Consider the following 225,626-nt stretch of genomic DNA (forward strand, 5'->3'; position numbering starts at 1 on the left):
GCACTTCCGGCAACCGATGCAGATGCTCAGGTTGAGCGCGTACGCGAACGACACGCCCTCCTGCGGCGGCAACGCCTGGATGTCCACGTCGCGGCCGTACTTCCGCTTCGTCTCCTCCTTCAGGTGGACGAGCACCCGCGTCAGCTCGTCACGCGTCAGCTCCTTGTAGTGCTTCTGCAGGAACTGATCGACGCTCAGGTCCTGCGTCCACTCGGTGAGCGGTGCCATCGCGTGCGCGAAGGCCGCGGCCCCCAGCGTGGCCCCGACACCCTTCATCACGGTGCGGCGGGAGACGGTGTCACTCATGGCCTGTCGCCTCTTTCGTGTCCGGCTCGCCGTGGGCGGGCGGGTTGCGCGGAGGCATCACCGGATGCGCGCCCGCGTACTTCGGCGTGTGCGGGTCGTGGCAGCTCACGCAGTTGTTCCTCGTGCGGTCTCCCCGTGACAGGTCCCAGTACCCCGTCATCCCCCCGTGCGCCCCCGCCTTGAAGTCCCGGTACTGCGGGCCGTGGCACTGCGCGCACAGCGTCACCACCTCCGTCATCGGCAGCGGCTCGCCCGTGGCCAGGTGCAGCGTGCGCGGCTGCTGGGCCTGGTGGCACGAGGTGCAGGCGAGCTCCCCATGGCGGAACCGCAGGCCCTGGTGGAACTCCTTCAGCTCCTCGGGCCGCGAGGGCATGGGCTTCGTCTCACGCAGCGAGTGGCAGCTCTCGCACGACACGCGAAGCGGCCGGCCCAGCGCGTCCTTCTGGTCGCTCTCGACGGAGGTGAGCTTCGCCGGTTGGTGGAGGGTTTCCCTGCCCGTCGGTGCTCCCGGTGGCGGCTGGAAGCTCACGGGCTGAGCCCTCCCGCAGCCGCCCAGGGCGAGCAGCGAGGCGACGAGCGCCGGGCGCATCATTCTGTAGAGGTGGTTCTCCACGGAGGCCAGCGCAAAGCAGCGTCCGTGCCATCACGCTCCGCCCCTGTGTTCCGCTGGGAACTCGGGATGGGCATCCCGCTCGCCCGCGAAAAACCTGCATCGTTCGAACAACTTTAAGCGCAGGCTTTGCGCGCGCACCCGTGGGATGAGGGGCACGCCGGGGTGGTCCGCCTCTTGCTCCTGGGGGCCGTGTCCCCATGGACGGAGCCTGTATGCCCATCAGTAGCCTGGTGCTCACCCTCGATGCGTCGCCCGAGTCGAGGGCGCTCGCGCTTTCAGAGCTCGCTCGCGACCCGCGCATCACCCTGGGCCCGCCCGTGGAGGGGCGATGGCTGCCGGTGGTGACCGAGACCGCCAGCCCCTACGAAGGTGAGGAGCTCGCCGAGTCCCTGAGGGAGTTGGTGGGCGTGAGCTTCGTGGACGTGGTGATGGTGGATTTCTCCGAGGAGGAGCGCTGAGCCATGGATCGCCGGGACTTCCTGAAGGGTTCGGCCATGACGGCGGCGACGCTGGCCGCGAGCCGTCTGGCATATGGCCAGGACAGGGCGGCCGTGGAGCCGCCGAGCACCGCCCGTCAAGGCGGTGACGTGCAGTGGAACAAGGCGCCCTGCCGCTTCTGCGGCACCGGCTGCCACGTCCAGGTGGGCGTGCAGAACGGCAAGGTGGTGGCCATCGCGGGCGACCAGAAGGCTCCGGTGAACAAGGGCCTGCTGTGCGTGAAGGGCTACCACGTGGGGCTCGCTCTCTACGGGCAGGACAGGCTCACGACGCCGCTGCTGCGCAAGGGCGACAAGCAGGTGCCCATCAGCTGGGAAGAGGCGATCGACATCATCGCCCGCCGCGTGCTGAAGGACCCCAAGGGCTTCGCCCTCTACGGCAGCGGCCAGTGGACCATCCCCGAGGGCTATGCCGCCTCGAAGTTCGTCAAGGCCGGCCTGGGCACGCACAATATCGACGCCAACGCGCGTCTGTGCATGGCCTCGGCGGTGACGGGCTTCCTCGCCACCTACGGCGTGGACGAGCCCGCCGGTTGCTATGACGACCTCGACGCCTGCGACGTGCTCATCACCTGGGGCAACAACCCCGCGGAGATGCACCCGGTCCTCTTCTCGCGCGTCATCGACCGGCGCTCGCGCGGCGAGAAGGTCACCCTCATCGACATCGGCACGCGCAAGACGCGCACCAGCGGGTTCGCCGACCACTCCCTGCGCTTCAAGCCGAACTCGGACCTGGCGATCGCCTGTGGCATCGCCCACCTGCTGGTGGAGAACGGCACCTACGACAAGGCCTTCGTCGAGGCCAACTGCGCCTTCCGCGCCTCCAGCACCCCGCCCACCCTCGAGGGCAAGGCCATCTCCTTCGAGGAGTACCGCGAGCTGCTGAAGCCCTATACCCCCGAGAAGGTGGAGCAGCTCTCGGGCGTGTCCCAGAAGGACCTGCGGATGCTGGCCGGGCTGTTCGGCCGCAGGGACGTCCGCATCACCAGCCTGTGGTGCATGGGGCCGAACCAGCACACCCAGGGCACGGCCATGAACAGCCTGCTCCACGGGCTCCACCTGCTCAGCGGGCACTTCGGCAAGCCCGGGGATGCACCCACCAGTCTCACCGGTCAGCCCTCCGCCTGCGGCACCGTGCGCGAGGTGGGCACGCTCTCCCACGCGCTCCCCGGCGGCCGCGTGGTGGCCAAGGCCGAGCACCGCGCCCAGATGGAGGAGATCTGGAACGTCCCCGCCGGCCGCGTCTCCGAGAAGATCGGCTACCACACCGTGGAGATGTGGAAGCGCTTCTCCACGCCCACCGAGCAGGGCGGCGATGTCCACACCGTCTGGGTCCAGGTCACCAACCCCGCCCAGAGCCTCCCCAATACGCACAAGCTGGTGGACCCCAGCCGCAAGCTCGCGGACAAGTTCCTCATCGTCTCGGACGTCTACCCGACCGCCACCACGCGCATCGCCGACCTCGTGCTGCCCTCCGCCATGTGGGTGGAGAAGAATGGCATGGTCGGCAACTCGGAGCGCCGCACCCAGCAGTGGTTCAAGCTCGTCCAGCCCCCCGGTCAGGCCCGCGATGACGGCTGGCAGCTCATCTCCGTGGCCCACCGGCTGCTCGAGCTCGGCTTCGCCGGCATGAAGGACAAGGACGGCCGCTTCCTCTTCGACGTGAAGGGCAAGGACGGCAGGTCCGTGCCCATCTGGGAGTGGTCGCACTACTACGACGTCAACGTCGACGAGCACCTCTTCGAGGAGTACCGGAAGACGACCCGCATCAAGCACAAGGACCTGGCGCCCTATCAGGAGTACGTGAAGGCACGCGGCCTGCGCTGGCCCGTGGTGCAGCAGCCGGACGGCAGCTGGCGCGAGACGCGCTTCCGCTTCTCCGGCTTCGACGACCCGTACGTGAAGAAGGGCCGCGACATCCAGTTCTACCACTCGACCTCGCACGACGACCGCGCGCAGATCTGGTTCCAGCCCTACGAGCCTCCTCCCGAGTCCCCCGACTCCGAGTACCCCTTCTGGCTGTGCACCGGCCGCGTCATCGAGCACTGGCACACCGGCTCGGTGACCATGCGCATTCCGCAGCTCCGGCGCGCCATGCCCCAGGCGTACGTGGAGATGAACCGCGCCGATGCCCGGAAGCTCGGCGTGGACAACGGGGACCTGGTGACGGTGGAGACCCGCCGCGGAAAGCTCGACCTGCCCGTGTGGCTCGGCGGCCGTGGAGAGCCCGTCGAGGGCTCGCTCTTCGTCCCCTTCTTCGACGAGCGGCTGCTCATCAACGAGCTCACGCTCGACGCGCACGACCCGTTCTCCAAACAGCCCGACTACAAGAAGTGCGCGGCCCGTGTGCGCCGGCGTGAGCGGGTCGCGGAGAAGCAGAAATGAGCGCCGCGGGCGAACAGTCGGGTGGGCTCGGGGCCCGCTGGCTCCAGGTGGGAGCCGCCGTGGCGGTGGCGCTCGCGGCCACCGGGTACTTCGCGGGCCTGCGCGCCCCGGAGATGCCCGAGCGTCCGGCGGCCTCCGATCCGCACGCGCAACGCGCCGAGCGCGCTCCGAGCTACAGCGAGCTTCGCGAGCAGCGGCGCGGTGACAACGCGCGCATGTATGAGGGCGCCATCGCCTCGCTGGCGGAGGCGGACTTTCCGGTGAAGCCCCTGCCCGTGGCCACCCCCGAGATGCGCGCCGAGGCCGTGGCCCAGCGGAAGACCCACCGCGCCTATGACGGCGCGCCTCCCACGATTCCTCATGAGATCGACCAGCGCGAAGTCCCCGGCTGTCTGGCCTGCCATGGCGAGGGGATGAAGCTGGGCACCCGCGTGGCTCCGAAGATCAGCCACCCGCCGTACCAGAGCTGCACGCAGTGCCACGTGGTGGGGGAGTCGCCCCGCCCCCTGGCGCAGTACAAGGACGTCCCGGGGAATGGTTTCGTCGGACTGGTCTCGGGAGAGAAGGGCGCTCGAGCCTGGCAGGGGGCTCCACCGACCCTGCCTCACCCCACGCTCATGCGGACCGACTGCACGAGCTGCCACGGCCCCAGGGGTCTCCCCGGGCTGCGGACCTCGCACCCGGAACGGCAGAACTGTCAGCAGTGCCATGGGTCCTCCGCACTGCTCGACCAGCGCCTCCCGGAGGACTCGGGCGCGGGGGCTCCCGGACAGCCACCCGGTGGCGTGGCGATGGAGGCCAGGCCTTGAGCGCTCGAACTGAAATCAGCCGCCGTGCGCTCCTCGGGTTCCTTCGGAAGAAGGAGGCGCCTGCGTCTTCTCCAGAGCCTGTTCGTGCTCCCTCGCCCGCCGTGTCCGAGCCCGCGCCGGGAGCGGGCTTTTCGCTCGAGGCGTTCTATTCCTCCCGTGCGCTGTCGGGTGAGGCGACCGGGACGAGTCTCCCCGTCTTCTCCCTCCGCGAGGGGCTCGCCGTTCCCCAAGAGGGTGTCAGCCGCATCGAGATGGCTCCGCTCGCGCCGGCCGCGGGGGCTCCCGTTCCCGGGATGACCGTCCGGGTTCGGCCTCGGTTCTGCCTCGCCTGGCAGGGCTCGTTCTGCAGCACCTGCTCCGAGCGCTGTCCCGTCGAGGGCGCCCTCGCCGTCGAGCTGGGCCGCCCTCGCGTCGTGGAAGAGCGATGCAACGGGTGCGGCCTCTGCGTCCAGGTGTGCCCGGCTCCGCTCAACGCCTTCGAGTTCCTTCCCTCCGCACCGCGGGTCCCCACTTCATGACAGCTGGTCTCCGCCTCGCGAACGCCGCCCCCGAGGACCCGTCTCTCCCCCAGTTGCAGGATGCGATCCTCGATGCGGAGACACTGGAGCAGCTCTTCCGTGACATCCAGCGCTGCACCGTGGTGAGCGAGGTGCTCCTCAAGGGCGGGGCCCTCGCCATGGCCTCCGAGAAGTCCGTTCCGCTCGACGAGGCCCTGGCCGCTCTCCGCGAGGCGCGGGTGCTCGGTGTGCAGATCCGCTACTGGTACGACGGGGCGAACTGGTGGGACACCCTCATGCGCACGCCCAAGGGCGTCCGGCTCATCCGCATCCAGCACCGGCTGACGGGGTAGGGCGGTTTCAGGCCCCGGAGGCCTCGTCTGTCGCGGGTGCCGCGTAGAGCTCCGGATGCAGGAAGGGCATCAGCGCGCACGCCAGCGGGCCCTGCCACATCTCGGCCCGCGTGAAGAGCCCGTTGGTCAGGATGCCCACCGCCCCCAGTTTCTTCTTGCTCTCGTTGCGGCCAGACACCTGGTCCATCACCGGCCCCAGTTCCTCACCGCGCAGCACCCGGGCCACCGCGACCGGAGGAAGGGGAAAGCGCACGCCCCAGGTGAGGTTCTCCCGGCCTCCGGCCTCCACCACGGCCACGCAGTTGATGAGGCTCCCGTCCGGGTCCACGCCCCCCTCCAACCCCATTCCCATCCGTGCTCCCTCGACCGCCCCGAGCGCTGCTCGTGCCCGGTTGCGCGCCCCCGTTGATGTCTGGTCCGGTCCGATGGGTTGTTCCGGCACTCCGCTGGGCACCTCGATCGGCACCAACGTGCACCCAGGGAAGGCCCTCTCACAGATGGTTTGCGCGGCCGTCGTCTTGGCCGGGTTCGTCGAGCCAATGGCGATGATGAAGGACATGGGGCTCAGTGTTCTCCTGAGGGTGGAACAGGGGGACGGATACCCTCACCCTAGCCCTCTCCCAGGGGGAGAGGGGACATACACGGGCTCAACCCAGCACTCCTCGGGGCGTCAGGGGTTGGTCTCTTGGGAGCATTCCTTCTTCCTGGAACCAGCGCAGTGCTTCCCGGATACCGAGCCTCACAGGTCGCGGTCGGTAGCCGAGTTCCCTCATCGCCTTCCCCGAGGACTGGTACGCAGGTAATGGCAGCGCCTGCAGGAAGGCCGTGTTCATGTGCTGGAAGAGGTCCGGGGACAGGCGTCCCACCACGTCTCCGAACCGTCCCACCGCCTTCACCACCCCGTCCGGTAGTGGCACCGCCGGTGCTGGCACCCCCGCCTCTTCCGCGCAGACAGTCAGGAATTCGCGGAAGGTCAGGTTCTCCCCACCCAGGATGTAGCGCTCCCCCGGGCGGCCCTTTTCCATGATGAGTTGGAGCCCCCGTGCCACGTCCTGCGCGTTCACCACGTTGATGCCGCCGCTCGGGTACACCCGGACGATTCCCTTCGCCACCACCCGCAGCAGCTCCCCCGTGGACGGCCTCACATCGTACGGGCCGAGGACGAAGCCCGGATTGCCCGCCAGCACCTCCAGCGTCGGCCCCGAGGCCTCCAATGCCAGGCGCTCCGCCTCCCGCTTGGACTCGTGATACGGGTTGTCCCCCTCGTAGTTGTAGAGCGTCTCCTCGGTCGCCGGCTCGGCCAGCGTCCCATGGCCCACCGCCGCCACGCTCGACACCAGTACGACCCGCCGTACACCCGCCGCCCGCGCCGCATCCAGAACGTTTCGCGTCCCCTGGGTGTTAAGGCGGGAGACGTCCTCCCGAGTAAAGGGATCGAACCGGACGATGCCCGCCACGTGGTAGACCCGCCCCACCCCCTTCATCGCCCCCCGCAACGACTCCGTGTCCAGCACGTCGCCGAGCACCTCGTCGTAGCTCAGCCCGCGCAGACCCCTCCGGTCGCTGCGCTCCCGGACGAGCAGACGGGGGCGCTCCCCCTGCCCACACAGCAGGTGGGCCAGGTTGGCCCCCACCAACCCTGTTCCTCCCGTCAACAATGTCTTCATGTGCTACTCCCTCCCGGGAGGATGCGCTATAGGTCGTACCCCTTAGATTCGCCCCCCCACGGGGCGTCAACCGCGAGATGACGCGAGACTCCACTGACACACCGCCTGTCGGCGGACCCACGCTCCAGCCTGCGCCCGATGACGCGCGCGAGGTTGCTGTCTCCGAGGCCGAGTCCCTGGACTCCCTCGAGATGTTGCCGGTCCCCGAGCCCGCGGAGGAGACCCAATCCCCCATGTCCGCCCTGCTGGAGACACTTCCCCAGGACACCCTCTCCGAGTCCAACTCCGAGCTCTTCTCCCACCCCTCCCCCTCCGGCCCTCCCCCCGAGATCGACCCCGACAAGCTCGATCCGGATGCCCTCAAGGTCATCCACCGCCTCCACTCCCATGGCCACCAGGCCTACCTCGTGGGGGGCTGCGTGAGAGATCTGCTCCTGGGCCGCACGCCCAAGGACTTCGACATCGCCACCAGCGCCCACCCCGGCGAGGTGCGCGCCATCTTCCGCAACTGCCGCCTCATCGGCCGGCGCTTCCGGCTCGCTCACATCTACTTCAAGGGCGGGAAGATCATCGAGGTCTCCACCTTCCGCGCCAACCCCACCGAGCTCGACGCCTCCAATCCCGAGAACGGCTCCGAGAACGGCGAGGAGGAGGGCTCCGAGACCGAGGAGTCCCAGGATCTCCTCATCACCCACGACAACGTCTTCGGCACCGCGGAGCAGGACGCCCGGCGCCGTGACTTCACCATGAACGGCCTCTTCTACGACGTCGCCGAGGGCCGGGTGATTGACTACGTGCGTGGTCGGCGTGACCTCGACGAGCGCTACATCCGCACCATCGGCGACCCGGAGATCCGCATGCGCGAGGATCCGGTCCGCATCCTCCGTGCCGTGCGCTTCTCCGCCAAGCTGGGCCTGGACATCGAGTCGCGCACCTACGCCGCCATGGAAGGTGCCGTCGAGGACCTGCCTCGCTGCGCCCCCGCCCGCCTCCTGGAGGAGACCTTCCGCCTCATCCGCGGCGGCGTGGCCGCCCCCTGCCTGAAGCTGCTCGCCGCGCTGGACGCGCTCAAGGTCCTGCTCCCGCCCGTGGCCGCCTACTTCAAGCAGCATGGCCGCCGCGGCCGGGACACCTTCTACGCCTACGTCGAGGCGCTCGACCGGCGCGTGTCCTCCGGCGAGCCGCTGGATGACGCCATCCTGCTCGCCGCCCTGCTGGTGCCCATCGCTCAGGCCTCGCCCATCGTCGAGAGCCAGGACCCCGCCGGCCGCCCCTCCGTGGCCCAGGCCATCGAGGATCTGCTCGCCGAGTTCGTCCAGACCGCGCGTCTGCCTCGCCGCATCGCCGAGCGCTGCCGGTTGCTCCTCATCGCCCAGCGGACACTCTCCGGCGAGCGTCGCCGCCGCACCGGTGCCTTCCGCCGCCATCCGCTGTTCAACGACGCGCTCATCGTCTTCGAGATCTCCGTCCAGGCCACCGGCCAGCACCGCGACGTGCTCGAGGCGTGGAAGCGTGGCGAGCTACCTCCCCTCAAGCCCTCCGAGGGCTCCACCGAGGGCGGCGAGGCCCCCCGCAAGCGCCGCCGCCGCCGCCGCCGCAGTGGTCGCAAGGCCGGGGCAGGGGAGAGCGGTTCTTCCTCTTCGCCGGGTGGGGCCGAGGCCTCCTCCTCCTCCGGAACGGTTGTTGAGCAGGACTCGGGTGACTCAGGAGACGCTGGCGAGGTCGACGAGGAGTCCGAGCTGGGTGCTGAGTCGGGTGATGATTCTGGCGACGATTTCGGCGCCGGGTCCGAGACGGATTCCGAGTCCGACGAGGGCTGACCCTCACCCCAGCCCTCTCCCAGGGGGAGAGGGGGCATACACGGGTTCAACCTGGGGCCCGCGTACCCTCACCCCCGTCCCCTCTCCCGGTGGGAGAGGGTTTAGTTGGGACGCTTCGGTTTGCGGGGACGTTCTGGGTCCGGTTCCGCTTCGTCGTTCCCCGCGATGTCCGCCGTCATCACCGCTTTAGCCCCGAAGCGCTCCGCGATCTTGTCCAGCGCCGCGTTCAGCTTGTCGCTCCGCTTCGGTTTCTCCGGCTCCGTGAAGAGCCCGAGTTGTCTCGGCTGTTCCTCCGTCCCCAACTCCTGCATGGACACCCCGGTCAGTCTCACCGGCTTGTCCTCGTGCGCCTTCTCCAGCAGCTCCCTCGCCACCCGGTAGAGCGTCTGCCCGTCATCCGTCGGTGAGGGCAGGGTGATTCGTCGGGTGATGAGCGTGAAGTCCGCGAACTTCAGCTTGAGCTGCACCACCCGTCCCTTCACGCCCGCCCGTCGCAGCCGGCGGCCCACCCGCAGCGCTTGCGAGTGGATGTGCGGGCTCAGCTCCTCCATCCCCGTCAGATCCTCGTCGAACGTGTCCTCCGCTCCCACGCTCTTCGCCTCGCGGTCCGGTATCACCTCCCGCGGATCGATCCCGTGTGCCAGGTCCCACAGGTGACGCCCGCTCGCGCCCCACCTCGCCTCCATCCACGCCGCGTCCCGCTTCGCCACGTCGCCGATCGTCTCCAGCCCCTCGCGCTTGAGCGCCTCCTCCGTCTTTGGCCCCACCCCCCACAGCCTCCCCACCGGCAGCCCCGCCAGGAACGCCACCGTCTCCTCCGCCCGCACCTCCCGCTGGCCGTTCGGCTTCGCCACGTCCGAGGCGATCTTCGCCACGAACTTCACCGCGGCGATCCCCGCCGATGCCGGCAGGCCCGTCTCCGCCGCGATCTCCTTGCGGATCCGCCTCGCCATGTCCGCCGGCGCTCCGAACAGCCCCACCGAGGCCGTCACGTCCAGGAAGGCCTCGTCCAGCGACAGCGGCTCCACCAGCGGCGTGTATCGCTCGAAGATGGAGAACACCTGCTCGCTCGCCTCGCTGTACGCGCTGAATCGCGGCTTCACCACCAGCGCGCCCGGTGCCATCTTCATCGCCCGCGCCATCGGCATCGCGCTGCGCACCCCGTACTTGCGCACCTCGTACGATGCCGCCACCACCACCCCGCGCCGTGCGTCCCCGCCGACAATCAACGGCTTGCCCCGCAGCTCCGGGTTGTCCCGCTGCTCCACCGACGCATAGAAGGCGTCCATGTCCACGTGGATGATGGCTCGCATCGCTGCACTCACTGTAGTGGACCCCTCTGACGCTCACTCCTCATGAAGACCCTCACCGAATACCTCTCCGTCCACACCCGCGAACGCCGTGAGCTCGTCCGCATCACCGACACCGTCGCCGAGCTCGTTCGCAAGAGTGGCATCCAGGAAGGCATGGTGCTCGTCTCCGCCATGCACATCACCGCCGGTGTCTTCGTCAATGATGACGAGTCCGGTCTCCACGAGGACATCTGGGAGTGGTTGCAGCACCTCGCTCCCCAGGGGCCCGACTACCGCCACCACCGCACCGGCGAGGACAACGGGGACGCCCACCTCAAGTCCCTCCTCATCCACCACCAGGTCATCCTCCCTGTCACCGCCGGGAAGTTGGATCTCGGGCCCTGGCAGCAGGTGTTCTACGCCGAGTTCGATGGTCAGCGCCGCAAGCGCCTTGTCATCAAGGTCATGGGCGAGTAGGGCCCTCGGGGTTCATCCCGGGGCTCGGGTACCCTCACCCCGACCCTCTCCCGAAGGGAGAGGGAGGGAGTGGTGCTCGAGCACCTCGAGGAGCTCCCGGGGCAGGGGGCTTTCCACTCGCACCCGCTGCTTCGTCACCGGGTGCGTCAGCCCCAGTGCCTTCGCGTGCAGGAAGAAGCGGCCCAGCCTGGCTTCCTCTCGCCCTCCGTACAGCGTGTCTCCCACGATGGGCGCTCCCACCGCCGCCAGATGCGCTCGCACCTGGTGCAGCACCCCCGTGGAGATTCGGACCTCCACCAGGCTGTACTCCCCCGCGCGCTCCAGCACCCGGAACTCCGAGTGCGCATCCCGCGCCCCCTCGCCTCCGTCCAGCGCTGGCTCCACCCGGTCCGGATGTCTCGGGTGGTGGCGCAGCGGCAGGTCGATCTCCCCTTCGTCCGCCAGCGGCCCCGTCACCAACGCCCAGTAGCGCTTGTCCACCTCGCGCCCGCCGAACGCCTCGCGCACCGCCTCCCACGCCTCGCGCGTGCGTGCCGCCACCATCACCCCGGACGTCTCGATGTCCAGCCGGTGACACAGCCCGCCCTCGCGCTCGTCCTCCGAGGCCTCCGCGCACTCCGGGTAGCGCGCGATCAGCGCATTGGCCACCGTGCCCGTCTCTCCCGGCTGCAGCGGGTGCGACGGCTTGCCCGCGGGCTTGTCCACGAACACCAGGGACTCGTCCGTGTGCAGCACTCCCAGCGGCGCCTCCGGCTCCGGCACCACCTCGCGCCGCTCCTCCGGCACCACCACGGTGATCCGCTGCCCCACCGCCACCAGCAGGCCCTTCTTCGCCGCCCGGCCGTCCACCTTCACCGCGCCCGACTCGAAGAGCTTCTTCAGCTTCGCCCTCGACAGCCCCAGCGCCTCTCCGATGAAGAGGTCCACTCGCTGCCCCGCCTTGCCTGCCTCCACCACCAGCGTGTGCGTCGTCCCTGTCGTGCTCACTCGGAGAGTGCCTCGTACACTTCCTCCGCCGTCTGGAACCGGTCGTCCGGTTCCTTCCGGATGAGGCGATGGGCCACCCGGGCCAGCTGCGCATCTCCCCTCTGGTTGAGGGCCAACAGTGGCGGGGGCTCGGTTTCCAGCACCTTGTGCCACAAGTCCACCGGGGACTTCGCGTCAAAAGGCGGCCGCCCGCTCATCAGCTCGTAGATGATGACACCCAGGCTGTAGAGATCCGCTCTCCCATCCAGGGGCTCGCCCAATATCTGCTCCGGCGACATGTAGCGGAACGTCCCCACCATGCGCCCGTCCAGCGTCATCCCCGCGTCGTCCGCCAGGAACTTCGCCAGCCCGAAGTCCATCAGCCGCACCTGCCGGTCCTCGTCCACCATGACGTTGGACGGCTTCAGGTCCCGGTGCACCAACCCGTGCGCGTGGATGTAGGCCAGCGCCTCGCACACCTGCAGCATCGCGTCCTTCAGTCGGCCTACCCGCTCTGGCCGGTTCAGCTCCTCCAGCCGCGCCGCCGGCTCGCGCTTCACCGGCTCCGTTCCTGGCTCCGTCACGTCGTACGGCAGCTCGAAATCCAACGGATCCACCTCGTCCGAGTCCGAGCCCAGCCACGGATCCATCGGCACCGGCAACACCGCCGCCGAGCCGGACGTCCCGAAGCGCATGGAGGGGGCCAGCTCGTCGCTCGGCGCCTCCTCGGCGAAGGCCGACAGGTCGAAGGGCAGGGGCCGCGCCTCGCCCGACTCCAGCTCCCGGCCCGAGACCGCCTCCATCGAGGTCGACCCTCCCGACGAAGCCGGCCCTTCGGACCGCCGGAACAGTCCCGAGCCCGAGGACCCGCTCGCGGGCGACAGCAGCTCCTCTCCCCTCAGCGACAGGTAGTCCCGCAGCGTCAGCCCCTCGATGAGCTCCATGACCAGGAACGGCGAGCTCTGGAAGACACCGGTGTCGTACACCTTCACCACATTGGGGTGGGACAGGTCCGCCAGTGTCTCGAACTCCCGCACCAGGCGCCTGGCCGCTCGGGAGTCCATGGCCGGGCCGCCCGTGAGCAGCTTCAGGGCCACCGGATCGTTCGTACGGCTGTCAAGGGCCCGGTAGACGGTCCCGATGCCACCACTTCCAAGCGTCTCGAGGACGCGATAGGGACCGATGACCTTGGGACGCATCAAGTCAGAGATCCTAGATACCCTGTCGCGTCGGGGTCAAACTCCCTCCAGGCGGAGAGGAGTGTGGGATGCTCGGCTCCGGCTATGATGCGCGCCCGGATCCGTGCCCAGTCAGAGGAATCTGCCCTTGAGTCACGTCGGTAAGTACCAGCTCGTCAGCAAGCTCGCCACCGGAGGCATGGCCGAGGTGTTCCTCGCCAAGGCCGCCGGTCCCATGGGGTTCGAGAAGACGCTCGTACTCAAGCAGATCCTCCCCCACCTGGCCGAGGATCCGCAGTTCGTGGAGATGTTCCTGGGCGAGGCGAAGCTGGCCGCGCAGCTCAACCACCCCAACATCGTCCAGATCTTCGACTTCGGTGAGTCCGAGGGCGCCTATTACCTGGCGATGGAGTACATCGACGGGCCGAACCTGCGCATCCTGTCCAAGCGCGCACGCGCCGCCGGGGTGCCGTTGCCGCCGGCCTACTGCGCGAAGATCATCGCCTCGGCGTGCGAGGGCCTGGCTTTCGCCCATGACTTCGTGGACCCGGACACCGGTGAGTCCCTGGGCCTCATCCACCGCGACATCAGCCCCGACAACATCCTGCTGTCGCGCCAGGGCGCGGTGAAGGTGGTGGACTTCGGCATCGCCAAGGCCGCCAACCAGAGCCACAAGACGCAGACGGGCCTCATCAAGGGGAAGATCGCCTACATGCCGCCGGAGCAGCTCCAGGCCCGGCATCTGGACCAGCGCGTGGACGTGTACGCGCTCGGCGTCGTGCTCTACGAGCTGCTCACCGGGCAGAAGCCGTTCGATGCCACCACCGACGTGAGCATGATGCAGGCCATCCTCTTCGAGCCACTCGTGCCCGCGGTGTCTCGCCGGGCGGATCTGCCGCGTGCCATGGTGCAGATCCTGGATCGCGCGCTCGCCAAGGTGCGCGAGCACCGCTACCCGGACTGCCGCGCCTTCCAGGCGGACCTGGAGCACTTCATCCTCTCCACCGGAGAGCCGGTGGGCGCCTACCAGCTGTCGCAACTGGTGGCCAGACTGTCCGGCGACAACGCGGGGCCCGGATCCACGTCCTCTGCCGGCAGCGGTCCCAAGAGTCGTCCCGGCAGTGGCACGCGCCTTCCCGCTTCCGAGTCCGTCGCCCAGGCCTCTTCGAGCCGCTCGAGTGGCGGGACCCGGGCCGCTTCCGCGAACCCGAGCAGCGTCGACAGCGCGACGCGCGTCGCCCAGAACGAGGACGAGCCGGACACGATCCGTTCGGAGCCGGTGCCTCCCGCCACGCTCATCTCTTCCAGCAGGCCCGCCGCGACCGCGGTCGGCCCCGAGGCGGAGGATGTCGCCCTCGCCCTTCCCAAGCGCCGCACGGGTCTGGTGCTCGGGCTCGGGGGCATCGTGCTGCTCGCCGCGGGAGGGGCAATTGTGTTCCTCCGCGGTGGCTCCGAGCCGCAGCCGTCCCCCTCTCCCATCGAAATCCGTTCGAACTCCCCCTCGACGAAGGGGACCTCGCAGGGGACGGGGAGCGCTTCCACCGGGACGCCGCCAGTGGATGTTCCGCCTGCCGGCACCGAGTCCCAGCCGAAGGTGGCCGCCGTGGACCCGGCGACGAACCCGCTGCCCCCCCAGCCTCCGGAAGGGGACAAGCCCGCTCCGAAGCCCTCCGATGAGAAGACTGCCCCCGTCGCCGGGCTGTCGACGCCACCGGACAAGGACAAGGAGCCGTCCGGGAAGAAGCCGAAGAATGGGGGCGGCGTACGGCCGCCGCCTCCATCGACCCTCCGGCGCGCGACCGTGGAGAAGGCCTCCCTGGAGTTCCGCATCCGGCCCTACGCCATCGTGGTGCTCGATGGGAGGCAGCTCGGCCAGACGCCCCTGGCTGCCGCCGAGGTCGAGGTGGGCTCGCACACCGTGAAGCTCATCAACAAGGATCTCGGCAAGGAGATCACCCGCACCTTCGAGGTGAAGGCGGGTCAGCCCAATATCTTCAAGCACAACCTGCTCGAGGATTGATGCCCGTCCGTATTCCAACTCCTGATGGAGTCGCGTAGCCGCGATGAGGTAGGTTTGAAACTCACTGCCTTGCGGACGAGTAGGTGAGTGACAAGGGCAGGTGGGGTGAACGGCCATGTCCGGGGCCGTTCCACCCCGTGCGGCGACCGCTCGGGTTGTTGGGACGACCGCTCCTGCACGCGCCCGTGGACGTAGCCCGGTGGGGCCTCTATCTTGCGCAGCCTCATGGAACGCCCTGCGTCACCTCCTTCCCTCACTGCCCTCGAGCGACTCGTCCAGGAACGGCCCCTGCCGCGCCACGTGGGTATCATCATGGACGGCAATGGTCGTTGGGCGGAGATGCGCGGCCTTCCGCGGGTGGAGGGTCACCGAGAGGGCTCCACCAGTGTGCGTGAGGTGACGCGCTGCGCCCGCCGTGTAGGCGTGGAGGCTCTCACCCTCTATGCCTTCTCCTCGCAGAACTGGGCCCGCCCCGCCGAGGAGGTGGCCGCGCTCATGGACCTGCTGCGCGAGTACCTCGAGAGCGAGCGCGCGGAGATTCTCGAGAACGGCATCCGGCTCAACGCCATCGGCGAGGTGGACAAGCTGCCGCGCTTCGTGAAGGAGCCGCTGGACAGGCTGCGGGCGGACTCGGCGCACAACAAGGGCATGGTGCTGACGCTGGCACTGTCCTATGGCGGACGTGAGGAGCTGGTACAGGCCGCGCGCCGCGTGGCCGAGGCCGCCAGCAAGGGCGAGTTGTCGCCCGAGCAACTGGATACCAAGGGCTTCGAGTCCTTCCTCTGGACGCACGACCTGCCGCCGGTGGACCTCGTGGTGCGTACCAGCGGCGAGCAGCGCATTTCCAACTTCCTCCTCTGGCAACTGGCGTACGCGGAGCTGTGCTTCAGCGACGTCCTCTGGCCGGACTTCCGGACCGAAGCCTTCCTTCGCTGCCTGGCTCAGTACCAGCAACGCGAGCGGCGTTTCGGCCTCACCTCCGCGCAACTCAAGCGGGAGGACTCCCAGCGGGCCAAGGCGTGAACGAGAAGAACAAGAACCTCGTCATCCGACTCGTCTCGGCGGTGATTCTGCTGCCGGTCGTCGTCTTCCTGCTGTTCATGGGAGGCGCGTACAGCGCGGGCCTGCTGGCCGTGGCCGCGGCCATCTGCGCCAGCGAGTACTACACCATCACCCAGAAGACGCTGTCGCCGGCGGCCTGGGTGGGCATCGTGCTCGCGGGCGTGCTGCCCTTCCTGCCGTTGAGGAACCCGGAGCGCACGGGCGAGGGGGCCTTCTGGGTGACGGCCTTCTTCCTCTTCTTCGCCTTCACCTACCACCTCATCCGGGGCCCGCTGCAGGAGGCCCCCACGCGAGTGTCCCACCTGGTGACGGGCTTCCTGTATGGCTCGGTGGGAATGACGGCCCTGTCCGCGGTGCGGCTGATGCCGGACGGGCTGGCCTGGGTCATCGCCGCGCTCGTCATCACCTGGGCCAACGACACCGCCGCCTACTTCGCCGGCCGCTTCCTGGGCCGGCACAAGCTGTACCCGGCGGTGAGCCCCAACAAGACCTGGGAGGGCTTCGCGGGCGGCCTGGTGGGCTCGGTGGGCGGCATGTTCATCGCCCGGGCCTTCTTCTTCCCCGTCTTCACGGTGGCTGACTGCCTGCTGCTCGGCCTCTTCGGCGGCATCCTCGGACCCATCGGGGACCTGTGCGAGTCCATGCTCAAGCGGGCATACGGGGTGAAGGATTCCGGTCGTGTCATCCCCGGGCACGGCGGCATCCTGGACCGCATCGACGCGCTGCTCTTCAACGCGCCCCTGGTGTTCGTCTACATCACCTTCGTGCGCGGTCTGCTCTCGTAACAGCCGACGATTGTCCGGTTGGCTGGACTGCCGGCCTCGAAGCGCATTGTCCGGCATGGTTCCCACGGTTACTGTTGGCACCATGCTTCAAGGTCCCGGTCTATTCATCCTGCTTCTCGGTGTGCTCATCACCGTCCACGAGCTGGGCCACTTCCTCGTGGCCAAGGCCTGCGGGGTGAAGGTGCTCCGCTTCTCCATCGGGTTCGGGCCGAAGCTGTTCGGTTTCACGAAGGGGGAAACGGAATACCAGGTGGCCATCCTGCCCCTGGGCGGCTACGTGAAGATGGCCGGGGACTCGCCCCACGAGGAGCTGGCTCCCGAGGACGCCGGGCGTGGCTTTCTGAACGCCGCGCCCTGGAAGCGCGCCCTCATCGTGGCGGCCGGGCCGTTCTTCAACCTGGTCTTCCCCGTCCTCATCTACTTCTTCGTCTTCGTCGGCTCCCACGAGGCCATCTCCACCAAGGTGGGATTCGTGGACCCGGCCATGCCCGCGGCGACCGCCGGCATCCGTCCGGGAGACCGGATCATCGCCGTGGATGGCGAGAAGGTGCGCACCTTCGAGGAACTGCGCGACACCTTCGTCGGCCGCTTCGAGCGCCCCATCCCCATCACCGTCGAGCGCGATGGCAAGCAGTCCATCGTCGAGGTGACGCCGCGGAAGGTCACCGACTCCAACGGCATCGATCCGGTGGAGCGGGGGCAGATTGGCATCCAGTACGCCCGCAAGCCCGCGGTGCTGGGTGTGTCGCCGGGTTCTCCCGCCGCTCAGGCGGGGCTGAAGACCTTCGATCGGGTCCTGTCCATCAACGGGGTGAGCATCCCGGACGAGGCCGCCCTCCATGAGCAGTTGGCGAAGCTGGAGGGGCCGCTGGAGGTCGCCGTCCAGCGCATGCGGCCGGTGATGGCCGGCGCGGTGACCGGTGGCGTGCCGTCCGTCGTCAAGGTGACGGTGCCGAAGCAGCCGGGCAACGACGGGTTCACGGCGCTGGGCGCGGAGTCCTCGGATCTCTACGTCGTCTCCGTCAACCCCGGCAGCGTGGCGGACAAGGCCGGCATCCGGGCGGGGGATCGGCTCATTTCCTTCAACGGCGAGCCGCTGCGCTCCTTCACCGTGCTGCTGGCGGAGCTCAGCAACCTGAAGGATCAGCCCTTCCAGCTCACCTGGCGCTCGGCGGACGGGCAGGAGCACACGCAGAAGCTCGCCCAGGCGCCCTACAACACCCGGAGTGAGTTCTCACAGGAGGCCCGGCTCGAGCTGGGTGTGGACCCCTGGTATCCCTCCTCGGCGGAGCTGCTGCCCGTGGACATGGTGACGGTGGATATCAGCCCCGGAGACGCGCTGCGTCAGGCCGCCACCGTCGTGCCCCGGATCGTCGGGCAGATGGTGACAGTGCTCGGCCGCATCGCCACCAACCAGATGTCCACGAAGACGCTGGGCGGGCCGGTGATGATGTACCAGCTGGCGTCCAAGAGCGCGGAGCAGGGCTGGGAGAGCTTCTTCCACCTGATGGCCGTCATCTCCATCAACCTGGGGGTGATGAACCTGCTGCCCATCCCCATCCTCGACGGCTTCCACCTGCTGTCCGCCTTCTGGGAGGGCATCCGCCGCCGCCCCATTCCGGTGCGCGTGCGCGAGGTGGCGAACGTCGTCGGCCTCATCCTCCTGGCCGCGTTGATGGTGATGGCCTTCTACAACGACATCAATCGACTCATCTTCGGGTAGGGGTGCGATGCGGCGGCTGCTCATGGGCGTGACGGTGGGGGTGGGGGTTCTGGTGGGGTGCGCGCCGCGTGCTACCCGGCCAACCTCTTCCGAGGAGCGGGAAGTGGTGCGGCCGGAGAAGCAACCCCCATCACGGGCGTACCTCGAAGAGGGGGTCGCCTCGTACTACGGCCCGGGCCTGGTCGGCCGGCCCACCGCCAGCGGCGAGAAGCTGGACCTCAAGGCCTTCACCGCCGCGCACCGCAAGCTGCCCTTCGGCACGTGCCTGCGCGTGGTGAACATGGAGAACGGGCGCTCGGTGCAGGTGCGCGTCAACGACCGGGGCCCCTTCGTCCGGGGGCGCGTGGTGGACGTGTCGCTCGCCGCGGCGAAGCAGCTCGACATGCTGGACAAGGGGTTGGCCCGGGTGCGCCTCTACCGCTGCGCGGACCGCACCTCCTTCCTCTTCATCCCCTTCGGCCCGCTGGCGGGGTAGAAGCCTCGCATGTTCCTCGCGCTCGATACCTCCACCCTCACGCTGTCCCTGGCCCTCGTGGAGCGGGAAGGGGAGGGCGTCCGCGTCCTCGAGCACGTGGTGGTGGGGCCTCCGAAGAAGCAGAGCGAGGTGTTGCCTGGCATCGTCGGCGAGGTGCTCGCGCGGCACGGGGTGGTGCTGAAGTCCCTGGAGGGGCTGGCCATCGGCCTGGGTCCGGGCTCCTTCACCGGCCTGCGCATCGGTCTGTCCTGCGTGAAGGGGCTCGCGTACGCGGCGGGCCTCAACGTGGCCGGGGCGTCGTCGCTCGCGGCCGTGGCCCTGGAAGGTCCCGAGGGTCCGCCCCTCTTCGCCCTCGCGGTGGCGCGCAAGGATGACCTGTACCTGGGGCGCTACCGGCGCGTGGGCCAGCGCGTGGAGGCGCTGGGGCCCGAGGAGGCCATGAGTCCGGAAGAGGTGGCCGCGCGCATGGCCTCCGAGCCGGAGGCGCTCGCGCTGGGACCCGCCCTGACCGATTATCGCTCGGCCCTGGAGGCCCACGGCGTGGCTCCCTCGCGGCTGCTGCACGCGCCCGATTTCCCCTCGGCGGTGGCGCTGGCGCACCTGGTGCGCTTCCCCGAGCAGCGCTCGCTGGAGGCGATCTTCGCGCTGGAGCCGCACTACGTCCGGGCCTCCGAGCCCGAGCGCAACCCCAAGTTCCCCCCTCTGCCCGGGCCTCCTCCCACCGCTCGCCTCAAGGAAGACTGAGGCCCGTTTCCGGTAGGGGGCTCTACACCCGCCAGGTGCGCGCCACCGTCTCCATGCGCTCGGCGGCCTCGCGCAGCGTGCCCGTGGCCCTCGTGGTGGCCTGCAGACTCCGCATCGTCTCGTCCATCAGCGTGGACAGGTCCGTCACCGCGGTGAAGATCTGCGAGATGCCCGCGTTCTGCTGGTTCACCGCGACGGCGATCTGCCGCGCCGCCCCCGCGTTGTCCCGCACGATGGACGTCAGCTCCCGGAGGCTCTCGCCGCTCTCCCGCATCTGCTCGAGCCCCGCCTGCATCTGCGCCTGACCCTTCTCGGTCATCGTCACCGTGGTCTGGATGGACTGACGGATGTCGTCGAGGATCTCCCGCACCCGGCCGGTGGAGTCGATGGACTGGTCCGCCAGGCTGCGGATCTCCCGCGCCACCACGCCGAAGCCCTTGCCGTGCTCGCCCGAGCGCACGGCCTCGATGGCCGCGTTGAGCGCCAGCATGTTCGACTGGTCCGCCAGGTCCTTCACCGTCTGGGCGATGTCGCCAATCTGCAGGGTGCGCTCGCCGAGCGAGACGATGCTGCTGGCCAGGCGCCCCACCTTCGCGTGCAACTCCTTGAGGCCCTCGAGGCTCGCGTTCACCTTCGCCTCGCCCGCGCTGCCCACCTCGTCGGCCCGGGCGGCCACCTCCAACACGGCCTGCGAGCGCTCCGCCGCCATCTGCGAGGTCTGCTGAATCTCCTGCGCGGTGACCTGGGTCTCCTGGATGGCCGATGCCTGGCGCGCGAGGTTGCCCTCCTGCACCTCGGACGCCCGGCTCAGCTCGGCCACGGCCTCGGTGAGCACGCGCGTGCCCTGCTGCAGGCCGAGCGTGGACTCGCGCACGTGTTCCATCATTCGCGCGAAGGCACGGGCCAGATCGCCCACCTCGTCCTGGCTGTGCACCTCCACGCGCTGGGAGAGATCTCCCTCCTGGACGACGCGCGTCACCGTCTCGCTCAGCGCGGCGATGGGACGGGTGATGCCACGCGCCAGCCACCAGGCGCCTACGATGGCCAGCCCCACGAAGAACGCCAGCATTCCGAATGCCACCGTGGCCGCCTGGTTCACGGGGGCGTAAGCCTCCACCGCGTCCACCTTCGCCACGAAATGCCAGCCATCTCCCACGTCCTGCTCGGTCGTGTCGTTGATGGCCACCTCGGACACGGGCCGGTCGAACGGAGCGGCATCGGGGGGGCGCGAATCGAAGAGGAGCGTGCCATCCGCGCGTCGCACCTCCAGGGCGAACGTGCTCTGCGCGCGCTCGTGGGCCCGCCGTACCGCGGCCCTCACCACGCTGCCGACCTGGCTCCAGTCATACGCGGCCAGCAGTATGCCGATGCGACCGCCGCCGAGCGGGCTGAGCACCGGCGCGGCCAACGGCAGGACCCGCCGGCCAAAGATGGGATCCTTCTCGGTCGAGAGTGAGTCGGCGGTGAAGCGCCCCTCCAGCGCCGCCCGGTACCACGCCGTCTCGCGCACCTCGCGCTCCTTGCCCTGATAGGACTTGAGCAGCTCCTCCGTGCTGGCGGAGACGGCGCGCCCCTTCTCGTCGAAGAGGACGAAGCCCCTGACGGAGGGGTGCCGCTTCGCCAGCCCCGCGAGCACCGCGTCGCTCTTCTCGTAGGTGTCGAAGAGCAGTGCCCCTCGCAGGATGGCGTCCTCGGACCAGCTGCGTACGCTCGCCTCGCGCTCGGCGAACGTCCGCTCCACCAGGTCCTTGAGGCCCTCGGCCTCCACCTTGAGCGTGGAGTGGATCTGCTTCGACAGCGTGCGCCGGGTGAAGGACAGGCCCAGGCTCGTGAGCGACAGGAGGGACAGGGCCGACAGCAGGGCCACGGCCAGGGTGAGGCGGCTCCTCAGCTTGAGGTTGCCCAGGAAGGGGTTGTTCATGATGTCAGAGCTCGAGCAGGGAGACGGACACGGTGAGGGCGCCGATGACACGGGCGCCGTCCTTCACCGGCAGGGAGACCTGGACGACGTAGGCCTGGGAGGACTCATCGAAGAAGGGCTTCTCGCGCAGTTCCCCGCCCCGGCCACCGTTGAAGGCCGCGCGCCACTTGGCCTCGTCGCCCTGCCAGTAGTCGGAGGTGCGGCGCGTCGCGCCCACCAGCGCGCCCTGGTTGTCCATGATGAAGGCCTCGGCCACCACCCGGCCCAGTTGCTCGCGGTAGCGGTGGAGCGAGCGCGTGCATGCGCTGCTCAGGATCTTCCGCTTGAAGGGAGTGAGGGCGGGTGTCGCGGTCCACTCCGTGTCCAACTTCTGGAGGGTCTCCACCGGGACGCGCTGGGCGTTCTGCCGCTTTACTTCTCGCACCACCACCGGATCCCTGGCGAGTCGCCGGAACTCGGGCATCAGCGCGTCTACCTTCTGCAACTGCGCCGCACCATCCGGAGGCAGTTGTGTGAGCAGCAGTAACGAGACGATCGTCCACATCGATAGGGATCACCGTCCGGCCATGCGGAGATGCGTGCGGGTGACCCACTCTGGCCACCCGTGGCCGGCGCTTCTGGCGCGCAGTCTATCCGATGGATGGAGGGGTCCTTGCGGGCACGAGAGGAGGCCTCCGAGCAGGCGCATGCCCTCAGACCCGAAGCCAGGGGAGCGAGGGGAGCGCCGGTCAGGTCTGGTTGACCAGACCTGAAAAACACCGGCCGTGCGTGCAGGTCAGGTCTGGTTGACCAGACCTGAAAAACACCGGCCGTGCGTTCACGTGCAGGTGAGGTCTGGTTGACCAGACCTGATGTCGCATGCTGGCCTACAGCATATCCACCCACCCGGGCTTCCGGGCAACCAGAAGGGCAGCCCACTCGGACCGGGGCTGGGGTAAAGGACGCGCCATGAACGAGAACCTGCGAATCGCCGTGGTGGGCGCCACGGGCGTGGTGGGCAGCGAGGTACTCTCCGCCCTGTTCGACCGGGACTTCCCCGCCGAGCGGCTCACCGTGCTGGCCTCGGAGCGCTCCGAGGGCGAGGAGCTGGAGTACGGGGAGGAATCCCTGGGGGTGGAGAAGGCTACCCCCGAGTCCTTCCGGGGCATTGGCCTGGCGCTCTTCGCCACGCCAGCGGACGTGTCGCGCACGCTCGCGCAGGCCGCCCAGGCCGCGGGAGCCTGGGTGGTGGACGTGAGCTCCGCCTTCCGTGCCGATGGCAACGTCCCGCTGGTGCTTCCCGGCTTCAACTCCGAGGTGCTGGGCGCCTCCTTCAAGGGCCGCATCGTGTCCGTGCCCTCGGCGGTGACGAGTGCCCTGGCGACCCTGCTCGAGCCGCTGCGCCAGTCCTTCGGAGTGGCCCAGGTACAGGTGACGGCCCTCATGGGGGCGTCCTCCGCGGGCCAGCGGGGCCTGCGCGAGCTGGAGCAGCAGACGGCGGCCCTCCTCTCCGGCCGCGAGCCCGAGTCCCACGCCTTCCCCCAGCGCGTGGGCTTCAACCTGGTGCCTCAGGTGGGTCCCTTCCTGGCCAACTCTCCCTGGACGGAGGAGGAGGCCGGTTGGACGTTGGAGGCCGCTCGCCTCTTCGCCCCCAAGGGGGAGATCCCCGTGGTGGCCGGTACCGCCGTGCAGGTGCCCTCCTTCTATGGTCACGGGCTGAGCCTCCATGTGCGGCTGCGGAAGCCCGCCTCGGTGGACCAGGCGCGCGCCGCCCTCAAGGGCTCGCCCGCGGTCAAGGTGCTGGATTCACCCGGAGAGAAGATCTACCCCATGACCAGCCTGGTCACCGCGGACCCCACCGTCCACGTGGGCCGGCTGCGCTCCTTCCCCCAGGCCCCCGAGTGGCTCACCCTCTTCGCCGCCGTGGACAACGCCGGCCGGGGTGCCGCCCTCAACCTCGTGGAGGCCGGACTGCGGCTCACCGAGCGCCCCGCCTGACAATTTGGCAAGGCCTCCGGGACGCCCCTGCCCATTTGACCGGGGAGGGGCTCCTTCCCCCTCGGAAATGAAGGGAGGGGGGCCGGGTTCTTCCTGGCCTCTGGCTTGCTACCCTCCTGCCCGCCCATGCGTAACCTCCTCCTTCTCACCGCCGTGCTCCTGTCGTCCGCGGCCTCCGCCCAGGCAGTGCAGTTGCGCCTGTCCACCGGGCAGGAGACGCGGAGCTTCGGACCCAAGACCTGCACCGGGGTCGTCGCCGTCACCTGGACGAGGACCGGTACCGTCTGTGACCAGCTCTCCTTGTGGCTCACCCAACCCGGCAAGGACTGCGGTGACAGCCCCGCCACCGGCGACGTCAGCCTGGATGCCATCTCGAGGGACACGCTCCTGGCTCAGGGGACGGGCAACTTCCAGGTCGACCTCAGCCAGTTGCCCTTCCCCATCACGGACGGCGGCGGTGGATGCGGTTCCCTGGCGCAAGACGCGACGTTCCGGTTGTGTGGTGCCACCAAGAGCCCCTCGGGCCTCTACGGGGAGACGTGCAACACCGTGTTGAGGGCGTCGGGGATGAAGTTCGTCTATGACGGGACGCCGCCGGCCGCGCCCGTCATCGAGGACGCGCAGGGCCTGGACGAGGCCCTGCTCGCGGACGTCAGCGAGCCCACGGGCGCCACCGTCATCGAGCTCCATGTGTCGCGCGACGGCACCGAGGTGACGACGGTGAGGCAGGACGTGGGCCGGGGCGCCATCCGGGTGGAGGGGCTGGAGAACGAGGCGACGTACCAGCTGGTGGCCTACGCCTTCGATCAGGCGGAGAACCAGAGCGCGGCGTCCGAGGCCAAGGAGGCCACTCCCACCAAGACCAATGGCTTCATGGAGGAGTACGTCAACGCCGGGGGCAAGGAGACGGGCGGGTGTGGCGCGGCGGGCGGAGGAGTTGTGGGCAGTGCCGTGCTGGCCGCCCTGGGTTTCTGGTTGTCCTCAAGGAGAAATCGTTCATGACTCGAGCAGTGGCCCTCGGCGTCGCGGTGTTCCTCATCGCGCTTCCCGGTGAGGCGCAGGATATGTCCGGGGTGGCTCAGTCACCTCGCAGCGGCTCCGTGGAGTTCCGGCTCGGTGGCTGGCGGCCGCAGATGGGCAGCGAGGAGGGCCTCTCCGAGGACCCGTTCTCGAAGGTGTTCGGGGGCAGCAACCTGCTGCTCTTCGAGGCCGAGCTGCAGCGCTTCTTCTACCAGGGCATCGGCTCGGCGGGTGTGAGCGTGTCGCTCGGCTACGCGGAGAAGTACGCCGCCGCCCTGCTGCCCGGTGGGGGCAAGAGCGCGGAGCGCACGGGCTTCCACGTGCTGCCCATCCATCTGCGCGGCGTCTACCGGTTCGACTACCCCGCGTTCCACTGGGGCATTCCGCTGGTGCCCTACATCAAGCCGGGCCTCATCTACATGCCGTGGTGGGTGACCAAGGGCGGAGAGATCGAGACGCTCGAGGGCGTCAAGGGACGTGGCGGCAAGCTGGGCTGGGAGGTGGCCGGTGGCGTGTCCTTCCTGCTGGACGTGCTGGAGCCGCGGCTGGCGCGCGACTTCGACTCGGACCTCGGGGTGAACCACAGCTATCTCTTCGCCGAGTACACCTACGCGAAAGTGAACAACTTTGGCGGAGAGGGATTCAATCTCTCCGACTCGTACTGGATGTTCGGTCTGGCGCTGGATTACTAGACCGTACATGACACACCATGTGCGTCCCAACCTTCGCGCCCTGACAGTCTTCTGCCTGGTGGCCACGGCCCTGGTGGGGTCGGGCTGCCACCGGGCGGCGAGACCGGAGGCGGGGGGAGAGCGCACGGTGGAGGCTGGCGTACCGGTGGGCTTCGGCTCCGAGGCCCCGGACGCGCCGGTGGTGACGTGGGACTTCGGTGACGGCTCACCGCCGCGGCAGGGCGCGCGGGTGTCCCACGCCTTTGCTCGCGCGGGCGCGTTCACGGTGCGCGCGCTGGAGAAGGACAAGAAGGACGAGGTGCTGGCCAGCGCGCAGGTGACGGTGGTGCCGCGGCCGGTGCTGCGCGCCATTCCCGCCGAGGCCGAGGTGGCCGTCTACTTTCCCCAGCTCCGGGGCAACGTGGATCCGCTGATGGATTTCTATTCGCGGCTGGTGGGTGAGTCGCAGGCGCTCGAGTCGCTGGAGGACACCCCGCTGCTGTCGCTGGTGCTGCGCGACCTGCGGGGGGAGCCCCGGGTGGTGGATCCGGAGGAGGGCGTCGGCTTCTTCTCCCTGCCCGACTTCCAGGGCACCGTGGCGTTGCTGGGCGTGACGGATGTCGAGGCCGCGATGGACTCGGTGGTGAGGGATCTGGAGTCCGCGGGAGTCACCGTTTCCCAGCGCGAGCCCGGCGGCGCCGTCCGCTTCCAGCGCCAGAATGGGGAGCCCCTGCTGCTCTTCCCGGATCGCGGCTACCTCTACCTGGCGGTGCCGGACACGGAGGACGAGGAGTCGGAAGGGGCGGTGCCCGCATCGCAGGCGGGCGATTCCGCCCTGGAGGCGGCCCGCGCGAGCATCACGGGCATGAGCGGCCCGGGGCTGTCCGAGCTGCCGCTCCTCGGAGAGCTGCGGCAGAAGGTGGGCTCGGGCAACGTGCACTTCTTCGTGCGCCCGGTGGGCGAGGATGCCTCCTCCGGCATCCGGGGCGTCTTCGCGGCGCTGAAGGTGGAGGAGGCTCGCGCGGAGTTGGAGGGCTGGGTGGCCTCGGAGAAGGCGCTCTTCGAGGGCAAGAGCGCGCCCGGCTCGGAGCTGCTGGGGAAGGCGCCCGCGGGCCCCTTCGCCGCGCTGATGGTCTCCATTCCGCCGGAGGAGCTGGCGAAGCTCGTCTTCGGCGCGCCGGGCTCGGAGCGCCGCGAGCGGACGCTGCTGCGCCTGCGGGAGGAGGGCTTCGACGCGGCCAACGCGGACAGCCTGCTGGACGCGCTGAGGGGAGACCTGACGCTGCTGGCCTACTTCGACGCGCCGGCTTTCTACCGCAACCTGCTCAAGGGCACCCAGCGGCCGGAGCCGCGCGGCACCCTGCTGTTCGAGGCGGGACTCGTACGCTCCGAGCCGATCGTGGAATGGCTCACCGGGCGGTTGAAGGCGCGCGGGCAACCCTTCGAGGTGGTGAAGGACGCGGGCGCCACGCGTCTGCGCACGCGGGCGATGGAGCAGCCAGTGGAGTTCACCGTGACGGCCAACCGGCTGTCGATGACGGCGGGCGAGTCCATCCAGGGCCGGACCGTTGGCGACATGGGAAGCGCGCTGAGGGAGCGCTTCGGCAACAATGCCTTCGAGCCCGGCCACCTCTCCGCCATGGTGGACGTGGGCCGGTTGCGTGCCGAGCTGGATGCGCCCCAGGAGGTGCCCGGCGTGCCGGCGCAACAGCTCCCCGCGGTGCGTTCGCTGGTGGGGACGCTGCTCGATCAGTTGCCGCCCGTGGAGCTCGTCTTCGTCGACTTCAAGCCCGAGGAGGGCGGGGGGCGTTTCCGGGCGCGCACCGTGCTCCGTTCGCGCTAAGAGGGGGCCGTGCCCGATACCATCACCGTCCTGTACTTCGCCGCGGCGCGCGAGCGCGCGGGGCTGCCTCGTGAATCCCTGGAACTGCCTCCGGGCGCGCGCGTGTCGGACGTGCTGCGCCTGCTGGCCGGGCGTCACCCGGGGCTCGCGCCGCTGCTGCCGCACCTGCGGGTGGCGGTGAACCAGGAGTTCTCCAGTGCGGACGCCGAGGTGCCCGCGGGCGCGGAGCTGGCCCTCATTCCTCCCGTGGCTGGAGGCAGTGGTGGGCTCTTCCGGGTGGTGGATCGGCCGCTGCGGCTGGAAGAGGTGGTGGAGGCGGTGGCCGGCGAGGCCTATGGCGGGCTCGTCACCTTCTCGGGCTCGGTGCGCAACCAGACGCGCGGCAGGCGGGTGACGAAGTTGGAGTACGAGGCCTATCCGCCCATGGCGGAGAAGAAGCTGGCGGAGATCGGCACCGAGGTGGCCGAGCGCTTCAACGGGACGCGGTTGGCCATCGTGCACCGGGTGGGGACGCTCGTGCCGGGCGAGCTGGCCGTGGTCATCGCCGCCGCCGCGCCGCACCGCAAGGAGGCGTTCCTCGGGTGCGAGCACGCCATCGAGCGGCTCAAGCAGGACGTCCCCATCTGGAAGAAGGAGTTCTACGAGGACGGCGAGGTCTGGGTGGGTCTGGGGCCCTGAGCCTCGCCCGAGCCCCAGCTGGTGCTCAGTGGATGCCGAGGTTCGCGGGCAGCGTCTTCACGCCCGCGTCGGGCCTCGAGTCCTGGGGGATGGGGTGCGCGGGCGAGTCCACTCCGAGCCGCTTGCGCTCGGCCTGCTCCAGCTCGCGGGCCGCCTGGATGGCGCGGGCGTTGGACTCGGCCATCTTCTCGGGCGTGGGCCATGCGAGGAGGAAGCCCACCGGCAGGCTGAGGAAGAGCACCGACACCATCGCCAGCCAGCCCAGGTCGCGCAGCCGCAGGCTCGCCGCGCGCTTGCCCGCGACGGAGGGGGCGACGAGCAGGGCGAGCTCGCCCTCGGAGATGCGCAGCCGGTCCTCCTGGGTGAGCTCCACCCAGGCGCGGCCCCCGGTCCGCTGCAGCTCCGAGTCGGGCACCGCGCGGAAGGCATCGCCGCGCTTGCTCCGCTCGACGCGCGCCGCCGGAGGGATGAAGACGCGGTAGCCGTGCTCGGTGCGCTCGGCGAACAGGAAGCGCTCCTCCGGCAGGGTGAAGCCATAGAGGGGCAGGGGCACCGTCTCGTCCGGCGCGGCGATCACCTGCGGGTGCTCGGGACCGAAGCTCCACGCCTCGTTGAGGGTGGTGCCCCAGTAGAGCTCGCAGAACAGCCCCTCGTTTTTCACCTCGGTCCTCATGGCCCGGTGGAGCATAGGAGGTTCTCGTCTCCTTGGCGCTTCCTTCCGGCGGGGGGCGTTGTCCGATGCACTCCTGGTTGCCCGGGAGGCCAGCGTCGGGCCGGGCCCGGCGCTCACCCTCCGAGGTCATCCGCCAGCAGGGACATGCCGCCATCCGAGGGCTCCAGGGACTCGGTGGTGGCACCCGGGCCCGGGTGCGCGGTGCCCGCGTCGGGGGTGGTGGAGACGGGAACGACACGGGGGCCGCCATCGGGCACGGTCGGGGAGGGGGCAGCCCTAACCGGAGCGAGGGGGGTGGAGCGGGCCATGACCTGGCGCAGGTCCGCGAGCGCCACCGTGAGCAGCACCCCGAGCAGCGCGAGGAAGCCCACCGTGTGCACCAGCGTCTCCACGCGCGGGGGCACCTTCCGGTGGCTCACCACCTCGAAGAGGAGGAAGAGCATCCGCCCTCCGTCCAGCGAGGGCAGGGGCAGCAGGTGGAAGAAGGCGAGCGCCACCGAGACACTCACCAGCACGCGCAGGAAGGCTCCCATGCCGCTGGCCGCCGCGCCCGAGGACTGCTTCACCAGCCCCACCGGGTTGGCCACGACGAGGCCCTGCTTTCCCTGCATCAGGCGGTGGAGCATCCGGGTGCCCTCCGCCACCAGGTTCGCCGTGTGCGCCACGGCCTGCAGCATCGCTTGTCCCGGGTCATGGGTCCGGTACACGTACTGCTGGCTCACGCCGATGCGGCCCTCACCCCGCTCGTCCGGACGCGGGCGCACCATCACCTCGCGCGGCTCCTCCTGGCGCTCGACTCCCAGCTTCAGCTCGCGGCCGGGGTTCTGCGCGATGAGCTCCACGAACTCGGCCCAGCTTTCCAGTGGCACTCCGTCCACGCTGACGATGCGGTCCCCCGGCAACAACTGGGCGCGCGCCGCTTCCGAGCCGGGAACGATGGTGCCCACCGTGAGCGGCACCACCACATGCGTGCCCGAGGTGTAGAGCGCCACGAGGATGCCCAGGGCCACCAGGGCGTTGGTCAGTGGCCCCGCCAGCAGCACCAGCATGCGCTTCCAGGGTCCCTTCGACGAGAAGCTCGTGGGGTCCGAGGGATCCAACCCCGGCTCATGAGGGTTCATCCCATGGATGCGGACGGAGCCGCCCAGCGGCACGGCGCCGAGCACGTACTCCGTGCCCCTGAGCCGCCAGGTGAGGACCGCGGGCCCGAAGCCGAGCATGTAGCGGTGGACTCGCACGCCCACCAGCCGGGCGGCCAAGAGGTGTCCCAGCTCGTGCAGTGCCACGAGCAGGCCGAGGGCGAGGATGAGCGGGAGGTAGTGCATCCGGGGGTGCTTGCCTCAGAGCTTCCGCCGCTGCCCGGTCCGCTTGTAGGTCAGGTAGTCGGCGAGGATGGTGCCGTGGTCGAAACACAGCTCCCCGGGCAGGGTATCCACCGGGAATGTCTTGGCCTCGGCCGCGTCATCGGAGCCTACCGGCTCGCCCTGGGCCCGGCCGATGAAGACGGTGGAGATGGTGTGCTTGCGCGGGTCGCGGCTCGGGTCCGAGTAGGTGAAGAACTGCTCCACCAACTGCACGTCCAGGCCGGTCTCCTCCTTGACTTCGCGCACCGCAGCCAGGTCGAGGCGCTCGCCCTGGTCCACGAAGCCGCCGGGCAGCGCCCAACCCAGGGGCGGGTTCTTGCGGCGGATGAGCACGATACGGTCCCCCGGCAGCTCGATGATGCAGTCCACGGTGGGCAGGGGATTCTTGAACTGGGACATAGGGGGGCCAGTCTAGCTGCTGGCCTCGCGGTTGCACTCCGCACGTATGCCCGGGTTGCGCTACCCTGGGATGCGTGGCTGCTACCCGACTGTTCCGCCCTCTCCTCCTGTCCTCCCTTGCCCTCATCCTGAGCGTGGGATGTACCCGCGCCTACATCCAGAACGAGGGCGACTACGAGTTCATGGCCACGGAAGTGCTGCGCGACGACTGCGCCATGCTCTCCTCACCCGAGGCGCTCTGGGGCGGCACGCTCAAGATCTCCGGCGAGGTGGTCCGCATGGACTACGAGCTGCTCGACATCCAGCTCATGGGGTTCTTCCTCGATGGGGGCGCGGATGACGAAGACGCCTTCTCGATGGATGGCAGCGTGACCAACGCCTCGCTCACCGCCAATGGCCAGCAGTGCTTCGTGGACCAGGTGACGGTGCATCTGGAGGGCACGACTCAGTGCGCCACGCGGTTCGATGGGGTGTTGCGCGTGCGCTACGAGCCGCGGGTCCATCAGTCCGGGTGCTCCTGCGAGCTCTGGGTCCGGTATCAAGCCGTCCAGAACTCGTACTCCTGCGCCCCGGCTTCCTGAGGTGGGCCGCGGAAGGTCCCGTGCACGACAGAGCGGTCTGGCGAACGTACCATTCCTGGCGCGGAGCCCATCGCCTACGTTGCGAGCCTTCCGGTGGATGGAGGTGCACGCATGAGCTTCTCGCGGAAGTGCTCGGGACACACGCGCTTGGTGTTGGGACTGCTGGCGTCATCCTTCGTCATGACGGGGTGCCCGCCGAGAGTCACGAAGCCCTCCTCCGATTCGACGCCTCCGGTCGTGAAGTGGAATGTCTTCAACCACGGCACGAATGAGAGCCAGGACTTCACCGGCAACGCGAAGGTCACGGCCAAGAGAGGAGACCTCTTCCGGGTCACCCTGAAGGTCGAGGACCCGGAAGGTGTCAGCATGCTCTCGCTGGGCAGCAGCTCCCAGTGGACCTGTGTCTCAGGCGGCGTGGCCCAGAGCAGTGGCCCCTCTCTGGACAAGACAGACGTCCAGACCTTCCAGCCGGACAGCAGTGGCAAGGTGCTGACGAGCAGCTTCCTGATGAGGGATGCCAATCTCGACTTCAAATGCCAGCAGTCCGGATTCACCTTCTCGGGAGGTTCCGTGTCGTTCTTCGGCACCGGGGAGAACTACTTCAAGGGCAAGACCCAGGCGACGCTGGTCCTCGAGGCCAAACCCTGACGGGACAGGAGTCCCCGGGGCTCTCAGCGCTCCAGGTGGGTGATGCCCGCCTCGAGCAGCGCGGCCACGCCCCGCCGGGCCACGTGCACCACCTTGTGGCGGTGGGGCGTACCCGGCGTCGTGTAATGGGTGCTCACCTTGTGGTGCAGCTCCGTGGCGCCCCAGACGAGCACCAGGTCTCCCCACTCCAGGTCACTCTGGGCCTTGCCGGCCGTGCGCCGCTCGGTGCCGTCCACCATGCGCAGCTCGATCCGGGTTCCGAGCTTGTTCTCCAACTCCTCGCGCACCGATGGCGAGCCGCCCACCACCACCACCCGGCGCACCCCGTGGCGCTCGCACGCTTCCAGGAAGGCCACCTCGGCGCGCCGGTTGTTCGAGCCTCCGCAGTGCTCGCAATGGCTGCGGGGCTCCACCGGCAGCGGCTCCCGCCCGCTCGACCAGGCCACCTGCTGGCAGGCCGGAGCCGTGCACACCCGGTAGAAGCGCTCGGCCAGGAGCTGCTCGGCCCGCGGCAGCTTGGTTTCACTGATGCGCACCTTGCGAGGGCTGGTGAGGTTCGCCTCCTCCAGCACGGCCCGGGCGCGGGCTCGCGAGTCCGGTGAGGTGATGCCCCGCTCGCCCAACCACCCGTCGATGTCCTTGTCCGCGCTCACCTGGGCCCGTTCTCCGTGAAGAGCTCGCCCTGGGTAGGCCCGGTCTGGACCGGCGTGCCTCCGAGTGCTTCTCGTACCGGCGCGAAGCTGCGGCGATGGATGGGCAGTACCCCCCTGTCCCGGATGGCCTGCACATGCGAGGCCGTGGGGTAGCCCTTGTGCTCGGCGAGGCCGTAGCCCGGGTATCTCGCGTCCAACTCCCGCATCAACCTGTCCCTCGTCGTCTTCGCCAGCACCGATGCCGCGGCGATGCTCAGCGAGAGCGCGTCTCCCTTGATGATGCCGCGCTGGGGCAGGGTGCACTCGGGAATCGTGAAGGCGTCCAGCAGCACGTAATCCGGCCGGATGCCCAGCGCCTCCACCGCGCGGTGCATGGCCAGCAGGCTCGCCCGGCGGATGTTGAGCCGGTCGATCTCCTCCGCATCCGCCTGGCCCACCGCCCAGGCCACCGCGCCGCGCTTGATGGCCTCGGCCAGCTCCTCGCGGCGCGTCTCGTCGGCGATCTTCTTCGAGTCGTCCAGCCCCTCCAGCCGCCAGCCCTTGGGAAGGATGGCGGCCGCGGCCACCACCGGTCCGGCGAGCGGCCCCCTGCCTGCCTCGTCCACCCCGGCGATGTGCGTGTGGCCCTGCTCCCACAGCTCGCTCTCGAAGCGCAGCAGGTGGCGCAGGCGCTGGCCCTCGGCGCGGTTCTTCCCCTGGCGGGAGCGGATACGACGGGCGAGGGCCTTCGCTCCCTGGCGCGCATCCGCCTCCAGCGCCTCCAAGAGGCCCGATGGGACGGAGTGCTCCTGGGTGACGAAGCGCTCGGTCAACTCCGCGAGGGAGTGCTGGAGGAGGTCTTCCACACTCGGCATGGCGCCCTCAACCTAGCGAGTCGGGGCGCGAGGGACAAACACCGATTGAGGAAGCAGCCGACCGAAGGGGCTCAAGGGTGGAGCTGGAGCCGCACCGTGGAGGGCTCGGGGTGGCAGTGGCAGTCGTCGCACGTCCAGGCCACTTCGGCCGGGGCGCTCACCTTGGAGCCGGCGGTGGCCACCAGCCGCACGGAGCCCGAGCCGATGTCCTCGTTCACCGCCGTGGTGACGCCCCGCTCCCCGGTGGTGCTGGTGATGGTGCGACCGGTGTCTACGTTGGTGGCCGTGACGGTGGCGTCCCGTATGGTGGTGCCCTGTGCGTCCACCACCTCCACGCGCAGCGTGACGAGGTTCTCGGTGCAGGGGTCTCCCTGGCGGTTGACCCGCACGCCTCCATCACAGGAGACGAGGGGCGCGAGGCCCAGGAGGAGCAGCAGATTTCGTGCCTGGAGCATGCGGAGGGATTGCGCACGCTTCTTCGTGGAGGCAATGCCGGGTGTCAGGTGGTGGGCGGAAGGCGGGCCTGGGCGAAGCGGGAGGCGTCCGTATCCGGGTACCGGTCGACGATGTACTGGTAGACGTCCCGGGCGCGCGTCGGCTCCCGCATGCGCTCGCCGAGGACGCGGGCCAGCAGGACGAGGGCGCGCGGGGCGATGGGGTCATCCGGGGCCACGTCCGCCGCGGACTCCAGCGCGCGCACGGCCAGGGGGTAGTCCTCGTAGGTCGCCGCCGCCTGTCCGACGAAGAGGTGCAGCTCCGGGGCGATGGCCGTCTTGGGGAGGCTCAGCGCGGCGTAGAGCGAGAGCGCCTCGAGGACGTCGCGGGCCTGGACCGCCCTGGAGAGCTCCTGGAGCCGGGCCTCGGGTACGACCTGTTCCACCGGGGGCGGGGCGCCCTGGACGCGCAGCGAGGTGCTCGGCGCCGCGTCCAGCAAGGGAGTGAGGTAGTCGCGCGGGTCGCCATACCCGAGGGAATCCCCGCGCGTGTAGAGGAGCAGCCCGAGCACGCGCGCCATGACGAAGGCCACGAGACACTCGAGGCTCGCGGAGAGCCAGCTCGACAGGACGAGGATGTTCGCCGCGCGCAGGCCGGAGGTGAAGAGGCGGACGACGAGGAACACGAGGCCCAGGGTGAGCAGGGCGCCGAGGGCCACCGCGTAGTCCCGCCCGAGGCGCCGCATGGCGCGCACGGCCTTCACCGGGTTGAACAGCTCCACCAGGTCGATGCCCGCCGCCGCCAGCATGAGGGCCATCGGGAGGTAGGCGAGGCCGGCGAGTCCCAGCAGCCAGGCGAGGGGATCCTTCAGGAGCGTCTCCCCGGGCACGGAGTGGAGCCGGCCGGTCGTGTAGAACATGGGATCGTTCAGCAGGCGCTCCATGTACTGGAGCACGTCCCATCCTCCAGCGAAGACGAGGTAGAGGAGGAGGGTGAGCCACACCGGGCTGGTGGCCAGCACGCCCCGCAGGACCGGGATGAACCAGTCCTGGAAGAAGTCGCTGAAGTCGGGGAGGGGCACGTCGGTCTCTCCGCGCGCGCTGGAGCGGACGATGGCGAAGAGGGTGCTCCAGAAGGCACCGGCGGCGAGCATGGCGGGGAACAACCGCGCCAGGACGAACGAGACGTTCGTCATGAAGCCAAAGAAGGTGAGCACCGCTCCGAGCCCCGCCACCAGCGCCAGGCCTTGGGGAGTGAAGGGGTAGCGCCACACCTGGCCCAGCCGATGGGCGAATGAGGCCTGCTCGGAGCGGTGGACCACCAGGGGCTGGGCCTGGCCGCCACACGCGCGGCAGACGAGCAGATCCACCGTTTGCATCCGCCGCGCCTCCACGCACTCGGGACACAGCGCGGTCTCACAGTCCAGACACCGCCAGCCCGCGGTGGCGGCGGGGTGGCGTTCGCAGCGCGAGAGGCGGTTCGGCGGCTTGGGCATGGCTGGGGCGTGAGCTTACCCCGGCTCCTCCCAGGGCGCGCCCAGCCACGCCTGGTAAGCCGCCTTCTGCGCGTCGGTGGGCTTGTCCACGCGCGCGAGCCACGCCGCGTCCGCGGGCTTCTGGCCGAGCACCACCGGCACCTCCAGCAGCCTGTCCCTGCGGAACACCGTGATGAGCACCGTCTCTCCGGGGTTCTTCTCGTCACAGCGGGACAGCAGCCCCGCCGCGTCCACCCGCCAGCCGTCGAGCGCCACGAGCTCGTCATCCACGTACAGCCCCGCCTCCTGCGCGGGCGAGCCGTCCAGCACCGTGGCGACGGTGGAGCTGCCCTTGGTGGTGACGCCCAGCCAGCCCTTCTGCCTGCTCTCTCCCTTGGGCCGCACCGGGACGCCTCCCTTGTCACTGGGGGACTCGCGCGGGCGGAAGTGCACCTCCAGTCCCACGTGCGAGAAGATGGAGTAGTCCAGCTCCTCCGTGGAGCGCACCGCCCGGTCGAAGAAGGCACTCAGGTCCTTCCCCGCCAGCTCCGAGGCCGCCGCCTCCACCCCATCCTCGGGTACGCCGGACTCGTCCCCGTAGCGCTCCCAGAGCAGTCGCATCAGGTCGTCCAGGCCCCGCGCGTCGCTCGTGGCGCGGCGCAGCTCCAGGTCCAGCAGCGCGGCCACCACCTCGCCCTTGAGGTAGTAGGAGATGGCGCTGTTGGGCGAGTGCTCGTCCGGGCGGTAGTGCTTCACCCAGCTCACCAGCGACGCCTCGGCGAGCGTCTGCACCTTGCGGCCCGGCGTGGCGTGCAGCGCGGAGAGTGTCTCTCCCAGGCGCGTGAGGTAGCGGTTCGCGCCCATCAGCCCCGCGCGCAGCACGAAGAGGTTGTCGTAGTAGGACGTGGCCCCCTCGAAGGCCCAGAGCAGCGAGGTGTAGTTCTCCTGCGAGTAGTCGAAGGGGACGAGCGCCTTCGGCTTCACCCGCTTGATGTTCCACAGGTGGAAGTATTCGTGCGCGGCAAGGGTGAGGAAGTCCTCCCAGCCCCGCGCGTTCTGCAGTCCCGCGCGCGGGAAGAGGAGCGCCGTGGATGCCTTGTGCTCCAGCCCTCCGCGGCCCTTGTCCGTCAGGTAGACGAGGAAGAGGTAGCGCCGCATGGGCAGGCCGCCGAACAGCCTCGCCTGCGCCTCGCAGATGCGCTGCAGGTCGAAGCACAGCCGGCCCGCGTCGGGCATCGTGTCGCCCCAGACCACCACCTCGTGCGGCACGCCCGCGGCGGTGAAGGAGAGCGGCGTGTGCGGCCCCACCTCGAAGGGGCTGTCCACCAGCTCGTCGTAGTCCGGGGCGACGAAGGCCTCGCCCCGGCGCTCCAGCGCGGCGAAGGGTTTCCACCCCTCGGGGGCCTCCACGGTGACGAGGTGCTCCAGGCCGCGCGTGGCCTCGGTGTAGAGGAAGAGGGTGGCGCCGTTGAAGTAGCCGTGGCTGCCATCCAGGTGGCTGGTGCGCACGGTGAGCTCGTTGGCGTAGACGCGGTAGCGCAGCGTCACCGCGCGGCCCCCGGCCTGGACGCGCCAGGTGCGCTTGTCCACGCGCAGCACCGGGAGGGGCTCACCGCCCGGGCCCGTGGCGCTCATGTCCTGCACCTGTCGCGCGAACTCGCGCACCAGGTAGCTGCCGGGCGTCCACACCGGCAGCAGGGCCTCGAGCGTGTCCGGGCCGGCGGGGAAGGTGGCCTCCACCTCGAAGAGGTGCGAGTGCGGGCGGAGCATCGAGACGCGATAGTGGACCGCTTCCGGCATTCCTTGCCCTCCAATGGACGGGGAGACATCCTCCCACGGGGCGGACCGGGCCGCCCCGGGTGGAGACGCTACTTCGCGCGCACGAGGATGGCCCCGAAGAAACCATCCGTGCCGTGCAGGTGGGGGGCGAGCCGCAGGAAGGGGCCCGGGCCCACCTTCGCGCCCAGCTCCGGCCCGAGCTCCTCCGCCACTGGACGCACCGAGTAGTCCGGGTGCCTGGCGAGGAAGTCCTCCACCACGGCCTCGTTCTCCTCGCGCAGCACGCTGCACGTGCCGTAGATGAGCCGGCCGCCCGGCTTCACCAGCTGGGAGAAGCGCTCCAGCAGCCGCTTCTGCCGCGCCACGTGGTCCTGAATCATCTCGGGCGTGAGGCGGTAGCGCGCGTCCGGCTTGCGGCGGAAGGTTCCGGTGCCACTGCACGGGGCATCCACCAGCACCCGGTCCGCCTTGCCCTTGAGGGCGGCGAGGGCCTCGTCCACCTCGGGGCCCTCGGCGGGGATGACCTGGGTGCGCACGTTGTGCACACCGGCCCGGCGCGCGCGCTTGCGCAGCTCGTCGATGCGGCCCTCGTCCACGTCCAGCGCGTGCAGGTCGCCCCGGTTCTTCATCTGCACGGCGAGTTGCAGCGTCTTGCCCCCCGCGCCCGCGCACGCGTCCACCACCCGCGTGGGCGGCGCGTCCACCAGCATGCCGAGCAGCTGGCTGCCCTCGTCCTGCAGCTCGAACCAGCCCTCGCGGAAGGCCTCGAGTGTGAAGGCATTGGCGCGCGTGTCGAGGATGAGCCCGAGCGGCGACAGCGGGGTGGGGGTGGCGTGCACGCCCTCCTGCTCCAGCTGCGCGCGGAGCTTCTCGCGGTCTCCCTTGAAGCCATTGGCGCGGGCGGTGAGGGGGGCGCGCTCGTTCATCGCCTCGGCGGCGCGCTCGGCGTCGGCGCCGAAGACCTCGCGGAAGCGCTCGGCGAGGAAGTCCGGCAGCGAGGCGGCGATGGGGAAGCGCTTCTCCCTGGGGAGGGACTCCAGCTTCCGGGCGGCCTCGGGGAGGGCGGCCAGCGCGCCAGCGTCGGTGCCCGGCAGCGAGGAGGTGCGCGCCACCACGTCCACGGCCTCGCCATGGAGGATGCGCGAGGCGGCCAGGCGCAACACGTCCTGGCGCGTCTTGTCCAGGCGGGAGAAGTCGCGGTGGGCGTGCTCGAGGAGGAAGTCCACCGTGCGCTGACGGCGGAGCAGGGCGTACACCCGCTCGGCCACGGCGCGGCGCTCGTTGGAGTAGAGGTTGCGCTTGTGACGGAGGGTGAAGTCCAGGGCCCGGTCGGCCAGACGGCCCTCGTGGCGGACGAAGCCGTAGGCCTCGAGGCTCGCCTGGAGGACGAGGTCCTCCCTCACGGGGCGGTTGGGGCGTGGCGCCGCCTCGGAGGAGGGCGGCTCATGGCGGGGCTGGGAGGCCCGGGCGGGCGGGCGGGGGTTCTTCTTCATTCGAGACTCCGGGGGCCCGGGAGACGGGCCTGCTCGTTCGGCAGTCAGGCGAATCGCATCCCGGGCGCTCAATGACAAGGGTGGAGGCGCCCCGGAGCGTTTCCAGGGCGCCCGTGCCTTCTCCCCCGGTCTCCCGGCTAGCGGCGGCGGCGACGGCGCAGGGCCCCGGCGAGCAGCACCGCGCCCGCGGGGAGCAGCGCCATCACCGGGCCCGCCGAGCACCCGGCGACCTCGGGCTGTGGCTCTCCCAGGTCGCCGTCCTCGGACGAAGTGTCCGGAGTGCCAGGAGTGCTCGGCAGTCCGGTGCCGGTGCCATCGGTGGAGGAGCCCGGCTGGGGGGCAGGAGTCGGGTCGGCGGGCTGCTCGGCATCGGGAGTGCCGTCGGGCCGCTGCTCGAGGGGAGGGAGGTCCTTGGAGAGGGAGAAGCTGTCGATCACCTTGCCCGAGGGGGTGAGCATCTGGGCGGTGAGGGTGCCTTCCTCCACCTTCACGTCGAGGTAGCCGTGGTCCGCGTCATTGCGCAGCACGGTCCAGGAGGGCTTGCCGTTGTCGAAGCGGCGGAGGGACGCGCCGCCGCTGCCCACCACGAGGTAGGTGGGGCTCTGGGTGCTCGACGCGGCCACGTCATTGCCCTGCATGGGGTACATGCGCTCGTAGTGGTGGTCGTGCCCGTTGAGGACCAGGTCCACGCCGTACTTCTCGAAGAGGGGGGAGAACTCCCGGCGCATCAGGAGCTGCGAGCCGTGTTCACCGCTGCTCCAGGGCGGGTGGTGGAAGAAGACGATCTTCCAGGGCGCGGTGCTGGCGGCCAGGTCCTGCTCCACCCACTTCTTCTGCGCGGCGAGCGAGCAGCGGTCCGAGGAGGCCAGGCCGATGGCGCAGTTGGAGTCCAGGGAGACGAAGTGGATGTGGCCCCAGTCGAAGGAGTAGTAGCGCTCGCCACCGGAGGGGCTGGTGGGCAGGTAGAGGTTGTCGAAGTAGGGCTGGGCCTGGTTGGTGACGTACTCGTGGTTGCCCGGGGTGGCGAAGAAGGGCACCTGGGAGAGCAGCGGCGCCATGGGGGCGAAGAGGTTGTTCTGGATTTCCGTCTCGGTGCCCGAGCTGTAGGCGTTGTCGCCGAGCATCACGAAGAGGTCCGGCTTGCGGCCGAGCATGGCGGTGGCCACGCTGCGCTGGTCGGCGTTGTTCATGCCGAAGTCGCCCACGGCGGTGAAGTGGACGTTGCGGGTGCCGGGGACGGGGGCGGTGGAGAAGCGCACGGGGTTGGTGCGCGCGCCGCAGGCATCCACGAGGTAGGTGTACTCGGTGCCGGGCTGCAGGCCGGCGAGGACGACGGCGTGGTTGCGGCCGGTGTCCGCCGACTGGGCGGTCTGGTCGGTGGAGCCGTTGGTGCCGTAGAGGACCGTGGGGACGCACGGGGCATCCAGGCGGAAGGCCACGGTGGCGGTCTCGGGGCCCACCCGTTGGAGGTAGGGCTGCCGGGCGAGGCCGTCGGCGCAGGCGCTGCTCGCGGTCAATGTGAGCGCCGCGGTCACTGCTCCGAGCGCGAGGGAATACAGTCGGTGCATGTTGCCTCCTGCCCGAACCATTCGGACCGGAGTGCAACCGTCCACCGTGTGACATCCATCCGATTTCTTTCGCTTGCCTGTCTACCCCACGGCGAGCGAACGAGGGGCTGGCTGGGCGTCGGTCCAGGCAGCCCCATCCCAGTGCGTGACCGTCTCAGGGCTTCTTCACATCATGAGAGACGAGCTCCTCGAGCCGCTCGCCCGTCTCCTTCACCTTGCCGATTCCTGGCACCAGCCAGTACGTGCGCTCGTCGCCCTGCTTGTCGCCGCGCTTGCGCTTCACCTGGATGGCGTTGGTGAAGGTTCCTGCCGGCGTGGTGACGGTCTCGTTCACCGCCTCCACGCTCCAGATGTACGTCTTGTCCTGGTCCTTCACCTCGCCATCGTCGAAGTGCTTCTCCACCTCGCGGATGTCCGACGTGTAGCTCCACCCCACGGGCTGCTCCCGGGCGATCGACTTCACCGTCGCGGGGTTCCAGGTCGTCACCTTCTGGAGCGTGTTCTCCTCGCGGTCCTCCTCGCGCAGGCGCACCACCAGCCCGTTCACGTCGATGATCTGCCAGGACAGTTCCTCCTGGTGCGGTTGGATGCTGCGCACCGCGGTGGCCTTCATGGACGTCTCTGGCACCGCCTGCTCTCCCAGCACCTCCACCCGTTTCTCGAAGACGCCCTTCTTCGGGTCCGTGATGCGGTAGGTCCACGTGGAGCCCCGCGTGAGCGGCCAGAGGCTCGTGAATGGCTCCTGTGCATCGGGGTCCACCGGCTCTCCCGGCAGGTTCACCGTCCCATCCGGATTCGTCGTGGCCGGCTGCTCCTGTGATTGCCTGGGCAGGCTCCCGCCTTCTCCGCATCCCGTCCAACACGTCACCGCCACCAGTGCAGCCCACCCCCACCGCTTCATCCTCGCTCCTCCCAGCCGCCCTTCCGGGACGGCATCTCCGACCACCTCAGTCCCCGGATCGGTCCGCCCGCGGACCGGCCCAGCGCCGATGCGAGCACTCCCGGTTCCTTCTCTTCCACCTCGAGCTCCACGCGCCGCCCGTCGAAGTCCAGCGCGCAGCTGCGCACCAGCACGTTGCGCTCGCCGAGCTTCTGTCTCAGCCACGCCTCCGCGCCCGCCAGGTCATCCGCCTGCGCCGACACCAGCATCCGCTGCCTGGTGGCGGTGGACTCCTTCTTCTCGAAGAAGTCCAACACGAACAGCAGCACGCCGACGAAGACGGTGCCCACCCCGGCCAGTCCCAGGCTGCCGTGTCCGCAGGCCATGCCCAGGCCGATCACCAGGAAGAGGATGGCGGCGTCGCGCGGGTCCTTGAGTCCGGAGCGGAAGCGCACGAAGCCGCCGAGCCCCACCAGTCCGAAGGCCTTGGCCATGCTGTTGCCGATGACGGCGGTGATGACGGCCGCGGCGGTGCACAGCAGCACCTGGGCCTGCACCATGTCCGCCCGGGGCAGGGGCTTGCCGGTGAGCAGCCGCCACGGCCGCAGTGCGAGCACCAGGCCGATGGCCACCGCCGCCAGCAGGCGGGGCACCATCAGTCTCGCGTCGTGGAGGGAAACCCCGGACGACACATCGTTGGCGAGCGCGGAGAAGAACGAGTCCATGGGCTGGGTGCCTTCCGCTCAAAGCGTGGGCCGCGGGGCGTCGTCCCCGGGCGTGAGGAGGGCCGCGCGCTCCGAGGGGAGCACGACCGCGTGCTCGGCGGCGACGATGCGGTAGGCGTTGCGCAGCACGGGCAGGCGGCCGGAGGTGAGCTCCAGGGCGCGCAGGATGAGGGCCTCGGCGCGCTCCGTCAGGGGCAACCCCTCGAGCGAGGACACCACCGTGGCGGGCCAGCGGCTCACGAAGTCCTCGCGCAGCCGCCACGCGCGGGGGTCATCCAGCCCGTCCAGCGAGTCGAGGGCCTCCTTCGTCAGCGGGGCGCCGCGCTCGCGCAGGGCGAAGGCCTCGTCGGTGGTGAGCCCGGTCAGCGAGCGCAGCACCAGCTTCAGGGCCCTGTCCTCCAGCGACAGGCGCAGGTCGCGCGCGAAGGGCGTGTCCAGGCCCTGGATGCTGCGCAGCACCGCCAGCCTGTCCTGGGCGAGCAGGCTCTCGCGCAGGGCGTCCGCCCGGGGTGAGCCGAGGCCGATGAGGCTGCGCGCCACGTCCGCGTACAGTCCGTGCCGCACGCCCAGCTCGCGCGCCGCCCAGGCCGGCTCGTCGTCCACTCCGGCCAGGCCGCAGAGCACCTCTCCAATGCGCCCCTCACGCAGGGCGTGCTCGCGCAGCGCCCAGGCCTCGGGCGAGTCGTTGCGCTTGAGGCCGGAGAGCACCTCCGCGGGCGCGTGCACGTAGAGGCGCTCGCGCAGGGACATGGCCCGGGGCGACGGGTTGGCACCGAGGCTCACGGCCACGTCCTGGGGCACCACCTCCGCCAGCAGCTCGCGCAAGGCCCGGGCCGGCTCGTCGTCCAGCCCCGTGAGGCTGCGCACCGTGAGTCCCGGGAAGCGCTCCACGAAGCCCAGCCGCCGCTGGTGCGCGGCGAAGCCGGGGATGCCGCCCAGCAGCCACACCGCCAGCTGGGGCTCGCGCACCTCCAGCCCGTCCAGCGCGCGGAAGAAGTGCTCCTCCACGTCGTCCACCGTCGTCGGCACCCGGACCGGCGTGGGGCTCGGGGGCGTCACCCGCTGCGCTGGCAGCTCCCGCCCCTCCAGTCTCGCCACCACCGCCTCCACCAGGCGCTGCTCCAGCACGTGCAGCGGCTGATCATTGTTCTCGATGATGAGCCAGCGGGCGGGGTCCCTCCGCGCCAGATCGAGGAAGGCCTCGCGCTGGCGCACCGTCAGGCCCGCCCCCGCCAGTCCCTTGCGGCTGTCCGAGTCCGGGGTCCGCTCGCCCTTGTTCTTCCCCAGCCGCTTGCGCAGCCGGGCCAGCTCCGGCTCCACGTCCACCAGGATGACCAGGTCCGGCCACAGTCCCTGCGAGGCCAGCTCGCACGCCGGCGCGAGCGACTCCCAGGGCAGCCCGCGCCCGCCGCCGCTGAGCGCCAGCTGCGAGTAGAGGTAGCGATCGCTGATGCACACCTCGCCACGAGCCAGGGCGGGGGCGATGACCTCCTCCAGCTGCTGCGAGTCCCGGGCGAGGTTCAGGAAGAACTCGGTGCGCGGCGACATCTCCAGCAGCTTGGAGTCGCGGGTGAGATCGCGGATGCGCCGGGCGATGGGCGAGCGCAACTCCCCACCCTCGCGAGCGTGCGCCACCCGGTAGCCGAGCCGCCGGAGCCGCGCCGCCAGGAGGTTGGACAGGGTCGTCTTGCCGCTGCCGTCAATGCCTTCGAAGTCGATGAACACGGTTGCTCAGCCCCCCAGAATCCCGTCCGCGACGAAGTCGTGGACCCTCGCCATTCCCTCTGCGAACTTGCTGTACGACGGCTTGCGCCCGGGGTGGAGGGCCGCGAGCCACTCGGGCAGCTCCTCCCCCAGGTGCTTCACTTCCACCACCACGCGCCCGTCCAGGGCGAGTGGCTCGCCCAGCCGCTCCGCGCTCAGCGTCCTCTCGCCGAACGCCAACTGCGGCGTCACCCGGTGGAAGCCGATGTCCCGGTCCACCGTCACCCGCCACGCCTGCGAGCACTGGTACACGTGCCTCCGGTACGTCACCGCCAGCGCCGGGACGAGGTTGCCCCCCGCGATGAGCGGCAGCAGCCGCACGCCTCCCTGGAGCACGCTGCCCAGCTGCGCGCGAGGCACCCAGACGCGGCGCTTCTGGGTGACGCCGTTGCGCTCGCGCTTCACCTCCAGCACCACGCGCTCCACGCCGCAGGCCCCCACGTCCGGCGAGTACTCCTTGGTGCGCACCTTGAGGCAGTCATTCGGGGTGCTCAGGGCGCGCGCGGCCAGCGGGTAGCCCGGCTTGTCGAAGTAGACGGAGGTGATGCGCGTGGGGGGAGGCAGGTAGTCGCCCAGCGAGGCGGAGAGCCTCGCGCACAGGGCCACCGCCGTCTCCCTCTCGAGCACCAGCTTGAACTCCCGGCGCAACCGGGTGACTTCTCCTTCCGCGAACTGGAGCATGGTCGTTCGTCTCCGTTCCTAGAAGCGGGTGGCGAGCTGCAGCGAGTACTCGAAGCCTGGCGCCTCGTCCCCGGGACGCAGCGCGCGCTCGGCCTGGAGCTGCGCCTTGAAGTGCTCCGAGTACAGGACGTTGAGGCCACCGACGAAGCCATGGCCGCGGGCCTTCAGCGGGCCCTGGAGCTGAAGCGACTCGGCGCCGACCACCGGCTGCACCGCCCATCCGTCCAGGCCCACCGGCAGCGTGTAGCTGGCCAGCCCGAGCTGCGCGCTGAAGGGCCCCACGGCGAGCCGCCCGTTGACGTACTCGCCCGACACCTCCAGCCCGCCCAGGTGCAGCGTCGCGTCCGCGGCCACCGCGTGGTTGCGGGTGCCCTGGAAGACCTGCGTGAGGTAGGTGCTGGCTCCCACGGAGAGGAACTTCACGGGACGCACGCTCACCCGGAGCGCGGCGTCCTCGCTGGCGCGCACGCCCGTGTCCTCGTCCTTGGCGCCCTGGAAGACGCCGCCGGACACCTTCAGCTTCCAGAGGTGCTTGAGGCTCACCTCTCCCATGAGCCCCAGCCGCCGGCCGCCGATGTCGTTCTCGTCCTCCAGGTAGTCCGCCACCAGTCCGCGCCGCATCAACGGGAGCTGCCAGGAGGACTCGAGCTCGCGCGCGAGGAAGGGGGCCTTGAACTGGCCGCCGTAGAGCCGCAGCCGCTTCTTCCCGTCGGAGACGCGCAGGAAGGCGTCCTTGAGCAGCGTCTTGGAAGACAGGTCCGCGGTCACCTCCGCGTCCACGTGGGACAGCGACGCGGCCAGCCCCACGCGCGCCGAGGGAATGGACAGCGAGCGCTCGTACGCGTCGCGCTCGTCCGCGCTCACCCGGGCGTAGACGCGCCCGAAGGGGCGGACCCGCAGGCCCTTCTTCTCCTCCGTGCCCGCTGCCTTCTGCTCGTCGCTCGGCAGCGTCTCCTCTCCCACGCTGGCCTCGGACTTCGACGCGTCCGCCGCCGCCGGCTTCTGCTCCGCGGCCCAGACCGGCATCCCCAAAAGGAGGACCGAGGCGAGGACTGCCCGCCTTCCCTTTCCAACCCCATGCCCCTCGCCCATGAACGCCTCCTCGCCGCGGCCCGCGCGAGGGGATTGCAACCAGGGTGCCTGGGAGCAGCGCGTTCGCGGGCCGACAGTCGTGTCGTCTCCGCGTCCGAAAGCCACCGACACCAGGGCGTTGCTCCGCCGTCACAGGGAAGCGAAGTTCCACTGCTGGGCGGTGGGGGGCCTGTCGAAGTTACGGGAGCGAGGGTGGCTTCTCTTCAGCCGTGGCCGGGGGATCGGCCGGAGTCTCCGAGCCGGTGGCGGGAGAAGCGCTCGTGATCGGCGGTTCGGTGGCGGTCGGAGCCTCGGCCCCGGAGACGGGGGGGATGGCCGCTATCGGAACCTCGGCGGTTGGCGGAGTCTCGGCGGCCGGCGGAGTGTCGGCGGCCGGCGTGGACGGGGCTGGCCCGGGCGGGGTGGGCTCCTCCGCCGAGGCGACGGGTGCTCGCTCCTCGGGCCGCTCTCCACCCAGGATGTTGTGTACCGTATACCCGAGCAGTACCAGGATGCCCAGGCCGAGCACTCCCCAGCCGAGCATCCGCGACACCGGTGGGCCGCCCACCTCGAAGGAGGCGTGGATCACCTTGTGCCGGGTCGTCCGGAAGCCGACATCGAGCAGGTGCGGGCCGGAGCTGTCGGGGGTGAAGGTGGCCTGCCAGTCGCGCTCGCCCCGCTTCACGGTGACGGTCTGCCCGTGGGTGGCACCCGCCTCACGCAGGGTGAGGACGAGGGGGCCCTCGAAGGCGTCGCCCTCGAAGCTGCCCACATGGAGGGAGACGTGGAGGGGCTGGCCCTCCCGAGGGTACGCGGGGCGGATGCTGCCCTGGAGGCGCTCCTCGGTGTCGGACCAGGTGAGCTCCATCAGCTCGTTGGCCGGACTGACGTCGATCCGATCGGTAGGGTCCCTCGGAATGGCCGGGTCCGCGGCGGCGGCGGTCGCCAGCAGCAGGCCGGCCATCAGAGGGAACCAGCGAATTTGCACCGGTCGCCTTTGCCTCACCCCGGCCCGTCGCCTAAGATGCACCTCTCTGACATCTTCCACTTCGCGCTTGCTCCCCCCGGCGAGCAACCCGGGATGAACCCTCAATCTTTCGGGAAATATCAGCTCATCAAGAAGCTCGCCACCGGCGGCATGGCCGAGGTGTGGCTCGCGCGCCAGACGGGCATCGAGGGTTTCGCCAAGAACGTGGTGGTGAAACGCATCCTCCCGCACCTGGCCGAGGACGCGGAGTTCGTGGAGATGTTCCGCAACGAGGCGCTCATCGCCGCGCGGTTCAACCACCCGAACATCGCCCAGGTGTACGAGTTCGGCGAGGCCAACGGCTCCTATTACATCGCCATGGAGTTCATCCACGGCGAGGATCTGGGCCGGGTGATGCGCAAGGCCTACAACGCCGGGCAGTGGATCGCCCGGCCCCTGGCCATCCGCATCGTGGCCGCTGCGTGCGAGGGCCTCTACTACGCCCACTCGCGCACGGATGACTCGGGCCGCCCCCTGCGGGTGGTGCACCGCGACATCTCGCCGCAGAACATCCTCATCAGCTTCGACGGCTCGGTGAAGCTGGTGGACTTCGGCATCGCCAAGGCGGCGGATCAGGCGTCGCTGACGAAGTCGGGCGCCATCAAGGGCAAGTTCGCCTACATGGCGCCGGAGCAGGCCGCGGGCAAGGCGTTGGATCACCGCGCGGACATCTTCGCCATCGGCCTGGTGCTCTACGAGTTGCTCACGGGCGTGCGCCCGCTCAAGCGCGAGACGGAGCTGGCCACGCTCCAGGCGGCGCTCGAGTGCAACATCTCCACGCCCTCCGAGGTCGCGGACGTGCCGGCGGAGCTGGACTCCGTGGTGATGCCGGCGCTGGCCAAGGCGGCGGATGACCGGTACCGGGACGCGCGCCAGTTCCAGATGGCGCTGGAGGAGCTGCTGGTCAGCCAGCGGTGGGTGGCCGGCTCGGTGCAGATCTCCGAGCTGATGGAGACGCTCTTCGCGGACCGGCTGGATGAGGAGCGGCGCAGCGGCAATCCGGAGCCTCGGAGCGAGGAGTCGATGTCGGCGATGCCCGTGCCGCCGGAGCCGCCGCCTCCCGAGCCGAGGGAGTCGCGCCCGCCGCCCCGGAGCAGCTCGCGCGTCGAGTCGCGCCCCAGCGCCAACCCCGCCAGTGACATGAACTGGGAGGCGCCCCCGGGAGAGATGCCGCAGAACCGGCGGACGGGGACGCGCGCGGCGGTGGTGAACAAGCGCACGGAGTCGGCGACGCTGCCCATGACGGACGTGCCGGAGGTGGGGGAGTGGGAAGCGCCTCCGGCCACCGAGGTTCCGCGCCGCCGGACGAGCAGCGAGGCCCCGCGCCGCACCCAGGCGGGCAACACGTCCATGGCGCGTGCCCCCAGCCGGGTGGAGATGAGCCGGGGCGGTACCCAGACCGAGGTTCCCGCCCCGAGGCGCACGGGCACCCGCATGGGGGCGGAGTCCGCGGAGGCGGAGGTTCCCGCTCCCAGGCCCTCGCGCGCGGGGTCCGCGGTCGCCAACCCGCGAGTCCGCACGCCGCCCGTCATCGAGGACGACGAGGATCCGGAGCGCACGATGTTGCCGCCGCCCCCGGAGCCGCCGGAGCCTCCGAGGCGGCGCACGGTGATGGCCCCGTCTCCACAGGCCGCCGAGCCCGCGCCCCGTCGGCGCACCCAGAGCCGCGCGGAGATGCCCGAGGCGCCCACGCCCCGCCGGCGGCCCTCCGTCGTGCAGGAGGTGGACGACGAGGACGAGGACTCGGTCGGCACGACGAAGCCCCGGCCCGCCGCGCGCGTCGGCCGGTCGCTGCCGTCGTTGTCGAACCTGCTCGGGGTCTTCGTGGTGGTGGCCGCGGTGGGCCTGGCCTTCGTCTTCCGCCAGTCCATCTGGGACACGCTCAACAGCACGGCCACGGACGGGCAGGGCATCTACCTCAACGTCGTCACCAACCAGCGCGTGCAGGTGGCCGTGCGGCACAACGCGCGCTGTCGCAGCTCCGAGCCCATCACCGTGCTTGGCTTCACCCCGCTGCAGCGCATGGGTGGCGCGCACGTGCAGGACACGCTCATCCTGGAGAACAAGGAGCAGGGCATCCACGAGGAGATCGAGGTGCCCTTCGGTGAGCCCCAGGAGACGAAGACGATCGAGCGCACCTTCCAGACGGGCTTCTTCCGTCCCAAGGTGGTGCCGCGCAGCGTCTCCGGCGTCGAAATCTTCCGCGACGGTCAGAAGCTGGCGCTCTACCAGCCCGGGCTGAAGCTGGAGTTGGTGGAGGGCACGCACCACCTGGTGTTCAAGAGCGCCTCGCTCAAGGAGCCGGTGCTGGTGGATGTGGAGGTGAAGGCCCGCAGCACCGTGGACCAGCAGGTGGATCTGGCGCCGTACATCCAGTAGGGCGCGTCAGTAGCGAGGCAGGCTCGGGTCCACCGCGCGGGAGTAGAGATCGATTCCCCCGCGCAGGGACACGGCGTCCAGGCCGCGCGAGCGCAGGTACGCGGCGCCGTCCAGGCTGCGCACGCCGTGGTGGCAGTAGACGACGACGGGCCTGCCGCGGAAGGACTCCAGCTCGTCGGCGCGCTCGTCCAGCTCCGGCAGGGGGATGAGCACCGAGCCCGGGAGCGCCACGTAGGCGTGCTCGTCGGGGAAGCGCACGTCGAGCAGCACGGGACGCGCCTCGGGCGGGCCGGAGAGCTGGTGGGCGAGCGTGGGGGGGTCTATCTCGGGGATGGGCACGGGGACTCCGTTCAGGCGGACGAGGCGCAGAAGCGCTCGTAGTCGATGAGCTCCACCTTCGCGCCAGGAGCGCACACGGGGCACTTCGGATCTCTCCGCAGCTTGAGCTCCTGGAAGCGGGTGCCGAGCGCGTCGAAGGTGAGCAGACGTCCCACGAGCGGCTCGCCCACGCCGAGCAGGAGCTTGAGGGCCTCGTTGGCCTGGAAGAGGCCGATGATGCCGGGGAGCACGCCGAGCACGCCGGCCTCGGCGCACGAGGGGGCGAGCTCGGGAGGAGGCGGGGAGGGGTAGAGGCAGCGGTAGCAGGGGCCCTGGCCGGGGACGAAGGTGGTGACCTGGCCCTCGAAGCGGAAGATGGAGCCGTGGAGGTTGGGCTTGCCCTGGATGACGCACGCGTCGTTGAGGAGGTAGCGGGTGGGGAAGTTGTCCCCCCCGTCGAGGACCAGGTCGAAGCCCTCGAGGATGCGCAGGACGTTGTCCGAGGTGAGCCGCTCGTGGAAGGGCACGACCTTCACGTCGGGGTTGAGGGCCTCAAGGGTGGCGCGGGCGCTCTCCACCTTGGGTTGGCCGGCGCGCTCGTGGGTGTGGAGCACCTGGCGCTGGAGGTTGCTGAGGTCCACCACGTCCGCGTCGACGATGCCCAGGGTGCCCACGCCCGCGGCGGCGAGGTAGAGGGCGGCCGGCGAGCCCAGTCCGCCCGCGCCGAGCAGGAGTACCCGGGACTTGAGGAGCCGGGCCTGCCCCTCCTCACCGACCTCGGGGAGGATGAGGTGGCGGCGGTAGCGCTCCTTCTGGGCGGGGGTGAGCACCACCGGCTTTTCCACGGGGTAGTGGGCGTCGCTCCAACGGTTGTAGCCGCCGGTGAGCGAGGCCACGCGCGTGTAGCCCATGTGTTGCAGGGTGCGAGCCGCGAGCGCCGAGCGGGTGCCGCCAGCGCAGTAGAGGACGAGCTCCTCGTCGCGGGTGGCCTTGTCCTCGATGCGCAGCTCCAGGAAGCCGCGAGGGATGTGGAGGGCGCCAGGCAGCCGGCCGCCCGCGTACTCGTCGGCTTCGCGCACGTCGACGAGCTTCAGGGGGGCCCGCGCATCCAGCAGACGCTTGACGTCCTCGATGGAGACCTCGCGGATCTCCTTCTTCGCGTCGGACAGCAACTCGCGGAAGGTGGCGGACATGGGGGCACACGTATAACCCGCGCCGGGAGGGATTTCCCTGATGGAGGTGGGTCCTTCGCCCGTAGCATGAGCACCGCTTTCCAGGCGTTCGGGTCGGCCCATGGACATCATGGCTGTAGCCTGGAGACGGGTCTGGCGACCTGGGCCCCCAGGGCTGGATGGCAATTTGGGCGCCCGGCGTTATAAGGCGCTTGTAAGGAGAGCAACCTACATGGACACCACCACCACCCCCGCAGCGAACACCTCCACGGCTCCCCAGAGCACGCCCGCGACGCCGGTGCGGCTCACGGAGGCCGCCGTGGCGCAGGTGAAGAAGGTCATCCAGGATCAGGGCTTCCAGGACTACTACTTCTCGATCCGCGTGGTTCCGGCCGGGTGCAGTGGGCTGGGCTACGACCTGAACATGGTGCGCGAGGCGAAGCCGGGCGATCTGACGTGGGATCAGGAAGGCGTGAAGATCGCGACGGATGCGCTGAGCAACAAGTACCTGATGGGGACGGAGATCGACTTCGTGTCGAGCGTGACGGGAGCGGGCTTCAAGTTCAACAACCCGAACGCGAAGTCGTCCTGCGGCTGCGGGACGTCGTTCTCGACCTGAGAAGCGGAGTAGACCCTCACCCCAGCCCTCTCCCAGTGGGAGAGGGGGCATTCACGGTGAGGAACCAGGTTGGTCCCTCTCCCTTTGGGAGAGGGTCGGGGTGAGGGAAGTCGCTCCCGTGAGCGCCCCTCGCCCTTTTCTTTGTCCTCGAGGCTCAGCCCGCGACGCCGGGCTTGATGACGCGCTGCCAGGCGAGGCTCGTCTGCTTGCGCGTGAGCCGATCCTGACGCCGCTGCTCGGCCTCGCGGAAGGCCTCGTGCTCCTGCTCCGTCTCCAGCTTCAGCGGGGGCACCGGCACCTTCTTTCCGTCCGCCGTGAGCGCCACGAAGGTGAGCAGGGCGCTCGTGGTGAGGTGCTTGTCCCCGGTCATCGGGTTCTCCGCCGTCACCGTCACGCCCACCTCCATCGACGTGCGGAACGTGGCGATCACTCGCGCGTGCAGCGTCACGTTCCAGCCCACCTTGATGGGCGCGTGGAAGTGCAGGTCATCCATGGACGCGGTGACCACCACCTGCCGGCAGTGGCGCTGGGCGGCGATGGCGCCGCACACGTCGATCCACTCCATCACCTTGCCGCCGAACGCCGCGTTCACCGGATTGGCGTCCGAGGGGAGGATCATCTGCGTCATCACCACTTCGGAGTCGCGGGGGCTCTTGGGGGCGAGCTCGGACACGTGCAACCTCAGGCGAGGAAGGTGGAGACCCGGTCCAGGAACTCCTCGCGTCCCCGGCCGATGCGGATGTCCTGGTTGGTCACATCCAACACCAGGCAGTCCACTCCGTACTTGTTCTGCAGCACCATGGGGAAGGTCGCGTAGTAGCCGTTGAGCCCGCGCAGGAAGCCCTTCTCGATTCCCTTCTCTTCCTCGCGCCCCCGCTCCCGGATGCGCCCCAGCAGCACGTCCAGGTTGGGCACGTCGAAGTAGATGACCTTGTCCGGCCTCCCCAGGTTGCGCGTCAGGCGTTGGAAGTACTCGAAGTACAGGTCCAACTCCTTGTTCGTCATGTGCCCCAGGCCGTGCAGGTACTTGGCGAAGATCTCCGGATCCTCGTACAGCGTCCGGTCCTGCACGCAGCTCTTCTTCACCGAGTGGATGAGCTCGTGGTGCTCGACGCGCCGGATGAGGAACTCGAGCTGGAGCGTGAAGGACCAGCGCCCCATGTTGGCGTAGTAGTCCTTGAGGAAGCGGTTGTCGATGACGGGCTCGTCGAAGAGCTCGAAGCCGAAGGTCTGGCTGATGATCTTCGCGGCCGTCGTCTTGCCCGCGCCGATGTTGCCCGCCAGCGCCACGAAGCGCTTGGAGCGCGGGGCGCGCGGGCGCCGCACCGTGTTGCGCGCGGGGGCCTCGGGGGCGGGCGGAGCGGGGGGCTCGGAGGCCAGGGCCGGCTCGGGCACGACGAGGTTCTGTGCGGCGGCGTCGGGAGTCGCCGGGGCCTTCGGAGCACGCTTGCGCGGAGGAGTGCGGGGCATACGGGCCTTGGGCTTAGCGCGGGTTTTGCCGCTCGTCCAAGACCTGGCGCAGCAGATCCGGCCTGTCGGTCATGATGCCCCCGACTCCCTCGGAGACGAGCTGACGCATCTCGTCGGGCGCGTCCACCGTCCACACATTGAGCCACTTGCCGTGTGCGTCCACCGCGCGCAGGAGGGCCTCGTCCACCAGTCGCATGTCGCCAAAGTACAGGGGCATGTCCAACACGGTGTAGCGCGGGTCCTCCGGCGGCGGCTCGCCCGCCCGCACCGCGAGCACGAAGGCGGCCAGCGCATCGCGCGGGTAGAAGTGGCACGCGTCCGGCATCACCCTCGCGAGTCGCTCGCCCACCTCGTCCAGCTCGCTGCCCACGCACGCGCGCTCCAGGGCTCCCTCCTCGCGCAGTACCTGGAAGAAGGCGTCCTCGATGCCCGGCACGTCCGGCTTCACCTCGATGTTGAAGTGCAGGCCCGGGAACGCCCGCAGCGCCTCGCGCAGGGAGGGGATGCGCACGCCCTGGCCCCGGAAGGGGTAGGTGCGGCCCCCGTCCCGGGTGAAGCAGTGGCCGGCGTCCAGGCGCTGGAGCTCGGCCAGGGTGTGGTCCGCGATGGCGCCCCGTCCGTTGGTGCACCGCTCCAGGGTGGCGTCATGGGCCACCACCAGCTCCCCGTCTCGGGTGAGGTGGACGTCCGTCTCCAGCATCCGGGTGTGGTAGCGCTCCACCGCCATGCGGAAGGCGGCCAGGGTGTTCTCCGGCGCGAGCAGCGAGCCTCCCCGGTGGGAGATGTGCAGGGTGGGGGAGAGGCCGCGGAAGAAGGGGTGCGTTGGCATGGGCATGGCGGTGGTGCTCCCAATGCTACGAGATGAGGGCGAGGTCACTACCCAACACGTGGGACATCACCCTCTCGAATGTGTCACGACGGTGTCTGCCCCCTTGCTTGCCGGGGTCCTCGGCCCGCCGGTATAAGACCCGACATCCGAGGTCGGAGGCGCGCGACTTCTCTAGGAGGACGGCGCCGGAAAATCCACAGGAGACGTCATCGTGATTCCTCTGCGCAAGCTCCCCGGCGCGGCGGCCCTGGTCGTTACCCCCCTGGCGATGCTCGCCGGATGTGGCGGCTGGTACATGCCGGGCGACGAGGACCCCTCCGACAACGAGCCGGGCTGTGCCGGTGTGTGCAGCGTGGATGGCGGCCCCAGGACGGATGCCGGCACCTCCCCGCAGGATGCCGGCATGCAGCCCGACGCTGGCGCCTCGCCCACCGTGGTGATGACCATCGCCGAGGCCCGCAGGACTCCCTTCGATGGACGGGTCCGGGTCAAGCTCGAGGGCGTGGTCATCCACACCGTGGAGTCCTCGGGTAACGGTCAGCGGAGCGACGCGGGCACTCCCGTGCGGTTCTGGGTGGTGGACCCCGCCCGGCCCACGCAGGGCCTCTGGGTGGAGAAGTCCCCCACGGACCTGCCCACGAACTTCGTGCCCCAGGTGGGGCAGTACGTGGACATCACCGGGTGGATGCAGGCCGGGGCCCGCGACGAGCAGCTCGTGGGCTACCGCGCGCGCATCTCCAACCCGCGCGTCTTCGACAACTCCCTGGGCCGGCTGGAGATCCGCCTCATCGACACCCTGCCGGTCCCCGCCGACAACCGCGCTCCCCCGGGCTTCGGCGCGGCCGATGGGGGCTGGCTCCGTCCCAACCCGGAGCTCCTGGGCACGCGCGTGTACGTCCCCGGGCCCCTGGTGATGACGGATCCCTCGCCCCAGGCCTTCCCCCGCGTCCCGGCCCTCTCGAACGGCGCCCTCTTCGACGGCTTCGAGGTCTCCGGCGGCATCCTCGTGAGCAGCCGGAACACCGCCGGTCCCAGCCCCACGGACGGTGGCCCGGGGCGCTGCGACTGGCAGGCCCTCGTGCGCGGCGACGGAGGCGTCGTCGTCTTCCCCCACGGCATCCGCGGCGTGTGGGATACCTACACCTATGTTCCCTGCCAGGACGGGGGGACCGGGGACCTCGCCACGTGTCCCAAGGATCCGGCCGGTGGCCGGGTGCCCGGCACGGAGCTGCCGGACGGCGGTCTCGGCAGTGCCTTCACCCACGTGCTCCTGCCCCAGGACTGTGAGAGGGACCTCGCCGGTGTGTGGGACGCGGGCCGGTAGCCAGCCCCTTCCCAGCGGGACTGTCCGGTTCCGGGCAAGCGTTCAGTCCCGCCTCCCACATTTTTCCACCCCATCATCCAGGTGGTAATTGCGGGTAAGCTCTGGAAGAAGCTCCAGGCTTTCTCTTCGCTCGATTCCCAGGGGGCTCCCATTTCCGAGAACTCTCCCCAGATAGCCACCCCCTTCGGCAAGTACGTCCTCATCAAGCGGCTCGCGATGGGGGGGATGGCGGAGCTCTTCCTCGCGCAGGCGCCACCCCGCTCCGAGCTGGTGGTCATCAAGCGCATCCTCCCGTACCTCACGGAGGAGCCCGAGTTCGTCCAGATGTTCCTGGACGAGGCCCGCATCGCGGCGCAGCTGCACCACCCGAACATCGTCCAGGTGTTCGAGCTGGGGAAGATCGGCGAAAGCATCTTCATCGCGATGGAGTACGTGGAGGGCGCGGACCTGCGGCGCATCCTCGCGGAGGAGACGAAGTTCACCGCCGCGGTGCCCTACGCGGTGGCCTCGCGCATCTGCGCGCAGGTGGCCGCGGGCCTCGACTACGCGCACAACTCCAAGGGCGTGGATGGCCGGCCCCTCGGCCTCATCCACCGCGACGTCAGCCCGCAGAACGTGATGGTGGCCTATGACGGCTCGGTGAAGCTGGTGGACTTCGGCATCGCCAAGGCCGAGGCCCTCGCCGAGCGCAGCAAGCCGGGCGTCATCAAGGGCAAGTTCCTCTACCTGTCGCCCGAGGCGGTGATGCAGGAGCGGTTGGACCACCGCGCGGACATCTTCGCGCTGGGGACGATGCTCTACGAAATCACCACCGGGCGCTCGCCCTTCAGCCGCCCGACGACGGAGGCCATCCTCTACGGCATCCGCTTCGAGACGCCCTCGCCGCCCCACCTCATCCGCGACGACTACCCGCAGGAGCTGTCGCGCATCGTGATGAAGTGCCTGGCCAAGGACCGGGGCCAGCGCTACCAGCGCGGCTCGCAGGTGCAGGCGGACCTGGAGGCCCTGCTGGCCTCGGGCACGATGCGGGGCAGTGACGACGTGGCGGCCTACATCGCGCGGCTGCTGGGCGAGGAGGAGGAGCGCACCGTCCTCCACGTCCCCATCGCGAAGAACGTCCCCGTCGCCGCGCCGCAGGCCGCTGGCGGGGGTGGGGGCCTCACCTCGCGCCCCACGCGCCGCAGCAGCGCCGAGAACCTGCCCTCCGCGGGCTCGGCCGAGGCGCCCGAGCCGCCCACCGAGATGGCCCGCCCGCGCGACATGCTCGTCGCCCGGGCCCCCCTGGGCGACGAGGACGACGAGGAGCCCACCGCCATCCGCACCGTGCCCGGACGCGCGCAGCCCTCCAGCGTGGCGCCCGTCGCGGAGCGCCCGCAGCCCCGCGCTCCCACGGGCGAGTCCACCCTGCAGGATCGGCCCGCGCGTTCTTCCGGCTCCACGCCGATCCGGCGCCCCACGCCCGTGCGCAAGCCGGTCACCTCCGGCCCCGTCGCCGCGTTGGATCGCCGCCGGCCCCCGCCTCCCGTGGACGACGAGGGCTCGGAGTCCGTCTCCGTCACGCCGGCCACGACGAACGAGCGGCAGCCCGTGCGCGCCGCGGCCCTGTTCCGGGACGACGAGGACTCCCAGGTCGATTCCACGTCCGAGATGTCCGCCACCGCGGACCTGGTTCGCCCCAAGAGGGATGCCGACGACGACGAGTCCACCACCGGCTACGGCAACACCTATACGGAGACGAAGCCCGCCTCGTCCCCTGGGGCGCGCCGTCCGAACCTGTTGCTGTTCGTCGTCCTGGCGCTGTTGCTCGTCGCCGCCGCGGTGGCCGCGTGGCTGTTCCTGCTCGCGCCGGCCCCCAAGCCCGGACTGCGCAAGCCCCCCGAGCTCATGGAGGGCAGGGCGCCCGCCAGACCCGAGTCGGGCACGGGCACGGCCCCGGCCACTCCGTCTCCCACTCCCGAGTCGGGCACGGGAACCGCCGCCGCCACCCCGCCGGGTGCGACCGGGACCGACATCGAGGCAGGTGCGACAACGGTCTCCACTGTGCGGGAGACGGCGGGGGCTCCTCCGGAAGGTGAGCTTCCGAAGGTCCAGGCGCTGGCGGCGGGTGGTGCGGCCCCCGAGCAGGAGACCCAGGCCCAGACCCCCCCTCCTCCCGAGCCTCCGGCCGAGGTTCGCGTGGAATTCAAGGTGCTTGCCCGCACGGCGCTCAAGCTGGACGGACGGAGCGTGAAACCGGGTGTGTTCAACCTGACTCCCGGCTCCCACACCGTCGAGTACCGCTGCCCGGGCGTGCGGACCTTCAAGTCCCGGGAGCTGGATGTGCCCGCGAACGCGACCCGGCCGGTGGTCTTCCGGGTGGACAAGCAGGACTGCCGCAAGAGCCGCCGGTAGGGGTCCGCAGGAGGACATATACGGTGGGCTCCCCCTCCAGCGGACAAGTGGGCGAGGGTACGCGGGAGTGGATATAAGCCGTTGGAATTCCTGGGGATTCGCCTTCCTCATCGCGTTTACACGTGTCAGACGGGTCCTTAGAATCGGCCCCCGTCTATGGCCCGTGTGAAGAAGAAGAACCTGGCGAAGAAGCGGAGCTCGCCGGCGGGGCGTATCGCCCGCGAGCAGCCCATCGCACCCGAGCCCAATCGGTTGCTGAAGGTGTGGCGGCGCGTGCTCGAGCGCCGCTTGCGCACCCGGCTGCGCGCCCCGGTGGCGGTGGAGGTCCACGACAACACGCACACGATGCTCACGTTCCAACGTCACCGGGCGTTGTGGCGGCTGCGGCTGCACCACATGTTCCTGGCGGCGCCGGACGAGATCATCCAGGCGCTGGCGGACTTCGTGCGCAATGGCGACGCGGAGGCCAGCGTGCTGCTGGACAAGTTCATCGAGCGCAACAAGGCGTACATCCGCCGCATGTCTCCGGCGCAGATGCGCAAGCGCATGCGGCTGGAGCCGGTGGGGCAGCACCACGACCTGGGCCGCATCTTCGAGCGGCTCAACGGGCGCTACTTCCGGGGCCGCATCGACGCCGCCATCACCTACGGGCCGGCGCCGCGCGTCGTGCGGCCGCGCAAGAGCATCAAGATGGGCTCCTACTCGGCGGACTCGCGCGTCATCCGCATCCACCCGGCGTTGGATCAGCCCATGGTGCCGCGCTACTTCGTGGAGTGGATCGTCTTCCACGAGATGCTGCACCACGTGTACCGCACGCGCCGGGGCGAGGACGGGCGGCGCTGCATCCACCCGCCCGAGTTCCTGGAGCACGAGCGGCGCTTCCACGACTACTCGCGCGCGCAGGCCTGGGAGATGGAGAACCTGGACCTGCTGCTGCGCGCGCGCGTGTCGGCGTGAGCCGGGCCTCCCTCAGGGGAGGATGATGCCGCCGGGGCTGCGGCGCTCGGCGGTCTCCGGCGCCGCGGCCTGGGCCTGCTGTTCGGCCCGGGCCCGCGCCCGGGCCTCCACCTTGTCCCGTGTCGAAGGGGCGACGCGCTCCGCCATGGTGACGAGCAGGGCCTTCTCGTAGAGGCGCTCGGCGAAGCGCGAGGGCGGTTCGGTGGGGCCCCGCGCGAGCCGGCGGGCCTCGGCGCGAGCCACCCGGGCCGGGTGCTCCTTGCTGATCCGCTCGAAGTGCAGGGCCATCTCCCACAGGCGGCCGGCGTAGAGCTGGCGTGGCTCCGGTGGCGCGAAGAAGGCGCGGGCCTGGGCATGGGCCGCCTGGATGATCTCCTCGTTGCGCTGCGCCGGGGTGAGCGCCAGGGGGCTCGCCTCCAGCTCGTCCACCTTGAAGGCCAGCTTCTCCAGCTCGGCCACGGGGGGCAGCCAGCCGCGCATCTCCGGCTCGTCATGGAGCTTGTGGCCCTCGGTCATCGCGAGCCGCTCGTCCTCCGGCTCCGGTGGGGGAACCTCCAGCGGGACGTCCCGGGGCTGCACGCCCAGGTGGCGCAGCACCGCGTCGAGGCCCTCGGGGAAGGCGGTGCGCGTGCGCAGGTTCAGCCCCACGGCGGTGGCCAGCCGCTCAAGCGCCTCGGCAAGGGGGAGCTCCACGGCGGCATCGGGGCCGGGGCTCGTGGCCTGCTTCACCACGCGGCGGTACTCGCCACGGCTGAGCTCCACCACCTGGATGCGCTCCACGCCGCGCTCGTCCGAGTACAGCAACTGGATGGCCTCCAGCCCGCCGCCGCGCAGGGGGCGGGGTATCTCCAGGACGCGCTCGCCGGTGCCGTCGATGCTGGTGAGGAGTGCGGGAAGGGGCTCCGGGCCCGTCACCCCCGAGCGCACGGGAGCGGAGGCGGTGGGACGGGCCGGCTCGGTGACCTCCACGCCCCGGGAGCGCAGCCGGTAGAGCGCCTTCTTCGCCACCTTGGCGAGCGACTTGTGACTGGAGCCCGCGAGCGCCTCGGCGAGGGTGGGGCTGCCGGCGAGCACCGCGCCCTCGAGGAGGGCGGCCGCGAGCGGCTCGGGGAGGGCCTCGACGTCCGCGGGCGGCGCGGAGGCGGGCTCGGCGGCGAGTCCCCGGGCGCGCTCCACCACGTCGGGGGCGAAGTCAGGGAGGGGCGTGCCGGAGCGGAGCGCTTCCAGCAGGGTGCGCGGATCGGCCTGGGGGCTCTTGGTGGGCATGCGTCGACATGTAATGCACCCGGCGCGGCACGGTGAGGCCGAAGGGGGCCTCGTGGGCCGGAGGGCGACCACTGGCCCACACTTGCCGGGCCCGAGCGTTCAGCGGCGGCGCACCAGCCAGCTGTCCCCGGCCTGGGCGGCGATGGCCAGCTCCTGCTGGAGCCGGGCGCCGAAGATGCGCGAGGGGTGGGCGCCCCGGACGAGGAAGTGGTCGTACGCGGGCCCCTGCGCGGCGTAGTCGAAGGCATCGGGCCGCCACTCGGAGGGGAAGGTGGGAGGGGGCGTACCGCGGTAGCGCAGGGGCGAGTGGGGCGTGAGGGCGAAGCTGAAGTTGGTGCTGCCGCCGCGAGCGCGGGCCAGCTCCGCGGCGCCGTGGAGGAAGACGGGGTGGCGCACCACGCGCGACGTGGTGTCGAAGATGAGCCCCATGACGCGGGGCCGGGGCGCGGTGGCCTCCACGAGCGCATCCCACTCGGAGGCCTCGCGGGAGAAGTCGCGGAAGCCCCGGCCCAGCACGAGCGCCAGCGGCAGCGCGCAGGCGGCGCTGGCCCACAGCAGCGGACGACGCAGCGAGACGTGGGTCAGCGGGAGGCTCGCCACGGCGAGCACGGCGGCGAGCTGCGCATAACGGGTGTTCAGGTAGTAGATGTAGCCGCGGATGTCGAAGGGGAGCAGGAAGAAGAGGCCCAGGGCGATGACGACGAGGCCCGGCAGGCGCAGGCGCGCCACGAGCCCCTCGCCGCTGGGCTCCCCGCGCACCACGCCCAGCACGAGCGCGCACGCGGCCACCGCGCCCACGGCGTAGAGGGGCCAGCGGTCCGAACCATCCCGGAGCAGGTTGGCGAGCACCTCGAGCAGCTCGGCGCGGTTCTGCGCGAAGGTCTTCCAGGAGAGGTTCTGGGGGGACAGCATGGGGCCCCAGGCCCGCCAGGGCGCGCCGGCCTCCACCTGGGAGGGCTGGCCCAGGCGCAGCACCACCCACGCGAGGAAGAGGCCCACGCCGGGCACCACGCCCGCGAGCGCGGCGAGCCGGGGCCGCAGCCGCGCGGCGAGTCCCTTCGCGCCACCATCCTCGGGGACGCGCGTGGTGAGGAGCAGCCAGGGCAGGGCGAGCCCGAGGAAGGCGAAGGCCTGCACGTGGAAGAGGAGGACGGCGACGAGGCACACGGCCAGCCCGGCGGCCCAGGCGCGGCGCCGCGCGGTGTCGGTGAGGGCGCGGACGAAGAGGCCGCAGCACAGGAGGGCCAGGGGCAGCGCGGCGAGGTAGTTGACGAAGCCCCACCCGAAGCTGTCGCCGTAGGCCAGGGGCAGGGCCAGCAACGAGGGCCACGTCGGCCGTCCGAGGCCGCGCAGCAGGAAGGCGAGCGACAGGGGCAGGCCCACCACGTAGGCGGAGAGGAAGAGCCGGTTGGCCAGGTCCAGCGGAAGCAGCCACTGGAGGAGACTGACGAGGTAGTAGTAGCCCAGGTAGGGCGTCAGCTCGTGCCGCGCGGCGAAGAGGCGGGGATAGAGGGTGGTGGGGTCATCCAGCCGGTGGAGGACGGAGATGAGGTGGAGGTGCTGCGGCAGGTCCACCATGGGCAGGTGAGAGGACACCCAGAGGGGCAGGGCCCCCAGCACGAGGGCGGCGGCATAGACGAGGCGATCGGTTCGCGCGGACACGGGTGGGGCGGACTGTACGCGGCGCCTCCGGCCGTCGCGAGCACGACGGTCGCCTGCTCGCTGGATGACCCTGCCGGGCGAGGGCGGACAGCGACGTCCACCCGGTTTGGACAGGGGGGAGGGGCTGGGCTATAGCCCGAGGGGATATCGGGTCTCCGGACGGTGACCCGGGAGGTATGTCGAGCATGAAGCACATCGGAATGACGCTGGCGACGGTGATGATGGGCGGCGTGCTGTTCGTGGCGGGCGAGGCGGGGGCCTGTGAGGGCCATCACGCCAGGGCCGACGCGCCGCCCGCGGCGGTGGAGCCGGCCAAACAGGAGAAGGCGACCTCGACGGAGGCGGCTCCGGCGAAGACGGACAAGGCGGGCGAGCTGCACGCGGCGAAGTGTCAGTGCGGCAGCGCGGCGGACTGCACCTGCAAGAAGGGCACGTGCGAGTGCCCCAAGTGCAAGAAGCGGCACGACGTGGTGCAGCCCCTGGAGGCAGAGGGCCGTGCGCCCGAGGTGCGGAAGGCCCGCCTGGACGCCTCGGCCGGCGTCTTCATCTGACGGCCTTCACCACGAGCAGGGGAGGCAGTCGCAGCCGGGCGAAGCCGGTGAGGCCCGCGGCGGAGAGGGCGTGCTTGAGGTCCTCCTCCTCGCGAGGGTGGAGGCCGGCCCGGCGCTGAACGAAGGTGGAGGCGCGGCCCGGAGGCATCCAGGTGCTGGCCACGAAGTGTCCGCCGGGGCGCAGCACGCGGTGCACCTCCAGCAGCAGCTTGCCCAGGTCCGAGATGAAGTGCAGCGAGTGGGCCAGCAGCACCGCCCCCAGCGAGCCATCCTGGAAGGGCAGGTAGGGAGCCTCGGCGCGCAGGTAGTCCACGCGCACACCGGCCTCATGGCCCTGGTCCACGGCCTCCTCAAGCATGGCCCGGGACACGTCCATGCCCACCACGGGGGGCATGTCCGGCTCGCGCGCCAGACGGCGGGCGAAGAGTCCGGTGCCGGTGCCCAGGTCCAGCACGGGGGCCGCGGGTTGCCCCAGCAGGGAGCGGTACAGCAGGTACTCGCTGTCGCGGTCCAGGGGAGGGGCCGCGAGGGCGCGCTGCAGGGCGGGGCGCACGTAGCGCTCATAGGAGCGGACGATGAGCCGCTGCTCCATGCCGCGCTGCGCCAGGGCGGGCGAGACCGCCTCCAGCACCAGGTCGGCCACACCCTCGGTCACCGGGTAGCTGGCATGACACTCGGAGCAGAGCAGCGGGCCGAAGACGACCTCGGGAGTATCCCGCTCCGGCGCCAGCCCACTACGACGGCAGCGGGGGCAGCGCAGCAGCTGGAGGATGACGCGTTGCATACCCGTCCCACGGTAGCGCCGGGCCCTGACATCCACCACCACCAAGCAACGCCCACCAGGCAACACCCTCTCCCTTCGGGAGAGGGCCGGGGTGAGGGTACCGGTCACCGTGCCAGGTGCCCGTGCCTCAGGCGCTGGTGTCTTCGGTGGCGACGAGCACGGGCCAGCCGCGGGCCATGGCCTCGCGGAAGAAGCTGGCCAGCTCATGGCGGGCGCCGTTCACCGCCCCGAGGAAGGGATCGATGAGGGACTCCTCGCCCAGGCTGCGGTTGGGGTTGAGCTCCACGCCATGGCCGCAGCGCTCGCAGCGGATGGACACGGGCCGAACCAGGGCCACGGGGACGGCGTAGCGCGCGTTGCACTCGCCGCACTTCCAGACGAGGGCGCGCTCACCGGCCTCGCGCCTGGCCATCGAGTCCAGCTCGTCGGCCAGCCGCAGCAGCGCGGGCAGGTCCTGGGGAGGCTGGGCGAAGACGGCGCAGGGGCCGAAGCCGGAGCCGGGGCTGCCCAGGTTGGGCGGCCGGTCGCCCTGGAGCAGGGCGCGCAGCCGGTCCTTGGCCTTCACGTCCCGGAACTCGGCGCTCGCCAGGGCGCGCTCCACCGCTTCCTGCATCGGCGGCAGCTCCGGTTCGAGCCGCTCGTCCGAGGGCAGTGCTTGAGGATGGGCCACCACGCGGTGGCCAGGGATTGCGACAAATCGGAAACCCACGATGGCTCCAAATCGCACCGCGCCGTCTTCGGTGCAAGACACGAATACGGCGCTGCGGCGGAATTGCCGCTCTCGCGACAGACGGCGCGGCGCGTCAATGACTCACTGTGACCATTCGAGCATCCGCTGCAGCGGCGCGAGCGCGGCGGACTGCAAATCCTCCGGCAGCGTCAGCTCCGGCGTCCGGTCCCTCATACACCGATACAGCTTCTCCATCGTGTTGAGTCGCATGTACGGGCACTCGTTGCACGAGCAACCGTTGTCCGGCGGGGCGGGGATGAAGTGCTTGTCCGGGGCGCCCTTCTGCATCTGGTGGAGGATGCCGGCCTCGGTCACCACGATGAACTCCCGCTTGGGGCTCTTGAGCACGTAGTCCAGCAGCCCCTTGGTGGAGCCGATGTAGTCGGCGTGCCGCAGCACGGCCTCCTCGCACTCGGGGTGGGCGACCACTTCGGCCTCCGGGTGCTGCACCTTGAGCTGCACCAGGCGCTTCTCGCTGAAGATTTCGTGGACGATGCAGCTGCCCGGCCACAGCACCATGTCGCGGCCAGTCTGTTTCACCACGTAGCGGCCCAGGTGCTGGTCGGGGGCGAAGAGGATGCGCCTGTCCTTGGGGATCTGGTTGACGATCTTCACGGCGTTGGAGGACGTGCAGATGACGTCGCTCATCGCCTTCACGGCGGCCGAGCTGTTGACGTAGCTCACCACGAAGTGGTCCGGGTGCTTCTCCTTGAAGGCCCGGAAGGCCCCGGGTGGGCAGCGGTCCGACAGCGAACAGCCCGCCTTCAGGTCCGGCAGGAGCACCTGGCGGGTAGGGTTGAGGATCTTCGCCGTCTCCGCCATGAAGTGGACACCGCAGAAGACGATGACGTCCGCCTTCGTCCTGGCCGCGGCCTGGGCGAGCGCCAGGCTGTCGCCGACGAAGTCCGCCACGTCCTGGATCTCACTCTCCTGGTAGTAGTGAGCGAGGATGACGGCGTTGAGTTTCCGCTTCAGTTCCTGGATTTCCCGCTCGTAGTCCACTTCGGCGCCCATCACGTCTCCTTCCCGGTTCATTTAACCGGGGGCTGGAAGGCGGGCCAAGGACGAATCCCCGGTTCCTTCGGGGCGAGGCCCCTCGGGGCACCCAGGCAGGGGAGCGGTACCCCGGTCCATTGGAGCCACTGTCGGTGTTCCAACGGCCACTTGACGCCACCCGTGCCAGGAACCGCTAAGATATTCCCAGGACCGTACTGCCGCGGTTGAAGCCCCCCTCCCCCCTGGTGTCCTGGATGCTGGACGTTGGCAAAGGCTGTCTCGCGTCACGAGTGGAGCGGCGAGGGTCGGTACGGGCGTATGGGCCGTATCCAGAAGAGCGAGCGATCGGTGCCGACTTCGGGTGAACGGCCTGCCTGCTGAGGAGGGGTCCATGAGTGTCCCGATGCGAGACGTCCTGGTGGTGCACCCGAACGCGGGCAGGAGGGCCGCGCTCGCCTCCGCGCTCCCCTCCCACCGCGTGGTGGCGGTGGAGTCCAAGGTGGAGGCGGCGTTGCGGATGGTGAACGTCGCTCCGGCGTTGATCATCGCGCCTCCGGATGATGCCCGGCATTTCCTGCGGGAGGTGGACCGGTCCGCGCCCGACGCGGTGCGTGTCTTCATCTGCTCGCAGACGGATCCGGCGGGCCTGGAGGAGCTCATGCAGAGCGCCGCCGAGGGCCACGTCTTCAGCATCCTCGACGACACGCTGGCGGGGCCGGAGCTGGGTCGGACCATCTCCCACCTCCTGCAGTACCGCGGATGCGCCAGCGTCACGCTCTCCACGCCGTACTCCGTCCGCTTCGGGCTGCACGGGCAGACGTACCAGGCCCGGTGCCTGGAGATGGGCAACTTCGGGGCCACGTTGCAGCTGCCCATCGAGGTTCCCATCACGGCGGTGCCCCCGGGCACGGCGTTGCAGGACGTGTTCATCGAGCGCGAGGGGCAGCTCATCTTCCGGGCGGCGTGGGCGCACGTGCAGCGGGCCCAGCCGGTGCGGGAATTGGACGTGGTGCCCCACCTGCGGCTGGGCATCTCCTGGAGCACGGCGATGTACCAGCCGCCCCAGGCCCCCTCGATGACGACGGCCGAGCCCTCCGAGGTGGTCTCCACCCTGCGCAAGGCCCTGCGGCGGGAGATCGGCCTGTGGCTGCAGATGGCGGACAACCACTCCATCCAGATCCGCCTGGAGTCCCCCTCCATCGACGTGGTGGACGACATCGCCATCCTGCGCGGCCAGGGCACCTCGCTCTTGCCGGGCACGGTGGGGGACGTGGTGCACCTGTCCTTCGAGATGGGCGGACAGAGCTACTCCGGCGTGGGGAGCCTGCTGGACATCTCCCCGGACGGCAAGACGATGGTGCGCATCCCGCGCAGCCTCACGCTGCGCAACTGGCGCACCCTGCCGCGCTTCAAGCCCGGGCCCAATCACCGCTTCCTGCTCTCCTTCAAGGCGCCGGTGACGGGGCAGCTCACCACCCGGGCGGTGCTCGACCTGAGCGCCGGTGGCCTGTCCTTCCCCTTCGACGCCTCGTGCGAGATCCTCCCGGCGGGCCTTCAGTTCGATGCCTCGCTGCTGCTGCCAGACGGCTCCGAGGCGGAGTGCCAGCTGGAGATCCGCTCCATCCAGATGCTGCGCACGCCCAGCCCGGATGGACAGCTGCGCCCCTTCCGCGCCGGCGTCCGCTTCTCCCGGCTCCCGGAGCACGCGCGCCGCAGCATCCTCGATGCCTTCGTCACCGCGCGCTGTCCCTCGGCCATCAATGGCGGTCACGTACCCTTCCAGGAGCTGTGGGACCTGATGGAGGCGGCCCGCTACCGCTTCCACCCGGACTACCCCTTCAACTCGAGCAAGGACGTGGAGCTGTTGGAGGACGCCCATCGCAAGCTGTACATCCCCGGGGAGCTCGGCCGTTCCATCGTCTTCCGGGAGGGGCAACGGGCCATCGGGCACCTGGCGGGCCTGCGCAGCCACTCGCGCACCTGGCTGCTCCAGCAGCTGTGCGTGCTCCCCGGCTTCCACCGCAACCAGTGGGTCTCCTACGAGCTGAGCACCACGCTCGTCGAGTTCGGCGAGGCGCTCGAGGACATCGAGTTCATCCGCTACACGTGGCGCCGGGACAACCGCTGGCCCAACCGCTTCGGCAGCTGGTTGGCCCGCGTCATGGACAGCCCGGGGCTCAGCCTGTTGCGGCACTACAACTACATGCGCCTGCCCCTGGCCACCGAGCGTCAGCGGCCCGCGGGGTTGCTGCCGGTGCGCGAGTCCACGCACGCCGACCGCGTCTGGCTGGAGAACCACCTGCGCGCCCGCGGCGAGTGGGTGCGGGTGCTGGGCGAGGACCTGGAGGCGGACCGCCTGGAACTGGACGCGCTCGGGGAGCGTTTCCACCAGCACGGGTTGTATCGCCACCGGCGCATGTTCGTCGTCGATGGGGAGGATGGCCCGCTGGCCCTCGCGCTCGCGGAGGAGGGCACTCCCGGGCTCAGCCTCATCGAGGCCACCAACGCCTTCTGGCTGGTGGTGCCCGAGCGCTCCCACCCCCGGGCCCGTCTGGCCGTCCAGTCGCTCACCGAGCGCTGCGTGGAGCATGCGCGTGAGCGCGGTCGTCCATCCGCGCTCGGCTTCGTCGACGGGGAGGATGTCGAGGTGCTCCTGGAAGCCGGGTTCACGGACCTCGGTCGCTTCTCCGAGTGGATCTTCCACCGTTCGTTGATCCGCAGGTGGTGTGAGCTGTGGAAGTCCGTTTTCGAGCGGTTCGTGCGAGAATCGGACGTGGATGTGATGGCCGGAGTGGAGGACCCCTGATGTACATCATGGAGTCGGAGGACGAGACGCGGCGGCTGATCGTCCAGGAGCAGTCGGACGAGGCCCTCCAGAAGCTGCTGCGCGCGGGGCTCCGGCCCGGAGATCGTGTGCTCGACGCGGGATGCGGCCCGGGCTTCATCTCGGGGATGATCGCGGACCTGGTGGGGCCCACGGGACACGTGACGGGGATCGACATCAACCCCGATCGGCTGGCGGAGGCCTCGCGGCTCAACGCCCAGCGGAGCCACACGCGCTTCCTCAAGGGAGACGTGCGCACCATTGAGCTGCCGGATGGGGCGTTCGACTTCACCTGGTGCCAGTTCGTGCTGGAGTACCTGCCGGATCGCCGCCCGGCGCTGGCGGAGCTGATCCGCGTGACGCGGCCGGGCGGGCGCCTGGTGCTCTCGGAGATCGACGGCTTCGGCCTGGGCAACTGGCCCTTCCCGCCTGCTCTCCAGGAGAGCTGCAAGACGTTCATCGACGCGCTGAGTCAAACGGGCTTCGACTTCTATGTCGGGCGCAAGCTCTTCACGGAGCTGCGGCAGGCCGGTTTGGTGGACCTGCGGGTGCATCTGCTGCCACAGTATGTGGTCGCGGGTGCGGCGGACTCGCGCATGATTCAGGATTGGGAAATCCGCTTCGCGGCGCTCGAGCCGGTGGTGGCACCGGCCTTCGCCAACCGTGAGGCCTACCAGCGGCATTGTCGCGACTACCTGCGGATGCTGATGGAGCCGGACACGCTGAAGTTCGCGGTCCGGCTGGTGACCGAGGGACGAAGACCTTGATGGCAGCCAACGTGGAGCAGGAGCACAACTCGCTCGCGGACAACGCGCCGGACGTGAGCGTACGCACGACGTGCGCCTCGCTGCTGCTCTACTTCGAACATACCTACGGCGCGGCGCGGCTGGAGGACGTGTGGGCCCGGCACCGGCCCAGCCTCTCGCTCGAGTACCTGCGAACGACGACGAACTTCATCTCCCTGCGCTTCCTGGAGTCGCTGGCCGAGCTGCTGGTGAAGGAGTCGGGGGACTCGCACTTCATGCGCAAGGCGGGGCTCTTCCTGGCCTCGCCGGAGGCGCTGGGGTTCGCCTACTACATGCTCCGGGCCTTCGGCTCGGTGCCGGTGTGCTACCGCAAGACGATCGATCTCACGCCCAGCTACAACCGGGTGGGCAGCTTCGAGATCCTGCGGCTGGAGCGGGGCCGGATGGAGCTGCTGTACCGGAGCCGCGTCCCGGAGAGCAACCGCAACATCTGCGAGCTGCGGATGGGGCAGTTCTCCTCGTTCCCGACCATCTGGGGATTGCCGCCGGCCGAGGTGCACGAGAGCCAGTGCCAGGTGCAGGGGGCGGACGCGTGCCGCTACCACCTGCGGTGGATGGATCCGCTGCCGACGTGGGGCCGGTACACGGGCCTGCTGGCGGGAGTGGTGGGCGGGGTGGGGGCGAGCATGCTGGGGCTGGGCCCCGCGGGCTTCACGGTGACGGCGCTGGGGCTGGCCGGGGTGTCGCTGGGCAACTGGTGGGACCTGCGGCGCGAGATGCGGCGCAAGGACGAGGCGCTCAACGAGCAGGCCAAGGGCATGATGGGGTCGCTCGAGGAGCTGCAGCAGCGCTACGACGAGATGTTCCGCATCAACGTGGCCCTGGAGGACCGGGTCGCGTCGCGTACGCGCGAGCTCACCGAGGCCAACGCCCGCCTGGAGACGGCGCTCGCCAAGCAGAAGGAGCTGGACCGGCTCAAGAGCGAGTTCTTCGACAACGTGAGCCACGAGCTGCGCACGCCGCTCACGCTCATCCTCCTCACGCTGGACTCGCTGATGCAGCGGGGCCCGGGGGAGCTGTCGCCCGTCATCCTGCAGCACCTGGAGACGATGAACCGCAGCGCCTCGCGGCTGTTGCGGCTCATCAACAACCTGCTGGACCTGGCGCAGATGGAGGCGGGCAAGGCGCGGCTGCGCTACGAGCCGTTGGAGATGCACGGCTTCCTGTCCTCGCTGCTGGTGCCCTTCCACGTGGCGGCGGAGAAGAAGGGCGTGGGGCTGAAGCTGGAGGGCGCTCCGGTGTCGGCCGTGCTGGTGGACGTGCCGCGCGTGGAGAGCGTCTTCCAGAACCTCGTCTCCAACGCCCTCAAGTTCACCAACCAGGGCGCGGTGACGGTGCGCCTGTACGAGGACGACACCTGGGTGCACGTGGAGGTGGGGGACACCGGCGTGGGCATCTCCGCGCAGGACATGCCGGTCATCTTCGACCGCTTCGCCCAGGCGGACTCCAATGGCACGCGGCGCTTCGGCGGCACGGGCATCGGCCTGGCGCTGGTGAAGGAGACGCTGGAGCTGCACGCGGGTGGCATCGAGGTGACGAGCGAGCTGGGAAAGGGCTCCACCTTCCACGCGCGGCTGCCCAAGGGCGCCGCGCACGTGCGTGAGGATCTGCGCGAGGGCAAGGAGGGCGAGCTGGCGGTCCGGCCCACGCGCCGCTCGGACCTGACGGCGCTGCTGGCCCCGGCGGCCCCGGTGTCCTCGAGCGTGATGGATGCGCTGCCGGACACTCCGGACTCCGAGGCCAGCCCGGACGCGCCTCGCATCCTGGTGGTGGAGGACGAGCCGGAGATCCGCGCCTTCCTGCGCAGCGTGCTGCGGCCCTACTACCGCCTGCTGGAGGCCACCAACGGCGACGAGGGCCTGAAGATGGCCCTGAAGGAGCGGCCGGATCTGATCGTCTCGGACGTGATGATGCCCGTCATGTCCGGCATGCAGATGCTGACGGCGCTGCGCGACGCGCCGGAGACGGTGGACACGCCCATCATCCTGCTCACCGCGCGCCAGGAGGTGGACGCCAAGGTGGAGGGCCTCTCCATGGGGGCCAACGACTACCTGGGCAAGCCCTTCTCGCCGAGGGAGATGCTGGCGCGCATCGAGGCGCAGCTGCGCCTGCGCGACGCGGCGGTGCGCGCGGCGGAGAACGAGCGGCTGGCGGCCACGGGCCTGCTCACCTCGGGCTTCGCCCACGAGGTGCGCAACCCGCTCAACGGCCTGATGAACGCGCTGCTGCCGCTGCGCGAGAGCCTGACCAGCGGCAACCTGGACCCGGGCATGGCCGTGGCCATGTTGGACCTCATCGAGGAGTGCGGTCAGCGCATCCGCGGCCTGGCCGAGGGCCTGTTGTCCTTCGTGCGCACCGGCAGCAAGGCGGTGGCGGTGGACCTGGGCGCCTCGCTGGACGCCAGTGTGCAGGCGCTCTCGTGGCGGCTGCCGCCGGACATGAAGGTGGAGCGCGACTACCAGTGCCCCGAGCCGGTGTGGGGAGATCCGGGTTCGCTCAACCAGGTCTGGGTGAACCTGCTGGACAACGCGGTGCGTGCCATCAAGCCGGACGGCATCGTGAAGGTGTCCACGGTGCGCGATGGCAATGACGCGGTGGTGTCCATCGTGGACAACGGCGTGGGCATCAAGCCCGAGCACATGGATCGGCTCTTCCAGCCCTTCTTCTCCACGCGGGACGCGGGAGAGGGGACGGGCCTCGGGCTGGCGCTCTGCCAGCGCATCATCATGCGCCAGGGTGGCCGCATCCGGATCTTCAGCGACTACGGCAAGGGGACCCGAGTGGAGGTGCGGCTGCCGCTGGAGGCCAACCCGGATCGAATCCTTCCGCCGCTGCTCTCCAACGCCAAGCCGACCCAGCCGCACTGGCGCACCTAGAGTGTCCGACGAGTCCATGGACATGCTCGGGTTGAGCATGCACCCTCTCCCTCTGGGAGAGGGCGGGGGGTGAGGGTAGGTGGTCCCCGGACTTCGTGGACCCGCCACCGGGAGACGCAGGTGAAGAAACCCGAGACGAAGAAGGCGAAGAAGACGCCGTTGCCGAAGAAGAAGACGCCCGTGGAGGAGACGCCAATCATCTCCTTCGCGAAGCGGGGCGAGTGGTCGGTCTGGCTGGCGTCGAACCACACATCATCGCGCGGCGTGTGGCTGAAACTCGCCAAGAAGGCGTCCGGGGTGGCGTCGGTGACCTATGCGGAGGCGGTCGAGGTGGGGCTCGCGTGGGGGTGGATCGACGGCCAGAGGAGGAGCCATGACGACACGGCGTTTCTCCAGAAGTTCACGCCGCGCGGCCCCCGGAGCATCTGGTCCAAGATCAACCGCGAGAAGGCGCTGGCGCTCATCGCGGCGGGCGAGATGAAGCCGGCGGGACTGGCGGAGGTCGAGCGCGCGAAGCGGGACGGACGCTGGGACGCGGCCTATGACTCACCGAGTCGTGCCAGCGTGCCCGAGGACCTGGCGGCCGCCCTCGCCGCGAACCCCCGTGCGGCCGAGTTCTTCGCCACACTGAACGCGACGAACCGCTACGCGGTGCTGTTCCGGCTCCAGACCGTGAAGAAGGCCGAGACCCGGGCCAGACGCATCGCGCTCTACGTCGAGATGCTCGCCCGTCACGAGAAGCTGCATCCCTGATACGGGGGGGCCGGCAACCCATCCAGCCGGACCGGCGCACGGAGGGTCGGTTGCCGCTCAGACCCTTCTGACAGGTGAGGTGGGGTTCTGCTACAACCGGGAGCCTTTTTTCTCTCCCCCCACCCGCGAGGAAACCCGCGCATGGCCCAGAGCACTGCCTCTGCCCCGACCGAGACCCGAGGTCACCCGAAGGGACTCTACCTGCTGTTCACCACCGAGATGTGGGAGCGCATGAGCTATTACGGCATGCGCGCCCTGCTCGTGCTGTACATGGTGAGCGCCTCCGACAAGCACGGCTTCGGCTGGTCCCAGTCCAAGGCGCTGGAGATCTACGGCATCTACACGGGCCTGGTGTACCTGACGCCGGTGGTGGGCGGTTTCCTGGCGGACCGCTACCTGGGGCAGCGGCTGTCGGTGGTCATCGGCGGCATCCTGATGATGCTGGGCCAGTTCGTGCTGGCGATGCCCGGCACGGTGGAGGCGCTCTTCTACGCGGGCCTGGGCCTGCTGGTGGTGGGCAACGGCTTCTTCAAGGCGAACATCTCCACCATGGTGGGCGGGCTGTACGCGCCCGGTGACGCGCGCCGCGACGGTGCCTTCACCATCTTCTACATGGGCATCAACCTGGGAGCGCTGCTGGCCTCGGCGGTGTGCGGCACGCTGGGTGAGAAGTTCGGCTGGACGTGGGGCTTCGGCTCCGCGGGCGTGGGCATGGGGCTCGGCGTGGTCATCTTCCTGGCCTTCGCCAACCGCCTGCTGGGCGACGTGGGCAAGGCGCCCAAGAAGGTGGAGAGCAAGACGGGAGCGCCGGCGGTGTCCTCGGCGGCCCTGACGCGCGAGGAGAAGGACCGCATCGTGGTCATCTTCGTGCTGGCGCTCTTCGTCGTCTTCTTCTGGGCGGCCTTCGAGCAGGCCGGTGGCCTGATGAACCTCTACACGGACGCGAAGGTGGACCGGAGCGTGTTCGGCTGGGAGGTGCCCACCACCTGGTTCCAGGCCGTGAACCCCATCTTCATCCTCCTGCTGGGTCCCATCTTCGCGGAGCTGTGGACGGGGCTGGGGCGGCGGAGCAAGGACCCCTCGATTCCGGCGAAGATGGCGATGGGCCTGCTGCTGGTGTCGTTCGGCTTCGTGTTCATGCTGGGGGCGTCCAAGCAGAGCGATGCGTCGGGCAAGGCGGCGCTGTTCTGGGTGGTGGCGGCCTACTTCTTCCACACGGCGGGCGAGCTGTGCCTGTCGCCGGTGGGCCTCTCGATGGTGACGAAGCTGGCGCCGGTGAAGTACGCCTCGGCGCTGATGGGTGTGTGGTTCGTCGCGAACGCGGTGGCCAACTACCTGGCGGGCCTCATCGGCGGCTACGCGGAGAAGATGGGCGAGTTCGATCTGTTCCTCGCCATCACCGTGGCCACGGCGGCGGCGGGTGGAGTGCTGCTGGCGATCGCGCCGATGCTGAAGCGGATGATGCACGGTGCGGACGAGGCCAGGCCCGCGGTGGCGCAGCCGGCCACGGGGGCGGAGTCGAAGCCGGGCATCCAGGCGGCCTAGCTGCCCCTGGAACCCCGTCCCTCTGGAACCCCCCTCCCTCTCCCTCCGGGAGAGGGTCGGGGTGAGGGTAGTGAGTTCCAATGAGAAGGGCCCCGTGCGGAATCGCGCGGGGCCCTTTTCTTTTACGAGCAGGTATCGATGAGGGGAGCCGCGACCTACAGCGCCTTGCGCTCGCCGCCCACGGGGTTGGAGGAGGGGACGGTGCGGTCGGGGACGGGGGTGGCGGTGCCGGGCATGAAGTAGTCACGCACCTGGTAGCGCGAGGCGATGAGGGCGAAGACGATGGCGGCGGCGAAGACGAGGCCCGCGTAGAAGAAGAGGGTGGCGGCCATGCCCGTGAAGAAGTTGAGCCGGGCGACCAGGGAGACGAGCTGGTTGCCGATGGTCACGGTGATGTTCCACAGGCTCATGAGGGTGCCCTTCATCTCGCGAGGAGCCTGGCTGTAGGCGAACTCGAGGCCGGTGGCGGAAACGAGCACCTCGCCCAGGGTGAGGACGAGGTAGGGGGCGGCCTGCCAGAGGACGGAGATCTTGTTCCCGCCGTCGAGGGTGAGCTGGATGAGGGCCACGAGCACGTAGGCGCCGGAGGTGATGAACATGCCGGCGCCCATGCGGCGCAGGGGGGTGATCTGGATGCCGCGCCGCTCGAGGAAGGGGAAGAGGACGAAGGAGTTGAGGGGGATGAGCAGCATGACCATGAGCGGGTTGAGCGCCTGGAGCTGCGAGGGGGCGAGCTCGATGCTGCCCACCATCAGGTCCATGGTCCGGGCCTGGAGCACCCAGGTGGAGGCCTTCTGGTCGAAGAGGGCCCAGAAGACCGGAATCATGGCGAAGATGCCCATGACGCGGAACACGGCGCGGGCGCCCTCGATGGCCTCGGTGGGGTGGCCGGCGGAGGCGGCATGGTCCAACCAGGACTTCGCGCCAGCAACCTTCTGCTGGGGGAAGAGGGCATCGCGCACCACCCGGACGAAGGAGTGGGGGTTGCGGCCGGTGGGGGGCACGTTGGTGTAGTGGCGCCGGCCCAGCCAGAAGATGACGGTGGCGATGAACATCAACACGCCCGGGATGCCGAATGCCACCGAGGGCCCGAGCTTGTTCAAGGTGAGCGGGATGAACAGCGAGGCGAAGAACGAGCCGAAGTTGATGATCCAGTAGAAGAGCGCGAAGACGCCCTTGACCAGGCCCTTGTTCTGCTCGGTGAACTGGTCGCCCACGAAGGCGGAGACGCACGGCTTGATGCCGCCGGAGCCCAGGGCGATGAGGAAGAGGCCGGCGTAGAAGCCCTGGCGGTTGTCGTCAAAGACGGCCAGCAGCAGGTGGCCCACGCAGTAGAGCAACGACAGCCAGAGGACGGTGCGGTACTTGCCGAGGAACCGGTCCGCCAGCCATCCGCCGAGCAGGGGGAACAGGTAGACGAGCGAGACGAAGTCGTGGAAGACGGCCTTGGCCTCGATCTGCCGGGTGGCGTCGTCGGGCACGTGGCGGACCAGCAGGTACTGGACGAGGAAGATCGTGAGGATGTTCCTCATCCCGTAGAAGCTGAAGCGCTCACAGGCTTCGTTGCCGATGATGTACTTGATCTGCGGCGGGTATCGTTCGCGCGAAGCCTGGGTCGGAGAGCTGTCCATGGTTGGTTGCTATCCCAAGGGTGGCCCCGGGCACAACCGGTGGACGGGCGGGGCTGTCAGCCTGGGGGAGGGCCCTGGAGACGGCGGGTCCGCAGCAGCTCCCGCATCTCCGCGTCCCGGACCACGCGGGGCACCTTGACCTGGGAGGGGGCGCCACCGCGCTGGATGAGCACGTTGCGCAGGGCCTGGAAGGTCCCTGGCGTCACGGGGTGCAGGGTGGCGGCCCCCAGCCGCTCGGAGCGGCGGATGAGCTCGTAGAAGGGGTTGGTCCGGCACAGGGCCGCCTCCAGCGCCTGGCTCAGCCGCGCCGTGTCCACCTGGGGCCCCACCGCTCCCTGGAGCTCGACGAAGAAGGCATAGCGCCCGGGGAGGGCATCGGTCTCCTCCACGGCGCTGTAGTCGCCGGGCAGCAACCCCTGCGTGGCCAGCGCTTCCTGCAGCGCCTGGCTCGCGGCCTGTTCCGAGGTCTTCTCGCCCATCAGGTTCAGCAGCGAGCCGCGCCGGTAGAGGAACTCCAGCAGTGGCGCCTGATGGTAGCGGCCCACCATCCGCACCACGTCTCCCAGGCGGTAGCGGTACAGGCCGGCCCGCGTCGTCAGCACCAGCTCGTAGGACTCCCCCTCCACCAGCTGCTCGGGCAGGAGCGTTCGCGGTGTCTCGGCGTCCAGCTCCTGCTCGGGGATGAACTCGAAGAAGGCCGCGCCCGACATGAGGCAGTAGACGGGGCGCTCGAGCTCGAGCGAGACCCCGAGGATCCCCTCGGTGCTCACGTAGGAGGCGGGGTAGAGGGGGAGCCCCTCCAGGTAGGGGGCGAGCTGCCGGATGTAGAGGGAGAAGCCACCGCCGACGATGCTGGAGACGTAGGAGAGCCGGGGCCACAGGCGGCGCACCAGTCCGTGCGGGCCTTGCTGGAGCACCTGGGTCAGCTCGCGAGCCCGCTCGGGGTCGGGACGGAGCCGGGCCTGGAGCTGGCGGCGCTGAGCCGGTTCCAGCTCGAGCTCCGGGCGCAGCACGCCGCGGCCGATGTCCTCCACCAGGTCCGCTCCGCGCCGCTCCAGCAGGTGCACCATGTCCAGCAGCCCCGAGGCGAAGGGAGCCTGGAGGGAGCCCACCTCCCGCTGTCTCAGGCCGAAGAGCAGGTGCAGGTAGAGCGCATCGGCGTGGGCGCGCAGGAGGAAGGCCTCCCGGGGCGAGGTCGTCACGAGGGGGAGGAGTCGCGACATGGCGTGGACGCTGATGGCGGTGAGGGCGCCCGTCGGCAGGCCTCCCTGGGAACGCTCGCGGAGCACGGCGTTCATCAGCAGCATGCCGCGAGAGGCCTGGCGCGAGGCGGGCACCTTCTCGGCCACCACGGCCTGGCCGATCACTCTTGACCGCTGCATGTGGCTCATGTGGTGGCGGGTGACGGGGAGGAGCTTGCGCTGCCCGGTGGTGCCCGAGGTGACGCCCAGGTACTCCACCTTGTCCGCGGTGAGCACGTTCCGTTCGCCCCGCGCGATGCGCTCCATGTAGGGGCGGAAGGGCTCGTAGGTGCTCACCGGGAGGGCGCGCTGGAAGTCCGCCACGGTGCGCAGCGAGGCGAAGCCATGCCGCCGGCCGAACTCGGTGTCCCGGTTGTGGTGGAGGAGGGCGCGCAGCGTGTCCGCGTTCACGTTCGCGGCGTCGCGCGCCTGGGCATCGAACGTCCGTTTCTCACGGAGGCTGGAGCTCTCCATGAGGTGACGCATCAACCGGATGAACCAGGGGAAGGATGACATGCGCGCCTGATTCACACGCCGCTTCCGGTGGGGCAAGCAACAAGGAGGCTAGAGGACCAGCGAGAGACCCGCGTAGGGGCCCGCGAAGAGCTCGCGGTTGACGTTCCCGTCCACCCGGCCCTGGTCGTTCAGGTAGGTGGCGCGGTAGCCCCCGCGCAACCGCACCACGCCCAGCTGCAATGCCACACCCGCGTCGCCGGTGAGCTGGGTGAAGGGGAGGGGCGTCCAGCTGGCGCTCGCCTCCAGCTTGAGCGGACCGACCACGCGCACCAGCGCGCTCGTGCCGAGGCCCGGCCCCACGAAGATGGCATCCGGGGCGAAGGCGACGTCCATGCCGGCCAACAGGCGCAGGCTCACGGCCTCTCGCGACACCAGCAGCAGGCTCGGCTTGAGCGACAGCAGGGAGATGTAGTCCCGGCCCAACGAGCCATCGTCTGGCTTCAGGCTGAACACGTTCAGCCGGGCGCCGAAGCCGAGCTGCTCGCCATCCACCTGCAGCCCCAGCCCCATGGAGGTGCCCTGCGCGACGAGGCCCGCGTCCGCCGCGAAGTCCACCCGGGTGGGCGTCTCGGGCTCGTTCCGTGTCTGCATTCTCGGCGGAGGCATGGGAGGACGCCGCCACGTCAGGCCGTAGTAGGGGTCGTAGTAGCGGTAGGTGGGGCCCAGGTAGGGCCAGGCCCAGGCGGGGTCGTAGTAGTAGCGGCCCCAGGGGTAGCCGTAGAAGCCGTAATACCCGGGGTAGCCGCCGTAATACCTGTACCTGGGGCGGTAGTAATCGGGACGGGGGGCGGGGCTGGGATTGGGAGAGGGGCGAGGCTCTCCCACACCGCTGCTCGAATGGGGGCGGCTCGTCGTCGGGCGTGAAGGCGGGGAGGACTCCGAGTCCGAGCGCTTGCCGAAGCGCGCCTCGGCCCGCTCGGATCCGAGACCCATCCACGACACGGCCAGTACGACTCCCACTTGTTTCCACATGGCTCGACTCCCGAGGAACTGGAGGCAAGAGGCTCGTCCGGTTGCCTTGCTCCCATGAGAACACGCGCCCCGGAAACATACTCCCTGGAGGCGCGCGCCGCTCGCCGGTCCAGGCGGATGTGCCGCTCGGTTGACGCATCCGGACGTGGTCTCCGTGCGCCGCCGCGGAGGGGAGCCCTTTCCCTGTCACATCCCATCCGCCGTAGACTCTTGAACAGGAGAGGTCATGGCCATGATGTCCGGGCTGAAGACGGGTCTTGTGTTGGGCGGTGGTGCGGCACGAGGTGCGTATGAAGCCGGGGTGCTCTCCTATCTCCGCGAGGAGCTGGAGCCGGAGCTCGGCCGGGAGCTGAGGCTGGACATCCTCGCGGGCACCTCGGTGGGAGCCATCCACGCCTGCTACCTCGCGGCGACGAGCGATCGGCCGCGCCTGCAGGGGCAGGGGATGAGGGCCCACTGGACGGGGATGAAGGTGGAGGAGGTGCTCCGGGTGGGGATGGGAGACATCTTGCGCGTCCTGCGCGAGGCGCTCGGCAAGCCGGCGCCCCATCCGCGCGACCTTCAGTACGGCGGCCTGGTGGATCCACGCGGGCTGAGGGCGATCGTGAGCCGGGGCATTCCCTGGCTGGGGATTGGCCGCAACCTGCGCAAGGGCCACCTGGATGCGCTCGCGGTGAGCTCCACGCACGTGGGCAGCGGGCGGGCCGCGGTGTTCGTGCAGCGGCACGGGGGCGGAATCCCTCCCTGGGGGAATGATCCCTCCTATCAAGCGCAAGCCACGCGCATCAGCCCCAGCCATGCGCTGGCCTCGGCGGCCATTCCGGTGGTCTTCCCGGCGGTGCGCATCCAGGGCGAGCTGCACGTGGACGGAGGGCTGCGGCTCAACGTCCCGCTCAGTCCCGCGCTGAGGCTGGGAGCGCAGCGGGTGATCGTCATCTCGCTGCGGCACGAGGCGCTCCGTGCCCGGAAGCTGGAGGGCGAGAGCCTGGAGCAGGAGCGCGAGCAGGCCTTCGCGACGGCGCCCTTCCTGATGGGCAAGATGCTCAACACGCTGATGATGGACCGCACCGATCAGGATCTCGGGAGGCTGCGGCGGCTCAACGCCATCCTCGAGGCGGGGACGGTGGCGTACGGGCCGGGCTTCGCGCAGACGCTCGGCGCGGTGCTGGAGCCCCACCGCAGCCAGCCCCTGCGCTACGTGCGGGAGCTGCTGGTGCGGCCCTCGAAGGACATTGGCGCGCTGGCGGCCGAGTACGTCCGCACGCCCGAGTTCCGCCGCCGCAGCTCGGGCCTGGCGCACAAGGCCATCCTGCGGCTGGTGGACCGGGATGCCTCGCACGAGGCGGACCTGGCGTCGTACCTGCTCTTCGATGGTGGCTTCGCGGACATCCTCATCGAGCTGGGACGGCAGGATGCCCGCGCGCTGCGCGCCGAGTGGCTGCGCTTCTGGTCGGACGAGCCGCAGTGCGTGTCGGAGATGGCCACCATGAAGCCTCCCGCGGCGAGCGCCGCCTGAGCCGGGCGCTCGCGCGGGAGGTTCCCACCTGGGCTACTGGATGGACCAGGTCTGGTTGCCGCCGCCGTTGCAGGTGTACTGCAGCACCTTGGTGCCGTCGCTGAGCGAGGAGTTCGGCACGTCGACGCACTTGCCGCTGTTGACGTTCACCACGGAGTAGCCGCCGCTCTTGGCGTTCAGGGTGAAGGCCTGGGCGTTCGTCCCATTGCAGCCCCACTGCTGGATGGTGGCGCCATCCGCGGTGTTGGAGTTGGAGACGTCGACGCACTTGCCGCTGTTGACGTTCACCAGGTTGAAGGCGCCACCGCTCGCCGCCTGGAGGCGGAAGGCCTGGGCGTTCGTTCCATTGCAGCCCCACTGCTGGAGGGGCGTGCCGTCCGTGGTGCTCGAGCTGGGCACGTCCAGGCACTTGCCGCTGTGCTGCGCGACGAGGCGCACCACGGAGCCCGGCTGGGGCCCGGGGTTCGTGCCGCCACCCGGGAGCGTGCCATCACTGCACGTGTTGGTGCCCGTACCGCCACTGGGGAACGTGACGCGGATGGTGGCCTTGTCGCTCGCCTGGGAGAGCACGGAGATGCTCACGCGGCCGTTGGGATCCTGGAAGGTGCGGCCCGCGGTGAGGCGCGGATCGCGGTGGGTGTTGGGGTAGTTGGGCGCCAGGTCCAGCAGGAGCGGGTTGCGGTTGCCGCTGTTCGAGCGGAAGTCCTGCGCGACGTCGATGTGCACGCCCGAGTTGACCTCGGGGGCGCCGTCCGGACCCGCGTTGAACGAGGCGAGCGCGGGGTTGCGGTACTCCACCCAGAAGTAGAGCGGCCGGCCGTCCACCGTGTCCCCCGTGGGGATCTGCAGGGACTGGATGCCGTTGGACGCGCTCTGGATGGGCACCAGGTCATACGTCGCATCGCGCGAGACGCGCACGTTGTTGCACTTGTCCAGCCACAGCATGGCGGACTTCTGGAAGGCGTTCATGTGCCCCAGTCCGCCGCCCATGGTGTTGAAGCGGTTGCCGTACTCGTCCGGGCTGCAGCTCGTGTAGGGGCTCGAGCGGTACGCGACCCCGGTGCCACAGCGGGCCGTGGACGCGTGCCCCAGACCAAAGCCGTGGCCCATCTCATGCGCGAAGGCGTTCGGGTCCGTGCAGGTGTAGAGGCTGCCGTCGCCGAACGAGTTGCCCGCCGCCGGCGGCTGGCCCACCCACGCCAGGCCGCAGGCACAGTCGGTGAAGCCCGGGTTGTTGGGGATGACGAAGCCCACGTGCGTGTAGACGCTCAGGTTGAGCCCCGCGGAGCTCGCCGCCGCGCGCGCGGCGTTGCTGATGGTGTCCAGGTTGCAGTTGGCCGGCTTGGGCATGCTCAGCGGCGCCAGCGCATCCCCCTGCACCGTCCAGGCGCCGTAGGAGAGCTCCTTGTAGTACGCGCTGACGGTGTCCAGCCGCTGGCGGGCCGTGGCGACGTCGATGCGCGCCGTGGTGCCCGGGAAGACCAGGGGGAGGATGGCCACGCGCACGGTCCGCGGCGTGCCGCTGACCAGGGCGTCCCGCGACGTCGCGAGGTCCGGCGCGGGAGCGACCACCTCGATGGACTCGACCACGAGCCGCTCACCCACCTGTCCCGGGTGCTCGCTGGTGCTCGCGTCCGGGGCGGGCTGCCCCCGGACGATCACCTGGTCTCCCACGTTGAGCGCGTGCTCGTCGTCGAACGACAGCTCGAAGCTCCGGCCGTCCGCGGTCCGCAGGCCATAGCCCATGCGGTGCGTGCCATCCGCGTGGTCCACGGAGAACATGCGCACCTCTCCCTCGTAGACCGGAAGCTCCTCGGCGCCGGAGCACCCCAGGGCCAGGCTCAATGTCAGCGCCAGCCCCGCCCTTCGACTCGAAATCCCTCTCACTTCGCGACTCGATTGCATGTCTGTCCTCCCGATGTCCAAACGGCGCGGAAGGTACAGCACGCCTACCCTTATCAGGAAGAGGAAAACGAGCTTAAGCAGAAAATCAAAAGATTAACCCGAGAAAATGTTTCGTGCCCTCTTCAGACTCTTTCAGTGAGTGAGGAGATCCGACACGCATTGAATTCGTTTCTGACAGGCCGAGAAAAGAAGCGGGCTCCCGCGGCGAGCGCCGCCTGGGTGGGGCGCTCGTGCGGGCCGTGTGCGGCTACGGCTTCCAGTCGTACTCGCCGCCCGGGTAGACAAAGGAGTCGCGAGGCGAGTACCAGCACCAGCCCTCCACGCGCTGCAGGGGGCTGGCGGGCCGCAGCGCGTACGTCGGATGGTCCTTGGCGAGGAACTCCAGGGAGACCAGCTCGAAGGGCGAGGCGAGCTCACCGACGTAGGGGTAGTTGCCGCCCACGAGCTTGCCATGGACGCGCGTCACGTAGGTGAGGTGCCCGCGCGCCACGGAGGAGATGGTCGAGCCGACCCGGGCCACGGTGCGGATGATGGGAACACCCTCCACGCGAGTGGTGGCCACGAGCTCACCGTTGTCGAGCTCCAGGGTGGTGGTGCCGGGGGAGGCGGGAACGCCGCGCTCGCGCACGTAGTTGCGCACGACCTCCGAGGAGTTGAAGTAGTGGGTGAAGAAGCGCGCGGGCGTGACGCCGTCTGGCGCCTTGCGGCCCGCGAGGTCCAGTCCCATGTACGTCAGCGAGTAGGCGCCGAAGCTCGACGTCTGGTCCGCGGAATCGACGACATACTGGTTCATGTAGAGGGCGCGGTTGTCGGCGGGCTGGAGGCCTGGGGGCAGCAGCGCGGCGGCGGCCTTCGGGTCGGCGGGAATCCAGCTCGAGTACAGCATGCGGCTGTTGATGACGAGCTGGGGTGCGGCGAGCGAGGTATCGGACATGACTTTCTCCTGGGAGATGGTTCCTGCGCGCGAGACGGCATGCTCCCGTTGCGTCGTGAGGCACGGGAAGCCTACATCGCGCGGGAGACACGGCGCATGCCGGTCATGAGCCGGTACGACGGAGGGAGCACACATGAGCCACACGCAGGAGCCCGAGGTGCACGTTGCTCCCGAGGTCGCGCGCTACGCGGGAGAGGTCGCGAGCCGCCTCCGCGCGCTACTCGGGGACGAGCTGCTGGGCGCATACCTCATCGGCTCGGGCAGCCTGGGGGGCTATGAGCCGGGGCGGAGCGACATCGACATCATCGCCATCTGCGCCCACCGGCAGGAGGTGCGCGTCAAACAGGCGATCGCGGAGGCCCTCGACCACCGGGTGCTCGCCTGTCCGGCGAGAGGATTGGAGTTCGTGCTCTACCCGAAGGACGCGGTGGCCACGCCCACCCGGTCCCCGAGGTTCGAGATGAACTTCAACACGGGAGCGCACATGAACTACCGGCTCGGCTTCGATCCCGCGGACGAGGCGGCGCACTGGTTCGTCATCGATCTCGACATCGCGCGAGGGCATGCGGTGCCGCTGGTGGGGCCGCCCGCGAGCGAGCTGCTGGCCGCTGCTCCACGGGCCTGGGTGCTGGACGCGGTGCGGGACTCGCTCACATGGCACGCGAGGGAGGAGCCGGTGAGCCCCAACAACGTGCTCAACGCATGCCGGGCCTGGCGCTACGCGGAGGAATGCGTGTGGGGGACCAAGGTGGCCGGCGCCACATGGGCCCGCGCGCGGCTCGCGGACCCCTCGCTCATCGAGGCCGCGATCGCGAAGCGCAATGGCCAGCCGGGCCCCGCTCTGGAGCAGGATGCGGTGCGCGCCCTGGTCCAGCGGGTGCTGGACGCCGTCGAGCGCGCTTCCCGGCGGAGTCATCCGTAGCGGATGGCTAGCACTCTGGGGTGTACAGGCTGTAGGCCGACGTCCTGCCCGAACTGTACCACCAGCCACACGAGCAACCCCGGATGCCGATCTGGGTCGTGTAGGTCGCGTCGCTGTAGTAGGTGTACAGGGAGTCCGGGCTGTTGGCGCAATCGGGAATGGGGGACTCCAGCGTGGACAGATCGGCGGCCTCTTCCTGTTCCACGGGCGCGCCACAGCCCACCACCATCAGCGCCGTCGCCAACAGACCGCCGAAAATGCTTGCTCGCATGCGTCCTCCGTCAGGGTTATTCCCCAAACCTTAACAAATTATCGCTTTCGTGGGAATGCCCGGCATTCGGACTTTGGTGTTGCTGAAAAGGTGTCGCGGGACTCGAATTGATGACATTCCTTGGCGTTTGCACTTGCACTGCCCTGCGTCAGGGCAAGATGCGGCGCCTGATCGCCGCACGGAGAACGCACGATGAAGCTCTACTACAGCCAGCACACCCGGGGTCACCGTCCCCGTTGGGTGCTCGAGGAACTGGGCACCCCATACGAACTGCATCGGCTGGACCTGCGCAAGGGCGAGCACAAGTCGCCCGAGTACCAGCGGATCCACCCGTTGGGCCTGGTGCCCGCGCTGGAGGATGAGGGCAGGGTGCTGGTGGAGTCGGGGGCCATCTGTCTCTACCTGGCGGACAAGTACCCGGAGAAGAAGCTGGCTCCGACGCCCGGCTCTCACGAGCGGGGTGAGTACTACCAATGGGTGATGTTCGCCCTGAGCACGCTGGAGCCGCCTCTCTCGACCTTCGCGTCCCATACGCGCTTCCTGCCCGAGGCCGAGCGTCAGCCGGCGGTGGCCGAGCGGGCGAAACAGCAGTTCCTGCCCGCGCTGCGCATGCTGGAACAGCGGCTCACGGGCCGCGAGTACGTCGTTGGTGATGCCTTCTGCGTGGCGGACGTGCTCCTCTCCGGGGTGCTCTCCTGGATCTCGCTGGTGGGCCTGGCCAACGACTTCCCCGGGCTGCGGGCGTACACGAAACGTCAGATGGAACGTCCCGCGGCGAGGCGCGCCTACGCGGACTAGCAGGGGCCGCGGGACCTTTGTCCCGAGCTCAGAAGAGGGGGACGCGGAAGTCCTTCACCACGCCCATGTGCTGCATGTTGGTGGCATCGCTGTCCCCGGACTCCACCGGGGAGATGTCCGTCAGCGGGGTGTAGACGCGGCTGTCGAGGACGAGCCCACCCGCGAAGGTATTGGAACCGATGACCGTGGCCTTCTGATACTTGCGGAGATCCCCATCCACCAGGACATGGTCGTAGGGCTTGCTCCTCGGGTGGCTGGTGTTGGTGTTTCCGCTCTTGTCCGCGGGGTAGGGACTGCTGGTGACGACCACCTGCGAGAGGACGGAGAAGCAGGGCTCGCCTCGGCTGTCCGTGTTGAGATCTCCGCCGATGACGAGGTAGTCGCTCTCGGGCACGGTGGCGCGGATCCGCCCGATGAGCGTGTTGGCCTGCTCCTGACGAACGCTGCTGCTGGCGGTGAGCAGGTGCACACTCACGGCCCAGAGGTCGCGCGGGCCGGGGATGTCGATGCGTGCCCATGCGAAGTCCCGGGTGCTCGTCTGGGGATCGTCCCACTCACCCGACTCGATGATGGGCCAGCGACTGATGATGCCGTTGGCGATCTGCGCTCCCTCCTCCCGGTAGTAGTGATAGCTGGGTCCAACCCGATCCACCATCGCGCGGATGTCGTCCTCTCCATTGAGCGCGTAGTTGAACTCCTGGAGGAGCACGACGTCCGGGGCCACGCCTCGCATCAACCGGATGCCGTGGCCCGGGTCGTAGGACTGGGCATCCCCGCTGGTGAGGTTGGCCGCCATGATGCGGAGGTTCGCGTATTCGGTCCCAGAGTCCTCTCCGGCGTCGGTGGTCGAGCCTCCGTCGCTCACCGATGACGGCGGGACGTGTGATGTTTCACGCCCCTCGCAGGCAGAGGCGAGCACGAGGATGGAAACCGCGGCGCACGGAAGGACGGAGAATGCCTTTGTCATGGGAGTTCTCAGATTCTTGACTTCCGCGGGGAATGAAGTGGACCACGATGCCGACCCGCGGACGAGGAGACGCTAGGCCAGATGAGGCAATGGCCTCATCACGAGCTCATCATGGATTCATCATCCATTCAGCACCGGTTTCCTGCGCACCCTGGTTTTCACTTGCGCGAGCAGACTTCTTCCTGAATAACCTGCAAGTCACTACAGAAAGGTCCGGTGGATGGAAGTCGGAACATCAATAAGAGCATTTGCTCGGATTCATTGCGTCCTGATGATCTTGAGCGCTTTCTTGTGCGTCGAGAACAGGGCCCATGCCGCCGTTGGAGCGACCACGCCCTTCATCAGCTACGAGGCCGAGGCTGGAACGGTGGGGGGTGGTGCTTCCGTTTCATCCCTGACGTCTCCGCCCACGACGCAGTACTCGAGTCCTGAGCTGGAGGCATCGGGCCATGCCTATGTCCGGCTCACGGGAACCGGCCAGTACGTGCAGTGGGTGAACGATACGGGCAAGAACATCACCGCGATCAATGTGCGCGCCAGCATTCCGGACGCGCCGAACGGAGGAGGGATCACCGCCACGTTGAATCTGTACGTCAATGGGGTGTTTCGTCAGGCCCTCACCCTGAGCTCGAAGCAGACCTGGCTCTATGAAGGCAACAACAACTATCAAGGCAACAATCAGAACCCCGCGGACGGCGCTCCACGCGTCTTCTACGACGACATGCACACCTTCATCACGGGTGCGGCCGTCCCGCCGGGAGCCACGATCCGCCTTCAGAAAGACGCAGCGAATACAGCATCGTTCTACTACATCGACGTCGTTGATCTGGAAGCGCCTCCCCCGCCGCTCACCCAGCCGGCCAACTCGCTCTCCATTACCAGCTACGGGGCCGTGGCCAACGACAGCAGCGTAGACAACTCGGCCGCCATCCAGAATTGCATCAACGCCGCCCAGTCCCAGGGAAAGAGCGTCTGGATTCCCGTGGGCACCTTCTATGTCAGGACGACAGGGGGGATCAACGCGACGGGAATCACCATCCAGGGCGCGGGGATGTGGTACAGCACGATCTACCGCAACATGCCGCTTCCCAACGCGAACCCGTTGGGAGCCATCTTCAACCTCACGTCCTGCACGGTGCGGAACTTCGCCCTCGATTCGAACGCCCCCAGCAGGGCCGTCGTTGACGGCTGTGGCGGCGGTATGGATACGACGGGCACCAACTGGCTGGCGGACAGCATCTGGACTCAACATACGATGTCCGGGTTCTGGGCCTCGGGTACCGGCGGAACGGTGCAGAATTGCCGCCTCACGAGCATCTGGGCCGATGGGTTCAATCTCAACAACGTCAGCCTCACCGGGACCGTCGGCAACAACCTGACCGGTAGGAACAACTTCGTCCGAGGTACGGGCGATGACGCGATCGCCATCAACTCCGTCGACTACAACGGGAGTCAGCACTACACCCCGATGTCCAACGCCACCCTGCTCAACAACACCTCGATCGCTCCCTGGGGAGGGAAGGGAATCGGAATCTATGGTGGCAGCGGTCACCTGGTGAAAGACAACTACATGAGTGATACGGCGAGGTATGTCGGCCTGGGCGTGATGAAGTTCGGCGTGAACGGGTCGGATCTCCTCTCCGGAACGGTGACGGGTAACACCGTCGTGCGCAGTGGTGGAAATGGCTTCGTCCAACAGCAGCCGGCCCTGCACATTGGCAACGGCGGCGACGGCCAGAACGTGGGCACGGTCGCGAACGTCACGGTCAGTGGGAATACCGTGATCGACTCGCTGTACAATGGGGTTGGCTTCTCGACGAGCTCCAACATCCTCTTCGAGAACAATACGATCATTTCTCCGGGGCTGGACGGGGTCGTCATTTCTCCACCGTTCTATCCAGCCCCCACCGGCTCCGCGACGATCCGTGGCAATACCGTGAGCGGCCTGGAACCCGGAAGGTATCCGTTCCTCAGTTTCTCGAACGGTTTCGTGGCCACGGTCACGGGAAACAGCTGGCCAGATGGGAGCCCCCGCAAGCTGATCCCCGGTATGAGCGTTTCCCTCCAGGCCGTGGGCAACGGGATGTACGTCTGCGCCGAGGATGCTGGGAGCAGCCCGCTCATCGCCAACCGCACCGCGGCCGGTCCATGGGAGACATACACCGTGGTCGATGCTGGCAACGGGAACATCGCTCTCCGGGCCCAGATCAACGAGATGTACGTCTGCGCCGAGAATACTGGGAGCAGCCCGCTCATCGCCAACCGCACCGCGGTCGGCCCGTGGGAGTCCTTCACCGAGGTCGACGCTGGCAACGGGAACATCGCCCTCCGGGCCCAGGTCAACGGGCTGTATGTCTCCGCCAGTAATTCTGGGAACGGCCCGCTCATCGCCAACCAGGCCTCGGTGGGCGCTTGGGAGACCTTCGCCGTCCAGATTCACTGAGCAGCAGTGAAATCCGTAGGGGGCTCACGCCGGGCTCCCCTACACCCCCCGGATCCATGAACAAGCGCGATGCATGCCTGCCTGGAGGGCGTTAGCCTCCGCACATGTCCCTTCGTCCCTACCGCATCGACGTCCCCGAGACCGTTCTCGTTGATCTCCACCGTCGCCTGGACGCAACGCGTTTTCCGGAGCCGCTCCCCGGCGGCTGGGAGCGCGGTGCCGATGTTTCCTACGTGCGCGAGCTCTGCGCGTATTGGCGCCACCAGTACGACTGGCGCAAGCACGAGGCCGAGCTGAACCGCCATCCGCAGTTCCTCTGCGAGGTGGACGGGGTCGACATCCATTTCTGGCATGTCCGGGGAAGGGGACCGGCCCCCATCCCCCTGCTGCTCACCCACGGTTGGCCGGGGTCCATCTACGAATTCCACCACCTCATCGGCCCGTTGACGGACCCGGCCGCGCACGGCGGAAATCCGGCGGACGCGTTCGACGTCGTCATCCCCGCGCTGCCCGGTTACGGATTCAGCGGCAAGCCTCGCGAGGCCGGGTGGAATCCCGCGCGTATCGCCGCGGCCTTCGATCGGCTGATGGTCCAGGAGCTCGGCTACTCCCGCTACGGCGCGCAGGGCGGTGATTGGGGCAGCATCGTCACCATGGCGCTCGGCGTGAAGCACGCCGAGCACCTGCTGGGCATCCATCTCAACATGCCCCTGGCCGCGCCTCCTCCGGGTGCGGAGCAGAGCGAGGAGGTCAGGAGCTTCGGACAGAAGGCCGCGGCCTGGCAGGCGGCCGAGGCGGGCTATAGCCACGTGCAGGGGACGAAGCCGATGTCGCTCGCCATCGCGCAGGCCGACTCGCCGGCGGGGCTCGCCGCGTGGATCGTCGAGAAGTTCCGCACCTGGAGCGATTGTGGCGGGGACGTGGAGCGAGCCTTCTCCAAGGACTGGCTGCTGACGAACCTGATGTTCTACTGGGCGCCCAACAGCATCGCGAGCGCGGCCAACCTGTACTTCGAGACCATGGCCCTGCGGCAGGTGGACCTGAGCACGCCTGTACGCGTCCCCACGGGGGTGGCGGCGTTTCCCCGGGAGATCCTCACCGCGCCCCGGAGCTGGCTGGAGGCGCGGTTCGATCTGCGGCGGTACACGGAGATGCCTCGCGGCGGTCACTTCGCCGCCACCGAGGCGCCGGAGTTGTTTCTCGAGGACGTGCGCGCGTTCTTCCGCACGCTGCGTTAGCTTTGGGAGCCAGGGCGGGACTCATGCCGGAACAGCTCAAGAACTTCTTCGACCGGAAAGTGGTGGAGCGCATCGCCGCCATGCTGCATGGCGCCCACCCGTCCTTCCCGCGGCAACGCTTCCTGGCCGAGGCCACCGACGGACTCGAGGCTCACGAGCTCCTGGGACGGGCCCGCCACATCATGCGGGCGATGCACCGGGCGCTCCCGGGTGACTTCGAGCACGCGGCCGGAATCCTCCTGCGTTCGCTCGGGCCGGAGTTCGAACGCCAGGAGCTCCAGGGCATGGGGGTGTTCATCTACCTGCCTCACACCCTGTACGTAGCGGAGCATGGGCTCGGCCACTTCGAAACGTCGATGCGCGCCCAGTACGAGCTCACCAAACGATTCACCGCGGAGTTTTCCATCCGCCCGTTCCTCGAGCGCTACCCACGCGAGACATGGGAGCGCCTCCGGCAATGGACGAAGGATCCGAGCGTCCACGTCCGGCGGCTCGTCTCGGAGGGCACGAGGCCCCGGCTGCCGTGGGCTTCACGCCTTCGTGCGTTCCAGGAGGATCCTCGCCCGGTGCTCGAGCTGCTCGAGCTGCTCAAGGACGATCCCGAGCTCTACGTCCGGCGCTCCGTCGCCAACAACCTGAACGACATCGGCAAGGACCACCCGGACGTCCTGGTGGACACCTGCGAACGGTGGAGTGAGGGGGCCTCGCCGGAACGGTCGTGGATCATCCGCCACGCGCTCCGCTCCGCCGTGAAGCGAGGAGACGCGCGTGCCCTCTCGGTGCTCGGTTTCCGCGGAGGCGGAGGGCTCGAGGTGACGGCCTCGTTCCGGCCCGAGCGGGTCCGGCTGGGCGAGAGCGTTGGGATGACCCTGTCCGTCATCAATCGCACGCGGACACGGCAGCAGGCCATCGTCGACTTCGCCGTGCACTTCATCAAGGCGAACGGCTCGGCCAGTCCAAAGGTCTTCAAGGGAGGCAAGGTCGATCTCCTCCCCGGCGCCTCCTGCACCCTCGAGAAGACGATCTCCTTCGCCGCGAAGACGACGCGAAAGCACTACACGGGCACGCACCGGGTCGAGGCGCTCGTCAATGGCCGGACCACGGACCTGGGGAGCTTCACCGTCGTGGGGTGAGGCGCTCCCGCCGGGCAGGGCCAAGGCCTGAAACATGCGACTGGGCCCCCAGAAATGTGATTGCCTTCGGAGCTATACGTATGTGTTACCAGGGCCCGATACCGCAGTAGATACCTGCGCCGCCACGGCCGCACACATCGGCTCTGCCGTCCCCGTTCGCGTCTGGAAGTCACTGCGTTAGCTCTGCGAGCGACCAACGCGTGTGCCCCAAGGGGTGGCAACGGGAGGCGTTTTCCTGGATTTGTCATTGAACGGGCTTGACATAGATTTCTGGGTTGCTCAGCATGCCAATGCTTCTGGCTGCACATCGATCTTTACCCAACTTGAAGGAGACGGAACCGTATGCACAAGAGCATCAGCAAGATCGCATTGGTGGGGATTACCCTGAGCGCGGGACTGACCACGAGCTTCGCCGCCGAGAAGGGAGATGCTGATTCCCAGACGGGCGTGGTGTCCTCCCCACAGGCTCCCGTGAGCAAGGAGGCCCTGCTGGCGCCCACCTGTACCCTCGTGGCCCCCGCCAGCGTTTCGCGGGGCCAGACGTTCAATCTCCAGGTGAACTACAACCCCTGTGTCGGCGTGGGCCGGATCGAGACCTGGACGATCTCCTGGCCGTCCACGCTCGCGAACTTCGCGCAGAAGACGGTCCGCGAGAAGCGCTTCTTCAGTGGGGGCAACTGTGTCGTCGGGTCGAGCGAGATCGCCGCCGCACCCAGTGCCGGGGCCATCACCGGAACCGCCACGGTGACGGTGGAAGTCCAGGGGGAGGGATTCTCCTGCTCGGCCTCGACCACCATGACCGTCAACTGATGTAGCAGGCAGGACGAGTGGGCGGTCGAACACCGCCGCATTCGCGGTCATGGGTGAGAGCTGTCGCGGCTCTCACCCGCTCCGCTTCCGCTGCCTCTGAAGATCGGAGCACACCGCCTCGTAGATCATGTGCATCTCGAGGTCTGGGTGGTGCAGCAGGGTGATGACCTTGCCTGGGCCCAACCCGGCGTCGACGTCGAACACGATGTCTCCAATCCCCGAGGACAGGCCGGCGTACATCTCCACATACCGGGGCAGGGTCAGGTCAACGGGGTGCGGACACCCCGTCGCCGTCGTCATCCGGACGCTTCGCTCAGTCCAGGCCCACGTAGCTCCATTGCTGGGCCGCGGAGTCGTCACAGGCGTTGAGACGCAGGCGGGTCCCCTCGGGGGCGTCGTAGGTCTCCACGCAGTGGCCGCCGGGGCTGCGGAGGGTGCCGGACCAGTACCACAGCTGGGAGGAGTCGCCGTCGCAGTCCGCCATGACCAGACCGTACTGCCAATCCGTGGTCAGGCACCTTCCCGCGGAGACATTGTAGAGCGAGCCATCACTTCGCACCTCCCATTCGGACGGGCGCCAGCAGCCATACTCATCCACCGTCACCTCGTCGTATCCGTACGGGTCGTAGTAGATGCAATCACCACGAGGCGCGAGGCTGTCCCGGGGCTGCACGTAGAGCTGCCCCCTGTCGAACCTGAAGACGGAGGGAACGTCTTCACACCTGCCCAGGTGGATTTCGGCATCGCCTTGCGGGTAGTGCCGCTCGTTGAAGAGGCATTCGCCCAGCTCGTTGCCAAGCGTCGCCCAGTAGTACCAGGTGGAGGACTCGGGAGACGGCATGTTCGGGTTGCAGTAGCCGGGAACCACGGAGGTCAGGGGCGCATCCGCTCCGCCCCGGACAGGGCACCCGCTCTCCGCGACCGTCTCGAGCTGGAGCTCCGCGTTCTGGATCTGTGAGGAGTAGGGCGAGCAGGTGCTATCGACGGAGACGGCCTCCTCGCTGATGGAGAGGCAGCTTCCGTCCGCCGCCTTGAACACGCCGCTCCCCCCGCCCGCGTTGCAATCGCTCTCGTAGGCGCCACGGTCTGGACCACCGGCGCAGTGCGTCCCGGTGTTTCCGGCATCGACGAGGGCGCTGTCGAGGGCGAACGAGCCCTGGCCCAACTGGATGTACCAGCGATACCGCCAGCCACCGCTGGTGGAGACACCGTAATGGACCAACCGGGGATCCGTTTCGAGGCTGGTGGGGGCAGGGTCCATTCCTGTCTGCGCCCGCCAGGTGGCCAGGTTCACGAGAGCGGACGTCTGGGTCGTGGCGGTCAGCCCCGCCGAGCGTCGGAAGAGGGCGGCCTGCGCCCCGTGATAGAGGTTGTAATCGCTGTACCGGCCCGGCGTATTGTCGACGTTGTAGTCGAGGAACCCTCCCTCCGTTCCGGCGAGCTGCGTCCCATTCAAGCGGTTGACGGCGGGCAGGCCTTTCACGTCCGAGAGGATGTTGTTCCAGACACGCACCGTATTCGCCGGGCCCAGGACCGTGTTCGGTCCGCTCGCATCGCCGCGGTAGTAGGTATCGTGTCCCACGAGGATGCCCGAGTGGGCGATGTCCTTCAGGGTGTTGTGGTAGATGTCGATGCGCGAGCCCCGGTTGACGGCGATTCCATCACCGCAGTTGACCCGCCAGAGCCCCTTGGGGGTCTGCCACCGGGTCTGGTTCATGCCGTAGATCTCATTGCGCCGGATGGCGACGTCCGTGACCTCGAAATACTCGTTGCCCACGGTGATGCCCCTTCCACTCCAGGCGAGCTGCGCTCCCTCGATGAGGATCCGTTGGGCGGCATAGTGGAGGAGGATGGCGCTGCCTCCGCAGGACTTCGCGCTCAGCCTGGGCTCGGCCTGGATGTCCTCTTCCGCCTTGTGGTCATGGAAGGAGTTCGCGCCGATGATGGAGACGCCCTGGCAGGACTTGATGTCGACCGCGTTCTCGTCGTTGTTGGCGAACTCGTTGCTCTCGATGGTGAGGTCGCGGACGTCCCAGTAGGCGTCGAGGTCGCTCTCTTGCTCACGTCCCTGGCACTGGACTCCATCGCCGGAATTGCCCGTGGCCTTGTTGTTGCGGATCAGCACCCGCTTCGTGCCCTTGTTCAGCGTGACGCCATGGGAGCCCAGGCGGTAGCCGTTGGTGTCGGTCTTCCGGTTGTTGGTGAGCTCGCTGCCCTCGACCAGGACATCCTCCGTGTACCGGAGCTCGATGGCGGAGCTCTGGCACCGGGAGATTCGCAGGTTCCGGAGGGCGACGTGATGCGCCGAGGTGGGCGTGCGGTTGAGGAAATTGGACGACAGGACATTCACACCGGGGCCGAAGGCCCCCTGACAATCAATGGTGAGGTTGTCGACGACCCAGTAGGACGAGTTGAAGGAGAGGGCCGCTCCGGTCGACGGGACGATCACCGCGCGGTACCCGTTCGACGTCTCGCCGAGGATGTACTTGGGATTCGCGGCGGTGCCACCGCGGTCGGGGTTGACCGAAACGGATTCGGAATAGGGCGTCGACGCTCCCACCACGATGACCTTGTCGCCCGGCAGGGTCATCAAGGAGAGGGCCCGGGTAAGCGTATGGCAGGCCGTGGCCCTGGACAGACAGTCCGTGTTGCTCCCGCTCTTGCTCACGTAGAAGGTCCGTAAGGACGTGCCGCTGGCGAGGAAGGCGAGGTCCGCGGCTCGTGCCGCACCCGCGGTGGTTACGTTGACCACCTCCTGTCGGGTGCTCTGGAGAGCCAGCGCGTCCGCGCCCTCTGGCGTCTGGGGCTCGACCGGCCCCGAGCAGGAGGTCTGTAGCGCCGTGAAAACCAGCCACACGGCAAGACTCGCACCCAATCCCTGTCGCCACTGGCTCGGGAAATACTCATGACCACGCATGGTGTCGCTGCTCCTGATGGACGAGACGGCGGAACGGCGGGTCTCCTCTACCAAGCAAGCGGGGATTCCAGGTATTGATTTCACGGCCCCCCGAGCGGATTCGGGTCCTCGAGCTCAGTCCGTGCGCTGCCCTCCTCCCCCTCCCATCCTTCTTTCTACAGGTTGTTCGCGGCGAACGTCGGCTTCGCGAACGTCGGCAGTGGCAACGTCACGCTCGACGGCAACCCTTCCATGCTCCCTGTCCGCATGAAGGCATAGACGGAGGCCTTGGCCTTTGCATCCTCGCGCAACTGATAGAACGTCCCATCGTGCCCTCCCCGATGCACGACGATCGCATGCCCATGCGAGTAATAAGGCAGCACCTCCAGCATGTTCTCGATCGGCGTCGACGTATCCCAGTCGCCGTGTACGAACACCACCGGAATATCCGTCGGCACGACGCCGCGGAACGTGTCGCCCATGTCGGCCGTCGGCCAGACATCGGCGGCCGCTATATACGGGGCGAAGTTCCAACTGCCCAGCACCCCCACCGCCGGGTCGGTGAGAAGCTGATGCGCGCGTGCGGGCGTGACGCCAAGGCTCGTATCCACCAGCGGGCCGATGATCGCGCGCTTGCCCGCCTTGCGTCCCTCGATCGTGTCGCGAGCCCAGTCGTCGTATTGCCGGTGATAAAGGCTGAGAACGAAGGCCGGCCATTCACTGGCATCGGCTGAACGCTCGACCAGCGCTTTCTCGAAATCGCCCACGCCGAGCGTCACCGACACCGGCTTGCCGGAGGACTTGTCGATGACGGAAACGACGACCGGCGCGGCGGCGAGTCGATCGTGCACGGTACGCAGGGCGGCCATCGTTCCGCCTTCGGGCAGATAGGGTTTCAGGCCAGGATCCCGGTCCGCGTCGAAGGCGATCCGCCGCATCGAGGCATACACGTGGGACGGCATGTCGTAGTTGTTGTCGAGCGGTTCGACACCGGAAAGGACCGCGCGCGCGACGGACCCGGGATGCCGCCTCATCACCGCGAAGCTCCACTGGGAGCCAAAGCTGCCACCGAACAGCGTGATGTTGCGGTAACCGAGGGCTTCTCTCAGGTCGTCCACATCGTCGGCGAATGCACCGATGTCGTATCCCGCGAGGTCCTTGTCCGGAAACGTGGCCAGCGCCTTGCGTGCCGTGGCCAGTGCGCTGGCTTTCGACTGTTCGAGCGTGGCTGGCTTGTTCAGAGGAGAGGCATCCGCATCCACCTCCAGCATCTCACCCCGAGAGGTGTAGCCACGCTGCTCGACCACCACCAGGTCGCCGACGGTGCCGAAGTTGATCCACGATTTGAGGCGGCCGCGGCCCGCCGCATCGGACTGCTCGAACGCGCCGAGCACCGAGAAGCCAGGGCCACCAGGCAGCCAGAACACGGGCGGCGCTCCGGTGGGTTGCGGCGCGCGGATACGCGCGAACCCCACGCCAATGGGACGGCTGTCTGCCCTGTTCCGGTTCTCCGGCACATAGAACGTGCCGAGCTCGTAATTCACCGTCACGCCGTCGGTGGTGGTGAGCGTGCGGGTCTCGCTGACGATGGAGCCAACCCTGATGACTGGCTCCGCCCCCATCGCCGTCCCAGGGTTTCCCATCAGGGACATGAAAACGACGAGCGTCGTGACGCGTGCGAGAACAACCTTTCCCATGGAGCACCCTCGTTGTCCGTGTCCGCGAAAGCTCGCGTGCACGCCGCCACCTGTCAAGTCGGGCAGTCCCTGGGTCGTCATTGCCAGCGGCAGGTCATCGACGATGTCGCGTCGATGGTCTCACGACCGCCGAATCACGGACTCAAGGTCCTGGTTGGCTCGCAAGGACTGGTTGGGAACACGGTCATCGATCCACGCGTCGCACAAGGACGAGGGGCAGCGCTCGCCGGCTTCATGCAGTACCTGAGAGCCAGCCTCTCCAGGAAGATGGGGCGGCTGGTGGACTGAAGTGGCGGCTTCTGGGAGCGGGGCTACTCGGCGGAGCCGGTGCTGGACGACGAGGCACCGGTAGGCCTGCTGCGCTACGTGCTGGCCCATGGAGTGAAGGAAGACCCGGTGGAAAGGTGCGCCGAGTGGCCGGGCCTCACCTGTCTGCCGCAGTTGCTGGGACGGGCGAGGCGGCTGTTCAGGTGGTTCAACTGGACGAGGCGCTGGAGCAAACGGGGACGCGAGGACATGGCCTCGGTAGAGGGGCGCTTCGCCGAGGAATGTGACTGGTGGTACTCTGGAGTTCACGCCCAGGGGAGGTCAGGAGGACGCAATGCTACCAGGACCGCAGCAGCCCAACAGCTTTCCATGGTCTGGAAAGATCATCCCTTGGAGTGCTGCACTTCGGAGCGGGCCGACCCCTGGAGCACGTATCCTGGCGGACCTGCCACGTGGCGAGAACGTCAAGGTCGTCCTCCGATCCGGGGGATGGCTGTATGTCGAGTGCCATTTCGAAAGCCGTAAGCCCTTGAAGGGATATGTGTCACGGGAGCTGATCAAGCACGTTCAACCCACGAACACGGCCAGGGGTGGCGTCCAGCAGAACGTCAAAGCGGACGTCACACCGCAGCACATCGGGTCGCGGCTCCAGCAGAAACAGATCCCGCCCCACGATACCTCCGTCAGTTTCCAACTCGCCCAGCCGAAGATCATCGCCATCGCCACCGACAGCTATCTGAAGCCCACGATGTATGTCGCCGATCCCCTGCTTCCCGGCGGGTACGTGCTGGGCTTCGGCCAGGACCTCTCCTTCGCCAGGGGGCGGACGCAACCCCATGGGCCCAGCATCGGCACGACCACCGCCGCCCTGGACGGCAAGATGCGCCTCCTGCTGAAGGAGTTCGCGAGCAATGACACGCGTGGCAAGGCGCGGCGGCTGTTCGACGCCTTCCTCAAACCGCAACGCAATCTGGTGTTCTGGAGCGACACGGGCCTCACCGCGGATGCCGAGGCGCATCCCAACATCACCACCTTCGTCCATCGAGCGCTCTCCGCACCGAATTCGCCGGAGCGCACCACGGGGCAGACGAGGATCCACCAGGCGCTCGAGAAGGCCGGCTGGGACATCAACGCCGTTGCGCCCGTGACGGGACTGGGAGTGCCAGCGTTCAACCAGGGGAGCCCAGCCTGGCACACGGGTGATTTCAATAATGGGCTGGGGGTGATGATCAACGGCGTCCAACACGCGATCGTGGTCGCGAAGGCGTACAACCTCGACCGCTCCAAGAATGAGTACTATATCAAGCTGGAATACGTGTTCTACGATGTGTTCGGTCTTGATGACGACGACCTGAAGGAATACGGCGCCGACGGTGGCTGGGTCGACAGTGACGCGGCACAGGGCATCACCGCCTGGTGGCAGCTTCAGCACCGGCACGGCTATGCGCCGCTCATCACCCGTATCGTCTTTGTAAGGGAGTTCAGGGTCCCTGTTCCTCCCGCTCGGGGGGCGCGCCGATGACCGCCGGACGGCGGAGGGACCTGGGGGCAGCGGGGCTCGGTGCATTGCTGCTGGGCCTGCTGGCCGCGCCGTGGGTCTATGCGACGTTGTTCGGCGCGCTCTTCGCGTTTCCGCCGCCCTTCGCCGCGGTGGTGACGCCCCTGCTGCTCGGGGCGACGCTCGATCTCGCGCTGGAAGCATTCGCTCGTCTCCGAGGCTTCGCGCGGATACGGATGCTCGGGGCGACGATTTCAGCGGTGGTCGTGCTCACGAGCCTCTGGGTGTTGTCGAAATTCACCTTGCTCAACCAGGCGGAACGGCTGGGTCTGTTCGCGACTGTCTGGCTCGGGGCCACACTGGGCTGGCTCGTCGTCTCGCTGCCGTTGGGGGAGGTCGGACCGGAAGCACTCCTTCGTTCGCACCTGACATCGGCGGCGCGACAGCGGGCCGCGCTGGTGACGGCGCTCATCCTGTTCGGGGTGCTGTCCGCGCTCTCCTGGCGCTACCTGATGACGCCGGCGGGGTTCATCGGAGGTCCGCCCTCGCCGGAGCCGATCGGGTGATACGAGTCGTCTGAGTGATGCCTGGAGGCTACCCATGGAACCATAGGGTGAAAGTCCCAAAGCGGTAAAAGGTCGAGGCCGCATAGCTCGGATGGCACCGACAGGGGAGACCCCTGCGGTGAAGCCCATCGACAAAGCCCCGGAAAGCGGGGTGAGCGAGCTGTCCGGTTCGATGTGGCGGGGGTCGGAGACGGAGTGATGGTGGGCCCCAAACGGGCACGAAGCCGGAAACGGCGGATACAGCCAAGGGCCCCCCTGCACACCACCGCGCCGATCCTCGACCCGACCTCGACTTTCGCCATTTCATGGTTGAGAAGTCGACCAAGACTTTCAGCAGTTGCCCACATGCCCGGACCCCCTGCCGCTCTCCTCATGGGAGGGCGGCCCAGCTCACCTGTTCGCTCCGCGCGCTACTCGACTCTTCCATGGGCACGCCAGGATATCCCCTAGCAGTCGACAATGCTCCAGCTCGCGCCTTTGGCCCTGCCAACGTCCGGATGGGCGAGTTTCTGGAACGCTGGCAGGCTGAGGTCGATGGTGGCTGGGCCACACCCCGGGCATTTATCCTTCACCGGCACCGTGATTGTCTTCCCGTTGTACGTGACCCTGGCGCACTTCTTACAGAGAGGATCCTTGCTGGCGGAAGCAGCCGTCCAGTATACATGGGACACGGAGGCCAACTCCTGCGCGGCGGCGTTGATCTGGGTGCCGCAAGCGCCGTAACCCGCGTCGTTGTAATAGGCGAGCTCTCCATTTCCTTTGATGGATATGCCCGTGCTGCCTGAGCTGTTCTTCTTTTGCGCGACGGCCACCGCGGCGGTCAGCAGGATGATGAGCGTTACGGGAAGGGCTTTCAGCGCTGTTCTGGAAAGAGTTCTCATAACGGATCTCCTCAGGGGCCCACCTTAGCTGAACGACGAGGGGATGTGCACGGGCATCCTGGTGAGCCCCAACAAGGTGCTCACCGCGGCCCACTGCGTGGATACGCAGCGCACGGGGGGGCGCCGAGCTGCGGAGCGGGCTGGGCCGCGGACCATCGCAACGGCACGCCGTCCTCGATCCACGTGCCATCCGTGACGCGGAAGCGCAGGAGCCGCTCAGCCCCCGTGAAGGCCTCGACCTCGGGCCCATCCCAGACGATCTCTGTCTCACCGGTCAGCGAGAGGAGCCCACCGGTGGCGAAGTCGACGAACAACAGACCCGCACGCGGGTTGAGGGCCAGGTTGCCAAACGTATTGAAATGAAAGTTGCCGCTGAAGTCCGGAGCCGTCAGGACAGTGCGGCCGGCCTCGTTCGTCACTCGCACGAAGCCGGGCTTGCCACCGCGATGCGAGACATCGACGCCTTCGACCGGCTCGTCCCCTCGCGCGGCCGGTGACGCCGTGGCGATGAAGAACGTATCCGCGCGGTCGATGAGCTCGACGCTCGCACCGGACAGCCGCGGGCCTTCCTTCCGCACGGGTCGCGGCCCCGTGACACGGGAGGGCTCGGCCACGAAGACGGGCTCCCGTGCCTGGATGTACCGCGGGCAATTGCCGAAGCTCTGCTCGACCCGGACGACGAATCGGCCCCCGCCGAGCTCCACCACCGTTCCGTTCATCCGGTTGCGGCGGCGCGTCTCGAGCTGGATACCGAGAAGGCCCAGGGGTGCGCCCGGGAGGAGGTTCTGGCCCAGGGCATCTCCGAAGCCGGGGAGCGCTGAGACCACGAGCGTCCGCGGGTCGGGCGAGGTCACGAAGCCCGGTCGGCCCACGAGGATGGAGGCCCATGGACGTCGCTCACCATCCAGACTGCCGACGAGCAGGAAGGGCAGCTTGCAGAACAGCTCGCGATGTTGCTCCGGCATGAACGAGCGGATGACCTTGCGCCCGATCTGCTCGAGGCGGGCACGCATCCCGACCCGCTCCTGGACTGCCTGCTCGCCAGCGTGGAATGGCGACCGTTCGTGGGACCAACCCGGCAGCGGTGCCGCGGGGGCGTTCGGTGGGGTGCTCTGGGACATGACACGCTCGATGGCTCAGGCCGCGAACCGCGTCGGCGTCCGCCGCATCGGCACGAAGCCGGGCAACGCCTCGATACGCGCGAGCCACGCCCGCACGTTGCCGTAGGGCTCGAGGGACACGCCACCCTCGGGGGCGTGGGCGGTATAGGAGTAGAGAGCCACGTCGGCGAGGGTCGGTGCGTCCCCGACGAGGAAGCTCCTGTTGGCCAGATACGGGTCGAGCACCGTGTAGAGCTGGGTGGCGATCGCCTTCGCGCGCTCGGCGTCGAGCTTCGTGCCGAACACCGCGACCAGGCGCGCCGCCGCGGGACCCGACGCGAGAGGCCCGGCCGCAACCGAGAGCCACTGCTGCACCCGCGCGGCCGCGACCGGCTCTTGCGGAAGCCAACGCCCCGAGGGGTCGTACCGTGTCGCGAGATAGACGAGGATGGCGTTGCTGTCGGCCAGCGTCACCTCCCCGTCCTCGAGCACCGGCACCTGGCCGAACGGGTTCCTGGCCAGGAACCCGGGGGTCTTGTGCTCCCCCTTGGCGAGATCGACGTCGATGAGCTCCGACGGGAGCTTCAGCAGGGACAGGAACAGCTCGACCCGGTGCGAATGGCCGGACAGGGCGTGGCGATGGAGACGGAGGGGACGGACGGGGACGGTCATGGGCGATGAGCCTCGCTTTCGACGGGGAAAGATGCTCGTTGCCGCCCGTGAGTGGAATGCGCGTTCTTGACAATGCACCGTTCCACATCGCGGAATGATCGTGTGGACCGGCTCGAGACCATGCGCGTGTTCGTCGCGGTAGCGGAAGAAGAAGGCTTCGCGCCTGCGGCCCGGCGCCTCGCGATGTCGCCGCCAGCCGTGACGAGGGCCATCGCCGCGCTCGAGGAGCGGATTGGCACCCGCCTGCTTCATCGCACGACGCGCATCGTGCGCCTGACGGAGGCGGGCGGCCGGTTCCTCACGGACTGCAAGCGCATCCTCGGGGAAATCGAGGAGGCCGAGGCGTCGGCGGCGGGCTCCCATACCGAGCCACGCGGGCAACTCGGGGTGACAGCGTCCATGATGTTCGGGCGGATGTTCGTCGCGCCCATCCTCCTGGACTTCCTGGCCCGGCACCCGCACGTCACGGCGAGAACGCTGCTCGTCGATCGCGTTGTGGACCTCGTGGATGAGGGGCTGGACGTCGCCGTGCGGATCGCTCATCTATCGGATTCGTCGTTGAGCGCGGTCCGGGTGGGTTCGGTGCGGCGGGTGGTCTGCGCATCCCCCCGGTATCTGGCCGAGCACGGCGTCCCACGGACCCCGGCCGAGCTGTCGCGTTTCGACGCGCTCACATTCTCGTCCACCGCCTCACAGCAGGCCTGGTCGTTCGCGTCGGGGACGAGGGTCCAGACGGTCAGCCCACCCACGCAACTGATCGTCAACACCGCCGAGGTCGCGATCGCGGCAGCGGTTGCCGGGCGAGGGGTGACCCGGGTGCTCTCCTATCAGATCGCCCCGGAGCTGCTCTCGGGGAAGCTCCAGATCGTGCTCGCGGATTTCGAGCCTCCGCCCATTCCGATCCACGTCGTGTACCTGGAGGGCCGGCGTGCTCATGCTCGGGTGCGTTCCTTCGTCGATTTCGCGGTCGACCGGCTCCGGTCCGAGAAGTCCTTGAACGGGTGAGCCGGCTTCCTCGTCCGGGGCCCTGACGTTCACCTTCGCGCACGGACCGAGGCCAGCACCTCGCGGGCCGCGCGCAGCCCGGTGGCCAGCGCCCCGGCGGGGATGACGCAATAGCCTCCGCGGGTGAAGGGCTCGCGCTGCCAGTCCTCGGGCTGTTGTTCTTGGCCGCCGGGCGGGAGCAGGATAGAGGGCTGTTCGATTCTGGGAGACACGTGAAGACTTGGCACATCGCTCAACTCAATGTCGCTCGCGCCGTCGCACCGCTCGACAGCCCGCAGCTCGCGGACTTCGTGGCGGCGCTCGACCACATCAACGCGCTCGCCGAGGCCTCTTCCGGCTTCATCTGGCGCCTCAAGAGTGACGAGGGCAATGCCACCGACATCAAGGTGAGCGACGATCCCAACCTCATCGTCAACATGTCGGTCTGGGAGTCGGTCGAGCAGCTGTTCGAGTACGTCTACCGCACGCCTCACACGAAGGTGATGGCGCGCCGACGCGAGTGGTTCGAGCATCCGGCGGAGGCGCATCAGGTGATGTGGTGGATTCCAGCCGGCCATGTTCCGACGGCGGAAGAAGCGATGGAGCGTCTGCGGCATCTGCGCGAAAACGGACCCACGCCGCACGCCTTCACCTTCCGTCAGCGCCATCCAGCGCCGGAGCAGGTCGGAGACCCGACCGATATGAAACCCGAGCGCTAGTGTGTGGGTTGGAAGTAGATTTCTCCCATGACCGAGCAATGGCGCGTGCAGTTCGATGCGAAGGTGGAGTTCCAGAACGGAGGCTCGTTGGAGGTCGAGGGCTTCCGCCTCGACATCCCTGGAACGGATATCGATGACGATGCGCTCTCGGTGGCGTTCGTGCGGCACCTCGGGTTGCTCATGGTGGGAGAGGTCCGTATCCGCCGCAAGGAGTTGATTCGCGAGCCTCACAAGGGCTCGCGGGGGATGAGCGGGTCCGAGCCGCGCATGGAACCTCGGCGGCTGGTGGAGCTGAGCCACGTCATCCGCCATGGAATGGTCACCTACCCGGGGCTTCCAGGTCCGGAAATAACCGAGCACCTGACGCGGGAGTCCTCACGGGCTCGCTACGCGGAGGGCACCGAGTTCCACATCGGTCGCATCTCGATGGTCGCGAACACGGGCACGTACCTCGACACGCCATTCCATCGATTCGCTGGGGGCGCGGACCTCGCGGCGATTCCTCTCGGGAAGGTGGCCGACCTGCCGGGCCTCGTGGTGCGTGTGAATGACAGTCGCGACCGAGCCATCGACCGGAACGTGTTCCTGCCGTACGACGTGCGGGGTCGCGCGGTACTCGTGCACACGGGCTGGGACCGGCACTGGGGCACCGAGCGTTACGGTGCCGACGCGCCATTCCTCACCCGCGACGCGGCGGTCTGGCTGGCCGAGCAGGGAGCTGGGCTCGTTGGCATCGACTCGGTCAATATCGATGACATGGGAGATGCCACGCGGCCCGCACACACGCGGTTGCTCGAGGCAGGCATTCCCATCGTCGAGCACCTGTGCGGGCTGGAGCAGCTTCCCACGGATGGATTCCGGTTCCACGCCGCGCCACCACGGGTTCACGAAATGGGCACGTTTCCGGTGCGTGCGTATGCGGTCGTGAACGGCGGAGCCTCCACGGGCGAGTGAGGCGGACATCTCTCGTGCGAGGAGATGCCCACGACACGGTCGCACCCATCGCGGTCTCGGTAACGCGCGGTCACTCGGCCAGGTGCTCCCCAATGGCGCCTGCCCCACCGGGTCGCGCAGCTGGCGTGAGGTGCCGCCTCTCAGTTGCGTTGGCGCCGCAGCCAGTACCAGTGACGAGCCGGTGCAGCTCCACGGCGTAGGCCTGCTGGCCACGGGCGTCGAGACAGTGGAAGCAGCCCACGTCGAACGCCACGTCGAACGGGCCCGTCAGCGCGTCGAGCTCCTGAAGTCCGTGGCGGACCGCGCCGTCCGCGGCTTCAGCAAGGAGGAACATCGAACCTTCCTTGCGTTGCTCGAGCGCGCGGTGGCGAACCTGGGAGCCGAAGACGAGGAGGCTTGAGGCTCTCAGATGCGCCTGCCCCGATTTCGTGGACGCACCTGATGACGCCGGCGGGGTTCGGTGCACTTCTGCTGGGTCTGCTGGACGCGCCATGGGTCTATGCGACGTTGTTCGGCGGAGCCGCAGACGATCGACGAGAAGATCGCCTTGTTGCGAAGGTTCCGGGTGCAATTCGATCTCGGCCAGGATTTCGTGCTGGCGGTGTTCGACCGGAAGGAAGAGCGAGTGCTGGGCGGTACCGGACTCCATGTCCGCAGTGGCCCGCTGAGTCGGGAAATCGGGTTGGAGATCCACTGCGCGCCGGACAACGAACGAAGCGCCAGGGTGCCCCAGAAGCTCGGCTTTCAGCGCGAAGCCGTGCTCGCGCGCCGTTCGGATAGGGACGGACGCGATCCATCGAGGAGTTCGGTCTCTCAGTTCAGGCGCGCAAGCGAGATCTTCCGGTGAAGTGGCACGTATGTCGCCGTAGAATGCCGCAATGAAGAGCCTACGCTCCGAACGATTACTCCTCCGGCCCGCCCGACCGGAGGATCTCGCACCCCTGTTGGCCATCCTGTCGGATCCAGCGGTCGCCCGGTGGTGGCCGGGTTTCGACGAGAGCAAGGTCGAGTCCGAGCTCATCGCACCGGATCCGGACGTCACCGTCTATGTGATCGAGCACGAGCACAGCGTCATCGGAGCGATCCAGTTTGGCGAAGAGCTCGATCCTCAGTACCGCCATGCGAGCATCGACCTGTTCTTGAGCCCGCAGGCGTGGGGGCGAGGCTTCGCTCCCGAAGCCATTCGCACGCTCGCGGTCTACCTGTTCGAGGAGCGGGGTCACCATCGGCTGGTCATCGATCCCGCCGCGGACAACGCCCGTGCGATTCGGGCGTACGAGAAGGTTGGCTTCCGGCCGGTCGGCACCATGCGTCAATACGAGCGCGGCGCTGACGGCACCTGGCACGACGGCGTGTTGCTGGATCTGCTCGCGGACGAGTTCGTGCCACCCCCAGTTGAACGGCCAGGGTGTTCCACTTCGCCGGAATAAGAGCGCCTAACAAAAATAAGGTTTGAGGGTGGACGGTACGGTGGCCGAATGGGAGGGCCATGAGCACCTGGGGCCCATGGCTCGCGAACTCGTACCGGACGCGCTGTGGGAGCGAGTCGCTCCACTGCTGCCGGTTCCCAAGAAGAAGAAGTCCGGGCGTGGTCGACCACGGGCAGACGACCGAGCCGCCTTGGAGGCCATCGTCTTGGTGCTCAGAACCGGTATCCCCTGGGAGATGCTCCCGACGAAGCAGTTCGGCTTGTCAGGGATGACGGCCTGGAGAGGCTTGGAGCAGTGGACGCGCGCTGGGGTGTTCGAGCAGCTCCAGCGCGTCCTGCTCAACGAACTTGGACAGCGCGGCCAGGTGGACATGCGTCGTGCCTCACTCGACTCCTCAGCGGTCCGAGCCTCAAAAGGGGGGCCCTCACGGGCAAAAACCCGACGGACAGAGCGAAGGCGGGCAGCAAGCATCATCTTCTCGTAGACGCCAAGGGCCAGCCGCTGGCAGAGAGTCTGACAGGGGCCAACGTCCACGTCACGCACGAGCTGTTCCCGCTGCTCGATGCTGTGCCTGATGTGAAGCAGCCCCGTGGTCGTCCCCGTCATCGGCCCGGCAAACTGCACGCCGACAAGGCGTACTCTTCGCGCAAGAACCGGCAGGGCTTGCGCCGACGCGGCGTTACCGCGCGCATTGCGCGGCCCGGCGTCGAATTGAAGCAGCGGCTGGGGCGACATCGTTGGGTGGTGGAGCGAACCATCGCCTGGAAGAACCAACAGCGGCGCCTGCGCGTGCGAGATGAACGGCGGGACGATATCCACTTCGGCCTCCTCGTTCTGGGCTGCTGCCTGATACTCTTCCGAGGCCTCAATCCTGATTTTTGTTAGGCGCTCTTATCTGGCTTTCGGCCCTTGTCCTCCGCCAGAAGCGAGCCGTCGTACGGGCCCCAGCGCGACAACCCTCATAAATCGCCTCGCGGGCCCAATTGGCCCTGCATCCAGAGGCGGTCGAGCCGGTCGAGGAGGTGCTCGCCTGATTCCGTCTCCAATCGCGCGAACTCCTCCCTCGAGAGTTCCGAGAACGGATCCGGTCCCAGTGCCACCTTGGGGATCACGCGGGGCAGATGGGTCGTCGTGCGGCATTTCGGGCACCAGACCCAGATCGTCCCCACGTCCTTCTCACGGTCGAAAGCATGAAAGTAGGCGCGTAGTGTCGCCTGCGCGCACTTCGGGCAGACGATTCCCCGCTCCCCTTGCAGCGAACGGCTCGCCGCGCCCATGAATGGAAATTGGAAGGCTCCCCCTGCCTCGATCCAGCGACGTGCCATCACCTCACCAGTCTCTTCTTCACGAGGGCCCAGAGTTCTTCGCCGGCCCGCTCCGCGAGCGCCTCGCTTGAGGTTATCATGCCAGCGGCGAAGTCCTTGATGTGCTTCGCCTCGTGACCAAAGCTCTTGACGGCCTCCCCCAGGGAGGAGAGGCCTTTTTCTGTAAATGTGATCACCGGTCGTCCGCGTGCATCTCTGATGAGGGCACCGTTCGCATCACGCGAGACCCAAGCATAAATCGTCGAAGGATCGACGCCAGCCTTCTTGAGGGACTCCAACTCCGCCTTCGTTACTTTGCGAAGACGGTACCCGGATGGGCTCACGCCCGCATTGCCCAGAACGATGCGCAGTCGCTTGAGCGTCACGGGTCCCGTGCTTTCTACCTTGCCACCGCGGCGCAGGATCCGGCTCAGGCCCAGTTCCTGTTCGGCGGCGCGGAAGACGCGGTTGTCCGCCTCCACCTGGCGCAGAATTCGCTGGAGTCGAGCAACCTCTTCGGCAGTCAGCTTCCCACCAGCCTTGAGCGTCGCCTGCCACCTCTCGACATTCGCTGCTTCGGCGCTCTGCTTTTCGGCGGCGCGTAGGAGAGCAATCACCTCCTCCTCACTGCGCCCGAGCTTCGCGGCGACCTTGGCCACGTTTGCGCCGGTCCGCGATACACCCTTGGCCAGGATTCCCGCGGCAACGGGCAAGAGGGCCGCGAGCCCGGCAATCACTCGCTCCCCAGCGGATAGCTTGTCACCAAAAATCGAATACTCGGTGACTGCTTCACCCAGGAGGACAATCTCTCCGATGACTGGAATCGAGGTGATGGCGATTTCCCATGTCGTCTTCGATGAGAATATGTCACCCAGGAAGTCGATGAAGTCGTCTGGCTTGCGGCGTGGAGCCCAGTTGCCTTGGTATTCGTACTTCCATGCGTCGTTCTGGATGAAGTGAAAGCCGAACTTGCTGACGTTTCTGTTGTCGTACGTCGTGAAGTCGTACTCGCGGGTGATGTTGCTGGAGCTGAACGAGACCCGGATGGAGAAGTCGGGCTTCCCGTCGTTGTTCAGGTCGAAGGTCCACACCGTCGCTTGCTTTTCGGGTAGCCGCTCAAGGTCGATGGGATCGAAATTCGCGCGGTTCCCGAGATGTATCGTCTGCGTAAATGGCGCCGCCGGCACACTCCAGGTGCCCATCGTTTTCCATCGTTCATCCCGGTCGACTTCCCGGCCCTTGCCGTCCCAGTACTTGGGCTGCGATTGGTAGGCGCGAGAGTAGTCGGCCGGCGAGACCACAACGCGCACGCTGGCGGTTGTCGTGACATCGGGGAGCAGCTCGAACGAAACGACGAATGCGTCCTGCCCAACGTTGATGACGAAGTCACTCTGCTTTTCTGGACGCGCCTTCGCCATGGTGGCGACCGCAGGTGAGGACATGACTTGCGGCAGCAGAACCGTCGTTTCAGTGGAGCGCGTTTGCCCGACGCGGGCGGACCCGATGAGCTGTCCGCTGGAAACACCTTCTGGCGCGGATGGAAGGTGCGATTGCGACAGGCTCGCGACTTCGTTCGTTCGCCGCAGGGCCACGAGCTGCCCGTTCGAGAAGGCTCGCAGGACGTACGCGCGGACGCTGTTCCGATCCGTCAGACGTGACTGGGGGGCTCCCGTGGCGGCGGCCATCTCTTCGAGTTGCCAGTCGCGCAGACCTTCGGTCCCGCTGCTCAGAGTGAAGAATGAGCGCAGCTCGCTCGGATTCCGGGCCCGAGCCCGTTCTTCCGGTGTGAGTTCCCCCTGGTGGATGATGACCGCTTGCCGCGTGTACCAGCGTTTGTGCGACATCGAGAGCCTCTCTCCCTAGGACGGAGACGATACTCAAGAGTACCGTGCGTAGGAAGAACGGGGCTGCGGTGCGTCTGAGCGAACACCCGCGCCAGAGCCGCTGCCTCGTCTGGCTCGTTCCTGCAGGTCACGCAGCACTTCCACTCGCTGTGCCGGACGGCGTCTTCGTGCCGCAGGAGGCGGCAACGCTTCGAGGCATTGCCGCCGCCCACACATCCATGAGTATGCGTAACTCAATAGGTCCTGCAGCAAATGGCTTGGGCTCGCACGGTCGCTGTCTCAGTGGAGGGGCCAGAAACGATGCACACGTAGGCCTCCCTCCCTTCGCTTGAGGAGATGCTCGCCGCGGTACCGGCCGTAGCACTACCCACGATAAAACATGCTCCGCCGGTGACGATCTCACCGGTATCACAATAAGCCCATGAGCCCGCCGAGTAGTATTTGGCCTTTGAATCCGCTCCGACACGCCGGGTACAACCGGCGAAGCCTCCTCTGGGACCCTCAGGTCCTTGGAGACCCTTCTCTCCGTTGCACAGGTACTTCGTCAGAGTCCAGTCGACCTCGGAGATATCGAGTACTCCGTTACGGTTGGCGTCAGCGCCCAATTCCAGTTTCGTGCCGCCCGCAGCGCAGTTCGTTCCTGCAGACTCGGGGGTGGTTTTTGCCAGGGTTGCCAGTCCTTCGGGAGCTTGAGGACCGGGTACACCCTGTGGACCCGCCGGGCCCGGCTCCCCCTTGTCTCCCTTCGGCCCTTGAGCCCCCAAAGTGAGCTCAAAAGCATCCATCTGGGTGGACTCCGAGCCGGCTGATACCGTCAGGCGATATGAACCAGGCTGGAAGATGGGGGCTTCGGCAACCACAAAACCGCTCGCGTTCTGCCGGATCAATAGCGTAAACCCAGCCAACTGCACGGTCGGCGCGGAAGTGCCGAAGTTTTGACCATAGATGTAGAGGAAGAGCTTCCCTTCCATCGTCTTATACTCAACCTCGACATTCTTGACGTCGAGTTGCTGAGGGCTCGTCTGGGCGTGAGCCACTCCAGACTCAAGAAGACCCAACAACATGCCGCTAAAGGCTATGGACCTGGATACAATTCTTCCGACGCGGGAATAACGTTTCACTGGATGAGCTCGATTGTTTGGTATGTTTGGAATGAGAACGTGTTCGGTCGGGAGACCAGCACTTCCTCGTCTGGGCCTGTCAAGAATGGACTTGCAGCAACACGGGCCATCCAAGTGTGGACAAACTCTACCGTTGGACTTGAGACGTTGTCTCGGGCAGGAAGTATAAGCTCAAGCCAGCCATGAAGGCTCGCTGAGATGGCATTCAACCAGCCGGGACCCGAATGGCTCCTTGGCTCCTGCGCTCTCCGGAAAAACAAAAAGGCTCCAGGTTTCTTGGAACCCGGAGCCCTGAAGATTGGAGCGTGTGCTGACTCACGGCTACGCGCGATTGAGGATGGACTCGACGGCCGCCTGCGCGATGGGGTGGTAGCGCTCGCCGTAGCGCTTGAAGAGGCCTCGCGCGATGCCCTTGCCCTCGGGGGTGGCCACCAGCGCTCCGTAGAGCGGCTTGAGGTACTTCATCCGTCCCACCTCGCCCAGGAAGGCCTCGGTGCGGCCCAGCGCCGGCTCCCAGCCCGCCTTGAGCGCCGCCGCCAGCCACGACACCAGCACCTCCGAGTTCTGGCTCTTCGTCAGATGGAAGCGCTCGTCCAACTGCCGGAACACGTCCCGCGACGTCCCCTGCGGCAGCCACTCGATGAAGAGCTGCCACTCGGCCGGGGTCCAGTCCTTCACCTCCTCGGCCGACGGCACCTTGCCCTTCGTCTGCCCCATGCGCTCCAGCCGCTCCGAGCGCGGCACTGGCGCCCCCGCCGGGATTCCCGGCTTGCTCAGGTACGTCTCCGCGTCCACCTTCGCCAGCGCCCCCGGCAGGTGCTTCTCCACGAACGCCGTGAACTGCTCCGTGGTCAGCGCCTGGAAGCGGTGCGCCTCCAGGTAGCGCCTCAGGAAGCCGTCGAAGGCCGACCGGCCCACCGCGTCCTCCAGCGCCCTCAGGAACAGGTAGCCCTTCTCGTACGGCACCTGGGAGAACGCCTCGTCCGGATCCACCCCGTTGAGGTGCGTGCGCAGCGCCGTGAGCTGCGGATGGGCCCGGAAGTGGTGCACGGCCTCCTCCAGCGCCCGCCGGCCCAGAGCCGAGTGCAGCTGCGCCACGTCCGCCCCGTACAGCGCTTCGATGATGCGCCGCTCGGCGAACACCGTGAAGCCCTCGTTCAGCCAGAAGTGCTCCGCCGACGCGTTCGTCACCAGGTTGCCCGTCCACGAGTGCGCCAGCTCGTGCGCCACCACGCTCACCAGGCTCTTGTCCCCCGCCAGCAGCGTCGGCGTCAGGAAGGTGAGGCGCGGGTTCTCCATTCCCCCGTACGGGAACGAGGGCGGCATCGTCAGCAGATCGAACCGCTCCCAGTCATACGGCCCGAAGAGCTCCTCCGCCGCCCGCAGCATCGCGTCCACGTCCTCGAACTCCTCCGCCGCCGCCTCCAGCACCTCGGGCTCCGCCCAGACCCTCGAGCGCGGCCCCAGCTCCTTGGCCGCCAGCCTGCCCACCGCGAACGCCAGCAGGTACGGCGGAATCGGCTGCGGCATCTCGTAGCGCTCCACCGCCTCCACCCCGTGCTCCTCCCGTCCCGTGAAGCCCGCCGCCATCACCGCCTTCAGCTCCTTGGGCACCGTCAGCTCCGCCCGGTACCGGATGCGGATTCGCGGCGTGTCCTGCACCGGCACCACCGAGCGTGCGTGGATCGCCTGGCACTGGCTGAACAGGTACGGGTACTGCCCTCCCGACGTCTGCGCCGGCGTCAGCCACTGCAGCGCGCTCGCCTGGGGGGACGTCCGGTAGCGGATCGTCAGTTGCTTCGTCCCCGGCCGCAGCTCCACCCTCAGGCGGCTGCCGAGGATGGGTTCCGGCGGCGACACCAGGAAGGGCAGGGGCTTGCCCTCGGCGTCCACCACCGAGCGCACCTCCAGCTCCCGCGTGTCCAGGTCCAGGGGGCCCGCCGAGGCCTCCTTCAGGGTGAGGGTCGCCTCCGCGTGCAGGCGGCGCGTTCGAAAGTCCACGCGCGCCTTCCAGGTGAGGGTCTCGGTCTCGGGCTGCGTGTCATCGTTGTACGAGTGGGGATCGAGTCGGGCCATGGGGGCAAATACCTTACCCCCCACCGGCCAACACGGGGGACCCAAGAGTCGGTTGACTTTTGAGTCAACCGGCGCAATGTCTCCTGCCATCCTTTTTCAAATCGGGAGCCTCTTTCGATGACGACGCGGATCCGCAAAGTGGCAGTTCTGGGCGCGGGCGTGATGGGCAGCGGCATCGCCGCGCACCTGGCCAACTCGGGCGTGCGCGCTCTGCTGCTGGACATCGTGCCCCCCAAGGCCGGGCCCGGCGAGGACACGGCCTCCAAGGCCTTCCGCAACAAGTTCGCCGCCGGGGCCTTGGCCAACCTGCGCAAGCAGAAGCCCAGCCCCATCGTGTCCGAGCAGGTGCTCTCCTTCATCGAGGTGGGCAACTTCGACGACGACATGGCCCGCATCGCCGAGTGCGACTGGGTCATCGAGGTGGTCAAGGAGGACCTGGCCGTCAAGCAGGCCACCTTCGCCAAGGTGGAGCAGCACGCCCGCAAGGACGCCATCGTCAGCTCCAACACCTCCGGCCTCTCCATCCAGGGCATGCTCCAGGGCCGGGGCGCCGAGTTCCGCAAGAACTTCCTCGTCACCCACTTCTTCAACCCCGTCCGCTACATGAAGCTGCTGGAGCTCGTGGCGGGTCCGGAGACGAGCCCCGACGTGGTGAAGGCCGTCCACCGCTTCGGCGAGGAGGTGCTCGGCAAGGGCATCGTCTACGGCAAGGACACCACCAACTTCATCGCCAACCGCATCGGCACCTACGGGATGATGCGCACCATCTCGGAGATGCAGAAGGCGGAGCTGTCCATCGAGGAGGTGGACAAGATCTTCGGCCCCGCCATGGGCCGCCCCAAGTCCGCCGTGTTCCGCACCGCCGACATCGTCGGTCTGGACACCTTCTCCCACGTGGCCAAGAACTGCTACGACACGCTCACCCAGGACGAGGAGCGTGAGGTCTTCGCCGCCCCCGAGTTCCTCCAGAAGATGGTCGCCAAGGGCATGCTCGGCGACAAGAGCGGCGGCGGCTTCTACAAGAAGGACAAGAGCAGCGGCGGCAAGGACATCCTCGCGCTGGATCTCAAGACGCTCGAGTACCGGCCCCAGGCCAAGGTGCGCTACGAGTCCCTGGGCGCCGCCAAGGACGTGGAGAACGTGCGCGAGCGCGTCGCCACCGTCCTGAACGGCCAGGACAAGGCCGCCAAGTTCGCCGAGCGGATCACCCTCGACGTGCTGGCCTACTCCAGCCGGCGCATCCCGGAGATCGGCGATGACGTGGTGAACGTCGACCGCGCCATGCGCTGGGGCTTCGGCTGGGACATCGGGCCCTTCGAGACCTGGGATGCCTACGGCGTGAAGAAGGGCCTGGAGCGCATGAAGGAGCTGGGCCTCAAGCCCGCCGCCTGGGTGGAGCAGATGCTCGCCTCCGGCCGCACCTCCTTCTACGGCGTGGAGAACGGCAAGGACACCTACTGGGACATCCCCTCCAAGTCCGTGAAGGTGGTGCCGGAGAACGCCCGCACCTCGCGCGTGGAGTACCTCAAGCGCGGCAACAAGAAGATCTCCGGCAATGACTCCGCCACCCTGTGGGACATGGGCGATGGCGTGACGCTGCTGGAGTTCCACTCGAAGATGAACTCCATCGACGATGACATCATCTCGATGATGAACACGGCCCTGGACGAGACGGAGAAGAACTTCCGCGGCCTCGTCATCGGCAACGATGGAGGGAACTTCTCGGCGGGCGCCAACATCATGGCCATGCTGATGGCCGCCAAGAGCGAGGAGTTCGAGGCCATCCGCAAGATGGCCGGCGCCTTCCAGGCCGCCAACCAGCGCATGCGCTACAGCCCCGTGCCCGTGGTGACCGCGCCCTTCAACCTCACCCTCGGCGGCGGCGCCGAGGTCACCATGGGCGGCAACGCCGTCCAGGCCTCGGCCGAGCTGTACATGGGCCTCGTCGAGGTGGGCGTGGGCCTCATCCCCGGCGGCGGCGGCACCATGCAGCTCCTGCGCAACGTGTACGGCCCGTACTCGGCGGACAAGGACTTCGACGCGTTCCCCTTCATCAAGAAGGTGTTCCTGTCGATCGGCACCGCGAAGGTGGCCACCAGCGCCGAGGAGGCCCGGGAGCTGGGCTTCCTCACGGCCAGCGATGGCATCAGCGCCAACCGCGACTTCCTGCTGTCGGACGCCAAGCAGCGGGTGCTCGGCCTGGCCAACGCGGGCTTCCGCCCGCCCCGGCCCAGCCGCTTCCGCCTGCCCGGGCCCAGCGGCTTCGCCACCATCGACATGATGCTCTACGACATGGAGCTCAACGGGCAGGTCTCCGCCCACGACCGGAAGATCGCCCAGAAGCTGGCGCGCGTGCTCACCGGCGGCGACACCAGCCCCTCCGTGCTCCTCACCGAGGAGCGCCTGCTGGAGCTGGAGCAGGAGTCGTTCCTGAGCCTGATCGGCGAGGCGAAGACCCAGGACCGCATGATGCACATGCTCGAGAAGGGCAAGCCGCTGCGCAACTGAGGCGGCGGCGTTACGGGTTGTTCCCACGTCATCCAGTGATTCGAGACTTTGAAGCCCGGGGTTGCTCCCCGGGCGAGGAGACAGACAGATGCCCGGTCGAGTCGTGATTGCCAGCGCGGTGCGCACCCCGTTCACCCGCGCGCACAAGGGAGAGTTCAAGGACACCCGGCCCGACACGCTCGCGGCCCTCGCCATCAAGGAGGCCGTCAAGCAGGTCCCCGGCCTGAAGCCCGAGGAAATCGAGGACGTCATCCTCGGCTGTGCCATGCCCGAGGCGGAGCAGGGGATGAACGTGGCCCGCAACGCCGCGCTCCTGGCCGGTCTGCCGGACACCGTTCCCGGCATGACCATCAACCGCTTCTGCTCGTCGGGCACGCAGTCCATCGCCCAGGCGGCGCAGGCCATCAAGGCGGGGATGATCCAGGTCGCCATCGCCGGTGGCACCGAGTCCATGACCATGGTCCCCATGGGCGGCAACAAGGTCAGCGCCAACCCGGAGATCATGGAGAAGTTCCCCGAGGTCTACACCTCCATGGGCGCCACCGCGGAGAACATCGCCTCGCGCTACAGCGTGTCGCGCGAGGACGCGGACAAGTTCGCCTACGAGAGCCAGCGCCGGGCCGCCACCGCCCGCGAGCAGGGCAAGTTCAAGGAGGAGATCTTCCCCGTCACCACCACCGTCTATGACGAGGAGGGCAAGGCGCAGCAGGTCACCGTGTCCGTGGACACCATCCTGCGTCCGGACACCACGTTCGAGGGTCTGGCCAAGCTCAAACCCGCCTTCAACCAGAAGGGCGTGGTGACGGCCGGCAACGCTTCCCCGCTGACCGATGGCGCTGCCGCCGCGGTGGTGATGAGCGAGGAGAAGGCCCAGCAGCTCGGCGTGAAGCCGCTCGGCTACTTCCTGGACTACCAGGTGGCCGGCGTGCCGCCGGAGATCATGGGCGTGGGCCCCGTGCCCGCGGTGAAGAAGCTGCTGGCGAAGAACAACCTCAAGGTCGAGGACATCGACGTCTTCGAGCTGAACGAGGCCTTCGCGGCGCAGGCGCTGCACTGCATCCGCGAGCTGGGCATCCCGATGGACAAGGTGAACCCGAACGGCGGAGCCATCGCCCTGGGTCACCCGCTGGGCGTGTCCGGTGCGCGTCTGGTGGGCACCATCCTGCGCGAGCTCAAGCGCCGCAACGGCCGCTACGGCGTGGTGACGATGTGCATCGGCGGTGGCATGGGCGCCGCGGCGCTCATCGAGCTGGCGAAGTAGGTTCACACCTCACGAGGCCCCTTCCGTTGCACACGGGAGGGGCCGTCGTGTTTCTGGCGGTGCCCCGGACGCCACGCGACGAGCGCGTGCAGGCTGACGTAGAGGCACGGCACGACGAAGAGCGTGAGCAGCGTGCCCACGCTCAGCCCGGAGAGGGTGACGAGCGCGAGCGGACGCAACAGCTCCGTGCCCTCGCCAAAGCCGAGCGCGATGGGCACCAGTCCGAGCGTGGCCAGCAGCGTGGTGATGAGGATGGGGCGCAGGCGCATGGGCGCGGCGCGTTGCATCGCCTCCAGGCGTGACAGCCCGGGTGATTCCTCGCGGAGCTGGTTGGCGAGCTCCACCAGGATGATGCCGTTGCCGACGATGACGCCCACCAGCAGCACCATGCCGATGAGTGCCGTGGCTCCCATCGCCACTCCCGTCACCACCAACCCCATCGTCCCGCCCACCAGCGCGAGCGGGATGGTGAAGAGGATGACGAGCGGATCCACGAGCGAGTCGTACTGCACCGCCATCACCGTGAGCACCAGGAAGACGGCGAGCGCGCCGAGCACGAACAACGAGCGCTGCAGCTCCCGGTTGCTCCGGGCGGCGTTGCTCTCCATGCGCGACACGCCTCGCGGCAGCTCCACCTCGGAGAGGATCCGCTCCACCTCCTCCAGCGCATCGCCGAGGCTCGCTCCCTCCGCGAGGTCTCCCGCGATGATGAACACCTGCCGCTGGTTGATGCGTTGGATCTCCGCCGGGGTGGTGCCCTCGGACACGCTCGCCACTTCGGAGAGCCGCACCGGCGCCTGGTTCGAGAAGACGAGCGGCAGTTGCTCGAGCTGGGAGCGGGTGCGCAGGGCCCCTCGCGCCAGTTTCACCCGCACGTCCACCAGGCGCTCACCCCGTTGGAGCTGCGTGGCGATGGTGCCCTCGAGCGCCGTCTGCACCGCCTCGCCGATGTCCCCGGAGGACAGCCCGAGCAGCCCCGCTCGCTCCGGATCCCGCCGCACCTGTACCTCGGGCTGCACGGGGTCCGCGTCCGGGCGGTAGCGCGCCAGCTTCGCCTTCGCGTCCAGCGCGGCCACCACCTGCTGTCCCGCGCGCTGCAATGCCTGGGTGTCATCGCCCTCGAGCATCACGTCCACCTCGGCCCGCACCGGCGAGTTGCTGGTGATGAGGCCGCGGATCTGCTCCGGCGCGAGCCTCAACCGGATGCCCACCAGGTTGAGCTTCGCCAGCTCCCGGTTGACGCGGGCGACGTAGGCCTGCACGTCCGTGCCTGGTTTCAGGGTGATGGTGCTCGAGGAGCGCAGCGCGTTCTCCGATGTGGCGTTGCCGAAGAGGAAGCCGCCCACCGTGGTGAAGACGTAGCGCGTCTCCGGCTGGCGCATCAGCAGCGCGTCCACCTGCTTCATCAGCCGTTGGTTGTCCGCGATCGGCAACCCCGGCGGGAGCTGGACGACGAGGCGCGCCTGGCCCGTGCCCACGCGCGGGAGGATCTCCGTGGAGAGGAAGGGAAGCAGCAGCGCCGCGAGCACCCCGAGCCCCGCGAACACCGCGGCGATCACCACCAGCCGGTGGGCCAGTGCCCGGGAGAGCAGCGCTCCATACCCGTGCGTGAGGCGCTCCACCCGGCCGGCGAACCAGCGCACCGGCTTCAGGCGGGACAGGCCGCTCGTCTTCCGGATGGCGAGCAGCCTCGCCGCCAGCGAGGGGATGATGGTGAGCGCGGTGACGAGCGATGCGCCCACCGTGAAGAGCACGGTGAGGATGAGCTCGTTGAAGAGCAGCGAGACGAAGCCGCCGATGAGCAGGAAGGGCACCACGGCCACCAGGTTGGTCGTGGTGGAGGCCACCAGGGCCGACTCCAGCTCGGTGGCGCGGGTCTGGGTGAGGGGGATGAGCTCGGGGAGGGGGAGGGTGTCCGCGCCTCCATTGCCCTCTTCGCGCCGGCGCCGCTCCTCCACGCCTCGCACGATGTTCTCCAGCACCACGATGCAGCTGTCCACCGCTCCGATGCCCACCGCCAGCCCGCCCAGGCTGAAGATGTTGAGCGAGGCGTCCGCGAGCGACAGCAGGCTCACCGCCATCAGCGTGCCGAGCGGGATGGACAGCACCACGATGAAGGTCTGCCGCAGCGAGCCGAGGAAGAGCAGCACCACGAGGCTCGCCAGCGCCGCGCCCGCCAGCCCCGAGACCGCCACGTCCTGGATGGAGCGCTTGATGAACTGGGACTCGTCCAGCGTCGCCGTGAGCACCGTGCCTTCCGGCAGCCTCCCCGTGCGCCGCAGCTCCTCCACTTGCGCCTTCACCCCGTCGACCACCTCGATGGTGTTGGCGTCCGGCTGCTTCTGCACGCTCACCTTCACCGCGGGCTGGCCGTTGAGCGTGACGAAGACGCGCTCGTCCTCCGTCCCGTCCACCACGGTGGCGAAGTCCCCCAGCAACACCTTGCGCCGCTGTGGCGCCACGGTGGGCTCCGACGCCTCGGTGCTGGCCTCCGGTGGCGGGCTGTCGACGAGGAAGGTGATGCGCTCGAGCTCGGCCGCGTCCCGGAAACGCCCCACCGTGCGCACGAGCGACTCGGCCCGTCTACCCTCCAGCCGCCCCGCGGAGATGTCCTGGTTCTCCGCCTCGAGCGCCTGAAGCACCTCCACGAGCCCCAGCCTGGAGACCTGCATCCGCTGCAGGTCCAACCGCACCTGGACCTCCTCGACCGCGCCACCGGACACGTCCACCGCCGCCACGCCGGGGACCACCGCCAGCTCGCGCGCCAGCTCCTCGTCCGCGAAGATGCGCAGCGCCCGGCCGGACAGGCCGGGGGAGGTGAGGGCGAACTCCACGACGGGGAGCTGCGATGGGTCCACCTTGAAGATTCGAGGCTGCTCCAGCGTGTCCGGCAGGTTGCCGCGAGCGCGGTTGACGGCCGCCGTGGCGTCGTTGAGCGCCTGGTCCACGTCGCCGCCCGGCTGGAAGTACAGGTTGATGCTGACCTGCCCCTCTCGCGTCTGCGAGTAGACCTGCACCACCCCCTCCGTCGCCGACAGGGCCTCCTCCAGCGGGCGGGTGATCTCCTCCACCGCCACCTCGGGCGCCACGCCGGGCGCGTCCACCCGCACGCTGACGCGCGGGTAGGTGATGGAGGGCAGCAGGTCCACCGGCAGGCGGAAGAGGAAGAAGAGCCCGAGCACCACCACCGTCGCCGCGAGCATCAGCGTGCCCACCGGACGCCGCACCGCCAGCGCGCTCAGACCTCCTCGTCGTCCGCGCTCACTCACGGCCACCCCCGGTGCCACCTTCCGGCGCGAGGCCGTCCGACAGGGCGCTGGGACGCACCTCGGTCCCCGTACTCAAGGGCCGTTCGCCGCGGACCACCACCCGTTCGCCCTCCCTCAGCCCCGAGAGGATCTCCACCTGGCCGTCGGCGCGCGCCCCCAGCCGCACCCGCCGCTCCTCCACCCGGGCTCCACCTCCATCGGCCGCCCCCGTCACCACGAAGACGCGTCCCTCCTCCGGCGGGGGCTCCAGGAGGCCGTCGTCGGCGCCAGTCCCGGAGCCGCCCTGCGCGCTGGAGAGGCCACTCCCCGCATCGGGTTGGTCCACCCGGAGGGCCGATTCGAGCACCAGCAGTCTTTCCTCTCCTCCATTGTCGAGCTGGACCCGGGCGAGCAGCCCGCTGCCAATGCGGCCCTCGGGGTTGTCCAGCACCACCTCCACGGGCACCAGCCGGCTCAGCGGGTCCGCCTGGGGCGACACACGTGTCACCGTGCCGGTGAAGGCGGTGTCTCCCAGGGCGTCCAGGCGCACGGGCACCCGTTGTCCCGGCTTCACGCGGGAGAGCTCCAGCTCGGACACGGAGAGCGCCACCTCCACCTGGGAGAAGTCCCCCACGCGCAGCACCTCGTTCCCCGCCAGCACCAGGTCTCCCACCGTGTGGAACCGCTCCACCACCCGCCCATTCACGGGCGAGCGCAGGCTGGCGAACGAGCGTCGCTCCCGCGCCGCCGCGAGCAGCGCCGCCTGCGCCCTCACCCGCGCCCTCGCCGCCGCCACGAGGCTCTGTTGCGTGCGCACCTGCTGGGCGGCCGCGCGGACCGCCTGCCGCGCCGTGCGGGCCTCGGTGGTGCGCTGCTCCGCCTCCTGGCGGCTGGCGATGCCTCGTCTGGCCAGCCGCTCGTAACGCCGCGCCTCCACCTGCGCCTGCGCCTGCGCGAGCCGCGACTGTTCCAGCGCGCTCCGGGCCTGGGCGACGCCCGCCTCCGCGCTCGCCACCTGCGAGCGGGCCTCGGCCAGCCCCGCCTCCGTCTCGTGCACCTCCGCGTCCAGGAGCGCCGTGCTCAGCCTTCCCAGCTCCTGGCCCTCCTTCACGGCGTCTCCCACGTCCACCGCGAGCTTCTCCAGGTGTCCCTCCACCCGCGCGCGCACCGCCACCAGCTCCACGGGTTGCGTCGGGCCCACCAACGTGAGGGGCGCGCGCAGCCGTCCGAGCCGCGCCTCCTTCACGTCCACCGCCACCGCTCCATTGCCCCCGTCGCGTCCGCCCCCGCCTCCCTCCGGCTCGCGGGTACACGCCGCTTGCACCAGCAGGAGCGCGAGCCCCGCGCACACCCCCCGGAGTGGGCTCCTCCCACCCGTCACAGAGGACATTCGGCCTCCACCATGAGCGCCTCCACACGCGCCTGCACCAGGTCCAGCTCGCGCAGGGCAAGCGTGCGCTCCGCCTCGCGCAGTTCCTCCGCGCTCTGCACCAGCTCCAGGCTGGTGGCCACTCCCTCCCGGAAGGCCTCCTGGGTGAGTGTGTCCGTCTGGGACGCCGCATCCCGCGCGCGCCGGGCCGCTACCCTCAGCGCCTCCGCCAGTGCCACGCCCCGGCGCGCCCTCGCCACCTCCACCCCCAGCGTGCGCCGCACGGACTCGAGCTGCTCCCCGGCCACGGCGAGGTTCGCCCGTTCCGCGCGCACCGTCGCTCCTCGTGTCCCTCCGTCCCAGATGGGCACCTCCAGCACCGCCGCGATGTTCCACGTGCTCACGCGCGCCACCCCCGGATCCACCGAGAGGGCCGTCAGTGAGCTCTGCAACCCGAGCGTGGGCACATAGGCCGCGCGTGCCCCGGCCACCTCGCGCTCGGCCGCTTGGAGTTGCTGGCTCGCGGCGACCAGGTCCGCCCGGGGCTCGCCCCGCAGCGGGCGGCACAGCGTGGCCAACTCGTCGCGCAGGCCGTCCAGTCGGAAGCCAGGCGCGAGGCCCACCTCGGCATCGGCTCCGAGCGCCAGCCCCAGTCCATCGCGCGCGCGGCGCAGGGACTCCACGCTGGAGAGCAGCTCCGCGCGTGCGAGCTCCAGATCCCTCCCCGTGCGCAGCGTGTCCAGCTTGCGCCCGGAGCCCAGTTGCTCCGCCTCCTGGGTGAGCCGGTGCCGCGCGAGCGCCTGTGTCAGGCCCATGCGGTTGAGCTCCACCACCCGCTCGGCCGCCACCACCGCCACGAGGCCTCGCGCGAGCTCCCGTACCAGCAGTCTCCAGGTGTCCCGCGCGGAGGCATGGACCGCGCGCTCCCGCGCCCGGGCCGCCGACAGCGCCTGCCAGGCCGGCACGTTGAGCACCGTCTGCACCGCGCTGGCGCGCAGCGAGACCAGGGGCGAGGTGGGTCTCGACTCGTCCGCGTCCTCGTCCACGTCGACGTTTCCGTCTCCCCCCTCGATGGTGAGCGAGTTCCTCCCCGCCAGCCGCTGCTGCGCGGACAGCGAGGCGCGCACCTCGGGCAGCAGGGGCGAGAGCGTCAGGCGGGCCTGGGCTCCGGCCAGCTCGAGCTGCGCGAGCGCCGTCCGCAGCTCCACCGAGCGCGCCCGCAGCCGGCCCACCGCCTCGTCCCACCGGGTGAGCACCACCTCCGGAGCGGGCGGGGTGATCAGCTCCTCGGCGAGCTCGGGTTCGGTGGCCGCTGGTGGAGGCACCCCGGCTTCTGTGACGGCGGGGACGGCGGTGAGCAGGAAGAGGGCCAGCAACATGCGCCAGATGGAGATGGGCCCCCATGGGTGAATGCGGAGCCCCCCGGCTCCCGGCAGCGGACGTTGTGACCCGGCGGGGTCCGGCCCCGAACGTTTCACCTGCTCGTCCGTGCACAGACGTCCCGTACCGGAGGGCGAGTGCCTCCTCGGGGGCGGGTTTGACTCCCTCGTCCCCGTGGTTAGGCTGCCCCGGCATGCTCGGACGTTCGCATCACATCGCTCGCTGGCTGAGGTTGGTGCTGGCGTGCCTCTCGCTCGCCGGGAGCTTCGCCCCGGCGCATGCGATGCCCGATGCGAACCCCGTGGTCACGCTCTCCGTGCCGCGGCCCGAGTCCGTCAGGCGACTCCCGGCGGTTGCGCCAGCTCTTCGCCTCGTGCGCGCAGTGGGCGCTTCGTGGGCTCATGAGCGGGTTCCGCTCCCGAGCCGCGTCCCCGAGGTGCTCCTCCCAGGGCCCCCTCGCCGCCTCTTCATCTCGCATCGCGCTCTCCTCCGCTGAGCCATTCCCGGGTCCCTTCCTGGAATGTCCTTCAGCTCGAGGAGTACGCCATGTCTTCCTTTTCCCCGGCGGGGGGCGCCTTCCGGCGCTCCTTCTCCGCCTGTCTGCGCTTTGTCTTTCGTGTCCTGCGGTTCCTCTTCATCCTCGGCCTCGTGATGCTCCCCGCTCCCCTGACCGCGTGTCTGGTCGTCATCCTGGAGCCGGTCCGCCGCAACCTGCCCGCCGAGGTGCTCCGGAAGAAGAAGTGAGCCGGTTGTTCGTCAGGGCTCGCGGGTGCGCTTCATCCACGGTGGGAACAGCGGGTCGTATACCCTCACCCCGACCCTCTCCCAGAGGGAGAGGGAGGAGTGGGGAGGAGTAGGGAGGGGCGGCTTGGGTTTCTTTCAGCCCAGTCGTGACTCGGTGGGGGAGGGGGGTTGCTCCGTATCCTCCACCGGCACTCCCGCCATCCTCAGCACCCTCAGCGCATTCGTGGTGTCCACCACCCCGGGTCTCAACTGGTAGTCGAACACCATCTTTCCGTTCTCCAGGTGATCGCGGAAGTGCATGTTCACCACCTTCCCGCCGTACTCCTCCGCCAGGTTCGCCAGCGACAGATCGTGCGTCGTCACCCCTCCGCAGGCCCCCGTCGCCAGTAGCAGCTTCAGCACCTCGCGCGAGGCGATCTGTCTCTCCCTCGTGTTCGTTCCGAGCAGGATCTCGTCCAGCAGGAACATCGCCTGCCCCTTCGCCGCCACCGCCGCGTCCAGCACCGCCTTGATGCGCTGCACCTCCGCGTAGAAGTACGACACCCCACGCTCCAGCGAGTCCTTCACCCGCATGCTCGTCAGCACCTGCAGCGGTGATAGCGAGAAGGCCTTCGCGCATACCGGCGCTCCCGCCAGCGCCAGCACCGCGTTCAGTCCCAGTGCTCGCAGCAGCGTCGTCTTCCCCGACATGTTCGAGCCCGTCAGCAGCAGCGCGCTCCCTGGCCCCGGCAGCTCCACGTCGTTCAACACCGGGCTGTCCAGCAGCGGGTGTCCCACTCCCACGGCCTTCACCCTCGGCCCGTCTCCCTCCACCGTCGGCCAGAGGAAGCCCGGACGGTCGAACGCCAGCCCCGCCAGGCACGAGAGCGCCTCCAGCTCCGCCAGCGCCTCGAACCAGCCCCTCACCCGCGCCCCGTGCTTCTCCCTCCACTTCTCCAGCGCGAACAGCGCGTGCACGTCCCACAGGGTGAACAGGTGCACGATCGGGTGGAACTGGTGCCGCTTGAACTCCACGAACGAGTACAGCCAGCTGAAGCGCTTCAGGTGCGTGGACACCGGCGGCTCTCCCTCGTGCTGCAGGCCCGCCTGCACCCGCCTCAGCTCCGGGTGCTCGAATCGTTCACGCTCCACCCGCTCGAAGACCGGCGCGTAGCGCACGAACCCGTGCTCCCCCGCGCTCATCTTCTCCTCCATCTGACGCAGCGTGCTCCTCGTCGCCCACACCACCCCGAGCTGCGCCAGCAGTCCCAGCCACCACAGGGGCCTCGGCAGCACCTCCATGCGCCCCAGCACGTAGAGCGTCAGCGTCACCAGCGGCAGCACCACCGCCACCGGCCTCGCCCACCGGATGCTCGCCAGCGACGGGCCGCTCTCCGCCCACTGGATGAACAGGCCCGGGTCCGCCTTCTCCTTCGCCACCGTGCGCGCCTCCACGCACACGTCCTGCCGGAACTCCACTCGCGGCATCAGCTCCCTCGCCGCTCCCTGCCTCGCACGCACCTCCTCCGCCTGCGCCGGCCAGGACAGCCACGCCGCCAGCCGCTCCTCTCCCGCTCGTGTCGCCGTTTCGTTCATCAGCTGGAAGACGCTGCCCTGCCCGAACACGTCCAGATCCGCCGCGTACAGGTGCGAGCCCGTCAGGAAGCGCTCCCCTCGCTCCGCGAAGTCGTGCCAGCCCCTCGTCAGCCGCGCCAGCCCCCGCTCGTTGAGCTTCACGTACAGCCTCTGCCGCTCCTCTCGCAGGAACACCTGGTGGTGCAGCACCGCCAGCAGCGCGTAGACCGCCAGCGCCGCTCCCACCGCCCACCACCACTGGCTCGGCAGCCGTTTGAACAGAATGAGCCCGGCCACCACCGCTCCCGCGGTGAACACCAGCGCCCTCAGGTTCGCGTAGCGCGCGCTGATGCCATCCAGCCGCTTCAGCTCCGCCTCGGCGGCGGCGCGGCGCTCGGTGTACGTCCGGTTCGGAGTCGAAGTCTCGATGAGCGGTGTGTTCACGGGCGCGCGCATGCTGGGTCGCCCCGGCTGACAGGGCAAGCCCGGAGACGCGCTCGTTGCTCGAAAATGATGAACCCCGGCGCCTTGCCCTCTCGTTGGGCGGCGGCCAGGGTCCTCGCATCCGCGCCCGTCATGTGGGACACGGAGGTACTGCTCGGATTGGGTTCAGCTTGCGAGCACGGTGACGGAGACCCTCACCCCCGACCCCTCTCCCGGTGGGAGAGGGAGGGTGTCCGCGCAGCAACGTCCTCTTCTCACTTCTCCTTCGACGCCAGCTTCCTCAGCGCCTTCTGGTCACGGATGCACAGGATGCGACCCACGTTCCCCAGCACGCCATCCCGCTTCATCTCGTTGATCAGCGTCGACACGAACGAGCGGGAGGCGCCCACCAGATCCGCCAGGTCCTGCTGCGTGATGCCCCGCAGGTCCGTCTCGCCGCCGTGCGGGCAGCGCTCACCGTGCGCCTCCGCCAGCGTCAGAAGGGTGTCCGCCAGCCGCGCCGGAACCTCCTTGAAGGTCAGGCCCAGCACCCGCTTGCGCAGCGCACGCACGCGCTCGGCGTAGGCGCGCACCACGTCCACCGCCAGCGCCGGACGCGCCTCGAGCTGCGCGCGGAAGTCGCGGCCCTCGATGCTCCACACCTCGGCCTCACCCGAGGCGATCGCCATCTCCTCCACCGGCGTCCCCTCCGGACGGAACAGCTCGCCGAACAGGTCGCCCGGGCGCAGGATGCTCACCACCGAGCGCGAGCTGTTCTTGCCCAGCCGCATCAGCCTCACCCGGCCCGTCTTCAGCAGGTACACGCGGTCCGTCGTGTCTCCCGGGCGGTAGATGACCGAGTTGTGCGGGAAGGACTCGACCTTGAAGTACCCCTTGAAGTCGATCGCCTCCTGCCCGGGGATCAGCTTGTTGGCCGTCACCAGCATGCCGGAGCTGGTGGTCTGGATGGGGGCAACGACGTTGGAGCCGATCGGACCGAGAGGGCGATTGAAACCGTGCATGGCGGGCACTCCTGCGGGCGGTTGAAAGTGGGCTTGCTGTGCTGCGGACGGAACAGTCCCTCTCCAAGCTTTGTGCCAACCCGAACGCTTTTCCCAAGACGCGAAAAACCCTGGAATGACGGCTACTTGGCGCTACAGCCCCCCTTCTCCCCCTGAAGAGTGTCCGAAACCTGAAACAGAACGTTCAAACAGTCTGATCAAGTTGAACGTTTCGTTCAATTCGCGCGGGGGTTTGTCGGACGCGGAACAGTGTTCGAAACGCGTCCCTCGCCGCTTACTGCTGCTGATCCTGTCGGACGCCGTACTTCTGGAGCTTGCGCTCCAGCGTCGGACGACTGATGCCGAGGATCTGGCACGTCTTGCCCTTGTGACCCTTGGTCACGTTCATGGTCAGCTCGATGAGCATCCGCTCCGCTTCCTCCAGGGTGGGGATGCGGCTCGGGTCGTCGATGGTGGTGACCAGGAAGTTGGGCAGGGGCGCTCCCCCATGGCCGTTGGCCGGGTGGGGGTGTCCGTTGGGCGGGAAGCCATGCTCGGGCGGGGCGGATTCCAGGGCGGGGAGGTTCTCCGACAGCAGCACCTCGCCCGGGGCCAGCACCACCGCCCGCGTCAGCACGTTCTCCAGCTCGCGCACGTTGCCCCGCCAGGGCAGGCGCGTGAGGTGGTCCAACACCTCGGGCGGCACCCGCGTGACGCGCTTGTGCACCTTCTCGTTGATGCGCTCCAGCAGGTGCTGCACCAGGAGGGGAATGTCCTCGCGCCGCTCGCGCAGCGGGGGAATCCCCAGCGTTATCACCTTGAGGCGCTGGTAGAGGTCCTCACGGAAGCGCCCCGAGGCCACCTCCTCGACCAGGTTGCGGTGGGTGGCGGCGATGACGCGGGCGCGCAGCTTGATGCGCTTCACCCCGCCCACCCGCTCGAACTCGCGCTCCTGCAGCACGCGCAGCAGCTTGGCCTGGAGCATCAGCGACATGTCGCCGATCTCGTCCAGGAAGATGGTGCCGTCCTCGGCCAGCTCGAACTTGCCCGGCTTGACGGCGTTGGCCCCCGTGAAGGCGCCCTTCTCGTGGCCGAACAGCTCGCTCTCCAGCAGCGTGTCCACGATGGCCGAACAGTTGATGCCGATGAAGGGCTTGGGCTCGTCGTAGGAGTAGTTGTGGATGACGCGGGCGATGAGCTCCTTGCCCGTGCCGCTCTCGCCCTGGATGAGCACGGTGGCCCGGCTGCCCGCCACCTTGCCGATCTCCTTCACCAGCTGCTGGATGAGCGGACTGGTCCCGACGATGTCTCCCAGGCGCGCCGCCGCGCTCTCCACGCTCACCGAGGCCGCGCGGCGCGACAGCTGCCGGTACTCGAGCGCGCGCGACACCACGATGTCCAGGGCCGCCAGATCCGGGAAGGGCTTGTGGATGTAGTCGAAAGCCCCGGCCTTCATGGCCCGGATGGTGGTCTCCATGTCATGGAAGGCCGTCACGAGGATGATGCGCGCGTCCCCGCACAGGCTCTTCATCTCCTCGATGATGTCCAGACCCGTGCGGTCCGGCAGCTTCATGTCGAGGATGACGACGCCCGGCAGGGATTCCTGCGCCAGCCGCAGGCCCTCGGCCGCGCTGGTCGCCGTCACCACATGGTAGCGCGGTGCGCCCTCGTGCTCGATGTCCTCGAAGTGCATCTTCAAGGACTCGAGCAGCGAGAGGTCGTCGTCGACGATGAGAAGCGTCTCCATGGTCCTCAAGCCGCAAAGGTGAGCGTCAACACCGTGCCCGTGTCAGGTGCGGCCTCGGCGGACACGTCGCCTCCCTGGTGCACCAGGACGCGGCGCAGGGCCGCCAGCGACAGCCCCGCCCCCCGCGCCAGCCCGCACTCGAAGGGCTCGAAGAGCGTGTCCAGCTCCTCGGGCATCTCGCCGGCCGGGTCCTTCAACACCAGCTGCACCCGCCCCTGGGCTCCCTGGCGCAGGGTCACCTCCACGTTTCCTCCATCGCCCATCCCCATGGCCACGTTGAGCAGCACCTGGGCCAGCACCGGCCGCAGCCGCCCCGCGTCCACCCGCACCCGCGGCAGCTCCGGGGCCTCGTCCACCCGCACCTCCACGCGCCGCTCGGCCAGCTCCGGCGCCACCATGGCCATGGCCTCCTGCACCAGCGTGCGCGGCACGTGCTGATCCATCGCGGGCGTGCTGTCCCGGCCGTACTCGGACAGCATCCACAGCATCCGCTCCATGGTGCGGATCTCCCGGTTGGCGATCGTCAGCCGGCGCTGGTCCCTCTCCGACAGGCCCGTGTTGCGCGCCAGCGTCTGCACCGCCATCTTCACCGAGCTGAGCGGGTTGCGGATCTCATGGCTCAGCTGCGAGGCCAGTCCGGACAGCTGCACCGGCGGCGCCCCCTTGAGCAGCGAGCGCATGTCCATCGCCACGGCGGTGGCCTCGGTCTCGTCCACCCCGAGCGTCAGCCGCAGGGGCACCGGGTCCCCCGCGCCCAGCTGCGCGTAGAGGAACTCCACCGCGCCGGTGCCACGCCGGGCCAGGGCATCCAGCTCCCGGACCTTCTCGGCGCTGGTACCGAGCACCACGTGGAGCGGCCGATCCTTCAATTCCGGAGCCGGACGATGCAGCACGGTCTCGCAGTCACCCTCGACGCGGGTCACACGCAGGTTTTGAGACCATGAGAGTTGAGCGGCCTGCAGCAGGTGGAGGTTCATGGGCAGGTGCGAAACATAACGAGTCGACCGCCCCCATGTCCCCCTACATGAGCTGGGATTCCCCTTGAGAATCCGACAGTTGGCGCTCTCCCCACCCTGGGAACGGCCCGAACGGCCGCCCGGCTGTCCGCCAGCTGACACTCGGGGGTCCCCCGGAACCCGGCCAGGAGCCAGCCCCGCGAAATCCCAGGGAAGTGCGATCATCCTCCCGATGACGGATAGAGGTCAGCCGAGTAGGCGGGTACTTTACTCATCGTCGCAGGTGGCCACCCCGGTCCACCCCCCTACCCAGGAGATTGAACATGACCGCCAACAAGAACCTGAAGAAGCTCGCCAAGCGCCGTGGTCAGGGAATGACCGAGTACATCATCATCGTGGCCCTGATCGCCATCGCGGCGATCGGCGTCATCACCCTGTTCGGCAACAACATCCGCAAGCTCTTCGGCGCCTCCGCCGAGGCCCTGGCCGGCAACGAGGACGTGAAGAACACCGGCACCACGGCCAACGCCCAGCTGCAGCGCAAGTCGCTGAAGAACTTCGGCGCCAACAAGGACGAGTAAGTCCTTCGCGGTACCGCTGGATGCATCCCGAGGGGCGGTCCTCCTTATATAGGAGGCCGCCCTTCGTGCTTGCGGGGCCGCAGCGCCAGGGCCAGCGCGCCGAGCGCCAGCACCGAGACGAGCGCCCCCACCCGGAAGCTCAGGGGCCGGTAGTCGAAGCGGACGGTGTGCGCCCCCGGAGGCACCCGCACCGCGCGCATCACCCCGTTGGCCCGTCTCACCGGCGCCGGCGCCCCGTCCAGCGTGGCCTCCCAACCCGGGTAGTGCGAGTCGCTCAGCACCAGGTAGCCAGCGCCACAGGCCTGTAGCACCACCTCCACCCGGGACAGGCCCGCTGCCGTCACCCGCGCCGTCGAGCCCCCGCAGCCGGGGCCCTCCAGGGGCTCACCCTCGGAGAGCAGGGCGGTGCGGCGCAGGGGTTGGGCCGGGTCCAGGAAGGCCGTCCGTGCCTCCTCGTCACCGGCCACGCGCGCGGCGTGCACCACGAAGGCGCGCGGCAGGGCGGTGTCGGAGCGGTAGAGGGTCGGCAGTCCCGGCGAGGCGAGCACGGGCACCAGGTCCGCGAAGGGCGGCGGCCCCCTCCGCACGTAGTAGCCCACCCCGGCCAGGTCGAAGGCCGCGCGCGCCCCCGACTCGTACAGGGGCTCGATGCGCAGGGGCTCCGGCGCTCCATAGCCCTCGAAGACGCGCAGCCGCTCCTCCACGAAACGGTTGGGCACCAGGGCGTCCCGGCTCAGCGCGATGTACGAGCCCCCCTCGCCGGGCGGCGGCGCCGCGGTGGCGCTCACGGTGGTGGGGAGCTCGGAGAGCTCGTCCCCGGAGAGGTCCACGCTGACGCGGCCCGCGTAGCCGGCGGGGATGGCGGCGGCGAGCCGGGAGGGCCGTCCGAGGGACTCGGGCGGCGCGCTGTCGGTGACTCCCTGGAGCAGGTGGAACGCGCCGAGCTCCACCAGGGCCATCACGGCGAGCGCGCGGCGGACGCGGTGGGCTCGCCCGGGGCCGGCGGCGGGGAGGATGAAGGCCAGCGCGCCCGCGCCGAGCGCCAGCACCACCCAGGGCAGTCCGGCCTCCACGCCAGCGCGGAAGAGGGGGAGCCGGGTGAGGGGAGGGCCCAGCAGCAGCGCGGCGAAGAGGGCGGCCACCACCGCGGCCACGCGCCAGAGGGAGCGCTCTCCCCGGCGGGCCCGGCGGGCGAGCACGTCCAGTCCGAGGGCGGCGAGCACCGCCAGGCAGAAGGCCGCGCCGACGAAGTACTTCACCGGGTAGCGGAAGAGGTGGAAGGGCGGGAGCCGCAGCAGGAGCGCCGCCGGGGGGAAGTGCGCGCCGAGGGCGAGCGCGGTGAGTCCCAGGGCCCCCAGCCCGAAGGGCAGTGCCCGCCGCGAGCGCCCGAGTCCGGCGAGCGCCAGGGCACAGGTGAGGGTGCCCAGGAAGAGGACGAGGATGAAGAACTGATCGTCCCCCTCCCAGTAGCGCGAGCGCGGGTGCTCGGCGAAGGGCCACGCCACGGAGAGGAGCTGCGGCCAGGACAGGGACCACTCGAGCGGATTCATCCCCCCCGTACTCCGGGTGGAGTTGCGGGCGAACTCGAGCGCGGGCAGGGCCACCACCGCCCCGAGCACGAAGCCCCAGGCGAGCCCCGCGCCCGTGGCCACTCCGGCGCGCACCTCGCGCCGCGCGGCGAGGGCCACGGCCAGGGCGAGCAGGGCCTGCCACAGCCACGTCTCCGGCGAGCCCGCGAGGAAGGAGAGGCCCGCGACGAGCGCCACCTGGGCGGCGCGGCGGGCGGAGGGCTGGAGCGCGGCCCGGCGCGAGGCCAGCAGGAGGAAGCCCGTCCACGCGGCGGCACTGGCCACGTTCTGCTGGGCGGCCAGATCGGAGAAGGGTGCCGAGAGCGCGAAGGCGGCGGAGCCCAGGACGGCCGAGGGGCGGGAGGCGCGCAGGTGCCGCAGCAGGAGGAAGGTGCCCGCCGCGGCGATCGCCACGTGCAGCAGGTGCTGGAGGGTGAGTCCCGCCACCGGCCCCGCGAGCAGCACGGTGAGCAGCCGCGGCGGATAGAAGACTTGCGAGTACAGCGTGGCGGCAAAAGGCTGCCCCAGCCGGAGATAGGGATTCCACAGGGGCAGCTCCCCGGCCCGCAGCGCCTCGAGGAGGAAGGCCGAGTCCGGGATGAAGATGCGGAAGGCATCCCGCCCCGCCAGCACCTTGCCTCCGAGCACGGAGCGGTACACGAGGGCCATGCCCGCGAGGAGCCCCGACCAGAGAAGGATCCGCCGACGCACGGGCTCTTTCATCGTCACGGCACTTTAACAGACGCCGTGTGGAGTCCGGTTCTCGACCCTCTCTCCCGCGTGGGGTTGGTCTCGACGTGCGCCTGGGGATCTGCTTGCCTTGGACCTCTTCTCCCGGCGGGTTTTCTCATGAAGAGCACGTTGACGAAGGTCGTCATCCTGGCGGTGATGCTGTTGGGTCTGCCGCTGGTGGGGACTTCGCTCGTGGGTCATCCCCACGCGCGCTACTTCGAATTCCCCCCCAGGACCCATTACGTGCAGCACGCCGGGTTCTCCTGGACCGCGTTCTTCCTGATCGCCGCCTTCACGCTGTGCTGGGTCGTTCCCCTGCTGCTGCGAGCCTCGCGGACCTGGGGACGTGGGGAGGCGCGCGAGCCCTCGCTCCAACCCTTCCCCTGGTGGGGCTGGGCCGGCCTGGCGTTCGGCGGGGCGAACTGGCTCGTGGCCTGGACACGCATGCCCTGGTTCGAGCCCATCCAGGTGCACACGTTCTCGCCCCTGTGGCTCGCCTACATCCTCGTCATCAACGCGCTCACGTACCGGCGCACCGGCCGTTGCATGCTGATGGACCGGCCCCGCTTCTTCCTGATGCTCTTCCCGGTGAGCGCCACCTTCTGGTGGTTCTTCGAGTACCTCAACCGGTTCGTGCAGAACTGGTACTACGTGGGCACGGACCTCACCGCCCCCGAGTACTTCTGGGCCGCGACGCTGCCGTTCGCCACCGTGCTGCCCGCCGTGCTCGGGACCCAGGAGTGGTTGAGGAGCTTCCCCCGCCTGGAGGGCTCCTTCGCGAGCTTCCATCCCATCCGCTTCTCCCATCCGCGCCTGGCCGCGGTCGTCGTCCTGTCCATCTCGGGGCTCGGGCTGGCGGGCATCGGCGTGTGGCCGGACTTCCTCTTCCCCCTGCTCTGGGTGTCTCCCGTCCTCATCCTGGTGTCGCTGCAGGCCCTGCGCGGAGAGCGTCACGTCCTGTCGGACGTCGCCACGGGCGACTGGAGGCTCGTCGTCTCCGCCGCGCTCGCCTCGGTCCTGTGCGGCTTCTTCTGGGAGATGTGGAACGTCCACAGCCTCAACAAGTGGATCTACTCGGTGCCCTACGTGCACCGCTTCCTCGTCTTCGAGATGCCGCTGCTGGGCTTCGCGGGCTACCTGCCCTTCGGGCTCGAGTGCGCCGCCCTCGGTGACACCGTGGCCGGCGTGGTCGTGGAGGACGAGCTCCAGCCCGAGTCCGTGAGCGTCTCCCTCGGGTGAGCCCGGGGCTCAGGCGGACTTCGTCTCGGCGGCGGTGCGCGTGCCCTGCTCGGCCACGGGCATGTAGACGTGGAAGGCGGTGCCCTTGCCCAGCTCGCTCGACACCTCGATGCGTCCGCCCATCGCCGTGACGATGCCGTGACAGATGGACAGGCCCAGGCCGGTGCCCACGCCCACCGGCTTGGTGGTGAAGAAGGGCTTGAAGAGCCGCTGGAGGTTCTCCGGGGAGATGCCCGAGCCCGAGTCCTCCACGGTGACCACGACCCAGTCCTTGTCCACGAGCGAGGTGGCCAGGCGCACCCGGTTGCCCTTCGCATCGCCCTCGGGGATGGCCTGCGCGGCGTTGACGAGCAGGTTGAGGAAGAGCTGTCCGAGCCGTGACTCGTTGCCGAGCACGGGCGGCAGCTCCGCGTACTCCTTCACCAGCTGCGCGCGGTGGCGGATCTCACTCCGGGCCAGGCTGGCGCACGAGTCGAGCACCGCGTGGATGTCCACCGGGCCGAAGCGCTCGTCCTCCCGGCGCGAGAAGCTCCTCAGGTCGCGCACGATGTTGCGCATGCGCTCGCCGCCCTCGAGGGCCTCCTCGAGCGCCTGGTGGACCTCGCGCGCCTGCTCGTCCGTGAGGGGCTTGCCCGCCTGAAGCTGCTCGGCCAGCTCGTCCACCGCGTAGCGCAGGTTGCTCAACACGTAGGAGATGGGGTTGTTGAGCTCGTGGGCCACGCCCGCCGCGAGCGTCCCGAGCGACACCATCCGGTCCGTGGACCGCAGCTTCTCCTGCACCTGCTTGCGCTCGGTGACGTCGCGCGCGATGGACACCCGCGCCGGCAGGCCGTCGAACGGAATGGTGAACGTCACCACCTCGCCCAGCACCGGCTGGCCACCCCGGTGCCGGAAGTGGACCTCCCGCGCGGCACCGCTCTCCCCCGTGTCCTCGGTGAGTGCCCCCTGCTCCTCGGGCATGAGCAGGTCGTCCACCTTCTGGCCCCGCAGCTGCTCCTGACCCTCGTGGCCCAGCAGGGCGATGGCCGCCGGGTTGGCGAAGTGCACGCTGCCCTCCCGGTGCACGAAGATGGCGTCCGGGCTGCGCTCGATGAGGGTGCGGGAGCTGGCCTCCGAGCGCCGCAGGGCCTCCTGCTCCCTCGCGAGCCGCTCGGCCATCTTGTCGAAGGCGCGGCCCAGCGTCCCCAGCTCGTCCATCCCGCGCACCCCGGCGCGCACGTGCAGCTCCCCTCGGGCGATCCGGCGCGCGGTGGACTCCAGGCGCTGCACGCGCTGTCCCAGGACGAAATGGAAGACGACCCCCATCAACCCGGCGATCAGCCCCAGCAGCAGGCCCGCGCGGAGCGCGGAGCGCTCGGCCCGTTCGAGCTGGGCGGCCTTGAGCTGTGACAGATCCTGCTGGAGGTAGAGGTAGCCCACCCAATGATGGCGGGCCTCCGCCCCGAGGGCGATCGGGAAGACGCCCTCCACCGTCAGGCCATCCTCGCTCACCCGCACGTGCCCGTGCAGGCGCTGCCGGGCGGCGTCCAGGCTGGCGACGGCCTGCGGGCGCATGAGCTCCGGCCAGGCCCGCTCCACGGGCAGGCCGATCAGCTCGTACCGGGTGGCGGCCAGCACCCGCCGCTGGTCATCGAGCAGCAGGCCCACCCGCAGCTCGGAATTGGTGCCCAGATCGGAGATCTGCTCGCGCGCCGCTTCGAGCTGATGGGTGCGCAGCAGGTACTCCAGCGTCCCCTGCAGGTACGTCATCCGCAGGTTGATGTCGTCGCGTGCGTGCTCCTCCACCTGCTGCTCGCGCAGGGTCACGTCCCGGTGGAGGGTGTACAGGCCGAAGAAGCACGCATACGCGAGCAGCAGCAGCGGGACGAGAACGCGCAACGACAGGAGTCGGTGCCACCCGGCGCGCCGGACTTCCTGCTTCGCCTTCATCGGGAGGTCTCCGGACTCGACGCGTTCATGGGGCGGGGGCAGGATAGCAAGCAGCAACCCCCCTCCGGGAAGATCCGTCTATCCAGATTTTTCGCCGCCCGGTCCCCCGCGAGGGTTACGGGAGGGTGTCCGGCTGAGGCGTCACCGCCCGGCACTCGCCCTCCACCAGCTCGAGCTCCGGCGGAGAGAGGAACTCGCAGGTGGAGAAGACCCCGCACTGCCGGTTGAACCGCTCCTCACGCCTGGCGAGCCGGTCCAGCGCTTTCCGCAGCCTGTCCTCGTCGGTGGAGGTCGCGCAATAGACGACGTAGCTCCGCGGTCCGCCGCAGGCCTTGACTCCCACGGGCGCGGAGCGGCACTGGCCGACGTCCTCGCAGCCTCCCGGCACGGCGAACGCCAGGGCCTCGCTCTCGAGCTCCTGGAGCTCCGCGCGATCACACTGCCGCGAGTAGGCTTGTGCCTTCGGGTCCGAGGTCTCCTGCGCGAGCACCGCTCCCGCCCACAGCAGAACGCTCCCCATGCACGCCTTGACCCAGGTCTTCATCATGGCCCCCCTTCGTGTGCTGATGAACGCTACCTTCCAGGGTGCGCATCCGCTCACTGCGAGACAATGATGGACCTGCCGCCGGACGGGCATCCGAGAGGAGGGCCGCCCCCACCACGACTCAGCGCGGGGGGCGCAGGTGGGCGGCGAGTGCGCCACGGACCGACTTCGCCACCTCCTGCGTGTCGGGCAGCAGCTCGTCGGGCAGCCAGTAGTGGAGCACCCGTCCCTCGGCCTCCACCTGGGTACGGGTGAACTTCATGCCTCCGGCCTCGGCGTGCTCGACGCTCTGGGGAAAGCAGCGCCGGCACAGGCACGGCAGGGGTCCCCGCTCATCATGGGCCGTGAGGTGGATGAGACGCGCCTCCACCGTGCCGCCCACCGCTCCCAGCAGCAGCGTCACGTCCTCGGACGTGAGCGCGCGTGGCGTCTGGAGCGACATGCCCAGGGCCCCCTTCGCGGCCTGGATGCCCTTGCCGGACTCGAAGCGCAGGCGGGGGATGAGGGCGGTGACGTCGGTGATGGGCACGCGGTTGGGCTGGGCGAGCCACCCGCCGTCCTCGAACCTCGGTCCCTCGAGCACCGCGACCAGCCAGAGCGCCTCCGCCGGAGGCCGCACGGTGACCAGGAAGAGCCGCCCTCCCGCGCGCAGCGGTTCCAGGTGCTTGCTGGCGCTGCGGTAGCGGTCGATGGGGAGCACTTCGCCAGGGGAGCGGCCAGACGCTTCCTTCTCGAATACGGCCTTGCTGATGATGGCCAGCATGTCGGGCATGCCCACGATTCTACCAGGGCGCGTAGAGTCCGCGTGCATGTCTCATCTGGATCCGGCCGCGGTGCGGCTGCTCGACGAGAACGCCGAGACGCGACGCGATGCGGTGGAGGCCGTCGATGCCTCGGTGCTGGCGGGCCGCCATGCCCTGCGTCAGGCCCTGCTCACCGACGAGGACGCCGAGGTCCGCGCCTCCGCCGCGCGCCGGCTCGGAGAGGCGAGGGATGAGCGCTTCGCTCCGGCCCTGCTCGAGGCCCTGGGCGATCCGATGTCCAGTGTCCGCGACCGCGCCTGGCGCGCGCTGGCCCGGCTGGGCACGCGGGAGCTGTTGCCGCATGCGTCGCGCGCCCTTCGCGAAGAGCCGGTCTGGTGGGTGCGCCGTGCCGCCATCCGGGCCGCGGGCTCGGTGGCGGGGACCGGGGCGCTGGAGCTCCTGTTGGAAGCGCTGGAGGACCCCTTCTGGCGCGTGCGGAACGCGGCGGTGCAGGCACTGGTGTGGCTCGGGGAGGCGGACGCGCTCGTGCGGGAGCGGGTGCGCGCCGCCGCGGAGGGCTCCCGGCATGGAGCGGTGAAGGCCGCCGCCGTGTACCTCGGAGGCGTGTGGGGCGCGGCGCCCTCGTCTCCGGGTGGGGAGCTCCCGCCACCGTCAGAGCCGGCCCTGGTGGGGGAGGGGAGCCTCGACAACGAGGATCCGGCGGTGGTGACGACGCGGCTCGAACGGATGCCCGCCTCGGACGTTCCCATGTCCGACCTGGTGCGGTGGCTGGGAGATCCCCATGAGCCACTGCGGGTGCTGGCGCGGCGCCGCCTGCGCGAGCGGGGCGAGCCAGAGGCCCTCCGGCTCGCGATGCGCTGGCTGGACGAGCCGCGCGTCCCCCATGCCGCGGACGAGGTCCGTTCGCTGCTCGAACGATTCGACCTGGACGACGTGGCCCTCGCCTCGCGGATTCTGGACGAGCCGCCTCGGGCGGGGTCGGTGGGGTGGGCGGCACGTGTGGCGGCGCGAAGGGCCCACCCGGAGCTGCTGGAGCGCGTCCGCGTCCTGGCCCAGCATCCGGAGTCCGCCGTGCGGCGCGCGGCGCTTTCGGGACTCGTGCATGACCCGGAGAGCCGGGCGCGGGTCCTGGCCGCGCTCGACGACCCGGAGGAGGCGGTGCGGGCGGCCGTCCTCTCCGCGTGGGAGTCGAGGCCGGTGTCACCGGAGGCAGTCGAGGCGTACGCCCGTGCGCTGGCGGCCTTCGCGCCCCGGGCCCGTACACTTCGCGAGCGCCGTGCCGTCGCGGAGGCCGCGGCCTTCCTGGAGGACGAGGCGCTGCTCGCGCGGGCCTCGGAGGACGTGGACCCGTCGGTCCGCGCGGTGGCGCTGGCCGCGCTCGCGGAAAAGGGAGTGCTCTCGGAGACGGAGCTTCGCGCGGCGGCCGGGCACGAGGATCCGTGGATTCGCGCCGCCGTGCTGGACACGGACTCCGCGCGGGCCGCGTGCACGAGCGACCCGGATCCCTCGGTTCGCCGCGTGGCGATGGGGCTCCTCGTGTCCCGCCGTCACGAGCTGTCCCTCGCGGAGTCGCGCGCCGCCGGGCTCACGGGGGCGAGCTCACCGGATCCGTGGATTCGTGCGCGCGCGGCGGGGCTGCTCGAACCGGAGGGGGAGCGGGAGGAGTTGAGCGCGCTGCTGCGCCTGTCGCTGGACACGTCTCCCATGGTGCGAGCCGCGGCGGCCTCGGTGCTGGAGGAGTGTGAGACGCTCGAGGCGCGTCTGTCCGAGCTGTTGCACGGCCCCGCTCGCGAGCGGGACGGGGACGTTCGCGTCTCCGCCTACACGTGGCTGCTGCAACGGGCGGATGGCCCCGCCTTCGAGCGTCTGTGCGCGGCGCTGCGCGACGTCTCCGAGCCGGCGCGGGTGGTCTCGCACCTGGAGGCGATGACGCTCGTCTTCCCCGACGAGCTCTTCACGGGGGCCCCCGACATCGAGCGGCGGAGGCCCACGCGTTCCCAGCGGGCGAAGCCGAGCCCGCGCACGCAGCCGGAGCCGCCATCGCATACGTCCCGGAGACCTCTGGGGCAGACGGGGTTGAGTGTTTCGCCCCTGGTGCTCTCGGGGGCGCATGGGCTGTCGGCCGGCTCGCTGGCCGAGGCCCACGAGGCGGGCGTGAATGCCTTCTTCTGGGAGCCGCGCTACACGGAGCTCACGCGCTTCCTGCGCTCGGGGCGCTCCCAGCGGGATGGGCTGGTGGTGGTGGCTGGCACGTACCACTCGGGGGCCGAGGCGATCCGCCGGGATGTCCAGGCGGCGCTGCGCCTGTTGCGCACGGACCGGCTGGATGTCTTCCTTTTGTTCTGGGTGCGTTCGCGCGAGCGGCTGGACGCGGAGAACTTCGAGGCGTTGGAGGCCCTGCGCGCGGAGGGGAAGGTGAGAGCCTTTGGTTTCTCCACGCACTACCGGGACATCGCGCTGGAGGCGCTGGGCCAGAAGCCCTGGCCGGTGGTGATGACGCGCCACAGCGCCGCGCACCCGGGAGCGGAGGCGGCCCTGTTCCCCGAGGCGCTCGTACGAGGCACGGGTGTGCTGACCTTCACCGCGACCTGTTACGGGCGTCTCCTGAGGCCCGCGCCGGGGGAATCCCCGGACCTCGCGCTCCCAAGTGCCGTGGACTGCTACCGCTACTCACTCTCGCAGCCTGGGGTGGCGGCGAGCCTGAGCGCGCCGCGCAACCACCGCGAACTGAGGCAGAACCTGGAGGTGCTCGAGAGGCCGTGGATGATGCCGGACGTGCTGGCGGCGATGCGAGCGCATGGAGAGCGGGTGCGTGCGAGCAACCAGCGATTCAACTCCCTGGTGAGGCAGGCGCCAGGAGGCACGCGAGACACCTTCCTGGCGCTGCTCGACGAGGACGAGCCCGGACCGGGCGCGGGCAAGATGAGAGGGAGCTCATGACCGACCCGTCCCCGAATCCGCGCTTCCGCTTCCTCTTCCTGGCGCTCGGCTTCTTCTGCTTCGGCCTCGGGGTGCTCGGTGCGTTCCTGCCGTTGCTTCCGACGACGCCCTTCCTGCTCGTGGCGTTGTGGGCGTTCTCGCGCAGCTCCCGCCGCTTCCACCACTGGTTGTATACACATCCGCGCTTCGGGCCCCAGCTCCAGGCCTGGCATGAGCACGGCATCGTGCCGGTGAAGGTGAAGGTGAGCGCGCTCACCGGTATGGCGGTGAGCCTCGCGCTCATGGCGTTCGTCGCGCGGGTGAAGTGGCCGGTGCTCGCCGGGGCCGCGGCGGTGATGCTCGTGGGCGCGACGTACATCCTCAGCCGCCCGAGCCGTCCGCCCGGGTAGTCCTGGAGGCTTCGCTACGGGGTGCCGTTCGCCTGGCGGTACAGCGCGGGCAGGAAGCGGGCGAGGTGATTCATCTCCTCGGCGCAGTGCGCCAGCAGGTTGAGCCCCAGGTGGTCGGGCATGACGCGCCGGCGCAGTGGCGGGAGATTGGCCAGACGGGAGAGCGCGTCTCCCAGCACGGGGAGCCGCACCCGCACGTCCCCCAGCCAGAAGCGGCTGCGCATCTCGCACCCGCCCTCGACGTGGCGGATGAGGTGGATGAGGTGGCCCACGGCCAGCGGCGTGCCCCGGAACGCCGTGCGGGCGCACACGGCCGTGCCCACGTTGGCTCGCGCGAGCCCGTCGGCAGTGAGTCCGTACACGCCCGGGTTGGCGAACTCGATGGACAGCTTCATCAGCTCGTCACCGATGTACTCGTCCACGTAGGACACGTTGCCCACGTAGCGCTCGCGATTGCCCGGCAGGTGGGAGCGGTCCTCCTTCACCGTGGCCTTCAGGTGGGCCTTGGGGTGCCACAGCCGGTAGCGCTCCGAGGACGTCAGGTGCCAGCCGAACCACCAGTCGATCATCTCCCCGGTGACGCCCGGCATCTCCGTGCGCACGGAGACGACCAGCATTCCCTCCGGGTGACGCTCCACGCCATCCTCCACCGGCAGATGGCCGGGCTCGAGCAGGCGCGAGGCCTGGGCCAGGCCGAGGGGCTCGGAGTCCCGCCGCACACCTCGGGCGAGGGCCTCCTTGACCCGCTCGGGAATGGGCCTCATCTCGGATTGGAACGCTCGCAGGTCCAGTTCGGGCATGGCGTGCATCCTGAACCATCCGGGGAGGGGGCGCTCGGTCTCTCACCCGCTCTTTCCCTGGAGCCCGGCCCGGCCGCCTGGAGGGCGGCACTCATGGAGTTCCTGGAGGTGAACATCTCGGATGGATGGAGAGGAGCGGGCGCGTGTTGCTGTGTATGTGTGCACCGCCGTCACGTGCCCCCACCAGGTCCTCTTCATGCCAGCTTCTCCTCCTGCCCACCCCCTATCTCCCGTTTTGAATGATGTGCTCCGAGGGGGAGGGGAGATGGGCGAGCTCATGCGGGCGCTGGACTGGTCCAGGACGCCCGTGGGGCCGGTGGAGACGTGGCCGCAGAGCCTTCGGACCGTCCTCTCCATCCTCCTCACCAGCCGGCACCCCATCTTCGTCTGGTGGGGGAAGGAGCTCGTCCAGTTCTACAACGACGGCTACCGGCCCATTCTGGGAGCCACCAAGCACCCCAAGGCCCTGGGACAGCGGGCTCGGGAGGGCTGGACGGAGATCTGGGACGTCATCGGCCCCATGATCGATGCCGTCATGGAGCGGGGCGAGTCCACCTTCATCGAGGATGGGCTGCTGTGCATGGACCGGAACGGCTACCTGGAGGAGACGTACTTCACCTACGCCTACTCGCCCATCCGGGACGAGTCCGGAGGCATTGGTGGCACCTTCTGCGCGTGCACGGAGACCACCGAGCGCATCTTGAGTGAGCGGCGGCTCCAGACGCTGCGGGAGTTGAGCGAAATCACGGGCGAGCAGCAGAGCGCGGAGGAGGTGTGCCGCAAGGCCGCGCACGTTCTCGCCTCCAACCGTCATGACGTCCCCTTCGCCCTGCTGTACCTGAGGGAGACGCAGGGCAGGACCGCTCAGCGGGTGGGCGTGGTGGGCGTGGAGCCGGGCAGTAGCGCCGCCCCGTCCAGGCTCGACGTTGGCGACGCCAGCGCGTCATGGCCCTGGGCCTTCGTCGAGAGCACGGGCCAGGCCGTCCTGCTGGAGACCCTGCCTCCTTCCCTGGGCGGGCTCCCGGGAGGCCCCTGGCCGGAGGCGGCGTCCTCGGCCCTGGTGCTGCCCCTGTCCAAGCCGGGCCACGACAAGCCCGCGGGCATGCTGGTGGTGGGCATCAGCCCGCGCAAGGAGTTGGATGTGAAGTACCGCGGCTTCCTGGAGCTCACCGCGACGCACATCGCCAACCTCATCACCAACGCGCGTGCCTACGAGGAGGAGAAGCGGCGCGCCGAGTCGCTCGCGGAGCTGGACCGGGCCAAGACGGACTTCTTCTCCAACGTCAGCCACGAGTTCAGGACGCCCCTCACGTTGCTGCTGGGCCCCGTGGAAGAGGGCCTCGCGGACGTCGAGCAACCCCTTCCCCCGCGCCAGCGCGAACGGCAGGAAGCCGTCCACCGCAACGGCTTGCGCTTGTTGAAGCTCGTCAACACCCTGCTGGACTTCTCCCGCCTCGAGGCCGGGCGCGTGCAGGCCAGCTTCCGTCCCACCGACCTGTCCGCCCTGACGGAGGACCTGGCCAGCACCTTCCGCTCCACCCTCGAGCGCGCGGGGTTGCGGCTGGTGGTGGACTGCTCGCCGCTGCCCGAGCCCGTCTACGTGGACGGGGAGATGTGGGAGAAGGTTGTCCTGAACCTGCTGTCCAATGCCTTCAAGTTCACCCTCGAGGGGGAGATTCGCGTCGCCCTCTCGCTCCAGGGGGAGTGGGTCCGTCTCACGGTGGCGGACACGGGCACGGGCATTCCCTCCCACGAGCTGCCGCACCTGTTCGAGCGCTTCCACCGGGTGCGGGGCGCGAGAGGCCGCACCAACGAGGGCAGTGGCATCGGGCTCGCCCTGGTGAAGGAGCTCGTCAAGCTGCATGGCGGGACGGTGGAGGTCCAGAGCACCGTGGACCAGGGCAGCACCTTCACCGTGTCGCTTCCCCTGGGCTCGGCCCACCTGCGGCCGGAGCACATCCAGGCGGCGTCTCCCCTTTCCTCCACACGGCTGGGGCGGGCTCCCTTCCTGGAGGAAGCGGCGCAATGGGGGGACGCGGTCGTGCCCGAGGCGCGGGTGGTTCGCCAGGGGGGCCCGGGCCCGGAGCGCATCCTCCTCGTGGACGACAACGCGGACATGCGCGCCTACGTCCAACGGCTCCTCGGCGAGCACTGGACGGTGGAGGCGGTGTCCAATGGCGTGGCGGCCCTCGCCGCGGCCCGCGAGCGCACACCCCACCTGGTGGTGAGTGACGTGATGATGCCGGGGCTGGACGGCTTCGGGCTCCTGCGCGAGCTGCGCGCGGACCCGCGGACCGCGTCCGTGCCCGTCATCCTCCTGTCGGCGCGGGCGGGAGAGGAGGCCTCCATCGAGGGAATGCGGGCGGGCGCCGATGACTACCTGGTGAAGCCCTTCTCGGCGCGAGAGCTCGTGTCCCGCGTCGGCGCGAGACTGGAGATCGCCCGGGCCCACGCCGAGACCCGGAATGCCCGCGCCCGCCTCCACGAGCAGCTCATGCAGGCGCCCGTGGGAGTGTGCTTCTTCTCGGGTCCGGAGCTCGCGTACGAGTTCGCCAACCCGCGCTACCTCGAGATGGTGGGCCGCCAGGCGGACCTGATAGGCAAACCCATGCGGAAGGCCTACCCCGAGCTGCCTCACGACGCCGCCGTCTTCCAGATGTTGGAGGGCGTGTACAAGAGCGGCCAGACCTTCACGTCGGACGACTTCCGCGTCCCCCTGGACAGGCGTGGCAACGGCGAGCCGGAGGACGTGTACTTCCAGCTCACCTGTCAGCCCATGCGGGATGCGACGGGCACCATCGTGGGGGTCATGGCGGTGGCCGTGGACGTGACGGCCCAGGTCCTGGCCCGCAACCAGGTGGAGAAGCTCGCGGCGGCGGAGCACGAGGCCCGTGGCCGCGCGGAGGAGGCCGACAGGCGCAAGGACGAGTTCCTCGCCATGCTGGCCCACGAGCTGCGCAATCCCCTGGCCGCCTTGAGTACGGCCCTGGAGATGATGGGCCGCGTCCAGGGTGACGAGGCCCGGGCGGCTCGTCTCCGGGAGACATGCGACCGCCAGGTGGTCAACCTGGTGCGCCTGGTCGATGACCTCCTGGACGTGTCGAGGATTACTCGGGGCAAGGTGGAGCTGCGCAAGAAGGAGGTGGACTTCACCTCCATCGTCCAGAACGCCATTGGAACGAGCCGCTCGCAGATAGACGGGCGCGGGCACGAGCTCACCGTGACGTTCGGCCCCGGGGATTTCCGCATGGAGGCGGACGCCACGCGCCTGGAGCAGGTGGTCTCCAACCTCCTCACCAACGCGGCCAAGTACACCGAGCCCGGCGGCCACATCTCCGTGCGCGTGGCGCGCGAGGAGCGTCAGGGGACGCCGTGGGCCGTCCTGCACGTGCGCGACACCGGGCGCGGCATTCCCCCGGACATGCTGGACAAGGTGTTCGAGATGTTCGTCCAGGTCGACAAGTCGATCGACCGGGCCGGTGGCGGTCTGGGCATCGGCTTGACGCTGGTGGAGAGGCTGGTGGGCATGCACGGTGGCACCATCACCGCGCGGAGCGAGGGGCTCGGACGAGGCAGCGAGTTCATCGTCCGGCTGCCTCTGGGCCGCCAGGTGCCCCTGTCCATCCAGCCGCCTTCCCCCCTTCCACTCGCGGCGCCCGCTTCACCCCAGAAGCGCCGGGTGTTGCTGGTGGAGGACAGCCCGGACGTACGCGAGATGATGAAGGAGCTCCTGGAGGACCTGGGGCACGAGGTGGCGGTGGCCACCAATGGCCTGGAAGGGGCCGAGAAGGTGCTGGAGGTGCGCCCGGACGTGGCCCTCGTGGACGTGGGCCTCCCCGGCATCGACGGCTACGAGGTGGCCCGGCGGGTGCGCGCGTCGAAGGACGGAGGCTCCTTCTACCTGGTCGCACTCACGGGCTATGGCGGCTCGGAGGCCAGGTCGAAGGCGCTGGAGGCCGGCTTCGACGTGCACCTCGTCAAGCCCATCGACGTGGACGACCTGCCCCGAGTCCTGGAGGGCTCTCGCGGCGACGCACCCGCTTGAGCCTCACGCGTACCGGAGCCGCGCCTGCTCGAGCGTCTCCGCGTCCAGCAGCACCGCCACCTTCTCGTTCGCGGAGAGCTGCTCCGGCTGCCCCTCCAGCAGCTTGCGGCGAGCCGAGGCGAGCGCGAGCGGCGTCACGTCGATGCCCGGCGAGGACGCCAGCAGGGCCATATGCAACGCGTGCGCGCGCGGATCCTTCAGCACCCGCTCCAGCCCGTCTCCCACCGGCTCCAGCTCCCGCCCGGTGAGCTCGAGCGCCCGGGCCACCACCGGCGGTGGGGCCGACTCCTCGGGGATGAGGAACAGGCCGTGCCGTGCCGCCCACGAGCCCAGGGACGCACGCGCCGTCCACACCGACAGCGGGATGGACAGCAACAGCCCGGCCACCACGGGGGACAGCCACGGGAGCAGTCCCGGGGACACGAGGAAGGCCACGGCCGCCAGCACCACGCCCACCGCCGTGTGGACCGCATGGCGCCGCGCCGCCTCCGCCCAGGGCAGGTCCTCGTCGTCGCGCTGCTGGCTCGTCCAGGACACCCGGTAGCCGAGCAGCGTGCCGAAGACGAAGTGCGACTGGAAGAGCATCATCACCGGCGCGAGCAGCGTGGACAGCACGCTCTCCACCAGCGCGCTCAGCACCAGGCGGACCCGGCCTCCCATGAGCGCCGCCTGCTCCCGGCTCGCCAGGGCCAGGACGAGCCCGAGGACCTTGGGCAGCAGCAGCATGGCCAGGGACGCCGTCATCAGCCGCAGCGCGCCCTCCGAGTCGAACGTGGGCCACACCGGGAAGAGCGTGCGGTGGGCCGGGAAATACTCCGGCTCCACGAACCCATCGTGCAGCGCCGCCACCAGCCCGGACCCCAGGAAGAGCAGCCACAGCGGCGAGGCCACATAGGACATCACGCCCATGAGGAAGTGCGCCCGGCTGAAGGGGTGCAGCCCGCCTGCGAGGACGAGCCGCAGGTGCTGGAGGTTGCCCTGGCACCAGCGCCGGTCGCGCTGCGCGTAGGCCAGCAGGTGGGGAGGGGGCTGCTCGTAGCTGCCGCCCAGCTCCGGCACCAGCCACACCGTGTAGCCGGCGCGCCGCATCAGCGCCGCCTCCACGAAGTCATGGCTGAGGATGTGGCCGCCGAAGGGCTGCTGTCCCGGCAGCACGGGCAGCCCGCAGTGCTCGGTGAAGGCGGTCACGCGCAGGATGGCGTTGTGGCCCCAGTAGTTGGACTCCCCGAGCTGCCAGGCCGCCGCGCCCGCGGCCACCACGGGCCCGTACACCCGGCCGGCGAACTGCTGCAGGCGGGCGAAGAGCGTGGCCCGTCCCACCAGCTGCGGCGGGGCCTGGAGGATGCCCACGCGCGGGTTGAGCTCCATCAGCCGGGCCATCTTCACCAGCGTGTCGCCGGACATGAGGCTGTCGGCGTCCAGCACCACCATGAAGTCGTAGCGGCGGCCCCAGCGCTCGCAGAAGTCGGCGAGGTTGCCCGCCTTCTTCCCCGTGTTGTCCGAGCGCCGCCGGTAGAAGATGCGCCCCTGTCCGCCCACCCGGCGGCACAGGTCCGCCCATGCCAGCTCCTCGGCCACCCAGGCCTCGGCGCGCGTGGAGTCGCTCAGCACGTAGAAGTCGAAGGAGTCCAGCTGCCCCGTGGCCGCCACCGACTCGTAGGTGGCCTGCACGTTGGCGAAGACCGCCGCCGGATCCTCGTTGTGGATGGGCATCACCACCGCGGTGCGGCGCTTGAGCGGGGCCGCCTCCTCCTGGGCGTCCGGCCACCGCAGGCCGGGCAGCCGCCGGCCGAGCGCGAGCTGGAGGAAGCCCGCCACCGCCGCCCAGAAGGACAGGGAGATCCACGCGAAGCAGAGGATGAAGAGGCCCGACATGAGCAGCTCGGGCACGGTGTGGCCCTTGACGCTCAGCAGGCGGAGCATCTCCCACGCCGCGACGAGGGTGGAGAGCGCGGTCAGGCCGAGCACACACGCCCGGCGGAGCCCGGCGGAGCCGGGAGAGAAGGAATGCGCGTACATGAGAGCTCCCGAGCCTCAGCGAGAGATGGAGACGTCCGGCTCGCCCGCGCGCCACCAGCGGCGGAAGAGCTCTCCCAGGGGCCACAGCACCAGCTGCTGCTCGGGCATGGGGGTGGGGAGCGGCAGGGGAGCGGGGACGGGCACGGAGGCGCGCATGGCCCGCGCGAGCTCCACGGGGACCGGGGCCGGTCCCTGGGTGAGGACTCCGGCGCCCCAGCGCGCACCGTCGCACAGCACGAAGGCCGCGCGGCCCCGCGCCAGCAGCGCGCCGCCGCCCGCGTGGGACGGACCGAGTGCCCGCGCCAGCCAGTCCTCCATCCGCGCCTGGGCGAGGGCCAGGGCGTCTCGGGGCTCCGCACCGGAAGCGCCGAGCGTCCACTCCGCCAGGAGGGACAGGTCACCGTCCTGGGTGAAACCGAAGGACCGGAAGAAGGTGTCGAGCGCCGCGCGGGTGTCCGGGGAGCGGGTGGGGGAGGTCGGCTTCTTCACGGTGTCCATAGGTAACTCCATGTCTCGGTGAGGGTTGCGGATCCGCGTCGGAGGAAGCAGCGCAGCTCGGCGGGAGCACCGGCTTGTGGCACCAGCTCGAAGGTGACCCGCCAGCCGCCGGTGACGTCGTTGCGCTGCGCGATGGGGTGGAGCACCTGGCCCTTCGAGGCCGTGATGACCGGCTCGACCGGCCCCGCTCCCTCGGGGCCACCGCGAGAGAACTCGAGGACGAAGCGCCGGGCGCTCGCCGTGCCACCCGAGGCGATGCGCGTGGAGGTGGTGACGGCCACGGTGGGGCGCACGGGCGGCGCGTTCCCCCAGTGCAGCTTCCACGCGAGGCGCAGCTCGGCGCCGGGGGCGAAGGGCGCCTCGGGCACCCAGAAGGCCACGATGTTGTCGTGCACCTCCTGCGGCGTGGGAATCTCCACCAGCTGCACCGAGCCGCGGCCCCAGTCGCCCACCGGCTCCACCCAGACGCCGGGACGCTTGTCGTAGCGCGCCTCCAGGTCCTCGTAGTTGGGGAAGGACTGATCGCGCTGCAACAGGCCGAAGGTGCGCAGGCCCTCCACCTGGAAGCTGGAGACACTCAGCCGGGCCGGGTTCTGCAGCGGGCGCCACAGGTGCTCGCCATTCTTCATCCACAGGACGAGCCCGTCCGAGTCATGCACCTCGGGCCGGAAGTCGTCGTAGGTGCCCCGGTCGTTCTCCCCGAAGAGGTACATGCTGGTGAGCGGCGCCACCCCGAGCCGCTTCACCGCCTTGCGTGCGTGGAGCGTCGCCTCGACCTCCACCACCGTCCGCTCACCGGGGATGATGACGAAGCGGTAGGCGCCGGTGACGCTCGGGCTGTCCAGCAGGGCATGCACCACGACGCGGTCCGTGCCGGGGGCGGGCTTCTCCAGCCAGAACTCACGGAACGAGGGGAACTCCTCGCCCTCGGGGAGCGCCGTGTCGATGGCCAGCCCGCGGGCGGACAGCCCGTACACGTTGCCCCGGCCCAGGGCGCGGAAGTAGCTGGCGCCCAGGAAGGACACCACCTCGTCGAAGTGGTCCGGCCGGTTGAGCGGGTGGGTGAGCCGGAAGCCCGCGAAGCCGTCCACGGGCTCGGGCTTGAGCTCCTTCACCAGCGAGCCATAGGTGAAGAGGTCCGGCGAGAAGCGCACCGGCTTCGCCTCACCCCCCTCCACCTCGTGCAGGCGGATGGGCGAGGTGTAGAGGAAGCCCGGGTGGAAGAACTGGGCCTGGAAGGGCAGGCCGGCGTCGCGCCACCAGGCGCGCTCGGGGCGGTAGCGGATGTCCCGGTACTGGTCGTACGAGAGCTGCGCGTAGGCGGGCGGGAGCGTCGAGGCCGGGGCCTGGTAGGGGCGGCTGGCCAGCTCGCGGGCCCGCTCCCGTACGGTCTCGGGAGTGAAGGCCGGTTTCGCCCCGGCCACCATCGCCCACAGTGTCCCGAGCGCACACAGCTCTCGGGCCCTTCGTACAGCCCACTTCATCGACTTCACTCCCGTGTCCTTTCCTGGCGGGTTCCGCCGCGGCGAAAGCCCGTCAGCAACCCGTGTGCCATTCAGGCGGGGCCCTTCGGAGCCCCGGAGTGTTCACGGGAGCGCACCTGCCCCGGACCCGGGTCCCCTTGCGAAGCAAACGATTTCGCTGGGTTGGCGGGCCGCCTTCCCATGACCCCGGGAGTGGGGTGGGGCGGAGGGGTGTGGAGCATGGCAACAGCGGTGAGGCTGGAACTGTTCGCCTGGTCCACAACGCGGGTTTCCAGGGCTCCTACACCCCGAGAATGCGCTCATCGTGCGGTGGCGCGAGGGCGTGAATAGAAAGGACACCCCATGGAATTCAGACAACTTGGTGGTTCGGGGTTCAAGGTTCCCGTGCTCAGTCTTGGTACGGGGACCTTTGGTGGCGGCAACGAGTTCTTCAAGGGCTTCGGGAGCAGCGACGTGAAGGAGGCCACCCGGCTCGTCGACATCTCGCTCGACGCCGGGCTGAACATGTTCGACTCGGCCGACGTGTACTCGGGCGGTGCGGCCGAGGAGATCCTGGGCCAGGCGATCAAGGGCCGTCGGGAGCGGGTGATCATCTCCACGAAGGCCACCTTCCGCGCGGGTCCGGGCCCCAATGACGTGGGTTCCTCGCGCTACCACCTCATCCGGGCCTGCGAGGCGGCCCTGCGCCGGCTGGGCACCGATTACATCGACCTGTTCCAGCTCCACGGCTTCGATGCCGTCACGCCCGTGGAGGAGACGCTCAACGCGCTGGACGATCTCGTGCGGGCTGGGAAGATCCGCTACATCGGCTGCTCGAACTTCTCGGGCTGGCACCTGATGAAGTCACTGGCCGTGTCGGATCGGTACAACCTGGCGCGCTACGTGGCCCATCAGGCGTACTACTCGCTCGTCGGGCGCGACTACGAGTGGGAGCTGATGCCGCTGGGAGTCGACCAGAAGGTGAGCGCGGTGGTGTGGAGCCCGCTGGGGTGGGGACGGTTGACGGGGAAGATCCGGCGCGGCCAGCCGCTGCCGGAGGGCACGCGTCTGCGGAACGCCATGACGGCTGGCGGCGGCCCACAGGTTCCCGAGGAGCACCTCTACCGGGTCGTGGATGCGCTGGACGAGGTGGCGAAGGAGACGGGCAAGACGGTGCCGCAGATCGCCCTGAACTGGCTGTTGCAGCGGCCGACGGTGGCCAACGTCATCATCGGAGCGCGCAACGAGGAGCAGCTGCGCCAGAACCTGGGCGCGATCGGCTGGAACCTCACGCCGGAGCAGGTGGCGAAGCTCGACGCGGCCAGCGCGACGCCCTCGGCCTACCCCTACTGGCACCAGCGGCAGTTCGTGGAGCGGAACCCGTTCCCGACGCGCTGAAGCAGGGGAGCGCCTCCGTCATGGAGACAGCGGAGGCGCTTCCCATCAGTACCGCGTGTTCTGGGCGATGGACTTGCTCATGTCGTGCAAGGACTGGAGCATGTTCGTCACGAGGTTGCTGTTGAATCGCTGGAGCATGGCCTGCATGGCCAGCTCCTTCTGCTGAGCCGGCGGGAGCTGGTCGAAGAGCTTCGCCGTGTCCTCCCCCAGCTGGTTCGCGACCAGCGCCCGCATGTCGAAGCCTTGGGCTGGCGCCAGGGAGGTTTTCGTCCCGAGATAGGCAGGCGGGCTGCTCAAGTTCGAGGCGCCTCCCGTCGCGGTGGGAGGACCGCCGCCAGTCGGTTCGAAGCCGTTCTGACTGCCGGAGCGGACCACCTTCCCCAGGATCTCCCCCGCCGAGCGGAGGGCCGAGGTGGCGAGATTTCCCAGTCTGATGGAAGGAAGGGAACCGGAATTTCCAACCCGCATGTGCCCTCCGGGGGCGGGGGATACAAAAGGAGTGCGGACACGTCTGTGTCGTCCGGGGATTATCGAAAGTACCCCCGCCGGAGTTTCCTGGGAATGTTCCTGGGAGGTTCGATTCCCTCGGAAGTTCGGCTCACGAGGTCGGCAGGGGGGCGGGCCCGAGGTTGGAGGGGTCCCACACGAACTGCTCGGTGGGCGTGAGCACCATGTTGGTCAGCCCGTGCCGCTCGACGAAGTTCTTGAAGCGCTCGGAGACGACGATGTCTCCCTGCATACCCCGGGGGCGGAAGATGTCCTCACCGCCCCAGGTTCCCGGCTCCAGGACGAAGCCGTGAATGGCGTCGATGCCCGTCGAGCGGCACTCCGTGCACGTGGGAGGCTTGGAGAAGCGCACGCGGTTGAGCACCAGGTCCACCGCCCCCCGGCCGAAGCAGGGCCAGACGACGTAGTAGCGGGGCACGGTGAGGGGCTTGCGAGGCCTCTTCCTCATGCAGCGCACCCGGAGGACCTCGACGGGGTGGAAGCCCTCCAGGCCGATGAGCCCCTCCGAGCGGAAGGCCTCCGCGAACCGCTCGGAAATGAGCCGCTCGTACCCAGGGCCTCGGATGTAGTCCCCGAGTTCCTCTCCGTGCAGTTCCAACTCGACCCGGTAGGGGGGGAGCCAGAGCAGTGCGCCCATGATGCCACCACACCGAGGGCAGCGAGGCGCATCATCCGAGGTGTTGTCGGGCTCGACTGTGTCAGCATCGGTATCGTAACGCGACCCGATGTCACCCTTTGTCAGGACGAAAAATCGCGGGGAGGTGGTTGCTTCAGAATCCATGGGGGAACCTCGCTCGCATTTCGGGGCGACTGTAGATCTCCCGCAGCTTGTCCATGAACTCCTTGGGCGTGGCGTTGGAGTACTTGTCGAGCCAGTTGATGACCTCCTCGTCCACCTTGCGGTGCCACTCCTGGTAGCCGCAGTGTGACTCCTCGTCCTTGGCTCGAGCTACGAAGCGCGGGTCCCGGGGTTTGTAGAGCCCTTTGAGAGTGGGGTGTTTCGAAAGCCTCTTGGCAATGGACCGGGAGATGAGGTGGTGCTCCTGGCCGTTGCACTGGGGAGGTTCGGAGGACCCCAGCGCCTGGGACAAGGAGTCCGCCGCCGCCTGGAGCTGCTGCCTCTTGTTCTCGTCGTCCTTCCCCTCCATCCGCGAGGCTTGCTCCAGTGCATCCTGCACCTCGTCCAATACCTGTGCGGCCTTTCGCGCATCATCCCCCGCGAGTGCCACGCAGGCACTCACCATTCCCTGCTTGCAGCTGCACACCAGTGACGTCTCACCTGGTGTGCATGCGATGGTTTGCGTCAGCCGGGAAGTCCGGCTTACGAGGTCGGCAGGGGGGCGGGTCCGAGATGGGCAGGGTCCCACACGAACTGCTCGGTGGGCGTGAGCACCATGTTGGTCAGCCCGTGCCGCTCGACGAAGTTCTTGAAGCGCTCGGAGCCCCCGGCTCCAGGAGCCGATGACTGGAACGAGGTGACGAAGATCGCCTCCGGCAAGAGTCCTCCGCTCGCCTACGCCCTGGTCTGGCTCTCGTCGCTCCTGCGCTTCATCGGCTCGAAGCTCGTCTCTTGACAGGACCCCAGGAGCGCGCGGCCGGGTCATCCCTGGCGATGGCCCTTCCCACCCCGCCCGGGTTGTGGTGAGCTTCCCCCCGGTGCTCCTGGGGTCGCGTGCAGCCAGCCTTCCGTCCGCGATGTCACGTCGCGGCTGCTGACGTTACCCATTGAAGAACGACGCAGTACGAGGTCCGCCTGGCGGGCTACCCTGACCTCGTCTGCCTCTGCCGTGCAGGTGGCGGTGGCTCCAGGAGCACTCGTTTTCTCGCGTGGCCTCTCCAGGTGCACAGCATGAACCTCGCCAGCCTCCTCCTCGAACTCAAGCCCCTGCTGGCGGACCCCGACGCGAACTTCGATCGCATCACCGACCTGCTGGAGCGCCACCAGGGCCTGGCCGAGTACGAGGTGGCCCGTTTCTACGTGAGCCGCTCGTGGAAGGAGCCCGTCGAGAGCAGGCTGCGCAGCGTGGATCCGCGCGAGCGCTCGAAGGGGGTGCGGCAGCTCCCGCTCATGTTCTCCGGCACGGTGGCCGCCCGGCATCTCCGCTCGCGGGTGAAGGACGCGGACTCGCGTGTGGCCTCGGCGGCTCGGGCCGCGGTGCGCAAGCTGGGGCTCGCGGACGTGGCGCCACCGGATAGCCGGGTGGCGCCCTCCCGCCACCACGGCCGCAGGAGCGTGGGCGGATGGAACCCGACTGGCTGGTACTTCGGCCTCTTCCGGTACGAGACCCAGGGCTGGTCCGGGAGCATGAAGCGTCCACCGCCCACCTCGGGCGAGCTGCCCAGGTTGAGCACCCGGGCCGACGTGGCGAAGCTGGTGGGCGTGGACGAGTCCGAGCTGGACGCGCTGATGCGTCCGGGCACCGAGGCGGGTTCGGGCTACGTGGAGTTCGAGGTGCCCAAGCGCTCGGGTGGGGTACGCCGCATCTCGGCGCCGCGCCAGAAGCTCAAGGAGGTGCAGCGGGCGCTCCTCGACCAGGTGCTCGCGCGCATGACGCCGCACCCGGCCGCGCACGGCTTCATCGAGGGGCGCTCCACGGTGAGCAACGCCGGGCCGCACGTGGGCTCCACGGTGGTGCTGCGGGTGGATCTGGAGGACTTCTTCCCCACGGTGCACTACCGCCGGGTGAAGGGCCTGTTCCAGGTGCACGGCTATGGCGAGGAGGTGGCCGGAGTGCTCGCCGGGCTGACCACGCATCGCCCGAAGCTGCCGGACGGGACGGTGGTGTGGCCGGGCGCGCTGCCGCAGGGGGCGCCCACCTCTCCGGCCATCGCCAACCTGGTGTGCCGCCGCATGGACGCGCGCCTCACCGCGCTGGCCACGAAGTTCGGCGCCACCTACACGCGCTACGCGGATGACCTGTCCTTCTCCTTCCGCGCGCCTCCCGAGCGGCTGGGCCGCTTCTTCTGGTGGATCAACGCCATCCTCCAGCAGGAGGGCTTCACCGAGAACGGTCCGAAGCGGCGGGTGATGCGCCAGGGCTCGCGCCAGCGGGTGACGGGTCTCACGGTGAACCAGAAGGTCTCCATCCCGCGCGAGGAGCGGCGGCGCTTCAAGGCCATCCTCGCCAATTGCCGGCGGCACGGAGTGGCCTCGCAGGCGAGGGGACGGCCGGACTTCGAACGCTGGCTCGAGGGCTACGCGGCCTACGTGCGCATGGTGCACCCGGAGCTGGGCGCGCGCTGGCAGCGAGAGGTGAAGGAGTTGCTCGGCCGATGAACCCTCTTCGCGAGCTGCTGGCCCGGGTGGCCGCCCACCCGGACGATGTGGAGACCCGTCTGGCCTGTGCGGAGGTCATCCAGGCGGATGACGCCCCGCGCGCCGAGCTCATCCGGGCGCAGGTGGCGCTCGCCGGCCGGGGATTGGATCCAGCGCAGAGGCTCACCCTGCGCAAGCAGGTGGACGCGCTTCAGCGGCAGCACGGGAAGAAGTGGAGGTCCGGGCTGGAGGCCCTGGGCGCGTCCTTCTTCCAGCACGGCCGGGGCTTCGTCGAGGAGGTGTCCCTCTCCGAGAAGGCGCTCTCCGAGCACGGGGAGACGCTGCTCGCGCTCGAGCCCATCCACCGGTTGCGCGTCGAGGTCGAGGACGGCGAGGGGCTGGCGAAGGCGGCGGCGCGGCCGTGGTTCGAGCAGGTCCGCTGGCTGAAGCTGACGGGAGAGGGCGGGGGCGTGGACGAGGCGGTCCGTCTCCTGGCCTCGGCCGCGCATGCCGGACGCCTGGAGGCGCTGGTGCTCCAGGACGTGGACCCGGACGGAGTGGCCGCGGTGGCCCAGAGCGTGGTGTTGACCGGCTTGCGCTCGCTCAGCCTGACGGGAAATGACGGGCCCGGAGACGAGCTCGCCGAGGCCCTCGCGGAGTCCCGTTTCCCGCTGGTGTGTCTGTACCTGTCGGCCACGGGCCTCTCCGACGAGGGCGCCAGCACGCTGGCCCGCGCGAAGCCGCTCCAGTCCCTGGAGCTGCTCGCCCTCAACCGCAATGCGCTCACGGACGAAGGCGCCGAGGCGCTCGCGGCCAGCAAGACGCTGGTGAACCTGAAACGCCTGGAGCTGGCGAACACCGAGCTGGAGCTGGAGGGGGCACTGGCCTTCCGCTCCCCGAAGGCGCTGCCGGCGCTGCGCCACCTGGACCTGCGCGACATCGGCTTCTCCTCGAAGTCGCTCGAACCCCTCCGCAAGCGGCTGGGCAACGGGCTGAAGTTCTGAGGACGTGAGGCTTGCTCGGCCGGGGGGACCCCCCTCTGGCCCGGTTCGTCGCTTTCCGGACAGACGTGGACTCCGTTCATTCCGGCCGGGCGGGCAGGGGAGCCATGACTCTCCGCGTCGGGTCGGGAACAGGACGGCGGACGTAGTACCGACTTCCCAGCCACCCGTTCCATGAGGTAGTACCGTGGACATTACTGGAGAAGACATGTCCACCACCATCACCATCACAATGCAGGAGCGAAGGTTCTTCGAGCGCATCTACCAGGTCGTCGAGCAGGTGCCTCGGGGCAAGGTGACGACCTACGGCGATGTAGCGCTCATCGTCGGAGGGGACTGCGATGCGCGCATCGTGGGGCTCGCGATGGGCGACCTGGGGCCGCGCGCCGCCAAGGTGCCCTGGCAGCGCGTCATCAACCGCTCGGGAGGCATCAGCACCCAGGGGTACAACCAGCGGGAGCTGCTGGTGGCCGAGGGGGTCGAGTTCGACGAGAAGGGGAAGGTGCTCCTGGAGCGCTTCCGCTGGGGCGGGCCCGACAAGGAGTGGGCGGTGAAGCACGGCTTCACCCCGCTGCCGGCGCGCGCCCCGAGCAAGGAAGAAGAGGACAAGTCCCAGTTGCGCCTGTTCTGAGGCCTCCAGGGGCGTCATATACTCGCGCCCTCATGGAAGGCCGCCTGGTCCTCAAGAATTGTTCCATCTTCCGCGCGGACGGCCGGGGGCGCTCCGGGATGGCCATCGTCATCGAGGATGGTCTCATCCGCCGGGTCGCTCCCGACGCCGAGGTGCCCGTGCTCCCCGGGGACTGGGAAGTCTCCTGCCGCGGACGGCTGGTGCTTCCCGGTCTCGTGGACTGCCATTCCCACCTGGTGGGCGATCTGCTCTCACCGGCCTCGGGAGAGGTCCTCCTGCACCCGCCCCAGGCGCGGATGGAATACGAGCGGCGCCTGGCCGCGCGCCTCACCGCCGGGGACGTGGAGGTGCTCTCCCTGTACGCCATGGCCCGGGCCCTGCACTCGGGCGTCACCCTGGCGGTGGAGCACCTGTCCTGTCCGGGAGACGTGGCCGGCGGGCTCGAGGCCCAGGCGCGCGCGGCGGAGCGGCTCGGCCTGCGGCTGGTGTCGAGCCACGCCACCCACAGCCTCGACGGTGCCCCCCATGCCGACGCCCAGGCCGAGGCCAATGCCGACTTCGTTCGCCGCCGGGGCGCCCATCCGCTGGTGCGCGGCGCGCTCGGCTTCCACGCCTCGTGGACGAGCGGGGACTCGCTGCTGCGCAGGCTCGGCGTGCTGCGCGAGGTCTCCGGCGCGCCCGTCGTCTTCCACCTCTCCGAGGGCGACCATGACCTCGCCACCACCTGGGAGCACCACGGCCAGCGGGTGGTGCACCGGCTGGAGTCCTTCGGGCTGCTCGGGCCGCTCTCGGTGGCCGCGTACGCGCGCTCGGTGGACGACGCCGAGTCCATCCGCCTGGCCCAGTCCGGCACGTGCGTGGCGCTCGGCCCCGGGGCGGCGCTCCTCGTCGAGCCCAGTGGCCGGGCGTTGGAGACGCTGCTCGGGCGCCAGAACCTGATGGGGCTGGGCAGTGGTGGGCATGGCAACCTCTGGGACGCGCTGGCCGCCGCGCTCGTGACGGCGGTGGGGGCGGCGCGGGGCTCGCGGCTGGTGGACCCGGACGGCGTGCTGGTGCAGCTCTTCGCGGACGGCCCGGCGGAGGTGTGCTCGCGTCTCTTCGGCGTGCCCTCCGGCGCGGTGGAGGAGGGGCGGCTGGCGGACCTGGTGGTGTTCGACTGCGTGCCGTCCATAGAGTCGGACAGCGGGCAGGCCCCGCATCTGCTGGGGCAGATCGGACGTTCCCGGGTGGCGTGGAACATCGTCCACGGGCGCGTCACCGTGCGCGAGGGGCAGTTGCTGGGCGTGGACGAGGTGGAGCTGGCGCAAGAGGCCGCCCGCGTCCTCTCCGACGTGCGGGCGCGTGCCCGAGCCTGGGAGGCCGAGACACCCGGGGGCCCGGTGAGCGGAGGATGAGCCCGCGCACCGCCTCTCTCGCGGACGTGCTCCGCGAGGCCCGGGAGCGGCGCGCGCCGCTGCGAGAGGACCCGCGCACCACCGCCTTCCGGCTCATCAACGGCGCGCCAGATGGCGTTCCGGACGTGACGGTGGACGTCTTCGAGCACGTGCACGTGGTGAGTCTCTACCGGGACTTCATGCCAGCCGAGGAGGTGGCGCTGCTGGATGCGGTGGAAGCGGCCTGGGCGCCGCGCAGCGTGTACCTCAAGCGCAGGCCCCGGGAGGCACGCCACCTGGCCAACGTGGCGAAGGAGCAGCTCGCCCCCGAGGTGGCCGCGCGCGGCGAGTCGGTGGAGTCGCTGGTGGCGCTGGAGAACGGGCTGCGCTTCCTCATCCGTCCCGGGCAGGGACTCTCGGTGGGCCTCTACCTGGACATGCGCGACACGCGGGTGTGGTTGGCCGGGGAGGTGCGAGGCCTCACGGTGCTCAACCTCTTCTCCTATACGTGCGGCTTTGGCGTGGCGGCCACCGCGGGCGGGGCGAAGCGCGTCCTCAACATCGACGCCAGCCGCCGCGTGCTGGACTGGGGTGAGGAGAACGCGCGCCTCAACGGACAGCCGGTGGACCGGTATGACTACGTGGCGGGGGACGTCTTCGACTGGCTCGGGCGCCTGACGCGCAAGGGGGAGACGTTCGACGTGGTGGTGGCGGATCCGCCCTCGTTCGCCACCACGCGCACCAGCCGCTTCTCCGCCGCGCGGGACTACGCCAACCTGGCCGAGGCCTCCGCCCGCCTGGTGGCTCCCGGGGGCCGGCTGGTGGCGTGTTGCAACCTCGCCACCCTGGAGTCCCGCCGCTTCGACGCCATGGTGACGGAAGGCGTGTCCCGGGCCGGCCGCAAGGGCAGGGGGGTGCACCAGCTGGGTCCCTCGCCGGTGGACTTCCCCGCCTCCCCCGAGCACCCGGCCGCCTTGAAGGTGCGGGTGCTCGAGCTCTCCTGAGCTCGCGGCGGCTCGTCCCTGGCACCCGGGTGGGCGTCAGGCGGGTGTGGCGAGCGAGCCGGGCGCGGAGGGCCTCCGGGTGGCCTCGCGCAGGATGGCGGTGACGTCGAGGATCAGCGCGATCCGTCCGTTGCCCAGGATGCTCGCCCCGGAGATGCAGGGGAGGTCCTTGAACATCGACCCCAGGGGCTTGATGACCGTCTGGCCTTCCCCGAGGAGCGTGTCCACGACCAGCCCGACCTTGCCCTGCGGGTGCTGGACGATGACCATGCTCTCCCGGGGAGGCGCCTCCGCCTCGTCATGCGAGAAGAGGTGACGCAGCCTGAGGAAGGGGAGCGGCTCTCCCCGAAGGTTCAGCACGCCCGCGCGCTCTCCGGTCCGTCCCCGTGCGTTCGCGGGCAGCTCGATGCACTCCTGGACGGCGTCGAGCGGGATGACGTACGTGTCCGGGCCGACGCCCACCATGAACCCGTCGATGATGGCGAACGTGAGCGGGAGCCGGAGGGTGATCGTCACCCCGTGTCCCTCCCGGCTCTGGACGGAGACCTTGCCCCGCAGGGCTTCCACGTTGCGGCGCACCACGTCCATTCCCACGCCCCGGCCGGACATGGGGGTGATCTCCCGCGCGGTGGAGAAGCCCGGCGCGAAGATGAGCGAGAAGAGCTCCTCCTCCGGCAGGTTCTCGGGCTCCCGGGCGAGGCCGAGGGCCTGGGCCCGCTCGATGATCCGCGCCTTGTCGAGGCCCGCTCCGTCGTCGATGACCTCGATGAGGATGCCGCCGGAGTCGTGGGAGGCACGGAGCGTGATGCGTGCGGTGGCGGGCTTGCCCCGCGTCCGCCGCACGGCCGGGGTCTCGATGCCATGGTCGATGGCGTTGCGCAGCATGTGCAGCAGCGGATCGCGCACGTTGTCGACCACCGCGGTGTCCATCTCCACGTCCTCGCCCTCGAAGACGAGCTCGACCTGCTTGTCCCGAGCCTCGGCCAGGTCTCGCACGGTGCGCACGTACTGGCGGAACGTGGGGCCGAGCGGCACCATCCGCACCTTCATCACCAGTTCCTGAAGCTCGCGCAGCAGGCGTTCGCCCGCGCGGGTCGCCTCCCGCAGCTCCTCCCGCGAGTGTCCCCCCTCGACCAGCGCCGCCACCCCCTCCTGGGCGATGGAGAGCTCTCCGAGGAGATCCAGCATCCGATCGAGCTTGTTGATGCCCACCCGGAGGCTCCGGGCCCGCTCCTCCTCGGCGAGGAGCTTGCGTCCGGAGGGCTCGGGCGGAGGGCTCGCGGAGGAGGCCGTCTTCACGTCGACGGCCGGCGCTCCGTCCGCCGACGCATCTCGAGCCCATCCGGCCATGACCCCCATCAGTCCGCGGTGATGGGGGGTCAGCACCACCTGCTTGCCAGGGATCTGTCGGCGGAGCTCCCGCATCGCATCCACGGCCGAGAGCAGGAGGGAGACGACCTCGTGTGACGCGGCGAGCGCCCCGGTGCGCAGGCGCTCGAGCAGATCCTCGACCCCGTGCGCGAACTCGGCGAAGGCGGGGAGCTCCACACACGTGGCGTTGCCCTTGAGGGTATGGGCCGCGCGGAAGATGGTCTGCAGCCGCTCGGGCTGCTCCGGCTCCTGCTCCAGGCCGATGAGCTGCTCCTCCATGAGGGAGAGAAGCTCATCGCACTCGAGGAGGAAGGCATTCAGGAGCGCGTCGTGATCGAATTCCATCGGGAGGGCTCTCAGTCGGGCCGGGTCATGGCGAGGACCATGCCGGCTTGCCGCTCCAGCAGCGCGAAGAGCTCCCGGTCCTCGGGTTTGAGCGCGGGCTTCTGCGGCAGCATTCCGAAGATGGCGATGACCCCCCAGACGTGGCCGCCGAAGCAGCGCAGCGGGATGCAGGCGGTCAGCCCCGGCTCGAGCCCGGTGACCGTGGGACATGCGCCATCGCTCGCGATGAATGTCTTTCCGGTGAGTGCCGTGTGCCCGATGACACCGGAGCCCAGGGGGATGGACTGGAAGCCCGCCGGGTCGATCCCCATCGAGTGCACCAGGCTCAGCGCCGAGCGTTTCGCGTCGAGCTCGAAGATTCCCAGCTCCTCCGAGCCGACGATGTTGTTGATGATCTCGCGGAGGATGTCGAGCAGCTCCCGCCGGTTGGCCGTCTCGTGCAGCCGGTGGCTGGTCACGCAGAGGTTCACCAGGAGGGACGTCTGCTCCTCGAGGCACCTCAGCTCCTGGCGCAGGGTGGCTACCTGGTGTCGCAGGGCCTCGTTCTCCGCCCGCAGCTTGGATCGGTCCGAGGTCATGAAGAGTGCATCCGTCAATGTCTACTCGCCCAGGTGGTTGCGCAGCCTGGCCATCAGCTCGCTCTTGTCGAAGGGTTTGGTGATGTAGTCGGTGCAGCCGCTCTCGTAGCCCGTCCGCACGTTGTGGGGCTCTCCACGGGTGGTGACCATGATGATGGGGGTGGACTTCATCTCCGGGTTCTCGCGGATCCGCTTGCAGGCCTGGAACCCATCCATCCGGGGCATGATCACATCCATGAAGATGAGATCCGGTCGTTCGCGCAGCGCCAGGTCCACCGCCTCCGCGCCATCCCGGGCGATCAGCAGATCGTAGCTGCCGCCACTCAGCATCATCCGATGCATGAGCAGGACGGTGTTCGAGTCATCCACCAGGAGGATCTTCTTTCGTGTCATCGTCACGGTTCTCCTGACCGCGCTGAAAGGTTTCAAACCGGCTTGCGTGCGGTGGGGTCCACACCGCACAGCTCACGCAACTGGGCCAGGCCCCTGGGGCTCATGCCGAGGAAATGCACGCCCATGCCCGTCGGGTAGGAAGCGGTCTTCCGGGGAGCGTAGGCGTTGGACCACGCCACGACCCCCGAGCCGAGCAGCTCCATGCGCAAGGTCGTCAGGTGGATCTTCAGCTCCACCGCGGCCCCCGGTCGCGCCGGCACGAGCGTGCGCAGGAAGATGCCCCCCGGGCTGAGGTCATAGGAGAAACAGGAGCTCCAGCTGCCGAAGATGTTGCCCGCCTCGCGGTATTCGACCGGACAGAAGAAGGGCACCCGCGCCTCGGGCTGGAGGGCATCGATGGCCCTGGAGAACCAGGCATTGGCCTTCTGGATGATCTGCTCCGGGAGGACCCGGGCCATGTCGAAACCGGCGATCAACGTCCCGCCCGTATGGGTGGCGAGGTGTCCGGGCCCCTCGGTGCAGATGAGGAACCAGCGCGACCCCGGGGGAAGCCCCGCTGGTTGGCGCAACTGGAGCGCGTGGGCGAGCTCCTCGCGGGAGTCGGTGCAGAGGATGTGCAGATCCACGCCGGACTCCTCGCGCGCCGCGCGCTCGTCCTCGAGCGACTCGTAGCGTACGTGGTAGCCACTCTGTTCGAGCAGCTCGCCGGTCCGCTGGGCGAAGGTCCCCCTTCCATGAACGAGGGAGACGGTCTTCGCCCCCCAGCGTGCGAGGGGATGGGCGCTGGGGGGCCTGGGGGAGGAGGCGGCTTCCAGACGCAGCTGGAGCTGGCGGGTCTGCAGTGGCTTGAACAGGCAGTCCTCGCCTCCCACCCGGCTGAGGCTCTCGATGAACTCGGTGGGAGTATCGAGACCGGCCAGGATGATCAGGGGCGCTCCCGTCAGACGACGCAGCTCCTCGACTCGCGCGAGCAGCTGCTCATCGCCCGGCATGATGGAGGCGCAGTCCAGGACGATGAGGTGCGGACGTACCCGCTTCGCCTCCTCCAAGGCCGTCGCCAGGTCGCCCACCGCGAAACACTCGCGGCCCGCGGCCTGGATCGCCTGGAGGGTCAGCATCCGGAATGGGCTCTCGCCCTCGACGAGGAGCACCCCCCCACTGCTGCTCATCACTCGGTTCCGACCCTGCCCATCCCCAGCGAGATCGCAGGAGCTTCAAATAATGTCAAACAGGTGAGGGCTCCGTCTGGAGCAGGGGCCCGCCAGAAGGGACCTACCTCGACCCGACAGGCGGGCTCCTCGCGGACGATGTCGGGCGGAGTAGGCCATGAAGGACCGGGGGCGCGAACTCTCTTGGCCGCCCGGGCCTTGGGGGAGTTATCGTCGCCCCTCCGATGTCCGCAGCCTCTCGCTCGCCCGTCACGTTCGGCCAGTACACGCTCATCGACCGCCTCGCCGTGGGGGGGATGGCGGAGGTGTTCCTCGCCCACCACTCGGGGCCGGACGGCTTCGACAAGCCCGTCGTCATCAAGCGGATCCGCCCGCACCTGTCCGGGCAGTCGGCCTTCGTGCGCATGTTCCTCAACGAGGCCCGGCTGGCCGCCCAGCTCAACCACCCCAACATCGTGCAGATCCACGACCTGGGGAAGGTGGGTGACAGCTACTACATCGGCATGGAGTACCTCTTCGGCCGGGACATGAGGCGGGTCGTCCCCAAGGCCGAGTCCCTGGGGATTCCCTTCCCCATGGTGTACGCGCTGAAGATCGCCTCCTCCGTGTGCGAGGGCCTCTACTACGCGCACCAGAAGGTGGACCTGTACGGCGCCCCGCTGAACATCGTCCACCGGGACGTGACGCCGGAGAACATCTTCGTGTGTTTCGACGGCTCGGTGAAGGTGCTGGACTTCGGCATCGCCAAGGCGGCCAACCGGGTGGAGCAGACGCGCGCGGGCGAGCTGCGGGGCAAGCTCAGCTACCTCAGCCCCGAGCAGTGTCTGGGCAAGCCCCTGGACCACCGCAGCGACATCTTCTCCCTGGGTGCCGTCCTCTACGAGTGGCTCACCGGCTTCAAGCTCTTCACCGGCGAGTCCGACGTGGCCGTCATGCGCAGCATCGTCGATGGCAAGGTGTACGCGCCCTCGTACTTCCGCGCGGACATCCCCGAGCCCGTGGAGGCCATCCTCATGAAGGCGCTGGAGCGCGACCGCGACAAGCGCTACCCCACCGCCTGGCACTTCCAGCAGGACCTGGACCGCTTCCTCAACACCTACGAGTTCACTCCCACCCACCTCCACCTCTCCAACTTCCTCAAGCAGCTCTTCCTCGACGAGCTGGAGGAGGAGCAGCGGCGCCTGCGCCCCGGGGCCGTGCCCGCCGTGCCCGCCGCGCCCACCACGGAGCCGGAGATGGAGGAGGCCCCCTCCGAGCGCATCCTCCAGGTGTCCCTCACCGCCTCGCAGCTGGAGGCCCTGGAGGCGCTCGCCCGCAAGCACAACGTCCCCGTGAGTCGCATGGTGGGCGACATCCTCGCGAGCTGGCTCAAGTACCGCTGACATGCCCCGGCTCAAGCTGACGCTCGAATACGACGGCACCCGGTACGTGGGGTGGCAGGTGCAGCCCAACGGGGTCTCCATCCAGGCCCGGCTTTTGGGGGCGCTGGAGCAGCTGCTCGGTGAGCGGGTGGCCGTGGAGGCGGCGGGACGCACGGACGCGGGCGTGCATGCCACCGGGCAGGTGGTGTGCTTCGACACGGAGCGCACCCTGCCGCTCAAGGCGTACTGGAAGGGGCTCAACGGCTTCCTCCCGGAGGACATCGCCGTCGTCCGCGCCGAGGAGGTGCCCGCGGATTTCGACCCGCGCCGCTGGTCCCACGGCAAGCGCTACCGCTACCGGGTGAGCAACAGGCCCACGCGCTCGCCCCTGCGCCGCTTCACCCACTGGGAGGTCTTCTCCCCCCTGGCGGTCGAGGCCATGCAACGCGCCGCCACGCACCTGGTGGGCCGGCACGACTTCTCCGCCTTCCGGGCCTCGGACTGCCAGGCCGCCCACGCCATGCGCGAGGTGCGCCGGGTGGACGTCCAGGGCACCTCCGGCGACGAGCTCTCCTTCACCATCGAGGGCACCGCCTTCCTCAAGCACATGGTGCGCAACCTCGTGGGCACCCTGGTGGAGGTGGGCAAGGGGCGCCGCCCCGAGGCCTGGGTGGCCGAGGTGCTCGCCGCGAGGGAGCGCAAGCGCGCCGGCCCCACCGCGCCGGCCCATGGGCTCGTCATGGAGGAGGTCTTCTATGGAGAAGGCCCGCCTCCTCGCACCCCGGGCGGCACGGCGGACGGGGATGACGAGGAGTGAGGACTCCCCGTGCGTCTCCGGCCCGCGCTTGCGCTAGGCTGTGGCTCCCGTGAGCACACCGAAGAAGGCCGTCCTCGAACCGCTGCGCGTCCGCCTCCGCCGTCTCCAGTTCACCGTGGGGCTGGGCTTCCTCGCGTTGATGCTCGGCTCCATGCTGAGCGCGGCCCTCACCCTGCGGCTCATGGACCGGGTCCAGGCGCTGCCCTTCGACTTCCTCCGGTACGCCATCGCCCTGCCGTTGGAGAACCTGTGGGTGCTCGCCGTACTGCCCCTGCTCTGCTACGGCTCGGCCCGCATCATCGAGCTGCGCCCGTGGCCCACCGCGCTCGGGGCCGCGTTCACCGGCCAGTGCTTCATCCTCGCGCTCGACTACGTGCGTGATGGCGTGGACGGGTGGTTGGAGCGTGGCTGGCTGCTCACGTTGCTCGAGTGGGCCGTGTTCGCTGGAGGCGCGGTGCTCAGCGGCCAGGCCGTCATCCGGGGCCGGGCCCAGGCGAGCGCGCAGGTGGCACAGGCCCAGCAGCAGGCCTCCGCGAAGACGGACGAGTACGCCGAGTTCCTCCGGGAGGCCGAGCGCGCGGGTGAGAAGATCGCCCAGCGCGAGGCCGCGAAGGTCGAGGGGCAGGCGCCCGCGCCGGAGTCCCCGGAGGTCAAGCCCGAGGACGAGTCCAAGAAGCCCGCGGCCTGAAGCTCAGCCGTGCACCACGCGCTTGACGCCCCGGCGCAGCAGCAGGTCGGGCAGCGTGAAGCGGTGGTCTCCCTGGAGCACCAGCCGCTCGCCCTCCACCGAGCCACGACAGGCGAGGCCCCGCTGTAGGGCTTGCAGCCACGCCTCCAGCTCGGCCCCGGGCAGGCCCAGCCCCTCCACCACCGTCACCTCCTTGTCGCCGCGGCCGGCCTCGAGCCGCACCACCGCGCGCTCGGGACCCTGGGGCGGAGGCTCCTCGGGGAAGTCCTCCCGCCGCACCTGGGGCTTCGTGGAGGGCAGGGTGTCGCGCAGGCCCTCGAGCCGGGCGAACGGGTTGTTGAAGCCCTTGTCCTTCTGCTTCGTCATGGCTCGCGCCTCCTCTCAGGGAACCCGGCGCCCGACGAGGCGCGTGAGGATGTCCTGGAACTCGTCGGGACCGATGTCGAGGCGCTCGACGACGTACCCGTAGAGCATGGCCGTCGGCACGTTGCGGCCCCCCCGCTCGCCCTGGAGCTGGTGCAGCGTGTGGAGGATGACGCGCTCCACGCGTGTGAGGCCGTCTCGCACATCGGGGATTCGGTCGCGTGGATCGATGGGCACTCTCGGTTCCTCGTGGCCCGGAAGCCTACGCCACCCCGGCGCGGTCGCGGCACTCGTCTCGCGGGGGCCGGGGCTGGCCCGTCTTCCCTTTTTTCCGGGTAGCCAATCCATGGTGCATCGCGCCAGAATGGTGGGTGCACAGGGGAAAAGTGAATGGCGGAAAGCCCGATCGACAGCATCTGCCCCGAGGAGAACTTCGTGCGGGACGCCGCCTCGGGGCGGTTCCCGGAGGCGGAGGTCGCGCGGCTCATCGACCATGCGGAGCGGTGTCCCGCATGCAACCCGTTGCTGGTGCGCAGTGGCATCTCGAGCACCTCCTCCTCCGAGGAGGTCCCCACCAACGTGGTGCCAGCACCGGCGCCGCTGCCCGAGAACCCTCCCCGCAAGGAGCTCCCGCGCGGCGCGCTGGTGGGCCGCTACATGGTGCTGGAGAAGCTGGGGTCCGGCGGCATGGGCGTGGTGTACGCCGCGTATGACCCCGAGCTGGACCGCAAGCTCGCCCTCAAGCTGCTCCACGTGGAGTCCGACCAGGTGGAGAAGAGCGGTGGACAGGCCCGGCTGCTGCGCGAGGCGCAGGCCCTGGCGCGCCTGGCCCATCCCCACGTCATCTCCATCTACGACGTGGGGACGTGGGAGGAGCGCGTCTTCATCGCGATGGAGCTGGTGGAGGGGCCCTCGCTGCGCGACTGGCTCAAGCAGGGGCTACGTCCCTGGCGCGAGGTGGTGGAGGTCTTCGTCTCGGCGGGACAGGGGCTCGCGGCGGCGCACGCGGCGGGCCTGGTGCACCGCGACTTCAAGCCGGACAACGTGCTGCTGGGCAAGGACGGGCGGGTGAGGGTGCTGGACTTCGGCCTGGCCCGCCAGGCGTCGGCCACCGAGGAGCCCCTTCCTCCGCAGAGCGAGGCGTCCTGGCCCGAGCGGGGCAGCTCTCCGCTGGACACGCCCCTGACCCGGGTGGGACTCGTCATTGGCACGCCGGCCTACATGGCGCCGGAGTTGTACAGCGGAGGCGTCCTCGACACGCGGGCGGACCAGTTCAGCTACTGCGTGGCCCTCTACGAGGCACTCTATGGAGAGCGGCCCTTTGGCCGTACCCCGGGCCCGCCCTCCACCTGGCGCACCCCGGAGCCGCCCCGGGACGGACGGGTGCCCGCCAGCGTGCGGCGCATCGTGCTGCGCGGGCTCGATCAGGATCCCTCCCAGCGCTTCCCCTCCATGACGGCGCTGCTCGAGGCGCTCGGCCACACCCTGCCGATGCGCCAGCGGTACTGGCTGGTGACCGCCGCCAGCCTCCTGCTGCTCTCCCTGGCCGTGGGGTTGCCCCTCCAGATGAGGTCCTCTGCCGAGCCTCCCTGCCGGGGGGCCGTCCGCCGCATGGAGGGGCTGTGGGACGGTCCCCGCCAGGCGGCGCTCGCCCAGGTCTTCCACGCCACCGGCAAGCCCAACGCGGACGAGTCCTGGGCGCGCACGGCGCGCGTGCTGGACACCTACGCCCAGGGCTGGGTGTCCATGCACACCGAGGCCTGTGAGGCCACCCGGGTCCGCGGCGAGCAGTCCGACGAGGTGCTCTCGCTGCGCATGGCCTGTCTGGAGCGGCGGCGGCAGTCGCTCCAGGCCCTCGTCGACGTCTACGCCCACGCCGAGCCGGCGCTGGTGGATCAGGCGGCCAGGGCGGCCCACTCGCTGCCTCCCCTGGACGGGTGCGCCAACGTGGAGGCGCTGCGGGCCCCCGTCCGCCCACCGGAGGATCCGGCCACCCTGGAGAAGGTGGAGGGGCTGCGGTTGCGCTTCGCCCAGGCCCGGGCCCTCTTCGACAGCGGCCAGTTCAAGCCCGCCCTGGAGCGCATCCGGACCCTCGCCCAGGAGACGGAGGCCCTGCACTACCGTCCGCTGGAGGCGGAGGTGCTCGAGCTGCGCGGCGCCCTGGAGGAGAAGGCCGGGGACTTCGCCGCGTCCGAGGCTTCGCTCCGGCAGGCGGTGTTGGCCGCGGAGGCGGGGGGGCACGACGAGGTCATCGCCTCGGCCGCCGCGCGCCTGGTGCGCTCGGGGATGCTCCAGGCCCGGTTCGAGTCCGGCCACGAGTGGGCCGAGCATGCCCGCGCGGTGCTGGAGCGGATGGGAGGGGATGACCGCATCGAGGCCTTCGTCCTCAACGCGCTGGGGGCCATCTACCTGCGCCAGGACAGGATGGACGAGTCGCTGGAGCACTTCCGCCGGGTGGTGGCCCTGCGCCAGAAGGTGTATCCGCCCGAGCACCCGGAGGTGGCGGCGGCCTACAACAACCTGGGGGCGGCGCTCACCAAGATGGGCCGATTCGAGGAGGCGCGCCAGCAGCTGGCCCAGGCGCAGGCCATCTACGAGAAGGCCCTGGGCCCCACGCATCCGGAGACGGGCAACGCGCTGCACAACCTGGGGCGCATGTCGCAGAACCTCGGGGATGACGCGGCGGCCCTGCGTTACTTCCAAGGCGCCCTGGCGGCGCGCGAGGCGGGGCTGGGCCGGGAGCATCCGGAGGTGGGCGCGACGTTGGGCTCCATGGGCGTCAGCTACTGCTACCTGCGCCAGTACGCGGAGTGCCTCGAGGTCGCCGAGCGGAGTCTGGCCATCCGGACGAAGGCCTTCGGCTCCATGCACACGGAGCTGCCGACCAGTCTGATGAAGGCGGGAGATGCCCTGGAGGGGCTGGGCAGGAAGGCCGAGGCGCTGGAGCGCTACCAGCATGCGCTGCGGGTGGCGGAGGGGATCAAGGCGCCCTCTCCCCCCGATGTCGTCACCGCGTCGGTCAAGCTGGCCGAGGCCCTGCGGGCGCGGGGCAAGAGCGCCGAGGCGTTGCCCCTCCTGCAGCGAGCCCTCGCCCTGGCGGACAAGGAGCTGGGCCGGGACTCCTCTGACAGTGCTTTCGCGCTGGCGGCCCTGGCGGACTGGTACCTGGCGGGCGGACAGCACCGGCAGGCGCTGGAGCACTACCAGCGGGCCCTGGCCATCGAGGAGAAGACGAACCCGCCGAAGCACCCGGATCTGTTCGGACCGCTGGCGGGTATCGGGAGGAGCCAGATGGCGCTCGGGGCGCCGGCCCAGGCGGTGGCTCCGCTGGAGCGGGCGCTGGAACTGGTGGACTCTCCGCGCATCGGGCCGGAGGAGGCGGCGGAGCTGCGCTTCCTGCTGGCCCGGGCCCTCTGGGACTCCGGAGGTGGGCAGGAGCGCGCGCGGGAGCTGGCCTCACGGGCGCGCGAGGTGCTCCAACAGGCCCACCAGGAGCCGGAGGCCGCTCGGGTGGCCGCCTGGCTGGAGGCTCACGGCGGCCGTTAGGTTGGCTGGACCATGACCGGGGGGTGGGATTGACAGCCCATCCGCTAAAACGGATATTGCGTTCGTCCGCTACGGCGGACATGGTTCCGCTATTGGAGACGTCATCTGTATGAGCCAGGCAGCCGAAGTGATCAATCTCGACGAGTTCCGGAAGCGGCGTGAGCCCAGGCCTTCGTCCACTCGGTCGCACAACGCCATGAGCCTCTGGACGCCCGTGTGGGTGTGGGTCATGGTCTGGCCTACGTGAAATCGGTCCGGGAAAATACTCCTGCTGGCAAGCAGGAAGCAGAAGAGACGCCCGTGCCCGTGAAGGGTCGGGGAAAGAAGCGGGAGCAGGCCGGGAAGACGGAGGCACCGCCGCCCGAGGCCCCTTCCTCCGAGGAGGAGTGGGCGTACGAGGTGGCGCACGCCGAGTCGTCGACCGACCTGGCGCCCATCGTGGGTCGCAACCTGCGCCGTCTGCGCACGCACCGGGGCCTGTCCCTGGAGCGGCTGGCCAAGGCGTCCGGGGTGAGCCGGGCCATGCTCGGGCAGATCGAGCTGGGGCAGAGCGCGCCCACCATCAACGTCATCTGGAAGATCGCCCGGGCGCTGGGCATCCCCTTCTCGGCGCTGATCAGCACCACGGCGCAGAGTGGCACCCGGTTGATGCGGATCTCGCAGGCCAAGCGGCTCGCCTCGCATGACGGGAGCTTCAGCTCGCGGGCGCTCTTCCCGTTCGACGAGCCCCGGCGTGTCGAGTTCTACGAGCTGCGCCTGGCGGCGCACGCGGTGGAGCAGGCGGACGCGCACCCGCCGGGGACGCTGGAGAACCTGGTGGTGACGGCGGGGACGGTGGAGATCGACCGGGGCGACGAGCACCACGTGCTGTCCGCGGGAGACGCCATCCTGTTCGAGGCGGACGTGGCGCACGTCTACCGGAACACGGGCAACGTGGATGCGGTGATGTACCTGGTGATGACGTACGCGGAGACGGTCGGCTAGGGCTTCCGCGCGTCCGCTGGAGACACGAAGAGCCGGCGGGTGCCTTGGGGCACTCTCGCCGGCTCTCGTGTTTCCGGCCCTCTACGGGCCCGGTGCTACTTCGCGGTGCACATCATCATGGGCATGCCGTTGCACATCATCATCATCGGCATCCCCATGGCCATCATGGAGTTCATCGCGTCACAGCAGTCCTTCATCATCTCCATCTGGCCCGCGTCCATGGGCATCATGCGGCACATCATGCCGTCCTTGCCCATCTCACAGGTCATCTTGGCCATCATCGGCATGCGCATCATCATGGGCATCATCATGGGCATGCCGCCCATCATGGGGTTCATGCCCATCATGGGGTTCATGCCGCCCATCATCGGCATGGGCATCATGCCGCCCATCATCGGGTTCATACCGCCCATCATGGGCATGCCGCCCATCATGGGGTTCATGCCCATCATGGGGTTCATGCCACCCATCATCGGCATGGGCATCATCCCGCCCATCATCGGGTTCATTCCGGACTGCATCGGCATCGGCATCGGCATCTGAGTGGCAGGCATCATGGTTTGTCCTCGTGTGGGTGTGACTGGGAGTGTTGCTTCGGGCGTGGACAGTAGAGAGAGGAGCGCCCTCGGACAACGCGGTGGCGTCTTTTCCTCCGGTGAAACGGAGGTGTCGCTTCAGGCAGCGGAGGAGGTGTGTCCGGCAGCGAGCAGGGCTCGGCGCGGATGTGAACTCCCGGGCAGGAGCCCCTGCCGGGGAGGCCGCCGCGGATTTGCGCTAGAACCTCCCACATGAGCGCAGATCCGCGAGAGGAAGGGCCGGGCTCCTTTCCGCCCACGCGTTGGACTCTCATCCGCTCGGCGAAGGCTTCCCCGGAGGCCCGCCGCGCGGCGCTGGAGTCGCTGCTGCGCACCTACTGGCGCCCGCTCTACGTCTTCATGCGGCGCCAGGGGTTGGACTCGGAGGCCGCGCGTGACGCCGTGCAGGACCTGCTCATGCGGCTGTTGGAGCACGAGTTCCTCGAGCGGTTGAGTCCCGAGAAGGGCCGGCTGCGGGGCTATCTGCTGACGGCGGCCCGCAACCACCTCGTCCACCGGCACGAGCGCGAGAGTGCCGCCCGGCGTGGGGGTGGGGTGGCCGCGTTGCCGCTGGACTTCGAGCTGGCGGAGCGGATCGCCTCCGAGGACGCGCAGGGACCGGACGAGGCCTTCGAGCGGGAGTGGGCGGCGAGCGTCATGGAGCGGGCGCTGGAGCGGCTGAAGTCCGAGTACGACAGGGGTGCGCGCAGCGGCCCCTTCGCGTTGGTGCTCCAGTTCTTCCGTCCGGGCGAGCCGCCGAGCTACCGGGAGGCCGCGGCGGCGTACGGCATGTCGCTGCCGCAGCTCAAGACGTTCCTCCACCGGGCGCGAGTGCGCTACCGCGAGCTGGTGCGCGAGGAGGTGGTGGACACTGTGGATGCGCCCGAGGAGGCGGAGGCGGAGCTGGCGGAGCTGCTGCGGGTGCTGAAGCGATGAGTGCCCGTTGCCCGCGCTGCGGTACGCCGGTGGACGGCGGGCGCCTGGCGGTGTGTCCCGGCTGCCTGCTGGGGGAGGACGTGGACGATCCGGGGCGCATTGGCGCGTTGGAGCTGGAGGAGGAGATCGGCCGTGGCGGCATGGGCCGCGTCTTCCGCGCGCGCCACGTGAGGCTGGACCGTCCGGTGGCGGTGAAGTTCCTCTCGGGGGAGGCCGCGTCGAGCCCCGAGGCGCAGGCCCGCTTCGCCCGGGAGGCCCGGGCGCTGGCGTTGTTGGACCATCCGAACATCGTCCGGGTGCACGACTTCGGCGACGAGGAGGGCGAGCGCTTCCTGGTGATGGAGTTGGTGGAGGGCCGGTCCCTGGCGGAGCTGTTGCCGCTGCCGCCGACGGAGGCCGTGCGCATGGCGCTGCAGGTATGCGACGCGCTGGCGTATGCCCACGCACGAGGCGTGGTGCACCGGGACATCAAGCCCGCGAACATCCTGGTGGACGGCGAGGGGCGGGTGAAGGTGACGGACTTCGGCATCGCGCGCATCGTGCGCCAGGAGGGGCCTCGGGACACGCTGACCGCCGCGCACACGGTGGTGGGAACGCCCGAGTACATGGCCCCCGAGGCGCTCGCCGGAGCGCCGCCCGAGCCCCGCATGGACGTGTATGCGGTGGGGGTGTTGCTGCACGAGATGGTGACGGGCCGGCCGCCGGTGGCGGGCATGCCATCGCTGACGGGGGCGCTCGGGGTGGTGGTGCGGAGGGCGGTGGCGCTCGAGCCTTCCCGGCGCTACGCGAGCGCACGGGCATTGGGCCTGGAACTGCGGCGGCTGGCGGACGGAGGGGCGGAGGCGGCGCTGCCACCGGACGAGGCCATCTGGCTGCGAGCGGTGGCGGTGTTGCAGGCGGTGGCGAGTGCGCTGGTGTTGTGGGCGCTGGTGGTGTCGGTGACGCCGCGGGTGCTGGCGCCCCACGAGTTGGATCCACTCACCATGCAACCGGCGGCGAGGCTCGCGGATGGCCGGTGGGTGACGCGGGCGCGGTTCGAGACGGGCCCCATCCTGGGAGCGGTGGCGGGGCTCGCGGTGGCGCTCGCGGCGTACGGGTTGCTGCGCAGACATTGGCGCCACGAGGGATTGGACGCACCGGCCCCCGAGGAGCCGCTGCGCGAGTCCCGCTCCTTCTTCTGGGTGGCGATGGCATGCTCGGGGCTGTTCGTCCTGCACGGGGTGCTGGAGTGGGGGGCGGGCCTCTCCCTGCCGCCCTTCATGCCGCTGGTGGGAGGGTTGTTGGAGCTGTCGGCGCTCTACCTCCTGTGTGTCTCCACCCTGGAAGCATGGCGTCGCCAGAGGCCGCTCGCGCGTGAGCCGGCGATCTGGACGGGGCTCGTCCTGATGCTGACGCCACCGGTGATCGAGTTCGGCCTGTACCTGTGGCGCTGGGCGCCCTGAAATATCGTGACCGCAAGGCCGCTCCAGCCGCCCGGTGTCTTGTCGTCAGCAACCGTTTGCGCGCTGGTAGCATCCAGGGCGCACATGGCGAGCGAGAGCATCGACTTTCGAGAGGAGTGGGGGCGTCACGAGACAGTGTTCGGGCTGTTCTACCGCGTGCTGATAGGCGTGGGTCTGCTGCTGCTGTCCGGGTGTGGGCCGAAGGGACAACTGCGGCCTCCCCCGGAGGAAGTGTCGGCCAACTTCCTCTACCGGCCCCTTACTCCGCCGGGGCGCCCGGTGGACTCGGGTGGTCGCACGGTCGCACGCCGCCCAACGTCCAAACCTGCCGCGGTGGAGCCGCTAGATGGCTGGGAAACAGAGGAACTCGGCTGGAGGGATGGGGTGGGTGATGGTCGTCCCTACGCCGTACCCATGAGCCTGGACTGGTTCCAGGGCTTTCTCGTGGGTGCTGGGGTGCCCGCGAGTGCACTCCCCGAGGACGGACGCACACTCTCCCCCACGCAGGCGATGGATCTGTTGCCACACCTGCTGGCTACGCCGGTAACGCTGGGTAACTTCGGCCCGCGGCGCATGGCGGCGCACCTGCTGCTGGAGGTGGCCACGGGCGGCGTCCCGGTGTCGCGCGACGAGCTGCACGCGCGCATGCGCCGTTTCGCCCGGATGTTGGTGGTGCGTCCGGATGGCTACCTGGTGAAGCCCGCCACGGGGGTGGCCGTGCAGCAGGCGGGAAAGGTGGTGCTGGCGCGGGACGGTACCTTGCGCGCCGACCGCTTCGAGGTGGGCCCCTTCTACGCCATCGAGGGCGGGCACCTCTTCCCGGTGGACAAGACCCTGGAGGTGCCGCGCGGAGCGCTCCCCGTGGGCCGCTACGAGCCGGACGACGGGGTGTTGCTGCCAGTGGTGGAGGGGGCCGTGTTGGCGGTGGTGGACACGGTGGAGGGCCTCTACCGGCTCGTCTTCCACCCAGGAGAGACGCTGGATGGTCTGACGCAACTGCCGGGAGTGGTGCGTGAGCTATATGTGAGTGCTCCCCTGCACTGGGAGGAGTTTCGCCACAAGCCCTATGCGGAGAAGGTGCGCACCATGTCGCGCCTTGCTACGGGCGCGGTTCTGGTGGTGGGCACCTCAGGGGCGGGCGCTGCGAAGGCTGCCTCCTGGGGAGGAAGGCTGGGCAGTGTCTCCATTCCCCTCCTCTCCCTTTCGGGCGACGGCCTGATGGCGGTGCGGTTGGTGGCCGTGCCCGTGGGCGGCGTCGCCAGCGCCGCGGCTCCTGCCCTCGGTGCCACCTATGTGCTGCACATGGCCAACACTGGAGCACGGGGAGCGGGCGGTAGCGGGAGTACGAATGACCACTCCCCTTCCGGGGGGAGCCCACGTTCTAGATACCGGCTGCAATCCATTGAGCCGTGGCGCAAGCCTCAGCTCACCTCTGACGGCAGGATCATTCCGTACAAGAATACGAGGAACCCACCCGAACCCATCGTGAATCTGGGGCGCAATCGTGCCGGGCAGAGGATCTCGGATGGAAAGACCTCCATCGGGTTCGACAAGGATGGCTTTCCTGAGTTCGACACGAGCTTTGAAACTCTCTTGGATGACGTGCACATCGGAAGCAGGGATCGTCTCGCGCACTACAAGGCGGCCAACCAGAAGTTGTTCCAATCCATTCGTGAAGACCCCTCGTTGGGGCGCACTCTCGGGCTGAGCCCGGAAGCGATCGACAAACTGCCAACATCCACGAAGCCGCCCACTGGCTATTCATGGCATCACCACCAGGATGTCGGCAGGATGCAACTCATCACGACAAAATCCCATCAGCTCGCTGCTCCTCACACAGGAGGAATGGCCATCTGGGGAGGAGGCCCGTAGCCATGGCCGTGAGCTGGGAGCCCTATATCTGGGATGCCGCTCATCCCGCCGACCCGCATGAGCTTGAGCTCCTCGAGCAGCAGTGGGGCGTGAGATTTCCCTCCGGTTACAGGCGTCTCGTCGTGGCGCACCAGGGCATGAGTCCCGAGCCTTCTGCTTTCAACGTCGGCTCGGGCAGGGACGTCTTCTGTGTCCTGTTGACGGTCAGCGTCGACGAGGTGCGGGACGAATACTCCCTTCGTCATGTGTACGGCATCATCGAACCCCACGTCCCGGCGGGCATCTTCCCTTTCGCGCTCACCTCGGGGGGAGAGTTCCTCTGCTTCGATTACCGGGCCTCTCCTGAACACCCGGCAGTCGTTCTCGTCTCCGTGGACATGCTCGTTCATCCCATCGCTGGCAGCTTCAGCGATTTCATGGCCAGCTTGTACGACGCCTGAGCCGAGGGGCATCGCCGCTCTGTGGCTCGCCACCAGGCCGTGAAAGAGCGGCCGCCCCGCAACCGCGAAAATTCCTTCCGGTACTCCCTGGTGGAAGGGGAGGACGGCGCCAACCCACCGAGGGGCACTGGAGCCCCGGGCGACCGCGCTCCTCCGAGGGAGACGTGTCATGGATCCGACGACCCCAGTGCCCGTGTCGAGCCACTTCATGGTGGCGGCCTACCTGCTCTACCTGCTCGTGAGCATCACGCTGACGATGTGGGTGGCGAAGACGCTGCAGCGCAATGGCGCGCACTTCCTCCACGATGCGTTCCTGGGGAAGGAGCGGCTGGCGGACTCGGTGAACCACCTGCTGGTGGTGGGCTTCTACCTGATGAACATCGGCTACGTGGCCCTGTCGCTCAAGGAGTACCAGACCATCTGGACGGTGCAGGAGGTCATCGAGCTGGTCTGCGGCAAGGTGGGCAAGGTGATGGTGGTGCTGGGCGCCATGCACTTCTTCAACCTGTACGTCTTCAACCGCATCCGCCGCTCCGGGCACGTGCGCCAGCAGCCGCCGCCCGTGTTGCCGCGCGAGTTCACCCGCGTGTCGGCTCCCACCTCCGCCCCGGTGCCCGAGAGGGCCTGAGGTGAGCCATGCGTGCCCTCAGCGTGCTGTATGACGAGACGTGCGGTTTTTGCGTGCGCTGTGCCCAATGGCTGCGGGAACAGCGCATGCTGGTGGGGCTCGAGTGCCTCCCGGCCGGAAGCGAGGAGGCGGCGCGGCGCTTCCCCGAGCTGCGCCGTTCCGGCACCGCACAGGAGTTGGTGGTGGTGGATGATGAGGGGGGCGTCTACCGGGACACCCACGCGTGGCTGATGGTGCTGTGGGCGCTGGAGGACTACCGGACGTGGGCGGTGCGCCTGTCACGTCCCTCGCTGATGCCCCTGGCGCGCAACGCCTTCGAGCTGCTCTCCAGCAACCGCCGGAGGCTGTCCGACTGGCTGCACCTGGAGGACGAGCTCGTGCGGAGGGACCTGGAGGAGGTGGGTGCTCCCGATGCACCGAAGTGCGCCCCGGAGGATGGGGCCTGCCGCCTGCCTGACGGGGTGCGATGCGAGGGGTGTGGCCGACCGATGGCCCGGGGCCGGGTCGCCTGTCCGCACTGCCTGGCGGAGGTGGTCGGGGGACGGGAACAGCTCGGGTGATGCGACTGCCGACTGCATCCGGACCGGACGCGGGCTGTAGCGGAGCCTCGCGTCCGGCACGGGTCCGACGCCGCCGTGGAGCTCACGGCGGCGCCAGCCAGGAACCTCAGCGGACGCGGATGGCGTCGGCGATGACCACGTAGCCCGTCGCGGCCCAGCGGCTCAGCTGCACCTTGTTCCAGCCAGCCGGGAAGCTCCAGGTGCCCAGCGTGTTCCACGTGCCGCCACCGGCCTGCTGGTTCACGTTCACCGTGGCCAGCTTGGTGCCGCTCGCGTTCCAGATGACGAAGGGCGCGGCGGGCGAGCGGTTGGTGCCCGAGGTCCACCATGCGTCGATCGTCTTCGTGCCCGCCGCCGGCATGTAGAAGTAGAACGTCGCCGGGTCGGACACCGCCTCGGTGGGGGCGTGGAAGTAGCCCGAGCCGTAGTAGCCCGCCGTCGCGGACGCGGACGTCCAGTTGGCCGACACCTCGATGTAGCCCTTGGAGGAGTCGTTGTTGGCGTTGTTGCTGTCGACGACGAGGCCCGTCGTGGTGGTGCCGCAGTAGCCCTGCACCTTGCTGATGTACGAGGACCACGGCCAGTTGGGACCCGGGTCCGTGCGGCTGGCCGGCTGCAGACGCCCGTGCGCCACGATGTGGTAGCTGTCACGCACGATGGCCTGACCCTTGGTGATGTCGCACGTCAGCTTCGCCGACGCGTCGATCTGCCCGGCCGGGAAGGACGTCTGGCTGGCATAGCCGCCGTGCTCGATGCCCACCGAGAAGTGGTTCACCGACACGCCCTGCAGGCCGCACATCACGCCACCGTTGAGGTTGCAGTCGTAGCTGGCGCCCACGTGCCAGCCGCGGTCCGCCTCGCGCACCAGCTGGGAGATCTCCGAGCCGCTCTCGTTCACCACGTAGTGCGCGCTCACGCCGGAGGCGGAGTTGGTCAGCCAGCTCCAGCAGCTCGAGTAGCTGCCCTCACAGGTGTGGATGACGACGATCTGTACGTCGCCCGTGGAGCCCGTGGGACGCGCGCCGTAGTTGGGCGAGGGGCGCCAGATGGAGGCGGCGTAGTCCGGGCCGGCGGCCATCGCGTGCACGCTGGGCGAGGCGAACTGCGCGCGCGCCTGCGTGGGCATGAGGGAGACGGCCACGTCACCCGCGGGCGTCTGGGCCACCGCGCCCTGGCGCAGCACCCCGTACACCTCGTTGTGGATGAACTCGGCCTGCGCGTCGGTGCTGGTGATGCCGCTGAGCTTCGCCACGGCCGGAGCCCAGGCGCCCAGGTCCGAGCGGTCCACCTTCAGCTCGTCCGCGGTGGCCGATAGCAGCGCCGCGTAGGCCCGGATGTTGGCCTCGGGCTGGGTGCGCACGGCCTCCTCGGACACGCCGGCCAGGCGCGCGCCCTCGGTGACCTTCGCGCCGCGCAGGGCCATGAGGCCGTAGGCCGCGGGCATGCCCTCGAACTCCACCTCGCCCTTCACCATGTCCCACCGGGTCTCGGTGTAGGAGATGGCCTTGAGCAGGTCGGCGGGAACGCGGAAGTCCGTGGCCGCCTGGGCGAAGAAGCCATCCAGCTGGTACGGGGTGCGCTCGGCCTCGCGCTGCGCGGGCGTACGCGAGTCCTCGATGGAGGCGGGGGGGGTTGTCTCGGGCTCCTGCGCGCCGCAGGCGGCCAGGGTGAGCGCCGCGGCTGCGACCGCCAGCGGCTTACGGATCTGACGCATTACGTGCTCCTCGGGGGGTAGGGTGCTTTTCACGGCGCCACCCCCTCCAGGGGGGGCCGTATCCCCCAGGATGCACTTTCTTGGAGGTCGAAGGAAAGCCGAAAATTCTCGAAAATGGAGAGTTCTTGATAAACCGTTCTCTCCAGGAGGGTGGTTTTCGGACATCCTTAGAAGGGCTCACTCCCGGCGCAGCAGCAGGACGCCGGCGACGATGAGCAGCACGGCCAGCACGCGCGCGAACGAGAGGCTCTCGCGGAAGAGCAGGACGCTGAAGACGAGCGTCAGGGCCGCCTCCAGCCCGAGCACCGCGATGTACACGACGCCCAGGTCCGCCCGGCGCAGCGCGACGGACTGGAGGACGGCCCCGAGCAGGAACAGCAGGAGGAACGCCGCGCTGGGCAGCGGGCGTGACACCCCATCGGAGAGCTTCATGAAGATGCCTCCGACCGCGAAGCACGCGGACGCGAGGACCATCTGGACCCATACGATTCCCGACACCATGGGGTCCAGTCTACGTACTTCCAACGGCTTCGGGGGTGGCGCCCGTGAGCGCCACCCCCTCGGTCCGCGGGCCTACGGGAGCTTCGCGATCCAGCCGTCCTCCCACCCACCCGAAGTGCCGAACAGGCCCGTCGTGTAGGTCATCCCGACGACCACGAAGCCACCCGTGGGAATCGTCGCGACGGCGTGGGCCTGGCTGTGAAGGGTGTTGGTGATTCCTCCGCTCCATTCCAGGACACCATTGGAGCTGACCTTCCAGAACCGCTCTCCCTCGTAGTAGTTCTTGCCGACCACCACGATGTTGCCCTGGGAGTCGAGGCTCAGGGCGGCGGCCTGACCCCAATCCCCCCCATTCCAGAGGGTGCTCCATGTGAGGGCTCCGGTGGGCGAGTACTTGCGAACGCCCAACCGATTGAAGGAATAGCCATCGTAGTTCACGGGAACGTAGATGTTCCCAGAGCCATCCACCGCCGGCCGTCCGAAGCTCAGGTTGCTCGCCGCCGGCTCGGAGGCGGTCCAGTTGACCGAGTTCTTGCCGGGCCCATGACTGACGATGACGTCATGCGCGACTCCGGCGGTCGAGGTCCGGCCCCGGATGGCGAGCACATTCCCCGCGAGGCTGAGCGACGAGTAGGTGTCGTTCAGGGCCGTGCCCGACTGCTCCACCCACTGCTGGACTCCAGCGGCGGAGTACTTGACCAGGATTCTGTCGGTACCGCCCTGGTTCGTCCCGTCGATGGAGCCAGACGTGTCTCCGACCGCGTAGATGTCGCCATTGGCATCCGTGACCACGCCCGTGAGCGAGTCGCTCTCCGCCGCGCCGAACTGGTCACGCCAGAGGATGGTCGTCCCCGTGGGGTCGTACTTCACGATGAAGGCGTCATAGTCGTAGAGCCCGCCGGGCTTGGTCTTGAAGAGGTTTCCCGTGGTGCTGCCGACGACGATGATGTTGTCGTTGGCATCCCGGGTGATGGCGGTGGCGTAGTCGAAGCCGTCGGTGCCGAAGCGGATGATGGGCGAGGGCGTTCCAGAGGGGGAGTAGTGGCCGATGAACGCGTCGCTGCCTCCGTGTGCGACCCCTCCAAAGACGCTGGTGCTGGAGGTGGAACCCACGACCCAGATGTCTCCCGTGGAGGTCACGGTCACATCGGCGAAGCCGTCCGTGTCTTCCCCTCCCCGCTGGTGGGTCCAGAGGGGGACGGGCACGCAGTCGCTCTCGATGGCCCCCAGATCGGGATTTCCGGAGCAGCGCTGTCCGAGGTTCGAACTGTCGGGGAGCGCGCCGTTGAGCGCAGGGGAGTTGGGGCCCAGCCTGAAATTCCCCAGGAGGAGGGGGGCCACGTTGTCGCTGTGGGTATCCGAGGCCAGGGGTGCCCAGCTCGAGAAGCTCAGCCCGGCACTGGCGTCATGGCGGAACCGGGTGGCGGCTGCTCCGTTCGAGTGCCAGTAGAGGTTGTCGTGGATGGACACTCCCGTGACGAAGCCCGTGGAGAGGTCCAGGGCGCCTCCCGTGTTGGTACCCGAGCAGCTCGCGCCGGAGAAGTCCGTGCATCCCGGAGCCAGACCGCGCGCGTCCTGGATGATGTTGTTCCAGATCTGCACGTTCTCCGACGGAGTCGTGGCGTTGGGGTCGATCCGTACGCCCGAGCGTTCCAGCTTGTCGAAGGTGTTGTGGACGATCTCCACCCCGCTGAAGTGCTGGAGCTTGATGCCATCGCCGCACCCGAACAGGTTATTGGCCGAGAGCTGATTCATTCCCCAGATGCGGTTGCGCCGGATGACGACATTCTCCACACGAGGCACCCTGGGAGGATCGACGGTCCCGACGACCAGCGAGCTGCCGACGATCACCCCGGCGCCGCTGTCGTGCAGGTTGTTGTCCTCCACCAGGACGCGCTTGGCGAAGTAGTGGATGACGATGGCGGGGCCACCGCAGCTTCCACCATTGCCCTGGGCGTGCTTGTAGCCAGACATGTCATTGCCGGAGATGGTGACGTCCTCGCAGGACTTGATGTCCACGCCGTTCTCCAGCTCGTTGGCGAACACGTTGTTGCGGATGGTGAGGTGCGAGACGGGGGGGAAGCCCACGTTGTTTGGCTGCTCGACGCCCGTGCACTGGACCCCATCTCCGGTGTTGCCGCCGCTGTTGTTGTCCTGGATGAGCACGCGGGTGGAGCCCCGCTCGAGGACGACCGCGTTGGCGTCGCCTCGTCCGCCATCGGCGCTGGTGCCCGTGAGCGGCCACTTCACGAGATCGAAGAGGTTGTTGTTCTCGATGGAGATGTTGCTCGAGCCGCTGACCGAGACTCCCGAGCCGCATTTGCGGACCCGCGAGTTCTTGATGACGACGCGGTCGGCGTCGAACAGGTTGAAGCCAGCCAGGGCCTTGTACTCCCCATCGGGCGCCAGGTTGTGCCTGTTCTCGCAGTCGATATCCAGACCATCGAAGACGTAGTACGCCCCTCCCGTGTTGACGGAGATGGGCGCCTTCCAGGAGCCACTCACTGGCTCCGGTAGGAACTTCGGCATGTCTCCGTTGGCGCTTGGAACACCCAGGACATAGAAGGGCGCCGTGGGCTGTCCCGCCCGAGCGGTGACTATTCTCTCACGGAAAGGTGTTGCACTGTAATGGACATACAGGATGCTGCCACCCGGGTCGTTCGGCATGTGGTCGAGCGCGTACTGCACGGATTTCCATGCGGTGGCGCGCGTCAGTCCGTCATTGCCGTCACTGCAGAAGCTTCCATTACAGCCATCCACGGCGACATGGCGGATGGTCGACGGGAGGGTGGCCCTGGATGCGAAAGCGACGTCGGGCAGATGGACCGCGCCGGCGGTGATGGCCGAACGGGTGGTGGCGATTTTCTCGATTCCTGAAGATGTCTCGCGCGCCGTCTCACCACATCCCAGGGTCAGTATGGTGGTGAGCGTCCAGAAGACACTCGTCTGTGACAAAGATTTCCAAGACAGGGGCATGGCTCTCTCGTTGGGGGAAAAGCGGGCGCGTTCTCTCACTTTTCTCCGGAGGCACTTCAAGTAAATAAAGACACGGTGGGTTTCTGAACAGATGGAGCCCTGTCTGGCGAGAGGAGCGCGTGGTTGGATGTGATTGAACAGGAGCGGGAAGACCACGGTGGGTCGCGGGCATATCGCCTTGGCGGAAAACTCCATGTGCCGCTCCCGCTCCCCATCTGGTGGCCCGGTTCACGTCCAGGCTTGAGCGCCACCACTGGATGGATTAGACCTCCGTGTTGGGGAGCCGATGCCACGAGGCCGGTCCCCGCGTGAGAGGCGGCCGGGCTTCTCCCTGAATCAGGGTCTGGGCACCGCTCATGAATTCGCAGATTCGCTCTTGGTCTCGCGGCACCGCGCGACTCCTCCTGGTGTGGTTGGGAGTGACCGTTCTCGCGTGCCGCACATCAGACACGCCGGGTGCGCCCCGGGAGGTGCGAGCCACCGCCACCGAGGACGTCATCACGGTGAGCTGGACTCCGCCCGCCCGGGACGGAGGCCGTCGCATCACCCGCTACACCGTCACGGCCTCGCCCGGTGGAACGGCTGCCACGACGGAGGACGCCACGAGCGTGGAGGTGAGGGGCGCGCGGCGAGGCGTCTCGTACACCTTCACCGTGCGGGCCGCGAACGAGCGGGAGGAAGGGCCCGAGTCCGCGCCCTCGGCGCCGGTATCGCTCGCGGAGCCGGTTGCTCCGGACATCATCGCGCTGTCTCTCGCCGCCGGGAGCCAGCCGGGCTGCCCGCAACTCATCTACCAAGTGCGACAGGCATCGGCACGGCCGGTGGACCTCCTGGTGGAGTTCGACCCCGACGGGACGGGCCACTTCCAGCGGGCCACGCAGGCGGGGAGCGCGGCCCACGAGGGGGTGACGGGCGTCCCCAGCTCCAGTGCGCCGGAGGGCCGGCGAAACAACTTCATCTGGGATGCCGCGCGGGATCTGCCGGGCGTCCTCGCCAAGGGCGTGTGGCTGCGCGTCACCGCCTCGGTGGAGGGCAGGGCGGGCGCCTCACGGACGGAGACGTTCACCGTCGACAACAGGGCCCTGGGCCGGCGCCGGTGCGATCCGGACTTCGTGGGCACGAGGAATTTCTACGATGCCCCGGTCCTGGGGGTCTTCGAGGACTTCGATGGTGACGGCAAGTTGGATGTGGCCACGGTGGGCCAATACGACACCGTGAGCGTCTGGAAGGGCCTGGGCAATGGGGCCTTCCAACGGCGGACGACGCTGGATGCGGGTCCGGGCCACTCGGCGATGGCAACGGGAGACTTCAACGGCGACGGTCTGGTGGACCTCGCGACCAGCGGGCTCTACACATCTTCCTTTCCGTATTGGTACTCCAGTCCCGCGGTGAACGTGCTGCTGTCCAGGGCGGACGCCTCCTTCCATGCGCCGCTGCGCATGCCCGTCGGCGACCTGACGGCGACGTCGATGGTGGCCGGAGACTTCGACAAGGATGGGCGCCTGGACCTCGTCACCACGAACACCCTCCCCACCGGAGGAGGCGAAGGCCCGGTCATGAGTCTGTTCCTCGGAAACGGGGATGGTTCCTTCCAGGCCCCGCGTCACATCCGTCAGGGACTCGAGGCATCCGCTTCGGTGCGAGCGGCCTACCTGGACGAGGATTTGAACCTGGATCTGATCGTCCGTGAGACGACGGGGTTGGGCGTGCTGCTGGGCAACGGCGATGGCACTTTCCGGAGCCTTGGAGTCGCGGGTCCCGCCACGTCTTCCTTCGCATTGGGAGATCTCAACGCGGATGGGCGGGTGGATGCCGTCATGGTGAACGCCAACAACGCGCTGGCCGACGTGCTGCTGGGAAGGGGCGACGGGACGTTCCAGCCTCCTGTCAGCCTCGAGCTCGGGCAGCGGGGCCGGACCGTGACGATCGAGGACCTGAATGGCGATGGAAAGCCAGACATCCTCCTGTCGACCCTGGACGACACCCTCCTCGTTTTGTCCGGCAAGGGAGACGGCTCCTTCCAGGCCGCTCGTTCCACACCGCATGGGTGGGGGGCGTTCGCGCTGAAGGTGGCGGACCTCGACGCGGATGGAGTGAGGGATCTCGTCACGCTGGACATGGGAATTGGATATGGAGGCTCGGGGCTGAGCGTGCTCCGGGGCAGGGGAGACGGGACGTTCGAGGTGACACCTCGCATCCCCTCGGGCACGCGCCCCGTGGCCCTGGTGACGACGGACCTGAACGGAGATGGGCTGCTGGACGTCGCCTCCGCCAACGAGGGCGGCAACGACGTGGGCGTGCTGTTGGGCAACGGGGATGGCTCCTTCCGCGGAGTGGCCTCGGCCGGAGTGGGAACGAAGCCCGTGGCCCTGGTGGTGGCGGATGTGGACGTGGATGGCAGGCCGGACCTCGTCACCGCCAATGAGGGCAGCGGCGACGTGAGCGTGCTGTCAGGCAACGGGGATGGCTCCTTCCGGGGGGCGGCCTCCTTCGCGGTGGGCTCGGGGCCGGTGGCCCTGGTCGCGGTCCACCTCGACGCGGATGGGAAGCCGGATCTCGTCACCCTCAACCGCGCCACCCAGGACGTGCGCGTGCTGATGGGCAACGGAGATGGCTCCTTCGGGGCGGCGACGGCGTTTCCCGTGGGCAGCGAGCCCGGTGCGCTGGTGGCGGGAGACCTCGATGCGGACGGGAAGAGCGACCTCGTGACCGCGAACAATGGCTCCGTCAGCGTCCTGTTGGGCAACGGGGACGGTACCTTCCAGGACGCGAGGACCCTGGCCCTCGGAAATTCAGCGGATGTGCTCGTCCTGGGCGACTTCGACAAGGATGGGACGAGGGATCTGCTCGTGAAGAAGTCCTCTCTTCTCCTGGGCCTCGTACGCGGGAAGGGGGATGGCACCTTCGCGCCGCCACTCGACATCGATGCCAACACCGGCGTGATCCTCCACCAACTGACGGCGGCGGATGTCGACGGGGATGGGATTCTGGACCTCGTGGGGGCGAGAGGACAGGGGATCGGCTCCGGCAATCCCCGTGAGCCCCGGCCCTCGTACTTCGGGCACAACGACGTGGCCGTGTGGCGGGGGATCGGAGGCGGCTTGTTCGGGCCGGAGCTCGCGTACTCCACGGGGAAGGATCCTCACGCCGTGGGGACGGGCGACTTCGACGGCGACGGCAGGCTGGACATCGTGGCCGCCAACTCCGCGAGCAACGATGTCAGCCTGCTGAGAGCCCGTTAGAGCCGCGCGTTCAGGGGGGAGGCGAGGATCTCGAGGAGGGCGTGGCTCAACGATGGGACCGGCATGACTCAACCATGACACCGGGCGAGACGGGATGTGATTGGCTACCGGTCACATGTCCCTTCCGCGCGTCCTCCTCACCTCCCTGCTGTTGGCGGCTCTGGTTGGCGTGAGCTGCCTGCGTGGTACCTCGGCTCCGCCCGCCAGCGCCGACACGTCCGCGTCCGTTGCGCCGGCCGCGTCGCCCGAACCCGCTCCGGTGCCCGAGCCGCCCGAGGATGAGGCGCCCCAGCCCGAGACGACCGCGGACGTGTCGCCGCTCCCGGTGCCCGCGAACGTTCCCGCCGCCTTCGTCGATGCGGGCCTCATCGCGCCCACCACCGCCCCGGGGCTCGCGGACAAGGGGAAGGTGGATGTCGCGGCGCTGCGTGATGCCGTCGCCGATCCGAAGCCCATTCCCGAGGCGCTGGTCCGCCGGTGGGAGGCGCGAGACGGCGAGGGAGAGGGGGTCGCGGCGGCAAGCGTGGAGGGAGGCGTCGTCGGGGGGGTGGTCGGTGGCGTGTTGGGGGGCCAGTTGGCAGGTGCAGGTGCCTCCCCGTCCGCACCCGCTCCGCTGATGCCATCCCCTTCTTCCGACTGGGAGGCGGCCGAACGCGAGGAGGAGGCGGAGGCGCCGAAGGAGGCGTCCTCCGGACAGGCGGCGCCCGGTGAGCCCAGGACGCCCCGGCCCGTGCTTCCGAAGGTGGAGTCCGCGCCGCGCATGGCCAAGGTGCTGGTGCTGGACGAGCAGGGCCGCTACCAGCCGCTGACGGTGCGCGCGGTGCGAGTGGTGACGTACATCCAGGGGGCTCGTGCTCGCACGGTGGTGGACTACCTCTTCGAGAACGACACCGCGCGCTCGTTGGAGGGCACCTTCTATTACCCGCTGCCAGGTGGCGCGACGGTGGCGGGCTTCGCGCTGTACTCGGGAGCGGTGGCGGTGGACTCTCCCTCGCTCTTCCAGTCCTCGGAGCTGCTTCCTCCGCTGGGGGACTCGAGCCGGGTGGAGGCACTGGAAGCCGCGGCCCCGTCGAGCCCCCGGAACGCGGAGCATTCCTGGGGCACCCGCCAAGAGGCCCGGGTCGTCGAGCACAAGCGGGCCCGCCAGGTCTACGAGGACGTGGTGCGCCAGAACGTGGATCCGGCCCTGCTGGAGTGGGCGGGGGCCTCCACCTTCAGCGCGCGTGTCTTCCCCCTGCCGCCGAAGTCCCTCAAGCGGGTGGTGCTCGCCTACGAGCAGACGCTCCTCTTCGACGGCCAGCAGCTGCGCTACACGTGGCCCCTGCCACCCGGGGCGGGCCACACGCTCCAGGTGTCGGCGCGCGTCCACGTGGACCCGAGGCACGCGCGCGCGATGACGGTGCTGCCCGTGGCGGGCAAGCCGAGGGACCTGGGGCCCTGGCGGGTGTGGGACTGGCGGGGATTGACGGGGGACGGGGCGTTGCAGGTGGCCATCACGCCGCCGAGCCAGGACGCGGACGTGCTGGTGGGCTCGGATCCGGCGGGGCTGCCCGGCCAGGCCTTCTACGCGCGGGTGCGGCTGCCCTCGAGCCTCATCGTGGGAGAGGGGGGCACTCCCACCGGGCGCGCGGTGCTGGTGGTGGACACCTCGCTGTCGGCGGAGGACGGCAATGCATGGGCCCTGCAGGCCGCCATGCTGCGCGCGCTGCTGGAGAGGGACGGGAGCCTCGAGGAGTACGCGGTGCTGCTCTTCGACGTGCGGCCGCGCTGGCTGCATGGCCCTGGCTTCCGGCGCAACACCCCCGAGGCGCGCCGGGAGACCTTTGGCGAGCTGGAGCGGGTCTTCCTCGAGGGCGCCTCGCATGTGGATGGAATGCTGGCCGAGCTGGACCGGGCGGGCCGCGACTGGCTGAAGCCGGCGGCGGGTGGCGGCAGGGTGACGGCCTTCCTTCTCTCGGACGGCAATGTCACCTGGGGGCAGGGGCAGGTGGACGCGCTCATCTCCCGCCATGCGTCCTCGGAGACGCTGCGGTGGGTGAGCTACCGCTTCGGCGAGTCGGCGGTGAACACGGACCTCTTCGATGCGCTGGCGCGTGCGAGCGGAGGCCGGGTGGTGAGCGTGGTCTCCGGCTCGGAGGTGCGGGCGGCGGTGCGAGCGCACCGAGCGGCCTCGGCGGTGCTGGTGCGGGTGGAGGTGCGGGGCTCGAAGGTGAAGGACCTGGTGGTGGGCGGGCGGCCCCACCTCGTCTTCCCGGGGCAGGAGCTGCTGGTGGCCGGGCGGCTGGTGGAGGAGGGCGCCGCGGAGCTGGCGGTGGTGGTGCGCTCGGAGGGCCAGGAGCGCACCATGCGGGTGCCGCTGCCGCGCGACCAGGACAGTGCCTTCGCGCCGCGCGCCTGGGCGGAGGGACTGGTGGCGCGGTTGGTGGCGATGGAGGACCCACGGGTGGACCGGATGGTGGTGGCCCTCAGTCAACACTACCGGTTGGCCAACGCGCGGGCCTCGATGCTGGTGCTGGAGTCGGAGGGGGACTACGTGCGCTACGCGGTGCGCGACGAGCAGGTGGACCTCTCCGACCTGGAGGCGCTGCGGCGGCGCGAGCAGGACCAGCAGCGCGAGCGGCTGTTGGGGCTGGCGCTGGACGGGGTGCCCGACACGGGACGTGAGGTGTTGCGGGTGCTGGGCACCCGGCAGGCGGAGCTGGGCTCGAGGCTGACGGCACAACCCCTGCGGGACGAGCCCTACGCGGGAGGCGAGGAGCGGCTCCAGGCGGAGTTGGAGTACCGGAAGGCGCGGCGGGCCAACAAGGACGATGTGATGGTGTACGAGGCGGTGGCGCGCAAGCGGGCCTTCGCGGGGGACACCTGGGGCGCGGTGCGGGCCCTCTCGTCACCGGTGGAGCTGCGCCCGAAGGACGCGGAGGCGCTCCGGCTGGTGGGTTATGGACTGCTGGCGCTCGGCCAGTACACGGCCGCCGCGGAGCTCTTCGAGCACGTGCGGCTCAACCGTCCCTTCGAGCCGCAGTCCTACCTGGAGGAGGCCCTGGCGCTGGACGCGGCGGGGCGGCCCGCGGAGGCGGCGCGCGACTGGGAGATCCTCCTGGCGGGCGACTGGGCGCGGCACGACGAGCAGACGAAGACGGTGGCGGCCTACCACTACGGCCGGATGCTGATGGCGCTGGCGAAGCACACCCGGCTCTCGAAGGCGGAGGTGGGGGCACTGGAGGCGCGGCGGCGCGAGCTGGCCGGTCGCGCGGAGATGGGCCCCATCGACTACCAGCTCACCCTGCACTGGAACTCGGACTCGACGGACATCGACCTCTGGGTGGTGGAACCGAGCGGAGAGCGGTGCTCCTACCGGCGGATGCGGACGCGGCTGGGAGGCCAGCTCCACTGGGACGTCACGGACGGACTGGGGCCCGAGCTGTACCACGCGCGCAAGGCCGCTCGAGGCACGTACCAGGTGGCGGTGCACTACTACGGCAACAACTCGGCACGCTACGTGGTCCCCACGGCGCTCCTGCTGGTGACGGACCGGGAGGCCTTTTCCCGGGATGACGGGTACCGGCGGCGCTTCCAGCTGCGCATCCTGCCGGAAGCGGAAGCGGCGCTGCTCCTGCGCAGCGAGGAGGTGGCTCCGTGGAAGCCGGTGGGGAAGACTGGAGGACCCTAGTGCGCTCGCGTCGGGGACGCGGTTAGGATGCGCGCCGCCTCAGCCCACCCTCGATAGAAGGAGCCCTCTCTTGGCATCCAGCCTGCTCGCACTGCTCGACGACATCGCCACCATTCTCGACGACGTGTCGGTGATGACCAAGGTGGCTGCCAAGAAGACCGCTGGCGTGCTGGGCGATGACCTGGCGCTCAATGCCCAGCAGGTCTCCGGCGTGAACGCCGACCGCGAGCTGCCCGTGGTATGGGCCGTGGCCAAGGGCTCGGCGGTGAACAAGGCCATCCTGGTGCCCCTGGCGCTGGCCATCAGCGCCTTCGTGCCCTGGGCGGTGACACCGCTGCTGATGGTGGGCGGCCTGTATCTGTGCTTCGAAGGTGTCGAGAAGCTGGCGCACAAGTTCCTGCACAGCCACGACGAGGACGAGGCCCACCACGCCGAGCTGACCCAGGCCCTGGTCGACCCGAAGGTCGATCTCGTGGCGATCGAGAAGGACAAGATCAAGGGCGCGGTGCGCACCGACTTCATCCTCTCGGCGGAGATCATCGTGATCTCCCTGGGCGTCGTGGCCTCCGTGCCCTTCATGACCCGGGTGATGGCGTTGGTGGGCGTGAGCCTGCTGATGACCGTGGGCGTCTATGGGCTGGTGGCGGGCATCGTGAAGCTCGACGACGGAGGGCTCTTCCTCAGCCAGCGGGTGGGTGACAGCGGGTGGGCGCGGTTCCAGCGCGGCCTGGGGGTGGGCATCCTGAAGACGGCGCCGTGGCTCATGAAGGGCCTGTCGGTCGCTGGCACCGCGGCCATGTTCCTGGTGGGCGGCGGCATCCTCACGCACGGCATCCCCGTGTTGCACCACGTCATCGAGGGGCTCGTCCATCACGCGGGCGCGGTGCCCGGCATCGGGGGGCTGCTGGGGGCGATCACTCCGCCGCTGGTCGACGCTTTGGTGGGCATCCTGTCCGGCGCGGTGGTGCTCGGCGTGGTGCTCGCGATCAAGCGCGTGCTGAGCCGTGGCAAGGCCTGAATGAGCCGACTTCCTGACTCCACGCGCCCTCCCGCCGATCCCGCCGCGCTCGACCAGGTGCGCGGTCTGGCACGGCAACTGGACACCTCCATCCGGCTGCCTGGGGGCCTGCGCATCGGGTGGGACGCCCTGCTCGGTCTGATACCGGGCGTGGGCGACTGGGCGGGTGCCTTGCTCTCCAGCTACATCATCTTGCAGGCGGTGCGCCTGGGCGCCTCGCGCGAGGTGCTGCTGCGCATGGTCGGTAACGTGGGGTTGGAGGCGCTCGTGGGCGCGGTGCCCTTCCTGGGCGATGTCTTCGATGCGGCCTGGCGGGCCAATACCCGCAACGTGCGCCTGCTCGAGGAGCATCTGGCGGCCCCCTCCGCCGCTCGACGTGCCAGCCGGGCGTGGGTGCTCGGTATCGTGGTGCTGCTGGTGGCGCTGCTGACGCTGGGGATGACGCTCGCCGTGCTGGCCTTTCGCGCCCTCGCCTCGGTGGGCAGTCAGGCCTGAGTCGCCGTCTTCACCAGTTACACTGGAAATCCTTGATTACGTGCGGTTTTGCGCATAGCGGTACCCGCCTGGCGAAGCCCTTGTCTGAATACGCCATCGAGGAGTGCGCATGCGCAGATCGAATCCCCGGATCCACCTTCCTCTCATCACGGAGCCCGCTGCTCTCGCGATGCTGGTAGCGAGCGTGCTGCTCGTGTCTCCGCCCGCGCATGCGGCCATCTCCGCGATAGTGGTGGGCAACGACGCCACCAACGTCAACTACCAGTTCCAATACAGCGGGACTCCGGCCTTCCGGCGCGCGTACATCGACGTCGACCGGAATCCCGCGACCGGGTTCGCCCAGCTGGGGACCGGGGCGGACTACCTCCTCGAGAACGACGCCCTGTACAAGCACCTGGGAGGGGGTTGGAGCTGGCAGTTCGTGAAGACGGTGACACACACGGCCTCGGCGGGCGCCGCCAGCTGGACGGTCGCACGAGCGGATATCGGCGAGAGCTCGACCCCGAACGACGCGGACATCGTCTTCCAGGTCGAGTCGCCGCTCGAGACGTCTTCCAAATACACCCATGTCTACAGTGGAAGCACGGGCACGGGCACGACGACCTATTACACGGCGAGCAGCGCCACCCTCGCCAACCCGGAGCGGGGCTTCTACCACTACACCTCCGACTGCGACAAAACCGACTTCGTCGCGTCCACGTTGAGCGGGTACCGCACCAACGAGAAGATCACCCAGGTGTTCTGCATCTTCTACCTGTCGGAGTTCAAGAACAGCCCCATCAGCCAGGCGCAGCTGGACCGCTTCCAACGACAGGCGAATACGGTGCGGGCCGCGGGGCTCAAGATGATCGTCCGCTTCGCCTATACCCTGTCGACCGCTGGAGATGACGTCCCCCTGAGCCGTGTCACCGCGCACCTGGATCAGCTGGCGCCCTACCTGAGCGCCCACAGCGACGTCATCGCGGTCGTGCAGACGGGACTCATCGGCGCCTGGGGCGAGTGGTACTACACCCAGAACTTCGGGAACGCGGGGAGTGTATCGCAGACGGATTGGAACAACCGGAAGGCCGTGGTCGACAAGCTGCTCAGCGTTCTCCCGGCCACGCGGATGGTCCAGCTCCGGACGCCCAAGTTCAAGCGCACGATGTATGGCACGTCGGCGCTCTCCGCCGCGCAGGCCTACAACGGCACCGCGGTCGCCCGGATCGGCCATCACAACGACTGCTTCCTGGCCAGCCCCGACGACTGGGGGACGTTCGAGAACACGACGGTCGAGTACCCCTACCTGTCGGCCGAGACGAACTACCTCGCCATGGGCGGCGAGACCTGCAACTTCAACCCGCCGCGCTCGGATTGCGCCACCGCGTTGAACGAGCTGGCCTCGTTCCACTACTCCTATCTGAATGCCGACTACGAGCTCACGGTCCTCAATGGTTGGACCAACGGCGGGTGCAGGCCCGAGATTGATCGTCGACTCGGGTACAGGTTCACCCTCGTGTCCGCCACCTTCCCGGGGACCGTCAGCCGTGGCGCGGCGATGCCCGTGAACATCCAGCTCAAGAACGAGGGGTGGGCTGCTCCTTTCAATCCCCGGTCGGTCCAGCTGGTTCTGCGCAACACCTCGAGCGGCGCCACCTACCGCCTGCCGCTCTCCGCCGATCCTCGCCAGTGGGCGGCGGGGTCGACGGTGACGATCAACCAGGGCGTCACGCTTCCGGCGACCCTGCCGGCCGGCAGCTATGCCCTCCTGCTGAACCTTCCGGATCCGGCGCCTTCCCTGAGCACCCGTCCGGAGTACGCCATCCAGCTGGCGAACCAGAACGTCTGGGAGGCCTCCACGGGGTTCAACGACCTTCAGCGGACCGTGACGGTGCAGTGAGACCCGGGAGGGCGATCAGAAGACGCGGTAGATCTGCCCGGTCTGGTGGCCCTCCACGCTTCGGCTGTAGGCGAGGGCCACGCGGGCCGCGGGGACGGCCTCGAAGCCTCGGAAGAAGGGGGCGAGCTGAGGCAGCGACTCCTGCACCACGTTCGGGCTGACGAGATTGATGCGCAGCCCGCGCGGCAGCTCGATGGCGGCCGCGCGCACGAAGCCCTCCAGCGCGCTGTTCACCATCGAGGCCGAGCTGCCGTGGCGGATGGGCTGCTCGGCGAGGATTCCTCCCGTCACGGTGATGGAGCCTCCGTCGTTCAGCCAGGCGCGGCCGATCATGGCCAGGTTCACCTGGCCCATCAGCTTGTCCCGCAGGCCGATGCTGAAATGCTCCTCGGTCATCTGCTCGAGCGGGGCGAAGTGCACGTTTCCAGCGGCCGAGACCACCGCATCCACGCGGCCGACCTGCTCGAACATGCGGCGGATGCTGGCACTGTCGGTGATGTCCACCTTCACGTCCCCCCGGCCGCGGCCAGCGCTGACGAGAGTGTGGCGGGTGCCCAGCTCCCGGGCGACCGCGCTACCGATGACTCCATGGGCTCCGACGAGAAGAACCTTCATGACTGCCTCCGTTTTGTTCGATGATGCGAACCAATGCTCGGGAACGTGGAGAAGATGCCCCCGGAGGGGAGGGGGATAAACGGGTCCCGGGCGGAAACACTGTTCGCATATGAAGACAATGCTCGGACGATTCGATCAGTCGCTGGCCTTCGTCACGGTGGCGGAGCTGGGCAGCTTCACGCGAGCGGCGGAGAAGCTCGGCTGCTCGAAGGCCCACGCCAGCGAGCAGGTGGCGGAGCTGGAGCGGGCGCTGGGCGTGCAGTTGCTGCACCGGACGACGCGGCGGCTGACGCTGACCGAGGCCGGGCGGCTCTATCTGGAGTACTGCCGCCAGTTGCGCGAGGTGCTGCTGGAGGCGGAGCGCGCGGTCTCGGCGACCACCTCCGAGGTGGGCGGTCGGCTGCGGGTCACCGCGCCGACTTCCTTCGGTGAGACCTTCCTGCCCGAGCTGGTGCTGGCGTTCCAGGGCACCTACCCGAACGTCGAGGTGGAGATCGACCTGAGCGTGCTGCGGCGGGACCTGGTGGGGGATGGATACGACGTGGCCCTGCGCACGACGCGGGCGCTGGAGGAGCACCTGGTGGCACGCCCGCTGGGGGTGGTGCGCGAGGTGGTGGTGGCGAGCCCTGCCTTCCTGGCAACGCACGGACCGCTCGACACCCCCAGCGCCCTGGCGCGGGTCCCGTGCATCCTCAACCCCCACTTCCGTGATGACGCACTCTGGCTGTTCGAGCGCGAGGGCCGCACCGAGACCGCCACCGTGGGAGGCCGGCTGCGCATCAACCTCTACAGTGCCATCCGCCGCGCGGCGCTGGCCGGTGCCGGAGTGGTGCGGCTGCCCCTCTTCCAGGTGCGGGAGGATCTGGAAGAGGGCGCGCTGGTGCGCCTCTGCCCCGGGTATGAGTTGGTGGCCATGCCGTTGTACCTGCTCTACCCGTCACGCCGGCACCTGCCGCTGCGGACGCGGGTGTTCATCGACTTCCTGTTGCGCTGGTTCGAGGCGCCGGAGCGGCGCGAGCTGCTCACCTGAGAGCGCTGGCAACTGGCCTGTTCGAGGCGGGGATTCATCGCCATGCGCGAACCTCTTGTCAGGGGGTGGGTGCACCCAGACGAGGGCTCGACGCGAGGCCTGACGAAGGCTCGATGGCTGGTTTGGCGGCGAGGGCCGGTGTCTCATCGCGAGCTCCGGCCTTTGCTTTCAATGACTGTCTCAACGGTCTTCGCTTCTCTTGATGGGGAGAGCGCCCTGGAGGCGCGCGCGAAGGACCGCTCCGAGCACCTTGGCGCTCTCCTCGGGCACGCGGGCCAGGTGGGTGTAGAGCGTCTCCTCGAGCTGCGCGAGCGTCTCGGGCGCCGCCCCGGCCTCCCGCATCCCGGCGAGTACGGCATAGGCCGCCATGCCGAGCGGCTCGGCGTAACCGTTCGACTCCTCCCAGAACTCCTCGAAACAGGGAACGGTTTCTCCGGAGATGACGCGGACCAGACGCCCCACGGCGGCCTCCCAGTACGTCCGGTGCGCTTCGTGGGACTCGGGACTCAAGAAGGGACCCTGGCAGATTTCGATGCGCGTGCCACCGTTGGTGGGGTCGAGGAGGATGGAGGCGCGGGTCGTCTCTGGCCCGAAGTTCCCTCCGTCCCAGGCCAGTTGCATCCAGAGGACTTCATCGGGTTCCACGGCGAGGACGCGGCCGGTCAGCGCCAGGGGCGTGCCCTGGTCATCGAGCAGGTCCAGCCGGAACGGCTCGCCCACGTCCGCGTCCGCGTCCCCTCCGACGCGGAAACCGCCCGGCGGAGCCCCAAACCAGCGCCGGAGCTGGAACGGATCCTCGATGGCCTCGAACACCTGCCTTGGAGTCTGGGCCACCCACCACTCCATCACCAGCTCGCTCATTCCCGCACTCCTTCCGTCCGGGTCCGCATCTCGAAACGAGGCACCTTCGCGAGCACGGCCTCCGGCAGGCGGTATTGCTCGACCACCAGGCTGATGCGTGCCGCCGAGAGCTCGGGGGCCCCGGCCTCGACCGCCGCCACCTCGTGTGCGAGGTCGCCCCGGAACGTCACCAACGAGCGCTGCCTGGGAGCCAGCGCCGCCACCTGCCTGCCGCGGTGATACAGCCGCAGCTCTCCTCCCGCGAGCTGTTCCGGCACCTGCACGTAGAGCACGCTCACGGCGACCGGGCCGTCGAGGTGGGCCTCGTAGAAGTTCATGCTGCGATCCAGGTGGCGGTCCACCCCGCGTCCATTTTGAATCAGGAGCGGGTTGAGCAGGAACGCGTTGCAGCCCGGCAGGAGCGCGGTTTCGAGGAAGGGGGCGAAGGCTGGAAACCGGGCTGTCACCTCGGAGCGGGCCTCGCGCCGGAAGGTGATCGAAAAGCCATAGGTGCCCGAGAACTGGGACGACAGGTTGGTTTCCCCGAGCAGGGAAGAGCCCAGGATGGCCGACCGGATGGCCTCGAGGGTGTTCGACGGAAAGACGTCGGGCGTGCGGTGGACGAAGGTCTGGAGGCGGAAGGCTCCACCCCAGGGCGGCTGGAAGCTCATGGGGGGACTCTACCGCGCTATGCGCGCTCCCGGGGCAGCCTCACGGTGAAGGTGGTGCCCGTGGCGGAGCTGGAGCTGGCGGTGATGGAGCCGCCGTGGGCCAGGACGATCTGCTGCGCGATGTAGAGACCCAACCCCAGTCCTCCCTGGCGCGAGCTGTCCGCGGCGCGGCGGAAGGGATCGAAGACATGGGGCAGCAGGGGGTCGGGGATGGGCGTCCCCTGGTTCATCACCGTGAGGATGATCTCTTGGCCCTCTTCGTGGAGGTCCACCTCCACGGGGGTGTTCCCGGCCCCGTGTTTCAGCGCGTTGCCCACCAGGTTGGAGATGACCTGGGCGAGCCGATCCAGGTCCCACTCTCCGGTGTACGGCCCCTGGTTGTGGGAGAACACGAGGCGACCCGGGTGCGTCACCTCGAACTCCTCGAGCGTGGTGCGCACCAGCCCCAGCAGCTCGCCGGGCCGGCGATGCAGGGGGATGCCGCCGCCCAATCGGGCGCGGGTGAAGTCGAGCAGGTCGGTGATCATCCGCGACATGCGCTCCGCGCTCTGGACGATGCGCCGCACCCGGCCGCGTATGGGCTCGGAGAGGTCCTCCTGACGCAGCAGTATTCCGGCGGCCAGGGTGATGCTGTTGAGCGGACTGCGCAGATCGTGGCTGACGATGCCCATCAGCCGTTCGCGGAACTGCTCGGCGCGCTTGCGCTCGGTGACATCCCGGAGGAAGACGGCCAGCCCGCCCTCGGCGGTGGGGTAGGCGTTCACGCTCGCCCAGAGGTCCTGCGGGGGATAGTACTCCTCGAAATGCACGGGGACGCGTTCCTTCATCGCGCGCCGGTACTCGCGCCAGTACGCGGACTCGGGATTGTTGATGGCGGGGAAGACATCCCAGATGACACGGCCGAGCGTCTCCTCGCGAGGCTTCTTGCTGACGAGCTCCTGGTTCTTGTTCACCTGGAGGATGCGGAAGTCCTTGTCGAGCAGGATGAACGGATCCCCGTGCTCCAGCACCTCCTCCGCGCGTTGGCTCAGGCGCAGCGCCCGCTCGGCCTGCTCGCGCAACCGGGTCTGCTCACGCAGGTATTGCTCGCGCTCCTCGGCGCGGTTCTTCCGCTCGGTGATGTCCTGGCAGTAGACGGCGATCCCCTGCTCGGTGGGATAGGCGTGGAACTCGAACCAGCGGTTCCACGGCGCGTAGTAGTTCTCGAAGGCGAGCGGGATGCGCTCGGTGGCCACGCGCCTGTAGTAGTGCTCCACGTTCGTGCCCAGGGTGGCGGGGAAGACTTCCCAATGGTCGCGGCCCAGCACCTGCTCGCGTGTCAGGCCCATGAAGCGCTCGGCCTCGTGGTTGACGTAGGTGAAGCGCCAGTCCCGGTCGAAGGAGAGGAAGGCCTCGGAGATGCTCTCCAGGATGGAGGTGACCTGCTGCTTCTCGTGCTCGGCGGCCGCCTCGACGGCCCGGCGCAGGTGCTCCTCACTCACTCGCGGTGCCTCGGTGCGGTGGGCGCCCTGACGGTTCTTGGGGGAGTACTCGCTCAAGAAGGAGACGGCGTGCGCCATGGCGGCCTGGAGCCCGTTGCGAATGAGCTGGATGTCCTCGGGGGTGGGCCGCTGGCCGGGCGGAAGGGACACCCAGAGGCCCGCGAGGAGTCGTTCGAGGAGCACGAGCTCGGTCCTCACGTCTTCCAGGGTGTAGCCCAGTTGGAGGCGCAGCCGGAGGTGGGTCTCTTCCAGACGCCGCCGGGTGTAGTCGGGGTCCCCTCGCTGACCGCGGGAGAGGGCGCACAGGGTGTCGAGGTACTCGGGGAGGTTGTCGATGACGTCCTGGGGGCACACCTCCCGGGCGGACGGGAGCCGGCTGGCCTCCTCGAGGTAATGCTGGAGCAGGGACTCTCGATTCCGCTCGATGAGGTCGGCGATGGATGGCATGGGCCGAGGGTTGACCTCTCCAGTCGGTTGGCGTTCACCGGTCCCAGGCTCGTCTGGCATGAAATCTTCCAGCCGCGTTGTTCGCCTGACAGAGAAGTGCACGAGGCTCATGTGCCTCCCGCGGACCCGCGTTGGCCCGGCGACTCGTGCTCCTGGATGCGTGTGTCACGGGTGTTCCCCCGAGGACAGCGTACAGCGGACAGCGGACGGCGCCCAGCCATCAACGCCGCGGAAGTTGTCGGTGACAGGGAGGGAGGGGGACTAGAGTGAAGCCATGGACGAGCGGGTCCTCGCCAAGGTGCTCATCGTTGGCAACATCGGGAGCGGCAAGAGCACGTTTGCCCATGCGCTGGGGACGGCCCTGGGCTGGCGCCGGTATGGAATCGACGAGGCGCGCCAGGCCCATGGCGATGGCTCGCCCGCGGGAGAGGCCCGGGCCTGGGCGGCGTTCCTCGAGCGCGCGGAGTCCGACTCCTCCATTCTCCTCGAGTGCACGGGCGCCGGGCCCTTCATGGACCTCCTCCGGCTCGCGCTCCGTCGAAGCGGACACGCCTGGACGCTCCTCTGGGTGGATACACCCCCGGAGGAGTGCCTCCGCCGGGTGGAGCGTCGCGGTCTGGCCATTCCCTACCCAGACTTCGGCGTCCCCATCTCGCAAGTGATTCCCGGGGTCGCTCGCAACCTCGCGCGGGCATTGGAGGAGTCCTGGCCCCGGCCGCTGCATCGCGTGGAGGGACTGGGTCCGGTGGAGCAGGAGGTGGCGCGCGCGGTTCAGGTTCTGTCGGGCTGGCTGACTCGAGACGGGCGGCCATGAGCGATGGCCCCCTGCACCACCTGGCCCAGCGGATTCGCGCGTGGGCGGAGCGGGCTCCGGCCGTCCGCGCGCTCTTCTGGTACGGAGGCTATGGCTACGGCCAACTCCTTCCCGGCAGTGATCTCGACATGGCCGTGCTCCTCTCCCCGGGAGCGGATGCCGCCCGGGTCTCCAATGCACTGGTGGATGCGCTGAGCACCCAGGGCGACCCGGTGGAACTCGTCGTCTTCACTCCGGAGGAGCAACGCCTCACCGCCTGGATGAGCGAGGCGCTGACGAAGCTGGACCTCGTCTTCGGGCGGACGGCCGGGGAGCTGGCCTGGCTCGCCGATGCGGGGGATGTCCCTCCGCCCCGGCTGACGTCCGCCTGGCCCGTCCAGGACCCCGAGGTGCTGGACCTGCTCCACCGTGCATCACGGCCCATCGCCGAGTCCGATGCGGAGCTTCGCCGGGAACGAAGTGAACGGGAGATCGACAAGTTCCTCATCGCGTTCGAGGCCTGCTCGGCGGCTCATGCGAAGGGCGACGCCTACGCCTTCTATTTCCAATACAACCTCGCGCTCGGCCGGCTCGCGCGCCTCGTTCAGCTCACGCGCGTGGGACACCGGTACCTGTACCTCCCGCGCAACCTCCTCACGGGCGCGTTGGAGGCGGATGAGAGGGCGTCGTTCCGTCTCCTCTCGGGGACGCTCCAGCTGTCCGAGGCCCATGACCGCGAACGCGCGCTCGCCAAGGCATTCCTCGAGACCCTGGAAGAGGTGCGAGCGGTGCTCGGGGCACGCCGGGAGTCCGCGGGGCTGGCGAGGTTCCTGGAGCGCATCTTGCGCCGGGACCAGCCGCCCGGTGAGGGGCACCCATGAGCCCGCCGCACGGATGGCAGCAGGTGCCTTTCGACGAGGTCGTCGGGGCCTGGTTGTCGGCGGGCGGGGTGGAGGAGGGCGACAAGAAGGCGCGGACGTTCACGGTGCCCGCCACGCCGCGTGAGCGCTATCAGCGGCTCGTCGACCACGGGTATCTCTTCCTCCGGTTCATTCCACGCCGAGCGGGTGCGTGACCTGGCTGGACACTCCGAGCTGCTGTCCCTGCTCGATGGCCGGGTGGTGCTCTTCGGGCATCAGGCCACCGGACCGCTGACCCTCCTGGATGGAAACCACCGGATGTTGGCGCTGGCGCATCGGCTGGCAACCGGGAGCGGACCCCTGGCTCCGTTCCGCGCGTTCGTCGGGCTCTCACAGGGACCCTGCCGGTGGCACGGCGACCCCGTGGAGTGGATCGAGCGTCCCGGCCGCGAGCCCGGGGAGCGACGCTTCATCCTGAAAGTGTGGTGAAGCCATGTTCACGGTCGTCTTCATCGTCCGGGACGAAGAGCGGCACCTCCCGAAGGCCCTCGCGAGCCTGGGGTGCATCCCCGAGCTGGTTGTCTGTGACACGGGGAGCCGCGATGCCACCCAGGAGGTGGCCAGGGCCGCGGGTGCTCGTGTGGTGCACCATGCCTGGCGCGACGACTTCTCGGCGGCCCGTGCCTTCGCGGAGAGCCATGCGGGGCATGAATGGATCGTCCGCTTCGACGCGGACGAGCGCTTCGGCTCCACCCTCACACCGGGTCTCTCGTTGTACGAGTGGCTCGTGCCACACCTGAGGCGGGCCGGGGAGAAGGGGGCGGGACAGGTGTTCGTGCGCCGCCGGTATGCGCCTGGCAACGAGCACTGGTTCCCCCGCGTCCACCGCCGCGGGCGGTACCGGTGGCGCCATCCGGTCCACGAGCTCCTCCAGCCCGTGGAGGGCGTCTGGCCGCCTTCCATCGCCGCCGAGGGGGCCCTCATCCTTCACGAGCGGAGTGCTCGCCCGCGCCCCTACCGGCGCATCCTGGAAGCCGCCGTCACGGCCGAGCCCGCGGACCCCCACCTGCTCTTCCACCTCGGACAGACCTGTTTCGAGGAGCAGGACTTCTCCGCCGCGGAGTCCTGGCTCCACGCGTATCTCGGAGGCCCACCGGGTTATCGCTTTCACCGGAGCGAGGCCTGGATGCTGTGGGGGCGGTGCCGCGCCGCGCGGGGTGATTCCGCCGAGGCCTTCCGTGCCTTCGAGGAGTCGGCGCGCCAGGGCCCTCGCGCCGAGCCCCTCTGGTATGCGGCGCGCCTCGCGCTCGAGCGCGGGGAGTGGGCCCGGGCGCGCGCCTGCGTGGAGCGCGGCAGGGTCCTGGCTCCGCCTCGCGAGCGCCAACCCTTCGGGATGGACGACGTCCCCTATCTGCTCGATCTGCGGCTGTACCAGGCCGAGGCCTGGGAAGCACTGGCCCGGGAGCTCGCCTCACGAGGAGGCTGGGAATGAGACCGACGCTCGGCCTCTACGGCATCCAGGACAGACAGGACCACGCGCGTCCGATGGAGACGCACGACCATGGCCTCTGCCTCACCGCTTCCGGCGAGGTGCTCTGGGCCCTGGAGCTGGAGCGGCATACACGCCGCAAGCACGGCCAGGAGGGCCACGACGGGGCAATGAATCCCTTGCCTGCTCGGTTTCTCCTTTTCGAAGAAGCCCGGAGTCGGAGCACAATGCCATCGCGAGCCGCCGAGGGCCTCCCCCCCTCTCGATGGCTCTCCTACGCCATGGCGCTGCCCTCATCTGCCGAGACAATCCAGGACCTTCCCAACCCACCCGGAGGAGTGGCCTCCGCGGGCTCCGAGAAAACCTCGGGGCTCCTGCGCTGGCTGGACCTCTTCCTCTCGGAGCCCCTGCGCAACGCACCTCCCGCGGACCTCGTTCGCCACCGGGTGCTCGTGGGCACCGCGTTCTTCATGCTCGCGCTCGCCATGCTGTACGTGGTGAGCACGTTGTTCACCCCGTACGCCCCCGCCCCGGGCATCGCGGGGCTGTTGTACGTGGCCACCCTGGTGGCGGCGCGGAAGTCCTCCCGGATCGAGGTTCCGGCGGTGATCCTGCTGGCGACCCTCACGGTTGGCTTCGTGGGAGGCGTCTTCTCGAACAGGGCCAACTTCGAGGGTGGCGTGCACGCCACGAACCTGCTGCTCCCCGCCTTCGCCGTGTACCTGCTGGGTCCGCGCCGGGCGCTGCTCTACACCCTCTTCATCGCCGTGCTCATGGACGGGGTCCATCCCCTCTACGTCACGCACCAGGTGGACATCTCCGCCCAGTCCTTCTCCCTGTCACGGTTCTGGGTCCGGCACCTCTTCTCGGGCGTCGCGTTCCTGGGCATCTGGGGAATCGGTGCGTTGCATAGCACCGCGCGGGATGCGGCCCACCAGTCGCTCGAGCGGGCCTTGAAGAAGCTCCAGGACAGCGAGAGCAAGTTGAGCAGCATCATCGAGAGCACCGACGACATCGTGAGCTCCACGGACACCGAGGGGCGCCTGCTCGTCGCCAACTCGGCGATGAAGCTCTTCTTCCAGAAGCTCCTCGGCGCGCAGCCCGAGCTGGAGCAGAAGCTCTTCCGTTACATGAATCCCGAGAGGGGCCAGCTCTGGAAGGACCGCTTCGCCCAGGTGCTTCAAGGCCAACGCCTGCGCCTCGAGGAGACGTACGTGGTCGGGGACACCCGCATGGTGGTGGACGTCAGCCTCCATCCCATCCTGGTGGCGGGAGGCCAGGTCGGGGGCGTGACGGTCTTCGGCCGCGACGTCACCAGCCGCAAGCAGGCCGAGACCCGGTTGGGAGAGCTGCACCGCACCCTGGTGGATGTCTCCCGCCAGACGGGTATGGCCGAGATCGCCACCGGCGTGCTCCACAACGTGGGCAACACCCTCAACAGCGTCAACATCTCCACCACCCTCGTCACCGAACAGCTCCGACGCTCCCGCGTCACAGGGCTCACCAGGGCCACCGCCCTCTTGAACGAGCACCGCGCGGATCTCGCCACCTTCATCACCCGGGATCCCCAGGGCCAGCAGTTGCCGCCCTATCTCATCGCCGTGTCCGGCCAGCTGGCGGAGGAGCGCGACGCCATGCTCAAGGAGATGCAGTCACTCACCCAGAGCGTGGAGCACATCAAGTCCATCGTCAGCATGCAGCAGAAGCACGCGCGCACCGCGGGCGCGGTGGAGCAGGTGGCCGTGCCTCAGCTCATCGACGAGGCCCTGCGGCTGCATGCCATCTCCTTCGAGCGGCTGGCCATCCGCATCGTGCGGAATTACGCCGACGTCCCCCTCATCTTCGTGGACCGGCACAAGCTGCTGCAGATCCTCATCAACCTGCTGAGCAACGCCCGCCACGCGCTGGTGGACAGCACGCAACAGGACAAGTGCCTGACCATCCACGTCCAGCTCGCTCCCGGGGGGGAGCGGCTGCTCATCGGCGTGACGGACAACGGCGTTGGCATCGCCCCGGAGAACCTGTCGCGCCTGTTCTCCCAGGGCTTCACCACCAAGAAGACGGGGCATGGCTTCGGTCTGCACATCAGCGCCCTGGCCGCCGACGAGATGAAGGGCCGGCTCACCTGCACCAGCCCTGGCTCCGGTCAGGGTGCCACCTTCACGCTCGAGCTGCCCGTGAAGGGCGAAGGTGTCTAGGGTCAATCCAGATGGAACGTCGCGTCGGACCGGTCGATGGCGGTGGAGAGCGTCTGGACGTGGAGCAGGAAGTCGTAGTGGCGGATGTACCTGCCGGGATAGTTGTACGACTCGAACGACAAGCCACTGCTGTCGGCCAGCCCCGCCCTCTGGTGGAAGGACGCGTCGTTCTTGTACGTGGTGGAGCCGTCGTTCTTCTCCAGCCACAGCTCGAAGTTCTTGTGCCGCAAGTAGTAGCCCGGGAAGTTCGCCGACTCGAACGAGACCGTGCCGGAGCCGGCAAGGCCTGGAACGATCCTGAACTGTGAATCCCCCAGGTTGCTGACGTTCGTTTCGAGCTTCGCCCTGAACTCCCAGTGCCGGATGACGTAGCTCGGCTGGTTGTGGGACTTGAACCGGAAGGGGGTGGCACCTTCCGCGACCGGAATCCCGAAGTTGGGGGTTCCGTCCGCGTTCCAATAGAGCTTTTGCACGCGGGTATGGCGGTTCGGGTCGTAGAGGGGATCGCCGACGATCGTCTTGTAGTTGCGCGCATGGTGGACAAGGATGTCGCTCTGCCCGTCCTCGGCTACGACGAAGGAGTTGTGGCCAGGGCCGTATTGGCTGGTCTTCTCGTTGCTGGTGAAGACGGGATTCGGCGACTTCGTCCAGGATGCTGGATTCAGCAGGTCGCTGGTCGCGGAGGCCGTCAGCAGTCCCAGGCAATAGCGGTCATCGGTCTTGCTGGCGGAGTAGGCGACGAAGATTCGTCCGTTCCTCTTGATGACCGCCGGGCCTTCGTTGACCCAGAAGCCCTGGGTCTCCCAGGTGTACTGGGGTTTCGCCAGGAGGGTCGCGGGCAGGGTGATGGTGGTGGGACTGCTCATCTTCGCGATGTACAGGTTGCTCTCCGGGTCCTTCTGCGCCCAGAGCAGATAACGCTGGCCATTGTGCTCGAAGGTGGTCGCATCGAGCGCGAACGAGTCCAGGTGCGTGAAGACGCGGCCCTTCTCGGTCCAGGTGCCGCTCAGGGGATTGGCACTGGCGTTCTCGAGGGCATAGATGCGGATTCTCCAGATGTCGTTGGAGGCACCCGCGGCGAAGTAGATGTACCACTTGCCGTTGATGAAGTGGAGCTCCGGCGCCCAGATGTGCGCGGCCATCTCGCCGGACGCATGCTTCCGCCAGATGACCGTTTCCGACGCGGTCGCCAGGCCTTGGATGGTCGTCGCACGCCGCAGGATGATCCGGTCGTACTCCGGAACGGAGGCCGTGAAGTAATAATAGCCGTCGGTGTGTTTGTAGAGATGGGGGTCGGCTCGTTGCTGGATCAGCGGGTTCGTGTACTGAGGGGCCGCGGCTCCAGCGGGGGCTGCCGTCAGCTGCAACACCAGGGACACGACGAACAGCGCGGGGACGAGCTGCTTCGCGAAGGATGACGAGACCATGGGGATTCCTTCCTTTCGTCGGCTCAGGGGGTGACTTCCTTGAACGTCGCGTCCGCTTTCTCGACCGAGGTGCTGATGGGATCCACCCGGAGCACATAGTTGTAGTGGCGGATGTAGTGGTCGGGCAGGTTGTATGACTGGTAGGAGTACCCGCTCGAACTGGCCAGGCCGGGGACATCCCTGAAGGTGGCGTCCTGTTTGAACTGGCTGGTGCCGTCATTCTTCGCCAGGACGAGCAAGTAGTTGTCATGCCTCAGGAAGTAGCCGGGGAAATTGACCGACTCGAACGAAATGGCGTTGCTGTCGGCCAGTCCGGGGACGATCAGGAACTGCGAGTCCTCACCCGGTGTGACATTCGCGTCGATGCGGGCCTGATAGTTGTAATGGCGGGCAAAGTGGGTCTGGAAATTGAAGGACTGGAGTCGCCTGATATCGCCGGGCTGCCCCGTTTCCTTCAGGACGGTCAGGTGCCGGATGAAGCCGGTGAGCGAGGGGAGCTCCTTCCTGGCCGACCAGGACGCGAAGGTGTTGGTGGAATCGCTGTAGTAGTATTTCCCGGCGCTGTAGGCGTCGAAGAGGATCCTCCAGGTGCCATCATCCAGCTGGTACAGGGCCGGGCCTTCCACCCAGTTTCCCCAGCCCGCCCAATCTCCGGTGCCTCGAAAGGTGTAGGGACCCGTCAGGCTGGAGGACGTCGCGTACTCGATGTACTTGGTGGTCTCGTTCTTGGTGAACGCGTGGTAGGTGCTCCCGATCTTGACGATGAAGGTGTCGATGTAATTGGGACTCAGTCCCGCCAGCGGCACGGGAGCGGACCAGGCGGACAGCGTGCTGTTCTGCGCCTTGATGACATGGGGGGTGAAGTTCGTGGCGCCGGTCGTGCGCAGGGACACGATGATGTTGACGCTGCCATCGCTGTCCTTGAACCACTCCGGCGCCCAGGTGTTCTGCAGGTTCGTGACGGGGAGGGTGACATTCCGCAGGAAGGTCCAGTTCACCCGGTCGGTGCTTCGGGCGAAGCCGATCGTGTTGCCTTCCCAGTTCGTGGTGTAGGTGACGTAGTACATCCCGTCGGTGTGCTTCAGGATGCTGGGATCCCGGATCAACCCCGACGGGGGTGTGTACGCGGGTCCCTTCATCAGCCCGTAGTGGGTTCCGTTATAGGACTGGTACACATACATGTTCGATTCACTGGAGTTCGTGAATGCGGTCATGGTGTACACGCTCGTGGCCGCGGTTGCCGGGGCTGGCCGGAGCGCGAACAGCGGAAGGATGGCCCACAGAACCGGCAGGAGGGAGAGGAGGAATCTCCGGCATGTGAGCGCTAACATTCCGGAGCCGGAGGTGGGGTGGGTTACCACTTTCTTTCGACGCATGGGAGTTCCTCGGGGTAGGGGGGCGTGTCAGGGTGAATGCAATCCACACTGGCGGTCAAGACGCTGAATCCAGATTATTCCTGCAACGCGCTGCATCATTCATACAACGCCCTGGAGCCAACATTCAGGGCCTGGCCCGTTGCGCTCGAGGCCCACTCAGCGCTTCGCCCAAGTGTATGGCGTGTCGCTTCCTGTCTTGGTTAGGTTGCGAGGATGTCCACTTCTTCTCTGCGAGAACTCCTCGAGCGCCTCGGCCCGGACGGAGTGCTCGCCTGTACCTGTGGGAAGCACCACCGCATCTCCGTGAAGCAGGTCCTCGTCGGCGAGGATTCACTGCGGGAATCGGCCGAGCTCCTCCGACGGCAGCGGGGCAGCGGTCCGGTGCTGTGGGTGCTGAGTGACGAGCACACGGAAGCCGCCGCGGCGGAGCGGTGGAAGACGGCCGTCAGTGCCAGTCGGATCGCCGCGCGGATCCTCCCCGGCGAGCCGAGGCCGGTCCCGACGCTGGCGCTGGTGAACGAGCTCTCCGCCGAGGTGAGGGCACTCTCTCCGGATCTCCTGGTCAGCGTGGGCAGCGGTGTCATCAGCGATCTGGTGAAGAAGGTGTCCCTGGACACCGGCGTGCCCAACTGGTGCGTCGTGACCGCGCCCTCGGTGGATGCCTACAGCTCGGCGACCGCGGCGATCCGTATCGAGGGGTACCATCAGGCCGTCCCGGCCCGGCCTTCCGAGGTCATCGTGGGCGACCTGGAGGTGATTGGCCGGGCCCCCCGCTCGCTGTTCCTGGCGGGCCTTGGAGATCTGCTGGCCAAGTATCTGGCCCATCTCGACTGGAACCTCGCCCGGGTGGTGGCGCGCGAATCCCTCTGCGACATCATCGCCGGACTGGCCCTCGGGTCCGCCCGGGAGGCGCTCGCGGCCGCGCGCACCTGGCAGGCCCATCCCCTCGCGGCGGTTCGCTCACTCACCGAGGCGGCGCTCGTGTCGGGATTCGCGATGCAGGCCCTGGGCAGCTCGCGGCCGGCTGCCTCGGCCGAGCACACCATCGCGCATTTCTGGGAGATGGCGGGCGCGGTGGCCGAGGAGGAGCACGACCTGCACGGGCTGTTGGTCGGTGCCGCGTGCAAGCTCGTCCTGCCCGGCTATGTCGACTGGTACCGTCGGCTGGCGGGGGTGGAGCTGGACCTGGAGGGGAGGCTCGTGGCGCTGGAGCGCGAGCCACCCTGGGAGGAGCGGTTGGAGGCGAAGCTGAGCCCCTTCCGGCGGAAGATCGCGGAGGAGATGCGGGGCAGGGTGCTGGATCGCGCGACGCTGGCCCAACGCCTGGAAGCGTTTGACCGGGCAAGGGATTCCATTCAAGGCATGGCCGAGCCCCTGCTGAAGGAGCTCTCCGACGCGATCGATCTGCTGGCCGGTGCCGGCTTTCCCTTCGCGCTCGATGCGCTGGGGATCGACGAGCAGTACCGGCTGCTGCCCGTGCGCAACGTCCGGCTGCTCCGGAATCGCTATACGACGTTCGACCTCGCGCACGAGCTGGGCCAGGAGGACGCGCTCGTCGCCGCGATCTCTCGCGGCGTGCCCGGGTGAGCCGGCCTCAGCGCGCCTTCGCCGGGGATGTGCTCTTGCGCAGGATGAGCTGCGTCGGGACCACGACGTGCTCCTTGGTCCGCGAGGGCTCCTCGAGCTGGCCGAGGAGGAGATGGATGCAGCGCCTGCCGACCTCGGCGAAGTCCTGGCGCACCGTGGTCAGCGACGGCGTGAAGTACGCGGCTTCGGGGATGTCGTCGAACCCGACGATGCTGATCTGCCGTGGCGTCTCACGGCCGAGCTCGTGGAGCAGGCACAAGAGCCCCAGGGCCATCTGATCGTTGGCCACGAAGACCGCCGTCACGTCGGGCGTCTGGACCAACTGCCGCCCGAGCTCATAGCCGGAGTGGGCGCTCCAGTCGCCGCGGAGCAGGGGAGGAACCGGGGCGCCGGCCTTCTTCAGCGCCGCCCGCCAACCGGCGACCCGCTGCTCGGCTTCGATCCAGTCCGCTGGCCCGGCGATATGCCAGACAGTCCGATGGCCCAGGTCGAGCAGGTGCTGCGTGGCGGCCATCGCGCCGCCGAGCTGGTCGACGGCGACCATCGGCACCGGGCTGTTGGAGCCGGCCTCGACCGTGACCACGGGAACGCCGGGGGGCAGGTGGCGCAGCGCCTCCACCGCCGTCTTTTGCGGTGCGATGACCACGACACCATCCACTCCCTGGTTGCGCAGGCGCAGCACCGCATCGAGGACCGATGCCCGGTTCAGTGACCGCAGACTGGTGATGCTGACCGAGTAGCCCGCCTCGTGCGCCGCTTCCTCGATGCCGATCAGCGTCGACGCGGGCCCGTAGAGCGCGGTGTCGAAGCTGACGACCCCGATGACCATCGTCCGCCCCGTGACCAGCGCCTGCGCCACCGAGTTCGGCCGGTAGTTGAGCTGCCGGATGGCATCGAGAACGCGCTGGCGGGTGTCTCCTTTCACATGCGGGCTGTCGTGCAGCACGCGGGAAACTGTTTGATGGGAGACACGAGCCAGCTTCGCGACATCCGCCATCACGGGCGGGCGGCTCTTGCGATCTTGGGTCCTGCGTCCCGTCTGGGATCCACTCATCGTGACAGCCTATATCCTCATGACTCCGCTCCTGGATACAGGCTCGGTGCCTGTCCAGTCGGTCGGAGGGTGGTGCAACGCGTCATGCGTTGGCGCGTCGCATCATGCGTGACACGCGTCAGGAATGTAAGCACTTCGCTTGACGCTCCGCATGTTAACGCTCACAATCCGCCGCCATTACCGGGTTCGTTCGGGCCCGGCCGCTCCCACTCACTGCTGTTCTCCTGGAGGTCCCATGAAGCGCGAGGCGTTCGTCATCGGGATTGATTTTGGAACGGACTCCGTCCGGGCGGTGGTCGCCGACGCGTCGGACGGGGAGGTGGTGAGTGTTTCCGTCCAGCACTATCCCCGCTGGGCGAAGGGGCTCTACTGCGAGCCGAGCGAGAACAGGTTTCGCCATCACCCCCTCGACTACCTGGAGACCCTGCACGCCTCCATCACGGAAGCGCTTGCACGGGCGGGGAAGGACGTTGCGTCCAGGGTTCGTGGCCTCGCGGCGGACACCACCGGCTCGACGCCCGTCCTCACCGACCGGCGCGGCGTGCCTCTCTCCCTCACGTCTGGGTTCCGGGAGAACCCAGACGCCATGTTCATCCTGTGGAAGGACCACACCTCGGTGGCCGAGGCGGAGCGCATCAACCAGACGGCGCGGACCTGGGGCGGAGCCGACTTCACGAGGTACGAGGGCGGCATCTACTCCAGCGAGTGGTTCTGGGCGAAGGCCCTCCGCGTCGTCGAGACGAATCCGGCCGTGGCCCAGGCCGCGGTCAGTGTCCTGGAGCTCTGTGATTGGATACCCGCCGTCCTGACGGGGTGTGACGACCTTGGAAAGATGAAGCGCAGCCGCTGCGCCGCGGGGCACAAGGCGATGTGGCACGCCGAGTTCGGCGGATACCCCGAGGACGCGTTCCTCGCCCGGCTCCATCCGCGTCTGGTCGAGCTCAAGTCCTCCCTCGGAAGGGAGACCTTCACCTCGGACATCCCCTTCGGCACCCTCTGCGCGGAGTGGGCCACGAAGCTCGGTCTGCCACGGGACACCGTCGTCGCCGTGGGCGCCTTCGATGCGCACATGGGCGCCGTGGGCGGAAACATCAAACCGCGCCAGCTCCTGAAGATCCTGGGGACGAGCAGTCTGGACATGGTCGTGTTGCCCAGGTCGCAGGAGCCGGAGAAGCTGGTCCCGGGCATCTGCGGTCAGGTCGATGGCTCCATCATCCCGGGAATGCTCGGCTACGAGGCGGGGCAGTCCGCCTTCGGTGACGTCTACGCCTGGTTCAAGAAGCTCCTCGGCTGGCCTCTCGAGGCGATCCTCCCCGCCCTGTCCGGAGGGGACACGGCAACGAAACAGCCCCTCGCCGACGCGCTCCTGGAGCGTGTCATTCCGGAGCTCGAGCGGGCCGCGAAGGAGCTCCCGCTGGAAGACAACTCCCTGCTGGCCCTGGACTGGATGAACGGGCGGAGGACGCCTGACGCGAACCAGCGCCTCAAGGGCGCCATCACGGGCATCAACCTGGGGACGGACGCTCCGCGGCTCTACCGCGCCCTGGTCGAGGCGACGGCCTTCGGCTCACGCGCCATCGCCGAGCGCTTCAAGTCGGCGGACATCCGGCTCGACAGTGTCATCGCCATGGGCGGCGTGGCCAGGAAGAGCCCCTTCATCATGCAGACCCTTGCGGACGTGATGAACATGGAGATCGCGGTCTCCGCGGGCGATCAGGCCGTGGCGGTGGGTGCGGCGATGTTCGCGGCGACCGCCGCGGGTCTCCATCCCAGGGTCGAGGCAGCACAGGAGGCGATGTCGCCTGGCGTCGAGCGGACCTACCGGCCCGACCCGGCGCGCGCCAGGCACTACGCGTCTCTCTACCAGAGCTACCTCGAGCTCGGTGGCTTCGTGGAGAGGACGCTGACGCGGTAGGCCCCCACGTCCTGGCCCGGGCCGGGACGAGAAACAGGAGCAGGGTCATGATCGATTCGAAGAAGCAGGAAGTCTGGTTCCTCACCGGAAGCCAGCATCTCTATGGTGATGCGGCGCTGGCGACGGTCGCCGCTGATTCACGGAAGATCGCCGAGTCCCTCGACGCCTCCGGGAAGCTTCCCGTCCGCGTGGTCTGGAAGCCCACGCTCACGGATCCCGAGGCGATCCTGAACGTCTGCCTGGAGGCGAACAACTCGCCGAACTGTGTCGGCGTCATCACCTGGATGCACACCTTCTCGCCGTCGAAGATGTGGATCGCCGGGCTCTCGCGCCTCCAGAAGCCTCTGGCTCACCTCCATACCCAGACCGAGCGCGAGCTCCCCTGGGACAAGATCGACATGGAGTTCATGAACCTGAACCAGTCCGCCCACGGCGACCGCGAGTTCGGGTTCATCGGCGCCCGGTTGAGGCTGGAGCGGAAGATCGTCGTTGGCTACTGGAAGGACGAGGACGTCCTGGCGAAGCTCGACGGTTGGGCGAGGGCGGCCTGCGGTCTCGCCGAATCGCGGCGCATGAAGATCGTCCGCTTCGGCGGCATGAACATGCGGGAGGTGGCCGTCACCGGAGGAGACCGCGTCGAGGCGCAGATCCAGTTCGGCTGGTCCGTGAACGGCTACGCCGTGGGTGACCTGGTCGGACGCATCGCCGACGTGAGCGATTCCGAGATCGATGCCCTGGTCTCGGAATACGAGGACACGTACTCCCTCGTTCCGGCCCTCAGGAAGGGGGGCGAGCGACGCCTGGGGCTCCGCGATGCCGCGCGGCAGGAGATCGGGATGCGTGGCTTCCTCGAGGAGGGTGGTTTCAGCGCCTTCACCACCACGTTCGAGGACCTCCATGGACTCAAGCAACTGCCCGGCCTCGCCTGCCAGCGGCTCATGGCGAAGGGCTACGGCTTCGGTGCGGAGGGCGATTGGAAGACGGCAGCCCTCGTCCGCATCATGAAGGTGATGAGCTCGGGGCGTCCCGGCGGCGTCTCCTTCATGGAGGACTACACGTACCACCTGACCAAGGGGAGCGAGCTCGTCCTCGGTGCGCACATGCTCGAGGTCTGTCCCTCGATCGCGGAGGGCAAGCCCTCGCTCGAAGTCCATCCCCTCGACATCGGTGGCAAGGCCGATCCCTGCCGCCTCGTCTTCGCGGCCGGGGCTGGCCCCGCGGTCAACGCGACCCTCGTCGACATGGGCGGCCGCATGCGGATGATCGTGAACGAGCTCGACGTCGTGAAGCCCGAGAAGCCGATGCCGAACCTCCCCGTGGCGCACGCTGTCTGGCGGCCCCTGCCCGACTTCAAGCGAAGCTGCGAGGCCTGGATCCTCGCGGGTGGCGCCCACCATGCCGGCTTCAGCCGCGCCGTCACCGTCTCCCAGCTCCAGGACTTCGCGGCGATGGTTGGCATCGAGTTCATCCACATCGGGAGTGGGACGGAGCTCTCCACCCTCAAGAACGAGCTTCGTTGGAACGACCTCGCGTACCGGCTGTCCCGGTAGGCGAGCACGGCCTTTGAAACCCCCAGACAGCACGAAGTGAGAGGCGACCTATGAAGAGAGTCCTGTTCAACGTAGCGTCCGCAGTCCTTCTCATCCTTGCATTCGGACCGGGCCTGGCCCTGGCCGGTGACAAGAAGATAGTGCTCGGCTTCTCCCAGGTCGGTGCGGAGAGCGAGTGGCGCACGGCCAACACCCAGTCGATCAAGGATGCCGCCGCCAAGGAGGGCATCACCCTGAAGTTTTCCGACGCACAACAGAAGCAGGAGAACCAAATCAAGGCGATCCGCTCCTTCATCGCCCAGCGGGTGGACGTGATTGCCTTCTCGCCCGTGGTCGAGACCGGCTGGGAGCCTGTCCTCCGGGAGGCCAGGGCCGCCAAGATTCCCGTCATCCTGACCGACCGCGCCGTCTCCTCGAAGGACGAGTCGCTCTGGGTGACCTTCCTGGGCTCGGACTTCGTGGAGGAGGGCCGCCGCGCCGCGAAGTGGCTGATCGATTACCAGCCGGTCAAGGAGCTGGCCGCCAAGGGTGAGGTGAACATCGTCGAGCTCCAGGGCACCGTCGGCTCCGCTCCCGCCATCGACCGCAAGAAGGGCTTCGAGGAGGTCCTGAAGGACCAGCCGAAGTTCAAGATCATCCGCTCGCAGACCGGCGACTTCACCCGCGCGAAGGGCAAGGAGGTCATGGAGGCGTTCCTCAAGGCCGAGGGCAAGAAGATCAATGTCCTCTACGCGCACAATGACGACATGGCCATTGGCGCCATCCAGGCCATCGAGGAAGCTGGCCTGCGGCCCGGCAAGGACGTGATCATCGTGTCCATCGACGCGGTGAAGGGCGCCTTCGAGGCGATGATCGCCGGCAAGCTGAACTGCACGGTGGAGTGCAGCCCGCTGCTGGGGCCGCAGCTGATGAGCCTCGCGAAGGACGTGGTGGCCGGCAAGCCGGTGCCCCGGCGCATCGTCACGCAAGAGGGAGTGTTCCCGCAGGAGACCGCCGCCAAGGAGTTCCCGAGCCGGAAGTACTGACACCCAGGCCGTGAGCGAGGAGGCGTCCATGACTGAAGCCGTTCCGGTGCTCGAAGTGAAGGGGATCTCGAAGCGCTTCTCCGGTGTCCAGGCTCTCCGTGGCGTCGACTTCCGCCTCCTGCCGGGCGAGGTCCACGCGGTGATGGGCCAGAATGGCGCGGGCAAGTCGACGTTGATCAAGATCCTGACGGGCGTCCATCGCCCGGACGCGGGACGCATCCTCCTCCAGGGTGGCGAAATCAAACCCAGGAGCCCGAGCGAGGCCCGGAAGCTCGGGATCAGCACGGTCTACCAGGAGGTGAACCTCTGCCCGAACCTCTCGGTCGCGGAGAACATCTGCCTCGGTCATGAACCCTCCGAGGCCTTCGCCATCCGGTGGAAGCAGATGAACCGGAAGGCGGAGGCCCTCCTGGCGGACCTCAACATCCACATCGACGTCACCGCACCGCTCTCCGCCTATTCGATCGCGGTGCAGCAGGTGTGCGCCATCGCTCGCGCGCTGAGCACACAGGCGAAGATCCTCATCCTCGACGAGCCCACCTCGAGCCTCGCCGAGGACGAGGTGAAGATGCTCCTCTCGGTCATGAGGAAGCTCAAGGCCCAGGGGATGGCCATCCTCTTCGTCACCCATTTCCTCGACCAGATCTTCGAGATCTCCGACCGCATCACGATCCTCAGGAACGGCGAGCTCGTCGGCGAGTACCCCGTCGCCGAGCTGTCGCGCATCGAGCTGGTGACCCGGATGGTCGGCCGTGAGGTCGCCGAGGCGGGCCCGAGCAGGTCCAAGGGCGCCCGTCCCTCGCCGACGGAGGAGGCGGACCAGGACGAGGGGCGCGAGGACACCGAGGCGCCCTTCCTCAGCGCGGAGGGGCTCGGACGAAGGGGCTCGGTCCAGGACGTGGGCCTGGAGGTGAAGCGGGGCAGGGCGCTGGGCATGGGAGGTCTCCTCGGCTCGGGGAGGACGGAGATCGCCCGGCTGCTCTTCGGCATCGATCGGGCCGAGCAGGGCTCCATCAAGATCGAGGGGAAGTCGGCGCGGCTCTCCTCACCCTTGAAGGCCATCCAGCACGGCATCGGCTTCTGCCCGGAGGACCGTAAGCACGAGGGCATCGTGGGCGAGCTGTCCATCCGTGAGAACATGGTGCTCGCCCTGCAGGCGAAGCGAGGCATCTTCCGCACGCTCTCCCGGAAGCAGCAGGACGAGCTCGCGGAAACCTATATCAAGGCTCTCGGCATCAAGACTCCCGATGCGGAGAAGCCCATTTCCCAGCTCTCGGGCGGAAACCAGCAGAAGGTGCTCCTGGCGCGCTGGCTGGCCACCAACCCGCGAATGCTCATCCTCGACGAGCCGACCCGCGGCATCGACGTGGCGGCGAAGCTCGAGATCATGGAGAAGGTCATGGAGCTCTGCGACAAGGGCATGGCCATCCTCTTCATCTCCTCGGAGATCGAAGAGGTCCTCTGCTACTCGGATCGCATCGCGGTCATGCGCGACCGCCGCAAGGTGGGCGAAATCGAGGCGGGCGAGGCGGACGAGAGCACGGTGTTCAGGATCATCGCGGGAGGCCAGGCATGAACCGCACGTCCGAGCTCCTCCGGGGTCTGGCCAGGAGGCGGGTCTTCTGGCCGCTGGTCACACTGGCCCTGCTCCTGCTGTTCAACCTGGCCTTCAATCCCCACTTCTTCTCCATCACCATCCGGGAGGGGCACCTCTACGGAAGCCTGATCGACATCCTCAACCGTGCCTCGCCCCTGATGATCATCGCCATGGGGCTGACGCTGGTGATCGCCACGCACGGCATCGACATCTCCGTGGGGGCGGTGGTGGCCATCTCGGGGGCGGTGGCGGCGACGATGATCGGCGGCCAGCTGGACCTGAGCGGCGGGGCACAGGACGCGACCGGGTATCCCTTGCCGCTCGTCATCGTCGTCACCTTGGCCGTGGCGATGCTCTTCGGGATGTGGAACGGCATGCTGATCTCCTTCTTCGGCATGCAGCCCATCATCGCCACGCTGATCCTCCTCGTGATGGGGCGAGGCGTGGCCCAGCTCATCACCGGCGGGCAGATCATCACCATCTACTACACCCCCTACTTCTTCATCGGGAATGGCTTCCTCGCGGGGCTCCCGTTCTCGCTCTTCATCGTGGCCGCCGTGTTGGCGCTGCTCCTGCTCCTCACCCGGAAGACCGCGCTGGGCCTCTTCATCGAGGCGGTCGGCCTCAACCCCGTCGCCGCCCGCTTCGCCGGGGTCCGCTCCCGCGCCATCACCTTCTGGGTCTACGCCTTCTGCGGCCTGTGCGCGGGGATCGCGGGCCTGATCGTCAGCTCGAACGTCAAGAGCGCGGACGGCAACAACGCGGGACTGCTCTTCGAACTGGACGCCATCCTCGCGGTGGTCCTGGGTGGCACCGCGCTCAATGGCGGCCGGTTCACGCTGGTGGGCAGTGTGTTGGGCGCCCTCATCATCCAGACGCTCACCACGACCATCTACTCCGTCGGCGTGCCGCCCGAGGTGACGCTCGTCGTGAAGGCGGCCGTCGTCTTCCTCGTCAGCATCCTGCAGTCCGACAAGGTGCGGAACCGCATCGCCACGCTGGGCAAGGTTCAGGAGGCACTGTGATGAACGATGGAAACTCCGCTGCTTCCGCCGTGGCATTCCCCGCCCTGACGCCAGCGCATCCGAGGCCTCGCCTGGACCCGCGCTACCTGCCGCTCGTGGTCACCCTGGGACTCTTCGTGGTGATGTTCGGGGCGGGCTCGGTCGCGTTCGAGGGCTTCTTCTCGCTCCAGGTCTTCCTCAACCTCTTCGTCGACAACGCCTTCCTGTTGATCGCCGCCATCGGGATGACCTTCGTCATCATCTCCGGTGGCATCGACCTCTCGGTGGGCTCGGTGATCGCGCTGACCACCATGGTTCTGGCGACCCTGGTCGAGAACCGGGGCTGGAGCCCCGCGCTGGTCATTCCCCTGGTCCTGCTGATGGGGGCGGCCATCGGCCTGGTCCACGGGATCGTCATCCAATACTTCGAAGTCCAGCCTTTCATCGTCACGCTGGCGGGCATGTTCCTCGCACGGGGGCTCTGCTACCTCATCAGCATCGACTCGATCGCCATCACGGAGCCGTTCTTCACCGAGGTCTCCGCGATTCGCTTCCCGCTGCCGTTCGACACCTCCATCTCCGTCAACGTCGTCATGGCACTGGGGATGTTGGTGGTGGCGATCTACCTCGCCCACTACACGCGCTTCGGGAGGACCCTGTATGCGATTGGCGGGAGCGAGCAGTCGGCCCTGCTGATGGGCCTTCCGGTCGCGAGGACCAAGATCCTCACCTACACGTTCAGCGGCTTCTGCTCCGCCCTGGCGGGCATCGCCTTCACCTTCTACATGCTCTCCGGATACGGGCTGCACGCGCAGGGCATGGAGATGGACGCCATCGCGGCGGCGGTGGTCGGCGGCACCTTGCTCACCGGTGGCTCGGGCTATGTCGCGGGCACCCTGGTCGGCGTCCTGATCTACGGCACCATCCAGACCCTCATCATGTTCGAGGGCAGCCTCAGCTCCTGGTGGACGAAGATCGTCATTGGTCTGTTGTTGCTCGTCTTCTGTCTGTTGCAGAAGGCGCTGGCGCGTGGCCCCCGGAGCAGGAAGCCTGCCCCCGCGGCCCGAGAGGTCAACGGGCAGCAGAGCCCCGCGCCCACGGCCACCGAGCGGGCTGCCCATGCCGGCGGGTAGGCCGCGAGAACTCTCGAGCACCGAACCGAACCGCACCGAGGCCTCATGGAATCGAAATACCGCGAATTGAAGGAACGGGCTTGGGCCGCGAACATGGAGATTCCGCGGCGCGGGCTCGCCATCTACACCTTCGGGAATGTCTCCGCCCTGGAGCCCGGGGCGGGCCTCTTCGCCATCAAGCCGAGCGGTGTCCCCTACGAGAAGCTCCAGGTGGACGACATGGTGGTGGTCGATCTGGAGGGGAGGATCGTCGAAGGCACGCTCCGCCCCTCCTCCGACACGAGGACCCATATCGTCCTGTACCGGAACCTGCGGGGCCTCGGGGGCATCGTCCACACCCATTCGACCTACGCCACGGGATGGGCCCAGGCCTGCCTGCCCATCCCCATCTACGGCACGACCCACGCCGACCACCTGGCTGAAGACGTCCCCTGCACGGCGCTCATGACCGATGAGGCGGTGGGACGCGACTACGAGACGGAGACCGGGAATCAGATCCTGGAGTGTTTCCGGAACCGCAACCCGTTGCATACCCCCATGGTCCTGGTGGCCGGGCACGCGCCCTTCGCCTGGGGAGAGACCGCCGAGAAGGCGGTCTACAACGCCGCTGTCCTGGAGGAGCTGGCGAAGATGGCGTTCATCACCCGCGGTCTCTCTCCCGACGCGGCCCGCCTCTCCGACCGCCTCATCCGCAAGCACTTCGAGAGGAAGCACGGTCAGAACGCGTACTACGGTCAGAAGTAGCCTGGTGGTGGCGGCAGTCTTCCCGCGGCCCCGAGCGGCGCAACCTCTAGTGGAGACGGCGGGAATCGAAGCCGCTAAGGGCGGAGCCGCTCTCCCTCGGGATCAGAGGCATCCCCCCGTTTTCCCTCTGAAAATAGGGTGCCCATCTGTCCGGGCGAGTTGCCGGGCTGCCCTGGTTGTTGCCTTTACCGGGCCCGAGCTTCGCTTGCCGGGCCCCGGGTGCCCACCGTGGCTACCGGCCCGAGCTTCGGCTGCCGCGCCCGCTGGTACCGCCACCGGGCCCGAGGCGCGGGCGCACCCAGCGCGGCGCCCTGGCGGCTCCACCGCGCCTGAGCTTCGGCTGCTGTGCCCTGATTGCCTCCACCCGCCCGAGGTGCCCGCCCTGGCTGCCGTCGTGCTACTCAACATCTAGGCTCCAAGTGCCCTCCTCCCAATACTTCAACGTCTGAGTTGCCATAAAGGGGATCATGCCTTCCCCTTTAGCCGCTTCCTCTAAAACGGGCTTAGCTTGCTCGGGTCGATCACTGAGCAGGTAGGTTGCCGCCTTGACCCGAACATCCAGGCGGGGGTGAATCAACAGCGTTGCGAGCGCATCACGCCCAGCGTCGCCGTGTGCTCGCAGCTTCTTGAATGCCGTGATGTATCGCTTTGTGTATTTTCTGCCGCCTGTACGGTCGCCACTCCAGATTGCATCCGTGTGCGCGGCTACATTCCGAGCGAATTCTTCCGCGATTTCTCCCAAGTTCATCACCAAACTCCCCTTCTAATGTTCTCAATCGCCAATAGACCAAACGCGCGCTGTGCCTCATACGATTGACCGTCGAGCCATTGTCTGATCGTCAGAGTCGAAGACTTGGTAATATTCTCTTGAATCGACGAATAGAAGGCACTCACTCTGTCGTGAAGGGGTTTTTCCAGGGCTATGACGTTCTCGGTGTTGTGGATGGCCTCGGAACCGAAGCGCTTGGCGTTGCGCTTCTCAACGATGTGATGCCAATCCTTGCCATCGCCCGCCTTGCCCATGTAACGCTTGAATGATCTGAATGACCCAAATGCACGATGCCCAACAGGGAGAAGCCTGCCGCCTTTCGCAGGCGGATTTAGTTGTAGCGCAGAGCGCGCGCCTCCTCCGTTCCGCGCAGTCATGGACACGGCGTTGACTGGCAGGACAATGCGGATCGTGCCCTCGTTTACGGAAACAATGACTCGCTCGGCACCGGTTGCCGTATCCATCATGCGAAGTCCGGTGTTTGCCTCGACCGTGCGCGAGGCTTGCCCAAAGCCCGGCAGCTTAGGCCCTTTCGACATGAGCGCCGCCGTTTCACCTATCGCCGCCGTCGCCACCATGACCAGAATTCGCACGCTATTGGGGCCGATGACTCTTCCGAACCTGTCACCCACCTCTCGCAGTTCCGCGAAGGTAGAGGCTCGCGGCGCATCTTGGTAAAGCTGCGCATAGGCTCGCAGCAGATCAAGGAATTCCCATCCGAGATAACCCCACATGAGCACGGAGAACGCGAGCGCAACGCTCTTCGTGATGGGCTCCGGTGCCAGCAACAGCGCCATGTATGCTGTGATGGTGAAGCTGAGAGTAGCCAGCACCCGCGTAGGGTTGAGCATGGCCCGCACTTCCGCGTCCACTCCCTCTAGGGCAGGACCCACCGCCAGGGCAAGGGCAATGCTGCGCTTATCGTCAGCTTGAAGGCGAGGCCCGTCATCAAACAAAGTTAGACAGTCGCCAGGAGTGCCGCGCCGCTCGCAAAATCGCCCGTAGGACTGCGCAAGGCCTGATTGCCACGCTTCACCACTCAAGGGCGCGGACGCTAGCGCCAGTTTCCGACCGACGTACAGCGGGGGGCATGAGGCGGACACCCGCAGCGGGACTTGGAGCCAAAACGTTGTCAGAGCTGCGGCAAGCTCGGAGTCACTGACCCGCACCGGCTGAAAGTCCGTGGGCAGGTTGGAGAAGATGGCCTCGCCCTCGCCCGTGTCCTCGTCGTCAGCTTCCGCTTCCAACGCCCACGTTTCGGGCGAGTCATGCGACACAGGCGGACGGTAATGGTATGCCGCGCCCGTGGGGGCCCCCGTGGCGCACGCTGTAACCAGCATCAACGCCGCCAAAGCCAGCGCTCCCACGCGCAAGAGCTGCCGTGTGTCCACGGGACGCGAATCAACGGAGTATTTCAACATCGCCGCACCTCTCCGGGCGGGCCGCCCAAGCGTTGGAAGCCCAAACCCGAAGATTACAGAGAGTGGCTGACAGCAAGGTCAATCTGTCGGGACTGGCTAGGTACTGAAAACCCATTGGGTAGGTCATGCTCCCCTCGGGCCGGATGGGGTGGCGGCACTCTCGCCGTCACTACGGGGGAGTTTGGCGGCAGCATGTGCCCTGGCGAGGTGTGGCCGGGAGAGGCAGGTGGGCCATAGGGTGTGCGAGGTTGGTTCCCAGCACTGGGCCACTCCAGGCCGCGTGGTATTGAGGCTTGAGCCGCCATGGCCAAGAGGCCAGGGCCCATGCCGCGCCCGGGCACCTATACGCTGTCGGCTTCATGCCTGTCTGTCGGCTTCAGCAGCACCAAGGAGCGCGAAGACATCCACTCCCTCTGTCCTGGTCTTCTTCAAGGCGCGTTGGACGCAGTCTTGATCTGTCGCGCTCTTCCACCCGAGGTCCTTCTTTGGATCTCTCCAGATCTCGTAAAGGAGTTGCTGCAGCCCCGTGTTCTGGGCAGCCATCAGCTTCTTCAAACGATCTCGCAGAGGGTGGGTGGGACCGGTGCGTCCGAGAACGACCGAGCCGTACTCGGTCACGAGTTTGGGCGCCGTCTTGACGATGTGACGCGCCAGGATCTTGGTCACCGGAAAAGTGAATCGGGTACGCGACAGTCCCTCGAGATTGGCCGTCTTATCCTTCACGTCCTTCAGCGCGAACGGAACGACGCGCAGCATGTTGCGGAGGAATACTAGAAGATCGAGATTGCCGAGCTTCTCTTCGTCGAAGACTCGCTTGTAGGTCGCGTCTTCGAAGATGTCGCTGAGCTTGGATGCCACCGAGAGAGCGGGCTGATCGGAGACGACCGAGATCGCCTGTGCGAGTTCCTCCATTTTCAGCGGCTCGTGCCGGCTGTTCGAATAGAGCTCCTCGAACGCAAGCTCCTTTGCCCGACTGTGATTCTCGAATGCGCCCTCCTGACGCTCGTAGAAGATTTTCCGCTCTGCGAAGCGTTCCGCAAGACGCAGTTGAACTGGGTCGTTCGCACGAAAAGCCGAGGGGCGAATCGCGGTCTGGCGATTGTTGCTGACGGTGACGTGACGGACGAAGTCCTCGTCGTGCGTGATGACCACGCGAACCGGAACTGGAATCGAACGCCAACGGTCCTCGTCGATGCGGGCTTTGTTCTTCGGATTCTGTGTGAAGAGGAACGAACTTTTAATCGTCTGGCATCCGTTGAGAACGTTCGGGCCACGAATTGAAAGCTGACCCTCCGTTTTCTCAACCCATTTTGCGTGAACCGTCACGCCGTTGTGAAACATCGCGAAGCGCTCCGGGGGAGGGGAACTCTCCTTGATGTTCATGCAGAGTGTTCTGAGCGTTTCACGAATGTGTCGTGCCGGTCCTTTCTCCAGGCCTTTGAAGTTGAAGAAGCGCACGTTCTTAGAGAAGAGCTGCTCGCCATAGTCTCGGTAGAGTTCCACGAGATCGGACAGGTAGCCAAGACCAGCGAAGTAGCGGGTGGTTCCTCTGGTCTTGAGTTCGACACCTTCAAAGCGGAGTACGCGCGCCTGAGTTGGAACGTTGACCGGTGCCGGTTCGCGAGGGAGAAGCTTTTCGGGCCCATTCAGGTTGAGGTTCACGACGTGGTTGCCCAAGAGAGTCTGAGCACATTCCGAGAACTTCTCGCGAGCGCCAGCGATTGTCCTGTCAAGCGTTTGGTCCTCGTCGGAGCAGAGGTGGAGCACCTCGAATTCGATGCGGAGGTTTTGAATGGCTTCTGGGTGTCGTTGAATCGCTGCGGCAAGGCTGGGAATGATCCGGTGCTGTGAAGCGGCGTCGCTGGGAGCACCGCTGAAGATCCGCTGAACCTCCTGCATCGTCCGTTCGAAGCCAATAATCGCCTTCTTCAATTCCTGCCGGCTCTCTGAGAACTTCGCCTGGACGAGATGAAGGGTGAGACCGCGTTCCGGATGCTGGTGCAGATGGAACGCATCGAGGCCGAAGTCCCCAGCTGCTCCATCGGCAGTGCGGCCCGTTGCCTCCTGACCGGCGAGTTCGAAGCGACGGTGGAGCCACCACGCGGGAAAGGCGTCGGCGGCGGACCTGCCGAAGCCATGATCCTGGTGGAATCTGGAAACCTCAGCCCGGATGCGATCGATCGTGTCCATGCCGCATAGATTACATTTTGTCCCGGCTGCTCGCGAAGCAGGGGACGGCAGGTTTTCGCGAGACGGTGCGCAAGCAGGTAGGTGCGCCGGCTCGTCGAGGCGAAGGCCATCAAGTTGAGGTTCAAGCCGCCACAGGCCAACAGGCCCAGGGCCCCCCCGTCCCCCTCTCCTGGGAGGGCGGCCTGGGCAGGCTTGTGCCCCAAGAGGACTTGGTCCAAATTTGGTCCGACAAGAACCGATTTGGTCCCCCCCCAAGGCGAGCCGCGCCTCCTCGTTGGGAGTAGGCTCGGCTCAGAGCGGCGGGTTGCTCTGCATGAAAGCGGCGGGAATCGAACCCGCCGCCTGGGACTTCCAGAGGGGGGCTGGCGGAGTCTCGTGGGAGCCTGGCGGTAGCCTGTACCCTGGCGCAGTGTGACCGGGGAGGGGTAGGTGGGGGAGCGCGGGTGGGCGTACCGGCGGAGGCGGCCGGAGGGGACGGTGCTGGCGGCACCCAACGCAGTGCGAGCCATTGTGCAGCACCTGGCACGGCCCACTGGGCCTGCGCTACTGGCTGCAGCGCAGGGGCCTGCCCAGCACGCGGGGTGTTGAGCCTCGAGCCCGTCACGCGGCCAAAGACGCCCACACCCGTGCTGCCTCCCCCTGGGGGGCCACCTGGGCCGGCGTGTGCATAAAGGGGCTGCACCGCCTCTGCACCGGCACGGCGCACAGCCCGCGTGGCACCCGGCAGCAGCCCTCCTCGACCCCTCGCTTCCAGCCAGCATCGAGGAGGAGCTCCTTCAGCCTCTCGTCAACCGCCAGGCGCAGTTCCTCGTCGTCCGAGGCGGAGAATCGCCACCTCTCCGTCGAACGCTCCTTCTCCCAGGCGCGAGAGATGGAGCGCCTCGGGGCCTGCATGCAAGACGAGATCGTCCGCGTCCAAGAGCCCGTTCGCGTTCCCGTCCGAGTAGAAGGCCCCCACGTGCTGGAACTGCCTCGCACCGGGGTACCGCACGGCGAGCAGATCGCCCGGCCGGACGTTCTCGCCAATGGGCAGCGCACGAGCCGGTGCGCCCTGGCGGAGCTGGACCGTGGCCGCCCTGGGAAGCTCCTCCACCAGCGCGGCGACGTTGTAGTCACGGTCGAGAGGCTTGCCCATCCAGCGGGCGCGCGCGGCCATGAGCACGTCCGCGCAGTCCACGCCGATGTAGTTGTAGCTCTGGTGCGGAACGGAACCGAACAGGCCCGGGACATTGAAGAAGGATGTGAGGTAGCCCAGGTACCCCTCCCCCTCGCGGATGGAGATTCGGAACACCTTGGGCGAGAGACCGCGGTGATCGCTCTGTTCGAGCCCCGGAGAGCTCGAGGTGGCGCCGCCTTCTTCCACCTCGGCCTGGAACCAGAAGGTGCCCACGCCTTCCACGTAGTGGGGCGCCTTGGCCGGATGCGGATCCAGCTCCTCGCCACGGAGGACTCTCCCGGAGGCGTCGAGCGGATTGATCTCCCAGTGGCCGCGCAGGCTCCGGAGTTCCTCGCGGAGGTATGGAATCTTCCCCCAGCCCGTCCACGCGTACGGGGAGGGCTCCCAGGGGTGGTTGGCGTTCTTGTAGTAGCGCGAAAGGTCCGCGTAGATGCGGTACCAGCGAATGGAGGCGCCTGGGCGGGGAGCCACACGCAGGGTGACAGCCTCTCCCTTGCGTGGCGAAATGGACACCACACGCATCCACCGCCCGGAGCCAACGCGGGCCTCGATCGAAAGTTCTCCAGCCCAGGACGAGAGGGCGGCCAGCAGGCTCACCGAGAAGAGCAGCGCTCGTGGTAGCATGGGCCACACGGTAACACCGTCAGATGAGCGTCGGTGCCAGGCTCACGCCAAGCGCAGGTTCGCGGGTAGTCGGACCTCGCGGACACCACAGCGCCCACCGTGAGCTGTCCGGCCAACCACGGCGAGATGGCCGACACCGTGAACTACGGGCTGCTCAGGCGCTACTGGGCGAGCGCTGAGCAGCCCGGCCGGCCGCATCAGGCCTGCGGCGCCATCCAGACCAGGTTCCACAGGTGGCCGTCGAGGTCCTCGAAGCCCTGGTCATACATGAAGCCGCGGTCCTCGGGCGGATGCGGAGTACGGCCGCCGGCGGCGACGGCCTTGGCGATCAGACTGTCCACCTCTTCCCGGCTCTCGCAGCTCAGGCAGATGATGACCTCGTTGGCCTCCTTCGCCTGCACGACGGGCTTGTCGATGAGGGTCTTGAAGAACGCTTCGGTCATCAGCATGGCATAAATACTGCCATCCACGATGACCATGAACGCCGCGCTCTCGTTGCTGAATTGTGGATTGAAGCTGAAGCCGAGAGCGGAAAAGAAGGCCTTGGATTTGTCCAGGTCCTTGACCGGCAGGTTGAAGATGATCTGCTTGTTCATGACGTCCCCATGTCGAAAGGTGAGTTGAATAACGGGTCCTGCATCCGGACGACGAATGATGACGCATGAAATCGACAAGCGCGCGAAAAGAATTTTCGCTGCGATGGCGCTCACGAGACCGCTTCGCTGTTGCGCCACGCCGACAGTTCTCGCACACGGTCGAACCACGCCAGCAGATGCGGGTAGTCGCCCAGCGGCAGGCGCGCCTGCTCGCGGTACATCAGCGGCGCCGCCACCGCGTAGTCGGCCAGGGTCACGGCTTCGCCCACCAGCCAGCGGCGGTAGCGAGCGTGGCACCCCAGGCAGCGGTCAGCAAGCGGCACGGCGCACAGCCCGCGTGGCACCCGGCAGCAGCCCTCCTCGACCCCTCGCTTCCAGCCCTCCCCCTCAACAGGTCCCCTATCCCGCCTATACGCCGTTGATGGCCACCTTGATGTCCTCCTTGTTCACGCCCGGGATGTCGGCCTTGACCAGATACGCCTGGTCGTTCTCCTCCACGTCCATGCGCATGCGTGGCGCACTGTCGCCGCTGCGCACGACATCGCGCAGCAGATCGTCGAAGTCGCGGAAGGGATCGAAACGCGCCAGCTCACGGAAAGGATCGAAGCGCATCAAACTGTTTGCCATGGTTTGCCTCCTCTCATGAAAAAAGCGCGGCAAAGGCCGCGCCGTCCAAGCATGATGAGAAGCGAAAGAGGCGGAAGTTTGAGATGTCTCAAACGCCCGCCCTTGACGCGCGCCTCAGCCGGCCTTGGGCACGTTCAAGCCCAGCACCACGGCCGGGCGGGCCAGGAAGGCGTCCAGCACGCGCTTGACGTTGCCAAAGCGCGAGAACTCCACCAGCTCGCCGGCCTCGTAGAAGCCGACCAGATTGCGCACCCAGGGGAAGATGGCCATGTCGGCGATGGTGTACTCCTCGCCCATGACCCAGCTGCGGCCCTCCAGGCGCTGGTCCAGCACGCCCAGCAGGCGCTTGGACTCGTTCAGGTAGCGGTCGCGCGGGCGCTTGTCCTCGTACTCGCGGCCGGCGAACTTGTGGAAGAAGCCGACCTGGCCGAACATGGGGCCGATGCCGCCCATCTGGAACATCACCCACTGGATGGTCTCGTAGCGCGCGGCCGCGTCCCGCGGCAGGAACTTGCCGGTCTTCTCGGCCAGGTAGATCAGGATGGCGCCCGACTCGAACAGGCCCAGCGGCTTGCCGCCCGGACCGTCCGGATCGATGATGGCGGGAATCTTGTTGTTTGGGTTCAGCGACAGGAATTCCGGCGTCATCTGGTCGTTGGTCTCGAAGCTGACCAGGTGCGGCTCATAGGCCAGGCCGGCCTCCTCCAGAAAGATGGATACCTTGACGCCGTTCGGCGTGGGCAGCGAATACAGCTGGATGCGGTCCGGCGTCTGGGCCGGCCACTTCTTGGTGATGGGGAATTGCGACAGGTCGGTCATGGTCTTCCTTCGTGTGCGGTGCAAAAGGCGATTATCACCGAATCGCGCAAAACGCGCCGGACACGGCCTTGAACCGCCATTCCACACGGCTGGGTGTTGGACTCCACCTCATCCCACTGGCCCGCTTCCGACGCACCCCTCTCCATCAGAGAGGGGTGGGCGGGGCGTCCAACCTCCGGCCGCCGGGGAGCCCGGCGCGGACCGCGAGGAGGGTGGAGAGGGCGCGGTAGGCGGCCTCGCGTGCCTCGGGCTCGGTCTCCTCGCGCATCCGGTGCAGCAGCCGCGGCAGCACCCGCTCGTCCCAGGCGGCTGGCTCCCAGCGCTCGAGCAGGACCGTGGCCCGGTGGCGTATCTCCGAAGTGAGCCGTGCGTCACACCAGGGCCCGGTGCCGGCGTCGAGGCGGAGAGGCCCTGGAAGGTCAGGCGTCCGAACCACTCCCGCATCGCTCGCCGGTAATGCGCCTCCAGCGCCTCCAGGTCGGCAGGGGGGCGCGTCGTGTCCTCGGGAGTGTCCGCCATGAGCGCGGGTTGTGCCGCCCGGAACACGCTAGGGCACGTAGACGGTGTTGATGCCCGGGGCCGCCGGGTCGTAGAGCACGACGATGACGTCGCGGCTGGGGAGGAAGTCGAACTCGTACGCGCTGTCCAGGGAGAGACGGCCCTCATACCGCTCGCCGCGCGCGATGAAGCTCCAGCGCAGCTCCGTGGGCGGTGGCCCCTTTTTGCGCACCGGCTTTCCGTCGCCGAAGTACGTCACCCGCGCGAGAATCGGGATGCCCACGCGGGCCGCGCGCGACTCACGGTGGTTGGTCCGCACGACGAGCAACAGGCCCAAGGCGCCCGCGAGGGGGAACAACAGCGCCAGCCCTCCCAGGCGCCCCATGGGGGAGAGGGTGGTGCCACGGATACGGGCCGCCTGGCCTCCGCGCCACTCGAGGACCACGCGCTGGCCCGGCTGAAAGCTACCGCCCGGCTCGCAACTGCGCCCCACCAGCGCGCCGTCCTCCGAGTGGAAGCGCGCGCAGTACACGGGCGGACGGGGCCTGCGCTTGCGCATCCCCACCTCGACCGAGTCGACGACGCCGGGGACTTGGAAGGAGTGCAGGTCCAGCAGCAGGTCCCCCACGGTGCGATGGGACTGGAAGAAGGCACAGACGAGCCCACCGGCGAGCAGGGCGAAGAGGCTGGTGTAGAGCACGACGCGCTGGGGGCCCGCGAAGGCGAGCACCAGGCGCCGGGCCTCCTTCGAGGGCACGCGCGGCGCTCTCGGGACGCTCGCGACCAGGGCACGCGCCCGCTCGAGGTCGTCGGACGGCACATCGGCGAAGGCTGCTCGGTTGCTCTCGGGAGGTGGGCCGGACAGTGGCAGCAAAGACATGGGAGGCCATTAGACCAGACCTTCTCCTCTCCTGCCTGGGGGACCAGAAATGGCCGCAGTCTCGCGCCTGGAGCGAAGACGCCCGTGCCGGAGCGCCGCGATGCCCTGGAGTGCGTAGAGCACCTGCCGGTCGGGCGGGACTCGTGAATCGGAGATGAGCATCTCCATCTCGTCACGGGTGAAGACCGCAGTGGCTCGCCAGGTCGGATGATTGCGTGCGGAATGCCGCGGAGCTGGCAGAGCGGCTGCCCCCAACTCCCGAATGACGACCGCTGGAGCCTTGAGTAGGCTTGGCTCCCTATGAACCGTGTGCAGACGTGCGGAATGGCCGTCATTTCCCTCCTGCTGGTGGTCTGGTCATCGGCGGCTCTGGCAGCGGAGGTCCGCGTTTCGCAACTCCCCGAGGATGCGTACTTCGTGCAGGCGACCGAGGGAGGCGAGCTCTGGGCCGTCACCGACAAGCTCTGGCGCATCAATACGGAGGGCTCTGCGGAGGTCGTGAGCACACCAATGCGCGTCGATCTGAGCGCGTGGGCCGGGTCGAAGGTGGGGCTGTGGATCGCCTCTCCCACCGGGGCTGCATTGCTCGAGCCGAGCGGGGAATGGAAGGTCATCTCGACCGAGCAGAGCCCGGGGGTGCATGGATTGGTCCCGTTGGGCGGGAAACAGGTGGCGGTGGTGCGCGATCGCCCCGGAGCTGAACGGGGTGACGAGGTCCTCTTCGTCGATGCCGGCCTCGCGCGCGTCACCCGGACCATGGTCTTCCCGGATTGCACGGTCAATCCGGTCAAGTCTGACGGGAACGGAGGGTTCTGGGCGGAGCTCGATTGGAAGAAGCGCATCGAAGAGAGGCCCACGACCCTCCTGCGAGGCCTGCTCCACATGTCGAACGGAAAATGGACCGCGTGGACGACGTCCGGAACGTGGCCGAAAGAGCTCGAGGCCCCGGCGGGAGTCGAGCTCGTTGGAACCACCCCCACCTGGTTCACCCAGATGCAGCAGGACGGGGCGCTGTTCGCGGGAATGGGTGGCGCGGGCCTCTTCGCGACGGAAGACGCCATCTACCGAGTGAGCCCAGAGGGCCGCTCGGAGGCCGTCGTCTCGATGACGTCGGTCGGCGGAGGCCTTCCCACAACGCCCGACTCCGTCGCCAAAGACCTGTCCGGACACGGACTCCTCATTGTGAGGTTTGAAGAGCCCGACAAGCTCACGCTGGCGCACTGGAAAAACGGCGAACTTCATACTGAGCGGATTCCGATCCCCAATCGAATCGCGAAGGATGACTCGGTCGTCTCCACCCGCATGGTTGCCGCGTCCGGAGGTGTCACCTGGGTCCTCTTGAACGGCGCGCTCGCCATGAAGCGGAACGGAGCCTGGACCGTGTTTTCGTCGACAAAGCTCGGGGCCGCTGAGGAGCCGCTGCCGCCGGGTCCGGAGGGGACTGAGACTTCGGAGATTCCGGAGACGACGAAGGCCAGAGAAGCCAGGAAGGCCAGGGAGGCCACGCTCACCACGGTGGGGTGGGCGGTGGTCGGCGGCTCGCTCTCGCTCGGAATCGGCACCTTCTCCGGGAGCGCGGTTCGTGGGGAGCGCTGGTGGGCGACCGGCGCGCAGACCCTGGCGGGCTCGCTGCTGGGGACGCTTCCGGGCCTGGAGGCGCTTCGGTACTCGCCGCTCACGTCCCATTGGGGCCCCGGCATGGGCGGAGCATTGGCCATGGCCTCTTGCGTGGGAGGGTTCACCCTCCAGCTCGGTGCGACCGCCCTCGGAACCTGGGCGACCGGCGAGCTCGGCCTGAGCCCGACCCGAAACCTGGGGGCATCACTGGGCGGAGCGTTCCTTGGAGCCCTGGTGGGCGCCGCCATCGGGCTGGGAGTGGACGCACTGCTGCAGAAGGTGTTCCCGTACAACGAGGCGCTGCGGTGGTCGTTCGCCATCGGCCTCGCGGGATCGGGCGCGACGGTGGGCTACCAATGGCTCGGTGGCGGACCACGGAACGGGTCGTGAGGCGCCGCGCGAGCACCGCGCCGGGTTGCCGCTCTCCCATCTCGTCGGGCTCGAGTTGCTCGGCACCCGGACGTACCTGAGTGGAGTGGTGCTGCTGCACTACGCCGTCAAGCGCTGAGTGCCCACCCAGGAGCGACAGGGCGCCACGGCGTGGACGTGGCGCTCATGCCTCGATCTTCGTGCCGTCGATGCCGCGCGGAGTGCGCAGTCCCATCGCGAACCACGCCGCGAACAGCCGCCACATGAACGCCACCGAATGCGTGGCATAGGCAGGCACGTTTCCGTCCAGGGGCGCGCCATCGGGGCGGTCCCGGGTCATCACCCGCATCTCCACCGGCGGCGCACCGGGGATGCGGTTCCGGTACAGGCTCAGCCAATGGCCTTTGTTGAATTCGAGGAACATCGCCGAATTGCAGCAGGTCGCCACCACCCGCCGCGTCGGCGAATCGGGCTTGAGGCGATATTCCTTGAGCTGCGCCCCACCGCTCGTGCAACGCACGCGGTCCTTGCGATGGAGCACGAAGCTGGTGCCGCCATCGGCATCGAGCACCGGTGCCGCGCCGGGAAGCGCCTCGATCCGCCGACCCGCTTCGCGGCAGCTCGCGCAATCACATACCGTGGTCAGGATCGGCGCACCCGCCGCCTCGAATACCACCTGGCCGCATGCGCACGCGACGAGATGGGACCTCCCCGAATCAACGCTCATATCGCCTCGTCCTCAAGTCAAACCAGACCGTACTACACTCCCTCCCAGAAACCGCCGCTCCAGAGCGGGTAGGCTCACCCGAGTCCTCGTGAAAGCGCGAAACTCGAACCGAGGGCACAGGCGGAAACGAGGGCAAGGAAAAAGCCCAGAAACCCCTCGGGATTGCTGGGCTTCTCTTGTGGAGGCGGTGGCCATGCGACTGGCGAGGCGACCTGGTTGCGGTACTCGGTTCAGATGCTGAAGAACGTGCGGAGGGTGTCGTTGCGGAGGATTTCGTCGACCACCTTCGAGCGGCTGACCTGGAGCGGGTGCTCCAGGAAGACCCGCTGGTGGAGCTGCTCGACGGTGTCGATGACCTCCGACGACCCGCTGCGCGTGAGGGCCTCGATCCTGTCGACGTAGTCGGTGTTGAACACGAGGTGCTTCGGGTCCACCGCGCCGCTGCGCACATAGCCCCGGGTCTTCTTGTCGCACCGACACGGGTTGGCCGCGTTGACGAGCCCGCAGCGCTGGTTCATCCAGCTGTACAGGTCCTTGCGCGCCCGGGAGAGCCGAACGCGGAAGTTCCCCGGAGAGATTTCCAGCAGCTCGCCGCCGAGCTGATGGTCCACCCCGAAAAGCTCGCCGAGCACGTA

Annotated in this window: 195 protein-coding genes and 1 pseudogene (2 of these 196 only partly in view); 96 read left to right on the plus strand and 100 right to left on the minus strand. The window is 68.6% G+C overall.

All coding sequences use genetic code 11. The features are described 5' to 3' along the window. Both JRI60_RS16605 and JRI60_RS16610 read right to left on the minus strand, forming a co-directional pair. Positions 1 to 306, minus strand: the start of a protein-coding gene (locus JRI60_RS16605; protein ID WP_204226842.1) for a 4Fe-4S dicluster domain-containing protein. 600 nt of this gene lie to the left of the window's left edge; 306 of the gene's 906 nt are visible here — the first part of the coding sequence; it begins with the start codon at positions 304 to 306; its stop codon lies beyond the left edge, outside the window. Further along, the gene (locus JRI60_RS16610; protein ID WP_204226843.1) at positions 299 to 898 is read right to left on the minus strand and encodes a hypothetical protein; all 600 of its coding nucleotides are present in this window, start codon (positions 896 to 898) and stop codon (positions 299 to 301) included. Before JRI60_RS16610 ends, JRI60_RS16605 begins: the two co-directional genes overlap by 8 nt. 233 nt (positions 899 to 1,131) lie before the next feature. Between JRI60_RS16610 and JRI60_RS16615 the strand changes: the two genes are divergently transcribed. The 5 genes from JRI60_RS16615 (at position 1,132) to JRI60_RS16635 (ending at position 5,460) form a co-directional block, all read left to right on the plus strand. Further along, complete coding sequence (locus JRI60_RS16615) at positions 1,132 to 1,377, plus strand: hypothetical protein (RefSeq protein WP_204226844.1); 246 nt, start codon at positions 1,132 to 1,134, stop codon at positions 1,375 to 1,377. 3 nt (positions 1,378 to 1,380) lie between these two features. Beyond that, positions 1,381 to 3,801, plus strand: a complete 2,421-nt coding sequence (locus JRI60_RS16620; RefSeq protein WP_239470554.1) for a molybdopterin-dependent oxidoreductase — start codon at positions 1,381 to 1,383, stop codon at positions 3,799 to 3,801. Beyond that, positions 3,798 to 4,610, plus strand: a complete 813-nt coding sequence (locus tag JRI60_RS16625) for a nitrate reductase cytochrome c-type subunit (RefSeq protein ID WP_204226845.1) — start codon at positions 3,798 to 3,800, stop codon at positions 4,608 to 4,610. The genes JRI60_RS16620 and JRI60_RS16625 overlap by 4 nt, the downstream gene beginning before the upstream one ends. A gap of 101 nt (positions 4,611 to 4,711) precedes the next feature. Next, positions 4,712 to 5,128: a 4Fe-4S binding protein gene (locus JRI60_RS16630; RefSeq protein WP_204226846.1), complete on the plus strand. Its 417-nt coding sequence runs from the start codon at positions 4,712 to 4,714 to the stop codon at positions 5,126 to 5,128. Next, positions 5,125 to 5,460, plus strand: coding sequence for a hypothetical protein (locus JRI60_RS16635; protein WP_204226847.1), 336 nt, complete (start codon positions 5,125 to 5,127; stop codon positions 5,458 to 5,460). The genes JRI60_RS16630 and JRI60_RS16635 overlap by 4 nt, the downstream gene beginning before the upstream one ends. Positions 5,461 to 5,467: 7 nt before the next feature. On the opposite strand, the gene yjjX is transcribed toward JRI60_RS16635, so the two are convergent. Beyond that, on the minus strand, positions 5,468 to 6,019 hold the full coding sequence (gene yjjX, locus JRI60_RS16640; protein WP_204226848.1) for an inosine/xanthosine triphosphatase: 552 nt from the start codon (positions 6,017 to 6,019) through the stop codon (positions 5,468 to 5,470). Between the two features lie 88 nt (positions 6,020 to 6,107). Next, entirely contained in the window at positions 6,108 to 7,127 is a 1,020-nt protein-coding gene (locus JRI60_RS16645; RefSeq protein ID WP_204226849.1) for an NAD-dependent epimerase/dehydratase family protein, read from the minus strand. Between the two features lie 77 nt (positions 7,128 to 7,204). Between JRI60_RS16645 and pcnB the strand changes: the two genes are divergently transcribed. Continuing rightward, positions 7,205 to 8,947 carry a polynucleotide adenylyltransferase PcnB gene (pcnB, locus tag JRI60_RS16650; protein ID WP_204226850.1) on the plus strand — a complete coding sequence of 581 codons (1,743 nt, stop codon included), beginning with the start codon at positions 7,205 to 7,207 and terminating at the stop codon, positions 8,945 to 8,947. Positions 8,948 to 9,048: 101 nt separating this feature from the next. On the opposite strand, the gene JRI60_RS16655 is transcribed toward pcnB, so the two are convergent. After that, positions 9,049 to 10,260 carry a DNA polymerase IV gene (locus JRI60_RS16655; protein WP_204226851.1) on the minus strand — a complete coding sequence of 404 codons (1,212 nt, stop codon included), beginning with the start codon at positions 10,258 to 10,260 and terminating at the stop codon, positions 9,049 to 9,051. A gap of 42 nt (positions 10,261 to 10,302) precedes the next feature. Here JRI60_RS16655 and JRI60_RS16660 point away from each other — a divergent pair, with 42 nt between their 5' ends. Continuing rightward, positions 10,303 to 10,716 (plus strand): secondary thiamine-phosphate synthase enzyme YjbQ, encoded by a 414-nt coding sequence (locus tag JRI60_RS16660; RefSeq protein WP_204226852.1) that lies wholly within the window; start codon positions 10,303 to 10,305, stop codon positions 10,714 to 10,716. 12 nt (positions 10,717 to 10,728) lie between these two features. Here JRI60_RS16660 and JRI60_RS16665 read toward each other — a convergent pair whose 3' ends face one another. After that, entirely contained in the window at positions 10,729 to 11,703 is a 975-nt protein-coding gene (locus JRI60_RS16665) for an RluA family pseudouridine synthase (protein WP_204226853.1), read from the minus strand. Further along, positions 11,700 to 12,881 (minus strand): serine/threonine-protein kinase, encoded by a 1,182-nt coding sequence (locus JRI60_RS16670; protein ID WP_204228966.1) that lies wholly within the window; start codon positions 12,879 to 12,881, stop codon positions 11,700 to 11,702. The genes JRI60_RS16665 and JRI60_RS16670 overlap by 4 nt, the downstream gene beginning before the upstream one ends. 178 nt (positions 12,882 to 13,059) lie before the next feature. On the opposite strand from JRI60_RS16670, the gene JRI60_RS16675 reads away from it, so the two are divergent. The 6 genes from JRI60_RS16675 (at position 13,060) to tsaB (ending at position 19,669) form a co-directional block, all read left to right on the plus strand. Then, positions 13,060 to 14,880: a serine/threonine-protein kinase gene (locus tag JRI60_RS16675; protein WP_239470803.1), complete on the plus strand. Its 1,821-nt coding sequence runs from the start codon at positions 13,060 to 13,062 to the stop codon at positions 14,878 to 14,880. 225 nt (positions 14,881 to 15,105) lie between these two features. Then, the gene (locus tag JRI60_RS16680) at positions 15,106 to 15,903 is read left to right on the plus strand and encodes an isoprenyl transferase (RefSeq protein ID WP_204226855.1); all 798 of its coding nucleotides are present in this window, start codon (positions 15,106 to 15,108) and stop codon (positions 15,901 to 15,903) included. After that, positions 15,900 to 16,727, plus strand: a complete 828-nt coding sequence (locus JRI60_RS16685; protein ID WP_204226856.1) for a phosphatidate cytidylyltransferase — start codon at positions 15,900 to 15,902, stop codon at positions 16,725 to 16,727. Before JRI60_RS16680 ends, JRI60_RS16685 begins: the two co-directional genes overlap by 4 nt. Positions 16,728 to 16,809: 82 nt before the next feature. After that, positions 16,810 to 18,450 carry an RIP metalloprotease RseP gene (rseP, locus tag JRI60_RS16690; RefSeq protein ID WP_204226857.1) on the plus strand — a complete coding sequence of 547 codons (1,641 nt, stop codon included), beginning with the start codon at positions 16,810 to 16,812 and terminating at the stop codon, positions 18,448 to 18,450. A gap of 7 nt (positions 18,451 to 18,457) precedes the next feature. Then, complete coding sequence (locus JRI60_RS16695) at positions 18,458 to 18,925, plus strand: septal ring lytic transglycosylase RlpA family protein (RefSeq protein WP_204226858.1); 468 nt, start codon at positions 18,458 to 18,460, stop codon at positions 18,923 to 18,925. A 9-nt stretch (positions 18,926 to 18,934) separates the two neighbouring features. After that, positions 18,935 to 19,669, plus strand: a complete 735-nt coding sequence (gene tsaB / locus JRI60_RS16700) for a tRNA (adenosine(37)-N6)-threonylcarbamoyltransferase complex dimerization subunit type 1 TsaB (RefSeq protein ID WP_204226859.1) — start codon at positions 18,935 to 18,937, stop codon at positions 19,667 to 19,669. A gap of 22 nt (positions 19,670 to 19,691) precedes the next feature. Here tsaB and JRI60_RS16705 read toward each other — a convergent pair whose 3' ends face one another. Together JRI60_RS16705 and JRI60_RS16710 are read right to left on the minus strand one after the other, a co-directional pair. Continuing rightward, complete coding sequence (locus JRI60_RS16705; protein WP_204226860.1) at positions 19,692 to 21,590, minus strand: methyl-accepting chemotaxis protein; 1,899 nt, start codon at positions 21,588 to 21,590, stop codon at positions 19,692 to 19,694. A 4-nt stretch (positions 21,591 to 21,594) separates the two neighbouring features. Further along, positions 21,595 to 22,134 carry a PDC sensor domain-containing protein gene (locus JRI60_RS16710; RefSeq protein WP_204226861.1) on the minus strand — a complete coding sequence of 180 codons (540 nt, stop codon included), beginning with the start codon at positions 22,132 to 22,134 and terminating at the stop codon, positions 21,595 to 21,597. Positions 22,135 to 22,538: 404 nt separating this feature from the next. On the opposite strand from JRI60_RS16710, the gene JRI60_RS16715 reads away from it, so the two are divergent. The 5 genes from JRI60_RS16715 (at position 22,539) to JRI60_RS54515 (ending at position 27,779) form a co-directional block, all read left to right on the plus strand. Next, a complete protein-coding gene (locus JRI60_RS16715; RefSeq protein WP_204226862.1) occupies positions 22,539 to 23,567 on the plus strand; it encodes an aspartate-semialdehyde dehydrogenase in 1,029 nt (342 codons plus the stop codon). A 126-nt stretch (positions 23,568 to 23,693) separates the two neighbouring features. Beyond that, entirely contained in the window at positions 23,694 to 24,569 is an 876-nt protein-coding gene (locus JRI60_RS16720; RefSeq protein ID WP_204226863.1) for an MXAN_2561 family MXYO-CTERM-anchored protein, read from the plus strand. Continuing rightward, positions 24,566 to 25,279: an MXAN_2562 family outer membrane beta-barrel protein gene (locus JRI60_RS16725; protein ID WP_204226864.1), complete on the plus strand. Its 714-nt coding sequence runs from the start codon at positions 24,566 to 24,568 to the stop codon at positions 25,277 to 25,279. Before JRI60_RS16720 ends, JRI60_RS16725 begins: the two co-directional genes overlap by 4 nt. Before the next feature lie 19 nt (positions 25,280 to 25,298). Further along, the gene (locus JRI60_RS16730) at positions 25,299 to 27,101 is read left to right on the plus strand and encodes a PKD domain-containing protein (RefSeq protein ID WP_239470555.1); all 1,803 of its coding nucleotides are present in this window, start codon (positions 25,299 to 25,301) and stop codon (positions 27,099 to 27,101) included. Between the two features lie 9 nt (positions 27,102 to 27,110). After that, positions 27,111 to 27,779, plus strand: coding sequence for a molybdenum cofactor biosynthesis protein (locus JRI60_RS54515; protein ID WP_204226866.1), 669 nt, complete (start codon positions 27,111 to 27,113; stop codon positions 27,777 to 27,779). A 25-nt stretch (positions 27,780 to 27,804) separates the two neighbouring features. On the opposite strand, the gene JRI60_RS16740 is transcribed toward JRI60_RS54515, so the two are convergent. From JRI60_RS16740 to JRI60_RS16750, 3 genes are all read right to left on the minus strand, one after another. Continuing rightward, positions 27,805 to 28,452 (minus strand): hypothetical protein, encoded by a 648-nt coding sequence (locus JRI60_RS16740; RefSeq protein WP_239470556.1) that lies wholly within the window; start codon positions 28,450 to 28,452, stop codon positions 27,805 to 27,807. 113 nt (positions 28,453 to 28,565) lie between these two features. Then, the gene (locus JRI60_RS16745) at positions 28,566 to 29,777 is read right to left on the minus strand and encodes a M50 family metallopeptidase (RefSeq protein WP_204226868.1); all 1,212 of its coding nucleotides are present in this window, start codon (positions 29,775 to 29,777) and stop codon (positions 28,566 to 28,568) included. Positions 29,778 to 29,792: 15 nt separating this feature from the next. Then, positions 29,793 to 30,215 (minus strand): NUDIX domain-containing protein, encoded by a 423-nt coding sequence (locus JRI60_RS16750; RefSeq protein ID WP_204226869.1) that lies wholly within the window; start codon positions 30,213 to 30,215, stop codon positions 29,793 to 29,795. Between the two features lie 74 nt (positions 30,216 to 30,289). On the opposite strand from JRI60_RS16750, the gene JRI60_RS16755 reads away from it, so the two are divergent. After that, positions 30,290 to 30,796, plus strand: a complete 507-nt coding sequence (locus JRI60_RS16755) for a hypothetical protein (protein ID WP_204226870.1) — start codon at positions 30,290 to 30,292, stop codon at positions 30,794 to 30,796. Positions 30,797 to 30,907: 111 nt separating this feature from the next. Continuing rightward, positions 30,908 to 31,444 carry a hypothetical protein gene (locus tag JRI60_RS16760; RefSeq protein ID WP_204226871.1) on the plus strand — a complete coding sequence of 179 codons (537 nt, stop codon included), beginning with the start codon at positions 30,908 to 30,910 and terminating at the stop codon, positions 31,442 to 31,444. A 23-nt stretch (positions 31,445 to 31,467) separates the two neighbouring features. On the opposite strand, the gene JRI60_RS16765 is transcribed toward JRI60_RS16760, so the two are convergent. From JRI60_RS16765 to JRI60_RS16825, 13 genes are all read right to left on the minus strand, one after another. After that, positions 31,468 to 32,097, minus strand: a complete 630-nt coding sequence (locus JRI60_RS16765) for a hypothetical protein (protein WP_204226872.1) — start codon at positions 32,095 to 32,097, stop codon at positions 31,468 to 31,470. Then, complete coding sequence (locus JRI60_RS16770) at positions 32,094 to 32,951, minus strand: ribonuclease HII (protein WP_204226873.1); 858 nt, start codon at positions 32,949 to 32,951, stop codon at positions 32,094 to 32,096. Before JRI60_RS16770 ends, JRI60_RS16765 begins: the two co-directional genes overlap by 4 nt. 71 nt (positions 32,952 to 33,022) lie before the next feature. After that, entirely contained in the window at positions 33,023 to 33,406 is a 384-nt protein-coding gene (locus JRI60_RS16775; protein ID WP_239470557.1) for a carboxypeptidase-like regulatory domain-containing protein, read from the minus strand. 44 nt (positions 33,407 to 33,450) lie between these two features. After that, complete coding sequence (locus JRI60_RS16780) at positions 33,451 to 34,881, minus strand: B-box zinc finger protein (protein WP_204226874.1); 1,431 nt, start codon at positions 34,879 to 34,881, stop codon at positions 33,451 to 33,453. Between the two features lie 15 nt (positions 34,882 to 34,896). Further along, entirely contained in the window at positions 34,897 to 36,660 is a 1,764-nt protein-coding gene (locus tag JRI60_RS16785) for a M61 family metallopeptidase (RefSeq protein ID WP_204226875.1), read from the minus strand. 68 nt (positions 36,661 to 36,728) lie between these two features. Further along, positions 36,729 to 38,132, minus strand: a complete 1,404-nt coding sequence (locus tag JRI60_RS16790; RefSeq protein WP_204226876.1) for an RsmB/NOP family class I SAM-dependent RNA methyltransferase — start codon at positions 38,130 to 38,132, stop codon at positions 36,729 to 36,731. Positions 38,133 to 38,269: 137 nt separating this feature from the next. Next, positions 38,270 to 39,700: a purple acid phosphatase family protein gene (locus JRI60_RS16795; RefSeq protein ID WP_204226877.1), complete on the minus strand. Its 1,431-nt coding sequence runs from the start codon at positions 39,698 to 39,700 to the stop codon at positions 38,270 to 38,272. 154 nt (positions 39,701 to 39,854) lie between these two features. Next, positions 39,855 to 40,601, minus strand: coding sequence for a hypothetical protein (locus JRI60_RS16800; protein ID WP_204226878.1), 747 nt, complete (start codon positions 40,599 to 40,601; stop codon positions 39,855 to 39,857). Beyond that, positions 40,598 to 41,305: a DUF4956 domain-containing protein gene (locus tag JRI60_RS16805; protein ID WP_204226879.1), complete on the minus strand. Its 708-nt coding sequence runs from the start codon at positions 41,303 to 41,305 to the stop codon at positions 40,598 to 40,600. The genes JRI60_RS16800 and JRI60_RS16805 overlap by 4 nt, the downstream gene beginning before the upstream one ends. A gap of 18 nt (positions 41,306 to 41,323) precedes the next feature. Further along, positions 41,324 to 43,030 carry a dTMP kinase gene (tmk, locus tag JRI60_RS16810; protein WP_204226880.1) on the minus strand — a complete coding sequence of 569 codons (1,707 nt, stop codon included), beginning with the start codon at positions 43,028 to 43,030 and terminating at the stop codon, positions 41,324 to 41,326. Positions 43,031 to 43,036: 6 nt separating this feature from the next. Beyond that, the gene (locus JRI60_RS16815; protein WP_204226881.1) at positions 43,037 to 43,750 is read right to left on the minus strand and encodes a VTC domain-containing protein; all 714 of its coding nucleotides are present in this window, start codon (positions 43,748 to 43,750) and stop codon (positions 43,037 to 43,039) included. A gap of 18 nt (positions 43,751 to 43,768) precedes the next feature. Beyond that, a complete protein-coding gene (locus JRI60_RS16820; RefSeq protein WP_204226882.1) occupies positions 43,769 to 44,776 on the minus strand; it encodes a hypothetical protein in 1,008 nt (335 codons plus the stop codon). A gap of 244 nt (positions 44,777 to 45,020) precedes the next feature. Continuing rightward, positions 45,021 to 45,785 carry a hypothetical protein gene (locus JRI60_RS16825; protein WP_204226883.1) on the minus strand — a complete coding sequence of 255 codons (765 nt, stop codon included), beginning with the start codon at positions 45,783 to 45,785 and terminating at the stop codon, positions 45,021 to 45,023. Positions 45,786 to 45,902: 117 nt separating this feature from the next. Between JRI60_RS16825 and JRI60_RS16830 the strand changes: the two genes are divergently transcribed. Further along, a complete protein-coding gene (locus JRI60_RS16830; protein ID WP_204226884.1) occupies positions 45,903 to 48,227 on the plus strand; it encodes a serine/threonine protein kinase in 2,325 nt (774 codons plus the stop codon). Between the two features lie 6 nt (positions 48,228 to 48,233). On the opposite strand, the gene JRI60_RS16835 is transcribed toward JRI60_RS16830, so the two are convergent. Both JRI60_RS16835 and moeB read right to left on the minus strand, forming a co-directional pair. Next, entirely contained in the window at positions 48,234 to 48,566 is a 333-nt protein-coding gene (locus tag JRI60_RS16835; RefSeq protein WP_204226885.1) for a rhodanese-like domain-containing protein, read from the minus strand. A gap of 11 nt (positions 48,567 to 48,577) precedes the next feature. After that, positions 48,578 to 49,738 carry a molybdopterin-synthase adenylyltransferase MoeB gene (gene moeB, locus JRI60_RS16840; RefSeq protein ID WP_204226886.1) on the minus strand — a complete coding sequence of 387 codons (1,161 nt, stop codon included), beginning with the start codon at positions 49,736 to 49,738 and terminating at the stop codon, positions 48,578 to 48,580. Positions 49,739 to 49,949: 211 nt separating this feature from the next. Between moeB and JRI60_RS16845 the strand changes: the two genes are divergently transcribed. After that, complete coding sequence (locus JRI60_RS16845; RefSeq protein WP_204226887.1) at positions 49,950 to 50,336, plus strand: HesB/IscA family protein; 387 nt, start codon at positions 49,950 to 49,952, stop codon at positions 50,334 to 50,336. A gap of 154 nt (positions 50,337 to 50,490) precedes the next feature. Here JRI60_RS16845 and JRI60_RS16850 read toward each other — a convergent pair whose 3' ends face one another. Genes JRI60_RS16850 through JRI60_RS16860 form a run of 3 tightly spaced genes read right to left on the minus strand, consistent with a single transcriptional unit; the run spans position 50,491 to position 52,641 of the window. After that, on the minus strand, positions 50,491 to 51,009 hold the full coding sequence (locus JRI60_RS16850) for an acyl-CoA thioesterase (protein ID WP_204226888.1): 519 nt from the start codon (positions 51,007 to 51,009) through the stop codon (positions 50,491 to 50,493). 8 nt (positions 51,010 to 51,017) lie between these two features. Then, positions 51,018 to 51,806: a deoxynucleoside kinase gene (locus JRI60_RS16855; protein ID WP_204226889.1), complete on the minus strand. Its 789-nt coding sequence runs from the start codon at positions 51,804 to 51,806 to the stop codon at positions 51,018 to 51,020. A 13-nt stretch (positions 51,807 to 51,819) separates the two neighbouring features. After that, positions 51,820 to 52,641 (minus strand): glycerophosphodiester phosphodiesterase, encoded by an 822-nt coding sequence (locus JRI60_RS16860; RefSeq protein WP_204226890.1) that lies wholly within the window; start codon positions 52,639 to 52,641, stop codon positions 51,820 to 51,822. Between the two features lie 205 nt (positions 52,642 to 52,846). Here JRI60_RS16860 and JRI60_RS16865 point away from each other — a divergent pair, with 205 nt between their 5' ends. From JRI60_RS16865 to JRI60_RS16875, 3 genes are all read left to right on the plus strand, one after another. Then, positions 52,847 to 53,959, plus strand: coding sequence for a hypothetical protein (locus JRI60_RS16865; protein WP_204226891.1), 1,113 nt, complete (start codon positions 52,847 to 52,849; stop codon positions 53,957 to 53,959). A gap of 81 nt (positions 53,960 to 54,040) precedes the next feature. Further along, positions 54,041 to 56,350, plus strand: coding sequence for a serine/threonine protein kinase (locus JRI60_RS16870; RefSeq protein WP_239470558.1), 2,310 nt, complete (start codon positions 54,041 to 54,043; stop codon positions 56,348 to 56,350). Positions 56,351 to 56,506: 156 nt separating this feature from the next. Beyond that, positions 56,507 to 57,307, plus strand: a complete 801-nt coding sequence (locus tag JRI60_RS16875; RefSeq protein ID WP_239470559.1) for a hypothetical protein — start codon at positions 56,507 to 56,509, stop codon at positions 57,305 to 57,307. 12 nt (positions 57,308 to 57,319) lie between these two features. Here the strand turns inward: JRI60_RS16875 and JRI60_RS16880 are convergent, their stop codons facing one another. Both JRI60_RS16880 and JRI60_RS16885 read right to left on the minus strand, forming a co-directional pair. Beyond that, the gene (locus JRI60_RS16880; RefSeq protein WP_204226892.1) at positions 57,320 to 58,573 is read right to left on the minus strand and encodes a hypothetical protein; all 1,254 of its coding nucleotides are present in this window, start codon (positions 58,571 to 58,573) and stop codon (positions 57,320 to 57,322) included. A 99-nt stretch (positions 58,574 to 58,672) separates the two neighbouring features. Further along, positions 58,673 to 60,235, minus strand: coding sequence for a hypothetical protein (locus JRI60_RS16885; RefSeq protein ID WP_204226893.1), 1,563 nt, complete (start codon positions 60,233 to 60,235; stop codon positions 58,673 to 58,675). Positions 60,236 to 60,420: 185 nt separating this feature from the next. Here JRI60_RS16885 and JRI60_RS16890 point away from each other — a divergent pair, with 185 nt between their 5' ends. After that, entirely contained in the window at positions 60,421 to 60,786 is a 366-nt protein-coding gene (locus tag JRI60_RS16890) for a metallothionein (RefSeq protein ID WP_204226894.1), read from the plus strand. On the opposite strand, the gene JRI60_RS16895 is transcribed toward JRI60_RS16890, so the two are convergent. The 3 genes from JRI60_RS16895 to nadA form a co-directional block, all read right to left on the minus strand. After that, positions 60,779 to 61,570, minus strand: a complete 792-nt coding sequence (locus JRI60_RS16895) for a class I SAM-dependent methyltransferase (RefSeq protein WP_204226895.1) — start codon at positions 61,568 to 61,570, stop codon at positions 60,779 to 60,781. The two genes, JRI60_RS16890 and JRI60_RS16895, sit on opposite strands and share 8 nt — an antisense overlap. Positions 61,571 to 61,697: 127 nt before the next feature. Beyond that, entirely contained in the window at positions 61,698 to 62,279 is a 582-nt protein-coding gene (locus tag JRI60_RS16900) for a hypothetical protein (protein ID WP_204226896.1), read from the minus strand. Between the two features lie 102 nt (positions 62,280 to 62,381). Continuing rightward, entirely contained in the window at positions 62,382 to 63,314 is a 933-nt protein-coding gene (gene nadA / locus JRI60_RS16905; protein WP_204226897.1) for a quinolinate synthase NadA, read from the minus strand. Between the two features lie 373 nt (positions 63,315 to 63,687). Here nadA and JRI60_RS16910 point away from each other — a divergent pair, with 373 nt between their 5' ends. The 5 genes from JRI60_RS16910 to JRI60_RS16930 all read left to right on the plus strand — a co-directional run bounded on the left by JRI60_RS16910 (position 63,688) and on the right by JRI60_RS16930 (position 72,100). Then, positions 63,688 to 66,102 (plus strand): PilZ domain-containing protein, encoded by a 2,415-nt coding sequence (locus JRI60_RS16910; RefSeq protein ID WP_204226898.1) that lies wholly within the window; start codon positions 63,688 to 63,690, stop codon positions 66,100 to 66,102. Then, on the plus strand, positions 66,102 to 66,887 hold the full coding sequence (locus JRI60_RS16915) for a methyltransferase domain-containing protein (RefSeq protein ID WP_239470561.1): 786 nt from the start codon (positions 66,102 to 66,104) through the stop codon (positions 66,885 to 66,887). Before JRI60_RS16910 ends, JRI60_RS16915 begins: the two co-directional genes overlap by 1 nt. Beyond that, entirely contained in the window at positions 66,887 to 69,802 is a 2,916-nt protein-coding gene (locus JRI60_RS16920; RefSeq protein WP_204226899.1) for an ATP-binding protein, read from the plus strand. The genes JRI60_RS16915 and JRI60_RS16920 overlap by 1 nt, the downstream gene beginning before the upstream one ends. Positions 69,803 to 69,922: 120 nt before the next feature. After that, entirely contained in the window at positions 69,923 to 70,555 is a 633-nt protein-coding gene (locus tag JRI60_RS16925) for a YdeI/OmpD-associated family protein (RefSeq protein ID WP_239470562.1), read from the plus strand. Between the two features lie 141 nt (positions 70,556 to 70,696). Further along, positions 70,697 to 72,100, plus strand: a complete 1,404-nt coding sequence (locus JRI60_RS16930) for a peptide MFS transporter (protein WP_204226900.1) — start codon at positions 70,697 to 70,699, stop codon at positions 72,098 to 72,100. Between the two features lie 155 nt (positions 72,101 to 72,255). Here the strand turns inward: JRI60_RS16930 and JRI60_RS16935 are convergent, their stop codons facing one another. The 3 genes from JRI60_RS16935 to JRI60_RS16945 are packed head-to-tail and all read right to left on the minus strand — an operon-like array spanning position 72,256 to position 76,460. Then, positions 72,256 to 73,731, minus strand: coding sequence for a POT family MFS transporter (locus JRI60_RS16935; RefSeq protein ID WP_204226901.1), 1,476 nt, complete (start codon positions 73,729 to 73,731; stop codon positions 72,256 to 72,258). 56 nt (positions 73,732 to 73,787) lie between these two features. Continuing rightward, positions 73,788 to 75,488: a GH3 auxin-responsive promoter family protein gene (locus tag JRI60_RS16940; RefSeq protein ID WP_239470563.1), complete on the minus strand. Its 1,701-nt coding sequence runs from the start codon at positions 75,486 to 75,488 to the stop codon at positions 73,788 to 73,790. A 48-nt stretch (positions 75,489 to 75,536) separates the two neighbouring features. Beyond that, a complete protein-coding gene (locus JRI60_RS16945) occupies positions 75,537 to 76,460 on the minus strand; it encodes a hypothetical protein (protein ID WP_204226902.1) in 924 nt (307 codons plus the stop codon). A gap of 226 nt (positions 76,461 to 76,686) precedes the next feature. Between JRI60_RS16945 and JRI60_RS16950 the strand changes: the two genes are divergently transcribed. Continuing rightward, positions 76,687 to 77,976 (plus strand): patatin-like phospholipase family protein, encoded by a 1,290-nt coding sequence (locus tag JRI60_RS16950; protein ID WP_239470564.1) that lies wholly within the window; start codon positions 76,687 to 76,689, stop codon positions 77,974 to 77,976. Between the two features lie 33 nt (positions 77,977 to 78,009). Here the strand turns inward: JRI60_RS16950 and JRI60_RS16955 are convergent, their stop codons facing one another. Then, positions 78,010 to 79,881 (minus strand): RICIN domain-containing protein, encoded by a 1,872-nt coding sequence (locus JRI60_RS16955; RefSeq protein WP_204226903.1) that lies wholly within the window; start codon positions 79,879 to 79,881, stop codon positions 78,010 to 78,012. A gap of 247 nt (positions 79,882 to 80,128) precedes the next feature. Beyond that, entirely contained in the window at positions 80,129 to 80,815 is a 687-nt protein-coding gene (locus JRI60_RS16960) for a hypothetical protein (protein ID WP_204226904.1), read from the minus strand. 133 nt (positions 80,816 to 80,948) lie between these two features. Here JRI60_RS16960 and JRI60_RS16965 point away from each other — a divergent pair, with 133 nt between their 5' ends. Then, complete coding sequence (locus tag JRI60_RS16965; protein WP_204226905.1) at positions 80,949 to 81,737, plus strand: aminoglycoside adenylyltransferase domain-containing protein; 789 nt, start codon at positions 80,949 to 80,951, stop codon at positions 81,735 to 81,737. Positions 81,738 to 81,744: 7 nt separating this feature from the next. On the opposite strand, the gene JRI60_RS16970 is transcribed toward JRI60_RS16965, so the two are convergent. After that, positions 81,745 to 82,008 (minus strand): hypothetical protein, encoded by a 264-nt coding sequence (locus tag JRI60_RS16970; protein ID WP_204226906.1) that lies wholly within the window; start codon positions 82,006 to 82,008, stop codon positions 81,745 to 81,747. A gap of 192 nt (positions 82,009 to 82,200) precedes the next feature. Between JRI60_RS16970 and JRI60_RS16975 the strand changes: the two genes are divergently transcribed. Continuing rightward, complete coding sequence (locus tag JRI60_RS16975) at positions 82,201 to 82,806, plus strand: glutathione S-transferase family protein (RefSeq protein WP_204226907.1); 606 nt, start codon at positions 82,201 to 82,203, stop codon at positions 82,804 to 82,806. Between the two features lie 28 nt (positions 82,807 to 82,834). Here the strand turns inward: JRI60_RS16975 and JRI60_RS16980 are convergent, their stop codons facing one another. Further along, the gene (locus JRI60_RS16980; RefSeq protein ID WP_204226908.1) at positions 82,835 to 83,602 is read right to left on the minus strand and encodes an endonuclease/exonuclease/phosphatase family protein; all 768 of its coding nucleotides are present in this window, start codon (positions 83,600 to 83,602) and stop codon (positions 82,835 to 82,837) included. 442 nt (positions 83,603 to 84,044) lie between these two features. Between JRI60_RS16980 and JRI60_RS16985 the strand changes: the two genes are divergently transcribed. The 4 genes from JRI60_RS16985 to JRI60_RS17000 all read left to right on the plus strand — a co-directional run bounded on the left by JRI60_RS16985 (position 84,045) and on the right by JRI60_RS17000 (position 89,397). Continuing rightward, positions 84,045 to 86,216 carry a right-handed parallel beta-helix repeat-containing protein gene (locus tag JRI60_RS16985; protein WP_204226909.1) on the plus strand — a complete coding sequence of 724 codons (2,172 nt, stop codon included), beginning with the start codon at positions 84,045 to 84,047 and terminating at the stop codon, positions 86,214 to 86,216. 104 nt (positions 86,217 to 86,320) lie between these two features. Continuing rightward, positions 86,321 to 87,454 carry an epoxide hydrolase family protein gene (locus JRI60_RS16990; RefSeq protein ID WP_204226910.1) on the plus strand — a complete coding sequence of 378 codons (1,134 nt, stop codon included), beginning with the start codon at positions 86,321 to 86,323 and terminating at the stop codon, positions 87,452 to 87,454. Positions 87,455 to 87,477: 23 nt separating this feature from the next. Further along, complete coding sequence (locus tag JRI60_RS16995) at positions 87,478 to 88,587, plus strand: DNA alkylation repair protein (protein ID WP_204226911.1); 1,110 nt, start codon at positions 87,478 to 87,480, stop codon at positions 88,585 to 88,587. A gap of 342 nt (positions 88,588 to 88,929) precedes the next feature. Continuing rightward, a complete protein-coding gene (locus JRI60_RS17000) occupies positions 88,930 to 89,397 on the plus strand; it encodes a hypothetical protein (RefSeq protein WP_204226912.1) in 468 nt (155 codons plus the stop codon). A 72-nt stretch (positions 89,398 to 89,469) separates the two neighbouring features. On the opposite strand, the gene JRI60_RS17005 is transcribed toward JRI60_RS17000, so the two are convergent. The 3 genes from JRI60_RS17005 to JRI60_RS17015 all read right to left on the minus strand — a co-directional run bounded on the left by JRI60_RS17005 (position 89,470) and on the right by JRI60_RS17015 (position 93,990). Next, positions 89,470 to 89,697, minus strand: coding sequence for a hypothetical protein (locus tag JRI60_RS17005; protein WP_204226913.1), 228 nt, complete (start codon positions 89,695 to 89,697; stop codon positions 89,470 to 89,472). 13 nt (positions 89,698 to 89,710) lie between these two features. After that, positions 89,711 to 92,254: a right-handed parallel beta-helix repeat-containing protein gene (locus JRI60_RS17010; protein WP_204226914.1), complete on the minus strand. Its 2,544-nt coding sequence runs from the start codon at positions 92,252 to 92,254 to the stop codon at positions 89,711 to 89,713. A 215-nt stretch (positions 92,255 to 92,469) separates the two neighbouring features. Further along, entirely contained in the window at positions 92,470 to 93,990 is a 1,521-nt protein-coding gene (locus JRI60_RS17015; RefSeq protein ID WP_239470565.1) for an alpha/beta fold hydrolase, read from the minus strand. A gap of 601 nt (positions 93,991 to 94,591) precedes the next feature. Between JRI60_RS17015 and JRI60_RS17020 the strand changes: the two genes are divergently transcribed. Both JRI60_RS17020 and JRI60_RS17025 read left to right on the plus strand, forming a co-directional pair. Continuing rightward, positions 94,592 to 95,779, plus strand: coding sequence for an SH3 domain-containing protein (locus tag JRI60_RS17020; protein ID WP_204226915.1), 1,188 nt, complete (start codon positions 94,592 to 94,594; stop codon positions 95,777 to 95,779). Beyond that, entirely contained in the window at positions 95,776 to 96,321 is a 546-nt protein-coding gene (locus tag JRI60_RS17025; protein WP_204226916.1) for a hypothetical protein, read from the plus strand. The genes JRI60_RS17020 and JRI60_RS17025 overlap by 4 nt, the downstream gene beginning before the upstream one ends. A 446-nt stretch (positions 96,322 to 96,767) precedes the next feature. On the opposite strand, the gene JRI60_RS17030 is transcribed toward JRI60_RS17025, so the two are convergent. After that, entirely contained in the window at positions 96,768 to 97,202 is a 435-nt protein-coding gene (locus JRI60_RS17030) for an RlpA-like double-psi beta-barrel domain-containing protein (protein ID WP_204226917.1), read from the minus strand. A 43-nt stretch (positions 97,203 to 97,245) separates the two neighbouring features. Between JRI60_RS17030 and JRI60_RS55115 the strand changes: the two are divergent. Further along, positions 97,246 to 97,293, plus strand: a pseudogene (locus JRI60_RS55115) (hypothetical protein); the annotation flags it as partial. Here the strand turns inward: JRI60_RS55115 and JRI60_RS17035 are convergent. After that, the gene (locus tag JRI60_RS17035; RefSeq protein WP_204226918.1) at positions 97,283 to 98,215 is read right to left on the minus strand and encodes a pyridoxamine 5'-phosphate oxidase family protein; all 933 of its coding nucleotides are present in this window, start codon (positions 98,213 to 98,215) and stop codon (positions 97,283 to 97,285) included. The pseudogene JRI60_RS55115 and the gene JRI60_RS17035 overlap by 11 nt on opposite strands. Before the next feature lie 123 nt (positions 98,216 to 98,338). Further along, a complete protein-coding gene (locus JRI60_RS17040) occupies positions 98,339 to 98,974 on the minus strand; it encodes a glutathione S-transferase family protein (RefSeq protein ID WP_204226919.1) in 636 nt (211 codons plus the stop codon). A 102-nt stretch (positions 98,975 to 99,076) separates the two neighbouring features. On the opposite strand from JRI60_RS17040, the gene JRI60_RS17045 reads away from it, so the two are divergent. Next, positions 99,077 to 99,979, plus strand: coding sequence for a LysR family transcriptional regulator (locus JRI60_RS17045; RefSeq protein ID WP_239470567.1), 903 nt, complete (start codon positions 99,077 to 99,079; stop codon positions 99,977 to 99,979). Positions 99,980 to 100,008: 29 nt separating this feature from the next. Here the strand turns inward: JRI60_RS17045 and JRI60_RS17050 are convergent, their stop codons facing one another. Next, a complete protein-coding gene (locus JRI60_RS17050) occupies positions 100,009 to 100,191 on the minus strand; it encodes a hypothetical protein (protein ID WP_204226921.1) in 183 nt (60 codons plus the stop codon). On the opposite strand from JRI60_RS17050, the gene JRI60_RS17055 reads away from it, so the two are divergent. Both JRI60_RS17055 and JRI60_RS17060 read left to right on the plus strand, forming a co-directional pair. Continuing rightward, positions 100,192 to 100,677: a DUF3291 domain-containing protein gene (locus tag JRI60_RS17055; RefSeq protein WP_204226922.1), complete on the plus strand. Its 486-nt coding sequence runs from the start codon at positions 100,192 to 100,194 to the stop codon at positions 100,675 to 100,677. It abuts the gene before it with no gap. Positions 100,678 to 100,704: 27 nt separating this feature from the next. Continuing rightward, complete coding sequence (locus JRI60_RS17060; protein WP_204226923.1) at positions 100,705 to 101,631, plus strand: cyclase family protein; 927 nt, start codon at positions 100,705 to 100,707, stop codon at positions 101,629 to 101,631. Between the two features lie 70 nt (positions 101,632 to 101,701). On the opposite strand, the gene JRI60_RS17065 is transcribed toward JRI60_RS17060, so the two are convergent. Then, entirely contained in the window at positions 101,702 to 101,965 is a 264-nt protein-coding gene (locus JRI60_RS17065; protein WP_204226924.1) for a hypothetical protein, read from the minus strand. A 231-nt stretch (positions 101,966 to 102,196) separates the two neighbouring features. Between JRI60_RS17065 and JRI60_RS17070 the strand changes: the two genes are divergently transcribed. The 3 genes from JRI60_RS17070 (at position 102,197) to JRI60_RS17080 (ending at position 103,946) form a co-directional block, all read left to right on the plus strand. After that, positions 102,197 to 102,478 carry a GNAT family N-acetyltransferase gene (locus tag JRI60_RS17070; protein ID WP_204226925.1) on the plus strand — a complete coding sequence of 94 codons (282 nt, stop codon included), beginning with the start codon at positions 102,197 to 102,199 and terminating at the stop codon, positions 102,476 to 102,478. Positions 102,479 to 102,509: 31 nt separating this feature from the next. Beyond that, a complete protein-coding gene (locus tag JRI60_RS17075) occupies positions 102,510 to 103,061 on the plus strand; it encodes a GNAT family N-acetyltransferase (protein WP_204226926.1) in 552 nt (183 codons plus the stop codon). A gap of 76 nt (positions 103,062 to 103,137) precedes the next feature. Continuing rightward, positions 103,138 to 103,946, plus strand: a protein-coding gene (locus JRI60_RS17080) for an IS5 family transposase (protein WP_204226927.1) whose coding sequence is annotated in 2 segments (ribosomal slippage) — positions 103,138 to 103,486 and positions 103,486 to 103,946 — 810 coding nt in all. Because the reading frame shifts where the segments join, the coding sequence is not laid out codon by codon here. A 74-nt stretch (positions 103,947 to 104,020) separates the two neighbouring features. Here JRI60_RS17080 and JRI60_RS17085 read toward each other — a convergent pair. The 4 genes from JRI60_RS17085 to JRI60_RS17100 form a co-directional block, all read right to left on the minus strand. Continuing rightward, positions 104,021 to 104,386, minus strand: coding sequence for a hypothetical protein (locus tag JRI60_RS17085; RefSeq protein ID WP_204226928.1), 366 nt, complete (start codon positions 104,384 to 104,386; stop codon positions 104,021 to 104,023). Beyond that, positions 104,386 to 106,209, minus strand: coding sequence for a hypothetical protein (locus tag JRI60_RS17090; protein ID WP_204226929.1), 1,824 nt, complete (start codon positions 106,207 to 106,209; stop codon positions 104,386 to 104,388). The genes JRI60_RS17085 and JRI60_RS17090 overlap by 1 nt, the downstream gene beginning before the upstream one ends. A gap of 233 nt (positions 106,210 to 106,442) precedes the next feature. Then, positions 106,443 to 107,273: a DUF7151 family protein gene (locus tag JRI60_RS17095; RefSeq protein WP_204226930.1), complete on the minus strand. Its 831-nt coding sequence runs from the start codon at positions 107,271 to 107,273 to the stop codon at positions 106,443 to 106,445. 378 nt (positions 107,274 to 107,651) lie between these two features. Beyond that, positions 107,652 to 109,406, minus strand: a complete 1,755-nt coding sequence (locus JRI60_RS17100) for a M1 family metallopeptidase (protein WP_204226931.1) — start codon at positions 109,404 to 109,406, stop codon at positions 107,652 to 107,654. Between the two features lie 117 nt (positions 109,407 to 109,523). Here JRI60_RS17100 and JRI60_RS17105 point away from each other — a divergent pair, with 117 nt between their 5' ends. Continuing rightward, the gene (locus tag JRI60_RS17105) at positions 109,524 to 111,914 is read left to right on the plus strand and encodes a 3-hydroxyacyl-CoA dehydrogenase/enoyl-CoA hydratase family protein (protein WP_204226932.1); all 2,391 of its coding nucleotides are present in this window, start codon (positions 109,524 to 109,526) and stop codon (positions 111,912 to 111,914) included. A gap of 88 nt (positions 111,915 to 112,002) precedes the next feature. Further along, a complete protein-coding gene (locus tag JRI60_RS17110) occupies positions 112,003 to 113,175 on the plus strand; it encodes a thiolase family protein (protein WP_204226933.1) in 1,173 nt (390 codons plus the stop codon). A gap of 2 nt (positions 113,176 to 113,177) precedes the next feature. Here the strand turns inward: JRI60_RS17110 and JRI60_RS17115 are convergent, their stop codons facing one another. Genes JRI60_RS17115 through JRI60_RS17125 form a run of 3 tightly spaced genes read right to left on the minus strand, consistent with a single transcriptional unit; the run spans position 113,178 to position 119,171 of the window. Beyond that, positions 113,178 to 116,444: an efflux RND transporter permease subunit gene (locus JRI60_RS17115; protein ID WP_204226934.1), complete on the minus strand. Its 3,267-nt coding sequence runs from the start codon at positions 116,442 to 116,444 to the stop codon at positions 113,178 to 113,180. Next, positions 116,437 to 117,813 carry an efflux RND transporter periplasmic adaptor subunit gene (locus JRI60_RS17120; RefSeq protein ID WP_204226935.1) on the minus strand — a complete coding sequence of 459 codons (1,377 nt, stop codon included), beginning with the start codon at positions 117,811 to 117,813 and terminating at the stop codon, positions 116,437 to 116,439. Before JRI60_RS17120 ends, JRI60_RS17115 begins: the two co-directional genes overlap by 8 nt. Continuing rightward, positions 117,801 to 119,171, minus strand: coding sequence for a TolC family protein (locus JRI60_RS17125; RefSeq protein WP_204226936.1), 1,371 nt, complete (start codon positions 119,169 to 119,171; stop codon positions 117,801 to 117,803). Before JRI60_RS17125 ends, JRI60_RS17120 begins: the two co-directional genes overlap by 13 nt. 547 nt (positions 119,172 to 119,718) lie before the next feature. Between JRI60_RS17125 and JRI60_RS17130 the strand changes: the two genes are divergently transcribed. Then, on the plus strand, positions 119,719 to 119,916 hold the full coding sequence (locus tag JRI60_RS17130; protein WP_204226937.1) for a hypothetical protein: 198 nt from the start codon (positions 119,719 to 119,721) through the stop codon (positions 119,914 to 119,916). 135 nt (positions 119,917 to 120,051) lie between these two features. On the opposite strand, the gene JRI60_RS17135 is transcribed toward JRI60_RS17130, so the two are convergent. The 4 genes from JRI60_RS17135 to JRI60_RS17150 form a co-directional block, all read right to left on the minus strand. Further along, positions 120,052 to 121,926 (minus strand): MutS-related protein, encoded by a 1,875-nt coding sequence (locus JRI60_RS17135; RefSeq protein WP_204226938.1) that lies wholly within the window; start codon positions 121,924 to 121,926, stop codon positions 120,052 to 120,054. A gap of 242 nt (positions 121,927 to 122,168) precedes the next feature. After that, positions 122,169 to 122,915: a Crp/Fnr family transcriptional regulator MrpC gene (gene mrpC / locus JRI60_RS17140; protein WP_204226939.1), complete on the minus strand. Its 747-nt coding sequence runs from the start codon at positions 122,913 to 122,915 to the stop codon at positions 122,169 to 122,171. 274 nt (positions 122,916 to 123,189) lie between these two features. After that, on the minus strand, positions 123,190 to 124,641 hold the full coding sequence (locus JRI60_RS17145; protein WP_204226940.1) for a sigma-54-dependent transcriptional regulator: 1,452 nt from the start codon (positions 124,639 to 124,641) through the stop codon (positions 123,190 to 123,192). A gap of 5 nt (positions 124,642 to 124,646) precedes the next feature. Next, complete coding sequence (locus JRI60_RS17150; RefSeq protein ID WP_204226941.1) at positions 124,647 to 125,618, minus strand: sensor histidine kinase; 972 nt, start codon at positions 125,616 to 125,618, stop codon at positions 124,647 to 124,649. Positions 125,619 to 125,920: 302 nt separating this feature from the next. Between JRI60_RS17150 and JRI60_RS17155 the strand changes: the two genes are divergently transcribed. After that, positions 125,921 to 126,178 carry a hypothetical protein gene (locus tag JRI60_RS17155; RefSeq protein ID WP_204226942.1) on the plus strand — a complete coding sequence of 86 codons (258 nt, stop codon included), beginning with the start codon at positions 125,921 to 125,923 and terminating at the stop codon, positions 126,176 to 126,178. Positions 126,179 to 126,222: 44 nt separating this feature from the next. On the opposite strand, the gene JRI60_RS17160 is transcribed toward JRI60_RS17155, so the two are convergent. Beyond that, complete coding sequence (locus JRI60_RS17160; RefSeq protein ID WP_204226943.1) at positions 126,223 to 128,469, minus strand: YfhO family protein; 2,247 nt, start codon at positions 128,467 to 128,469, stop codon at positions 126,223 to 126,225. A gap of 126 nt (positions 128,470 to 128,595) precedes the next feature. Between JRI60_RS17160 and JRI60_RS17165 the strand changes: the two genes are divergently transcribed. Continuing rightward, positions 128,596 to 129,717 (plus strand): hypothetical protein, encoded by a 1,122-nt coding sequence (locus tag JRI60_RS17165; RefSeq protein ID WP_204226944.1) that lies wholly within the window; start codon positions 128,596 to 128,598, stop codon positions 129,715 to 129,717. Positions 129,718 to 129,726: 9 nt separating this feature from the next. Here JRI60_RS17165 and JRI60_RS17170 read toward each other — a convergent pair whose 3' ends face one another. The 3 genes from JRI60_RS17170 to JRI60_RS17180 form a co-directional block, all read right to left on the minus strand. Continuing rightward, on the minus strand, positions 129,727 to 131,646 hold the full coding sequence (locus tag JRI60_RS17170) for a HAMP domain-containing sensor histidine kinase (protein ID WP_204226945.1): 1,920 nt from the start codon (positions 131,644 to 131,646) through the stop codon (positions 129,727 to 129,729). A 115-nt stretch (positions 131,647 to 131,761) separates the two neighbouring features. Further along, a complete protein-coding gene (locus tag JRI60_RS17175) occupies positions 131,762 to 132,193 on the minus strand; it encodes a hypothetical protein (protein ID WP_204226946.1) in 432 nt (143 codons plus the stop codon). A gap of 118 nt (positions 132,194 to 132,311) precedes the next feature. Continuing rightward, positions 132,312 to 132,962 (minus strand): hypothetical protein, encoded by a 651-nt coding sequence (locus JRI60_RS17180; RefSeq protein WP_204226947.1) that lies wholly within the window; start codon positions 132,960 to 132,962, stop codon positions 132,312 to 132,314. Between the two features lie 37 nt (positions 132,963 to 132,999). On the opposite strand from JRI60_RS17180, the gene JRI60_RS17185 reads away from it, so the two are divergent. Continuing rightward, on the plus strand, positions 133,000 to 135,894 hold the full coding sequence (locus JRI60_RS17185) for an aldo/keto reductase (RefSeq protein ID WP_204226948.1): 2,895 nt from the start codon (positions 133,000 to 133,002) through the stop codon (positions 135,892 to 135,894). Then, positions 135,891 to 136,283 carry a YbaN family protein gene (locus tag JRI60_RS17190; protein WP_239470568.1) on the plus strand — a complete coding sequence of 131 codons (393 nt, stop codon included), beginning with the start codon at positions 135,891 to 135,893 and terminating at the stop codon, positions 136,281 to 136,283. Before JRI60_RS17185 ends, JRI60_RS17190 begins: the two co-directional genes overlap by 4 nt. A 14-nt stretch (positions 136,284 to 136,297) precedes the next feature. On the opposite strand, the gene JRI60_RS17195 is transcribed toward JRI60_RS17190, so the two are convergent. Beyond that, positions 136,298 to 137,083 (minus strand): DAPG hydrolase family protein, encoded by a 786-nt coding sequence (locus JRI60_RS17195; RefSeq protein ID WP_204226949.1) that lies wholly within the window; start codon positions 137,081 to 137,083, stop codon positions 136,298 to 136,300. 265 nt (positions 137,084 to 137,348) lie between these two features. On the opposite strand from JRI60_RS17195, the gene JRI60_RS17200 reads away from it, so the two are divergent. After that, positions 137,349 to 141,128 (plus strand): ATP-binding protein, encoded by a 3,780-nt coding sequence (locus JRI60_RS17200; RefSeq protein ID WP_239470569.1) that lies wholly within the window; start codon positions 137,349 to 137,351, stop codon positions 141,126 to 141,128. Between the two features lie 3 nt (positions 141,129 to 141,131). On the opposite strand, the gene mdoH is transcribed toward JRI60_RS17200, so the two are convergent. Genes mdoH through JRI60_RS17215 form a run of 3 tightly spaced genes read right to left on the minus strand, consistent with a single transcriptional unit; the run spans position 141,132 to position 145,129 of the window. Next, positions 141,132 to 143,147, minus strand: a complete 2,016-nt coding sequence (gene mdoH, locus JRI60_RS17205; protein WP_204226951.1) for a glucans biosynthesis glucosyltransferase MdoH — start codon at positions 143,145 to 143,147, stop codon at positions 141,132 to 141,134. A 15-nt stretch (positions 143,148 to 143,162) separates the two neighbouring features. Then, the gene (locus JRI60_RS17210; protein WP_204226952.1) at positions 143,163 to 143,645 is read right to left on the minus strand and encodes a hypothetical protein; all 483 of its coding nucleotides are present in this window, start codon (positions 143,643 to 143,645) and stop codon (positions 143,163 to 143,165) included. Next, the gene (locus JRI60_RS17215; protein WP_204228976.1) at positions 143,633 to 145,129 is read right to left on the minus strand and encodes a glucan biosynthesis protein; all 1,497 of its coding nucleotides are present in this window, start codon (positions 145,127 to 145,129) and stop codon (positions 143,633 to 143,635) included. Before JRI60_RS17215 ends, JRI60_RS17210 begins: the two co-directional genes overlap by 13 nt. Positions 145,130 to 145,471: 342 nt before the next feature. Here JRI60_RS17215 and JRI60_RS17220 point away from each other — a divergent pair, with 342 nt between their 5' ends. Next, on the plus strand, positions 145,472 to 146,506 hold the full coding sequence (locus tag JRI60_RS17220; protein ID WP_204226953.1) for an aldo/keto reductase: 1,035 nt from the start codon (positions 145,472 to 145,474) through the stop codon (positions 146,504 to 146,506). 45 nt (positions 146,507 to 146,551) lie between these two features. On the opposite strand, the gene JRI60_RS17225 is transcribed toward JRI60_RS17220, so the two are convergent. The 3 genes from JRI60_RS17225 to JRI60_RS17235 all read right to left on the minus strand — a co-directional run bounded on the left by JRI60_RS17225 (position 146,552) and on the right by JRI60_RS17235 (position 148,278). Further along, complete coding sequence (locus tag JRI60_RS17225; RefSeq protein WP_204226954.1) at positions 146,552 to 146,803, minus strand: hypothetical protein; 252 nt, start codon at positions 146,801 to 146,803, stop codon at positions 146,552 to 146,554. 301 nt (positions 146,804 to 147,104) lie between these two features. Beyond that, the gene (locus tag JRI60_RS53390; RefSeq protein WP_239470570.1) at positions 147,105 to 147,650 is read right to left on the minus strand and encodes a hypothetical protein; all 546 of its coding nucleotides are present in this window, start codon (positions 147,648 to 147,650) and stop codon (positions 147,105 to 147,107) included. A gap of 133 nt (positions 147,651 to 147,783) precedes the next feature. After that, complete coding sequence (locus JRI60_RS17235; RefSeq protein ID WP_239470571.1) at positions 147,784 to 148,278, minus strand: Wall-associated protein precursor; 495 nt, start codon at positions 148,276 to 148,278, stop codon at positions 147,784 to 147,786. 120 nt (positions 148,279 to 148,398) lie between these two features. Between JRI60_RS17235 and JRI60_RS17240 the strand changes: the two genes are divergently transcribed. The 6 genes from JRI60_RS17240 to JRI60_RS17265 all read left to right on the plus strand — a co-directional run bounded on the left by JRI60_RS17240 (position 148,399) and on the right by JRI60_RS17265 (position 154,278). After that, positions 148,399 to 148,587: a hypothetical protein gene (locus JRI60_RS17240; protein WP_204229508.1), complete on the plus strand. Its 189-nt coding sequence runs from the start codon at positions 148,399 to 148,401 to the stop codon at positions 148,585 to 148,587. A 275-nt stretch (positions 148,588 to 148,862) separates the two neighbouring features. Further along, complete coding sequence (locus JRI60_RS17245; protein WP_204226955.1) at positions 148,863 to 150,290, plus strand: reverse transcriptase family protein; 1,428 nt, start codon at positions 148,863 to 148,865, stop codon at positions 150,288 to 150,290. After that, entirely contained in the window at positions 150,287 to 151,273 is a 987-nt protein-coding gene (locus JRI60_RS17250) for a hypothetical protein (protein ID WP_204226956.1), read from the plus strand. The genes JRI60_RS17245 and JRI60_RS17250 overlap by 4 nt, the downstream gene beginning before the upstream one ends. 205 nt (positions 151,274 to 151,478) lie before the next feature. After that, a complete protein-coding gene (locus JRI60_RS17255) occupies positions 151,479 to 151,901 on the plus strand; it encodes an MGMT family protein (protein ID WP_204226957.1) in 423 nt (140 codons plus the stop codon). A gap of 32 nt (positions 151,902 to 151,933) precedes the next feature. After that, entirely contained in the window at positions 151,934 to 153,295 is a 1,362-nt protein-coding gene (locus JRI60_RS17260; RefSeq protein ID WP_204226958.1) for an amidohydrolase family protein, read from the plus strand. Next, positions 153,292 to 154,278, plus strand: a complete 987-nt coding sequence (locus tag JRI60_RS17265) for a class I SAM-dependent rRNA methyltransferase (protein ID WP_204226959.1) — start codon at positions 153,292 to 153,294, stop codon at positions 154,276 to 154,278. Before JRI60_RS17260 ends, JRI60_RS17265 begins: the two co-directional genes overlap by 4 nt. A gap of 36 nt (positions 154,279 to 154,314) precedes the next feature. Here the strand turns inward: JRI60_RS17265 and JRI60_RS17270 are convergent, their stop codons facing one another. The 4 genes from JRI60_RS17270 to JRI60_RS17285 are packed head-to-tail and all read right to left on the minus strand — an operon-like array spanning position 154,315 to position 158,134. Then, positions 154,315 to 155,994, minus strand: coding sequence for a chemotaxis protein CheA (locus tag JRI60_RS17270; protein ID WP_204226960.1), 1,680 nt, complete (start codon positions 155,992 to 155,994; stop codon positions 154,315 to 154,317). 11 nt (positions 155,995 to 156,005) lie between these two features. Continuing rightward, positions 156,006 to 156,572 carry a GAF domain-containing protein gene (locus tag JRI60_RS17275; protein ID WP_204226961.1) on the minus strand — a complete coding sequence of 189 codons (567 nt, stop codon included), beginning with the start codon at positions 156,570 to 156,572 and terminating at the stop codon, positions 156,006 to 156,008. A 21-nt stretch (positions 156,573 to 156,593) separates the two neighbouring features. Then, on the minus strand, positions 156,594 to 156,965 hold the full coding sequence (locus JRI60_RS17280) for a response regulator (protein WP_204226962.1): 372 nt from the start codon (positions 156,963 to 156,965) through the stop codon (positions 156,594 to 156,596). 32 nt (positions 156,966 to 156,997) lie between these two features. After that, positions 156,998 to 158,134, minus strand: coding sequence for a response regulator (locus tag JRI60_RS17285; protein ID WP_204226963.1), 1,137 nt, complete (start codon positions 158,132 to 158,134; stop codon positions 156,998 to 157,000). A gap of 224 nt (positions 158,135 to 158,358) precedes the next feature. Here JRI60_RS17285 and JRI60_RS17290 point away from each other — a divergent pair, with 224 nt between their 5' ends. The 3 genes from JRI60_RS17290 to JRI60_RS17300 are packed head-to-tail and all read left to right on the plus strand — an operon-like array spanning position 158,359 to position 161,000. Continuing rightward, a complete protein-coding gene (locus JRI60_RS17290; protein ID WP_204226964.1) occupies positions 158,359 to 159,516 on the plus strand; it encodes a serine/threonine protein kinase in 1,158 nt (385 codons plus the stop codon). A gap of 1 nt (position 159,517) precedes the next feature. Further along, on the plus strand, positions 159,518 to 160,312 hold the full coding sequence (gene truA / locus JRI60_RS17295) for a tRNA pseudouridine(38-40) synthase TruA (RefSeq protein WP_204226965.1): 795 nt from the start codon (positions 159,518 to 159,520) through the stop codon (positions 160,310 to 160,312). Between the two features lie 49 nt (positions 160,313 to 160,361). After that, complete coding sequence (locus JRI60_RS17300; RefSeq protein WP_204226966.1) at positions 160,362 to 161,000, plus strand: hypothetical protein; 639 nt, start codon at positions 160,362 to 160,364, stop codon at positions 160,998 to 161,000. Positions 161,001 to 161,003: 3 nt separating this feature from the next. On the opposite strand, the gene JRI60_RS17305 is transcribed toward JRI60_RS17300, so the two are convergent. Both JRI60_RS17305 and JRI60_RS17310 read right to left on the minus strand, forming a co-directional pair. Continuing rightward, entirely contained in the window at positions 161,004 to 161,366 is a 363-nt protein-coding gene (locus JRI60_RS17305; RefSeq protein WP_204226967.1) for a translation initiation factor, read from the minus strand. A 15-nt stretch (positions 161,367 to 161,381) separates the two neighbouring features. Further along, positions 161,382 to 161,600 carry a hypothetical protein gene (locus tag JRI60_RS17310; protein WP_239470572.1) on the minus strand — a complete coding sequence of 73 codons (219 nt, stop codon included), beginning with the start codon at positions 161,598 to 161,600 and terminating at the stop codon, positions 161,382 to 161,384. A gap of 153 nt (positions 161,601 to 161,753) precedes the next feature. Between JRI60_RS17310 and JRI60_RS17315 the strand changes: the two genes are divergently transcribed. The 9 genes from JRI60_RS17315 (at position 161,754) to JRI60_RS54525 (ending at position 172,346) form a co-directional block, all read left to right on the plus strand. Next, the gene (locus JRI60_RS17315) at positions 161,754 to 164,909 is read left to right on the plus strand and encodes a serine/threonine-protein kinase (RefSeq protein ID WP_204226968.1); all 3,156 of its coding nucleotides are present in this window, start codon (positions 161,754 to 161,756) and stop codon (positions 164,907 to 164,909) included. 300 nt (positions 164,910 to 165,209) lie between these two features. Beyond that, positions 165,210 to 165,893 carry a helix-turn-helix domain-containing protein gene (locus tag JRI60_RS17320; RefSeq protein WP_275439311.1) on the plus strand — a complete coding sequence of 228 codons (684 nt, stop codon included), beginning with the start codon at positions 165,210 to 165,212 and terminating at the stop codon, positions 165,891 to 165,893. Between the two features lie 39 nt (positions 165,894 to 165,932). Next, positions 165,933 to 166,436 (plus strand): hypothetical protein, encoded by a 504-nt coding sequence (locus JRI60_RS17325; RefSeq protein ID WP_204226970.1) that lies wholly within the window; start codon positions 165,933 to 165,935, stop codon positions 166,434 to 166,436. Positions 166,437 to 166,681: 245 nt separating this feature from the next. Further along, on the plus strand, positions 166,682 to 167,404 hold the full coding sequence (locus JRI60_RS17330) for an RNA polymerase sigma factor (RefSeq protein WP_204226971.1): 723 nt from the start codon (positions 166,682 to 166,684) through the stop codon (positions 167,402 to 167,404). Beyond that, positions 167,401 to 168,846 (plus strand): serine/threonine-protein kinase, encoded by a 1,446-nt coding sequence (locus JRI60_RS54520; protein ID WP_204226972.1) that lies wholly within the window; start codon positions 167,401 to 167,403, stop codon positions 168,844 to 168,846. The genes JRI60_RS17330 and JRI60_RS54520 overlap by 4 nt, the downstream gene beginning before the upstream one ends. 84 nt (positions 168,847 to 168,930) lie before the next feature. Continuing rightward, the gene (locus tag JRI60_RS17340; RefSeq protein WP_239470573.1) at positions 168,931 to 170,718 is read left to right on the plus strand and encodes an HNH endonuclease; all 1,788 of its coding nucleotides are present in this window, start codon (positions 168,931 to 168,933) and stop codon (positions 170,716 to 170,718) included. A 2-nt stretch (positions 170,719 to 170,720) separates the two neighbouring features. After that, positions 170,721 to 171,158: an SMI1/KNR4 family protein gene (locus tag JRI60_RS17345; protein WP_204226973.1), complete on the plus strand. Its 438-nt coding sequence runs from the start codon at positions 170,721 to 170,723 to the stop codon at positions 171,156 to 171,158. 169 nt (positions 171,159 to 171,327) lie between these two features. Next, the gene (locus tag JRI60_RS17350) at positions 171,328 to 171,786 is read left to right on the plus strand and encodes a hypothetical protein (protein WP_204226974.1); all 459 of its coding nucleotides are present in this window, start codon (positions 171,328 to 171,330) and stop codon (positions 171,784 to 171,786) included. Positions 171,787 to 171,794: 8 nt separating this feature from the next. Further along, positions 171,795 to 172,346: a thiol-disulfide oxidoreductase DCC family protein gene (locus tag JRI60_RS54525; protein ID WP_204226975.1), complete on the plus strand. Its 552-nt coding sequence runs from the start codon at positions 171,795 to 171,797 to the stop codon at positions 172,344 to 172,346. A 106-nt stretch (positions 172,347 to 172,452) separates the two neighbouring features. On the opposite strand, the gene JRI60_RS17360 is transcribed toward JRI60_RS54525, so the two are convergent. The 3 genes from JRI60_RS17360 to JRI60_RS17370 all read right to left on the minus strand — a co-directional run bounded on the left by JRI60_RS17360 (position 172,453) and on the right by JRI60_RS17370 (position 177,090). Next, positions 172,453 to 174,060: an N-acetylmuramoyl-L-alanine amidase gene (locus tag JRI60_RS17360; protein WP_204226976.1), complete on the minus strand. Its 1,608-nt coding sequence runs from the start codon at positions 174,058 to 174,060 to the stop codon at positions 172,453 to 172,455. Positions 174,061 to 174,237: 177 nt separating this feature from the next. Continuing rightward, positions 174,238 to 174,561: a DMT family transporter gene (locus tag JRI60_RS17365; protein ID WP_239470574.1), complete on the minus strand. Its 324-nt coding sequence runs from the start codon at positions 174,559 to 174,561 to the stop codon at positions 174,238 to 174,240. A 72-nt stretch (positions 174,562 to 174,633) separates the two neighbouring features. Further along, a complete protein-coding gene (locus JRI60_RS17370; RefSeq protein WP_204226977.1) occupies positions 174,634 to 177,090 on the minus strand; it encodes a right-handed parallel beta-helix repeat-containing protein in 2,457 nt (818 codons plus the stop codon). 803 nt (positions 177,091 to 177,893) lie between these two features. On the opposite strand from JRI60_RS17370, the gene JRI60_RS17375 reads away from it, so the two are divergent. The 5 genes from JRI60_RS17375 (at position 177,894) to JRI60_RS17395 (ending at position 187,841) form a co-directional block, all read left to right on the plus strand. Continuing rightward, positions 177,894 to 180,779, plus strand: a complete 2,886-nt coding sequence (locus JRI60_RS17375; RefSeq protein WP_204226978.1) for an FG-GAP-like repeat-containing protein — start codon at positions 177,894 to 177,896, stop codon at positions 180,777 to 180,779. 115 nt (positions 180,780 to 180,894) lie between these two features. Then, positions 180,895 to 184,449 (plus strand): VIT domain-containing protein, encoded by a 3,555-nt coding sequence (locus JRI60_RS54530; protein WP_275439316.1) that lies wholly within the window; start codon positions 180,895 to 180,897, stop codon positions 184,447 to 184,449. Between the two features lie 70 nt (positions 184,450 to 184,519). After that, a complete protein-coding gene (locus JRI60_RS17385) occupies positions 184,520 to 185,467 on the plus strand; it encodes a DUF808 domain-containing protein (protein ID WP_204226979.1) in 948 nt (315 codons plus the stop codon). Further along, positions 185,468 to 185,962: a DUF4112 domain-containing protein gene (locus JRI60_RS17390; protein ID WP_204226980.1), complete on the plus strand. Its 495-nt coding sequence runs from the start codon at positions 185,468 to 185,470 to the stop codon at positions 185,960 to 185,962. A gap of 109 nt (positions 185,963 to 186,071) precedes the next feature. Next, positions 186,072 to 187,841: a DUF4832 domain-containing protein gene (locus JRI60_RS17395; RefSeq protein ID WP_204226981.1), complete on the plus strand. Its 1,770-nt coding sequence runs from the start codon at positions 186,072 to 186,074 to the stop codon at positions 187,839 to 187,841. 15 nt (positions 187,842 to 187,856) lie between these two features. On the opposite strand, the gene JRI60_RS17400 is transcribed toward JRI60_RS17395, so the two are convergent. Further along, on the minus strand, positions 187,857 to 188,456 hold the full coding sequence (locus JRI60_RS17400) for a short chain dehydrogenase (protein ID WP_204226982.1): 600 nt from the start codon (positions 188,454 to 188,456) through the stop codon (positions 187,857 to 187,859). 109 nt (positions 188,457 to 188,565) lie between these two features. Between JRI60_RS17400 and JRI60_RS17405 the strand changes: the two genes are divergently transcribed. Continuing rightward, on the plus strand, positions 188,566 to 189,486 hold the full coding sequence (locus JRI60_RS17405; protein WP_204226983.1) for a LysR family transcriptional regulator: 921 nt from the start codon (positions 188,566 to 188,568) through the stop codon (positions 189,484 to 189,486). A gap of 180 nt (positions 189,487 to 189,666) precedes the next feature. On the opposite strand, the gene JRI60_RS17410 is transcribed toward JRI60_RS17405, so the two are convergent. Genes JRI60_RS17410 through JRI60_RS17420 form a run of 3 tightly spaced genes read right to left on the minus strand, consistent with a single transcriptional unit; the run spans position 189,667 to position 192,925 of the window. Continuing rightward, positions 189,667 to 190,347 (minus strand): SRPBCC family protein, encoded by a 681-nt coding sequence (locus JRI60_RS17410; RefSeq protein ID WP_204226984.1) that lies wholly within the window; start codon positions 190,345 to 190,347, stop codon positions 189,667 to 189,669. Continuing rightward, positions 190,344 to 190,997 carry a 2OG-Fe(II) oxygenase gene (locus tag JRI60_RS17415; RefSeq protein WP_204226985.1) on the minus strand — a complete coding sequence of 218 codons (654 nt, stop codon included), beginning with the start codon at positions 190,995 to 190,997 and terminating at the stop codon, positions 190,344 to 190,346. Before JRI60_RS17415 ends, JRI60_RS17410 begins: the two co-directional genes overlap by 4 nt. Positions 190,998 to 191,014: 17 nt before the next feature. After that, complete coding sequence (locus tag JRI60_RS17420; RefSeq protein ID WP_204226986.1) at positions 191,015 to 192,925, minus strand: sensor histidine kinase; 1,911 nt, start codon at positions 192,923 to 192,925, stop codon at positions 191,015 to 191,017. 274 nt (positions 192,926 to 193,199) lie between these two features. Between JRI60_RS17420 and JRI60_RS17425 the strand changes: the two genes are divergently transcribed. The 6 genes from JRI60_RS17425 to JRI60_RS17450 are packed head-to-tail and all read left to right on the plus strand — an operon-like array spanning position 193,200 to position 198,265. Further along, on the plus strand, positions 193,200 to 193,739 hold the full coding sequence (locus tag JRI60_RS17425; RefSeq protein WP_204226987.1) for an AAA family ATPase: 540 nt from the start codon (positions 193,200 to 193,202) through the stop codon (positions 193,737 to 193,739). Beyond that, the gene (locus JRI60_RS17430; protein ID WP_204226988.1) at positions 193,736 to 194,599 is read left to right on the plus strand and encodes a nucleotidyltransferase domain-containing protein; all 864 of its coding nucleotides are present in this window, start codon (positions 193,736 to 193,738) and stop codon (positions 194,597 to 194,599) included. The genes JRI60_RS17425 and JRI60_RS17430 overlap by 4 nt, the downstream gene beginning before the upstream one ends. Further along, complete coding sequence (locus JRI60_RS17435) at positions 194,596 to 194,793, plus strand: hypothetical protein (protein ID WP_204226989.1); 198 nt, start codon at positions 194,596 to 194,598, stop codon at positions 194,791 to 194,793. Before JRI60_RS17430 ends, JRI60_RS17435 begins: the two co-directional genes overlap by 4 nt. Beyond that, positions 194,786 to 195,067, plus strand: coding sequence for a hypothetical protein (locus JRI60_RS17440; protein ID WP_204226990.1), 282 nt, complete (start codon positions 194,786 to 194,788; stop codon positions 195,065 to 195,067). The genes JRI60_RS17435 and JRI60_RS17440 overlap by 8 nt, the downstream gene beginning before the upstream one ends. Before the next feature lie 4 nt (positions 195,068 to 195,071). Further along, positions 195,072 to 196,070: a glycosyltransferase gene (locus tag JRI60_RS17445; RefSeq protein WP_204226991.1), complete on the plus strand. Its 999-nt coding sequence runs from the start codon at positions 195,072 to 195,074 to the stop codon at positions 196,068 to 196,070. After that, positions 196,067 to 198,265, plus strand: coding sequence for an ATP-binding protein (locus JRI60_RS17450; protein WP_239470575.1), 2,199 nt, complete (start codon positions 196,067 to 196,069; stop codon positions 198,263 to 198,265). Before JRI60_RS17445 ends, JRI60_RS17450 begins: the two co-directional genes overlap by 4 nt. A gap of 2 nt (positions 198,266 to 198,267) precedes the next feature. Here JRI60_RS17450 and JRI60_RS17455 read toward each other — a convergent pair whose 3' ends face one another. After that, positions 198,268 to 199,692, minus strand: coding sequence for a family 43 glycosylhydrolase (locus JRI60_RS17455; protein WP_204226992.1), 1,425 nt, complete (start codon positions 199,690 to 199,692; stop codon positions 198,268 to 198,270). A gap of 23 nt (positions 199,693 to 199,715) precedes the next feature. Next, complete coding sequence (locus tag JRI60_RS17460) at positions 199,716 to 200,906, minus strand: glycoside hydrolase family 43 protein (RefSeq protein WP_239470576.1); 1,191 nt, start codon at positions 200,904 to 200,906, stop codon at positions 199,716 to 199,718. Positions 200,907 to 201,281: 375 nt separating this feature from the next. On the opposite strand from JRI60_RS17460, the gene JRI60_RS17465 reads away from it, so the two are divergent. Next, positions 201,282 to 202,655, plus strand: coding sequence for an iron-containing alcohol dehydrogenase (locus JRI60_RS17465; protein ID WP_204226994.1), 1,374 nt, complete (start codon positions 201,282 to 201,284; stop codon positions 202,653 to 202,655). 7 nt (positions 202,656 to 202,662) lie between these two features. On the opposite strand, the gene JRI60_RS17470 is transcribed toward JRI60_RS17465, so the two are convergent. Then, positions 202,663 to 203,652, minus strand: a complete 990-nt coding sequence (locus JRI60_RS17470) for a LacI family DNA-binding transcriptional regulator (protein ID WP_204228984.1) — start codon at positions 203,650 to 203,652, stop codon at positions 202,663 to 202,665. Positions 203,653 to 203,944: 292 nt separating this feature from the next. On the opposite strand from JRI60_RS17470, the gene JRI60_RS17475 reads away from it, so the two are divergent. Genes JRI60_RS17475 through JRI60_RS17505 form a run of 7 tightly spaced genes read left to right on the plus strand, consistent with a single transcriptional unit; the run spans position 203,945 to position 212,677 of the window. After that, positions 203,945 to 205,624 carry a ribulokinase gene (locus JRI60_RS17475; RefSeq protein ID WP_204226995.1) on the plus strand — a complete coding sequence of 560 codons (1,680 nt, stop codon included), beginning with the start codon at positions 203,945 to 203,947 and terminating at the stop codon, positions 205,622 to 205,624. Positions 205,625 to 205,671: 47 nt separating this feature from the next. Further along, positions 205,672 to 207,174 carry an L-arabinose isomerase gene (gene araA, locus JRI60_RS17480; RefSeq protein ID WP_204226996.1) on the plus strand — a complete coding sequence of 501 codons (1,503 nt, stop codon included), beginning with the start codon at positions 205,672 to 205,674 and terminating at the stop codon, positions 207,172 to 207,174. Between the two features lie 50 nt (positions 207,175 to 207,224). Further along, positions 207,225 to 208,199: an ABC transporter substrate-binding protein gene (locus JRI60_RS17485; RefSeq protein WP_204226997.1), complete on the plus strand. Its 975-nt coding sequence runs from the start codon at positions 207,225 to 207,227 to the stop codon at positions 208,197 to 208,199. Between the two features lie 28 nt (positions 208,200 to 208,227). After that, on the plus strand, positions 208,228 to 209,775 hold the full coding sequence (locus JRI60_RS17490) for a sugar ABC transporter ATP-binding protein (RefSeq protein WP_204226998.1): 1,548 nt from the start codon (positions 208,228 to 208,230) through the stop codon (positions 209,773 to 209,775). Continuing rightward, entirely contained in the window at positions 209,772 to 210,821 is a 1,050-nt protein-coding gene (locus tag JRI60_RS17495; RefSeq protein ID WP_204226999.1) for an ABC transporter permease, read from the plus strand. Before JRI60_RS17490 ends, JRI60_RS17495 begins: the two co-directional genes overlap by 4 nt. Continuing rightward, positions 210,821 to 211,933 carry a galactofuranose ABC transporter, permease protein YjfF gene (gene yjfF / locus JRI60_RS17500; protein WP_204227000.1) on the plus strand — a complete coding sequence of 371 codons (1,113 nt, stop codon included), beginning with the start codon at positions 210,821 to 210,823 and terminating at the stop codon, positions 211,931 to 211,933. Before JRI60_RS17495 ends, yjfF begins: the two co-directional genes overlap by 1 nt. Before the next feature lie 45 nt (positions 211,934 to 211,978). Then, positions 211,979 to 212,677 carry an L-ribulose-5-phosphate 4-epimerase gene (locus JRI60_RS17505; RefSeq protein ID WP_204227001.1) on the plus strand — a complete coding sequence of 233 codons (699 nt, stop codon included), beginning with the start codon at positions 211,979 to 211,981 and terminating at the stop codon, positions 212,675 to 212,677. Positions 212,678 to 213,074: 397 nt separating this feature from the next. Here JRI60_RS17505 and JRI60_RS17510 read toward each other — a convergent pair whose 3' ends face one another. The 10 genes from JRI60_RS17510 to JRI60_RS17555 all read right to left on the minus strand — a co-directional run bounded on the left by JRI60_RS17510 (position 213,075) and on the right by JRI60_RS17555 (position 222,278). Beyond that, positions 213,075 to 213,425 (minus strand): DUF2019 domain-containing protein, encoded by a 351-nt coding sequence (locus tag JRI60_RS17510; protein ID WP_204227002.1) that lies wholly within the window; start codon positions 213,423 to 213,425, stop codon positions 213,075 to 213,077. Next, complete coding sequence (gene sitA5 / locus JRI60_RS17515) at positions 213,425 to 214,867, minus strand: SitA5 family polymorphic toxin (protein ID WP_204227003.1); 1,443 nt, start codon at positions 214,865 to 214,867, stop codon at positions 213,425 to 213,427. Before sitA5 ends, JRI60_RS17510 begins: the two co-directional genes overlap by 1 nt. Before the next feature lie 357 nt (positions 214,868 to 215,224). Next, positions 215,225 to 217,057 carry an AIPR family protein gene (locus JRI60_RS17520; RefSeq protein ID WP_204227004.1) on the minus strand — a complete coding sequence of 611 codons (1,833 nt, stop codon included), beginning with the start codon at positions 217,055 to 217,057 and terminating at the stop codon, positions 215,225 to 215,227. A 787-nt stretch (positions 217,058 to 217,844) separates the two neighbouring features. Next, on the minus strand, positions 217,845 to 218,858 hold the full coding sequence (locus JRI60_RS17525) for a hypothetical protein (RefSeq protein ID WP_204227005.1): 1,014 nt from the start codon (positions 218,856 to 218,858) through the stop codon (positions 217,845 to 217,847). Between the two features lie 197 nt (positions 218,859 to 219,055). Then, the gene (locus JRI60_RS17530) at positions 219,056 to 219,454 is read right to left on the minus strand and encodes a VOC family protein (protein ID WP_204227006.1); all 399 of its coding nucleotides are present in this window, start codon (positions 219,452 to 219,454) and stop codon (positions 219,056 to 219,058) included. 110 nt (positions 219,455 to 219,564) lie between these two features. Next, positions 219,565 to 219,798, minus strand: a complete 234-nt coding sequence (locus JRI60_RS17535; protein ID WP_204227007.1) for a glutathione binding-like protein — start codon at positions 219,796 to 219,798, stop codon at positions 219,565 to 219,567. A gap of 64 nt (positions 219,799 to 219,862) precedes the next feature. Beyond that, entirely contained in the window at positions 219,863 to 220,081 is a 219-nt protein-coding gene (locus JRI60_RS17540) for a hypothetical protein (RefSeq protein ID WP_204227008.1), read from the minus strand. A gap of 114 nt (positions 220,082 to 220,195) precedes the next feature. Further along, complete coding sequence (locus JRI60_RS17545) at positions 220,196 to 220,900, minus strand: glutathione S-transferase N-terminal domain-containing protein (RefSeq protein WP_204227009.1); 705 nt, start codon at positions 220,898 to 220,900, stop codon at positions 220,196 to 220,198. Positions 220,901 to 221,045: 145 nt separating this feature from the next. After that, positions 221,046 to 221,336: a hypothetical protein gene (locus JRI60_RS17550; protein ID WP_204227010.1), complete on the minus strand. Its 291-nt coding sequence runs from the start codon at positions 221,334 to 221,336 to the stop codon at positions 221,046 to 221,048. Positions 221,337 to 221,447: 111 nt separating this feature from the next. Further along, positions 221,448 to 222,278 (minus strand): hypothetical protein, encoded by an 831-nt coding sequence (locus JRI60_RS17555; RefSeq protein ID WP_204227011.1) that lies wholly within the window; start codon positions 222,276 to 222,278, stop codon positions 221,448 to 221,450. Between the two features lie 300 nt (positions 222,279 to 222,578). Between JRI60_RS17555 and JRI60_RS17560 the strand changes: the two genes are divergently transcribed. Both JRI60_RS17560 and JRI60_RS17565 read left to right on the plus strand, forming a co-directional pair. Further along, the gene (locus JRI60_RS17560) at positions 222,579 to 224,285 is read left to right on the plus strand and encodes a hypothetical protein (protein WP_204227012.1); all 1,707 of its coding nucleotides are present in this window, start codon (positions 222,579 to 222,581) and stop codon (positions 224,283 to 224,285) included. Beyond that, positions 224,260 to 224,403, plus strand: coding sequence for a hypothetical protein (locus JRI60_RS17565; protein ID WP_204227013.1), 144 nt, complete (start codon positions 224,260 to 224,262; stop codon positions 224,401 to 224,403). The genes JRI60_RS17560 and JRI60_RS17565 overlap by 26 nt, the downstream gene beginning before the upstream one ends. Positions 224,404 to 224,448: 45 nt before the next feature. Here JRI60_RS17565 and JRI60_RS17570 read toward each other — a convergent pair whose 3' ends face one another. Both JRI60_RS17570 and JRI60_RS17575 read right to left on the minus strand, forming a co-directional pair. Next, positions 224,449 to 224,991, minus strand: coding sequence for a GFA family protein (locus tag JRI60_RS17570; protein ID WP_239470577.1), 543 nt, complete (start codon positions 224,989 to 224,991; stop codon positions 224,449 to 224,451). A 230-nt stretch (positions 224,992 to 225,221) separates the two neighbouring features. Further along, positions 225,222 to 225,626, minus strand: partial view of an RNA polymerase sigma factor gene (locus JRI60_RS17575; protein ID WP_204227014.1) — the end only. The gene runs 474 nt beyond the window's last position; the window shows 405 of its 879 coding nt (coding positions 475-879); the start codon falls outside the window, past its right edge — the gene reads right to left on this strand; it ends in the stop codon at positions 225,222 to 225,224.

Source organism: Archangium violaceum, from assembly GCF_016887565.1.
Classification (GTDB): Bacteria; Myxococcota; Myxococcia; order Myxococcales; family Myxococcaceae; genus Archangium; species Archangium violaceum_B.

Excerpts from the sequence above, each read along its gene's own strand:
- JRI60_RS17455 (WP_204226992.1), bottom strand. The coding sequence starts at position 199,692 with ATGGTCTCGTCATCCTTCGCGAAGCAGCTCGTCCCCGCGCTGTTCGTC.
- JRI60_RS17210 (WP_204226952.1), bottom strand. The coding sequence starts at position 143,645 with ATGGACACCGTGAAGAAGCCGACCTCCCCCACCCGCTCCCCGGACACC.
- JRI60_RS17145 (WP_204226940.1), bottom strand. The coding sequence starts at position 124,641 with ATGGAGACGCTTCTCATCGTCGACGACGACCTCTCGCTGCTCGAGTCC.
- JRI60_RS17250 (WP_204226956.1), top strand. The coding sequence starts at position 150,287 with ATGAACCCTCTTCGCGAGCTGCTGGCCCGGGTGGCCGCCCACCCGGAC.
- JRI60_RS17030 (WP_204226917.1), bottom strand. The coding sequence starts at position 97,202 with ATGAGAACTCTTTCCAGAACAGCGCTGAAAGCCCTTCCCGTAACGCTC.
- JRI60_RS17330 (WP_204226971.1), top strand. The coding sequence starts at position 166,682 with ATGAGCGCAGATCCGCGAGAGGAAGGGCCGGGCTCCTTTCCGCCCACG.
- JRI60_RS16845 (WP_204226887.1), top strand. The coding sequence starts at position 49,950 with ATGGACACCACCACCACCCCCGCAGCGAACACCTCCACGGCTCCCCAG.
- JRI60_RS16860 (WP_204226890.1), bottom strand. The coding sequence starts at position 52,641 with ATGCCCATGCCAACGCACCCCTTCTTCCGCGGCCTCTCCCCCACCCTG.
- JRI60_RS16955 (WP_204226903.1), bottom strand. The coding sequence starts at position 79,881 with ATGCAATCGAGTCGCGAAGTGAGAGGGATTTCGAGTCGAAGGGCGGGG.
- JRI60_RS17465 (WP_204226994.1), top strand. The coding sequence starts at position 201,282 with ATGTCCACTTCTTCTCTGCGAGAACTCCTCGAGCGCCTCGGCCCGGAC.
- JRI60_RS16720 (WP_204226863.1), top strand. The coding sequence starts at position 23,694 with ATGCGTAACCTCCTCCTTCTCACCGCCGTGCTCCTGTCGTCCGCGGCC.
- JRI60_RS16740 (WP_239470556.1), bottom strand. The coding sequence starts at position 28,452 with ATGAGGACCGAGGTGAAAAACGAGGGGCTGTTCTGCGAGCTCTACTGG.
- JRI60_RS16725 (WP_204226864.1), top strand. The coding sequence starts at position 24,566 with ATGACTCGAGCAGTGGCCCTCGGCGTCGCGGTGTTCCTCATCGCGCTT.
- JRI60_RS16655 (WP_204226851.1), bottom strand. The coding sequence starts at position 10,260 with ATGCGAGCCATCATCCACGTGGACATGGACGCCTTCTATGCGTCGGTG.
- JRI60_RS17485 (WP_204226997.1), top strand. The coding sequence starts at position 207,225 with ATGAAGAGAGTCCTGTTCAACGTAGCGTCCGCAGTCCTTCTCATCCTT.
- JRI60_RS16820 (WP_204226882.1), bottom strand. The coding sequence starts at position 44,776 with ATGCCGGTCTGGGCCGCGGAGCAGAAGCCGGCGGCGGCGGACGCGTCG.
- yjfF (WP_204227000.1), top strand. The coding sequence starts at position 210,821 with ATGAACGATGGAAACTCCGCTGCTTCCGCCGTGGCATTCCCCGCCCTG.
- JRI60_RS17100 (WP_204226931.1), bottom strand. The coding sequence starts at position 109,406 with ATGGCCCGACTCGATCCCCACTCGTACAACGATGACACGCAGCCCGAG.
- JRI60_RS17350 (WP_204226974.1), top strand. The coding sequence starts at position 171,328 with ATGGATCCGACGACCCCAGTGCCCGTGTCGAGCCACTTCATGGTGGCG.
- araA (WP_204226996.1), top strand. The coding sequence starts at position 205,672 with ATGATCGATTCGAAGAAGCAGGAAGTCTGGTTCCTCACCGGAAGCCAG.
- JRI60_RS16985 (WP_204226909.1), top strand. The coding sequence starts at position 84,045 with ATGATCTTGAGCGCTTTCTTGTGCGTCGAGAACAGGGCCCATGCCGCC.
- JRI60_RS16790 (WP_204226876.1), bottom strand. The coding sequence starts at position 38,132 with ATGAAGAAGAACCCCCGCCCGCCCGCCCGGGCCTCCCAGCCCCGCCAT.
- JRI60_RS17150 (WP_204226941.1), bottom strand. The coding sequence starts at position 125,618 with ATGAACCTCCACCTGCTGCAGGCCGCTCAACTCTCATGGTCTCAAAAC.
- JRI60_RS17425 (WP_204226987.1), top strand. The coding sequence starts at position 193,200 with ATGGACGAGCGGGTCCTCGCCAAGGTGCTCATCGTTGGCAACATCGGG.
- JRI60_RS16945 (WP_204226902.1), bottom strand. The coding sequence starts at position 76,460 with ATGTGGAAACAAGTGGGAGTCGTACTGGCCGTGTCGTGGATGGGTCTC.
- JRI60_RS16795 (WP_204226877.1), bottom strand. The coding sequence starts at position 39,700 with ATGCACCGACTGTATTCCCTCGCGCTCGGAGCAGTGACCGCGGCGCTC.
- JRI60_RS17175 (WP_204226946.1), bottom strand. The coding sequence starts at position 132,193 with ATGATGAAGACCTGGGTCAAGGCGTGCATGGGGAGCGTTCTGCTGTGG.
- JRI60_RS17270 (WP_204226960.1), bottom strand. The coding sequence starts at position 155,994 with ATGGAATTCGATCACGACGCGCTCCTGAATGCCTTCCTCCTCGAGTGC.
- JRI60_RS17450 (WP_239470575.1), top strand. The coding sequence starts at position 196,067 with ATGAGACCGACGCTCGGCCTCTACGGCATCCAGGACAGACAGGACCAC.
- JRI60_RS16880 (WP_204226892.1), bottom strand. The coding sequence starts at position 58,573 with ATGCCCACCAAGAGCCCCCAGGCCGATCCGCGCACCCTGCTGGAAGCG.
- truA (WP_204226965.1), top strand. The coding sequence starts at position 159,518 with ATGCCCCGGCTCAAGCTGACGCTCGAATACGACGGCACCCGGTACGTG.
- JRI60_RS17390 (WP_204226980.1), top strand. The coding sequence starts at position 185,468 with ATGAGCCGACTTCCTGACTCCACGCGCCCTCCCGCCGATCCCGCCGCG.
- JRI60_RS16675 (WP_239470803.1), top strand. The coding sequence starts at position 13,060 with ATGGCCGAGGTGTTCCTCGCCAAGGCCGCCGGTCCCATGGGGTTCGAG.
- JRI60_RS17305 (WP_204226967.1), bottom strand. The coding sequence starts at position 161,366 with ATGACGAAGCAGAAGGACAAGGGCTTCAACAACCCGTTCGCCCGGCTC.
- JRI60_RS17105 (WP_204226932.1), top strand. The coding sequence starts at position 109,524 with ATGACGACGCGGATCCGCAAAGTGGCAGTTCTGGGCGCGGGCGTGATG.
- JRI60_RS17075 (WP_204226926.1), top strand. The coding sequence starts at position 102,510 with ATGAAGAGCCTACGCTCCGAACGATTACTCCTCCGGCCCGCCCGACCG.
- JRI60_RS17000 (WP_204226912.1), top strand. The coding sequence starts at position 88,930 with ATGCACAAGAGCATCAGCAAGATCGCATTGGTGGGGATTACCCTGAGC.
- JRI60_RS17090 (WP_204226929.1), bottom strand. The coding sequence starts at position 106,209 with ATGTCGCACAAACGCTGGTACACGCGGCAAGCGGTCATCATCCACCAG.
- JRI60_RS17395 (WP_204226981.1), top strand. The coding sequence starts at position 186,072 with ATGCGCAGATCGAATCCCCGGATCCACCTTCCTCTCATCACGGAGCCC.
- moeB (WP_204226886.1), bottom strand. The coding sequence starts at position 49,738 with ATGTCCGCCACCTTCCGCGAGTTGCTGTCCGACGCGAAGAAGGAGATC.
- JRI60_RS17015 (WP_239470565.1), bottom strand. The coding sequence starts at position 93,990 with ATGGGAAAGGTTGTTCTCGCACGCGTCACGACGCTCGTCGTTTTCATG.
- JRI60_RS17475 (WP_204226995.1), top strand. The coding sequence starts at position 203,945 with ATGAAGCGCGAGGCGTTCGTCATCGGGATTGATTTTGGAACGGACTCC.
- JRI60_RS17025 (WP_204226916.1), top strand. The coding sequence starts at position 95,776 with ATGACCGCCGGACGGCGGAGGGACCTGGGGGCAGCGGGGCTCGGTGCA.
- JRI60_RS16745 (WP_204226868.1), bottom strand. The coding sequence starts at position 29,777 with ATGCACTACCTCCCGCTCATCCTCGCCCTCGGCCTGCTCGTGGCACTG.
- JRI60_RS16775 (WP_239470557.1), bottom strand. The coding sequence starts at position 33,406 with ATGCTCCAGGCACGAAATCTGCTGCTCCTCCTGGGCCTCGCGCCCCTC.
- JRI60_RS16875 (WP_239470559.1), top strand. The coding sequence starts at position 56,507 with ATGGCCCGTGTGAAGAAGAAGAACCTGGCGAAGAAGCGGAGCTCGCCG.
- JRI60_RS16715 (WP_204226862.1), top strand. The coding sequence starts at position 22,539 with ATGAACGAGAACCTGCGAATCGCCGTGGTGGGCGCCACGGGCGTGGTG.
- JRI60_RS17420 (WP_204226986.1), bottom strand. The coding sequence starts at position 192,925 with ATGCCATCCATCGCCGACCTCATCGAGCGGAATCGAGAGTCCCTGCTC.
- JRI60_RS17285 (WP_204226963.1), bottom strand. The coding sequence starts at position 158,134 with ATGAGCAGCAGTGGGGGGGTGCTCCTCGTCGAGGGCGAGAGCCCATTC.
- JRI60_RS17375 (WP_204226978.1), top strand. The coding sequence starts at position 177,894 with ATGAATTCGCAGATTCGCTCTTGGTCTCGCGGCACCGCGCGACTCCTC.
- JRI60_RS54520 (WP_204226972.1), top strand. The coding sequence starts at position 167,401 with ATGAGTGCCCGTTGCCCGCGCTGCGGTACGCCGGTGGACGGCGGGCGC.
- JRI60_RS17065 (WP_204226924.1), bottom strand. The coding sequence starts at position 101,965 with ATGTTCCTCCTTGCTGAAGCCGCGGACGGCGCGGTCCGCCACGGACTT.
- JRI60_RS17540 (WP_204227008.1), bottom strand. The coding sequence starts at position 220,081 with ATGGCAAACAGTTTGATGCGCTTCGATCCTTTCCGTGAGCTGGCGCGT.
- JRI60_RS17495 (WP_204226999.1), top strand. The coding sequence starts at position 209,772 with ATGAACCGCACGTCCGAGCTCCTCCGGGGTCTGGCCAGGAGGCGGGTC.
- JRI60_RS17470 (WP_204228984.1), bottom strand. The coding sequence starts at position 203,652 with ATGGCGGATGTCGCGAAGCTGGCTCGTGTCTCCCATCAAACAGTTTCC.
- yjjX (WP_204226848.1), bottom strand. The coding sequence starts at position 6,019 with ATGTCCTTCATCATCGCCATTGGCTCGACGAACCCGGCCAAGACGACG.
- JRI60_RS17095 (WP_204226930.1), bottom strand. The coding sequence starts at position 107,273 with ATGTTGTTGGGTCTTCTTGAGTCTGGAGTGGCTCACGCCCAGACGAGC.
- JRI60_RS16960 (WP_204226904.1), bottom strand. The coding sequence starts at position 80,815 with ATGTCCGATACCTCGCTCGCCGCACCCCAGCTCGTCATCAACAGCCGC.
- JRI60_RS17435 (WP_204226989.1), top strand. The coding sequence starts at position 194,596 with ATGAGCCCGCCGCACGGATGGCAGCAGGTGCCTTTCGACGAGGTCGTC.
- JRI60_RS17520 (WP_204227004.1), bottom strand. The coding sequence starts at position 217,057 with ATGGACACGATCGATCGCATCCGGGCTGAGGTTTCCAGATTCCACCAG.
- JRI60_RS17510 (WP_204227002.1), bottom strand. The coding sequence starts at position 213,425 with ATGAACTTGGGAGAAATCGCGGAAGAATTCGCTCGGAATGTAGCCGCG.
- JRI60_RS17155 (WP_204226942.1), top strand. The coding sequence starts at position 125,921 with ATGACCGCCAACAAGAACCTGAAGAAGCTCGCCAAGCGCCGTGGTCAG.
- JRI60_RS16695 (WP_204226858.1), top strand. The coding sequence starts at position 18,458 with ATGCGGCGGCTGCTCATGGGCGTGACGGTGGGGGTGGGGGTTCTGGTG.
- JRI60_RS54525 (WP_204226975.1), top strand. The coding sequence starts at position 171,795 with ATGCGTGCCCTCAGCGTGCTGTATGACGAGACGTGCGGTTTTTGCGTG.
- JRI60_RS17280 (WP_204226962.1), bottom strand. The coding sequence starts at position 156,965 with ATGACACGAAAGAAGATCCTCCTGGTGGATGACTCGAACACCGTCCTG.
- mdoH (WP_204226951.1), bottom strand. The coding sequence starts at position 143,147 with ATGTACGCGCATTCCTTCTCTCCCGGCTCCGCCGGGCTCCGCCGGGCG.
- tsaB (WP_204226859.1), top strand. The coding sequence starts at position 18,935 with ATGTTCCTCGCGCTCGATACCTCCACCCTCACGCTGTCCCTGGCCCTC.
- JRI60_RS17170 (WP_204226945.1), bottom strand. The coding sequence starts at position 131,646 with ATGAAGGCGAAGCAGGAAGTCCGGCGCGCCGGGTGGCACCGACTCCTG.
- nadA (WP_204226897.1), bottom strand. The coding sequence starts at position 63,314 with ATGGGCGCCGAAGTGGACTACGAGCGGGAAATCCAGGAACTGAAGCGG.
- JRI60_RS17135 (WP_204226938.1), bottom strand. The coding sequence starts at position 121,926 with ATGCGCGCGCCCGTGAACACACCGCTCATCGAGACTTCGACTCCGAAC.
- JRI60_RS17525 (WP_204227005.1), bottom strand. The coding sequence starts at position 218,858 with ATGCTACCACGAGCGCTGCTCTTCTCGGTGAGCCTGCTGGCCGCCCTC.
- JRI60_RS17035 (WP_204226918.1), bottom strand. The coding sequence starts at position 98,215 with ATGCGTGCCCGCCTCGAGCAGATCGGGCGCAAGGTCATCCGCTCGTTC.
- pcnB (WP_204226850.1), top strand. The coding sequence starts at position 7,205 with ATGACGCGAGACTCCACTGACACACCGCCTGTCGGCGGACCCACGCTC.
- JRI60_RS17060 (WP_204226923.1), top strand. The coding sequence starts at position 100,705 with ATGACCGAGCAATGGCGCGTGCAGTTCGATGCGAAGGTGGAGTTCCAG.
- JRI60_RS54530 (WP_275439316.1), top strand. The coding sequence starts at position 180,895 with ATGTCCCTTCCGCGCGTCCTCCTCACCTCCCTGCTGTTGGCGGCTCTG.
- JRI60_RS17125 (WP_204226936.1), bottom strand. The coding sequence starts at position 119,171 with ATGTTGCTGGCCCTCTTCCTGCTCACCGCCGTCCCCGCCGTCACAGAA.
- JRI60_RS17265 (WP_204226959.1), top strand. The coding sequence starts at position 153,292 with ATGAGCCCGCGCACCGCCTCTCTCGCGGACGTGCTCCGCGAGGCCCGG.
- JRI60_RS17215 (WP_204228976.1), bottom strand. The coding sequence starts at position 145,129 with ATGAAGTGGGCTGTACGAAGGGCCCGAGAGCTGTGTGCGCTCGGGACA.
- JRI60_RS16615 (WP_204226844.1), top strand. The coding sequence starts at position 1,132 with ATGCCCATCAGTAGCCTGGTGCTCACCCTCGATGCGTCGCCCGAGTCG.
- JRI60_RS17130 (WP_204226937.1), top strand. The coding sequence starts at position 119,719 with ATGTCTTCCTTTTCCCCGGCGGGGGGCGCCTTCCGGCGCTCCTTCTCC.
- JRI60_RS17400 (WP_204226982.1), bottom strand. The coding sequence starts at position 188,456 with ATGAAGGTTCTTCTCGTCGGAGCCCATGGAGTCATCGGTAGCGCGGTC.
- JRI60_RS16680 (WP_204226855.1), top strand. The coding sequence starts at position 15,106 with ATGGAACGCCCTGCGTCACCTCCTTCCCTCACTGCCCTCGAGCGACTC.
- JRI60_RS16645 (WP_204226849.1), bottom strand. The coding sequence starts at position 7,127 with ATGAAGACATTGTTGACGGGAGGAACAGGGTTGGTGGGGGCCAACCTG.
- JRI60_RS17195 (WP_204226949.1), bottom strand. The coding sequence starts at position 137,083 with ATGCCCGAACTGGACCTGCGAGCGTTCCAATCCGAGATGAGGCCCATT.
- JRI60_RS17120 (WP_204226935.1), bottom strand. The coding sequence starts at position 117,813 with ATGTCCTCTGTGACGGGTGGGAGGAGCCCACTCCGGGGGGTGTGCGCG.
- JRI60_RS17290 (WP_204226964.1), top strand. The coding sequence starts at position 158,359 with ATGTCCGCAGCCTCTCGCTCGCCCGTCACGTTCGGCCAGTACACGCTC.
- JRI60_RS17255 (WP_204226957.1), top strand. The coding sequence starts at position 151,479 with ATGTCCACCACCATCACCATCACAATGCAGGAGCGAAGGTTCTTCGAG.
- JRI60_RS17040 (WP_204226919.1), bottom strand. The coding sequence starts at position 98,974 with ATGACCGTCCCCGTCCGTCCCCTCCGTCTCCATCGCCACGCCCTGTCC.
- JRI60_RS17505 (WP_204227001.1), top strand. The coding sequence starts at position 211,979 with ATGGAATCGAAATACCGCGAATTGAAGGAACGGGCTTGGGCCGCGAAC.
- JRI60_RS16895 (WP_204226895.1), bottom strand. The coding sequence starts at position 61,570 with ATGCAACGCGTCATCCTCCAGCTGCTGCGCTGCCCCCGCTGCCGTCGT.
- JRI60_RS17200 (WP_239470569.1), top strand. The coding sequence starts at position 137,349 with ATGGGCGAGCTCATGCGGGCGCTGGACTGGTCCAGGACGCCCGTGGGG.
- JRI60_RS16970 (WP_204226906.1), bottom strand. The coding sequence starts at position 82,008 with ATGCGAGCAAGCATTTTCGGCGGTCTGTTGGCGACGGCGCTGATGGTG.
- JRI60_RS16770 (WP_204226873.1), bottom strand. The coding sequence starts at position 32,951 with ATGCCGAGTGTGGAAGACCTCCTCCAGCACTCCCTCGCGGAGTTGACC.
- JRI60_RS16920 (WP_204226899.1), top strand. The coding sequence starts at position 66,887 with ATGGCAGCCAACGTGGAGCAGGAGCACAACTCGCTCGCGGACAACGCG.
- JRI60_RS17190 (WP_239470568.1), top strand. The coding sequence starts at position 135,891 with ATGACCGACCCGTCCCCGAATCCGCGCTTCCGCTTCCTCTTCCTGGCG.
- JRI60_RS16990 (WP_204226910.1), top strand. The coding sequence starts at position 86,321 with ATGTCCCTTCGTCCCTACCGCATCGACGTCCCCGAGACCGTTCTCGTT.
- JRI60_RS16785 (WP_204226875.1), bottom strand. The coding sequence starts at position 36,660 with ATGCCGGAAGCGGTCCACTATCGCGTCTCGATGCTCCGCCCGCACTCG.
- JRI60_RS16760 (WP_204226871.1), top strand. The coding sequence starts at position 30,908 with ATGAGCTTCTCGCGGAAGTGCTCGGGACACACGCGCTTGGTGTTGGGA.
- JRI60_RS16610 (WP_204226843.1), bottom strand. The coding sequence starts at position 898 with ATGATGCGCCCGGCGCTCGTCGCCTCGCTGCTCGCCCTGGGCGGCTGC.
- JRI60_RS16965 (WP_204226905.1), top strand. The coding sequence starts at position 80,949 with ATGAGCCACACGCAGGAGCCCGAGGTGCACGTTGCTCCCGAGGTCGCG.
- JRI60_RS17185 (WP_204226948.1), top strand. The coding sequence starts at position 133,000 with ATGTCTCATCTGGATCCGGCCGCGGTGCGGCTGCTCGACGAGAACGCC.
- JRI60_RS17460 (WP_239470576.1), bottom strand. The coding sequence starts at position 200,906 with ATGACCGCATTCACGAACTCCAGTGAATCGAACATGTATGTGTACCAG.
- rseP (WP_204226857.1), top strand. The coding sequence starts at position 16,810 with ATGCTTCAAGGTCCCGGTCTATTCATCCTGCTTCTCGGTGTGCTCATC.
- JRI60_RS16670 (WP_204228966.1), bottom strand. The coding sequence starts at position 12,881 with ATGCGTCCCAAGGTCATCGGTCCCTATCGCGTCCTCGAGACGCTTGGA.
- JRI60_RS16750 (WP_204226869.1), bottom strand. The coding sequence starts at position 30,215 with ATGTCCCAGTTCAAGAATCCCCTGCCCACCGTGGACTGCATCATCGAG.
- JRI60_RS17370 (WP_204226977.1), bottom strand. The coding sequence starts at position 177,090 with ATGCCGAAGTTCCTACCGGAGCCAGTGAGTGGCTCCTGGAAGGCGCCC.
- JRI60_RS17365 (WP_239470574.1), bottom strand. The coding sequence starts at position 174,561 with ATGGTGTCGGGAATCGTATGGGTCCAGATGGTCCTCGCGTCCGCGTGC.
- JRI60_RS16950 (WP_239470564.1), top strand. The coding sequence starts at position 76,687 with ATGGCCATGATGTCCGGGCTGAAGACGGGTCTTGTGTTGGGCGGTGGT.
- JRI60_RS16935 (WP_204226901.1), bottom strand. The coding sequence starts at position 73,731 with ATGGACAGCTCTCCGACCCAGGCTTCGCGCGAACGATACCCGCCGCAG.
- JRI60_RS16815 (WP_204226881.1), bottom strand. The coding sequence starts at position 43,750 with ATGCTCCAGTTCGCGGAAGGAGAAGTCACCCGGTTGCGCCGGGAGTTC.
- JRI60_RS17020 (WP_204226915.1), top strand. The coding sequence starts at position 94,592 with ATGCTACCAGGACCGCAGCAGCCCAACAGCTTTCCATGGTCTGGAAAG.
- JRI60_RS17415 (WP_204226985.1), bottom strand. The coding sequence starts at position 190,997 with ATGAGCTTCCAGCCGCCCTGGGGTGGAGCCTTCCGCCTCCAGACCTTC.
- JRI60_RS17340 (WP_239470573.1), top strand. The coding sequence starts at position 168,931 with ATGGCGAGCGAGAGCATCGACTTTCGAGAGGAGTGGGGGCGTCACGAG.
- JRI60_RS16830 (WP_204226884.1), top strand. The coding sequence starts at position 45,903 with ATGAACCCTCAATCTTTCGGGAAATATCAGCTCATCAAGAAGCTCGCC.
- JRI60_RS17180 (WP_204226947.1), bottom strand. The coding sequence starts at position 132,962 with ATGCCCGACATGCTGGCCATCATCAGCAAGGCCGTATTCGAGAAGGAA.
- JRI60_RS53390 (WP_239470570.1), bottom strand. The coding sequence starts at position 147,650 with ATGGGCGCACTGCTCTGGCTCCCCCCCTACCGGGTCGAGTTGGAACTG.
- sitA5 (WP_204227003.1), bottom strand. The coding sequence starts at position 214,867 with ATGTTGAAATACTCCGTTGATTCGCGTCCCGTGGACACACGGCAGCTC.
- JRI60_RS16995 (WP_204226911.1), top strand. The coding sequence starts at position 87,478 with ATGCCGGAACAGCTCAAGAACTTCTTCGACCGGAAAGTGGTGGAGCGC.
- JRI60_RS17410 (WP_204226984.1), bottom strand. The coding sequence starts at position 190,347 with ATGAGCGAGCTGGTGATGGAGTGGTGGGTGGCCCAGACTCCAAGGCAG.
- JRI60_RS16930 (WP_204226900.1), top strand. The coding sequence starts at position 70,697 with ATGGCCCAGAGCACTGCCTCTGCCCCGACCGAGACCCGAGGTCACCCG.
- JRI60_RS16890 (WP_204226894.1), top strand. The coding sequence starts at position 60,421 with ATGAAGCACATCGGAATGACGCTGGCGACGGTGATGATGGGCGGCGTG.
- JRI60_RS17275 (WP_204226961.1), bottom strand. The coding sequence starts at position 156,572 with ATGACCTCGGACCGATCCAAGCTGCGGGCGGAGAACGAGGCCCTGCGA.
- JRI60_RS17005 (WP_204226913.1), bottom strand. The coding sequence starts at position 89,697 with ATGACGACGGCGACGGGGTGTCCGCACCCCGTTGACCTGACCCTGCCC.
- JRI60_RS16855 (WP_204226889.1), bottom strand. The coding sequence starts at position 51,806 with ATGCCCCGCACTCCTCCGCGCAAGCGTGCTCCGAAGGCCCCGGCGACT.
- JRI60_RS17220 (WP_204226953.1), top strand. The coding sequence starts at position 145,472 with ATGGAATTCAGACAACTTGGTGGTTCGGGGTTCAAGGTTCCCGTGCTC.
- JRI60_RS16915 (WP_239470561.1), top strand. The coding sequence starts at position 66,102 with ATGTACATCATGGAGTCGGAGGACGAGACGCGGCGGCTGATCGTCCAG.
- JRI60_RS17555 (WP_204227011.1), bottom strand. The coding sequence starts at position 222,278 with ATGTCTTTGCTGCCACTGTCCGGCCCACCTCCCGAGAGCAACCGAGCA.
- JRI60_RS17260 (WP_204226958.1), top strand. The coding sequence starts at position 151,934 with ATGGAAGGCCGCCTGGTCCTCAAGAATTGTTCCATCTTCCGCGCGGAC.
- JRI60_RS17085 (WP_204226928.1), bottom strand. The coding sequence starts at position 104,386 with ATGGCACGTCGCTGGATCGAGGCAGGGGGAGCCTTCCAATTTCCATTC.
- JRI60_RS16980 (WP_204226908.1), bottom strand. The coding sequence starts at position 83,602 with ATGGCGGCCAACCTCACCAGCGGGGATGCCCAGTCCTACGACCCGGGC.
- JRI60_RS17165 (WP_204226944.1), top strand. The coding sequence starts at position 128,596 with ATGAAGAGCACGTTGACGAAGGTCGTCATCCTGGCGGTGATGCTGTTG.
- JRI60_RS16780 (WP_204226874.1), bottom strand. The coding sequence starts at position 34,881 with ATGCCCAAGCCGCCGAACCGCCTCTCGCGCTGCGAACGCCACCCCGCC.
- JRI60_RS16975 (WP_204226907.1), top strand. The coding sequence starts at position 82,201 with ATGAAGCTCTACTACAGCCAGCACACCCGGGGTCACCGTCCCCGTTGG.
- JRI60_RS17245 (WP_204226955.1), top strand. The coding sequence starts at position 148,863 with ATGAACCTCGCCAGCCTCCTCCTCGAACTCAAGCCCCTGCTGGCGGAC.
- JRI60_RS16635 (WP_204226847.1), top strand. The coding sequence starts at position 5,125 with ATGACAGCTGGTCTCCGCCTCGCGAACGCCGCCCCCGAGGACCCGTCT.
- JRI60_RS16620 (WP_239470554.1), top strand. The coding sequence starts at position 1,381 with ATGGATCGCCGGGACTTCCTGAAGGGTTCGGCCATGACGGCGGCGACG.
- JRI60_RS17445 (WP_204226991.1), top strand. The coding sequence starts at position 195,072 with ATGTTCACGGTCGTCTTCATCGTCCGGGACGAAGAGCGGCACCTCCCG.
- JRI60_RS17345 (WP_204226973.1), top strand. The coding sequence starts at position 170,721 with ATGGCCGTGAGCTGGGAGCCCTATATCTGGGATGCCGCTCATCCCGCC.
- JRI60_RS16705 (WP_204226860.1), bottom strand. The coding sequence starts at position 21,590 with ATGAACAACCCCTTCCTGGGCAACCTCAAGCTGAGGAGCCGCCTCACC.
- JRI60_RS17545 (WP_204227009.1), bottom strand. The coding sequence starts at position 220,900 with ATGACCGACCTGTCGCAATTCCCCATCACCAAGAAGTGGCCGGCCCAG.
- JRI60_RS17405 (WP_204226983.1), top strand. The coding sequence starts at position 188,566 with ATGAAGACAATGCTCGGACGATTCGATCAGTCGCTGGCCTTCGTCACG.
- JRI60_RS17110 (WP_204226933.1), top strand. The coding sequence starts at position 112,003 with ATGCCCGGTCGAGTCGTGATTGCCAGCGCGGTGCGCACCCCGTTCACC.
- JRI60_RS17315 (WP_204226968.1), top strand. The coding sequence starts at position 161,754 with ATGGCGGAAAGCCCGATCGACAGCATCTGCCCCGAGGAGAACTTCGTG.
- JRI60_RS16710 (WP_204226861.1), bottom strand. The coding sequence starts at position 22,134 with ATGTGGACGATCGTCTCGTTACTGCTGCTCACACAACTGCCTCCGGAT.
- JRI60_RS16660 (WP_204226852.1), top strand. The coding sequence starts at position 10,303 with ATGAAGACCCTCACCGAATACCTCTCCGTCCACACCCGCGAACGCCGT.
- JRI60_RS17160 (WP_204226943.1), bottom strand. The coding sequence starts at position 128,469 with ATGAAAGAGCCCGTGCGTCGGCGGATCCTTCTCTGGTCGGGGCTCCTC.
- JRI60_RS17530 (WP_204227006.1), bottom strand. The coding sequence starts at position 219,454 with ATGAACAAGCAGATCATCTTCAACCTGCCGGTCAAGGACCTGGACAAA.
- JRI60_RS17570 (WP_239470577.1), bottom strand. The coding sequence starts at position 224,991 with ATGAGCGTTGATTCGGGGAGGTCCCATCTCGTCGCGTGCGCATGCGGC.
- JRI60_RS16800 (WP_204226878.1), bottom strand. The coding sequence starts at position 40,601 with ATGAAGCGGTGGGGGTGGGCTGCACTGGTGGCGGTGACGTGTTGGACG.
- JRI60_RS16625 (WP_204226845.1), top strand. The coding sequence starts at position 3,798 with ATGAGCGCCGCGGGCGAACAGTCGGGTGGGCTCGGGGCCCGCTGGCTC.
- JRI60_RS17430 (WP_204226988.1), top strand. The coding sequence starts at position 193,736 with ATGAGCGATGGCCCCCTGCACCACCTGGCCCAGCGGATTCGCGCGTGG.
- JRI60_RS16940 (WP_239470563.1), bottom strand. The coding sequence starts at position 75,488 with ATGTCATCCTTCCCCTGGTTCATCCGGTTGATGCGTCACCTCATGGAG.
- JRI60_RS16910 (WP_204226898.1), top strand. The coding sequence starts at position 63,688 with ATGAGTGTCCCGATGCGAGACGTCCTGGTGGTGCACCCGAACGCGGGC.
- JRI60_RS17560 (WP_204227012.1), top strand. The coding sequence starts at position 222,579 with ATGAACCGTGTGCAGACGTGCGGAATGGCCGTCATTTCCCTCCTGCTG.
- JRI60_RS16805 (WP_204226879.1), bottom strand. The coding sequence starts at position 41,305 with ATGGACTCGTTCTTCTCCGCGCTCGCCAACGATGTGTCGTCCGGGGTT.
- JRI60_RS16825 (WP_204226883.1), bottom strand. The coding sequence starts at position 45,785 with ATGGCCGGCCTGCTGCTGGCGACCGCCGCCGCCGCGGACCCGGCCATT.
- mrpC (WP_204226939.1), bottom strand. The coding sequence starts at position 122,915 with ATGCACGGTTTCAATCGCCCTCTCGGTCCGATCGGCTCCAACGTCGTT.
- JRI60_RS17490 (WP_204226998.1), top strand. The coding sequence starts at position 208,228 with ATGACTGAAGCCGTTCCGGTGCTCGAAGTGAAGGGGATCTCGAAGCGC.
- JRI60_RS17360 (WP_204226976.1), bottom strand. The coding sequence starts at position 174,060 with ATGCGTCAGATCCGTAAGCCGCTGGCGGTCGCAGCCGCGGCGCTCACC.